188 protein-coding genes, 2 tRNA genes, 6 pseudogenes and 1 riboswitch (2 of these 197 only partly in view) are annotated in these 230,686 nt (G+C 63.8%); of the genes and pseudogenes, 106 read left to right on the forward strand and 90 right to left on the reverse strand.

The genetic code is table 11. The features are described from left to right. A protein-coding gene (gene thiI / locus AC07R1_RS23285; protein ID WP_011058762.1) for a tRNA uracil 4-sulfurtransferase ThiI crosses the window boundary here: on the forward strand, window positions 1-516 show its 3' end. The gene continues 939 nt to the left of window position 1, outside the view; only the last 516 of its 1,455 coding nucleotides appear in the window; the start codon falls outside the window, past its left edge; its stop codon occupies window positions 514-516. 139 nt (window positions 517-655) lie between these two features. Beyond that, window positions 656-2,476 (forward strand): translational GTPase TypA, encoded by a 1,821-nt coding sequence (gene typA, locus AC07R1_RS23290; RefSeq protein WP_019093868.1) that lies wholly within the window; start codon window positions 656-658, stop codon window positions 2,474-2,476. A 269-nt stretch (window positions 2,477-2,745) separates the two neighbouring features. On the opposite strand, the gene AC07R1_RS23295 is transcribed toward typA, so the two are convergent. Continuing rightward, window positions 2,746-3,186 carry a YkgJ family cysteine cluster protein gene (locus tag AC07R1_RS23295; RefSeq protein ID WP_026020056.1) on the reverse strand — a complete coding sequence of 147 codons (441 nt, stop codon included), beginning with the start codon at window positions 3,184-3,186 and terminating at the stop codon, window positions 2,746-2,748. A 269-nt stretch (window positions 3,187-3,455) separates the two neighbouring features. Between AC07R1_RS23295 and AC07R1_RS23300 the strand changes: the two genes are divergently transcribed. The 5 genes from AC07R1_RS23300 to AC07R1_RS23320 all read left to right on the forward strand — a co-directional run bounded on the left by AC07R1_RS23300 (window position 3,456) and on the right by AC07R1_RS23320 (window position 12,917). After that, window positions 3,456-5,906, forward strand: a complete 2,451-nt coding sequence (locus AC07R1_RS23300; RefSeq protein WP_041115300.1) for a glycogen/starch/alpha-glucan phosphorylase — start codon at window positions 3,456-3,458, stop codon at window positions 5,904-5,906. A gap of 205 nt (window positions 5,907-6,111) precedes the next feature. Next, window positions 6,112-9,744, forward strand: coding sequence for a DUF2339 domain-containing protein (locus AC07R1_RS23305; RefSeq protein ID WP_495110978.1), 3,633 nt, complete (start codon window positions 6,112-6,114; stop codon window positions 9,742-9,744). After that, window positions 9,741-11,114, forward strand: a complete 1,374-nt coding sequence (locus AC07R1_RS23310) for a DUF3999 domain-containing protein (protein WP_220223577.1) — start codon at window positions 9,741-9,743, stop codon at window positions 11,112-11,114. Before AC07R1_RS23305 ends, AC07R1_RS23310 begins: the two co-directional genes overlap by 4 nt. 186 nt (window positions 11,115-11,300) lie before the next feature. Further along, complete coding sequence (locus AC07R1_RS23315) at window positions 11,301-12,311, forward strand: class 1 fructose-bisphosphatase (RefSeq protein ID WP_011058768.1); 1,011 nt, start codon at window positions 11,301-11,303, stop codon at window positions 12,309-12,311. 3 nt (window positions 12,312-12,314) lie between these two features. After that, entirely contained in the window at window positions 12,315-12,917 is a 603-nt protein-coding gene (locus AC07R1_RS23320; RefSeq protein ID WP_011058769.1) for a DUF924 family protein, read from the forward strand. 36 nt (window positions 12,918-12,953) lie between these two features. On the opposite strand, the gene AC07R1_RS23325 is transcribed toward AC07R1_RS23320, so the two are convergent. Both AC07R1_RS23325 and AC07R1_RS23330 read right to left on the reverse strand, forming a co-directional pair. Beyond that, window positions 12,954-13,718, reverse strand: a complete 765-nt coding sequence (locus AC07R1_RS23325; protein WP_370059460.1) for a methyl-accepting chemotaxis protein — start codon at window positions 13,716-13,718, stop codon at window positions 12,954-12,956. A gap of 93 nt (window positions 13,719-13,811) precedes the next feature. Further along, a pseudogene (locus AC07R1_RS23330) lies at window positions 13,812-14,918 on the reverse strand (HAMP domain-containing protein); the annotation flags it as partial. Window positions 14,919-15,128: 210 nt separating this feature from the next. On the opposite strand from AC07R1_RS23330, the gene AC07R1_RS23335 reads away from it, so the two are divergent. Continuing rightward, window positions 15,129-15,383, forward strand: a complete 255-nt coding sequence (locus AC07R1_RS23335; RefSeq protein WP_011058771.1) for a hypothetical protein — start codon at window positions 15,129-15,131, stop codon at window positions 15,381-15,383. Between the two features lie 36 nt (window positions 15,384-15,419). After that, on the forward strand, window positions 15,420-15,989 hold the full coding sequence (locus AC07R1_RS23340) for a lipocalin family protein (RefSeq protein ID WP_011058772.1): 570 nt from the start codon (window positions 15,420-15,422) through the stop codon (window positions 15,987-15,989). 81 nt (window positions 15,990-16,070) lie between these two features. Here AC07R1_RS23340 and AC07R1_RS23345 read toward each other — a convergent pair whose 3' ends face one another. Next, entirely contained in the window at window positions 16,071-17,435 is a 1,365-nt protein-coding gene (locus tag AC07R1_RS23345) for a formimidoylglutamate deiminase (RefSeq protein ID WP_011058773.1), read from the reverse strand. Between the two features lie 107 nt (window positions 17,436-17,542). Here AC07R1_RS23345 and hutC point away from each other — a divergent pair, with 107 nt between their 5' ends. The 19 genes from hutC to AC07R1_RS23440 all read left to right on the forward strand — a co-directional run bounded on the left by hutC (window position 17,543) and on the right by AC07R1_RS23440 (window position 41,346). After that, window positions 17,543-18,292, forward strand: coding sequence for a histidine utilization transcriptional repressor HutC (hutC, locus tag AC07R1_RS23350; protein WP_011058774.1), 750 nt, complete (start codon window positions 17,543-17,545; stop codon window positions 18,290-18,292). After that, window positions 18,289-18,861, forward strand: coding sequence for a HutD/Ves family protein (locus tag AC07R1_RS23355; protein ID WP_011058775.1), 573 nt, complete (start codon window positions 18,289-18,291; stop codon window positions 18,859-18,861). Before hutC ends, AC07R1_RS23355 begins: the two co-directional genes overlap by 4 nt. A gap of 404 nt (window positions 18,862-19,265) precedes the next feature. Next, window positions 19,266-20,948, forward strand: coding sequence for a urocanate hydratase (gene hutU, locus AC07R1_RS23360; RefSeq protein WP_011058776.1), 1,683 nt, complete (start codon window positions 19,266-19,268; stop codon window positions 20,946-20,948). Window positions 20,949-21,058: 110 nt separating this feature from the next. Further along, complete coding sequence (locus AC07R1_RS23365; protein WP_011058777.1) at window positions 21,059-22,528, forward strand: purine-cytosine permease family protein; 1,470 nt, start codon at window positions 21,059-21,061, stop codon at window positions 22,526-22,528. 75 nt (window positions 22,529-22,603) lie between these two features. Beyond that, window positions 22,604-23,569: an ABC transporter substrate-binding protein gene (locus AC07R1_RS23370; RefSeq protein WP_457819094.1), complete on the forward strand. Its 966-nt coding sequence runs from the start codon at window positions 22,604-22,606 to the stop codon at window positions 23,567-23,569. A 71-nt stretch (window positions 23,570-23,640) separates the two neighbouring features. Further along, window positions 23,641-24,492 carry an ABC transporter permease gene (locus tag AC07R1_RS23375; protein WP_011058779.1) on the forward strand — a complete coding sequence of 284 codons (852 nt, stop codon included), beginning with the start codon at window positions 23,641-23,643 and terminating at the stop codon, window positions 24,490-24,492. Further along, the gene (locus AC07R1_RS23380; RefSeq protein ID WP_011058780.1) at window positions 24,489-25,319 is read left to right on the forward strand and encodes a quaternary amine ABC transporter ATP-binding protein; all 831 of its coding nucleotides are present in this window, start codon (window positions 24,489-24,491) and stop codon (window positions 25,317-25,319) included. Before AC07R1_RS23375 ends, AC07R1_RS23380 begins: the two co-directional genes overlap by 4 nt. Before the next feature lie 80 nt (window positions 25,320-25,399). Then, window positions 25,400-26,923: an HAL/PAL/TAL family ammonia-lyase gene (locus AC07R1_RS23385; RefSeq protein ID WP_368995091.1), complete on the forward strand. Its 1,524-nt coding sequence runs from the start codon at window positions 25,400-25,402 to the stop codon at window positions 26,921-26,923. Between the two features lie 117 nt (window positions 26,924-27,040). Further along, the gene (gene hutH, locus AC07R1_RS23390; protein ID WP_019095429.1) at window positions 27,041-28,579 is read left to right on the forward strand and encodes a histidine ammonia-lyase; all 1,539 of its coding nucleotides are present in this window, start codon (window positions 27,041-27,043) and stop codon (window positions 28,577-28,579) included. Between the two features lie 156 nt (window positions 28,580-28,735). After that, window positions 28,736-30,148: an amino acid permease gene (locus AC07R1_RS23395; protein WP_015633849.1), complete on the forward strand. Its 1,413-nt coding sequence runs from the start codon at window positions 28,736-28,738 to the stop codon at window positions 30,146-30,148. 10 nt (window positions 30,149-30,158) lie between these two features. Further along, window positions 30,159-31,364 carry an imidazolonepropionase gene (gene hutI, locus AC07R1_RS23400; protein WP_041115309.1) on the forward strand — a complete coding sequence of 402 codons (1,206 nt, stop codon included), beginning with the start codon at window positions 30,159-30,161 and terminating at the stop codon, window positions 31,362-31,364. A gap of 10 nt (window positions 31,365-31,374) precedes the next feature. Beyond that, complete coding sequence (gene hutG / locus AC07R1_RS23405; RefSeq protein ID WP_019095427.1) at window positions 31,375-32,175, forward strand: N-formylglutamate deformylase; 801 nt, start codon at window positions 31,375-31,377, stop codon at window positions 32,173-32,175. A 201-nt stretch (window positions 32,176-32,376) separates the two neighbouring features. After that, window positions 32,377-33,348, forward strand: a complete 972-nt coding sequence (gene pip, locus AC07R1_RS23410) for a prolyl aminopeptidase (RefSeq protein WP_011058786.1) — start codon at window positions 32,377-32,379, stop codon at window positions 33,346-33,348. Beyond that, window positions 33,345-33,782, forward strand: a complete 438-nt coding sequence (dtd, locus tag AC07R1_RS23415; protein ID WP_015633852.1) for a D-aminoacyl-tRNA deacylase — start codon at window positions 33,345-33,347, stop codon at window positions 33,780-33,782. Before pip ends, dtd begins: the two co-directional genes overlap by 4 nt. Window positions 33,783-34,058: 276 nt before the next feature. Beyond that, a complete protein-coding gene (locus AC07R1_RS23420; RefSeq protein ID WP_011058788.1) occupies window positions 34,059-35,891 on the forward strand; it encodes a glucan biosynthesis protein G in 1,833 nt (610 codons plus the stop codon). Beyond that, window positions 35,884-38,454, forward strand: coding sequence for a glucans biosynthesis glucosyltransferase MdoH (gene mdoH / locus AC07R1_RS23425; RefSeq protein WP_093407053.1), 2,571 nt, complete (start codon window positions 35,884-35,886; stop codon window positions 38,452-38,454). Before AC07R1_RS23420 ends, mdoH begins: the two co-directional genes overlap by 8 nt. 259 nt (window positions 38,455-38,713) lie before the next feature. Beyond that, on the forward strand, window positions 38,714-39,511 hold the full coding sequence (locus tag AC07R1_RS23430; RefSeq protein ID WP_019095754.1) for a transporter substrate-binding domain-containing protein: 798 nt from the start codon (window positions 38,714-38,716) through the stop codon (window positions 39,509-39,511). A 145-nt stretch (window positions 39,512-39,656) separates the two neighbouring features. Then, a complete protein-coding gene (locus AC07R1_RS23435) occupies window positions 39,657-40,619 on the forward strand; it encodes an amino acid ABC transporter permease (protein ID WP_011058791.1) in 963 nt (320 codons plus the stop codon). Beyond that, the gene (locus AC07R1_RS23440) at window positions 40,612-41,346 is read left to right on the forward strand and encodes an amino acid ABC transporter ATP-binding protein (protein WP_011058792.1); all 735 of its coding nucleotides are present in this window, start codon (window positions 40,612-40,614) and stop codon (window positions 41,344-41,346) included. Before AC07R1_RS23435 ends, AC07R1_RS23440 begins: the two co-directional genes overlap by 8 nt. A 49-nt stretch (window positions 41,347-41,395) precedes the next feature. Here the strand turns inward: AC07R1_RS23440 and AC07R1_RS23445 are convergent, their stop codons facing one another. The 11 genes and pseudogenes from AC07R1_RS23445 to ubiE form a co-directional block, all read right to left on the reverse strand. After that, entirely contained in the window at window positions 41,396-42,268 is an 873-nt protein-coding gene (locus AC07R1_RS23445; RefSeq protein ID WP_370059461.1) for a methyl-accepting chemotaxis protein, read from the reverse strand. Further along, window positions 42,251-43,312: pseudogene (locus AC07R1_RS23450) on the reverse strand (methyl-accepting chemotaxis protein); the annotation flags it as partial. The gene AC07R1_RS23445 and the pseudogene AC07R1_RS23450, both read right to left, overlap by 18 nt. A 137-nt stretch (window positions 43,313-43,449) precedes the next feature. Continuing rightward, window positions 43,450-44,157, reverse strand: a complete 708-nt coding sequence (locus AC07R1_RS23455) for a 16S rRNA (uracil(1498)-N(3))-methyltransferase (RefSeq protein ID WP_011058794.1) — start codon at window positions 44,155-44,157, stop codon at window positions 43,450-43,452. After that, a complete protein-coding gene (tatC, locus tag AC07R1_RS23460; RefSeq protein ID WP_011058795.1) occupies window positions 44,154-44,948 on the reverse strand; it encodes a twin-arginine translocase subunit TatC in 795 nt (264 codons plus the stop codon). Before tatC ends, AC07R1_RS23455 begins: the two co-directional genes overlap by 4 nt. Next, entirely contained in the window at window positions 44,945-45,403 is a 459-nt protein-coding gene (tatB, locus tag AC07R1_RS23465; RefSeq protein WP_011058796.1) for a Sec-independent protein translocase protein TatB, read from the reverse strand. Before tatB ends, tatC begins: the two co-directional genes overlap by 4 nt. Before the next feature lie 10 nt (window positions 45,404-45,413). Further along, a complete protein-coding gene (locus AC07R1_RS23470; protein ID WP_011058797.1) occupies window positions 45,414-45,695 on the reverse strand; it encodes a twin-arginine translocase TatA/TatE family subunit in 282 nt (93 codons plus the stop codon). A gap of 25 nt (window positions 45,696-45,720) precedes the next feature. Continuing rightward, a complete protein-coding gene (locus AC07R1_RS23475) occupies window positions 45,721-46,053 on the reverse strand; it encodes a phosphoribosyl-ATP diphosphatase (RefSeq protein WP_011058798.1) in 333 nt (110 codons plus the stop codon). A 1-nt stretch (window position 46,054) separates the two neighbouring features. After that, on the reverse strand, window positions 46,055-46,447 hold the full coding sequence (hisI, locus tag AC07R1_RS23480; RefSeq protein WP_011058799.1) for a phosphoribosyl-AMP cyclohydrolase: 393 nt from the start codon (window positions 46,445-46,447) through the stop codon (window positions 46,055-46,057). Window positions 46,448-46,527: 80 nt separating this feature from the next. After that, window positions 46,528-48,132, reverse strand: a complete 1,605-nt coding sequence (gene ubiB, locus AC07R1_RS23485; RefSeq protein ID WP_011058800.1) for a ubiquinone biosynthesis regulatory protein kinase UbiB — start codon at window positions 48,130-48,132, stop codon at window positions 46,528-46,530. Then, window positions 48,129-48,752 (reverse strand): ubiquinone biosynthesis accessory factor UbiJ, encoded by a 624-nt coding sequence (locus AC07R1_RS23490; protein ID WP_015633857.1) that lies wholly within the window; start codon window positions 48,750-48,752, stop codon window positions 48,129-48,131. The genes ubiB and AC07R1_RS23490 overlap by 4 nt, the downstream gene beginning before the upstream one ends. Then, window positions 48,752-49,522: a bifunctional demethylmenaquinone methyltransferase/2-methoxy-6-polyprenyl-1,4-benzoquinol methylase UbiE gene (gene ubiE / locus AC07R1_RS23495; protein ID WP_011058802.1), complete on the reverse strand. Its 771-nt coding sequence runs from the start codon at window positions 49,520-49,522 to the stop codon at window positions 48,752-48,754. The genes AC07R1_RS23490 and ubiE overlap by 1 nt, the downstream gene beginning before the upstream one ends. Window positions 49,523-49,677: 155 nt before the next feature. Between ubiE and AC07R1_RS23500 the strand changes: the two genes are divergently transcribed. The 3 genes from AC07R1_RS23500 to AC07R1_RS23510 all read left to right on the forward strand — a co-directional run bounded on the left by AC07R1_RS23500 (window position 49,678) and on the right by AC07R1_RS23510 (window position 51,382). Then, a complete protein-coding gene (locus AC07R1_RS23500; protein ID WP_495110979.1) occupies window positions 49,678-49,953 on the forward strand; it encodes a polyhydroxyalkanoic acid system family protein in 276 nt (91 codons plus the stop codon). 123 nt (window positions 49,954-50,076) lie between these two features. Beyond that, window positions 50,077-50,499, forward strand: a complete 423-nt coding sequence (locus tag AC07R1_RS23505) for a phasin family protein (protein ID WP_011058804.1) — start codon at window positions 50,077-50,079, stop codon at window positions 50,497-50,499. A gap of 10 nt (window positions 50,500-50,509) precedes the next feature. Continuing rightward, a complete protein-coding gene (locus tag AC07R1_RS23510; protein WP_401402462.1) occupies window positions 50,510-51,382 on the forward strand; it encodes a phasin family protein in 873 nt (290 codons plus the stop codon). A gap of 61 nt (window positions 51,383-51,443) precedes the next feature. On the opposite strand, the gene AC07R1_RS23515 is transcribed toward AC07R1_RS23510, so the two are convergent. The 10 genes from AC07R1_RS23515 to AC07R1_RS23560 all read right to left on the reverse strand — a co-directional run bounded on the left by AC07R1_RS23515 (window position 51,444) and on the right by AC07R1_RS23560 (window position 64,321). Then, a complete protein-coding gene (locus tag AC07R1_RS23515) occupies window positions 51,444-52,064 on the reverse strand; it encodes a TetR/AcrR family transcriptional regulator (protein ID WP_011058806.1) in 621 nt (206 codons plus the stop codon). A gap of 65 nt (window positions 52,065-52,129) precedes the next feature. Then, window positions 52,130-53,812, reverse strand: a complete 1,683-nt coding sequence (gene phaC, locus AC07R1_RS23520; protein ID WP_011058807.1) for a class II poly(R)-hydroxyalkanoic acid synthase — start codon at window positions 53,810-53,812, stop codon at window positions 52,130-52,132. Window positions 53,813-53,920: 108 nt separating this feature from the next. After that, complete coding sequence (gene phaZ, locus AC07R1_RS23525) at window positions 53,921-54,781, reverse strand: poly(3-hydroxyalkanoate) depolymerase (protein WP_011058808.1); 861 nt, start codon at window positions 54,779-54,781, stop codon at window positions 53,921-53,923. A 130-nt stretch (window positions 54,782-54,911) separates the two neighbouring features. Beyond that, entirely contained in the window at window positions 54,912-56,591 is a 1,680-nt protein-coding gene (phaC, locus tag AC07R1_RS23530) for a class II poly(R)-hydroxyalkanoic acid synthase (RefSeq protein WP_015633859.1), read from the reverse strand. A 257-nt stretch (window positions 56,592-56,848) separates the two neighbouring features. Further along, window positions 56,849-57,226: a gamma-butyrobetaine hydroxylase family protein gene (locus tag AC07R1_RS23535; RefSeq protein WP_011058810.1), complete on the reverse strand. Its 378-nt coding sequence runs from the start codon at window positions 57,224-57,226 to the stop codon at window positions 56,849-56,851. 91 nt (window positions 57,227-57,317) lie between these two features. Continuing rightward, on the reverse strand, window positions 57,318-58,658 hold the full coding sequence (hslU, locus tag AC07R1_RS23540; protein ID WP_019095182.1) for an ATP-dependent protease ATPase subunit HslU: 1,341 nt from the start codon (window positions 58,656-58,658) through the stop codon (window positions 57,318-57,320). Between the two features lie 57 nt (window positions 58,659-58,715). Continuing rightward, window positions 58,716-59,246, reverse strand: a complete 531-nt coding sequence (hslV, locus tag AC07R1_RS23545) for an ATP-dependent protease subunit HslV (RefSeq protein ID WP_003186641.1) — start codon at window positions 59,244-59,246, stop codon at window positions 58,716-58,718. Window positions 59,247-59,445: 199 nt separating this feature from the next. Further along, window positions 59,446-60,153: an SPOR domain-containing protein gene (locus AC07R1_RS23550; protein ID WP_011058812.1), complete on the reverse strand. Its 708-nt coding sequence runs from the start codon at window positions 60,151-60,153 to the stop codon at window positions 59,446-59,448. A 1-nt stretch (window position 60,154) separates the two neighbouring features. Next, entirely contained in the window at window positions 60,155-61,891 is a 1,737-nt protein-coding gene (argS, locus tag AC07R1_RS23555) for an arginine--tRNA ligase (RefSeq protein ID WP_011058813.1), read from the reverse strand. Between the two features lie 210 nt (window positions 61,892-62,101). Continuing rightward, window positions 62,102-64,321, reverse strand: a complete 2,220-nt coding sequence (locus AC07R1_RS23560) for a primosomal protein N' (protein WP_495110980.1) — start codon at window positions 64,319-64,321, stop codon at window positions 62,102-62,104. Window positions 64,322-64,620: 299 nt separating this feature from the next. Between AC07R1_RS23560 and rpmE the strand changes: the two genes are divergently transcribed. The 3 genes from rpmE (at window position 64,621) to AC07R1_RS23575 (ending at window position 67,119) form a co-directional block, all read left to right on the forward strand. After that, window positions 64,621-64,842 (forward strand): 50S ribosomal protein L31, encoded by a 222-nt coding sequence (gene rpmE / locus AC07R1_RS23565; RefSeq protein ID WP_011058815.1) that lies wholly within the window; start codon window positions 64,621-64,623, stop codon window positions 64,840-64,842. 41 nt (window positions 64,843-64,883) lie between these two features. Next, window positions 64,884-65,663 carry a thermonuclease family protein gene (locus AC07R1_RS23570; protein ID WP_011058816.1) on the forward strand — a complete coding sequence of 260 codons (780 nt, stop codon included), beginning with the start codon at window positions 64,884-64,886 and terminating at the stop codon, window positions 65,661-65,663. A gap of 187 nt (window positions 65,664-65,850) precedes the next feature. After that, window positions 65,851-67,119, forward strand: coding sequence for a malic enzyme-like NAD(P)-binding protein (locus tag AC07R1_RS23575; protein ID WP_011058817.1), 1,269 nt, complete (start codon window positions 65,851-65,853; stop codon window positions 67,117-67,119). Between the two features lie 121 nt (window positions 67,120-67,240). On the opposite strand, the gene AC07R1_RS23580 is transcribed toward AC07R1_RS23575, so the two are convergent. Beyond that, complete coding sequence (locus AC07R1_RS23580) at window positions 67,241-69,673, reverse strand: penicillin-binding protein 1A (RefSeq protein ID WP_373365351.1); 2,433 nt, start codon at window positions 69,671-69,673, stop codon at window positions 67,241-67,243. A gap of 220 nt (window positions 69,674-69,893) precedes the next feature. Here AC07R1_RS23580 and pilM point away from each other — a divergent pair, with 220 nt between their 5' ends. The 11 genes and pseudogenes from pilM (at window position 69,894) to hemE (ending at window position 85,321) form a co-directional block, all read left to right on the forward strand. After that, window positions 69,894-70,955 carry a type IV pilus assembly protein PilM gene (gene pilM / locus AC07R1_RS23585; RefSeq protein WP_495110981.1) on the forward strand — a complete coding sequence of 354 codons (1,062 nt, stop codon included), beginning with the start codon at window positions 69,894-69,896 and terminating at the stop codon, window positions 70,953-70,955. After that, a complete protein-coding gene (locus AC07R1_RS23590) occupies window positions 70,955-71,521 on the forward strand; it encodes a PilN domain-containing protein (RefSeq protein WP_404674053.1) in 567 nt (188 codons plus the stop codon). Before pilM ends, AC07R1_RS23590 begins: the two co-directional genes overlap by 1 nt. Then, the gene (locus AC07R1_RS23595) at window positions 71,518-72,141 is read left to right on the forward strand and encodes a type IV pilus inner membrane component PilO (protein WP_183000669.1); all 624 of its coding nucleotides are present in this window, start codon (window positions 71,518-71,520) and stop codon (window positions 72,139-72,141) included. Before AC07R1_RS23590 ends, AC07R1_RS23595 begins: the two co-directional genes overlap by 4 nt. Continuing rightward, entirely contained in the window at window positions 72,138-72,668 is a 531-nt protein-coding gene (locus AC07R1_RS23600) for a pilus assembly protein PilP (protein WP_011058822.1), read from the forward strand. The genes AC07R1_RS23595 and AC07R1_RS23600 overlap by 4 nt, the downstream gene beginning before the upstream one ends. Before the next feature lie 110 nt (window positions 72,669-72,778). Beyond that, a pseudogene (locus AC07R1_RS23605) lies at window positions 72,779-74,434 on the forward strand (type IV pilus secretin PilQ); the annotation flags it as partial. Between the two features lie 4 nt (window positions 74,435-74,438). Next, entirely contained in the window at window positions 74,439-74,957 is a 519-nt protein-coding gene (aroK, locus tag AC07R1_RS23610; protein WP_011058824.1) for a shikimate kinase AroK, read from the forward strand. Window positions 74,958-75,102: 145 nt separating this feature from the next. Beyond that, entirely contained in the window at window positions 75,103-76,203 is a 1,101-nt protein-coding gene (gene aroB, locus AC07R1_RS23615) for a 3-dehydroquinate synthase (protein WP_011058825.1), read from the forward strand. Between the two features lie 10 nt (window positions 76,204-76,213). Next, a complete protein-coding gene (locus AC07R1_RS23620; RefSeq protein ID WP_283991932.1) occupies window positions 76,214-77,794 on the forward strand; it encodes an AAA family ATPase in 1,581 nt (526 codons plus the stop codon). A gap of 348 nt (window positions 77,795-78,142) precedes the next feature. Beyond that, window positions 78,143-82,591: a glutamate synthase large subunit gene (gene gltB / locus AC07R1_RS23625; RefSeq protein ID WP_011058827.1), complete on the forward strand. Its 4,449-nt coding sequence runs from the start codon at window positions 78,143-78,145 to the stop codon at window positions 82,589-82,591. Window positions 82,592-82,624: 33 nt separating this feature from the next. Beyond that, complete coding sequence (locus AC07R1_RS23630; RefSeq protein ID WP_011058828.1) at window positions 82,625-84,043, forward strand: FAD-dependent oxidoreductase; 1,419 nt, start codon at window positions 82,625-82,627, stop codon at window positions 84,041-84,043. 210 nt (window positions 84,044-84,253) lie between these two features. After that, window positions 84,254-85,321 carry a uroporphyrinogen decarboxylase gene (gene hemE, locus AC07R1_RS23635; protein ID WP_495110982.1) on the forward strand — a complete coding sequence of 356 codons (1,068 nt, stop codon included), beginning with the start codon at window positions 84,254-84,256 and terminating at the stop codon, window positions 85,319-85,321. 467 nt (window positions 85,322-85,788) lie between these two features. Here the strand turns inward: hemE and AC07R1_RS23640 are convergent, their stop codons facing one another. Beyond that, complete coding sequence (locus AC07R1_RS23640; protein WP_053148680.1) at window positions 85,789-87,057, reverse strand: MFS transporter; 1,269 nt, start codon at window positions 87,055-87,057, stop codon at window positions 85,789-85,791. A 119-nt stretch (window positions 87,058-87,176) separates the two neighbouring features. On the opposite strand from AC07R1_RS23640, the gene AC07R1_RS23645 reads away from it, so the two are divergent. Further along, the gene (locus tag AC07R1_RS23645; RefSeq protein WP_011058831.1) at window positions 87,177-88,076 is read left to right on the forward strand and encodes a LysR family transcriptional regulator; all 900 of its coding nucleotides are present in this window, start codon (window positions 87,177-87,179) and stop codon (window positions 88,074-88,076) included. On the opposite strand, the gene AC07R1_RS23650 is transcribed toward AC07R1_RS23645, so the two are convergent. The 23 genes from AC07R1_RS23650 to AC07R1_RS23760 all read right to left on the reverse strand — a co-directional run bounded on the left by AC07R1_RS23650 (window position 88,044) and on the right by AC07R1_RS23760 (window position 107,916). Further along, window positions 88,044-88,535, reverse strand: coding sequence for an excinuclease (locus AC07R1_RS23650; protein ID WP_495110983.1), 492 nt, complete (start codon window positions 88,533-88,535; stop codon window positions 88,044-88,046). The two genes, AC07R1_RS23645 and AC07R1_RS23650, sit on opposite strands and share 33 nt — an antisense overlap. 192 nt (window positions 88,536-88,727) lie before the next feature. Further along, window positions 88,728-89,174 (reverse strand): hypothetical protein, encoded by a 447-nt coding sequence (locus AC07R1_RS23655; RefSeq protein WP_011058833.1) that lies wholly within the window; start codon window positions 89,172-89,174, stop codon window positions 88,728-88,730. Between the two features lie 62 nt (window positions 89,175-89,236). Beyond that, window positions 89,237-89,686 carry a hypothetical protein gene (locus AC07R1_RS23660; protein ID WP_011058834.1) on the reverse strand — a complete coding sequence of 150 codons (450 nt, stop codon included), beginning with the start codon at window positions 89,684-89,686 and terminating at the stop codon, window positions 89,237-89,239. A gap of 25 nt (window positions 89,687-89,711) precedes the next feature. Then, entirely contained in the window at window positions 89,712-90,938 is a 1,227-nt protein-coding gene (locus AC07R1_RS23665; RefSeq protein ID WP_011058835.1) for a beta-ketoacyl-ACP synthase, read from the reverse strand. Next, entirely contained in the window at window positions 90,938-91,666 is a 729-nt protein-coding gene (gene fabG / locus AC07R1_RS23670) for a 3-oxoacyl-ACP reductase FabG (RefSeq protein WP_011058836.1), read from the reverse strand. Before fabG ends, AC07R1_RS23665 begins: the two co-directional genes overlap by 1 nt. Further along, complete coding sequence (locus AC07R1_RS23675) at window positions 91,663-92,136, reverse strand: hotdog family protein (RefSeq protein ID WP_019095188.1); 474 nt, start codon at window positions 92,134-92,136, stop codon at window positions 91,663-91,665. Before AC07R1_RS23675 ends, fabG begins: the two co-directional genes overlap by 4 nt. Next, a complete protein-coding gene (locus AC07R1_RS23680) occupies window positions 92,133-93,329 on the reverse strand; it encodes a beta-ketoacyl-[acyl-carrier-protein] synthase family protein (RefSeq protein ID WP_072443871.1) in 1,197 nt (398 codons plus the stop codon). The genes AC07R1_RS23675 and AC07R1_RS23680 overlap by 4 nt, the downstream gene beginning before the upstream one ends. Further along, a complete protein-coding gene (locus tag AC07R1_RS23685) occupies window positions 93,326-93,811 on the reverse strand; it encodes a hypothetical protein (protein ID WP_015633878.1) in 486 nt (161 codons plus the stop codon). Before AC07R1_RS23685 ends, AC07R1_RS23680 begins: the two co-directional genes overlap by 4 nt. After that, window positions 93,808-94,569, reverse strand: a complete 762-nt coding sequence (locus AC07R1_RS23690; protein WP_019095190.1) for a class I SAM-dependent methyltransferase — start codon at window positions 94,567-94,569, stop codon at window positions 93,808-93,810. Before AC07R1_RS23690 ends, AC07R1_RS23685 begins: the two co-directional genes overlap by 4 nt. Then, window positions 94,566-95,813 (reverse strand): NAD(P)/FAD-dependent oxidoreductase, encoded by a 1,248-nt coding sequence (locus tag AC07R1_RS23695; RefSeq protein ID WP_495110984.1) that lies wholly within the window; start codon window positions 95,811-95,813, stop codon window positions 94,566-94,568. The genes AC07R1_RS23690 and AC07R1_RS23695 overlap by 4 nt, the downstream gene beginning before the upstream one ends. After that, window positions 95,800-96,990: a cation:proton antiporter gene (locus tag AC07R1_RS23700; protein ID WP_123473074.1), complete on the reverse strand. Its 1,191-nt coding sequence runs from the start codon at window positions 96,988-96,990 to the stop codon at window positions 95,800-95,802. Before AC07R1_RS23700 ends, AC07R1_RS23695 begins: the two co-directional genes overlap by 14 nt. After that, the gene (locus AC07R1_RS23705; protein WP_053156039.1) at window positions 96,984-99,326 is read right to left on the reverse strand and encodes an MMPL family transporter; all 2,343 of its coding nucleotides are present in this window, start codon (window positions 99,324-99,326) and stop codon (window positions 96,984-96,986) included. Before AC07R1_RS23705 ends, AC07R1_RS23700 begins: the two co-directional genes overlap by 7 nt. Beyond that, window positions 99,310-99,990, reverse strand: coding sequence for an outer membrane lipoprotein carrier protein LolA (locus AC07R1_RS23710; RefSeq protein WP_495110985.1), 681 nt, complete (start codon window positions 99,988-99,990; stop codon window positions 99,310-99,312). The genes AC07R1_RS23705 and AC07R1_RS23710 overlap by 17 nt, the downstream gene beginning before the upstream one ends. Continuing rightward, window positions 99,987-100,412 carry an acyl-CoA thioesterase gene (locus tag AC07R1_RS23715; RefSeq protein WP_011058845.1) on the reverse strand — a complete coding sequence of 142 codons (426 nt, stop codon included), beginning with the start codon at window positions 100,410-100,412 and terminating at the stop codon, window positions 99,987-99,989. The genes AC07R1_RS23710 and AC07R1_RS23715 overlap by 4 nt, the downstream gene beginning before the upstream one ends. Then, entirely contained in the window at window positions 100,405-101,949 is a 1,545-nt protein-coding gene (locus AC07R1_RS23720; RefSeq protein ID WP_495110986.1) for an HAL/PAL/TAL family ammonia-lyase, read from the reverse strand. The genes AC07R1_RS23715 and AC07R1_RS23720 overlap by 8 nt, the downstream gene beginning before the upstream one ends. Next, window positions 101,930-102,886, reverse strand: a complete 957-nt coding sequence (locus AC07R1_RS23725; RefSeq protein ID WP_015633885.1) for a lysophospholipid acyltransferase family protein — start codon at window positions 102,884-102,886, stop codon at window positions 101,930-101,932. Before AC07R1_RS23725 ends, AC07R1_RS23720 begins: the two co-directional genes overlap by 20 nt. After that, a complete protein-coding gene (locus tag AC07R1_RS23730; protein WP_065364853.1) occupies window positions 102,883-103,617 on the reverse strand; it encodes a glycosyltransferase family 2 protein in 735 nt (244 codons plus the stop codon). Before AC07R1_RS23730 ends, AC07R1_RS23725 begins: the two co-directional genes overlap by 4 nt. 65 nt (window positions 103,618-103,682) lie before the next feature. After that, entirely contained in the window at window positions 103,683-105,356 is a 1,674-nt protein-coding gene (locus tag AC07R1_RS23735; protein WP_065364854.1) for an ApeI family dehydratase, read from the reverse strand. Then, window positions 105,353-105,898, reverse strand: a complete 546-nt coding sequence (locus AC07R1_RS23740) for a COG4648 family protein (RefSeq protein WP_011058849.1) — start codon at window positions 105,896-105,898, stop codon at window positions 105,353-105,355. The genes AC07R1_RS23735 and AC07R1_RS23740 overlap by 4 nt, the downstream gene beginning before the upstream one ends. Then, window positions 105,895-106,149 (reverse strand): acyl carrier protein, encoded by a 255-nt coding sequence (locus AC07R1_RS23745; RefSeq protein ID WP_011058850.1) that lies wholly within the window; start codon window positions 106,147-106,149, stop codon window positions 105,895-105,897. The genes AC07R1_RS23740 and AC07R1_RS23745 overlap by 4 nt, the downstream gene beginning before the upstream one ends. A 9-nt stretch (window positions 106,150-106,158) precedes the next feature. Next, window positions 106,159-106,431, reverse strand: a complete 273-nt coding sequence (locus AC07R1_RS23750; RefSeq protein WP_011058851.1) for a phosphopantetheine-binding protein — start codon at window positions 106,429-106,431, stop codon at window positions 106,159-106,161. After that, on the reverse strand, window positions 106,400-107,221 hold the full coding sequence (locus AC07R1_RS23755; protein WP_011058852.1) for a lysophospholipid acyltransferase family protein: 822 nt from the start codon (window positions 107,219-107,221) through the stop codon (window positions 106,400-106,402). The genes AC07R1_RS23750 and AC07R1_RS23755 overlap by 32 nt, the downstream gene beginning before the upstream one ends. Then, the gene (locus AC07R1_RS23760) at window positions 107,197-107,916 is read right to left on the reverse strand and encodes a beta-ketoacyl synthase chain length factor (RefSeq protein WP_011058853.1); all 720 of its coding nucleotides are present in this window, start codon (window positions 107,914-107,916) and stop codon (window positions 107,197-107,199) included. Before AC07R1_RS23760 ends, AC07R1_RS23755 begins: the two co-directional genes overlap by 25 nt. Window positions 107,917-108,261: 345 nt before the next feature. Here AC07R1_RS23760 and AC07R1_RS23765 point away from each other — a divergent pair, with 345 nt between their 5' ends. Further along, window positions 108,262-109,032 (forward strand): ParA family protein, encoded by a 771-nt coding sequence (locus tag AC07R1_RS23765; protein WP_495110987.1) that lies wholly within the window; start codon window positions 108,262-108,264, stop codon window positions 109,030-109,032. A gap of 51 nt (window positions 109,033-109,083) precedes the next feature. Here the strand turns inward: AC07R1_RS23765 and trxC are convergent, their stop codons facing one another. The 11 genes and pseudogenes from trxC to AC07R1_RS23820 all read right to left on the reverse strand — a co-directional run. Beyond that, complete coding sequence (trxC, locus tag AC07R1_RS23770; RefSeq protein ID WP_015633888.1) at window positions 109,084-109,518, reverse strand: thioredoxin TrxC; 435 nt, start codon at window positions 109,516-109,518, stop codon at window positions 109,084-109,086. Between the two features lie 99 nt (window positions 109,519-109,617). Then, window positions 109,618-110,568 (reverse strand): hypothetical protein, encoded by a 951-nt coding sequence (locus AC07R1_RS23775; RefSeq protein WP_495110988.1) that lies wholly within the window; start codon window positions 110,566-110,568, stop codon window positions 109,618-109,620. 26 nt (window positions 110,569-110,594) lie between these two features. Continuing rightward, window positions 110,595-111,539: a hypothetical protein gene (locus AC07R1_RS23780; RefSeq protein WP_495110989.1), complete on the reverse strand. Its 945-nt coding sequence runs from the start codon at window positions 111,537-111,539 to the stop codon at window positions 110,595-110,597. A gap of 82 nt (window positions 111,540-111,621) precedes the next feature. Next, window positions 111,622-112,062 carry an IgaA/UmoB family intracellular growth attenuator gene (locus AC07R1_RS23785; protein ID WP_015633891.1) on the reverse strand — a complete coding sequence of 147 codons (441 nt, stop codon included), beginning with the start codon at window positions 112,060-112,062 and terminating at the stop codon, window positions 111,622-111,624. Between the two features lie 174 nt (window positions 112,063-112,236). Beyond that, window positions 112,237-113,700: a protein adenylyltransferase SelO gene (gene selO, locus AC07R1_RS23790; RefSeq protein ID WP_492618032.1), complete on the reverse strand. Its 1,464-nt coding sequence runs from the start codon at window positions 113,698-113,700 to the stop codon at window positions 112,237-112,239. A 49-nt stretch (window positions 113,701-113,749) separates the two neighbouring features. Further along, window positions 113,750-117,103, reverse strand: a complete 3,354-nt coding sequence (mscK, locus tag AC07R1_RS23795; RefSeq protein ID WP_011058860.1) for a mechanosensitive channel MscK — start codon at window positions 117,101-117,103, stop codon at window positions 113,750-113,752. Window positions 117,104-117,165: 62 nt separating this feature from the next. Further along, a complete protein-coding gene (locus AC07R1_RS23800; protein WP_011058861.1) occupies window positions 117,166-118,908 on the reverse strand; it encodes a potassium/proton antiporter in 1,743 nt (580 codons plus the stop codon). Window positions 118,909-119,084: 176 nt separating this feature from the next. Then, a complete protein-coding gene (locus AC07R1_RS23805) occupies window positions 119,085-119,957 on the reverse strand; it encodes a methyl-accepting chemotaxis protein (RefSeq protein WP_370059463.1) in 873 nt (290 codons plus the stop codon). Between the two features lie 30 nt (window positions 119,958-119,987). Further along, window positions 119,988-120,710, reverse strand: a pseudogene (locus AC07R1_RS23810) (MCP four helix bundle domain-containing protein); the annotation flags it as partial. 194 nt (window positions 120,711-120,904) lie between these two features. Then, the gene (locus AC07R1_RS23815; RefSeq protein ID WP_370505887.1) at window positions 120,905-121,777 is read right to left on the reverse strand and encodes a methyl-accepting chemotaxis protein; all 873 of its coding nucleotides are present in this window, start codon (window positions 121,775-121,777) and stop codon (window positions 120,905-120,907) included. Continuing rightward, window positions 121,760-122,536: pseudogene (locus tag AC07R1_RS23820) on the reverse strand (MCP four helix bundle domain-containing protein); the annotation flags it as partial. The pseudogene AC07R1_RS23820 and the gene AC07R1_RS23815, both read right to left, overlap by 18 nt. 305 nt (window positions 122,537-122,841) lie before the next feature. Between AC07R1_RS23820 and AC07R1_RS23825 the strand changes: the two are divergent. The 4 genes and pseudogenes from AC07R1_RS23825 to AC07R1_RS23840 all read left to right on the forward strand — a co-directional run bounded on the left by AC07R1_RS23825 (window position 122,842) and on the right by AC07R1_RS23840 (window position 125,427). Beyond that, window positions 122,842-123,072 carry a hypothetical protein gene (locus tag AC07R1_RS23825; protein ID WP_015633896.1) on the forward strand — a complete coding sequence of 77 codons (231 nt, stop codon included), beginning with the start codon at window positions 122,842-122,844 and terminating at the stop codon, window positions 123,070-123,072. Further along, on the forward strand, window positions 123,069-123,371 hold the full coding sequence (locus AC07R1_RS23830) for a cell division protein ZapA (RefSeq protein ID WP_011058865.1): 303 nt from the start codon (window positions 123,069-123,071) through the stop codon (window positions 123,369-123,371). Before AC07R1_RS23825 ends, AC07R1_RS23830 begins: the two co-directional genes overlap by 4 nt. Window positions 123,372-123,651: 280 nt before the next feature. Then, window positions 123,652-124,560 (forward strand): annotated as a pseudogene (locus tag AC07R1_RS23835) (cache domain-containing protein); the annotation flags it as partial. 135 nt (window positions 124,561-124,695) lie between these two features. Further along, window positions 124,696-125,427: a methyl-accepting chemotaxis protein gene (locus AC07R1_RS23840; protein ID WP_370059465.1), complete on the forward strand. Its 732-nt coding sequence runs from the start codon at window positions 124,696-124,698 to the stop codon at window positions 125,425-125,427. A gap of 60 nt (window positions 125,428-125,487) precedes the next feature. On the opposite strand, the gene AC07R1_RS23845 is transcribed toward AC07R1_RS23840, so the two are convergent. Both AC07R1_RS23845 and putA read right to left on the reverse strand, forming a co-directional pair. Continuing rightward, entirely contained in the window at window positions 125,488-127,290 is a 1,803-nt protein-coding gene (locus AC07R1_RS23845) for an acyl-CoA dehydrogenase (RefSeq protein ID WP_019093024.1), read from the reverse strand. Window positions 127,291-127,568: 278 nt separating this feature from the next. Further along, complete coding sequence (putA, locus tag AC07R1_RS23850; protein WP_015633899.1) at window positions 127,569-131,522, reverse strand: trifunctional transcriptional regulator/proline dehydrogenase/L-glutamate gamma-semialdehyde dehydrogenase; 3,954 nt, start codon at window positions 131,520-131,522, stop codon at window positions 127,569-127,571. A gap of 81 nt (window positions 131,523-131,603) precedes the next feature. Between putA and AC07R1_RS23855 the strand changes: the two genes are divergently transcribed. Then, the gene (locus AC07R1_RS23855) at window positions 131,604-131,861 is read left to right on the forward strand and encodes a hypothetical protein (protein WP_134532534.1); all 258 of its coding nucleotides are present in this window, start codon (window positions 131,604-131,606) and stop codon (window positions 131,859-131,861) included. A gap of 124 nt (window positions 131,862-131,985) precedes the next feature. Continuing rightward, the gene (gene putP / locus AC07R1_RS23860) at window positions 131,986-133,470 is read left to right on the forward strand and encodes a sodium/proline symporter PutP (protein ID WP_011058869.1); all 1,485 of its coding nucleotides are present in this window, start codon (window positions 131,986-131,988) and stop codon (window positions 133,468-133,470) included. A gap of 185 nt (window positions 133,471-133,655) precedes the next feature. Here the strand turns inward: putP and AC07R1_RS23865 are convergent, their stop codons facing one another. From AC07R1_RS23865 to AC07R1_RS23890, 6 genes are all read right to left on the reverse strand, one after another. Continuing rightward, window positions 133,656-134,150 carry a DUF2165 family protein gene (locus AC07R1_RS23865; protein ID WP_011058870.1) on the reverse strand — a complete coding sequence of 165 codons (495 nt, stop codon included), beginning with the start codon at window positions 134,148-134,150 and terminating at the stop codon, window positions 133,656-133,658. Between the two features lie 108 nt (window positions 134,151-134,258). Beyond that, complete coding sequence (locus AC07R1_RS23870) at window positions 134,259-135,530, reverse strand: O-acetylhomoserine aminocarboxypropyltransferase/cysteine synthase family protein (protein ID WP_015633901.1); 1,272 nt, start codon at window positions 135,528-135,530, stop codon at window positions 134,259-134,261. Between the two features lie 249 nt (window positions 135,531-135,779). Then, on the reverse strand, window positions 135,780-137,204 hold the full coding sequence (locus tag AC07R1_RS23875; RefSeq protein ID WP_350404086.1) for an FGGY family carbohydrate kinase: 1,425 nt from the start codon (window positions 137,202-137,204) through the stop codon (window positions 135,780-135,782). 2 nt (window positions 137,205-137,206) lie between these two features. Then, the gene (locus AC07R1_RS23880; protein ID WP_495110990.1) at window positions 137,207-138,463 is read right to left on the reverse strand and encodes an NAD(P)/FAD-dependent oxidoreductase; all 1,257 of its coding nucleotides are present in this window, start codon (window positions 138,461-138,463) and stop codon (window positions 137,207-137,209) included. Then, a complete protein-coding gene (locus tag AC07R1_RS23885) occupies window positions 138,450-139,856 on the reverse strand; it encodes an NAD(P)/FAD-dependent oxidoreductase (protein WP_015633904.1) in 1,407 nt (468 codons plus the stop codon). The genes AC07R1_RS23880 and AC07R1_RS23885 overlap by 14 nt, the downstream gene beginning before the upstream one ends. 157 nt (window positions 139,857-140,013) lie before the next feature. Next, window positions 140,014-140,778: a DeoR/GlpR family DNA-binding transcription regulator gene (locus AC07R1_RS23890; protein ID WP_011058875.1), complete on the reverse strand. Its 765-nt coding sequence runs from the start codon at window positions 140,776-140,778 to the stop codon at window positions 140,014-140,016. Window positions 140,779-141,160: 382 nt separating this feature from the next. Between AC07R1_RS23890 and eutH the strand changes: the two genes are divergently transcribed. The 3 genes from eutH to AC07R1_RS23905 all read left to right on the forward strand — a co-directional run bounded on the left by eutH (window position 141,161) and on the right by AC07R1_RS23905 (window position 143,729). Then, entirely contained in the window at window positions 141,161-142,396 is a 1,236-nt protein-coding gene (gene eutH, locus AC07R1_RS23895; RefSeq protein ID WP_011058876.1) for an ethanolamine utilization protein EutH, read from the forward strand. A gap of 36 nt (window positions 142,397-142,432) precedes the next feature. Further along, window positions 142,433-142,789 carry a DUF1937 family protein gene (locus AC07R1_RS23900; RefSeq protein WP_011058877.1) on the forward strand — a complete coding sequence of 119 codons (357 nt, stop codon included), beginning with the start codon at window positions 142,433-142,435 and terminating at the stop codon, window positions 142,787-142,789. Window positions 142,790-142,892: 103 nt separating this feature from the next. Further along, the gene (locus AC07R1_RS23905) at window positions 142,893-143,729 is read left to right on the forward strand and encodes a 23S rRNA (adenine(2030)-N(6))-methyltransferase RlmJ (protein ID WP_011058878.1); all 837 of its coding nucleotides are present in this window, start codon (window positions 142,893-142,895) and stop codon (window positions 143,727-143,729) included. A gap of 62 nt (window positions 143,730-143,791) precedes the next feature. On the opposite strand, the gene msrA is transcribed toward AC07R1_RS23905, so the two are convergent. From msrA to aceE, 4 genes are all read right to left on the reverse strand, one after another. Further along, entirely contained in the window at window positions 143,792-144,439 is a 648-nt protein-coding gene (gene msrA / locus AC07R1_RS23910) for a peptide-methionine (S)-S-oxide reductase MsrA (protein ID WP_011058879.1), read from the reverse strand. A 74-nt stretch (window positions 144,440-144,513) separates the two neighbouring features. After that, complete coding sequence (locus AC07R1_RS23915; RefSeq protein WP_011058880.1) at window positions 144,514-147,207, reverse strand: sensor domain-containing phosphodiesterase; 2,694 nt, start codon at window positions 147,205-147,207, stop codon at window positions 144,514-144,516. A gap of 311 nt (window positions 147,208-147,518) precedes the next feature. Further along, the gene (gene aceF, locus AC07R1_RS23920) at window positions 147,519-149,468 is read right to left on the reverse strand and encodes a dihydrolipoyllysine-residue acetyltransferase (RefSeq protein ID WP_072452058.1); all 1,950 of its coding nucleotides are present in this window, start codon (window positions 149,466-149,468) and stop codon (window positions 147,519-147,521) included. A gap of 11 nt (window positions 149,469-149,479) precedes the next feature. Further along, on the reverse strand, window positions 149,480-152,125 hold the full coding sequence (aceE, locus tag AC07R1_RS23925) for a pyruvate dehydrogenase (acetyl-transferring), homodimeric type (protein ID WP_011058882.1): 2,646 nt from the start codon (window positions 152,123-152,125) through the stop codon (window positions 149,480-149,482). Between the two features lie 383 nt (window positions 152,126-152,508). On the opposite strand from aceE, the gene glnE reads away from it, so the two are divergent. From glnE to AC07R1_RS24000, 15 genes are all read left to right on the forward strand, one after another. Next, the gene (gene glnE, locus AC07R1_RS23930; RefSeq protein WP_011058883.1) at window positions 152,509-155,448 is read left to right on the forward strand and encodes a bifunctional [glutamate--ammonia ligase]-adenylyl-L-tyrosine phosphorylase/[glutamate--ammonia-ligase] adenylyltransferase; all 2,940 of its coding nucleotides are present in this window, start codon (window positions 152,509-152,511) and stop codon (window positions 155,446-155,448) included. 134 nt (window positions 155,449-155,582) lie between these two features. Continuing rightward, window positions 155,583-156,617, forward strand: a complete 1,035-nt coding sequence (gene waaF / locus AC07R1_RS23935) for a lipopolysaccharide heptosyltransferase II (RefSeq protein ID WP_495110991.1) — start codon at window positions 155,583-155,585, stop codon at window positions 156,615-156,617. Between the two features lies 1 nt (window position 156,618). Next, window positions 156,619-157,680: a lipopolysaccharide heptosyltransferase I gene (waaC, locus tag AC07R1_RS23940; protein ID WP_011058885.1), complete on the forward strand. Its 1,062-nt coding sequence runs from the start codon at window positions 156,619-156,621 to the stop codon at window positions 157,678-157,680. After that, window positions 157,680-158,804 carry a glycosyltransferase family 4 protein gene (locus AC07R1_RS23945; protein ID WP_495110992.1) on the forward strand — a complete coding sequence of 375 codons (1,125 nt, stop codon included), beginning with the start codon at window positions 157,680-157,682 and terminating at the stop codon, window positions 158,802-158,804. Before waaC ends, AC07R1_RS23945 begins: the two co-directional genes overlap by 1 nt. Then, a complete protein-coding gene (gene rfaP, locus AC07R1_RS23950) occupies window positions 158,801-159,607 on the forward strand; it encodes a lipopolysaccharide core heptose(I) kinase RfaP (protein WP_011058887.1) in 807 nt (268 codons plus the stop codon). The genes AC07R1_RS23945 and rfaP overlap by 4 nt, the downstream gene beginning before the upstream one ends. Next, entirely contained in the window at window positions 159,607-160,341 is a 735-nt protein-coding gene (locus AC07R1_RS23955; RefSeq protein ID WP_011058888.1) for a lipopolysaccharide kinase InaA family protein, read from the forward strand. The genes rfaP and AC07R1_RS23955 overlap by 1 nt, the downstream gene beginning before the upstream one ends. After that, the gene (locus AC07R1_RS23960; protein ID WP_041115408.1) at window positions 160,338-161,090 is read left to right on the forward strand and encodes a lipopolysaccharide kinase InaA family protein; all 753 of its coding nucleotides are present in this window, start codon (window positions 160,338-160,340) and stop codon (window positions 161,088-161,090) included. Before AC07R1_RS23955 ends, AC07R1_RS23960 begins: the two co-directional genes overlap by 4 nt. Continuing rightward, window positions 161,090-162,544 (forward strand): lipopolysaccharide kinase InaA family protein, encoded by a 1,455-nt coding sequence (locus AC07R1_RS23965; RefSeq protein ID WP_495110993.1) that lies wholly within the window; start codon window positions 161,090-161,092, stop codon window positions 162,542-162,544. Before AC07R1_RS23960 ends, AC07R1_RS23965 begins: the two co-directional genes overlap by 1 nt. Before the next feature lie 199 nt (window positions 162,545-162,743). Continuing rightward, on the forward strand, window positions 162,744-164,501 hold the full coding sequence (locus AC07R1_RS23970; protein WP_015633912.1) for a carbamoyltransferase family protein: 1,758 nt from the start codon (window positions 162,744-162,746) through the stop codon (window positions 164,499-164,501). Continuing rightward, the gene (locus AC07R1_RS23975) at window positions 164,485-165,615 is read left to right on the forward strand and encodes a glycosyltransferase (protein ID WP_495110994.1); all 1,131 of its coding nucleotides are present in this window, start codon (window positions 164,485-164,487) and stop codon (window positions 165,613-165,615) included. The genes AC07R1_RS23970 and AC07R1_RS23975 overlap by 17 nt, the downstream gene beginning before the upstream one ends. Then, window positions 165,615-166,511 (forward strand): antimicrobial resistance protein Mig-14, encoded by an 897-nt coding sequence (locus tag AC07R1_RS23980; protein ID WP_236203963.1) that lies wholly within the window; start codon window positions 165,615-165,617, stop codon window positions 166,509-166,511. Before AC07R1_RS23975 ends, AC07R1_RS23980 begins: the two co-directional genes overlap by 1 nt. Window positions 166,512-166,519: 8 nt before the next feature. Beyond that, on the forward strand, window positions 166,520-167,932 hold the full coding sequence (locus AC07R1_RS23985; protein WP_495110995.1) for a PIG-L deacetylase family protein: 1,413 nt from the start codon (window positions 166,520-166,522) through the stop codon (window positions 167,930-167,932). 54 nt (window positions 167,933-167,986) lie between these two features. Further along, on the forward strand, window positions 167,987-168,406 hold the full coding sequence (locus AC07R1_RS23990) for a hypothetical protein (RefSeq protein ID WP_342403424.1): 420 nt from the start codon (window positions 167,987-167,989) through the stop codon (window positions 168,404-168,406). Window positions 168,407-168,408: 2 nt separating this feature from the next. Then, complete coding sequence (locus AC07R1_RS23995; RefSeq protein ID WP_495110996.1) at window positions 168,409-169,560, forward strand: glycosyltransferase; 1,152 nt, start codon at window positions 168,409-168,411, stop codon at window positions 169,558-169,560. After that, window positions 169,560-170,444, forward strand: coding sequence for a glycosyltransferase (locus AC07R1_RS24000; protein ID WP_495110997.1), 885 nt, complete (start codon window positions 169,560-169,562; stop codon window positions 170,442-170,444). Before AC07R1_RS23995 ends, AC07R1_RS24000 begins: the two co-directional genes overlap by 1 nt. Before the next feature lie 88 nt (window positions 170,445-170,532). Here the strand turns inward: AC07R1_RS24000 and AC07R1_RS24005 are convergent, their stop codons facing one another. Beyond that, window positions 170,533-172,389: an O-antigen ligase family protein gene (locus AC07R1_RS24005; RefSeq protein WP_495110998.1), complete on the reverse strand. Its 1,857-nt coding sequence runs from the start codon at window positions 172,387-172,389 to the stop codon at window positions 170,533-170,535. A gap of 156 nt (window positions 172,390-172,545) precedes the next feature. On the opposite strand from AC07R1_RS24005, the gene msbA reads away from it, so the two are divergent. The 4 genes from msbA to hldE all read left to right on the forward strand — a co-directional run bounded on the left by msbA (window position 172,546) and on the right by hldE (window position 177,383). Continuing rightward, a complete protein-coding gene (msbA, locus tag AC07R1_RS24010; RefSeq protein WP_125062452.1) occupies window positions 172,546-174,351 on the forward strand; it encodes a lipid A export permease/ATP-binding protein MsbA in 1,806 nt (601 codons plus the stop codon). 187 nt (window positions 174,352-174,538) lie between these two features. Continuing rightward, entirely contained in the window at window positions 174,539-175,243 is a 705-nt protein-coding gene (locus AC07R1_RS24015) for a sulfotransferase family 2 domain-containing protein (RefSeq protein WP_015633918.1), read from the forward strand. Next, window positions 175,236-175,847, forward strand: coding sequence for an adenylyl-sulfate kinase (cysC, locus tag AC07R1_RS24020; RefSeq protein ID WP_011058902.1), 612 nt, complete (start codon window positions 175,236-175,238; stop codon window positions 175,845-175,847). The genes AC07R1_RS24015 and cysC overlap by 8 nt, the downstream gene beginning before the upstream one ends. A gap of 102 nt (window positions 175,848-175,949) precedes the next feature. Further along, complete coding sequence (gene hldE / locus AC07R1_RS24025; protein ID WP_011058903.1) at window positions 175,950-177,383, forward strand: bifunctional D-glycero-beta-D-manno-heptose-7-phosphate kinase/D-glycero-beta-D-manno-heptose 1-phosphate adenylyltransferase HldE; 1,434 nt, start codon at window positions 175,950-175,952, stop codon at window positions 177,381-177,383. A gap of 52 nt (window positions 177,384-177,435) precedes the next feature. On the opposite strand, the gene AC07R1_RS24030 is transcribed toward hldE, so the two are convergent. The 4 genes from AC07R1_RS24030 to AC07R1_RS24045 all read right to left on the reverse strand — a co-directional run bounded on the left by AC07R1_RS24030 (window position 177,436) and on the right by AC07R1_RS24045 (window position 180,876). Next, window positions 177,436-178,407 (reverse strand): hypothetical protein, encoded by a 972-nt coding sequence (locus tag AC07R1_RS24030; RefSeq protein WP_019093038.1) that lies wholly within the window; start codon window positions 178,405-178,407, stop codon window positions 177,436-177,438. 41 nt (window positions 178,408-178,448) lie between these two features. Continuing rightward, complete coding sequence (locus AC07R1_RS24035; RefSeq protein ID WP_015633920.1) at window positions 178,449-179,261, reverse strand: aldo/keto reductase; 813 nt, start codon at window positions 179,259-179,261, stop codon at window positions 178,449-178,451. Continuing rightward, on the reverse strand, window positions 179,258-180,433 hold the full coding sequence (locus AC07R1_RS24040) for an NAD(P)/FAD-dependent oxidoreductase (RefSeq protein ID WP_093406913.1): 1,176 nt from the start codon (window positions 180,431-180,433) through the stop codon (window positions 179,258-179,260). The genes AC07R1_RS24035 and AC07R1_RS24040 overlap by 4 nt, the downstream gene beginning before the upstream one ends. Before the next feature lie 110 nt (window positions 180,434-180,543). Further along, window positions 180,544-180,876, reverse strand: coding sequence for a DMT family transporter (locus tag AC07R1_RS24045; protein ID WP_011058907.1), 333 nt, complete (start codon window positions 180,874-180,876; stop codon window positions 180,544-180,546). A 110-nt stretch (window positions 180,877-180,986) separates the two neighbouring features. Here AC07R1_RS24045 and AC07R1_RS24050 point away from each other — a divergent pair, with 110 nt between their 5' ends. Together AC07R1_RS24050 and waaA are read left to right on the forward strand one after the other, a co-directional pair. Next, window positions 180,987-181,871: a LysR family transcriptional regulator gene (locus AC07R1_RS24050; RefSeq protein ID WP_015633922.1), complete on the forward strand. Its 885-nt coding sequence runs from the start codon at window positions 180,987-180,989 to the stop codon at window positions 181,869-181,871. Window positions 181,872-181,893: 22 nt separating this feature from the next. Further along, window positions 181,894-183,174, forward strand: a complete 1,281-nt coding sequence (gene waaA, locus AC07R1_RS24055; protein WP_495110999.1) for a lipid IV(A) 3-deoxy-D-manno-octulosonic acid transferase — start codon at window positions 181,894-181,896, stop codon at window positions 183,172-183,174. A gap of 99 nt (window positions 183,175-183,273) precedes the next feature. Here waaA and AC07R1_RS24060 read toward each other — a convergent pair whose 3' ends face one another. After that, entirely contained in the window at window positions 183,274-184,704 is a 1,431-nt protein-coding gene (locus AC07R1_RS24060) for a TolC family outer membrane protein (RefSeq protein WP_011058910.1), read from the reverse strand. Window positions 184,705-184,901: 197 nt separating this feature from the next. Continuing rightward, window positions 184,902-185,006, forward strand: a riboswitch (TPP riboswitch). Between the two features lie 164 nt (window positions 185,007-185,170). Between AC07R1_RS24060 and thiC the strand changes: the two genes are divergently transcribed. Beyond that, the gene (thiC, locus tag AC07R1_RS24065) at window positions 185,171-187,060 is read left to right on the forward strand and encodes a phosphomethylpyrimidine synthase ThiC (RefSeq protein WP_011058911.1); all 1,890 of its coding nucleotides are present in this window, start codon (window positions 185,171-185,173) and stop codon (window positions 187,058-187,060) included. Between the two features lie 229 nt (window positions 187,061-187,289). Next, a complete protein-coding gene (gene cytX, locus AC07R1_RS24070; protein WP_019093041.1) occupies window positions 187,290-188,582 on the forward strand; it encodes a putative hydroxymethylpyrimidine transporter CytX in 1,293 nt (430 codons plus the stop codon). Here the strand turns inward: cytX and AC07R1_RS24075 are convergent. Continuing rightward, on the reverse strand, window positions 188,551-189,297 hold the full coding sequence (locus AC07R1_RS24075) for an RsiV family protein (protein WP_103290459.1): 747 nt from the start codon (window positions 189,295-189,297) through the stop codon (window positions 188,551-188,553). The two genes, cytX and AC07R1_RS24075, sit on opposite strands and share 32 nt — an antisense overlap. Before the next feature lie 225 nt (window positions 189,298-189,522). On the opposite strand from AC07R1_RS24075, the gene AC07R1_RS24080 reads away from it, so the two are divergent. The 9 genes from AC07R1_RS24080 to AC07R1_RS24120 all read left to right on the forward strand — a co-directional run bounded on the left by AC07R1_RS24080 (window position 189,523) and on the right by AC07R1_RS24120 (window position 198,778). Further along, window positions 189,523-190,140, forward strand: coding sequence for an NUDIX domain-containing protein (locus AC07R1_RS24080; RefSeq protein WP_011058914.1), 618 nt, complete (start codon window positions 189,523-189,525; stop codon window positions 190,138-190,140). Then, a complete protein-coding gene (locus tag AC07R1_RS24085; RefSeq protein ID WP_011058915.1) occupies window positions 190,131-190,583 on the forward strand; it encodes a DUF1249 domain-containing protein in 453 nt (150 codons plus the stop codon). Before AC07R1_RS24080 ends, AC07R1_RS24085 begins: the two co-directional genes overlap by 10 nt. A 99-nt stretch (window positions 190,584-190,682) precedes the next feature. Beyond that, the gene (gene cpdA, locus AC07R1_RS24090; RefSeq protein WP_041115433.1) at window positions 190,683-191,498 is read left to right on the forward strand and encodes a 3',5'-cyclic-AMP phosphodiesterase; all 816 of its coding nucleotides are present in this window, start codon (window positions 190,683-190,685) and stop codon (window positions 191,496-191,498) included. 67 nt (window positions 191,499-191,565) lie between these two features. Next, window positions 191,566-192,174, forward strand: a complete 609-nt coding sequence (locus AC07R1_RS24095) for a YqiA/YcfP family alpha/beta fold hydrolase (RefSeq protein ID WP_015633927.1) — start codon at window positions 191,566-191,568, stop codon at window positions 192,172-192,174. A 42-nt stretch (window positions 192,175-192,216) separates the two neighbouring features. Then, on the forward strand, window positions 192,217-194,121 hold the full coding sequence (gene parE, locus AC07R1_RS24100) for a DNA topoisomerase IV subunit B (protein ID WP_011058918.1): 1,905 nt from the start codon (window positions 192,217-192,219) through the stop codon (window positions 194,119-194,121). Continuing rightward, window positions 194,121-195,104, forward strand: coding sequence for an esterase-like activity of phytase family protein (locus AC07R1_RS24105; protein WP_077933261.1), 984 nt, complete (start codon window positions 194,121-194,123; stop codon window positions 195,102-195,104). Before parE ends, AC07R1_RS24105 begins: the two co-directional genes overlap by 1 nt. After that, window positions 195,101-195,622 carry a retropepsin-like aspartic protease family protein gene (locus tag AC07R1_RS24110; protein ID WP_011058920.1) on the forward strand — a complete coding sequence of 174 codons (522 nt, stop codon included), beginning with the start codon at window positions 195,101-195,103 and terminating at the stop codon, window positions 195,620-195,622. The genes AC07R1_RS24105 and AC07R1_RS24110 overlap by 4 nt, the downstream gene beginning before the upstream one ends. A 7-nt stretch (window positions 195,623-195,629) precedes the next feature. Then, on the forward strand, window positions 195,630-197,888 hold the full coding sequence (gene parC / locus AC07R1_RS24115) for a DNA topoisomerase IV subunit A (protein ID WP_495111000.1): 2,259 nt from the start codon (window positions 195,630-195,632) through the stop codon (window positions 197,886-197,888). A gap of 179 nt (window positions 197,889-198,067) precedes the next feature. After that, window positions 198,068-198,778: a PqiC family protein gene (locus AC07R1_RS24120; RefSeq protein WP_026019966.1), complete on the forward strand. Its 711-nt coding sequence runs from the start codon at window positions 198,068-198,070 to the stop codon at window positions 198,776-198,778. A gap of 227 nt (window positions 198,779-199,005) precedes the next feature. Here the strand turns inward: AC07R1_RS24120 and AC07R1_RS24125 are convergent, their stop codons facing one another. After that, a complete protein-coding gene (locus AC07R1_RS24125; RefSeq protein ID WP_495111001.1) occupies window positions 199,006-200,532 on the reverse strand; it encodes an AhpA/YtjB family protein in 1,527 nt (508 codons plus the stop codon). 133 nt (window positions 200,533-200,665) lie between these two features. On the opposite strand from AC07R1_RS24125, the gene serB reads away from it, so the two are divergent. After that, window positions 200,666-201,880 (forward strand): phosphoserine phosphatase SerB, encoded by a 1,215-nt coding sequence (gene serB / locus AC07R1_RS24130; protein ID WP_011058924.1) that lies wholly within the window; start codon window positions 200,666-200,668, stop codon window positions 201,878-201,880. A 71-nt stretch (window positions 201,881-201,951) separates the two neighbouring features. Here serB and asd read toward each other — a convergent pair whose 3' ends face one another. From asd to AC07R1_RS24145, 3 genes are read right to left on the reverse strand one after another with little or no spacing between them, the layout of a single operon-like run. Next, window positions 201,952-202,812, reverse strand: a complete 861-nt coding sequence (gene asd, locus AC07R1_RS24135; protein WP_015633932.1) for an archaetidylserine decarboxylase — start codon at window positions 202,810-202,812, stop codon at window positions 201,952-201,954. A gap of 18 nt (window positions 202,813-202,830) precedes the next feature. Next, window positions 202,831-203,646, reverse strand: a complete 816-nt coding sequence (gene rhdA / locus AC07R1_RS24140; protein ID WP_065364881.1) for a thiosulfate sulfurtransferase — start codon at window positions 203,644-203,646, stop codon at window positions 202,831-202,833. A gap of 43 nt (window positions 203,647-203,689) precedes the next feature. Continuing rightward, window positions 203,690-205,228, reverse strand: coding sequence for an HDOD domain-containing protein (locus tag AC07R1_RS24145; RefSeq protein WP_220223615.1), 1,539 nt, complete (start codon window positions 205,226-205,228; stop codon window positions 203,690-203,692). A 166-nt stretch (window positions 205,229-205,394) separates the two neighbouring features. Here AC07R1_RS24145 and motA point away from each other — a divergent pair, with 166 nt between their 5' ends. Together motA and motB are read left to right on the forward strand one after the other, a co-directional pair. Further along, a complete protein-coding gene (gene motA / locus AC07R1_RS24150) occupies window positions 205,395-206,246 on the forward strand; it encodes a flagellar motor stator protein MotA (RefSeq protein ID WP_011058928.1) in 852 nt (283 codons plus the stop codon). A 3-nt stretch (window positions 206,247-206,249) separates the two neighbouring features. Then, window positions 206,250-207,356, forward strand: coding sequence for a flagellar motor protein MotB (gene motB / locus AC07R1_RS24155; RefSeq protein ID WP_123473056.1), 1,107 nt, complete (start codon window positions 206,250-206,252; stop codon window positions 207,354-207,356). A gap of 52 nt (window positions 207,357-207,408) precedes the next feature. Here motB and rsgA read toward each other — a convergent pair whose 3' ends face one another. Then, the gene (gene rsgA / locus AC07R1_RS24160; RefSeq protein WP_011058930.1) at window positions 207,409-208,440 is read right to left on the reverse strand and encodes a small ribosomal subunit biogenesis GTPase RsgA; all 1,032 of its coding nucleotides are present in this window, start codon (window positions 208,438-208,440) and stop codon (window positions 207,409-207,411) included. A 108-nt stretch (window positions 208,441-208,548) separates the two neighbouring features. Between rsgA and orn the strand changes: the two genes are divergently transcribed. Continuing rightward, window positions 208,549-209,091, forward strand: a complete 543-nt coding sequence (gene orn, locus AC07R1_RS24165) for an oligoribonuclease (protein ID WP_011058931.1) — start codon at window positions 208,549-208,551, stop codon at window positions 209,089-209,091. A 117-nt stretch (window positions 209,092-209,208) separates the two neighbouring features. Continuing rightward, on the forward strand, window positions 209,209-209,823 hold the full coding sequence (locus AC07R1_RS24170; RefSeq protein WP_169893104.1) for a trimeric intracellular cation channel family protein: 615 nt from the start codon (window positions 209,209-209,211) through the stop codon (window positions 209,821-209,823). On the opposite strand, the gene queG is transcribed toward AC07R1_RS24170, so the two are convergent. Beyond that, on the reverse strand, window positions 209,805-210,884 hold the full coding sequence (gene queG, locus AC07R1_RS24175) for a tRNA epoxyqueuosine(34) reductase QueG (protein ID WP_011058933.1): 1,080 nt from the start codon (window positions 210,882-210,884) through the stop codon (window positions 209,805-209,807). The genes AC07R1_RS24170 and queG overlap by 19 nt on opposite strands. A 63-nt stretch (window positions 210,885-210,947) precedes the next feature. Between queG and AC07R1_RS24180 the strand changes: the two genes are divergently transcribed. The 12 genes from AC07R1_RS24180 to AC07R1_RS24235 all read left to right on the forward strand — a co-directional run bounded on the left by AC07R1_RS24180 (window position 210,948) and on the right by AC07R1_RS24235 (window position 225,287). Next, window positions 210,948-211,808 carry an NAD(P)H-hydrate dehydratase gene (locus AC07R1_RS24180; protein ID WP_495111002.1) on the forward strand — a complete coding sequence of 287 codons (861 nt, stop codon included), beginning with the start codon at window positions 210,948-210,950 and terminating at the stop codon, window positions 211,806-211,808. Further along, window positions 211,796-212,266 carry a tRNA (adenosine(37)-N6)-threonylcarbamoyltransferase complex ATPase subunit type 1 TsaE gene (gene tsaE, locus AC07R1_RS24185; protein WP_125062448.1) on the forward strand — a complete coding sequence of 157 codons (471 nt, stop codon included), beginning with the start codon at window positions 211,796-211,798 and terminating at the stop codon, window positions 212,264-212,266. Before AC07R1_RS24180 ends, tsaE begins: the two co-directional genes overlap by 13 nt. Before the next feature lie 3 nt (window positions 212,267-212,269). Continuing rightward, the gene (locus tag AC07R1_RS24190; RefSeq protein ID WP_198409248.1) at window positions 212,270-213,697 is read left to right on the forward strand and encodes an N-acetylmuramoyl-L-alanine amidase; all 1,428 of its coding nucleotides are present in this window, start codon (window positions 212,270-212,272) and stop codon (window positions 213,695-213,697) included. Then, window positions 213,694-215,604: a DNA mismatch repair endonuclease MutL gene (mutL, locus tag AC07R1_RS24195; protein WP_123397747.1), complete on the forward strand. Its 1,911-nt coding sequence runs from the start codon at window positions 213,694-213,696 to the stop codon at window positions 215,602-215,604. The genes AC07R1_RS24190 and mutL overlap by 4 nt, the downstream gene beginning before the upstream one ends. Continuing rightward, complete coding sequence (miaA, locus tag AC07R1_RS24200) at window positions 215,604-216,575, forward strand: tRNA (adenosine(37)-N6)-dimethylallyltransferase MiaA (protein ID WP_053148774.1); 972 nt, start codon at window positions 215,604-215,606, stop codon at window positions 216,573-216,575. Before mutL ends, miaA begins: the two co-directional genes overlap by 1 nt. 92 nt (window positions 216,576-216,667) lie before the next feature. After that, complete coding sequence (gene hfq, locus AC07R1_RS24205; RefSeq protein WP_007921378.1) at window positions 216,668-216,928, forward strand: RNA chaperone Hfq; 261 nt, start codon at window positions 216,668-216,670, stop codon at window positions 216,926-216,928. A gap of 12 nt (window positions 216,929-216,940) precedes the next feature. Beyond that, the gene (gene hflX / locus AC07R1_RS24210; protein ID WP_011058939.1) at window positions 216,941-218,242 is read left to right on the forward strand and encodes a ribosome rescue GTPase HflX; all 1,302 of its coding nucleotides are present in this window, start codon (window positions 216,941-216,943) and stop codon (window positions 218,240-218,242) included. A gap of 96 nt (window positions 218,243-218,338) precedes the next feature. Continuing rightward, a complete protein-coding gene (gene hflK / locus AC07R1_RS24215; protein ID WP_011058940.1) occupies window positions 218,339-219,517 on the forward strand; it encodes an FtsH protease activity modulator HflK in 1,179 nt (392 codons plus the stop codon). Next, window positions 219,517-220,386 carry a protease modulator HflC gene (hflC, locus tag AC07R1_RS24220; protein ID WP_011058941.1) on the forward strand — a complete coding sequence of 290 codons (870 nt, stop codon included), beginning with the start codon at window positions 219,517-219,519 and terminating at the stop codon, window positions 220,384-220,386. The genes hflK and hflC overlap by 1 nt, the downstream gene beginning before the upstream one ends. Window positions 220,387-220,678: 292 nt before the next feature. Continuing rightward, entirely contained in the window at window positions 220,679-221,866 is a 1,188-nt protein-coding gene (locus tag AC07R1_RS24225) for an ATP phosphoribosyltransferase regulatory subunit (RefSeq protein WP_011058942.1), read from the forward strand. Window positions 221,867-221,920: 54 nt separating this feature from the next. Then, window positions 221,921-223,213: an adenylosuccinate synthase gene (locus AC07R1_RS24230; protein ID WP_011058943.1), complete on the forward strand. Its 1,293-nt coding sequence runs from the start codon at window positions 221,921-221,923 to the stop codon at window positions 223,211-223,213. 139 nt (window positions 223,214-223,352) lie between these two features. Beyond that, on the forward strand, window positions 223,353-225,287 hold the full coding sequence (locus AC07R1_RS24235) for a methyl-accepting chemotaxis protein (RefSeq protein ID WP_495111003.1): 1,935 nt from the start codon (window positions 223,353-223,355) through the stop codon (window positions 225,285-225,287). Window positions 225,288-225,344: 57 nt separating this feature from the next. On the opposite strand, the gene AC07R1_RS24240 is transcribed toward AC07R1_RS24235, so the two are convergent. The 4 genes from AC07R1_RS24240 to AC07R1_RS24255 form a co-directional block, all read right to left on the reverse strand. Beyond that, window positions 225,345-226,910: an ABC transporter permease gene (locus AC07R1_RS24240; protein ID WP_011058945.1), complete on the reverse strand. Its 1,566-nt coding sequence runs from the start codon at window positions 226,908-226,910 to the stop codon at window positions 225,345-225,347. Beyond that, complete coding sequence (locus tag AC07R1_RS24245; RefSeq protein ID WP_495111004.1) at window positions 226,910-227,935, reverse strand: extracellular solute-binding protein; 1,026 nt, start codon at window positions 227,933-227,935, stop codon at window positions 226,910-226,912. Before AC07R1_RS24245 ends, AC07R1_RS24240 begins: the two co-directional genes overlap by 1 nt. Before the next feature lie 185 nt (window positions 227,936-228,120). Beyond that, window positions 228,121-228,207 (reverse strand) — tRNA-Leu (locus AC07R1_RS24250). Between the two features lie 165 nt (window positions 228,208-228,372). After that, window positions 228,373-228,459, reverse strand: a tRNA-Leu gene (locus AC07R1_RS24255). A 226-nt stretch (window positions 228,460-228,685) separates the two neighbouring features. Between AC07R1_RS24255 and rnr the strand changes: the two genes are divergently transcribed. After that, window positions 228,686-230,686, forward strand: partial view of a ribonuclease R gene (rnr, locus tag AC07R1_RS24260; protein WP_495111005.1) — the 5' portion only. Its footprint extends 627 nt past the window's final position; only the first 2,001 of its 2,628 coding nucleotides appear in the window; it begins with the start codon at window positions 228,686-228,688; the stop codon falls past the right edge of the window.

A 230,686-nucleotide genomic window follows, 5' to 3' on the forward strand; every position in this document is an offset into this window, starting at 1 on the left:
GTACTGCGCCCCCTGATCGCCAGCCACAAGCAGGACATCATCGACCTGGCCGTGGAGATCGGCACCGCCGACTTCGCCAAGCACATGCCGGAGTACTGCGGGGTCATCTCGGTGAACCCCAAGACCCATGCCAAGCGCCATCGCGTCGAGCATGAAGAGAAAGAATTCGATATGGCGGTGCTCGAGCGTGCGATCGAGCGGGCCAAACTGGTGCCGATCGATCGAGTGATCGACGAGTTGGGCCAGGATGTGCAGATTGAAGAAGTCAGTGAGGCGCTGGCCGGTCAGATCGTCATCGACATCCGTCATCCGGATGCCGAGGAAGACCAGCCGCTGGAGCTCGCGGGCATCGAAGTAAAAGCGCTGCCGTTCTATGCATTGAACGCCCGCTTCAAGGAACTGGACCCTACGCGCCAGTACCTGCTGTATTGCGACAAAGGCGTCATGAGTCGCCTGCATGCTCACCATCTGCTCAGTGAGGGACATGCCAATGTGCGCGTTTATAGACCGAGCTAAGTGCCCGGGGATGTTCGCCTGTGGCTTGCGTCACCGGCCCCCCGACGCCGCCGTCCAGCTGTAACGGCCAGGCCTGAATCTATTGTTAATCGCTGCCAGCATTTGTCAGCACACCGAATCCTCTGATCGAGATACACAAGTGATCGAAAATCTACGCAACATCGCCATCATTGCCCACGTTGACCATGGTAAGACCACCCTGGTAGACAAACTCCTGCGTCAATCCGGCACCCTGGAGCGCAACGAGCTCAACGACGAGCGCGTGATGGACTCCAACGACCAGGAAAAAGAGCGCGGCATTACCATCCTGGCGAAAAACACCGCCATCAACTGGAACGGCTACCACATCAACATCGTGGACACCCCGGGCCACGCCGACTTCGGCGGCGAAGTTGAGCGCGTAATGTCCATGGTCGACTCCGTGCTGCTGCTGGTCGACGCTCAAGACGGCCCTATGCCGCAAACCCGTTTCGTGACCAAGAAGGCTTTCGAAGCCGGCCTGCGTCCAATCGTGGTGATCAACAAGGTCGACCGTCCGGGCGCGCGTCCTGACTGGGTTCTGGACCAGATCTTCGACCTGTTCGACAACCTGGGCGCCACCGAAGAACAGCTGGACTTCAAAGTCGTCTACGCCTCGGCCCTGAACGGCATCGCCGGTCTGGACCACACCGAAATGGCCGAAGACATGACCCCGCTGTACCAGTCGATCGTCGACAACGTGCCAGCGCCAAGCGTTGACCGTGACGGTCCGTTCCAGATGCAGATCTCCGCTCTGGACTACAACAGCTTCCTGGGTGTGATCGGCGTTGGCCGTATCGCTCGCGGTCGCGTCAAGCCCAACACCCCGGTAGTGGCCATCGACGTCGACGGCAAGCGCCGCAACGGTCGTATCCTCAAGCTGATGGGCCACCACGGTCTGCACCGCGTAGACGTTGAAGAAGCCGCTGCCGGCGACATCGTCTGCATCAGCGGTTTCGACGAGCTGTTCATCTCCGACACCCTGTGCGACCCGACCGCTGTTGAAGCGATGAAGCCGCTGACTGTCGACGAGCCAACCGTTTCCATGACCTTCCAGGTCAACGACTCGCCATTCTGCGGTAAAGAAGGCAAGTTCGTGACCTCCCGTAACATCAAGGAGCGTCTGGACAAGGAGCTGCTGTACAACGTTGCTCTGCGTGTCGAAGAAGGCGACTCGGCCGACAAGTTCAAGGTTTCCGGCCGTGGTGAGCTGCACCTGTCGGTACTGATCGAAACCATGCGTCGCGAAGGTTTCGAAATGGGCGTTGGCCGTCCTGAAGTGATCATCCGTGAAGTTGACGGCGTGAAGCAGGAACCGTTCGAAAACGTCACCATCGACATCCCTGAAGATTCCCAGGGCAAGGTCATGGAAGAAATGGGCCTGCGTAAGGGCGACCTGAGCAACATGGTTCCGGATGGCAAGGGCCGTGTACGCCTGGAATACAACATTCCAGCCCGTGGTCTGATCGGTTTCCGTAACCAGTTCCTGACCCTGACCAACGGTGCAGGCATCCTGACCTCGATCTTCGATCGCTACGCTCCGATGAAGTCCGGCCACATGTCCGGCCGTCAGAACGGCGTACTGGTATCGGTAGAAACCGGCAAGGCCCTGACCTACTCCCTGGAAACCCTGCAGGCGCGCGGCAAGCTGTTCGTCGAGCACGGCCAGGAAATCTACAACGGTCAGATCGTTGGTCTGAACAGCCGTGACAACGACCTGGGTGTGAACCCAACCAAAGGCAAGAAGCTCGACAACATGCGTGCTTCGGGCAAGGACGAAACCATCGCCCTGGTTCCACCGGTCCGTTTCACCCTGGAACAGGCTCTGGAATTCATCCAGGACGACGAGCTGTGTGAAGTGACGCCTAAGTCCATCCGTCTTCGCAAGAAGATCCTGGACGAAGGCGAGCGTACTCGCGCTGCCAAGAAAGCCAAGAACTGAGTCTTTAGTTCCGGCTGAATGAAAACGCCCCCGGCCTTGCGGCCGGGGGCGTTTTTTTTGATCTGTGAAAAAGCTCGGGTCCTGTCGCCGCTGCCGAGCCTGCGAGGCTGCGCTCGACCGCGTAGCGGTCGTAAAACGGTGTATCTGAAACTCTGCAGTGGCCCGTACTGCGGCGGCTTTGCAGCCGTTCGCAGCCTCGCCAAGGCTCGGCAGCGGCTACAGGGCGGCAGGGTTACATGGGGAACGGGGTTGCAGGCGCAGGCCGGGGCTCAGAAACGTTCCAGGGTCCGGCTGCTGGTATTGGTCGGGCGCACCTGGGGCTTGGGCTTGTAAGCGCAGTAACCCGGGCGCGGGCCGATCTTCGGATGGTTGCGGCAGGTGTCCGGGCGCTTGTCATAAATGGTGCACAGGCGGCTTTTACGATCCAGATACAGGCAGTCGTTGTTGCTCATGCGCTGCAGGGTGAAGATTTCCGACTTCTGGTTGTAGCGCTCGACGATGCCTTCCTTCTGCAGGCGCTTGGCGATGTTCTTCGCCGGCTCGCCGCGTTCGAACTCATCGACGATGCCGATGCGGATCAGGTCCTTGATCTTCACTTCCACCGGCAGTGTGCAGCAGCTGGACATGCAGGAGCCGCACATGGGGGCGGTGTACTTGGCCCAGGTATCGAGACGATCGATTTCCGCGGCGGCGATCAGGTTGGACTTCATCAAGGTCATTTCCGGCAGGTGTTCCAGGGCGCGCGATCATACCGGGACTGGTGGATTTTTGAACGACTTTAGGTCGGATTTTTCTTCATGTGGCGCCGAACAATACCTGGCGGCACGGCAACTGCATCCTTTTCTCCCGCTGGCGCAGAAGACTCCCTGTTTAGCCGAGCCATTTGAAATAGCGCCGAACCAGAGCCTTCGCCTCGTGTCAGACCGACTAGGCTCAGACAATTCCATGCTCACTGTGTATCTCGTCAGAGGTCGTATCGATGACTCAGGAACCCCTTGTTCGCGACGCTGAGGTGGCCGCTTTTCGCGAAGCCGTCTTGACCAAACTCACCTACGCGGTAGGCAAAGACCCGGATCACGCCTTCGACCACGACTGGTTCGAAGCCATTGCCCTGGCCGCGCGGGACCACATGGTCGACCACTGGATGGATCACACGCGGCAGATCTACCGCAAGGGCCAGAAGCGGGTGTACTACCTGTCCCTGGAGTTCCTTATCGGCCGCCTGCTGTTCGACAGCCTGAGCAACCTCGGGCTGCTGGAGGTGGCCCGCGAGGCCCTCACCGACCTGGGGGTGGACCTGGAGCGCATTCGCCTGCTGGAGCCCGATGCGGCCTTGGGCAACGGTGGCCTGGGGCGCCTGGCTGCATGCTTCATGGAAAGCATGTCGACCCTGGGCATCGCCGGCCACGGCTACGGCATCCGCTACGAACACGGCCTGTTCCGCCAGGCCATCGTCGATGGCTGGCAGCAGGAGCAGACCGAGCACTGGCTGGATTTCGGCAACCCCTGGGAGTTCGAGCGCCCCGAGGTGATCTACTCCATCGGCTTTGGCGGCAGTGTCGACACCGTGACCGACGAGGCGGGCAACACCCGGCAGGTCTGGTGGCCGGCGGAAACGGTGCGCGCGGTGGCCTACGACACCCCGGTGGTGGGCTGGCGCGGGGCCAGCGTCAACACCTTGCGCCTGTGGCGGGCACGGGCCATGGAAGACCTGCACCTGGAGCGCTTCAATGCCGGTGACCACCTGGGCGCGGTAGCCGAAGTGGCCCGGGCCGAGAGCATTTCCCGGGTGCTGTACCCGGCCGACAGCACCGAGGCCGGCCAGGAGCTGCGCCTGCGCCAGGAATATTTCTTCGTCTCGGCGTCGCTGCAGGACCTGCTGCGCCGCCACAAGAACATGCACGACTCGGTGCTCAGCCTCGGCGAGCACGCGGCGATCCAGCTCAATGACACCCACCCGTCGATCGCCGTGGCCGAGCTGATGCGCCAACTGGTCGACCTGCACGGCATCGCCTGGGACGCGGCGTGGCAGATCACCGTGGAAACCCTCTCCTACACCAACCACACCTTGCTGCCCGAGGCCCTGGAAACCTGGCCGGTGGGCCTGATGGAGCGCATGCTGCCGCGGCACATGCAGATCATCTACCTGATCAACGCCCAGCACATCGACTCGCTGCGGGCCAAGGGCCTGCACGATTTCGACGTGCTGCGGGCGGTGTCGCTGATCGAGGAAGACAACGGCCGCCGGGTGCGCATGGGCAACCTGGCGTTTCTCGGCTCCCACAGCGTCAACGGCGTGTCCGGGCTGCACACCCAGTTGATGCGCAGCACGGTGTTCTCCGAGCTGCACAAGCTGTACCCCGAGCGCATCAACAACAAGACCAACGGCATCACCTTCCGCCGCTGGCTGTACCAGGCCAACCCGCAACTCACTGAAATGCTGGTGGAGGCCCTGGGCCCCGAGCTGCTGGACAGCCCCGAGGAACTGCTCAGGGGGCTCGAACCCTTTGCCGAGAAACCGGCCTTTCGCAAACAATTCGCCGAGCAGCGCCTGCACAGCAAGCGCGCCCTCGCGGCGATCATCCATGAGCGCCTGGGAATCGCGATCAACCCGGCGGCAATGTTCGATGTGCAGGTCAAGCGCATCCACGAATACAAGCGCCAGTTGCTCAACCTGTTGCACACCGTGGCGTTGTACCAGGCGATCCGCGCCGAGCCGGAAACCGACTGGGTGCCGCGGGTGAAGATCTTCGCCGGCAAGGCTGCCGCCAGCTATCACCAGGCCAAGCTGATCATCAAGCTGACCAACGACATCGCCCGTACGGTGAACAATGACCCCACGGTGCGCGGTTTGCTCAAGGTGGTGTTCCTGCCCAACTACAACGTCAGCCTGGCGGAAAGCATCATTCCTGCCGCCGACCTGTCGGAGCAGATCTCCACCGCCGGGTTCGAGGCCTCGGGCACCAGCAACATGAAGTTCGGCCTCAATGGCGCGTTGACCATCGGCACCCTGGACGGCGCCAACGTGGAGATGTGCGAGCAGGTCGGCGCGGAGCACATGTTCATCTTCGGCCTCAGTGCCCAGCAGGTGGAGGCGCGCAAACGCAATGGCGAGTTCAGCGCGGTGCCGGACATCGCCGCCTCCCATCGGCTGAACGATGTGCTGCAGGCGATTCGCGGCGGGGTGTTCTCCCCGGACGATCCGTCGCGCTATACCGCGCTGATCGATTCGCTGATCGATTACGACCGGTTCCTGGTCTGCGCCGATTTCGACGCTTACTGGAACGCCCAGGCTCGGGTCGAGGAGCGCTGGCACGACTCCAAGGAATGGTGGCGTTCGGCAGTGCTCAACACTGCGCGCATGGGCTGGTTCTCTTCGGACCGGACCATCCGTGAATACGCTACGGAGATCTGGAAGGCCCTGGAATGAGGCCCCTGAGAAAATTCTAGAAGTGTGTACAAGGCCCAGCGTTTGTTGGGCCTTGCCGATATACTGGGCAGCGTTTTGCCTCCCCGGCGGTGTCTTTTGGCTGGTGTCCGGCTTCCAAGCGGGGAGGGGCCTTTACCGGTTTGCCGGCGCGGGCACCCATACGGTTGCACCCGTCCGTCAATGGACTGCTTAGGGATATCGACACATGCAATGGATATTCATGCTGCTGGGAGGGGGACTGGGCTGGCTCCTTGACGAGTCCTTCAGCGACGCCCTGATTGGCGCGGTCTCGGGCTTGGCCATCGGCCTGGCGATTCGTTCCGACGCCTTGCATCGACAAGTTGTCGACCAGCATCGTGAGCTGGAGAAGGCGAAGAAGGCCCTCGCTACCCTGGGCCAGCGCCTTGCCCTGCTGGAAAGCACCGGCGGCCCCGCTGCCGAACCCGCCTCAGAACCCCAGGCCAGCGCCCCGCTGGCCGAGGCAGGCAGCGGCATGAGCGCCGCGCCGGAACTTGCAGACCTTCCCGAATTCATTCTTGAGGAAGTCCAGCCTGTGGAGCCGGCGCCGGCTGCCCCCGAGCTGGTCTGGGAGTTGCCCGCGGCAGCGAGCCCTGCCGCCTCCGTGGAGGCCAGCCAGCCGGTGCCGGAGTCGGTATGGCAACCCCAGCCCCAGGCGCCGGCCCATGAGTCCGTAGCTGCGCCTCGGGAACCCAACCTGATCGAGCGCGCCCTGAGCGGCGCGCGCAACTGGCTGTTTGGCGGCAACACTGTGCTGCGGGTCGGCGTGGTGCTGTTGTTCCTTGGCCTGGCTTTCCTTCTGCGCTACGCCACCGAAGGCATGGTGGTGCCGCTGGAGCTGCGCTACGCCGGGGTTGCGGCCTGCTCCCTGGGCCTGCTGGGCCTGGGCTGGTGGTTGCGGCGGCGCAACAGCAACTACGCCCTGATGCTCCAGGGCACCGGTATCGCGGTGCTGTACCTGACGGTGTTCGCGGCGATGCGCCTGCATCCGTTGCTCGACCCTTCCGCGGCCCTTGGCCTGTTGGTGGCGGTCACGGTGTTTTCGGCGATCCTGGCCATTACCCAGGACGCCCTCAGTCTGGCGGCCGCTGCAGCCCTGGGCGGCTTTGCCGCACCGATCCTGACGTCCACCGGCGCCGGCAGCCATGTGGCACTGTTCAGTTACTTCGCCCTGCTCAATGCCGGCATCCTGGCCATTGCCTGGTTCAAGGCCTGGCGCCTGCTGAACCTGATCGGCTTTGTCGGCACCTTCGGTATCGGCTTTGCCTGGGGCCTGCGCTCCTACACGCCGGAGCTGCTGTGGAGCACCGAGCCCTTCCTGATCCTGTTCTTTGTCATGTACCTGGCCATCGGCCTGCTGTTCACCCGGCGCAAGCTGCTGGAAATGCCCGACGCACCGGCGGATGACAGCCGCCAGGCGCTGCTGCACTGGTCTGCGCGCAAGGGTGACTACGTCGACGGCAGCATGCTCTTCGGCCCGCCCCTGGTGGGCTTCGGCCTGCAACTGGCGCTGGTCCAGCACCTGGAGTTCGCCGCTTCCTTCAGTGCCCTGGCCCTGGGCCTGACCTACATGGTCCTGGCCCGGCTACTGATGGGCGGCCGCGCCCTGTTGCTGGGTGAAACCTGCCTGGCCCTGGGCGTGATCTTCGCCAGCCTGGCGATCCCTCTAGGCCTGGATGCGCGCTGGACCTGCGCCGCCTGGGCCGTGGAAGGGGCGGGAATCTTCTGGCTCGGCCTGCGCCAGCAACGGCCGCTGGCCCGGGCGTTCGCCCTGCTGCTGCAACTGGGGTCGGCCCTGGCCTTCCTCAGTAAGCTGCAGCCTGGCACTACCAGCCTGCTGGACGGCGCGCCGCTGGGGGCGTTGCTGCTGGGCGTCGCGCTGCTGTTCAGCTTCGACCAGTTGCGGCGGGCGCGGAAGACCCAGGTAGCGAGCTGGGAGCAGGGCATTGCGCCGATCCTGGCGGTGGCCGGGCTGGCTTTCCCGTACCTGCTGGCGCCGTTGTTCCTGTTCACCCAGGGCACCGCCATCAGCTGGGCGGTGGCCGGGTTGGCGACGCTGTTTGTCGGCCTTCGCCTGCAATCGCGGACGTTCCTGTTCACCGCCTTCGCCGTGCAGCTGTTGGGAGGTGCGCTGTTCCTGATGCGCCTGCAAGGTGCGGACGGCGATGCCGGTGCGGTGTTCAACGCCGGCTGGAGCGGGCTGATGAGCGCTTCGCTGATTGGCCTGGCGCTGATCGGCGGCATGCTCCTGGCAGCCCGCAATGACATGGTGCGCAGCGATCCGCGGCTGCTGCGGGGCTTGTCCCTGGTACTGCTGGCCGGCCTGATGATGATCAACCTGGCGGTGCTGTTCGTCCTGCCCTGGAGCACGGCCAGTGGCGTCTGGGCCGCCAGTGGCCTGCTGATCATCTGGCTCAGCCTGTATCTGCAGCAGCGGGCCAGCTTTGTCTTCGGCCTGGTGCTCCAGGTGATTGGCGGCAGCACTTTCCTGCTGGCCGGTTCGGGTTGGTATTTCGTGGCGGCGGACGCTGCGCGGCCTCTGGCCAATGGCGATTTCTGGACGCCGATGGTCCTGGCCCTGGCGGCCCTGGTGGGCGCCTGGCGCCTGCAGCGGGGCAACCATGGTTCGGCCTTCGATACCTTGAGCCTGGGCCATCTGTCCGATCTGTTGCTGGCCTGGGGCGCCTGCTGGTGGGCCTTTACCTGGCTCAAGGAAGTGCTGCGCTTCGCCCCGGCCCATTGGCAGGCCAGCCTGCTGTTGCTGATCAGCGCGGCTAGCGTGTTGCTCTGGGCGCTGCTGGCGGTACGTTTGAAATGGTCGTCCCTGGGCCTGTTGTGCAGCCTGTTGATACCAGCCGCGGGCCTGGTGCTCCTGGCTTCCTGGGCTCCGCGCTATCACCCGGCGGCGGATTTCGGCTGGCTGGCCTGGACCCTGTTGTTCGCCGTGCACTTCTTCAGCCAGCGGCGCCTCGCGTCGCAGCTGCCGGCACGGGTGGCGAGCATTGCCCATGTGCTGGGCTGCTGGTTGCTGATCGGCGTGCTGGCGCTGGAGCTGCGTTATGGCCTGCTGCTGTTGTCCGAGCAGTACAACGCCTGGCGCTGGCTGGGCTGGGCGATCCTGCCGAGCCTGTACCTGGTGGCGATGGCCGCGCCGCGCGCCTGGCCGTGGCCGGTTTCTGCCCACTCCCGCGAGTACCGCCTGTATGCCGCGCTGCCCCTGGCGGTGCTGATGCTCGGCTGGTTCTGGCTGGCGAATATCTTCAGCGATGGCCGGGCCGAACCACTGCCTTACCTGCCGCTGCTCAACCCGCTGGAACTGGGGCTGCTGTTCGCGCTGTTCGGCGTCTATGTCTGGTCGCGCAGCGCGGTGCGGGAACTGGCGATCCGTGCCGACTACGCCGAGCGTGCCACGCAACTGGTGGCGGGGCTGTCGCTGTTCGCCTTCTTCACCGTGCTGGTGATGCGGGCGGCCCACCATTGGAGCGGCGTGCCGTTCCAGGCGGATGCGTTGCTGGAATCGATGATGGTCCAGGCCGGGCTGTCCATCGTCTGGACCCTGATTGCCCTGAGCCTGATGATCGGCGGCCACCTGCGTCATCGCCGTGAAGTCTGGCTGATCGGCGCAGTGCTGATTGCCGTGGTGGTGGCCAAGCTGTTCCTGGTGGAGTTGAGCAACCGTGGCGGGCTGGCGCGGATCGTCTCGTTCATCGGGGTGGGAGTATTGCTGCTGGTGGTGGGCTATTTCGCCCCATTGCCGCCCAAGCGCGCCGAGGCGCAAGCCGAGCCCGGCAAACCGTTGAATGAAGGAGTGTCATCGTGAGTGTGAAGCTGAGCCTGGGCTGGTTGGGGGCTGTGGGCCTGTGTGTGGCGTTGTCCGCCGTGGCCCAGGACAAACCGGGGGACTTCAAGTCCCTGGCACCCCTGAGCCTGAGCGGCGAGGGGCCCTGGTATCGCCTGGAATTGCCGTTGGCGGTGCAACTGCACGCCAGCCAGACCGACCTGCGGGATATCCGTGTGTTCAACGCTGCCGGTGAGCCCCAGGCCTATGCCCTGGCGCGCCAGCAGGCGCAGACCACCGAGCAGCACACGCTCAGCGATGTGAAGTGGTTCCCGTTGTACAGCTCGGCAGATGCCGCCGACAGCACCCCCAGCGTGCGGGTGCAATCCACCACCAATGGCACGCTGGTGGAGGTTCAGCCCTCCACTCAACTGGAGGCCGGCGAGGAGGTCCTGCGTGGCTGGTTGCTGGATGCCAGCGCAATCAAGGCACCGTTGCAGCAACTGGTGCTGGACTGGACCAGCGAACGCGACGGCTTCCAGCGGTTCAGCATCGAAGCCAGCGACGACCTGCAGCACTGGCAGCCCTGGGGCGAAGGCCAGGTGGCGCGCCTGTCGTTCGCCGACGAACGGGTCGAACAGCATGAAGTGGCGTTGCCCGGGCAGACGGCGCGCTACCTGCGCCTCTTGTGGAACACCCCGCAAACGGCGCCGGTGCTGACTTCGGCGCAATTGCAAAGCAGTACCACCAGCAGCCTGCCCTCGCCGCTGGTGTGGTCGCAGCCCCTGGGAGGCAGCAGTGCCAAGGCCGGCGAGTACACCTGGCAGTTGCCCATGGGTTTGAACCTGGAGCGAGTGCGCATTGCCCTGACCCAGGCCAACAGCCTGGCTCCGGCCACGCTTTATGGGCGCCGAGAAAGCAGCCTGCCGTGGCAGCCCCTGGGCAATGGCCTGCTGTACCGCCTGACCCAGAATGGCCAGGACGTACAGCAGAACGAACTGCAACTGCCGGGGCAGACCGTGCAGCAACTCAGGCTGGTGGTGGATGAACGTGGTGGCGGCCTGGGCGCCGAGGCCCCGAGCCTGGAGTTCGCCGTGCGTGGCACCCAACTGGTGTTCCTGGCTCGGGGAGCCGGCCCTTACACCCTGGCCCTGGGCAACCCCACCGCGAGCGCGGCCAACCTGCCGCTGGCGACCCTGATCCCCGACTACAGTGCGCAACGCCTCAAGCAGTTGGGCCAGGCCAAGGTCGAGGGCGCGGCGCAACTGGCCTCGGCCACTGTCGCTCCTGCCGCTGCCGTGGCGGCAGGCGGGCCGGACTGGAAGAAGATCGGCCTGTGGGCCGTATTGCTTCTCGGGGTGCTGGCCCTGGCCGGCATGGCCTTCAGCATGTTGCGCAAACCCGCGGCCTGAGGCGGGCAGGTGTGGCGAGGGACCAAGCTCCCTCGCCACCAAGGTCCATCGTGCCCGGGGTTTTTGACTACGCTGGAACCGGCGCCTGAACTCTAACTGGCGGTTCCCTGTCTGAGAGGAGGAAATGCGCCTCGACTCGCGTTAAACTGCGCGGGTTTTTAGCCCCCCATTCCTCCGGAGCCTTCCATGTCCCGCGTTACCCTGAGTCGCTATTTGATTGAGCAGACCCGCAGCAACAACACTCCTGCCGATCTGCGCTTCCTGATCGAAGTGGTGGCGCGTGCTTGCAAGGAGATCAGCCACGCCGTTTCCAAGGGCGCCCTGGGCGGTGTCCTGGGCAGCATGGGCACGGAAAACGTGCAGGGCGAAGTGCAGAAGAAGCTCGACGTGATCTCCAACGAGATCCTGCTCGAAGCCAACGAATGGGGCGGCCACCTGGCCGGCATGGCGTCCGAGGAAATGGACAATGCCTACCAGATCCCGGGCAAGTACCCCAAAGGCGCCTACCTGCTGGTATTCGACCCGCTGGACGGCTCCTCGAACATCGATATCAACGCACCGGTCGGCACCATTTTCTCGGTACTGCGCTGCCCGAACGAGTACCTGAGCCAGAACGAAGCCCTGAATGAAAAGGCCTTCCTGCAGCCGGGCACCCAGCAGGTCGCCGCCGGTTACGCCATCTACGGCCCGCAGACCATGCTGGTGCTGACCCTGGGCGACGGCGTCAAAGGCTTCACCCTGGACCGCGAAATGGGCAGCTTCGTCCTGACCCACGAAGACATCAAGATTCCGGAATCCACCCAGGAATTCGCCATCAACATGTCCAACGAGCGTCACTGGGAAGCCCCGGTCAAGCGCTACGTGGAAGAACTGCTGGCGGGCGACACCGGCCCGCTGAAAAAGAACTACAACATGCGCTGGGTCGCGGCGATGGTGGCTGACGTGCACCGTATCCTGACCCGTGGCGGCCTGTTCATGTACCCACGGGACAGCCGCGAGCCGGAAAAACCGGGCAAGCTGCGCCTGATGTACGAAGCCAACCCGATGTCGTTCCTGGTGGAACAGGCCGGCGGCGCGTCCACCGATGGTCACAAGCGCATTCTCGACATTCAGCCTGAAGGCCTGCACCAGCGTGTGGCGGTGTTCCTCGGCTCGAAGGAAGAAGTGGCCCGCGTGACCGGCTACCACAAGGAATAAATCATGAGCGCGCCCTGGCAGCCTCTGCTTGATTGGTGGTTCGGTTCAGCCGAAAAGCCGGCGGAGATTGTCGCTGCCAAGGGCCGGTTGTGGTTTGGCAAGCGCGACAGCCAGGACCTCGAAGCGCGTCAGCGTTTCGCCGGCCTGGTGGAGCAGGCCCTGGCTGGCGGTTTGACCGAATGGGCGCAAAGCCCCCAAGGTTGGCTGGCCATGGTGCTGTTGCTCGACCAACTGCCACGGATGATCTATCGCGACACTCCCAAGGCATTTGCCGGCGACCTGCGTGCCCAGGCACTGGTGGCCCAGGGTATCGCCGCGGATTTTGACCGGCGCCTGCCGGCCATGCAGCGCTGCTTCATCTACCTGGTGTTCGAGCACTGCGAAAACCTGGCGGTGCAGAACGAGAGCGTTTCACGCTTTACCGCCCTGCATGATGAACAGCCAGCGGACGAGCGTGCAGTGTTTGCCGACAACCTGGACTACGCCGAACGGCACCAGAAAGTCATTGCCCGCTTTGGGCGCTTCCCCCATCGCAATGCCATCCTGGGCCGCGAATCCACGGCCGAGGAACTGGCTTTCCTGCGCGAGCCCGGTTCGCGTTTTTAAGGGCACTTTCGTCGGCAAGCCGGCGAGGCTGTTCCTTTAAATACGGAAACTGCCCACCAGATGCTGCAGGCGCTTGGCCTGCTGCTCCAGGTCGGCGCAGGCGCGCAAGGTGGCCTGGAGGTTTTCCACGCCTTCCTGGTTGAGGGTGTTGATCTCGGTGATGTCGACGTTGATCGACTCCACCACGGCGGTCTGCTCCTCGGTGGCGGTGGCCACCGACTGGTTCATGCCGTCGATCTCGCCGATGCGCTGGGTCACGCTGCCCAGGCGCTCGCCGGCCTGGTTGGCAATGCCCACGCTGTTCTCGCTCTCGCGTTGGCTTTCGGTCATGGTGCCCACCGCTTCACGGGCGCCTACCTGCAGTTCCTCGATCATCTTCTGCACTTGCTGCGCCGAATCCTGGGTGCGGTGGGCGAGGTTGCGCACCTCGTCCGCTACCACTGCGAAGCCGCGCCCGGCTTCACCGGCGCGGGCGGCTTCGATGGCGGCGTTGAGGGCCAGCAGGTTGGTCTGCTGGGAGATGCTGGTGATCACTTCCAGAATCTGCCCGATGTTCACCGTGCTGCTGTTGAGGGTTTCGATGTTGTCGCAGGAGCTGCTGATCTTGGCCGACAGCTGGTGCATCGCGGCGATGGTCTTGTCCACTACCTGCTGGCCGTCTTCCGCCAGGCTGCGGGCGTCGCTGGAGTGCTGCGAGGCCAGGGCTGCGTTCTGGGCGATTTCCTGGGCGGCGGCGCCCAGCTGGTTGATGGCTGCGGCCACGCTGCTGGTGCGCGAGGCCTGCTGGTCGGAGTTGAACATCGACGAATTGGAGGCAGCCACGACCCGCAGGGCCACTTCGTTGACCTGGCCGGTGGCCGAGGACACTTCGCGGATCGAGCTGTGGATGCGTTCGACGAAACGGTTGAACGACACTCCCAGGGTGCCGAATTCGTCGTGGCCGTGGATCACCAGGCGTTTGGTCAGGTCGCCTTCACCTTCGGCGATATCGTGCATGGCCCGGCCCATCAGGTGCAGGGGCTGCATCAGCATGCGGATCAGCATGCCCAGCAGGCTGATGATGATCACCACGGCAATGGCCATGGCGATGATGGCCGAGGTGCGGAACTCGCTGAGCATGGCGAAGGCGGTGTCCTGGTCCAGGACCAGGGCCACGTACCAATCGGCCGAGGGCACGCCATTGACGTGGGTGAAGGAAATGAACTGGGTCTTGCCGCCCTGCTGCACTTCTTTCAGGCCCGGGCTGACGTTCGGCGCTGCGTTGGGGTAGGCCTCGCTCAGGTTCTTGAGCACCAGCTTGCTGTCAGGGTGGATGAGGATCTTGCCCTCGGCACTGACGATGAAGGCATGGCCGTGGCCGCCGAAGTTCAGTGAGTTGATGATGGCGCTGACGCTCGACAGGTCGATGTCGGCACCGGCCACGCCGATCATCTGGTTCTGGTGCTGTACCGGGGTGGCGACGGTGATCACCAGCTTGCCCGACGAGGCGGCGATGTAGGGTTCGGTGACGATGGTCCGCTGGGCGCCGGTGGCTGCCTTGTACCAGCCGCGGGCGCGGGGGTCGTAATCGGCGGCGCGGTTGCCGGCCGGTACCGAGAACATCACGCCGTCCTGGCCCCCGAAGTAGCTGAGCTGGAAGTTGCCGGTGTAGGCGGGCAGGCCGACGCTGCGTTTCAGGCTATCGGCGCCGCTGCCGTCCACGGCGATCTGCTGGGCCAGGGATTGCAGGAGCTGGATGCGGCTCTCCAGCCAGGTCTGGATGTTGCTGGTGGTCAGGCTGCCCAGTTCCTGCATCGAGGCTTCGGTGCTGCTGCGCAGGGCCTCTCGCTGTCGATAGTCGTTGAACAGAATAAAACAGGCGAACGCAACGGCAACCACAAGGGCGGCGGCGAGCAGGATCTTGTGGCTGAACTTCATATTTCTGGTCATTAAATGAACTACCGCGAGGGGCTGGTCAACGAGGGGCGTCAATTTGCCACAGTGGAGGGCTTTGCGCTGCATCTTATGTCGACTGGCCACCACTGAAAATGAGGGGCAGATGCACAAAGCCGACGAACTGTCAGGTGCGGCAAAAAGGTCCTTGATTTACGAGGCAATTGCCCGGTTTGCCAGGCAAGAAATACCCGTCTCCCCGGGGAACCAGAAGGGGGTTTTCTCTTCTAAGCTTCTGGTTGGCTGACAGGCCTTCCCCCTTTTGTTCAGGAGTTCACCATGTCCCTGCGTTCTCTCGCTCTGTTGTCGTTCTGCGTGCTGCTGGCCGCGTGCAGCAAGGTCAATCAGGAAAACTATTCCAAGCTGTCGGCGGGTATGCCCAAGGCCGAGGTCGAACAACTCCTGGGCAAGCCGACTGACTGTTCGGGCGCGCTGGGCATGTCCAGCTGCACCTGGGGTGACAAGAACAGCTTTATCAGCGTGCAGTACGCCGGTGACAAGGTTCTGATGTTTTCCGGGCAAGGCCTGAAGTAAAAAAAACCGGGGCTTCGGGCCCACGGGAGAAAAATAATGATGCGTTTTGCTGTCACTCTTCTGGTCGGCCTGCTCTTGGCCGGCTGCGCCACGTCCCGGGACGATTCGCTGGCGCCCAAGACCGTCAACCACGTCGATCTCAAGCGTTATCAGGGCACCTGGTACGAGCTGGCGCGGTTGCCCATGTACTTCCAGCGCAACTGTGCGCAATCCGAGGCTCGCTATACCCTGCTGCCGGAGGGCAACGTGGCGGTGCTCAATCGCTGCCTGACGCCGGAATGGAAATGGGAAGAGGCCCGTGGTACGGCCACGCCTCAAGTGCCGGGCAAGACCGACAAGCTGTGGGTGGAGTTCGATAACTGGTTCTCGCGGCTGCTGCCGGGCGCTACCAAGGGCGACTACTGGGTGTTGTACGTCAGCGATGACTACAAGACCGCGATTGTCGGCAACCCGAACCGCCGTTACCTGTGGCTGCTGTCGCGGACCAAGGAGGTCAACGAAACGGTGCGCGAGGAGCTGCTGAGCAAGGCTCGCCAGCAGGGGTATGACACCACGCGGCTGATCTGGCGGGTGTCGGACTCGGCCATGGCCAAGACCTCGAAATAAGCTCATCCGCAGGAGCCGGCTGGCCGGCGAAGGCGCTCGTGAGAATGCTTTCGCCGGCCAGCGGGCTCCTACAGGTCGGGGTTAGTTGAGCAGGTCACGCAGGACCTGGGTGAAGGCCCGGCTGCTGTCTTCTTCGGCGGCGTGACGCCCGTCGCGCACGACCCACTGCCCACCCACCATCACATCGCGCACCTGACGGTCGCCGCCGGCGAACAGCCAGCGGTTGAGAATCCCGTCGCCGTCGGCGGTGGCCAGGTAGGGGTCGTTGCCATCCAGCACCAGCCAGTCGGCGCGGGTACCCACGGCCAGGGCGCCAATGCCTTGTCCCAGGGCCTGGGCCCCGCCATCCAGCGCGGCGTCGTACAGGGTCCGGCCGACCATGGGCTGGTCGGCGCGGTACAGGCGGTTGCGGCGCTGGTCCCGCAGGCGCTGGCCGTACTCCAGCCAGCGCAGTTCTTCCACCACGCTCAAGGACACATGGCTGTCGGAGCCGATGCCCAGGCGCCCGCCCTGGGCCAGGAAGTCCACCGCCGGGAAAATACCGTCGCCCAGGTTGGCCTCGGTGGTCAGGCACAGGCCGGCGATGGCCCGGCTTCTGGCCATGAGGCTGACTTCCTCGGGGTTGGCGTGGGTGGCGTGGACCAGGCACCAGCGCTGATCCACCGCGACGTTTTCATACAGCCACTGCAATGGACGCCGGCCGCTCCAGCTCAGGCAGTCGTCGACTTCCTTCTGCTGCTCGGCGATGTGGATATGCACCGGGCAATGGCGATCACTGGCAGCCAGCACTTCGCTGATCTGCTGTGGCGTGACCGCTCGCAACGAGTGAAAGCACAGGCCCAGTTGCTGGTTGGCCTGCTGCGCCAGCAGCGGCTGCAAGTGCTGTTGCAGCTTGAGGTAGTTTTCCGTGCTGTTGATGAAGCGGCGCTGGCCGTCATTCGGTGCCTGGCCACCAAAGCCTGCGTGGCTGTAGAGCACTGGCAGCAGGGTCAGGCCGATACCGCTGCCGGCGGCGGCCTGGCTGATGCGTCGGGACAGTTCGGCGGGGTCGGCGTAGGGCTTGCCGTCGCTGTCGTGATGCACGTAGTGGAATTCAGCTACCGAGGTGTAGCCGGCCTTGAGCATTTCGATATACAGCTGCCGGGCGATGACTTCCAACTGCTCGGGATTGATCTTGCCCACCAGGCGGTACATCAGGTCGCGCCAGGTCCAGAAGCTGTCATTGGGGTTGCCGGCCACTTCCGCCAGCCCGGCCATGGCCCGCTGGAATGCATGGGAGTGCAGGTTGGGCATGCCCGGCAGCAGCGGGCCCTTGAGCCGTTCCGCGCCGTCTGCGCTGGCGTTGGCCTGGATCTGTGTCAGTTGGCCGTTAGCGCTGACTTCAAGGCGTACATGGTTGGCCCAGCCATCAGGCAGCAGTGCACGTTCGGCGAAAAAGGCGGACATGGTTCAAGCACCCTATCGTTTGTTATTTGTATATACATATACAGACGTTTGCCTGCCCGGTAAACTCCGGCAAGCTAGCCACCTTTATCGATCAACAAGGATTTCCTGTGCCGACTCCGCCTGCCAAATCGCCGCTGGCTGCCCACTTGGGCGATAGTCCGGCGCCCTTGTACGCCCGCGTCAAACAGATGATCACCCAGCAGATCGAGAGCGGAAACTGGCCGCCGCACTACCGTGTTCCCTCGGAAAGCGAGCTGGTCAATCAGCTGGGTTTCAGCCGCATGACCATCAACCGCGCGCTGCGCGAGATGACGGCCGAAGGCATGCTGGTGCGGATGCAGGGCGTGGGCACTTTCGTCGCCGAACCCAAGAGCCAGTCCGCCCTGTTCGAAGTGCACAACATTGCCGACGAGATCGCGTCCCGCGGTCATCGCCACACCTGCCAGGTGATCACCCTGGGCGAGGAAGCCGCCGGTTCCGAGCGTGCCCTGGCCCTGGACATGCGTGAAGGGCAGAAGGTCTTCCACTCGCTGATCGTGCATTTCGAGAACGACATCCCGGTGCAGATCGAGGACCGTTTCGTCAACGCCCTGGTGGCGCCGGAGTACCTCAAGCAGGACTTCACCCTGCAGACTCCCTACGCCTATCTGTCCCAGGTCGCGCCCCTGACCGAGGGCGAGCATGTGGTGGAGGCGATTCTCGCCGAAGCCGAAGAATGCCGGCTGCTGCAGATCGAGCGGGGCGAGCCTTGCCTGCTGATTCGCCGTCGCACCTGGTCCGGGCGCCAGCCGGTGACCGCCGCGCGGCTGATCCACCCCGGTTCCCGTCATCGTCTGGAAGGGCGCTTTCACAAATGATCCAGCTCACCCATCTGCGTGCCGCCGACTACCCACGCATGCCCTGGAAAAACGGTGGAGGCAGCACCGAAGAGATTGCCCGGGATACCGGTGACGGCCTGGACGGTTTCGGCTGGCGCCTGTCGATTGCCGATATCGCCGAGTCCGGCGGGTTTTCCAGTTTTGCCGGTTACCAGCGGGTCATCACCGTGCTCCAGGGCGCGGGCATGCAACTGACCATCGATGGCGAGGATGTGCGGCCGCTGTTGCCTCTGGACGCCTTTGCCTTCAGCGGCGCCAGCCAGGTCGATTGCACACTGCTGGAGGGGGCGATCCGCGACTTCAACCTGATCTATTGCCCACAGCGCTACGTCGCCCGTTTGCAGTGGCTCGATGGCCAGCAGCGGTTTTTCACCCAGGCGCACACCTTGTTGCTGTTCAGTGCTGCCGAGCAAGCCTGGGTGGATACCGGTAGCGCACCGGTGCAAGCACTGGGGCGTTATGACTGCCTGCGCCTGGAAGGCAATCGCGGGCTGCTGGAAGTCGCCCTGGACGGGCTGTGCTGCGTGATCGAACTCACCGCCCGCTGATTCATCGCGTCTTGCCGCAGGCCGGGATACGGCCTGCGGATGCTGCAAACCTCCTTTCTTTATTCGTGCTTGGTTGCCCTCGGCTTCGTGCGGGGTCCTGCGTGCCTGCGCCGGCGCGCCTGCTGTTTCTTGCGCGCACTCATTTGTTACCGAACGCCCCAGCTCGGCGCAAAAGCCCATCCTGGTAACAGCCGCGCGCGTGGCAAAAAACCTTCGCTGAAAATTTATCTTTGGTTGAAAGCCCCGTTCTACAAGGCCTGCGATGTGTTCGTCAGGTTTATGAGAATGATCTCAAGGGAGTTGGCCGCTTGATTGCATATGCTTGTATGTACAAGTAAATATGTGTGCGTAAGAGTCGATGGAATCCTCTTCGCACCTTGGACTCATCGCCGAGGAGTTTTTCCGTGACCGACAGCAAGCCAACTAAATACCGTAACGTCGAAATCCGTGCTGCACGCGGCAACAAGCTGACCGCCAAGAGCTGGCTGACCGAAGCGCCGCTGCGCATGTTGATGAACAACCTCGACCCGGAAGTTGCCGAGAACCCCAAGGAGCTGGTGGTGTACGGCGGCATCGGCCGCGCGGCGCGCAACTGGGAGTGCTACGACAAGATCGTCGAGGCCCTGACCCATCTGAATGACGACGAAACCCTGCTGGTGCAGTCCGGCAAGCCGGTGGGCGTGTTCAAGACCCACAGCAACGCCCCGCGGGTACTGATCGCCAACTCCAACCTGGTGCCGCACTGGGCCAGCTGGGAACACTTCAACGAACTGGATGCCAAGGGCCTGGCCATGTACGGCCAGATGACCGCCGGCAGCTGGATCTACATCGGCAGCCAGGGCATCGTCCAGGGCACCTATGAAACCTTCGTCGAAGCCGGCCGCCAGCATTACGATTCCAACCTCAAGGGCCGTTGGGTGCTGACTGCGGGTCTGGGCGGCATGGGCGGTGCCCAGCCACTGGCCGCGACCCTGGCCGGAGCCTGCTCGCTGAACATCGAGTGCCAGCAGACCAGCATCGACTTCCGCCTCAAGACCCGCTACGTCGACGAGCAGGCCACCGACCTGGACGACGCCCTGGCGCGGATCAAGAAATACACCGCCGAAGGCCGTGCCATCTCCATTGCCCTGTGCGGCAACGCTGCCGAGATCCTGCCGGAACTGGTACGCCGCGGCGTGCGCCCGGACATGGTCACCGACCAGACCAGCGCCCACGACCCGCTGAACGGCTACCTGCCCAAGGGCTGGACCTGGGAGCAGTACCGTGACCGCGCCCAGACCGAGCCGGCGGCGGTGATCAAGGCGGCCAAGCAGTCCATGGCCGTGCACGTCCAAGCCATGCTGGACTTCCAGAAAATGGGGGTTCCGACCTTCGACTACGGCAACAACATTCGCCAGATGGCCCAGGAAGAGGGCGTGGAAAACGCTTTCGACTTCCCCGGCTTCGTCCCGGCCTATATCCGTCCGCTGTTCTGCCGTGGCATCGGCCCGTTCCGCTGGGCGGCGCTGTCCGGCGATCCGCAGGACATCTACAAGACCGACGCCAAGGTCAAGGAACTGATCCCCGACGACGCCCACCTGCACAACTGGCTGGACATGGCGCGCGAGCGCATCAGCTTCCAGGGCTTGCCGGCACGGATCTGCTGGGTTGGCCTGGGCCTGCGCGCCAAGCTCGGCCTGGCCTTCAACGAAATGGTCCGCAGCGGCGAGCTGTCGGCACCGATCGTCATCGGTCGCGACCACCTGGACTCCGGTTCCGTGGCCAGCCCGAACCGTGAAACCGAATCCATGCAGGACGGTTCCGATGCCGTGTCCGACTGGCCGCTGCTCAATGCCCTGTTGAACACCGCCAGTGGCGCGACCTGGGTTTCCCTGCACCACGGCGGCGGCGTCGGCATGGGCTTCTCCCAGCATTCGGGGATGGTGATCGTCTGCGACGGCACCGATGAAGCGGCCGAGCGTATTGCCCGGGTGCTGCACAACGACCCGGCCACCGGGGTGATGCGTCACGCCGATGCCGGCTACCAGATCGCCATCGATTGCGCCAAGGAACAGGGCCTGAATCTGCCGATGATCACCGGCAAGTAACCACCGCCCTCTGTAGGAGCCAGCTTGCTGGCCAAGCATGCACCGCCTCGCGAGCCCGCTCGCTCCTACAGGGGAAATCGTCTGCAGTGCCCACTAGAGGTTCGACGTCCATGGCTTTAGCGAATGATCGTGCAAGCAACAAACCGTTGATCGAAAGGCGTTCGATCGACTACATCCCGGAAGCGGAAAGACACGGTCGTCTCTTGAGTCAATTCACCCTGTGGTTGGGCGCCAACCTGCAGATCACCGCCATTGTCACCGGCGCCCTGGCAGTGGTCCTGGGCGGTGATGTGTTCTGGTCGCTGATCGGCTTGCTGGTCGGTCAGTTGCTGGGTGGCGGGGTCATGGCCCTGCATGCCGCCCAGGGCCCGCAACTGGGGCTGCCGCAGATGATCTCCAGCCGCGTGCAGTTCGGCGTGTACGGTGCGGTGATTCCCCTGGTGCTGGTGTGCCTGATGTACGTCGGCTTTTCCGCCAGCGGTTCGCTGCTGGCGGGGCAGGCGGTGGCGCAACTGCTGCACGTCGAAGACTGGGCCGGCATCCTGCTGTTCGCCGGCTCGATCATGGTCTTCACCATTTTCGGCTACCGGGTCATCCACGGCATCGGGCGGATCGCCAGCGTGCTTGGCGTGGTGGCCTTCATCTACCTGTTCTACAAGCTGCTGGCAGGCAACGACATCGCGGCCCTGCTCGGCAACAAGCATTTTTCCCTGGCCAGCTTCCTGCTGGCGGTATCGCTGTCGGCTTCCTGGCAGATCGCCTTCGGTCCTTATGTGGCGGACTACTCGCGCTACCTGCCGCGCAGCACCTCGGCGGCGAAAACCTTCTGGGCCGTAGGCCTGGGTTCGGTGATCGGGGCCCAGGCCGCGATGGTCTTCGGGGTCTTCGCGGCGGCCCTGGCCGGGTCCCAGTTCGCCCACCACGAGGTGTCGTTCATCGTCAGCCTCGGCGGTACCGGTATCGTCGCCGGCCTGCTGTATTTCGCCGTGGCCTTCGGCAAGGTCACGGTGACCACGCTGAATGCCTACGGCAGCTTCATGTCGATCGCCACCATCATCAGCGGCTTTCGCGGCAGCCGGCATATCGGCAGCGGTGTGCGCCTGTTCTACATCTTCATCATGGTCTCGCTTGCCGCCACCCTGGCACTGTTGGGCAAGGATTCGTTCCTCAAGGATTTCTCCGCCTTCATCCTGTTCCTGCTGGCGTTCTTCACGCCCTGGAGTGCGATCAACCTGGTGGATTTCTACTGCATTACCAAGGAGCGCTATGACATCCCCGCGCTGTCCAATCCGGACGGTCGCTACGGTCGCTGGAATGTCATGGGCATCAGTATCTATGTGTTCGGCGTGCTGATTCAGATGCCGTTCATTTCCACCCACTTCTACACCGGCCCCCTGGTGGCGAGCCTCGGAGATACCGACATCTCCTGGATCATCGGCCTGGTGGTGCCCGCGGCGTTGTACTACGCCTGTGCGAAGAAGTGGCATGGCGCGGTGCCCGAGCACCTGATCCTGCCAGTAGAGCAGGGCGCGCCCACCGAACAAAAAACGAGTGGGACCACCCGCGCTGCAGCGGTATGAGTCTTGATTGGACGTGGACAGGGCTGGATGCCTCTTAACTGCCGTAAGCCAACTCATGATTAGGAGCGTCACACAATGAAAATGCATAAGACCCTGCTGACCACGTTGCTGTCCATGGGCCTGCTGGCCGCTTCCGGCGCCCAGGCCGCGGGCTGGTGCGAGTCGGGCAAGGCGGTGAAGTTCGCCGGCCTGAACTGGGAAAGCGGCATGTTGCTGACCGACGTGCTGCAGCTGGTCCTGGAGAAGGGCTACGGCTGCAAGACCGACAGCCTGCCGGGCAACTCCATCACCATGGAAAACGCCCTGGGCAGCAATGACATCCAGATCTTCGCCGAAGAGTGGGTGGGCCGCAGCGAGGTGTGGAACAAGGCCGAGAAGGCCGGCAAGGTGGTGGGCGTCGGCGCGCCGGTGGTGGGTGCTGTCGAAGGCTGGTACGTCCCGCGCTACGTGATCGAAGGCGACGCCAAGCGCAAGCTCGAAGCCAAGGCCCCGGACCTGAAGAACATTGCCGACCTGGGCAAGTACGCCAGCGTGTTCAAGGACCCGGAAGAACCGAGCAAGGGGCGTTTCTACAACTGCCCGGCGGGCTGGACCTGCGAGCTGGACAACAGCGAGATGCTCAAGAGCTACGACCTGGAAAGCAGCTACACCAACTTCCGCCCGGGCACCGGCCCGGCCCTGGATGCGGCGGTACTGTCGAGCTACAAGCGCGGCGAGCCGATCCTCTTCTACTACTGGTCGCCGACCCCGCTGATGGGCCAGGTGGACCTGGTCAAGCTCGATGAGAAACCTGGCGTCGACAAGAGCGTGAGCATCAAGGTCGGCTTGTCCAGAGTCTTCCACGACGAGGCCCCGGAGCTGGTGGCGGTACTGGAAAAGGTCAACCTGCCGATCGACCTGCTCAACCAGAATCTGGCGCGCATGAGCCGCGAGCGCATCGAGTCGCCGAAACTGGCGAAACTCTTTCTCAAGGAACATCCTGAAGTCTGGCACCCATGGGTCAGTGAAGAGGCCGCCGGGAAAATCGACGCGGCCCTGTAGCCCGGGCTTTTCCTGCGGCTCCAAGGGCCGTCGGGAACCGGACAGCAACCTCCTTTGAGCGAGAGTTTCCTATGTTTCCAGAAAGCTTCACGTTTTCCATCGCCGATTGGGTCAATGGCTGGGTCGACGCCCTGGTGACCCATTATGGCGATGTGTTCCGGCACATTTCCGACACCCTGCTGTGGGCCATCGTCAACCTCGAAGGCCTGCTGCGCATGGCGCCCTGGTGGCTGATGCTGGCGATTGTCGGCGGTATCGCCTGGCACGCCACCCGCAAGCTGCTGACCACCGCGGTGATCGTCGGCCTGCTGTTCCTGGTGGGCGCGGTGGGGCTGTGGGACAAGCTGATGCAGACCCTGGCGCTGATGCTGGTGGCGACCCTGATCTCGGTGCTGATCGGCATCCCCCTGGGGATCCTCTCGGCCCGCAGCAACCGCCTGCGCTCAGTGCTGATGCCGCTCTTGGACATCATGCAGACCATGCCCAGCTTCGTGTACCTGATCCCGGTGCTGATGCTGTTCGGCCTGGGCAAGGTGCCGGCGATCTTCGCTACGGTGATCTACGCCGCGCCGCCCTTGATCCGCCTCACCGACCTGGGGATCCGCCAGGTGGACGGCGAGGTGATGGAGGCGATCAACGCCTTCGGCGCCAACCGCTGGCAGCAGCTGTTCGGTGTGCAACTGCCCCTGGCCCTGCCGAGCATCATGGCCGGGATCAACCAGACCACGATGATGGCCCTGTCGATGGTGGTGATCGCCTCGATGATCGGTGCCCGTGGCCTGGGCGAGGATGTGCTGGTGGGGATCCAGACCCTCAACGTCGGGCGCGGCCTGGAAGCGGGGCTGGCGATCGTGATTCTGGCGGTGGTGATCGACCGCATTACCCAGGCCTACGGTCGTCCGCGCCATGAGGTGAGCAAATGAGCAGCGCTGCCATCAGCAAGATCGAAGTGAGGAACGTCTTCAAGATTTTCGGCAGTCGCCCTGCCGATGCCCTGGCGATGATCCGCCAAGGCAAGGGCAAGGACCAGGTGCTGGCCGAGACCGGCTGTGTGGTCGGGGTCAACGACCTGTCCCTGAGCATCGGCACCGGCGAGATCTTCGTCATCATGGGCCTGTCCGGCTCTGGCAAGTCGACCCTGGTGCGCCACTTCAACCGCCTGATCGACCCCACCAGCGGCGCGATCCTGGTGGACGGCGAGGACATCCTGCAATACGACATGGAGGCCCTGCGCCAGTTTCGCCGGCACAAGATCAGCATGGTGTTCCAGAGCTTCGGCCTGCTGCCCCACCGCAATGTGCAGGACAATGTTGCCTACGGCCTCAAGGTGCGCGGCGAGAGCAAGGCACTGTGTGCCGAGCGTGCCTTGCACTGGATCAACACCGTGGGCCTCAAGGGCTACGAGAACAAGTACCCGCACCAGCTGTCCGGCGGCATGCGCCAGCGGGTCGGCCTGGCCCGGGCCTTGGCGGCGGACACCGACATCATTCTCATGGACGAAGCCTTCAGCGCCCTCGACCCGCTGATCCGCGCAGAAATGCAGGACCAGTTGCTGGAGCTGCAGAAGACGCTGCACAAGACCATCGTCTTCATCACCCATGACCTGGACGAGGCCGTGCGCATCGGCAACCGCATCGCGATCCTCAAGGACGGCCGCCTGATCCAGGTGGGCACGCCCAGGGAGATCCTGCATTCACCGGCGGATGAGTACGTCGATCGTTTCGTCCAGCGTCGTGCCGCGACGGTGTAGTTCAACAGCCCACAAGCCCCGGGCCCGTAGGAGCTGGCTTGCCAGCGAAGAGGCCCCCGGATTTCACCACGAGGTTAACGATGTTCCAGGCTGAAAAGATCGTAATCGCCGACGCCCCCCTGGGTTGGCAGGATGTTGTCGCCGTCGCCCGCCACGGTGCTGAGCTCGAACTCTCGGAGCAGGCCTGGGCGCGGATCGACAATGCCCAGGCCATCGTGCGCAAAGTGGTGGACAGCGGCGAGCGCGCCTATGGCATCAGCACCGGCCTTGGGGCCTTGTGCAATGTGTTGCTGGCCGGCGAGCAGCTCAGCCAGCTGTCGCGCAATACCCTGCTCAGCCATGCCTGCGGAGTTGGCCCGGTGCTGGCCGACGAACAGACCCGGGCGATCATCTGTGCGGCCATCATCAACTACAGCCACGGCAACTCCGGGATCCACCGGCAGGTGGTCCAGGCGCTGCTGGCGCTGCTCAATCGCGGGATCACCCCGCAGGTGCCGTCGCAGGGTTCGGTGGGCTACCTGACCCACATGGCCCATATCGGCGTGGCGCTGCTCGGCGTCGGTCAGGTCAGCTATCGCGGGCACATCGTCAGCGCCGAGCAGGCCCTGGCCGAGGAAGGGCTGCAAGCGGTGCAACTGGGGGCCAAGGATGGTCTGTGCCTGGTCAACGGCACGCCGTGCATGACCGGCCTCGGTTGCCTGGCCCTGGCCGATGCCAGCCGCCTGTTGCAGTGGGCCGACGTGATCGGCGCCATGAGCTTCGAGGCCCTGCGCGGCCAGATCGCCGCCTTTGATGCCGAGATCATCGCCCTCAAGGCGCACCCCGGCATGCAGGTGGTGGGCAGCAACCTGCGGGCCTTGCTCGACCGCAGCGAGGTGATCGCTTCCAGCAAGGGCATCCGTACCCAGGACGCCCTGAGCATCCGCTCGATTCCCCAGGTGCACGGTGCTGCCCGGGATCAACTGGCCCACGCGGCCAGGCAGGTGGAAACCGAGCTCAATGCCGCCACCGACAATCCGTTGCTGCTGGGCACCCCGGACAACTATCGGGTGGTGTCCCAGGCCAACCCCCACGGCCAATCGGTGGCCCTGGCGGCGGACGTGCTGGCGATTGCCATGGCCGAGATAGGCTCCATCGCCGAGCGCCGCCTGGACCGCCTGATCAACCCCCATGTCAGTGGCCTGCCGGCGTTCCTGGTGGCCGAGCCCGGGGTCAACTCCGGGATGATGATCGTGCAGTACGTGGCGGCCTCGCTGTGCGCGCAGAACCGCCAGCTGGCACAGCCGGCGGTGCTCGACAACTTCGTCACCTCGGGCCTGCAGGAAGACCACCTGAGCCTGGGCACCAACGCCGCCCTGAAGCTGCTGCAGGTGCTGGAAAACTGCACCCAGATCCTCGCCATCGAGTACCTGCTGGCGGCCCAGGCATTCGAATTTCTCAAGGAGCAGCGCTTCGGCACCGGCACCGGCATTGCCTGGTGCCTGCTGCGCGAGCGGGTTCCGGCCTACGACCAGGACCGCTGGCTGGCCCCGGATATCGCCAGCGTGGCGGCCTTGCTCAAGGACCCGCGATTGCTCAACAAACGCTTTTCCAAGGTGCAATAAAACGGATTTCCCCATCGCCAGCGTGCCAAGGCGCCACCTGCTCAAGCTGCGGGTGGCGACGGACAACGGAAGCTTCCGGAGCGACTGGCTAGTTATTACAAAACTCTCAAAAGGAGCATGAATGTGACTGCGCTAAACCTGATTCCCGGCCAACTGACCCTGGCCCAACTGCGGGCCATCTATCAGCAGCCGTTGACCCTGACCCTGGATGGCAGCGCCTCGGCGCAGATCGACGCCAGCGTCGCCTGTGTCGAGCAGATCCTCGCCGAGAATCGTACTGCCTATGGCATCAACACCGGTTTTGGCCTGCTGGCCTCGACCCGCATTGCCAGCGCCGACCTGGAAAACCTCCAGCGCTCGCTGGTGCTGTCCCACGCCGCCGGTGTTGGCGAGCCTATCAGCGATGACCTGGTACGCCTGATCATGGTGCTCAAGGTCAACAGCCTGAGCCGTGGCTTCTCCGGGATCCGCCGCCAGGTGATCGACGCCTTGATCGCCCTGATCAACGCCGAGGTCTACCCGCACATCCCGCTCAAGGGGTCGGTGGGTGCTTCCGGCGACCTGGCGCCTTTGGCCCACATGTCCCTGGTGCTGCTGGGCGAGGGCAAGGCGCGCTACAAGGGGCAGTGGCTGGAAGCGACAGCGGCCCTGGAAGTGGCCGGCCTCAAGCCGTTGACCCTGGCCGCCAAGGAAGGCCTGGCGCTGCTCAACGGCACCCAGGTTTCCACCGCATACGCCTTGCGCGGTCTGTTCGAGGGCGAAGATCTGTTCGCCGGCGCCCTGGTGTGCGGCGGCCTGACCGTGGAAGCGGTGCTGGGTTCGCGCTCGCCATTCGACCCGCGGATTCACGCCGCTCGTGGTCAGCGCGGGCAGATCGATACCGCCGCGGCCTATCGCGCGTTGCTGGGGGACAGCACCGAGGTATCCGCGTCGCACAAGAATTGCGACAAGGTCCAGGACCCGTATTCCCTGCGTTGCCAGCCACAAGTGATGGGCGCCTGCCTGACCCAGTTGCGCCAGGCTGCCGAAGTGCTGGTGGTGGAAGCCAACGCCGTGTCGGACAACCCGCTGGTGTTCGCCGCCGAAGGTGACGTGATTTCCGGTGGCAACTTCCACGCCGAGCCGGTGGCCATGGCCGCCGACAACATGGCCCTGGCCATCGCCGAGATCGCCTCCCTGAGCGAACGGCGGATCTCGCTGATGATGGACAAGCACATGTCCCAGCTGCCGCCGTTCCTGGTGGCCAATGGCGGGGTCAACTCCGGCTTCATGATCGCCCAGGTCACCGCCGCGGCCCTGGCCAGCGAGAACAAGGCCCTGGCCCACCCGCACTCGGTGGACAGCATCCCTACCTCTGCCAACCAGGAAGACCACGTCTCCATGGCCCCGGCCGCCGGCAAGCGCTTGTGGGAAATGGCCGAGAACACCCGTGGTGTCCTGGCTGTGGAATGGCTGGCGGCCTGCCAGGGGCTGGACCTGCGCGAAGGCCTGAAAACCTCGCCGACCCTGGAAAAGGCCCGTGCCACCTTGCGCGAGAAAGTGGCGTACTACGAGAAGGACCGCTTCTTTGCACCGGACATCAACGCCGCCAGTGAGTTGCTGGCTTCGCGTTGCCTGAACGGGCTGCTGCCAGCCCGGTTGTTGCCGAGCCTGTAATGCACGCCGGGCCGCCAGGCAGCTTCGCGCTCGGCGTGGAGCTGCGGCCCGTGCTGGTTGGCTTTACCTGCAAGACAGGCGCGGAGCGTCTGCTTCCTCCGCCCCGCACCCCTGCGCGGGGCGGACTTGTCCGATAACAATAAAAGGGACGATGACATGCAATCGCAAGACAGTGGACTACGCCGAGGGCTGACAGCCCGCCATATACGCTTCATGGCCTTGGGGTCGGCCATCGGTACAGGATTGTTCTACGGTTCGGCCTCGGCCATCCAGATGGCCGGGCCCGCCGTGTTGCTGGCCTACCTGATCGGTGGCGCGGCGGTTTTCATGGTGATGCGCGCCCTCGGGGAGATGGCCGTGCACAACCCGGTGTCCGGTTCGTTCGGGCATTACGCCAGCCAGTACCTGGGGCCGTTGCCGGGCTTCATCCTGGGGTGGACCTACGCCTTCGAGATGTTGATCGTGTGCCTGGCGGACGTGACTGCCTTTGGCATCTACATGGGCTTCTGGTTTCCCGAAGTGGCGCGCTGGATCTGGGTGCTGGGCATCGTGCTGTTCATCGGTGGCCTGAACCTGTGCAACGTCAAGGTGTTCGGCGAGATGGAGTTCTGGCTGTCGCTGCTCAAGGTCGGGGCGATCGTCGCGATGATCCTGGGGGGCTTGGGCATCATGCTCTTCGGTATCAGCAGCGCCGCGCAGGACCAGGCCACTGGCGCCGCCAACCTCTGGGCCCACGGCGGCTTCATGCCCAATGGCATCAGTGGGGTGATCGCCTCGTTTGCCGTGGTGATGTTTGCCTTTGGCGGCATCGAGATCATCGGGGTCACTGCGGGCGAGGCCCAGGATCCGAAGCGGGTCATTCCCAAGGCGATCAATGCCGTGCCGCTGCGTATCCTGCTGTTCTACGTGCTGACCCTGTTCGTGCTGATGTCGATTTTCCCCTGGCCGCAGATCGGTACCCAGGGCAGCCCGTTCGTGCAGATCTTTGACAGCCTGGGCATCAGCTCGGCCGCCACTATCCTCAATATCGTGGTGATTTCGGCGGCGGTATCGGCCATCAACAGCGACATCTTCGGCGCCGGCCGGATGATGTATGGCCTGGCCCGGCAAGGGCAGGCGCCCAAGGGCTTTGCCCAGGTGTCCAAGCACGGGGTGCCGTGGATGACCGTGGTGGTGATGGCCGTGACTCTGTTGATCGGGGTGGTGCTGAACTACCTGATCCCGGAAAACATCTTCCTGCTGATCGCTTCCCTGGCCACGTTCGCCACGGTCTGGGTGTGGCTGATGATTCTCCTGACTCACGTGGCCATGCGCCGTTCGATGACCGCCGAGCAGGTGGCCCAGTTGCAGTTCAAGGTGCCATTCTGGCCTTGGGCCCCGGCGGCGGCCATTGCCTTCATGCTGTTCATCTTCGGCGTGCTGGGCTATTTCCCGAAAACCCAGGGAGCGCTGATCGTCGGCGTAGTGTGGATCGCTCTACTGATCGTGGCCTATATGCTGTGGGTCAAGCCCATGGCGGGGCAGGCCCAGGCGATCATGAGCGACGCTCCTTTACCTACTGACCATTAATGGAGGTTGGATGAAAACTCTTTGGCAACACTGCAACGTCGCCAGCATGGCCTCGGGTGTTTACTCGATCATCGAGGATGCGGCCATGGTGACGTCAGGGGCGCACATCGAGTGGATCGGCCGGCGCTCGGAGGCGCCGGCCGGCGACTACGCCCAGGTCAATGACCTGGCTGGAGCCTGGGTAACCCCGGGCTTTATCGATTGCCACACCCACACGGTATTTGGCGGCAACCGCAGTGGTGAGTTCGAGCAGCGCCTGCAAGGGGTGAGCTATGCCGAGATCGCCGCTGCCGGCGGTGGTATCGCCAGTACCGTACGGGCTACTCGGGCCGCCACCGAGGAGGAGCTGTTCGGCAGCGCCCGCAAGCGTCTGCTGAGCCTGTTGCGCGATGGCGTGACCAGCGTCGAGATCAAGTCCGGCTACGGCCTGGACCTGGCCAGCGAGCGCAAGATCCTGCGGGTGATCCGTCGCCTGGGCGAAGAGTTGCCGGTCAGCGTGCGCAGCACCTGCCTGGCGGCCCACGCCCTGCCGCCGGAATACGCCGAGCGCAGCGATGCCTACATCGAGCATATCTGCAGCGAGATGCTCCCGGCCCTCGCGGCCGAGGGGCTGGTGGACGCGGTGGATGCCTTCTGTGAATACCTGGCGTTCTCCCCGGAGCAGGTGGAGCGGGTGTTCATTGCCGCGCAACAGCTCGGCCTGCCGGTCAAGCTGCACGCCGAGCAACTGTCGTCGCTGCATGGTTCGAGCCTGGCGGCCCGCTACCATGCGCTGTCCGCCGATCACCTGGAGTTCATGACCGAGGAGGATGCAATAGCCATGGCGGCGTCCGGGACCGTGGCGGTGTTGCTGCCGGGGGCCTTCTATTTCCTCCGGGAAACCCAGCTGCCGCCAATGGAAGCCCTGCGCAAGCACGGGGTGAAGATCGCCGTGGCCAGCGACCTCAATCCCGGTACGTCACCGGCGTTGTCGCTGCGGCTGATGCTGAACATGGCCTGTACCTGTTTCCGTATGACCCCCGAGGAGGCCCTGGCCGGGGTTACCCTGCATGCGGCCCAGGCCCTGGGCATGGAAAAGACCCATGGTTCGCTGGAGGTGGGCAAGGTGGCGGACTTCGTCGCCTGGCAGATCGATCGTCCTGCCGACCTGGCCTACTGGCTGGGCGGCGATCTGGAAAAGCGCGTCGTGCGACACGGCGTTGAAGTGACTGTGTAGGAGAAGGGTTGTGGATAAGGTTCTGAATTTCAAACAAGGCCGGGTGCCGCTGCTGATCAGCATGCCCCACGCCGGTACGCGCCTGACCCCGGCGGTGGCGGCCGGGCTGGTGCCCCAGGCGCAGAGCCTGCCGGACACCGACTGGCACATTCCACGGCTGTACCAGTTCGCCCAGGAGCTGGGGGCCAGTACCCTGGCGGCCGAATATTCGCGTTTTGTCATCGACCTGAACCGCCCGTCCGATGACAAGCCCCTGTACGTGGGGGCCACCACTGGCCTGTACCCGGCCACCCTGTTCGACGGCGAGCCCTTGTTCGTCGAAGGTCAGGCGCCGTCCAGTGAGGAGCGCGAGCAGTACCTGCACGAGGTGTGGGGGCCTTACCACCGCACCCTCCAGGAAGAGCTGGCGCGGCTGAAGGCCGAATTCGGCTATGCCCTGCTGTTCGATGCCCACTCCATCCGCTCGCTGATCCCGCACCTGTTCGAAGGCAAGCTGCCGGACTTCAACCTCGGCACTTTCAATGGCGCCAGCTGTGATCCGCAACTGGCCAGCCGGCTGGAGGCGATCTGCGCCGGCCACGGCGGCTACACCCATGTGCTCAACGGGCGCTTCAAGGGCGGGCATATCACCCGCCACTACGGCAACCCGGCCGAGCATATCCATGCCGTGCAACTGGAGCTGGCGCAGAGCGCCTACATGGAAGAGTTCGAACCGTTCCGCTATCGCGAGGACCTGGCAGCACCGACCCAGGTGGTGCTCAAGGAATTGCTCCAGGGGCTGCTGGCCTGGGGGCAGGAACGTTACGCCTGACAGCAAGCGCTCCTACAGCGGGTACACGCCTTTGTGTAGGAGCGCGCTTGCTCGCGAAGCGCCTTCGACCCCCGCGCAAAACCTGAAACAACCCTGTTTTCTCCAAGGACATGCTCATTGCGTAATTCGGGTTTATGATGCCGGACGGCAGAATAAATGTAGTCCCCGCCAGGGATGAACCCGACCTCCACGGAGCGCGTAATGCAGACTTTGTACCCGCAGATCAAACCCTATGCCCGGCACGATCTGGCCGTCGACGAGCCGCACGTGCTGTATGTCGACGAAAGTGGTTCACCGGAAGGTTTGCCGGTGGTGTTCATTCATGGCGGGCCGGGGGCGGGCTGCGATGGGGCCAGCCGCTGCTACTTCGACCCGAATCTGTATCGCATCGTCACGTTCGACCAGCGCGGTTGCGGGCGTTCCACCCCCCACGCCAGCCTGGAAAACAACACCACCTGGGACCTGGTGGCGGACCTTGAGCGCATTCGCCAGCACCTGGGCATCGACAAGTGGGTGCTGTTTGGCGGCTCCTGGGGTTCGACCCTGGCCCTGGCCTATGCCCAGACCCACCCGGAGCGCGTGCTCGGCCTGATCGTGCGGGGCATCTTCCTTGCCCGGCCCCAGGAGATCCAGTGGTACTACCAGTGTGGCGCCAGCCGCCTGTTCCCCGACTACTGGCAGGACTATGTGGCGCCGATTCCCCTGGAAGAGCGGCATGACCTGGTCAGCGCCTTCCACAAGCGCCTGACCGGCACCGACCAGATCGCCCAGATGCATGCGGCCAAGGCCTGGTCGGGCTGGGAAGGGCGCACCGCGACCCTGCGCCCCAACCCGTTGGTGGTGGACCGTTTCTCCGAGCCGCAGCGGGCGCTGTCGATTGCCCGGATCGAATGCCATTACTTCACCAACAACGCCTTCCTCGAACCTGACCAGCTGATCCGTGACATGGGCAAGATCGCCCATCTGCCCGGGGTCATCGTCCATGGCCGCTACGATGTGATCTGCCCGCTGGACAACGCCTGGGAGCTGCATCAGGCCTGGCCCAACAGCGAGCTGCAGGTGATCCGCGACGCTGGCCACGCCGCCTCCGAGCCGGGTATCACCGATGCTCTGGTACGCGCCACCGACCAGATGGCGCGCCGTCTGCTCGACCTGCCGCCCGAAGAAGCATGAAGGGCCTGTTGCAGCGCGTGCGTGGCGCGCGGGTGGAAGTCGCCGGGGAAATAGTCGGCGCGGTGGACCAGGGATTGCTGGTACTGGTGGCGGTGGAGCCCGAGGACACTCGGGCCAGTGCCGACAAACTCCTGCATAAGCTGCTTAACTATCGGGTGTTCAGTGATGCCGAGGGCAAGATGAACCTGTCCCTGGCGGATGTGCAGGGCGGCTTGCTGCTGGTGTCGCAATTCACCCTGGCGGCGGACACCAAGAGCGGGCTGCGCCCGAGCTTTTCCACAGCCGCGCCGCCGGCCCTTGGCGAAGAGCTTTTTGACTACCTGGTAGTGAAGGCGCAACAGTTGCATGGCAAAGTGGCATCAGGGCGTTTTGGCGCGGACATGCAGGTGCACCTGGTCAATGATGGCCCGGTAACCTTCCTGTTACAGACCTGAAAACGCCTGAAACAGCTTTTTCCACCGATTTGGGCCGGAAACTGCTGTTTTTCGCGATAAATACTTTGTTACCCCTGATGCGTTGTAACGCGGGCTACTAGATAATCGCGCGCTACGGGGATCAGCGTTCGTTGGTCCATTTTGACTTAAGTAGAGACTTGTCCACGGCCGTTTGGGGAATCATTTAGCCCCATCGGAGTCGGAACAATGCTCGCCAACCTGGCATATAGATAGCTGGCCGTTGGTTTTTTGATCTGTTTTCGGCGAGGGTTGCTCGTGATTGTTAGTCCCTGTAATGCACCAAACTTGTTTGCCAAACGGTTACGAAACGCACTGGTGACGGGCTCTGCGCTGGTCTGCCTGCTCGGCGCCGGTCAACTCATGGCATTCAATCTGGATGATGTATCGGTCAAGGCCAAGGACCTGGCCGGGCAGAAGTACGAGGCCCCGCGCAGTAACCTGCCGAACGAGTTCCGTGAGATGAAGTTCGCGGATTACCAAAAAATCCGCTTCCTCACCGAAAAAGCCGAATGGGCCGACCAGAAGACCCCGTTCAAGCTGTCGTTCTACCACCAGGGCATGCACTTCGACACGCCGGTGAAGATCAACGAGATCAGCGCCAACACCGTTACCGAGATCAAGTACGACCCGAACCGTTTCGATTTCGGCGACGTGAAGTTCGATCCCAAGGCCACCGAGAAGCTCGGCTACGCCGGTTTCCGCGTTCTGTACCCGATCAACAAGGCTGACAAGCAAGACGAGATCATGACCATGCTCGGCGCGAGCTATTTCCGCGTCGTTGGCAAGGGCCATACCTATGGCCTGTCCGCCCGGGGCCTGGCAATCGACACCGCCCTGCCATCCGGCGAGGAATTCCCGCGTTTCAGCGAGTTCTGGATCCAGCAGCCCAAGGCTACCGACAAGCACCTGGTGATCTACGCCCTGCTGGATTCGCCACGGGCCACCGGCGCCTATCGCCTGACCCTGCGGCCGGGCGCCGACACCATTGTCGACGTCAAGGCCCGGGTGTTCCTGCGTGACAAGGTCGGCAAGCTGGGCCTGGCCCCGCTGACCAGCATGTACCTGTTCGGCGCCAACCAGCCGTCGAAGGTCCTCAACTACCGTCGCGAACTGCACGACTCCAGCGGCCTGTCGATCCACGCCGGCAATGGCGAGTGGATCTGGCGCCCGCTGAACAACCCGAAACATCTGGCCGTGAGCAACTTCTCGGTGGAGAACCCGCGTGGTTTCGGCCTGCTCCAGCGTGGCCGCGACTTCAGCCACTATGAAGACCTCGACGACCGCTACGACAAGCGCCCAAGCGCCTGGATCGAGCCCAAGGGCGACTGGGGCAAGGGCACCGTCGACCTGGTAGAGATCCCGACCGCGGACGAAACCAACGACAACATCGTGGCGTTCTGGAACCCGGAAAAGCAGCCTGAGCCAGGCCAGCCGCTGGATTTCGCCTATCGCCTGCACTGGACCATCGACGAAGCCGCCCTGCATTCCCCTGACAGCGCCTGGGTACAGCAGACCCTGCGCTCCACCGGTGACGTCAAGCAGTCCAACCTGATCCGTCAGCCCGACGGCAGCGTGGCCTACCTGGTGGACTTCGAAGGCCCGTCCCTGGCGGCATTGCCGGAAAACGCCGACGTTCGCAGCCAGGTCAGCGTGGGTGACAACGCCGAGCTGGTGGAAAACAGCGTTCGCTACAACCCGGAAACCAAGGGCTGGCGCCTGACCCTGCGGATGAAGATCAAGGACGCGAGCAAGTCCACCGAGATGCGTGCCGCTCTGGTCCGCGACATTGCGCAGCCCGAGCCGGCCAAGGCCTCGACGCCGAACTCCAACTCCTCCATCGCCAAGGCCGACAAGATCGCCGCCAAGCAGCAGGAGAAGAAAGAGAAGGAAGCCGCAGCGGCAGCCGCCAAGCAGGCGCAAGCCCAGCCGGGCAAAGAGGCTAAAGACGCCAAGAACGCCAAGGACAAGGACCACAAAGACGCCAAGCAGCCTGCTGCTGCGGACGCGGCCCCAGCCACACCGGAACCGGTTAAAACGGAGCAAGTCCTGACCGAGACCTGGAGCTATCAGTTGCCTGCCGATGAGTAACTCTCAACTACAGCCAGAGTCTCTTGCCGAGTACCTGGCGCATTTGCCGATGTCGGACCAGCAGCGCGCGGAACTCGCGGGCTGCCAGTCCTTCAGCGAATTGCACCAACGCCTGTCGTCCAGCACCTTCGATGGCCCCACCGATGCCGCCCAGGCCTCGGTGGGCCAGCGCCTGACCCTGAGCACCGCCGCTGAGCTGGAAGAAGCGGAAATGCTCGCGGTGGACGCCGAGGGCCGGGTCTGCCTCAAGGCCACGCCGCCGATCCGCCGCACCAAGGTGGTCCCGGAGCCGTGGCGCACCAATATCCTGGTGCGCGGCTGGCGGCGCCTGACCGGGCGTACCAACCCGCCAGCGCCGAAGAAGGACGAACGGGTACTGCCGGCCGCTCGCTGGCGTACCGTCGGTTCTATCCGCCGCTACATCCTGCTGGTGCTGATGCTCGGCCAGACCATCGTCGCCGGCTGGTACATGAAAGGCATCATGCCGTACCAGGGCTGGTCCTTCGTCGACCTGGAAGAGGTCATGCACCAGCCGCTGATGCAGACCGCCCAGCAAGTGCTGCCCTATGCCCTGCAGACCAGCATCCTGATTCTGTTCGGAATCCTGTTCTGCTGGGTCTCGGCAGGTTTCTGGACCGCGCTGATGGGCTTCCTGGAACTGCTGACCGGCCACGACAAGTACCGCATCTCTGGGGCCAGCGCCGGCAACGAGCCGATTCCCAAGGATGCGCGCACCGCACTGGTAATGCCGATCTGCAATGAAGACGTGCCCCGGGTGTTTGCCGGCCTGCGCGCGACCTTCGAGTCGGTGGCGGCCACCGGTGACCTGGACCGCTTCGACTTCTTCGTCCTCAGCGACAGCAACGACAGCGATATCTGCGTGGCCGAGCAGCAGGCCTGGCTGGATGTCTGCCGCGAAGCCAAGGGCTTCGGCAAGATCTTCTATCGCCGCCGTCGCCGCCGAGTGAAGCGCAAGAGCGGCAACCTCGACGACTTCTGCCGTCGCTGGGGCGGTGACTACAAGTACATGGTCGTGCTCGACGCTGACAGCGTGATGAGCGGCGAATGCCTGACCAGCCTGGTACGCCTGATGGAAGCCACGCCGGACGCGGGGATCATCCAGACCGCGCCACGGGCCTCGGGCATGGACACCCTGTATGCGCGCATGCAGCAGTTCGCCACCCGGGTCTACGGCCCGCTGTTCACCGCCGGCCTGCACTTCTGGCAGTTGGGGGAATCCCACTACTGGGGGCACAACGCGATCATCCGCATGCAGCCGTTCATCGAGCACTGTGCCCTGGCGCCGTTGCCGGGCAAGGGTGCCTTCGCCGGTGCGATTCTCTCCCACGACTTCGTCGAAGCCGCGCTGATGCGCCGTGCCGGCTGGGGCGTGTGGATTGCCTACGACCTGCCGGGCAGCTACGAAGAGCTGCCGCCGAACCTGCTGGACGAACTCAAGCGTGACCGGCGCTGGTGCCACGGCAACCTGATGAACTTCCGCCTGTTCCTGGTCAAGGGCATGCACCCGGTGCACCGCGCGGTGTTCCTCACCGGGGTGATGTCCTACCTGTCGGCGCCGCTGTGGTTCTTCTTCCTGGTGCTGTCCACGGCCCTGCTGGCGGTCAACACCCTGATGGAGCCGCAGTACTTCCTCGAGCCGCGGCAGCTGTATCCGCTGTGGCCGCAGTGGCATCCGGACAAGGCCATCGCGCTGTTCTCCACCACCATCGTGCTGCTGTTCCTGCCCAAGCTCTTGAGCATCATCCTGATCTGGGCCAAGGGTGCGAAAGAGTTCGGTGGCAAGTTCAAGGTGACCCTGTCGATGCTCCTGGAGATGCTGTTCTCCATGCTACTGGCGCCGGTGCGGATGATTTTCCACACACGTTTCGTACTGGCCGCATTCCTGGGCTGGGCCGCGACCTGGAACTCGCCACAGCGTGACGACGACTCCACGCCGTGGAGCGAAGCGGTCAAGCGCCACGGTCCGCAGACCCTGCTGGGCTTCTGCTGGGCGCTGCTGGTGATCTGGTTGAACCCGAGCTTCCTCTGGTGGCTGGTACCGATCGTCGGTTCGTTGATGCTGTCGATCCCGGTGTCGGTGATCTCCAGCCGCGTGGGCCTGGGCCTGAAGTCCCGTGACGAAAGCCTGTTCCTGATCCCTGAGGAATACGCTCCGCCACAGGCGCTGCTGGCAACCGACCAGTACACCCATGAAAATCGCTGGCATGCGCTCAACGACGGCTTTGTCCGGGCCGTGGTGGATCCGCAGCAGAACGCCCTGGCCTGTGCCCTGGCGACCTCGCGCCACACCCAGGCCGAGCCCATCGAATGGCTGCGCCAGGAGCGTGTACGGCATGCCCTGAAAGTCGGCCCGGCGGCCCTGAACAACAGCGAGCGGCTGGCGCTGTTGAGCGACCCGGTAGCCCTGGGGCGCCTGCACGAGCAGGTCTGGAGCGAGGGGCACAGCGAATGGCTGAGCGCCTGGCGCCAGTCGGTGGATGCCGATCCCCATGCACCGCTGCTGCCGTTGCAGCCGTTGAACGCGGTGCCGCAACCGGCCTGAAGCCAACGCCCTTGAGCTCTTGCTCAAGGGCGTTTTGCTTTATGGCGCCAATGGCCGCCTACGCCTTGCCGGAGGCTGTGGCAGCGGCCGCCGGTCGCTCCCCCTGAAACAACAAAAATCCTTGTGCAAATGGCCGAGTGCGTTAGCATCGCACCCGCAAATTTCTGCGCGCAATCGACAACGGCCTGCCATTCGAAGCACTCAAGCAGATGACCGCCGTGCGCAGACACCACAATAAAATGGCTTCAGGGGACTTGAGATGAAGAAGTATCTTTCGCTGCTGCTGGCGGGTGCCGCAGCCCTGCTGGCGGTCAACACGGCCCAGGCCGGCGCTATCGACGACGCGGTCAAGCGCGGCACGCTGAAAGTCGGCATGGACCCGACCTACATGCCGTTCGAGATGACCAACAAGCGTGGCGAAATCATCGGTTTCGAAGTCGACCTGCTCAAGGCCATGGCCAAGTCCATGGGGGTCAAGCTGGAGATGGTTTCCACTGGCTACGACGGCATCATCCCGGCCCTGCTGACCGACAAGTTCGACATGATCGGCAGCGGCATGACCCTGACCCAGGAACGCAACCTGCGCCTGAACTTCAGCGAACCCTTCATCGTGGTCGGCCAGACCCTGCTGATCCGCAAGGACCTGGAAGGCACCATCAAGTCCTACAAGGACCTGAACAGCGCCGACTACCGCATCACCTCCAAGCTGGGCACCACCGGTGAGATGGTCGCCAAGAAGCTGATCGCCAAGGCCAAGTACCACGGCTACGACAACGAGCAGGAAGCGGTGCTGGACGTGGTCAACGGCAAGGCCGACGCCTTCATCTACGACGCCCCGTACAACGTGGTGGCCGTCAACAAAGTGGGCAATGGCAAGCTGGTATTCCTCGACAAGCCGTTCACCTATGAGCCCCTGGCCTTCGGTTTGAAGAAGGGCGATTACGACAGCATCAACTTCATCAACAACTTCCTGCACCAGATCCACGAAGACGGCACCTACGATCGCATCCATGACAAGTGGTTCAAGAGCACCGAGTGGCTCAAGGACATGGAATAGGTGTCAGGCAACTGACTTCTGGTTGATCGCGAGCAAGCTCGCTCCTACAGGGCGCATAGCGTTTTTGTAGGAGCGAGCCTGCTCGCGAGGATGCCCACCCGGGCTCTGCCGAACCTCCCCGCTGCAAACCGCTGGAACCTGCAAAGTGAACAAACACAAGAAAGCCCAATGGCCCTGGCACGTGCTGACCGTGCTGGTGCTGATCGGTCTGGCCGGCGCGCTGTACTACGCCACCTCGTTGATGTCCTACGAGTGGCGCTGGAACCGTGTCCCCCAGTACTTCGCCTATCAGGCCGAAGAGTCCCAGCGGGCGGCGGAAATCTCCACCGTCGCCGAGGTGGTGCGCCAGGGCGGCAAGGCACAAGTCACGCTGCGCGGTGACTCGGGTGCCGAGCAGCATCTGAGCGTCGATGAAAGCAGCTTGCAGGTGGCTAGCGGCGATGACGTGGCCGAAGGCGATGTCATCGGCGTGACCCGGCACTGGGCCGCGGGCCCGCTGTTGTGGGGCCTGTGGACCACCTTGTGGCTGTCGGTGGTGTCCGGCGTGCTGGGGCTGCTGATCGGCCTGGGTACCGGCCTGTGCCGGTTGTCCAGCAACCCGACCCTGCGCGACCTGTCGACGATCTATGTCGAACTGGTGCGGGGCACGCCGCTGCTGGTGCAGATCTTCATCTTCTATTTCTTTATTGGCACGGTGCTCAATCTGTCCCGGGAGTTCGCCGGGATCGCCGCGCTGTCGCTGTTTACCGGGGCCTATGTGGCGGAAATCGTTCGCGCCGGGGTGCAGTCCATCGCCCGCGGGCAGAACGAAGCCGCTCGCTCCCTGGGGCTCAGCGCCGGCCAGTCGATGCGCCATGTGGTGCTGCCCCAGGCCTTCAAGCGGGTGCTGCCGCCGCTGGCCGGGCAGTTCATCAGCCTGGTCAAGGACACCTCCCTGGTGTCGGTGATCGCCATTACCGAACTGCTCAAGAGCGGCCGGGAAGTCATCACCACGTCGTTCTCGCCATTCGAGATCCTGTTCTGTGTGGCGGGCCTGTATTTGTTGATCAACCTGCCGCTGTCGAAGATGGCCAGCCGGCTTGAACGGAGGCTCGCGCAAAGTGATTGAAGTCCGCGATCTGGTAAAAGTCTTCGACACCCGCGGCCAGGTGGTGCGCGCGGTGGATAACGTCACCACCCAGGTGGCCAAGGGCGAGGTGCTGGTGGTGATCGGCCCGTCCGGCTCCGGCAAGTCGACCTTCCTGCGTTGCCTCAATGGCCTTGAAGAGTTCGATTCCGGCTCGGTGAGCATCGACGGTCTGCAACTGGCCGACCCGAGGACCGATGTGAACGCCTACCGCCGGGAAGTCGGCATGGTGTTCCAGCACTTCAACCTGTTCCCGCACATGACCGTGCTGGAAAACCTCTGCCTGGCGCAGAAGGTGGTACGCAAGCGCGGCAAGCAGGAGCGCGAGGCCAAGGCCCTGGCGTTGCTGGAAAAGGTCGGGATCGCCCAGAAGGCCCACGAGTTTCCTTCGCGGCTTTCCGGTGGCCAGCAGCAGCGTGTGGCCATCGCCCGGGCCCTGGCCATGGAACCCAAGGTGATGCTGTTCGACGAGCCGACCTCGGCCCTGGACCCGGAAATGGTCGGCGAGGTGCTGGATGTGATGAAGACCCTGGCCCTGGAAGGCATGACCATGGTCTGCGTGACCCACGAGATGGGCTTTGCCCGGGAAGTGGCGGATCGGGTGCTGTTCTTCGATCACGGCAAATTGCTGGAAGACGCGGCGCCGCAGGTGTTCTTCGACGCGCCGCAAGACCCGCGGGCCCAGGCTTTCCTGCGCCAGGTGCTGTAAGGCCGGCTCCTGCATTTCCCGGTAGGAGCCGGCTTGCCGGCGAAGTGGCTCAGACCCGGAAACGCCCCACCAGGCTTTGCAGGTGAATCCCCAGCCGCGCCAGCTCGGCGCTGGACGCGGCGGTTTCCTCGCTGGCCGATGACGTCTGTTCAGACACATCCCGCACATTCAACACGCTGCGGTTGATCTCTTCCGCCACCGCGCTCTGCTGCTCTGCTGCCGCGGCGATCTGCTGGTTCATCGCCTGGATCGCCGACACGGTACGGGTGATGTTTTCCAGGGAACCACCAGCCCGGCGTGTCAGCTCGACACTGCTGTCGGTCAGGCTGCGGCTGGTATCCAGGGTGCTGGCCACCTGCTGGGTGCCGCTTTGCAGGCCAACGATGAGTTCAGCGATTTCTTCGGTGGATTGCTGGGTACGTTGCGCCAGGCTGCGGACTTCATCTGCCACCACGGCAAAGCCCCGCCCGGCTTCACCGGCCCGGGCGGCCTCGATGGCGGCGTTCAGGGCCAGCAGGTTGGTCTGCTGGGCCACCGACTTGATCACATCCAGGACGCTGCCGATCTTGTCGCTTTCCTGCTTGAGATGGCCCATGGCCTCGGTGGAATGGCCCACCTCGCTGGCCAGGCGCTCGATCTGGGCGATGGCTTCGTTCACCACCCGGTCACCCTCGCGGGCCTGCTGGTCGGCCGCCACAGCGGCCTCGGAGGCCTCCTCGGCGTTGCGCGCCACTTCCTGCACGGTGGCGGCCATTTCGTTCATGGCCGTGGCCACCTGGTCGGTCTCGACTTTCTGGCTGTTGACCCCGGCGCTGGTCTGCTCGGTCACCGCGGACAGTTGCTCGGCGGCGCTGGCGATCTGGGTCACCCCGTCGCTGATGCCGCCGATCAGTTCCCGCAGGCTCACCGTCATGCGCTGCATGGCTTTCTGCAGTTGGCCCAGTTCGTCGCGGCGCTCCACGGCGAGGTTCTGGCTCAGGTCCCCGGAAGCCACGCGCTCGGCGGCCTTGAGGGTCTGCTGCAGCGGCTGGGTGATCTGCCGGGTGATGGCCCAGGCGGCGATCAGGCCGAACAGCATGGCCAGCAAGGTGGCGATCAGCAGGGTGCTCTTGGCCTGCGCGGCGTCGCTATCACGCTTGGTGGTCTGGGCCACGGTCAGCTGCTTGCTCAGGTCCATCAGCCGGTCGCCCTGGGCGGCCATGCGCTTGAGCGCAGCCGCGCTGGCTTCTTCGGCGTCGCTGTAGGCGCTGACGGCCATCCGGTAGGCCTTCAGCGAGTCGCTGGCCTGTTGCAGGTTGGCAACGTGCTGCTCGGGCAGGCGCGAAGGCAGGCTGGTTAGGTTGTTCAGGGCGTTGTCGATGGCGTCCAGCGCCGGCTGCTTGGCCTCGGGCTTGGCGCTGTAGGTGTAGCCGCGTACCTGGAAGCGTGCCTGCTGGATCAGCTTGGACAGGTCGATCACGCTATTGAACTGCGCCACGCTGTCGCCTTGCAGCAGTGAGTTCTCAACCTCCGCGACCCGGGCCACGGCATTGTCCGCGGTGGCGCCAAGCTGGGACCTCGCGGCCTCGCGGTTGGCGGTGGCGCGAGTCATGTCGGCAAAGGCTTTCTGGTATTCGGCTACGGCGTCCAGTTGCTGGTCGACCATGGTGATGCTTTCCGGTTGCTGCAGTTGCGCGCGAGCGTCCTGCAGGCCGTCGTTGAGTTGCTTGAGGAAGTCGTTGACCGCTGCCGGGCCGTGTTCACCGCGGCTCATCTCGTAGTTGAGGCGGGCGATGCGCAGGTCCTTGGTCAGGGCGTAGATAACGGAAATATTGCCCAGTTTGTCGCCCCGGTCGATCACCCGGCCCAGGCCGGTCCAGCCGGTGGCGGTGATCAGCAGGGTGAGGAGCAGTACCAGGCCGAAGCCGATACCCAGCTTGAGGCTGACGCTTACGTTTCCCAGGTTTCTGGCTAGCCAACGGTACATTCTGCGAACTCCCTTTTAGCAATGTGCGCTTAACCATAGGCTATCGGCGGGAGTGGGGGATTCTGTAGCTTGACTGGCTAGTTGCCATTACGACCGTGAGGTCCGGCTGGCCACTTGGCCAGCACGCACATGGGGGCTCAGAACAGGCGCGAAAGCAGTGCGGTGACCGCGGTTTCGACCCGCAGGATGCGTTCGCCCAGTTGCACCGGTTGCAGGCCGGCCTTGCCCAGAAGATCGATCTCGTAGGGAATCCAGCCGCCTTCCGGGCCAATGGCCAGGGTGACGGCCTGGTCCAGCCCGCGAGGGCAGGGCGGATATGGGCCAGGGTGGCCCACCAGCCCCAGGGTGCCAGCGCTGAGGGCCGGCAGGCGGTCTTCGACGAAGGGCTTGAAGCGTTTTTCGATCAGGACGTCGGGCAGCACGGTGTCACGGGCCTGTTCCAGGCCGAGCACCAGGTGTTCGCGAATCGTTTCGGGTTCCAGGAACGGGGTCTGCCAGAAGCTCTTTTCTACCCGGTAGCTGTTCACCAGCACCAGCCGCGGCACGCCCATGGTCGCTATGGTCTGGAACACCCGGCGAAGCATTTTCGGGCGCGGCAGGGCCAGCACCAGGGTCAACGGCAGCTTGGCCGGTGGCGGCTGATCGAGGGTCACTTGCAGTTCGGCTTCAGCAGGCTCCAGGCGCAGTACCTGGGCACTGCCCATCAAGCCGCCAATGCGCCCGACCCGCAGGCTGTCGCCGACCGCCACCCGATGCACGTCCTGCATGTGGGTCAGGCGTCGGTCGCGCAGCACTACGCGGTCGGCCGCAATGAAGTCGGCCTCTTCCAGAAGCAGCAGGTTCACGCTTGAGTCGCTGGCGGCTGGTCGTTGTGGTCGTCGGCCGGTTCATCGTCCGGGTGCTCGCCACGCTTGCTGATCAGCCCGCCGAACAGCACGCCGATCTCGAACAGCAGCCACATGGGCACGGCCAGCAGGGTCTGGGAGAAAATGTCCGGCGGGGTGAGGATCATGCCCACCACGAAGCAGCCGATGATCACGTAAGGGCGGATCTTGCGCAGGTACGCCACGTTGACCACGCCTATCCACACCAGCAGGACCACGGCCACCGGGATCTCGAAGGCCACGCCGAAGGCGAAGAACAGGGTCATGACGAAATCGAGGTAGCTGGTGATATCGGTCATCATCTCCACGCCGGCCGGAGTGGCGGCGGCGAAGAACTTGAAGATCAGCGGGAACACCAGGAAGTAGGCGAACGCCATGCCGATGTAGAACAGCAGGATGCTCGACACCAGCAAGGGCACGGCAATGCGCTTTTCATGCTTGTACAGGCCGGGTGCGATAAAGCCCCAGATCTGGTGCAGGATCACCGGGATCGCCAGGAACAGCGAGACCATCATGGTCAGCTTCAGCGGCGTGAGGAACGGCGAGGCGACGTCGGTGGCGATCATCGTCGCGCCGACCGGCAGGTACTGGCGCAGCGGTGTGGAGACGATGGTGTAGATCTGCTGGGTGAAGGCGAACAGCCCGGCGAAGATGATGAAGATCGCCGCTACGCAGCGCAGCAGGCGGGTGCGCAGCTCGGTGAGGTGCGACACCAGCGGCATGTGTTGGTCGTTCTCTGGGATATCGCTCATGGTGCTCGCGGCGGCAAGGTGGAGTCGTGGGGGGCCGTGGTGGCGGGTGTTGCCACTGGGGCTGCGGGCTCTGCGGTCGGTGCCGGTGCTGGTGTCGATGGCAGAGGCGCGGGCACTTCGCTGGCTGGCGGCGCTTCGGCGACCGTAGCGGCGCCTGGCGCGTGAATCGTCTGCTCGGCCACAGGCTCTACCGGAGTCGGTTGCTGCTGGGTCGGGGCGAGGATTTTCCGCGCTTCCTGCTCCAGGGACAGAATGTGCTCGTTGTGCAGTTGCCGGCGGATTTCGTCGGCACCGATTTCACGTTCAACTTCCTGTTTTATCGCGTTGAAGCTGCGCTTGAGGCGCCCGACCCACAGGCCGGCGGTGCGCGCAGCGCCGGGCAGGCGCTCGGGGCCGAGCACCAGCAGGGCCACCAGGCCCACCAGCAGCAGTTCAGAGAAGCTGATACCAAACATTAGTCAGTGCTCACGAGTCTTTGCGGGTCGGCTCTTCGACTTTCTGCGCCTGCACATCGATGGTGTGCGGCTGGTTCAACGGCGCGCTCTGCTGCGGCTGAACCGGTGGCACAGGCTGCGCTGCTGGCGGGACCACGGGTTCGGCAGGCTTTTCGTCGTCATTCATGGCCTTGCGAAAGCCCTTGATCGATTCGCCGACGTCGGTGCCCAGGTTCTTGAGCTTCTTGGTGCCGAATACCAGTACCACGACCACCAGGATGACGATCCAGTGTTTCCAGTCAAAAATGCCCATGCTGCGTTTCCTCTTAGAAAGTTGTTCAGGCGGACGGACGCGAGGCTTTCTCGGCGTGTCCGGACAAACCGAAGCGGCGGTCCAGCTCATCGAGCACGGCCTGGGGATGCTGCCCCAGCTGCGCCAGCATGACCAGGGTGTGGAACCACAGGTCCGCGGTTTCGTAGATCACATCGCTGCAGTCGCCGCTGATGGCGGCGTCCTTGGCGGCGATGATGGTTTCCACCGATTCTTCGCCGACTTTTTCCAGAATCTTGTTCAGGCCCTTGTGGTACAGGCTGGCGACGTAGGAGCTGTCGGCTGCGGCGTCTTTACGCTCTTCCAGCACCTGGGCCAGACGGGTGAGGGTATCGCTCATGTCAGTGTCCTGCAGAATAGATCGCGTGCGGGTCCTTGAGGACCGGTTCGACGGTTTTCCACTCGCCATCTTCATAGACGCGGTAGAAACAGCTGTGGCGGCCGGTATGGCAGGCGATGTCGCCGATCTGCTCAACCATCAGGATGATCACATCGGCGTCGCAGTCCAGGCGCATTTCATGAAGCTTCTGCACGTGCCCGGATTCTTCGCCCTTGCGCCACAGCTTGCCACGGGAACGTGACCAGTAGATGGCGCGATTCTCGGCAGCGGTCAGGCTCAGGGCCTCGCGGTTCATCCAGGCCATCATCAGTACGCGCCCGGTCTTGTGATCCTGGGCGATGGCCGGCACCAGGCCGTCCGCATCCCATTTGATCTGGTCCAGCCAATCTTTCATTTTCGACTCCGACAACCGGGCTCTACCCGCTGGTGACGCCTCGGCGATTTCGACAGTTTGCCAGCAGGTCGCGCCACTGGCTATCGGCGAACGATCAGATACAAACCGACCGCAATCATGATGCCAGCAGGCCAGTGCCCCAGCTCATGCAATGGACCGCCGGCGGCCAGGACCGCGCCACCGCCCAGGTGGGCAGTGCCCAGCAGGCGCAGGAACCAGTCGTCCTTGCGCTTGTGCCAGGGCGCCGGCGGATCGGCGGCATGGGGCTGGGACATGCGCTCCAGCAGGTCGCGGGTCATGTTGGCCAGGTGCGGCAACTGTTCGATCTGGCTGTGGATGTTGCCGAGCACGGCCTTGGGGCTGACCCGTTCGCGCATCCAGCGTTCGAGGAAGGGTTGCGCGGTGTTCCACAGGTCCAAGTCCGGGTACAGCTGGCGGCCCAGGCCCTCGATGTTGAGCAGGGTCTTCTGCAGCAGCACCAGTTGCGGCTGCACTTCCATGTTGAAGCGCCGAGCGGTCTGGAACAGGCGCATCAGCACCTGGCCGAAGGAAATGTCCTTCAGCGGTTTTTCGAAGATCGGCTCGCACACGGTGCGAATCGCCGCCTCGAATTCGTTGAGCTTGGTTTCCGCCGGGACCCAGCCGGAATCAATGTGCAACTGGGCCACGCGGCGGTAGTCGCGCTTGAAGAAGGCAAACAGGTTGCGGGCCAGGTAGTCCTGGTCTTCCGGGGTCAGGCTGCCGACGATGCCGCAGTCGATGGCGATGTACTGCGGGCTCCAGGGCTGCACGGTGCTGACGAAGATGTTGCCCGGGTGCATGTCGGCGTGGAAGAAGCTGTCGCGGAACACCTGGGTGAAGAAGATCTCCACGCCACGCTCGGCGAGCATCTTCATGTCGGTACGCTGGTCGGCCAGGGTGGCCAGGTCGGTGACCTGAATGCCGTAGATGCGCTCCATCACCAGCACTTTGGGCCGGCACCAGTCCCAGTAGACCTGGGGTACATAGAGCAGCGGCGAGCCTTCGAAGTTGCGCTTGAGCTGGCTGGCGTTGGCCGCCTCGCGCAGCAGGTCGAGCTCGTCGTAGATGGTTTTCTCGTAGTCGCTGACCACGTCCACCGGGTGCAGCAGGCGCGCGTCGGCTGAGAGCTTTTCCGCGGCCCGGGCGAGGATGAACAGCCACGCCAGGTCCTGGGCGATGATCGGCTTGAGCCCGGGGCGGATCACCTTGACCACCACTTCTTCGCCGGTCTTGAGCTTGGCGGCGTGCACCTGGGCCACCGACGCCGACGCCAGGGGCTCGATGTCGAAGCGGCTGAACACGTCGCTGATCTTCTTGCCCAACTGCGCTTCGATCAGGGCCACGGACTTTTGCGAGTCGAACGGCGGCACCCGGTCCTGCAGCAGCATCAGCTCGTCGGCAATGTCTTCCGGCAGCAGGTCGCGGCGGGTCGAGAGGATCTGCCCGAACTTGATGAAGATCGGCCCCAGGTCCTGCAACGCCAGGCGCAGGCGTGCACCGCGGCTCAGGTCCAGCGGCTTGCGCGGGAACCAGCGCCAGGGCAGGGCGAAGCGCAGGGCCAGGAGGAACCAGGGCAGGGGCAGGTCGAACAGCAGGTCATCGAGGCGGTAGCGGATCACGACGCGCTGGATGCGCAACAGACGGCGGACGGCAAGCAGCTTCATGCGTTATCGCTTGGGTCAAGGGATCGGGAAAGGCGCTCCAAGCGCGCCTCGAGACGTTCCAGGTCGAGTTTGGCCTGATCCAGCTCGCGAAAGCGCGCTTCGGCTTCGCGCTGACCCACCAGGGTCCGCGATTCTTCGGCGAGGAATTCGGCGAGGTTCTGGTTGAGGCTGGCAAATCCTTGCTGATACCAGCGGGCGCGGCTGCGCACATGGCCACTGAACAGCTGGGTGGCCACGGGGCCCAGCCAGCGCGAGAGCTCGTACTCCCAGTCCAGCTCCAGGTCCTGAAGGGTTGCTGCCAGGTCCAGCAGCACGCCGCTATCGCCTTCCAGCTCCACTTCGGGGCCGTGCAGGACCGCGGTCTTGTCCTTGCTCAGGGCCAGGCGCAGCAGGCTCGAGGCCGGTGCGCGCAGGGTGCAGTCCGGGTCCGCGGCCCACTGGCTGGCGAGCATCAGGCCTTCATCGCTGGGCAGGATGAACAGCTGCAGCGCCGGGTTGCGGCATTCCACGGCGATCACCTTGCCATTGAGGTGCTGCAGGCGCGGCAGCGCCGTGCTGTCCAGACGCAGCACCCGATTGATGCCGGTCTCGACGCTGGCGAGCAGGCCGCTGAGCAACATCAGGGCTTGATGCCGCGGTGCAGGGCGACGATGCCTGCGGTCATGTTGTGATAGGTCACGCGGTCGAAACCGGCCTCGACCATCATCGACTTCAGGGTTTCCTGGTTGGGGTGCATGCGGATCGATTCGGCCAGGTAGCGGTAGCTTTCCGAGTCGTTGGTGATCAGCTTGCCGGCCAGGGGCATGAAGGCGAACGAGTAGGCGTCGTAGACCTTGGACATCAGCGCGTTGGTGGGCTTGGAGAACTCCAGCACCAGCAGGCGACCGCCGGGCTTGAGCACCCGCAGCATGGAGCGCAGGGCGTCTTCCTTGTGGGTCACGTTGCGCAGGCCGAAGGCAATGGTCACGCAGTCGAAATGGTTGTCCGGGAACGGCAGTTTTTCCGCATCGGCCTGGACGAACTCGACGTTGCCGGCCACACCCAGGTCCAGCAGGCGGTCACGACCGACCTTGAGCATGGATTCGTTGATGTCGGCCAGTACCACTTGGCCGGTCGGGCCCACCAGGTGGGAGAAACGCTTGGTCAAGTCACCCGTGCCGCCGGCGATGTCCAGTACGCGATTGCCGGCGCGCACGCCGGACAGCTCGATCGTGAAGCGTTTCCACAGGCGGTGCATGCCACCGGACAGCACGTCGTTCATCAAGTCGTACTTGGCCGCTACCGAGTGGAACACCTCAGCGACTTTTTCCGCTTTCTGGCTTTCAGGAACATTCTTGAAGCCGAAGTGAGTGGTGGGTTCGGCATCGCTGCCTTTGCGCTGATCAGTCATATCGCTGTCACCAAAAGAGAATGCGGGACATTCTAATGCCGGTGGCGGTCTTTGTCTTGGCAAGGCTGAATGTAAGATAGCGATCCGCCGGGACGTTTTGACGCACGCAGGGTCAAGATGCTTCAGGCAAGTCCCGAAACAGCAGGAGACCTTCAATGGCCCGTATTAGTGTTGAACGTGCCCATGTCCTGGGCAAGCAGGCAGCCCGTGAAAAGGCCGACAAACTGGCGCAGAAACTCGCCGATCAATATGGCCTGGAGCCACAGTGGGCAGGCGATACCCTGAACCTCAAGCGCTCGGGCGTCAAAGGCGCGGTGCATGTGGGTGAAGAGTCGATCCGCATCGACGTGGAACTGGGGATGTTGATGTCGGCCATGAGCGGCACCATCAAGTCGGAAATCGAAAAGGCTCTGGACAAGGCTCTGGTCTGAACCGGCTCCTACATGAATTCATGACAGTCGTTAGGGTGCCGATTCTAATTTTTCTCTCTAGGTTGTGCCTCAGGTCCTCTTTCCGAGGGCAGTTCCTCAAACCTTCTGCGCGTGAGGTGCACCATGGCCAAAGTAATTCTGAAGAAAAAAGTTGATGCCCAATCGACTGCTCTGAGTGAAGTCAAATCCTATGCCCGCAAGATCTGGCTGGCAGGCCTGGGGGCCTACGCCAAAGTCGGTCAGGAAGGCAGCGAGTACTTCCAGGAGTTGATCAAGGCTGGTCAATCCGTTGAAAAGAAAGGCAAAAAAGTTGTCACTGAACAACTTGAAGCAGCCAACAGTCAGATAGATGGCGTTAAAGGGGATGTCAGCACTCTTAAAGGCAAAGTCGAAGTGCAACTGGACAAGGTCGAGAAGGCTTTTGACACGCGCGTCGCCAGTGCCTTGAATCGTATCGGCATTCCGTCTAAACATGACGTTGAGACACTCTCTGCTAAGCTCGATGAGCTGACGGCGTTGCTCGAACGTGTCGCGCGTAAACATTAAGGAGAACGGGATGGCTGGTAAAAAGAATACTGAAAAAGAAGGCAGCTCGTGGATCGGGAAAGTCGAAGAGTACTCCCGTAAAATTTGGCTTGCTGGTTTAGGCGTGTACTCGAAAATCGACTCTGACGGCAGCAAGCTTTTCGAGACATTGGTCAAAGATGGTGAGAAAGCCGAGAAACTGACTAAGAGCGTAGTCGGCAAGAAAGTTGATGCGGCCAAAGATTCCGCAACTTCGGCCAAGTCGCGTATCAGCGACGTCAAGGATCGCGCCCTGGGTAAGTGGGATGAACTGGAAGGCGCTTTCGACAAGCGCTTGAACAGCGCCATCTCGCGTCTGGGCGTGCCTAGCCGCAACGAAGTCAAGGCCCTGCACGACAAGGTCGATACCCTGACCAAGCAGATTGAAAAACTCACAGGTGCCAAGGTTGCGCCGGTTGCAGCCAAAACTGCAGCTGCCAAGCCTGCTGCAAAACCCGCAGCCAAGCCTCTGGCCAAGCCTGCCGCTAAGCCTGTCGCCAAGGCCGCCGCTAAACCCGCAGCCAAGCCGGCCGCGAAAACCGCAGCCGCCAAACCAGCGGCCAGACCGGCTGCCAAGCCTGTAGCGGCCAAGCCCGCTGCCAAGCCAGCAGCCAAGCCCGCGGCGAAAACCGCAGCGGCCAAGCCAGCGGCCAAACCGGCCGCCAAGCCTGCAGTGGCGAAAAAGCCTGTGGCCAAGAAGCCTGTGGCTGCCAAGCCAGCGGCCAAACCAGCAGCCAAGCCCGCTGTTGCGGCCAAGCCTGCAGCCCCGGCCCCGGCCAGCTCGGCGAACTCCGCCGCAGCCCCGAGCCCGGCTGCAACCCCGACTGCCGCGCCAGCTCCAGCGACGCCAAGCAGCCAGTCCTGATCGCATCAGGAACAAAAAAACGCCCGGCCTGGGAAGGCCGGGCGTTTTTTATTGAGGCGTTCTAGCCCTGCTCATCCAGGTAGCGCAGCGCCATCTGTTCGGTGGCCATCTTTGCCGGCGGCAGCAGGTGTGGCGCCACCAGCATCATGATCTGGTAGACCACCAGCCGGACTTCGCCTTCGCGATCGAGAATCCGCTGGTAATCCAGAGAGAACAGCAGGGTCATGGTGATCTGTTCCACCAGCTGCCCCAGGGCCTGGGTGCCGCTGACCAGTTGCCCCTGAGCCTTGAGCCGGGCCAGCAACGAGGCCAGGGTGCGTTTCAAGGCATTGAGCAGGTTGCGAATGCCCTTGGCCAGTTTTGGCAGGCGCCCGGCCAGGTTGGACAGGTCCTGAAACAGAAAGCGGTAGTGGGCCAGGCGCTCGACGATCAGGTGCAGGAACAACCAGTAGTCTTCCGCCGCCAGCTGGACGTCGGACGGTGGGTCCAGCAACGGCGTCAGTTCGTTCTGAAAGCGCTCGAACAGGCCGAGCACCAGCGGCTCCTTGCCATGGAAGTGGTAGTAGAGGTTGCCGGGGCTGATCCCCATTTCATTGGCCACCTCCATGGTGGAGACATTGGGCTCGCCCTTTTGATTGAACAGTTGCAGGGCACATTCGAGTATCCGGTCGCGGGTCTTCATCCTGACTTCTTGTCGGTCCATTGAAGGGGCACGGCTCCGGCGTGGAACCGTGGTGCAAAGTGTCTTCAGCGCACGCGCACGTAGGTGCCGGGCGCAGCCTCCATCGGCGGATAGTTCTGGTTGCCCAGGGTGGTGAGGGTTTCCCGCTGCGCCCCCGAACGCTCCTGGACCCAGGTCAGCCACTGGCTCCACCAGCTGCCGTCCACATGCTCGGCATCGTAGTACCAGGCCCGCGGGTCGCTGCTGAGTTTGCGGTTCTCCACGTAGTTGGCCTTGGGATTGCTCGGCGGGTTGAGGATGCTCTGCACGTGGCCGCTGTTGGACAGCACGAAGCGCCGTTCGCCGCCCAGCAGCAGGGTCGAGCGGTAGACCGCGTCCCAGGGCGTGATGTGGTCGTTGATCCCGGCCACGCTGAAGCTGTCCACCGTGACCTTCTGCAGGTCGATCGGCGTGCCGCAGACTTCCAGCCCGCCGACATGGCTCAGGGGGTTGTGCTTGAAGAAGTCCAGCAGATCGCCGTGCAGCGCGGCCGGCAACCGGGTGCTGTCGTTGTTCCAGTAGAGAATGTCGAAGACCGGCGGCTCCTTGCCCAGCAGGTAGTTGTTGACCCAGTAGTTCCAGATCAGGTCGTTGGGGCGCATCCAGGCGAACACCTTGGCCATGTCGCGACCGTCCAGTACCCCTTGCTGATAGGAGCGACGCTTGGCCGCTTCGAGGGTCTTCTCGTCGGCGAACAGCGTTGCCGGGCTGTCCATCTGGCTGTCCAGCAGGCTCACCATGTAGGTCGCGCTGGATACCCGGCGCAGCTGGCGCTTGGCCTGCAGATGGCCTTGCAGGGCGGCGATGGTCAGCCCTCCGGCACAGGCTCCCACCAGGTTGACTTCGCGACTGCCGGTAATCGCCCGGGTGACGTTCAGCGCTTCTTCGGCCGCCTCGACGTAGGTCGACAGGCCCCACTCGCGGTGCCGCACATCCGGGTTGCGCCAGCTGACCATGAACACCTGCAGGCCGTTTTTCAGCGCGTACTGGACGAAGCTGTTGGTCGGGCTCAGGTCGAAAATGTAGTACTTGTTGATTTGTGGCGGCACGATCAGCAGCGGCTTGGCGTACTGTTTTTCGCTCATGGGGCTGTACTGGATCAGCTCCAGCAATTCATTGCGAAACACCACTGAGCCCGGGGTGACCGCCAGGTTCTTGCCCACTTCGAAGGCGTGCTTGGTCACCTGGCTGGGCAACCCGTTGTTGTGCAGCAGGTCATCCAGCAGGTTGCCGATGCCCCGCACCACGCTGTTGCCCCCGGTGTTGAAGATCTCCTTGAGGGCCAGGGGGTTGAGCAGGGTATTGGAAGGCGCAACGGCATCATTGAGCAGGGAAAAGGCAAAGTGTGCCCGGGCCCGGTCGTCTTCGCTCATGCCACTGTCGTCGATCCAGTGGCGCACCTGCTTCTGCCAGCTCAGGTAGGCCTGCAGGCCGCGCCGGTAGAAGGGGTTGAGGCTCCAGGCCGGGTCGGCGAAGCGGTTGTCCTTGGGGTTGGTCTTGTGCAGGGTTTCCCCCAGCAGCACACGCCCCAGCTGGCCGCCCAGGGCCAGGGTATGCCGGGCACTGTGCAACGGATTGCGCAGGCTGTGGGCCGCCAGGCTGCGCAAGGTGGAGAACAGATCCCGGCCGCGCAGGCCGGTGATCGCGCTCTGCGCATTGATATACGCGGCGGGTGACGGCAATGAGCCCGTCGCAGGTTTGTCTTGCATGAGTCAACACTCCTTCGTCAAACCACTAACAAGCAGACCAATCCAAGACAGACAACATAGTCGGTCCTGGCCCTTCTTGCGCGCGACGATCCTGTCGACAGGTATCTTTTACTTGGTAGGGCGCACAGGTTCGGGATGCGGGTGCATCACCGCCCTTTGGCGTTCTTCCTGGAGGAACTTCATGATGATCGGGGCGACGGCCTCGGCCCGGGTGATCAGGAACAGGTGGCCATCATCGATGATGTGCAACTGGGCATTGGGTATGCGCCAGGCCAGCATGCGCATGTTGATCAGGGGAATCAGCGGGTCGTCATCGCCGGCCAGCACCAGGGTCGGCTGATGGATCTTGTGCAGCCAGTGAATGCTGGTCCAGCCCAGGCCCGCGAACAGCTGCCAGTAATAGCCGAGCTTGCCGGCCGAGCGCACCTTGGCTGCGTGTTCCGCTGCCAGGCTCGGGTCGCGGCGGAAGGAGCCGCCATAGATCAGCGGCGCGATGCGCATCACATGGGAGGGCTGCACGTAGCGCCGTGGGCTGGCCATCATCCACAGCACCTTGGGTTTGCCCGGGACCATGAACGCCCCGGCCGCGGTGGCGGCCAGCACCAGCTTCTTGCAGCGCTCGGGGTAGTCGTAGGCGAACTGCTGGGCCAGCGCGCCGCCCCAGGACACACCCACTGCATTGACCTGGCCGTAGTCCAGGTAGTCGAGCATCCGCGCGGTCAGCTTGGCCAGCCCGGGAAAGCGGTAGGGCCGGCTCGGCGTGGAGGAGCCGCCGACACCGGGGACATCGAAGGCGATCACCTCGAGGTCCGGATCCAGGGCCTGGACAAAGGGAAACACCAGCTCCAGGTTGGCGCCGATGCCGTTGAAGATCAGCAGCGGCGTCAAGTGCGGCTTGCCTGGGCGTACCGCGGTGCGGATGGTCTGGCCATCCAGGTCGACGGTGCGGAATATGAATGAGTGTGGCATGCCGTAGCCCTGTGAATTAAACCGTCGCAGCCGCCATCCCGGGCGTCCTGCGGATTTCCTGAGGCCGAGCCTCTTGTCAAGAATAGGGCTTGGCGGAGCCTCCTGGCGCCGCCGTGTCGATGGCCGGGGCTCAGCGCTCGTGGACGTAGGTCCCGGGCGCCGCCTCGGCGGCTGCGAACTTCTTGTTACCCAGGCTGGTGGGCGCCGGCTTCAGGTCACCTGAGCGTTCCGCCTGCCAGGCCTGCCAATGCAGCCACCAGGAATCGGTGTGCTTGATCGAGTTTTCCTGCCACTGGTCGGGGCAGGCCGGAATGTCGGTGCTGGTCATGTAGCGCGCCTTGGGGTTGCCAGGCGGGTTGAGGATGCTCTGGATATGGCCGCTGCTGGAGAGCACGAACTCGACGTTGCCGCCAAACAGCTGCGCCGACTTGTAGCAGGACTTCCACGGGGTGATGTGGTCGTTGGTGCCGGCCAGGGAGAAGATATCGGCGGTCACCTGCTTGAGGTCGATCGGCGTGCCGCACACTTCCAGTGCATTGGCGCGCACCAGCGGGTTGTTCTTGAACATTTCGATCAGGTCGCCGTGGAAGGCGGCGGGCAGGCGGGTGGTGTCGTTGTTCCAGAACAGGATGTCGAACACCGGCGGCTCGTTGCCCAGCAGGTAGTTGTTGACCCAGTAGTTCCAGATCAGGTCGTTGGGGCGCATCCAGGCGAACACCTTGGCCATGTCGCGGCCTTCCAGGACTCCGGCCTGATAGGAGTGGCGCTTGGCCGCTTCCAGGGTCTGCTCGTCGACGAACAGCGCTACCTGGGTGTCCAGGGTGGTGTCCAGTACGCTGACCAGCAGGGTCAGGGCGTTGACCTTCTTCTGCCCCAGCGCCGCGTAGTGGCCCAGCAGCGCGGTGCAGGTGATGCCGCCGGAGCAGGCACCGAGCATGTTCACGTCCTTGCTGCCGGTGATCGCGGTCACTACGTCGACCGCTTCTTTCAGGGCTTCGATGTAGGTGGACAGGCCCCATTCGCGCTGGGCCTTGGTGGGGTTGCGCCAGCTGACGATAAAGGTCTGCACGTTGTTGCGCAGGCAGAAGCGCGCCAGGCTCTTGTCCGGGCTGAGGTCGAAGACATAGAACTTGTTGATCTGCGGTGGCACCACCAGCAGCGGGCGCTCATGCACCTGCTCGGTGATCGGCCGGTACTGGATCAGCTCCAGCACGTCATTGCGAAACACCACCGCGCCTTCACTGGTGCCCAGGTTCTTGCCCACTTCGAAGGCGTCCATGTTGACCTGGCTGGGCATGCCGCCGTTGTGCACCAGGTCCTTGGCCAGATGGGACAGGCCGTCCAGCAGGCTCTTGCCGCCGGTTTCGAAGAAGCGCTTGACCGCTGCGGGGTTGGCCGCGCTGTTGGTCGGGGCCATGGCTTCGGTCATCAGGTTGATCACGAAGTGGCCGCGGCTGATGTCCTGCTCGGACAGGCTGCTGTCGTCGATCCAGTCGTGGAGTTCCTTGCGCCACGCCAGGTAGGTTTGCAGGTAGCGTTTGTACAACGGGTTCTGGCTCCACGCGGGGTCGTTGAAGCGACGGTCGTCGCTCTCCGGCTGCAGGGTGGATTTGCCGAACATCACGTTCTTAAGTTCGATGCCGAAATGGGCGACGTGCTTGACGCTGTGGATGGGTTGTTTGATGGCCTGGGCAAGCACCATTCGAGCGGAAGTAAGCAGGTCCTTTCTACGCAAGCCAATGACCGGATTGAGCCCCAGGGTGTTTTCCGAGGCTTGGCGTTTCAGGTCATCGTTATTCTTGTTACTCATCTACGACGCTCCATTGTCCTGAGACGAGTACCGGACCTGCTGTGCAGTCACACAGCACGATGCCAGGTACTACTGCTCGGGTGACCGTTGATTGCGCACCGCTGCTTTTTTGTTCCGAAAGCTCTGCAGGGAACTTGCCAGCTCCATTGGTTACCCGAGTTTAATTTTTTCCGCAAGCAGGCCATTCATTGGCCATACAGCCAAGCATTCAAACAGATGAAATTAGAAAATGCCCTCTAAACCATCGGAGCCTTGAGCTAGAGCATCAGCTTGACGATGGACTCGTTCGGATCGCGGGATTTTCCGGCAGCCTTGAGCTCCGCCAGGTAGTCGTTCCACAGCTCGTCCTGGCGCAGCGCCAGTTGGTAGAGGTAGTCCCAGGTGAACAATCCGCTGTCATGACCGTCGTCGAAGGTCAATTTCAGTGCGTACTGGCCCGCCGGTTCAACCTTGGTCAGGCCGACGCCGAGCTTGCCGAATTGCAGGATGGGTTTGCCGTGGCCCTGGACCTCGGCGGAGGGAGAATGCACCCGCAGGAGTTCTGCAGGCAGGTGATAGACCTCGTCCGGCCCGTAAGTCAGGGTCAGGGTTTTCGAGGCTTTGTGCAGGTTGATACCGGTGGGAAGTTTGCTCATGACCTGTAGTCCTTCCGGCAGGAGCCGGCTTGCCGGCGATCGGGGGAGGCCCTATCGCTGGCAAGCCAGTCCCTGCATGGGTGGCGAAGGTTTACAGGATATAACGGGAAAGGTCTTCGTTCTGCGCCAATTCGCCCAGGTGGCTGTTGACGTAGGCGGCGTCGATGCGGATCGGCTCTTCGCTGTGGGCGCTGGCCAGGTCACCGGCACTGAACGACACCTCTTCCAGCAGGCGCTCGAGCAGGGTATGCAGGCGACGGGCACCGATGTTCTCGGTCTTCTCGTTGACCTGCCAGGCGATTTCCGCCAGGCGCTTGATGCCTTCGGGCAGGAACTCGATGTTCAGGCCTTCGGTCTTCAGCAGCTCGCGATATTGCTCGGTCAGCGAAGCGTGCGGCTCGCTGAGGATGCGCTCGAAGTCTTGCGGCGACAGCGCCTTGAGTTCCACGCGGATCGGCAGACGGCCTTGCAGCTCCGGTACCAGGTCGCTGGGCTTGCTCAGGTGGAAGGCACCGGAGGCGATGAACAGGATGTGGTCGGTCTTGACCATGCCCAGCTTGGTGTTGACGGTGCAGCCTTCGATCAGCGGCAGCAGGTCACGCTGCACGCCCTCGCGGGAGACGTCCACACCGCCGGCGTTGCCGCGCTTGGCCACCTTGTCGATCTCGTCGATGAACACGATGCCGTGCTGCTCGACGGCTTCCAGGGCCTTGGCCTTGAGTTCTTCGTCGTTGACCAGGCGGCTGGCTTCTTCGTCGCGTACCAGTTTCAGCGCTTCCTTGACCTTGAGCTTGCGGTTCTTGCGCTTGCCCTTGCCCATGTTGGCGAACAGGCTCTGCAGCTGGTTGGTCATTTCTTCCATGCCCGGTGGCGCGGAAATGTCGACGCCTGCAGCTTCCGCCACTTCGATCTCGATTTCCTTGTCATCCAGCTGGCCTTCGCGCAGGCGCTTGCGGAACAGCTGGCGGGTGTTGGAGTCCTGGGCCGGAGCCGCTTCGTCGCTGTTGAAACCGGTGCGTGCCTGGGGCAGCAGGGCATCGAGGATGCGTTCTTCGGCGGCGTCTTCGGCGCGATGGCGAACCCGGATCATTTCCTGTTCGCGGAACATCTTGATCGCCGCGTCGGCCAGGTCGCGGATGATGGATTCAACGTCGCGGCCCACATAGCCGACTTCGGTGAACTTGGTGGCCTCGACCTTGATGAAGGGCGCATTGGCCAGCTTGGCCAGGCGGCGGGCGATCTCGGTCTTGCCGACGCCGGTCGGGCCGATCATCAGGATGTTCTTGGGGGTCACTTCAACGCGCAGCTCGGCCGGCAGTTGCATGCGGCGCCAGCGGTTGCGCAGGGCGATAGCGACGGCGCGCTTGGCATCGTCCTGGCCGATGATATGGCGATTGAGTTCGTGGACGATTTCGCGGGGTGTCATGGACATAGTAGTTGGCGGTCCTCAAGCAAGAATGAATGCCGTGGCGCAAGCGCCGCAACAGGCTTATTCCGCGAGATCCTGCTCCTCGATGGTTTGAGTGTGGTTGGTGAATACACAGATGTCGCCGGCGATGCCGAGTGCGGTCTCGACGATTTCACGGGCCGACAGGTCGGTCTTTTTCAGCAGGGCGCTGGCAGCGGCCTGGGCGTAGGCGCCACCGGAGCCCATGGCGATCAGCCCGTCCTCGGGTTCAACCACGTCGCCATTGCCGGTGATGATCAAGGACGCATCCTTGTTGGCCACGGCCAGCATGGCTTCCAGGCGGCTCAGGGAGCGATCGGTGCGCCATTCCTTGGCCAGCTCTACGGCGGCACGGACCAGATGGCCCTGGTGTTTCTCCAGTTGGCCTTCAAAGCGCTCGAACAGGGTGAAGGCGTCGGCGGTGGCCCCGGCAAAGCCGGCGATGACCTGGCCGTGATAGAGGCGGCGGACTTTTTTCGCGTTGCCTTTCATCACGGTGTTGCCGAGAGAAACCTGGCCGTCGCCGCCCATGACGACTTTGCCGTGGCGGCGGACTGAAACGATGGTGGTCAAGGGGGGAGTCTCCACACAGCGGGGCGAAAGTGCCCTGATGGAAACTCATATGGGGGTGGTCGGGCGTTTTTCAACCGGAGGCTGCAGCGAGGGACCGGCGGTCATTGTTGCATGCTGCAAGCGCTTCGCGGGCAGGCCCGCTCCTACGGGGGGCCATGTAGGAGTGGGCTTGCCCGCGATCAATCGCGTAGCGGTCGGCTTAGCGGCTCTGGCGCTGTTGTAACAGCAGGTTGCTGAAGCCGGCGCCGGCCAGTTGCTTCTGCGCCACGGTCAGCTGTTCGCGGTTGCTGAACGGGCCTACCAATACCCGGTACCAGGTTTCATCCTTCACCGTGCCGGATTCCACCGAGACCGACTGGCCCAGCAGGATGATCTGCGCCCGGACCTTGTCGGCATCGGCTTCCTTGCGGAACGAACCGGCCTGGAGGAAGAACTTGGTCACCGGCGCCGCCTTGGCCACGGGTGGCGCTGGTGGCGGGGTGATCCCGGCCAGGGCTGCCTGGGCACGGGCGGTGTCGATCTTGGCCGCTTCCGCCGGGGTTACCGGGGTGGTCGGCACTGGTGGCACCTGTGGCGTCGGCAGGGTTTTTTCCGGCACCGCTTCCGGCGGCACGATGACCTCCGATTCCGGCAACAGGGTGTAGAAGTCGTATTTCGGCTTCACCGGTTGCTGGGGGCTCGGCGGGGTCTTGTTGGCCTCGGCGATCTTGGTGGCTTTCTGCTGTTCGATCTTCTCGCGCTTGACGCTGTCGCCGCCCTTGCCGGGCTCGAGCTTCATCAGGAACACGATGAAGGCACCGATGGTCAGGCCGATGGCCAGCCACAACCAGCCCGGAATCGGCTTCTTGGCCGGGGCCTGGTAACGGCTGGCGCCACGCTTGGGTGCAGGTTTTTTCTTGGCAGCCAACTTACATTTGCTCCAGGACTTTGAGGCCCAGCAGTTCCAGACCTTGCTTGAGGGTGCGCCGGGTCAGCTCGGTGAGGCGCAGACGGCTGTGCATCTGGGTCGGCGTCTCGGCTGCCAGGATCGGGCAGTTTTCATAGAAGCTGGAGAACAGCCCGGCCACGTCGTACAGGTAGGTGCAGAGGATGTGTGGCGTGCCCTTCTCGGCGACGTTGTTGAGAATCTCGCCGAACTGCGCCAGCTTGGCCGCCAGCTCCAGTTCCTGGGCCGCGTGCAGTTCGATCTGCCCGCCGACTTCGCTGAAGTCCTTGCCCAGCTTGCGGAACACACCGGCGGCGCGGGTGTAGGCGTACAGCAGGTACGGCGCGGTGTTGCCTTCGAAGTTGAGCATCAGGTCGAAGTTGAAGCTGTAGTCGCTGGTGCGGTGCTTGGACAGGTCGGCGTACTTCACCGAGTCGATGCCCACCACCTTGGCGATGCTGCGCAGGTCGGCTTCCGGCAGTTGCGGGTTCTTTTCCTTCACCAGGGCGTAGGCACGTTCTTCGGCTTCGGTCAGCAGGTCGATGAGCTTCACGGTGCCGCCGTCGCGGGTCTTGAACGGACGGCCATCGGCGCCGTTCATGGTGCCGAAGCCCATGTGCTCCATTTCCATCGGATGGGTCACGAAACCGGCCTTGCGGGCCACGGCGAACACTTGCTGGAAGTGCAGGGCCTGGCGCTGGTCGACGAAGTACAGGGCGCGATCGGCCTTGAGCTTGCCACTGCGGTAGCGCACGGCCGCCAGGTCGGTGGTGGCGTACAGGTAGCCGCCGTCAGCCTTGACGATGATCACCGGCAGCGGCTCGCCTTCGGCGTTCTTGAACTCGTCGAGGAACACGCACTGGGCGCCGTTGCTCTCCACCAGCAGGCCCTGGGCCTTGAGGTCGTTGACCACGTTGATCAGGTCGTCGTTATAGGCGCTCTCGCCCATCACGTCGGCCATGGTCAGCTTGACGTTGAGCAGCTCGTAGATCTTCTGGCAGTGGGACAGGGAGATGTCCTTGAACTTGGTCCACAGCTCCAGGCAGTCCGGGTCGCCGGCCTGCAGCTTGACCACCAGGCCGCGGGCGCGGTCGGCGAAGGCTTCGGACTCGTCGAAGCGCTGCTTGGCGGCGCGGTAGAAGTTCTCCAGGTCCGACAGCTCGTCACTGGTGATGGGGTTTTCTTCCAGGTAGGCCATCAGCATGCCGAACTGGGTGCCCCAGTCGCCCACGTGGTTCTGGCGGATCACGGTGTCGCCGAGGAACTCCAGGACCCGGGCCACGCCGTCGCCAATGATGGTGGAGCGCAGGTGGCCAACGTGCATTTCCTTGGCCAGGTTGGGCGCCGACATGTCGATCACGGTGCGCTGCGCCGGGCCGGCCTTGCGTACGCCCAGGTGGTCGTCGCCAAGAGCGGCGTCCAGGCGCGCGGCCAGGGCCTGGGTGTTCTGGAAGAAGTTGATGAAGCCGGGGCCGGCGATTTCCGCCTTGCTCAGGTCTTCATGGGCCGGCAGGGCGGCGATGATTTTCTCCGCCAGGTCGCGCGGCTTCATGCCGGCTGGCTTGGCCAGCATCATGGCGATGTTGCTGGCGAAGTCGCCGTGGGTCTTGTCGCGGGTGTTTTCGACCTGGATCGCCGGCGTCAGGCCTTCTGGCAACACACCTTCGGTGACGAGTTGGGTGATGGCTTGCTGGATGAGCTGGCGAATGGTGTCTTTCATGGTCTTCTCTTTCGACCGCTGGTGCGGCGGCGCTTCGGTGCGCAGGTGGAAAAACTGGGCATTATCCGTTGCTGGAACGGGCTTGCCAACTATAGAGGACTGCTTGGGGATCGATGGCGGCATTCGATTGCCTTCGCCGGCGAGCCGGCTCTTGCGGGTTTGATGCTGCCCATTGTAGGAGCGGGCTTGCCCGCGAAAGCACGACCTCGATCAATACAGATCCACGGGATCCACATCCAGCGACCAGCGGACCTGCCGCCCGCTGGGCATCTGTTCCAGCACCAGCAGCCAACTGCTGAGCAAACGATGCAAGGGCGCTCGGGCATTGGCCTGCAGCAGCAATTGCGCGCGATAACGTCCGGCGCGCCGCTCCATCGGAGCCGGCACCGGGCCCAATAGTTCGATGCCCCCCAGGTTCTGTTCCGCCAGCAGGCGCTCGGCCTCGCTGCAGGCTTCATCGAGGAACGCCTCGGCCTGGCCCGGTTTGTGGGCTTCGGCCCGCAGCAGCGCCAGGTGGGCGAAAGGTGGCAGGCCGGCGGCGCGGCGCTCGCTCAGGGCCTGTTCGGCGAAGGCGAAGTAGCCCTGCTCGGTCAACTGCACCAGCAACGGGTGGTCGGCGAGGTGGGTCTGGATGATCACCTTGCCCGGCTCTTCGGCCCGGCCAGCCCGCCCGGCGACCTGGACGATCAGTTGCGCCATGCGCTCGCTGGCGCGGAAGTCGCCGGAGAACAGGCCGCCATCGGCATCGAGGATCGACACCAGGGTCACCCGGGGAAAGTGATGACCCTTGGCCAGCATCTGGGTGCCCACGAGGATGCACGGCTGGCCTTTCTGGATAGTGGCGAACAGCTGGTTCATTGCATCCTTGCGCGAGGTGCTGTCGCGGTCCACCCGCAGCACCGGGTAGTCGGGAAACAAGATGCCCAGGCGCTCTTCCGCCCGCTCGGTGCCGGCGCCCACGGGGCGCAGGTCGACCTTGCCGCATTGCGGACAATGGCGCGGAACCCGCTCCACATGGCCGCAATGATGGCAGCGCAGTTCGCCGGAACGCTGGTGCACGGTCATGCGTGCGTCGCAGCGCTGGCACTCGGACATCCAGCCGCAGTCGTGGCAGAGCAGGGTCGGGGCGAAGCCGCGGCGGTTGAGGAACACCAGGACCTGCTGGCCGGCGGCCAGGGTCTGGCCGATGGCTTGCTGCATGGGGCCGGAAATGCCGCTGTCCAGCGGGCGGCTCTTCACGTCCAGGCGCAGGAAACGCGGCTGCTTGGCGCCGCCGGCCCGCTCGTTCAGGCGCAGCAGGCCGTAGCGGCCGGTGTAGGCGTTGTGCAGGCTTTCCAGGGACGGCGTGGCCGAGCCCAGGACGATGGGAATGTTTTCCTGGCGCGCACGCACCAAAGCCAGGTCGCGGGCGTGGTAACGCAGGCCTTCCTGCTGTTTATAGGACCCGTCGTGCTCCTCGTCGATGATGATCAGGCCAGGGTTCTTCATCGGCGTGAACAGGGCCGAGCGGGTGCCGATGATGATGTCGGCCTCGCCGTCCCGGGCAGCCAGCCAGGCGTCCAGGCGTTCGCGGTCATTGACCGCCGAGTGCAGCAGGGCGATGCGGGCGTTGAAGCGTTGCTCGAAGCGCGCCAGGGTCTGCGGGCCGAGGTTGATCTCCGGAATCAGCACCAGGGCCTGCTTGCCGGCTTCCAGGGTTTCGCGGATCAGTTGCAGGTAGACCTCGGTCTTGCCGCTGCCGGTGACCCCGGCCAGGAGAAACGCGTGATAGCTGTCGAACCCGGCGCGGATGGCTTCATAGGCGGCGCGCTGCTCGCTGTTGAGCGGCAGTTCGGGCTGGGCCAGCCAGTGTTCGTGGCGCACGCCCGGCGCGTGCTTGCGCACCTCCACCTGCACCAGGTCCTTGGCCAGCAGCAGGTCGAGGCTGTCCTTGCTCAGCATCAACTTGCTCAGCAGGGTATGGGGCACGCCGTGTGGGTGCTGGGCCAGGGTTGCCAGGGCTTCGCGCTGGCGTGGGGCGCGAGCGATGCGCGGGTCGTCGAGCCGGGCCCCGGGGGCGATCGACCAGAAGCGTTCCTGGCGGGCCTCGGCCAGCTCGCCCTGGCGCAACAGCACTGGCAATGCCCAGCTCAGGGTGTCTCCCAGGCTGTGCTGGTAGTACTGGGCGGTCCACAGGCACAGCTTGAACAGGGCCGGCGGTAGCGGAGGCGTTGGATCCAGCAGGGCCAGGGCCGGCTTGAGTTTTTCCGCCGGGACCTCGCTGTGATCCGCCACCTCCACCAGGATGCCGATCATTTCCCGGCGGCCGAATGGCACCCGCAGGCGCATGCCGGGGTGCAACTGGGCACGCAGCACCCCGGCCGGAGCACGGTAGTCGAACAGGCGGCGCAGGGGCGAGGGCAGGGCGAGGCGCAGGATGGCGTCGGGCACGCGGGACAATCTCGTTGAGCAGAGGGTAAATAGGCCCCGGAGCCTAACAGAGCAGCGGTGGAGTGTCCTGTATAAGCGTGCGTGGCCCCTGTACCTGCGGGGTCTGCCCGGGCATGGAGCCGGTTTTTAAGTTCAGGGGGTGGCAAAGCCTGGGCTGTCAAGGTTGCACCGGCTTTTTCTGATGGGCTGCACTCAGGATCGCTTGCGCGTTTGACGCGGTCTGGTAGAATTCGCGCCCTAATTCGTGCGGTATTCAACAATAGTGTTGGGTGGCGGCACGCTAGCCTGAGGAATACACCATGAAAGCCGATATCCATCCAGTATACGAAGCCATTACCGCTACCTGCAGCTGCGGTAACGTCATCGAAACTCGCTCCACCCTGGCCAAGCCTCTGAGCCTGGACGTGTGCAACGAGTGCCACCCGTTCTACACCGGCAAGCAAAAGACTCTGGACGTTGGCGGTCGTGTCGACAAGTTCAAGTCGCGCTTCGGTGCTTTCGGCGCAACGAAGAAGGCCTGAGGCTGATCGTTCTGGAAAGCCGATACCGACTTTCCTCGCTGATGAAAAAGGCGTCCCTAGTGGGCGCCTTTTTTGTGGGCGCGATTTGGCTGACAGCGGCCGAGGCGTTTTGCCCGGCGCCCAAGGGGCTGTTGCCGGCAACGGTGCTCCGGGTGGTGGACGGCGACACCCTGCACCTCAAGGATGGCCGCAGGTTGCGCATGATCGGCCTCAATGCCCCGGAGCTGGCGGGCAAGGGGCGCCCTGCCGAGCCCTTCGCCGAGGCGGCGCGGCAGCGCCTGCGACAACTGGTGGCACAGAGTGGTGGGCGGGTCGGCCTGCTGCCGGGGCGTGAAAGGCAGGATCGCTACGGTCGTGTCCTGGCCCATGTCTATGGCGTCACTGGTATCAACTTCGAAGCCCGGTTGATCGCGGAAGGCTTGGCCTATCGGATTGCCGTGCTGCCAAACGTCGCCCTGGCGAGCTGCCAGAAGGCTGCCGAGAACCATGCGCGCCGAGCCGGGCTGGGGCTTTGGCGACGTTCACCTGTACTCAAGGCGCAGCAGATCCATCGCGCGGGCTTTGCCCTGTTCGAAGGGCGAGTGAGCAGGGTGCAGCGCAATCGCGGTGGTCTTTGGATCACATTGCAGGGGCAGGTTGTATTGCGCATTGCACCCAATGTCCTGCGGCGCTTCGATCGCCGGCTGCTCAGTGGCCTTTCAGGGCGCCGGATCGAGGCTCGGGGCTGGGTTGTCGATCGCTCGCGTCAGCCTGGCCGGCAATCTGCACATCCGCGCTGGATGTTGTCCGTGACAGACCCTTCCATGCTCGGACTTATCTGATAAAGAAAAATTGTAGACATTTTTTTAATGGATTGTGAACAGTTGAAAGCCTTGTACCCCGCGGCTCTTGGCCCAAAGTCGTACGCTAGGGGCCTTGACAGGGGTGACTGGGCAGTCTTGTGGGGACTATGCGACACGAGTATCCTCGGCGGTCCGTCTGTCCAACAGCAAAAAGCGGAATGCCCACATGTCTGATTTGAAAACTGCCGCTCTCGAATACCATGCCAATCCTCGTCCAGGAAAGCTGAGTGTCGAGCTCACCAAGGCCACTGCTACCGCTCGTGATCTGGCGTTGGCCTACAGCCCCGGCGTAGCCGAGCCGGTACGCGAAATCGCTCGCGATCCGGAACTGGCCTACAAGTACACCGGCAAAGGCAACCTGGTTGCCGTCATTTCCGATGGCACCGCGATTCTCGGCCTGGGTAACCTCGGCCCACTGGCCTCCAAGCCAGTGATGGAAGGCAAGGGCGTGCTGTTCAAGCGTTTCGCCGGCATCGATGTATTCGACATCGAAGTCGACTCCGAAAGCCCGCAGGCTTTCATCGACACCGTCAAGCGCATTTCCATCACCTTCGGTGGCATCAACCTGGAAGACATCAAGGCACCCGAGTGCTTTGAGATCGAGCGCGCTCTGATCGAGCAGTGCGACATTCCGGTGTTCCACGATGACCAGCACGGCACCGCGATCGTTACCGCCGCCGGCATGATCAACGCCCTGGAAATCGCTGGCAAAACCCTGGCCGACGCCAAGATCGTCTGCCTGGGTGCCGGTGCTGCCGCCATCTCCTGCATGAAGTTGCTGGTGAGCATGGGTGCACAGATCGAAAACATCTTCATGGTCGACCGTACCGGCGTGATCCACTCCGGCCGCGATGACCTGAACCAGTACAAGGCGGTGTTCGCCCACGCCACCGACAAGCGCACCCTGGCCGACGCCCTGCAAGGCGCCGACGTGTTCGTCGGTCTGTCCGGCCCGAACCTGCTGAGTGCTGAAGGCCTGAAATCCATGGCGCCGAACCCGATCGTGTTCGCCTGCTCCAACCCTGATCCGGAAATCGCCCCGGAACTGGCGCACGCCACCCGCGACGACGTGATCATGGCTACCGGCCGTTCGGACTACCCGAACCAGGTGAACAACGTCCTGGGCTTCCCGTTCATCTTCCGTGGTGCCCTGGACGTACGCGCCAAGCGCATCAACGAAGAAATGAAGATCGCCGCGGCCAACGCCCTGCGTGACCTGGCCAAGCTGCCGGTTCCTCAGGAAGTGTGCGACGCCTACGGTGGCATCAAGCTGGAATTCGGTCGTGAGTACATCATTCCCAAGCCAATGGATGCCCGCCTGATCACCGTGATCTCCGATGCCGTGGCCAAGGCCGCCATCGAGACCGGCGTGGCTACCTTGCCGTACCCGAAGAACTACCCGCTCAAGAGCGTGGATGATGTGTTCAACGGTTAAGCGTTCGTAGCGTCATGCAAAAAGCCCCGGCTCGCGAGAGCCGGGGCTTTTTTGTGGGCGCTTGCCCGCTGTAGGAGCGGGCACGCCGGCGAAGGTTGCCGCGTTCGCGGCTCCCCTGGCGCTAGAACAGATCGATCGGCGCCGCTTCGTCCGCCGGCAGCGGGCTGCCTGGTACGGCGCCATTGCCCAGTTCATTGACCGAGGGCGGAGTGTCTTCGCTCTTGAACAGTTCGAAGTAGGCATTGGGCGTGCCGGGTGTGGCGGCGCGGCCGCTGACCGGGTCTACCCGCAGGCTGAGAATGCCTTCCGGCTCTGGCTGGGTGTGTGGCGGCTTGTCCTTGAGGGCGGCGCCCATGAAGCTCATCCAGATCGGCAGTGCCACGGTGCCGCCGTATTCGCGGCGCCCGAGGCTTTCCGGCTGGTCGAAACCGGTCCATACGGTGGTCACGTAGTCGGCGTTGTAGCCGGAGAACCAGGCATCCTTGGACTCGTTGGTGGTACCGGTCTTGCCCGCCAGGTCGGTACGGCCCAAGGCCAGTGCGCGGCGTCCGGTACCCAGCTTGATCACGTCCTGGAGCATGCTGTTGAGGATGTAGGTGGTACGGCCATCGATGATCCGCTCGGCAACCGCCGGGGCTTGCGTCGCTGCCGGAGCTGAGGTTTCACCGGCCACGTTGTTGATCGTGAAGTTGTGCTCAGGGGCGGCGATGCCGCTGGTGGCCGTATTGCCGGTGGGGGCGCTTGGCGGGTTGGCGCTGAACAGCAGCTCGCCGTTGCGGCTTTCGATCTTGTCGATGATGTACGGGGTGATCTTGTAGCCGCCGTTGGCAAAGGTGCTCCAGCCGGTGGCGATTTCCATCGGCGTCAGGGTTGCGGTACCCAGGGCCAGGGACAGGTTGCGCGGCAGGTCCTGCTTGTTGAAGCCGAACTTGCTGATGTAGTCGATGGTGCGGTCCACGCCCATGCTCTGCAGCAGGCGGATCGACACCAGGTTGCGCGACTTGTACAGCGCCTCGCGCATGCGGATCGGGCCGAGGAAGGTGTTGGTGTCGTTCTTCGGGCGCCAGACCTTGTCCAGGTATTCGTCGACGAACACGATAGGTGCGTCGTTCACCAGGCTGGCCGGGGTGTAGCCGTTATCCAGGGCGGCGCTATAGATGAACGGCTTGAAGCTGGAGCCGGGCTGGCGCTTGGCCTGCATCGCACGGTTGTAGTTGCTCTGCTCGAAGGCGAAGCCGCCCACCAGGGCGCGGATCGCACCGTTCTGCGGGTCCAGCGTCACCAGGGCGCCCTGGGCGACCGGGATCTGGCTGAACTTCAACGAGTTGTCCGCCTGGCGCTGCACGCGGATCAGGTCGCCGACCTGGGCCACGTCCGCCGGTTGGCGCGGGACCGGGCCCATGCTGTTGGTATTGAGGAACGGCCGGGCCCATTTCATGCTGTCCCAGGCCACATGTTCTTCGCCGTTGCGGGTCAGCACCTGGAGGCCATTCTTCTCTACCAGGGTGACGATCGCCGGTTCCAGGCCGCTGATGGTCCGCTGCTTGGTCAGTTCGCTGGCCCAGGCCGCCTGGGTCTTGCCTGGCAGGCGCGATTCCGGGCCGCGATAGCCGTGGCGCTGGTCGTAGGTCATCAGGCCTTCATGGACCGCGGTGTTGGCCATTTCCTGCAGATCGCTGGGCACCGTGGTGGTGACCCGGAAACCTTCGGTGTAGGCATCGCTGCCATAGCGGCCGACCATTTCGGCCCGGGCCATCTCGGCGATGTACGGGGCGTTCACTTCCGGAGTCGGTACGTGATAGCTGGCGTTCAACGGTTCGTTGATTGCCTCGGTGTAGGCCGCTTCGGTGATCTTGCCGAGCTTGTACATGCGCCCCAGGATCCAGTCGCGACGTTCCTTGCTGCGTGCCGGGTTGGCCAGGGGGTTGAAGCGCGAAGGTGCCTTGGGCAGGCCGGCGATCATCGCCATCTGCGCCAGGCTCACGTCACGGATGGACTTGCCGTAATACACCTGGGCCGCTGCCTCGATTCCGTAGGCACGGTTGCCCAGGTAGATCTTGTTGACGTACAGCTCGAGGATCTCGTCCTTGGTCAACTGCCGTTCGATCTGCAGAGCCAGGAGGATCTCGGTGGTCTTGCGCGAGAAGCTGCGCTCGCTGGTCAGGAAGAAGTTCTTCGCCACTTGCATGGTGATGGTACTGCCGCCGGACTGGATGTGTCCGCTCTTGACCAGCTGGGTTGCGGCACGCATCAGGCTGCTGGGGTCAACCCCGTAATGGTTAGCGAAGTTGTCGTCTTCAGCACTTAGTAACGCATTGATGAAGTTGGGCGGAATGTCGGCGAAACGTATGGGAGTACGGCGCATTTCACCGAATTCAGCGATCAGTTTGCCGTCGCTGCTGTACACCCGCAGGGGAATCTGCAACTGGATGCTTCTCAGGGCCTCAACCGACGGCAAGCCGGGACTAAGATAGAGAAACGCACCGGAGAGGGCGAGGAGGAGCCCGCAGAACACCGCGACGATGGACCACCCGAAAAACTTCAGCAGACGAATCAAGGCTTTTGGATTTCCAGAGAAAGGAATGAATTAGGCGTCAGGGCATTCACGGACATCAGGGGCCGGCCCACGCAGCAGGTAAAAGCGGAAAAAAAACGCTGGGCATTATAAGCATTTTCCGCCGAGAGCGTCATTTGCCCGTCTGTCAAGACGTGACCATTGAACGCAATGCAGCTTAAGCAGTCCGTAAGTCACGGATAGTCATAGGGAATTGGTCGTGCTTGGACTCTTCAGCAAAAAGCCGAGTTCCCTTATGGGGATCGATATCAATGCGACATCGGTCACGCTTCTGGCCCTGGGGCGCCAGGGGCAGGGGTACCGGGTCGAGGCCTACGCCAGGGAGCCCCTGGCGCCCAATACTGTGCTTGACCAGCACATTGCCGACCCCGAGGCCCTGGCCACGGCCCTGTCCCGCGCCTGGCTCAAGACGGGCAGCCGGCTCAAGGGGGCGGCGGTAGCGGTGGCCGGCGAGGCGGTGATCAGCAAACTGATCGAGATGCCGGCGGGCCTGCACACCGACGAACTGGAGCAGCAGGTCCGGCTGGAAGCCGGCCAGTACATTCCCTATCCCCTGGAAGACGTGGCCCTGGATTTTGAAGTGCAGGGGCCGGTGCCCGGTAATCCGCAGCGGGTTCAGGTGCTGCTGGTGGCCTGTCGCAACGAGCGGGTAGAAGCCCTGGAAACGGTATTGGGCCTGGCCGGCCTGACAGCCCGGGTGGTGGATACCCAGCCCCTGGCTCTGGAGCGCTGCCTGTTGCTGCTGGCGGCGCACCTGCCGCTGGCGACTCCTGGCGCCGTGGCGTTGCTGGATATAGGCCCGGCCCTCAGCCGTTTCAGCGTCCTGCACGGCCAGCGAGTGATCTATAGCCGTGAGCAGCTTTTCGGTAGCGGGCTGCTGATGGAAGCGCTCCAGCGTCGATACGGGCTGACACTGGAGCAGGCATTGCTGGCGCAGAGCCAGGGCCGTTTGCCACAGGGTTGCGCCGAAGAGTTGCTGCAACCCTTCGAGCAGGAGGTGCTGCATCAGGTCAGCCGTTCCCTGCAGCAGTTCGCCACCTCGCCTCAGCAACAGCCCCTGGTGCAACTGCTGCTGGCCGGAGACGGTAGCGGCCTGGCCGGCCTGGAGCGGCGGGTGGAGGGCGAGACAGGCATCGATACGTCGCTGGCCAATCCTTTCCGGGCCATGCCGATGGGGCCTCGAGTCGACCCCCAGGTATTGAATGAACAGGCGCCGAACCTGCTCCTGGCCTGTGGCTTGGCCCTGCGAGGGTTCGACTGATGGCGCGGATCAACCTGTTGCCCTGGCGCGAGGCCTCGCGCGAACTGAGGCGTCGGCGTTTCCTGCAGATGCTGGCGATGATGGTCGTGCTCGGGGCCGGGGTCATTCTGTTGGCCGACGCCTATATAAGCCGGGTGATCGAGCGCCAGCATTTGCGCAACCAGTATCTGGGCCAGGCGACGGCACGCCTGGATGAGCAGATCGCCAGCATCCAGGGGCTCAAGGCGCAACGACAGCAGTTGCTCGAACGCATGGGCATCATCGAAGAGCTGCAGGGCAACCGCTCCAACAGTGTGCGGATTTTTCAGCAGTTGGCCCGCAGCCTGCCTCATGGCGTGTACTTCACCGAGGTGGATCTGCAGGGGCAGAACCTTGGAATCAGCGGTGCAGCCGAGTCAAATAACAGGGTGTCCGACCTGATGCGCAATCTGCAGGCTGCCGAGGGTTTTGCTGCCCCCAGCCTGACCGAGGTGAAGAACGCGGTGGACGCCCAGCAAGGGCTGAACAACCTGTTCCGGCTGAATGTCGGGCAGACGCCCGGACCAACCGGGGAGCTTCGGCAATGACCCCCCGACAATGGCTGGCAGAGTTGCGGCGTATCGATCTGCGGGAGTTGGAGCTGGCCAACCTGGGCTCCTGGCCCGGGCCGGCCAGGAGTCTGGTGGCGGCCCTGCTTCTGCTGCTGGTTCTGCTAGTGGGCTACGGCTTTTACCTGAGCCCGCACCTGGAGCAACTGGAGCGCCAGCGCCAGGAGGAAACTCGTCTCCGGCAGGAGTTTGCCGGCAAGGCGCGCCAGGGAGCCAATTTGCCGCGCTACCAGGAGCAGTTGGTCGTCATACGCAACAGCTTCGACCTGCTGTTGCGTCAGTTGCCCAGCGACACCGAGGTCCCCGGCCTGTTGGAGGACATCAGTCGCGTGGGGCTGGGCAGTGGCCTGGCTTTCGAGGAAATCAGGCTGCAACCGGAGGTGGCCAGGCAGTTCTACGTCGAGTTGCCGATCCAGATTACTGTCACCGGGGCCTATCACGACCTGGCGAGCTTCGTCAGTGGCGTCGCCGGCCTGCCGCGCATCGTCACCTTGCATGATTTTCGCATTCAGCCTGTGGCGGTGGGCAATCCGGCGCTGTTGCGCATGAGCATCGAGGCGCGCACCTACAGGTACGACGCTCCGGAGCCGCACTCATGAGGCGCCTGCGCTGGGCGGTGCTTGGCTGCCTTTGTGCCGGGCTGTGGGGGTGTGGTGGCGCCGATGACGACTTTGCCGACCTGGACGCCTACATGAACCAGATGCGCCTGCAAGCGCCCGGGCCGATTGAACCAATGCCGGTAATCCGGTCTTACCCCTCGTTCACCTATGACGCCAGCGCATTGCGTAGTCCGTTCCAGCCGCCGCAAAGGCTTGACCTGGCGGCCCGTCGGCAAGGGGCCAGTGCGGTCCGGCCCGACCCGCAGCGAGCCCGGCAATACCTGGAGGGGTTCGATATCGAGCAGTTGCAAATGGTCGGGACCCTGTCCAACGCCTCCGGGAGCTTTGCCCTGTTGCGCGGCGCAGGTGGCATCCACCGCTTGCAGGTGGGCGACTACCTGGGGCGCAACGAAGGCCGGGTTGTGACCATCAGCGAATCGCAGATCGAGGTGGTGGAAATTGTTCCCGATGGAGCGGGAGCCTGGCTGGAGCGGCCGCGAACACTGGCGCTGAAAAAACACTCTTAAGTGGAATCTGGAAAATGAACAGGACTGTTTCAGCCCTCGGTGTAGCGCTATGGATAGCGCTGCTGGCACCGCTGGTCGGCGCCGCCGAGCCCAAGCCCGCTGCTCCGGGGACGGCAGCTCGGGCGCCTGCAAAGCCGCAGGCAGTGGCCGGGTCGATACGCGGCGTGGATTTTCAGCGCGGCGAGGAGGGCGAAGGCAATGTGCTGATCGACCTGTCCGACCCGCGCATCGCTGTCGATGTCCAGCGGCGCGAGGGCCGGATCGTCCTCGATTTCGCCCGCACCCAACTGCCCGAGGCGCTGCGGGTTCGCCTGGACGTCAAGGATTTCGCCACCCCGGTGCAGTACATCACTGCGGATACGGCTGCCGGGCGTACCACCGTCACCCTGGAGCCCAAGGGTGCCTTCGACTATTCCACCTTCCAGACCGACAACCGCCTGACGGTCAGTGTCCGCCCCCTGGCCGAGACCAGCAGCAGGGCGGCTGCGGCCCGACCTGCCTACAAGGGGGAAAAGCTCTCGCTGAACTTTCAGGACATCGAGGTGCGCTCGGTGCTGCAACTGATCGCCGATTTCACGGGCCTCAACCTGGTGGCCAGCGACACGGTGCAGGGCGGCATCACCCTGCGCCTGCAGAACGTGCCCTGGGATCAGGCCCTGGATCTGGTGCTACGGACCAAGGGCCTTGATTCACGCAAGATCGGCAATGTGCTGCTGGTGGCTCCGGCGGATGAGATTGCCGCCCGGGAGCGTCAGGAGCTGGAGTCACAGAAGCAGCTGGAGGACCTGGCGCCGTTGCGTCGGGAGCTGCTGCAGGTCAACTACGCCAAGGCAGCGGACATCGCCAAGCTGTTCCAGTCGGTGACCCGCGCCGAGGAAAAAGCCGATGAGCGTGGCTCGATCACCGTGGATGAGCGCACCAACAGCATCATTGCCTACCAGAGCCAGGAGCGCCTCGACGAACTTCGGCGCATCGTCGCCCAGCTGGATGTTCCGGTGCGCCAGGTGATGATCGAAGCGCGCATCGTCGAGGCCAACGTTGACTACGACAAGAGCCTGGGCGTGCGCTGGGGCGGCTCGGTGCAGAACCAGGGCAACTGGAGCGCCAGCGGGGTGCAGAACGCTGCCGGCGCTTCCAGCAGCATCGGCGCTCCGGGCAGCGGCGGCAGCAACTCGCCCTTTGTCGATCTGGGGGCTAGTGCCCATACCTCGGGCATCGGTATCGCCTACATCACCGACAACGTGCTGCTGGACCTGGAGTTGACCGCCATGGAGAAGACCGGCAACGGCGAGATCGTTTCCCAGCCCAAGGTGGTCACCTCCGACAAGGAAACCGCAAAGATCCTCAAGGGCACCGAGATCCCCTACCAGGAAGCGAGCTCCAGCGGCGCTACCTCGGTGTCCTTCAAGGAGGCATCGCTGTCGCTTGAAGTGACGCCGCAGATCACCCCGGACAACCGCATCATCATGGAGGTCAAGGTCACCAAGGATGAGCCGGACTACCTGAACAAGGTCCAGGATGTACCGCCGATCAAGAAGAACGAGGTCAATGCCAAGGTACTGGTCAACGACGGGGCGACCATCGTCATCGGCGGGGTTTTCTCGAATACCCAGAGCAAGGTTGTAGATAAAGTGCCATTTCTTGGCGATGTGCCGTATCTTGGCCGCCTTTTCCGGCGTGACGTGGTGTCGGAGAAAAAATCCGAGCTGCTGGTATTTCTCACTCCGCGTATCATGAACAACCAGGCGATTGCTGTGAGTCGTTGATTCTGTGCGAAATTTGATTCTTGTTGGGCCGATGGGGGCTGGAAAAAGCACCATCGGTCGCTTACTGGCCAAAGAGCTGCGCCTGCCATTCAAAGATTCCGATAAGGAAATTGAACTGCGCACAGGCGCGAATATCCCGTGGATCTTCGATAAGGAAGGCGAACCGGGCTTTCGTGATCGCGAACAGGCGATGATCGCCGAGCTCTGTGGCACTGACGGCGTGGTCCTGGCCACTGGCGGTGGTGCAGTGATGCGCGAGGCCAATCGTCGGGCGCTGCACGCTGGCGGACGAGTGGTCTATCTGCACGCCTCGGTCGAGCAACAGGTGGGGCGCACCGCCCGGGACCGCAATCGTCCCCTGCTGCGCACCGCCGATCCGGCCAAGACCCTGCGCGACCTGCTGGAAATCCGCGACCCGCTTTATCGGGAAATCGCCGATCTGGTGGTGGAAACCGATGAGCGGCCGCCACGAATGGTGGTGCTGGACATACTGGAGCGCCTGCAGCAGCTGCCACCCCGTTAATGCGTCGAGCGAAATGCGCTATTCTCGGCGTCGCGCCAGACCGCCAAGGTGTGGCGCAGAGCTATCGGGCCGCGTCAGAAGACCAGACGAGGCCCATCGTCAATGCAGGGCACAATGCCTGCTTCCATCTTCACTGTGGGGACACATGCAGACACTTAAGGTCGATCTAGGCGAGCGCAGCTACCCGATTCACATTGGTGAAGGTCTGTTGGACCAGCCCGAGCTGCTGGTGCCGCATATCGCCGGGCGGCAAGTGGCGATCATTTCCAATGAGACCGTCGCGCCGCTTTACCTTGAGCGTCTGACCCGCAGCCTGGGGCAGTTCTCGGTGATCTCGGTGGTCCTGCCCGATGGCGAGGCCTACAAGAACTGGGAAACCCTGCAGTTGATCTTCGATGGCCTGCTTACTGCGCGCCACGATCGACGCACTACCATCATCGCCCTCGGTGGCGGCGTGATCGGTGATATGGCCGGCTTTGCCGCGGCCTGCTACCAGCGGGGCGTGGATTTCATCCAGATTCCTACCACCCTCCTGTCCCAGGTGGACTCTTCGGTGGGTGGCAAGACCGGTATCAACCACCCGCTGGGCAAGAACATGGTCGGCGCCTTCTACCAGCCGAACGTGGTGCTGATCGATACCACCAGCCTTAACACCCTGCCCAGCCGCGAGCTGTCGGCAGGTCTGGCGGAAGTGATCAAGTACGGCCTGATCTGCGACGAGCCCTTCCTTACCTGGCTGGAAGAGAACGTCGACCGCCTGCGGGCCCTGGACCAGCAGGCCCTGACTTACGCCATCGAGCGCTCCTGTGCGGCCAAGGCCGCGGTGGTGGGTGCCGACGAACGTGAATCGGGAGTGCGGGCCACTCTCAACCTGGGGCATACCTTCGGCCACGCCATCGAAACCCACATGGGGTACGGTGTGTGGCTGCACGGTGAGGCGGTGGCTGCTGGCACCGTAATGGCCCTGGAAATGTCCGCGCGCCTGGGCTGGATCACCAGCCAGGAGCGTGACCGCGGTATTCGCCTGTTCCAGCGCGCGGGCTTGCCGGTCATCCCGCCAGAGGAAATGAGCGAAGCGGATTTTCTCGAACACATGGCAATTGACAAGAAAGTGATCGACGGTCGTTTGCGTCTGGTGCTGTTGCGCCGCATGGGCGAAGCCGTAGTGACCGACGATTATCCGAAAGAGGTTTTACAGGCCACGCTGGGAGCGGACTACCGCGCCCTGGCTCAGCTTAAAGGTTAATAAGATCCCGATGACTAGTTTGCACGCCGACGAGGCTTTCCTCGGCCATTACCAGTTGAGCCACGATCCTTTCGCTCCCCGGGTCCCTGGCTTCAAGTTCTTTCCTGCCCAGCGCAAGCCCGTGCTGGGGCAACTGCATCACCTGGCCCGCTACAGCCAGTTGCTGCTGGTGGTCACCGGGCCTCAGGGCAGCGGCAAGACCCTGCTGCGCCAGGCGCTGGTAGCCAGTACCAACAAGCAATCGGTGCAGAGCGTGGTGGTGTCGGCCCGCGGCGCCGGCGACGCTGCCGGCGTGCTGCGCCAGGTGGCCCAGGCGCTGAACGTGGCCGAGGCTGAAATCGGCGCGATCCTCGCCCAGATAGTGCAGCTGGCCCTGACCGGTCAGGAAGTCTATCTGCTGGTGGATGACGCCGAGCAGCTCGACGAGTCCGCCCTCGAGGCCCTGCTGGCCCTGGCGGCCGGCGCTCCGGAAGGGCGCCCCCATGTGTTCCTGTTCGGCGAGTCGTCGCTGATCGCCGCACTGGACCAGCTCAATACCGAGGAAGAGCGCTTCCACGTCATCGAGTTGCAGCCTTATACCGAAGAGGAAACCCGCGAATATCTGGCCCAGCGGCTTGAAGGTGCGGGGCAGGGCATCGAACTTTTCTCCGCAGATCAGATCAGTGATATTCACGAAGGCTCCGATGGCTGGCCGGGCAACATCAACCAGGTCGCCAGGGATGCAATGATCGAAGCAATGATCGCCAGCCGCTCTGCGGTCAAGCGTCCAAGTATGGGGTTCAACATGCCGAAGAAACACGTATTGGCCATCTCCGCTGTCGTGGTGGTGGCCGTGGCCGCGGCCTGGTTGATGCCGGGCCGCAGCAAGGCTCCAACCACCGGCGCTCCGGCCAATGAGCAAGCGCAACTGCCTTTGGGGCAAACACCGACACCCAATGCCAATGGCAGCCCGTCAGTAGAGTTCGCCGGTTCGTCACAGCCAATGCCGCTGCCGTTGGTCGGCCAGTCGCAGCCCGTGATGCGCGGTCCTCTGGCCGAAGCCGCAGGGGGTATCAGCGAGGGTGACGACGGGGTACCGGTTGAAGGCTCCAGCGCCGTTCCACCGACCGTGACCACCACCGCGCCGCCTGCTGGGGCTACGGCTGGCCCGACGCCGACTCCGGCAGCGCGTCCAGCCCCGGCACCGACCCAGGTGGCCACGGCCAAGCCTGCGCCTGCCGCCAAGCCGGCAGAGAAGCCAGTGGCAGCCAAGCCTGCTCCGGCCAAGCCGGCCGAGAAGCCGGTCACCGTGGCCAAGGCCGCCGGTGGCAGCTGGTACGCTGGCCAGGCGCCAGGCAACTACGTGGTGCAGATCCTCGGCACCAGCTCGGAAGCCACCGCGCAGAACTTCGTCAAGGAACAGGGCGGCGAATACCGCTACTTCAAGAAAGTCCTCAACGGCAAGCCGCTGTATGTGATCACCTACGGCAACTTCGCAAGCCGCGATGCAGCGGTCAGCGCCATCAAATCCTTGCCAGCGAAGGTTCAGGCTGGTAAACCTTGGCCTCGCACTGTCGCTAGCGTTCAACAAGAACTGGCAACAACTCGCTGAAGATTCGGCGGCCTTACCCAGGCCGCCTCTCCCGGCAACCTCAAATTTCCGCATCGGCATGCTGCCTTACAGGCCGCGTGCCTTGTGGTGTCTGCGTCACAGTAGTTTTTGAGTCGCGGCAGTCAAAAGCAAAACTTTTTGACTAGCACAGCATATCGCTTTAAAACGTTCATAAATGCGACATGAATTTACGACAGATCGTCGCTAAATTTGTGGGGCTTTGTGTCGGTGTGTACAATGACCTCCCTTTTGCCCCCGCAAAGCTGGCGTACGTTCGGCGCGGAATGCAAGTGGTTGAATTGAAAAGAAATTTGCCTCTAAAAGAGGCAGCCTGGTGAGAAAGTGTCTATGAAAGCAGGTCTGTACCAACCAGATGAATTTAAGGATAACTGTGGTTTCGGCCTGATAGCCCACATGCAGGGCGAACCCAGTCATACCCTGTTGAAAACGGCCATTGAGGCCCTGACCTGCATGACCCACCGCGGTGGGATCAACGCGGACGGCAAGACCGGCGACGGTTGCGGTCTGCTGATGCAAAAGCCCGACCTGTTCCTGCGCGCAGTCGCCACGGAGCACTTCGGCATCGAGCTGCCCAAGCAATATGCGGTGGGCATGGTGTTCTTCAACCAGGACCCGGTGAAAGCCGAAGCCGCTCGCGAAAACATGAACCGCGAGATCCTCGCCGCCGGCCTGCAACTGGTGGGCTGGCGCAAAGTACCGATCGATACCAGTGTGCTCGGGCGTCTGGCCCTGGAGCGCCTGCCACAGATCGAACAAGTGTTCATCGGCGGCCAGGGTCTGAGCGACCAGGATTTCGCCATCAAGCTGTTCAGTTCCCGTCGCCGCTCCTCGGTGGCCAACGCCGCCGACACCGACCACTACATCTGCAGCTTTTCCCACAAGACCATCATCTATAAGGGCCTGATGATGCCGGCGGACCTCGCCGCCTTCTATCCGGACCTGGGTGACGAGCGCCTGCAAACCGCGATCTGCGTGTTTCACCAGCGCTTCTCCACCAACACCCTGCCGAAATGGCCGCTGGCCCAGCCATTCCGCTTCCTCGCCCACAACGGCGAGATCAACACCATCACCGGCAACCGCAACTGGGCCGTGGCCCGGCGCACCAAGTTCGCCAACGACCTGATCCCGGACCTGGAAGAGCTCGGCCCGCTGGTCAACCGCGTGGGTTCCGACTCTTCGAGCATGGACAACATGCTGGAGCTGATGGTCACCGGCGGCATCGACCTGTTCCGCGGCGTGCGCATGATCATTCCGCCAGCGTGGCAGAACGTCGAGACCATGGACGCCGACCTGCGCGCGTTCTACGAATACAACTCGATGCACATGGAGCCGTGGGACGGCCCGGCCGGCGTGGTCATGACCGACGGCCGCTACGCCGTCTGCCTGCTGGACCGCAACGGCCTGCGCCCGGCGCGCTGGGTCACCACCCAGAACGGCTTCATCACCCTGGCTTCGGAAATCGGCGTGTGGAACTACCAGCCCGAGGACGTGATCGCCAAGGGCCGGGTCGGCCCGGGCCAGATCTTTGCCGTGGACACCGAGACCGGGCAGATCCTCGACACCGACGCCATCGACAACCGTCTGAAGTCCCGTCATCCGTACAAGCAATGGCTGCGCAAGAATGCCCTGCGCATCCAGGCCACCATGGAAGACAACGACCACGGTTCGGCCTTCTACGACGTCGACCAGCTCAAGCAGTACATGAAGATGTACCAGGTCACCTTCGAAGAGCGTGACCAGGTGCTGCGCCCACTGGGCGAGCAGGGCTACGAAGCGGTGGGTTCGATGGGCGACGACACGCCGATGGCGGTGCTGTCCCAGCGCGTGCGTACCCCCTACGACTATTTCCGCCAGCAGTTCGCCCAGGTCACCAACCCGCCGATCGACCCGCTGCGCGAAGCCATCGTCATGTCCCTGGAGATCTGCCTCGGTGCCGAGCGCAACATCTTCCAGGAGTCGCCCGAGCACGCTTCGCGAGTGATCCTCAGCTCGCCAGTGATCTCCCCGGCCAAGTGGCGTTCGCTGATGAACCTCGACCGCCCGGGTTTCGAGCGCCAGGTCATCGACCTCAACTACGACGAGAGCGTCGGCCTGGAAGCCGCGATCCGCAATGTCGCCGACCAGGCTGAAGAAGCCGCTCGCGCCGGCCGCACCCAGATCGTCCTCAGCGACCGTCATATTGCGCCGGGCAAGTTGCCGATCCACGCCTCCCTGGCCACCGGCGCGGTGCACCACCGCCTGACTGAAAAGGGCCTGCGCTGCGACTCCAACATTCTCGTGGAAACCGCCACCGCCCGCGATCCGCACCACTTCGCGGTGCTGATCGGGTTCGGCGCCTCGGCGGTCTATCCGTTCCTGGCCTACGAAGTGCTGGGCGACCTGATCCGTACCGGTGAAGTGCTGGGCGACCTCTACGAGGTGTTCAAGAACTACCGCAAGGGCATCACCAAGGGCCTGCTGAAGATCCTGTCGAAGATGGGCATCTCCACCATCGCCTCTTACCGTGGCGCGCAGCTGTTCGAAGCCATCGGCCTGTCCGAGGAGGTCTGCAACCTGAGCTTCCGTGGCGTGCCGAGCCGGATCAAGGGCGCACGTTTCGTCGACATCGAAGCCGAGCAGAAAGCCCTGGCGACCGAAGCCTGGAGCCCGCGCAAGCCGATCCAGCAAGGCGGCCTGCTGAAGTTCGTCCACGGTGGCGAGTACCACGCCTACAACCCGGACGTGGTCAACACCCTGCAAGCCGCCGTGCAGCAGGGCGACTACGCCAAGTTCAAGGAATACACCGCGTTGGTGGACAACCGCCCGGTGTCGATGATCCGCGACCTGTTCCAGGTGAAGACCCTGGACACGCCGATGGACATCAGCGAAGTCGAGCCCCTGGAGTCGATCCTCAAGCGCTTCGACTCTGCCGGTATCTCCCTGGGCGCCCTGTCGCCGGAGGCTCACGAAGCCCTGGCCGAAGCCATGAACCGCCTCGGCGCGCGTTCCAACTCCGGTGAGGGCGGCGAAGACCCGGCGCGCTACGGCACCATCAAGAGCTCGAAGATCAAGCAAGTGGCCACTGGCCGTTTCGGCGTGACCCCGGAGTACCTGGTCAACGCCGAAGTGCTGCAGATCAAGGTGGCCCAGGGCGCCAAGCCCGGCGAGGGCGGCCAGCTGCCTGGTGGCAAGGTCAACGGCCTGATCGCCAAGCTGCGCTACGCAGTCCCCGGCGTGACCTTGATTTCGCCTCCGCCGCACCACGACATCTATTCGATCGAAGACTTGTCGCAGCTGATCTTCGACCTCAAGCAGGTCAACCCTCAGGCGCTGGTGTCGGTGAAGCTGGTGGCCGAAGCCGGCGTTGGTACCATCGCCGCCGGTGTGGCCAAGGCCTATGCTGACCTGATCACCATCTCCGGCTACGACGGCGGTACCGGCGCTTCGCCGCTGACCTCCATCAAGTACGCCGGTGCGCCGTGGGAACTGGGCCTGGCGGAAACCCACCAGACCCTGCGCGGCAACGACCTGCGCGGCAAGGTCCGGGTGCAGACCGACGGCGGCCTGAAAACCGGCCTCGACGTGATCAAGGCAGCCATCCTCGGCGCCGAGAGCTTCGGCTTCGGCACCGCGCCGATGATCGCCCTGGGCTGCAAGTACCTGCGCATCTGCCACCTGAACAACTGCGCCACCGGTGTGGCGACCCAGAACGAGAAACTGCGCAAGGATCACTACATCGGCACCGTCGACATGGTGGTGAACTTCTTCACCTACGTCGCCGAGGAAACCCGTGAGTGGCTGGCCAAGCTTGGCGTGCGTTCCCTGGAGCAACTGATCGGCCGGACCGACCTGCTGGAGGTGCTGGAAGGCCAGACCGCCAAGCAGCATCACCTGGACCTGACCCCGTTGCTGGGCAGTGACCACATTCCGGCGGACAAGCCGCAGTTCTGCCAGGTGGACCGTAACCCGCCGTTCGACAAGGGCCTGCTGGCCGAGAAAATGGTCGAGATGGCCCGCTCGGCGATCAATGACAAGAGCGGCGCCGATTTCGCCCTGGATATCTGCAACTGCGACCGCTCCATCGGCGCACGGATCTCCGGCGAGATCGCCAGGCTCCACGGCAACCAGGGCATGGCCCAGGCGCCTATCACGTTCCGTTTCAAGGGCACTGCGGGGCAGAGCTTCGGCGTGTGGAACGCCGGCGGCCTGAACCTCTACCTGGAAGGCGACGCCAACGACTACGTGGGCAAGGGCATGACCGGCGGCAAGCTGGTGATCGTTCCGCCCAAGGGCAGCGTCTACAAGACCCAGGACAGCGCCATTATCGGCAACACCTGCCTGTACGGCGCCACCGGCGGCAAGCTGTTCGCCGCTGGCACCGCGGGTGAGCGTTTCGCCGTGCGCAACTCCGGTGCCCACACCGTGGTGGAAGGCACTGGCGATCACTGCTGCGAGTACATGACCGGTGGTTTCGTCTGCGTCCTGGGCAAGACCGGTTACAACTTCGGCTCAGGCATGACCGGCGGTTTCGCCTATGTGCTGGACCAGGACAACACCTTCGTTGACCGGGTCAACCACGAACTGGTGGAAATCCAACGGATCAGCGGCGAAGCGATGGAAGCCTATCGCAGCCACCTGCAGCGCGTGCTGAACGAGTACGTCGAGGAAACCGACAGCGAATGGGGCCGTAACCTCGCCGAGAACCTCGACGACTACCTGCGCCGTTTCTGGCTGGTCAAGCCCAAGGCTGCCAGCTTGAAGTCGTTGCTTTCCAGCACCCGTGCCAACCCGCAGTGATATGCGCCTGAAGAGTGTGATGAGGTTTTGATAATGGCTGAACGTCTGAATAACGACTTCCAGTTCATCGATGTCGGGCGCAAGGATCCGAAGAAGAAACTGTTGCGTCAACGCAAGAAAGAGTTCGTGGAAATCTACGAACCCTTCAAACCCCAGCAGTCGGCCGACCAGGCCCACCGCTGCCTGGGTTGTGGTAACCCGTACTGTGAATGGAAGTGCCCGGTGCACAACTTCATTCCCAACTGGCTCAAGCTGGTGGCCGAGGGCAACATCCTCGCCGCCGCCGAGCTGTCGCACCAGACCAACACCCTGCCGGAAGTCTGCGGCCGGGTGTGCCCGCAGGATCGCCTGTGCGAGGGTGCCTGCACCCTCAACGACGGGTTTGGCGCGGTGACCATCGGTTCGGTGGAGAAGTACATCACCGACACCGCCTTCGCCATGGGCTGGCGCCCGGACATGTCCAAGGTCAAGCCTACCGGAAAACGCGTGGCGATCATTGGCGCGGGCCCGGCAGGCCTGGGCTGTGCCGACGTGCTGGTGCGTGGCGGCGTGACCCCGGTGGTGTTCGACAAGAACCCGGAAATCGGCGGTCTGCTGACCTTCGGTATCCCCGAGTTCAAGCTGGAAAAGACCGTGCTGAGCAATCGTCGCGAAGTCTTCAGCGGCATGGGCATCGAGTTCCGCCTGAACACCGAGGTGGGCAAGGACGTGACCATGGAGCAACTGCTCGCCGAATACGATGCGGTGTTCATGGGCATGGGCACCTACACCTACATGAAGGGCGGCTTTGCCGGTGAGGACCTGCCGGGCGTCTATGACGCGCTGGATTTCCTGATCGCCAACGTCAACCGCAACCTGGGCTTTGAAAAGTCGCCGGAAGACTTCGTCGACATGAAAGGCAAGAAGGTGGTGGTGCTGGGCGGTGGCGACACCGCGATGGACTGCAACCGCACCTCGATCCGCCAGGGCGCCAAGTCGGTGACCTGCGCCTATCGTCGTGACGAAGCCAACATGCCCGGCTCGCGCAAAGAGGTGAAGAACGCCAAGGAAGAAGGCGTGAAATTCCTCTACAACCGCCAGCCGATCGCCATCGTCGGTGAAGACCGCGTCGAAGGCGTGAAGGTGGTCGAGACCCGTCTCGGCGAGCCGGACGCCCGTGGCCGCCGCAGCCCCGAGCCGATCCCGGGTTCTGAAGAGATCATCCCGGCCGACGCCGTGGTCATCGCCTTCGGTTTCCGTCCAAGCCCGGCGCCATGGTTCGAGCAGTTCAGCATCCAGACCGACAGCCAGGGCCGTGTCGTGGCCCCGGAACAGGGCCAGTTCAAGCACCAGACCAGCAACCCGAAGATCTTTGCCGGTGGTGACATGGTGCGCGGTTCTGATCTTGTGGTGACGGCGATCTTCGAAGGGCGTAACGCCGCCGAAGGCATCCTCGACTACCTGGGCGTCTGACCCACCTTGCAGGAGCCGGCTGGCCGGCGAACAACGATAACGCGGTGCTGTTGATGCACCGCGTCGATCGCTTCGCCAGCAAGCTGGCTCCTACGGGATCTGTGCCCGTCCCGTGACAAATTGCCCCCATAGACATAAAGAAACGGCTCTTGCCGTGCCTTTTGTGTCGCGCTCTGAGAAAATGCCCCCACTTTTTTTCCGGATGCCGACATGACTGCCCTGAAGAACGACCGTTTCCTTCGTGCCCTGCTCAAGCAACCCGTAGACGTCACCCCGGTGTGGATGATGCGTCAGGCTGGGCGCTACTTGCCTGAATACCGTGCCAGCCGCGCCAACGCCGGTGACTTCATGAGCCTGTGCATGAACCCGGCGTTCGCTTGCGAAGTCACTCTGCAGCCTCTGGACCGCTATCCACAGCTGGATGCGGCGATCCTCTTCTCCGACATCCTGACCATCCCCGATGCCATGGGCCAAGGCCTGTACTTTGAAACCGGCGAAGGCCCGCGCTTCAAGAAAGTGGTCAGCACCCTGGCCGACATCGAAGCCCTGCCGATCCCCGATCCGCAAAAGGACCTGGGCTATGTGATGGATGCGGTCAGCACCATTCGTCGCGAACTCAATGGCCGGGTGCCGCTGATCGGTTTTGCCGGCAGCCCCTGGACCCTGGCCACCTACATGGTCGAAGGCGGCTCCTCCAAGGACTTCCGCAAGTCCAAGGCCATGCTCTACGACAACCCGCAAGCCATGCACCTGCTGCTGGACAAGCTGGCCCAGTCGGTCACCGCGTACCTGAACGGGCAGATCCGTGCCGGCGCGCAGGCGGTGCAGATCTTCGACAGCTGGGGCGGCAGCCTCTCGGCGGCGGCCTACCAGGAGTTCTCCCTGGCCTACATGCGCAAGATCGTCAGTGGCCTGATCCGCGAACACGACGGGCGCAAGGTTCCGGTGATCCTCTTCACCAAGGGCGGCGGCCTGTGGCTGGAAAGCATTGCCGATGCCGGCGCGGACAGCCTGGGCCTGGACTGGACCTGTGACATCGGCGAAGCCCGCCGCCGGGTCGGCAGCAAGGTATCGCTGCAAGGCAACATGGACCCTACCGTGCTCTACGCCAACCCGCAGGCGATCCGCAGCGAAGTTGCGCGCATCCTCGCCAGCTACGGCAAGGGCAGCGGCCACGTGTTCAACCTGGGCCACGGCATCACTCCGGAAGTGAAACCGGAGCACGCCGGAGCCTTCCTGGAAGCGGTGCACGAGTTGTCGGCGCAATACCACGAATAAGCGCCCCCCTAAAAAACGCCCGGCACCTGCCGGGCGTTTTCATTGGCGGACACTTTTTGCAGGAGCCAGCTTGCTGGCGAGAGGGCCCTCAAGACCTGCGCCTGCCTGGCGCACGCCTTCGCTGGCAAGCCAGCTCCTACAGGGGGCGGCCAGCCAGATTCGCTCGGTGTAGGAGCCAGCTTGCTGGCGAAAGGGCCTTCAAGACCTGCGCCTGCCTGGCGCACGCCTTCGCTGGCAAGCCAGCTCCTACAGGGGGCCGGCCAGTCAGGTTCGCTCGGTGTAGGAGCCAGCTTGCTGGCGAATGGGCCCTCAAGGCTTGCACCTGCCTGGCGCACGCCTTCGCTGGCAAGCCAGCTCCTACAGGGGGCGGCCAGTCAGGTTCGCTCGGTGTAGGAGCCAGCTTGCTGGCGAAAGGGCCCTCAAGACCTGCGCCTGCCTGGCGGAGCACTTCGCCGGCAAGCCTGCTCCTACAAAGGGGGGAGTTTGGCGAGTTTCATGGCGATCAACAGGGCTCCGATCAGCAAGGCGCCGATAAACAGGCCGATGCCGTTCCAACCCGCCAGGTGCCAGAACACCCCGCCGGCGGTGCCGGCAATGCTCGAGCCGGCGTAGTAGCTGAACAGGTACAGCGACGACGCCTGGCCCTTGGCCTTGGTGGCGCGACGGCCGATCCAGCTGCTGGCCACCGAGTGGGCACCGAAGAAGCCGAAGGTGAACAGCAGCATGCCGATCAGCACCAGGGACAGCGGGGTCAGCAGGGTCAGGGCGATCCCCGCCAGCATCAGCACGATGGTGCCCCAGAGCACCCGGCGCCGGCCCAGCTGGTCGGCCAGGGCGCCGATCTTTGCCGAGCTGTAGATGCCCGAGAGGTACACCACCGACAGCATCCCGACCCAGGCCTGGCTCAGTTGATAGGGCTCGGCCAGCAGGCGGTAGCCGATGTAGTTGAACAGGGTGACGAAAGCCCCCATCAGCAGGAACCCTTCGAGGAACAGCCAGGGCAGGCCGGCATCGCGAAAGTGCATGGCAAAGCCGTCCAGCAGGCTGCGCGGGTGCAGCGAACGGGGGCGGAAATTGCGTGATTCGGGAAGGATGCGCCAGAACACCGCGGCAGCGATCAGTGCCAGGCCGCCGATCACCAGCATCGCCGTGTGCCAGCTGACGAAGTCGATCAGCACCCCGGTGATCAGTCGCCCGCTCATGCCGCCGATGGCGTTGCCACCGATGTACAGGCCCATGGCCAGGCCGATGTGCTGGGGGTGGATCTCCTCGCTCAGGTAAGTCATGGCCACCGCTGCCAGCCCGCTCAGGGACAGGCCCACCAGCGCGCGCATCAGCAGCACCCCGTGCCAGCTCGGCATCAGCGCACTGGCGATGGTGCACAGGGCGGCGGCCAGCAAGGCGGCGACCATCACCGGCTTGCGACCGATGCGGTCGGAAACCGGCCCGGTGATCAACAACCCGATGGCCAGCATGCCGGTGGCGACCGAGAGGATCAGGCTGCTCTGGGCGGCATTGATGGAAAAGTCCCGGGACAGCAGCGGCATCATCGGCTGTACGCAATACAGCAGGGCGAAGGTGGCAAAACCGCCGGAGAACAGCGCCAGCACGGTGCGCATGAACATCGGCGTGCCTTTTTCGATGTAGGCCTCGTTGAGCTGGGCGACCACCTCGTCCAGGGGCGTGGCAGGGGGTTCGTGGGCGGAGGGGGCAACAGCGGCAACAGCGGATTTCACGGGGGACCTCGGGGGAACGCAGCCGGTCAGGCAATGGAAAAAGCATATAGCTGGCTAATGATTCTTTCCAATATATTGTTCGACCTGTTTGATAGGTTTTAAGACTTAATGAGGCCCTCATGGAACTGCGTCACCTGCGCTACTTCATCGCTGTCGCCGAAGAACTGCATTTTGGCCGTGCAGCCCAGGTGCTGGGCATCTCCCAACCGCCCCTGAGCCAGCAGATCCAGGCGCTGGAGCAGGAGGTGGGGGCGCGCCTGTTCGAACGCACCAATCGTCGGGTCGAGCTCAGCGAGGCCGGGCGCCTGTTCCTGGAAGAGGCGCGGCTGGTACTGGCCCAGGTGGACAAGGCCGCGGACGTGGCGCGGCGTGCGCAGCTGGGCGAGCTGGGGGAACTGAAGATCGGCTTCACCTCGTCGGCGCCCTTCAATTCGACCATTCCCCAGGCGATCTTCGCCTTTCGCCAGCGCTTTCCCGCGGTACACCTCAAGCTCAAGGAGATGAGCAGCACCCAGGTGGCCGAGGCCCTGGTGGACCAGGCGATCCAGGTCGGCATCATGCGGCCCTTGCCCCTGCCGGATTCGCTGTCGGTGGTGGAGCTGCTGCGCGAGCCGCTGGTGGCGGTGCTCAGTTCCAAGCACCCGCTGGCCAGTGGCAGTGAAGAGGGGCTGCACCTGGCGGAGCTGGCCCATGAGCCCTTTGTGTTTTTCCCCCGCAGCTATGGCAGCGGCCTGTATGCGCAGTTGCTGAGCCTGTCCCGGGATGCCGGCTTTACCCCGCATTTCGCTCAGGAGGCGGCGGAAGCCATGACCATCATCGGCCTGGTGGCGGCGGGGTTGGGGGTGTCGGTGCTGCCGGCGTCCTACCAGCGCATGCGCATCGACGGCGTGGTCTATCGCCGACTGCTGGACCCGGCGGCGATGTCGGCGGTGTGGCTGGTGCAGCGCAAGGATCAGGCTTCGCCCATGGCCAAGGCCTTTGTCGAGCTACTGACGCGCAAGACCGGGGCTACGCCCTGAGGGGCTGTTGGGTCGCACCGGGGCCTGCAGGTTCACCAGGTCGCCGCGCAGGGCCACTCCGGCCATCAGTACCCCGGCATGGCATTCGTAGGTGTTGAGGTCCTTGCGCACGTGGTGCTTGTAGTAGCTGACGATATTGGTCACCGCGTTGGCGCCGACCCGCTTGGCCGCGGCTTGCAGGGTGATCAGGGCCGACTGCAAAGCCCATTCGCAGGCGGCGATATCGCTCTTGTTGAAGGCATTGGTCTTCTTGTGGGTGGTGACTTCGGTGAGCCGTACCTGGAGCACCGGCGCGAGCGGGTTGCCGGCCAGGTGGAAGCTCACGCTGCCATCCAGGCGCCCGGCGCGCTCGGCGTCGGCCACGACTTTTTCGAAGGGCATGTACATCAGGTTGGTGGCCTGGCTGGTGGGGCTCAGGACCGCTAGCAGGGCCAGGGCAATCAGCGCTTTCACTTGCATGGTCGGCTCCTTGACGGACGTGAAAGAAGAGCCGCTGTCACGCCGGCCGAGGTCCGGTCGCACCGCTTGGCTCCCGCAGGCGGCGTTGGCCCGGCCTGCTGTTGCGAGTGTAGACGGCGCTGGCCGGGCTCCGGAAAAAATCCCGGAAACGCAAAGGGCGCCTCAGGCGCCCTTTTCGTTGTCAGCCGCAGCTCACTGGACCTTGGACAAGTCTCCGCGCAGCGCTACGCCAGCCATGATGGCGCCGGCATGGCACTCATAGGTGGTGGCGTCCTTGCGCTCGTGGCTCTTGTAGAAGCTGGCAATGTCGGTCACGGCGTTGGCGCCGACTTTCTTCGCCGCTTCATGCAGGGTGATCAGTGCCGACTGCAAGGCCCACTCGCAGGCCACCTGGTCGGCCTTGCCGAAGGCATTGGTCTTCTTGTTGGTCACGGCGCCGGGGCTCAGCACGCTGACCTTGCCGGCCGGCTTGTTTCCCGCCAGGTAGAACTTCACGCTGCCGTCGATCTTGCCGGTGCTGATGGCCTCGGCCACGACCTTGTCGAAGGGCAGGTACAGGGCCGTATCGCGGGCCTGGCTGACGCCGGGCAGGGTGCACAGCAGCAGGGTGGCGGTGGCCGCCAGTGTCTTCAAACGCATCGCATTCTCCATGACATCAAAGGGGGTGAAGCAGCCCTGTGACCAGGGTCACAGGGAAGGGCTCATTGTGCGGCCGGGAAGCTCTTGGCCGCGGCATCCGACAGCTGTTGCGCGGCCCGCTCGTTCTGGTTGTCCCGCAGTTCGCGCAGGATTCCCTTGTCCAGCAGGCGCACCCAGCGGATGTAGTTCTTGTGGATCTTGCCGTCCTTGTAGTCCATGTCGCGGCTGTCGCGGTAGACGATCTTGTAGTAGCTGGCGGAGTACTGGATATCGATCTCCGCGTGGAACTGTTGACGCACGGTGATCTCGGCCTGGATCAGCTCCGGGCTGATGCGCTGCACGGTCCACTTGCGGGCTACGAGGTTCTTCAGGATCGCCTGCTTGACCTGCTCCTGGTCGGCCTGGATGGTGGCCGGGAGCACCCGGTTGGGGGTGTACATGCGCTTGCTGGTACAGGCGGTGACGCTCAGCAGGGCAAGGACGATGAGGGTGGCGCGAAACAGGGAAGACATTCCATTTCTCCAGTGAGGTGGGGCATCAGGACCAGCGGCGGAAGATCAACGAGGTGTTGACGCCGCCAAAGGCAAAGTTGTTGTTCATCACGTATTCGTGGCTCATGGCGCGAAAGCCTCCCTGCAGGTAGTCCAGCTCGCCGCAGCGGGGGTCGACCTGATCCAGGTTGCAGGTGTGCACATAGAGGTCGCGGTTGAGCATCTCGATGCTGAACCAGGATTCCAGCGCGCCGCAGGCGCCCAGGGTGTGGCCGAGGAAACTCTTCTGCGAACTGATGGGCATGCGGCTGCCGAACAGGCTGCTGGTGGCCAGGGTCTCGGCGATGTCGCCTTGCTCGGTGGCGGTGCCATGGCCGTTGACGTAGCCGATGGCCTCCGGGGCCAGGGCCCCATCCTCCAGCGCCAGCTCCATGGCCCGGCGCATGGTGCTCTGTTCGGGGCGGGTGGTGTGCTGGCCGTCGGCGTTGCTGCCGAAGCCGACGATTTCCGCGTGGATGCGCGCGCCACGGGCCAGGGCGTGCTCCAGCTCCTCGAGCACCAGCATGCCGCCACCTTCGCCGATCACCAGGCCGTCACGGCCGCTGTCGTAGGGGCGCGGGCTGGTGTGCGGCGCATCGTTCTTCAGGCTGGTGGCATACAGCGCGTCGAACACCATGGCTTCGGTGGGGCACAGTTCCTCGGCGCCGCCGGCGAGCATCAGCGGCAGGCGGCCGAACTTGATCGCCTCATAGGCGTAGCCGATGCCCTGGCTACCGCTGGTGCAGGCGCTGGAGGTAGGGATCAGGCGCCCGGTCAGGCCGAAGAAGATGCTGATATTGGCGGCGGTGGTGTGGGGCATCATGCGCACGTAGGAGTTGGCGTTGAGCCCCTCGGCCACCGAGTTGAGCAGCATGTTGCCGAAGGCCTTGATCTCGTCGGTGCTGCCGGTGGAAGAACCACAGGCCACGCCCATGCGCCCGTCCTTGATCGACGGGTCGCCCAGCAGCCCGGCGTCGGCCAGGGCCTGCTCGGCGGCGCCCACGGCCAGGCGCGAAACCCGGCCCATGCTGCGCAGCTGCTTGCGGGTCCAGTGCCCGGGCACCTGGAAGTCATCGATGGGGCCGGCCAGGCGGGTGTTGAGTTCGCTGAACCTGTCCCACTCGTCCATGCGCCGGATGCCGCTGCGGTTGGCGGCAAAGCGCTCGGCGATGCTGGCCCAGTCGCTGCCCAGGGAGGTGATGCCGGCCATGCCGGTGACGACCACACGTTTCATCAGCACAGGCCCCCGTTCACCGACAGCACCTGGCGAGTGATGTAGGACGCTTCGGCGGACATCAGGAAATTCACCGCGCCGGCCACCTCTTCCGGGGTGCCCATGCGCTGCGCGGGAATCATTTTCAGCAGTTCTTCCACCGGCACGTTTTCATCCAGCATGGCGGTGTCGATCAGCCCCGGGGCCACGCAGTTGACGGTGATCTTGCGCTTGCCCAGCTCGATGGCCAGGGCCTTGGCGGCGCCGATCACGCCGGCCTTGGAGGCGCTGTAGTTGACCTGGCCACGGTTGCCGATCAGCCCCGAGACCGAGGTGATGCAGACGATGCGCCCGGCTGCGCGGCGGCGGATCATGGGCATCATCACCGGGTGCAGGACATTGTAGAAACCGTCGAGGTTGGTGCGCAGCACCTGGTCCCAGTCCTCTTCGCTGAGGGCCGGGAAGGCGCCGTCGCGGGTCAGGCCGGCGTTGAGCACCACGCCGTAATAGGCGCCATGGGCTTCGACATCGGCCTCCAGGGCAGCCCGGCAGGCCTCCCGGTCCGATACATCGAATTGCAGGACGCGGGCGCTGCGGCCCAGGGCCTGGACTTCGCCCCTGACGGCTTCGGCTTCGGTGCGGCCGCTGCGGCAGTGCAGCACCAGGTCATACCCGGCCCGGGCCAGACGCAGGGCGATGGCACGGCCGATGCCACGGCTGGAGCCGGTGACCAGTACGGAGTCAGTCATGACGGTGTTCCTGTAGAAGAGGCAGGTGTTTCATGCAAGTAGTCGGCGGCCTGTGGCGGACGGAACACGTTCAGGCGCGCGCTGGCGATGATGCCGGGGCCACTGAGGTGGCACTCGAACACGCCCATGCCGTTGTCGTCTTCCAGAGAGCGCAGGGCATGGATTTCCAGGGTGCTGCCGAGGGGGAAGTGCTCGACATTGCATTCGAATTTGCGGGTGCCCAGAAGAAAGCCCAGCTCCACCGGCAAGCCTTGCTGGCGGGCGCGGCAACCGGCGTAGGCGGCCACGCTCTGGGCCATCAGCTCGACGCCGACCCAGGCCGGCAGGCTGCCGTCGGGGCGGTTGAACAGGCCACCGGGGCGAACTTCGAGGCGGGTGCGGATCTGTTCTTCATCAAAGGCCAGGACCTGATCGATGAGGATCATGTCCCCGGCGTGGGGCAGCAACTCGGCGAGCGGCCAGTCAATCATGGGGCGTCTCCGATAATCAGGCTGACGTTGTTGCCGCCGAAGGCGAAGGAATTGCTCATCAGGCGGCGCGGTGCGTGGGGGGCCAGGCGATCGTCCGGGGTGACCCAGCGCAGTGGCGGCAAAGACGGGTCGGCCTGGGCATCCCAGACATGGGGCGGCAGCGCCAGGCCGGGGTTGTCGGTACTCAGGGCCAGCCAGCAGAACGCCGCCTCCAGGGCCCCGGCGGCCCCCAGGGTATGGCCGCTCATGGGTTTGGTCGAAGAGCAGGGCACGCCTTCGGGGAACAGCTGGGCAACGGCCAGGCTTTCCATCGCGTCGTTGTGCTGGGTGGCGGTGCCGTGCAGGTTCAGGTAGCCGATCTGCTGTGGCTGCAGGCCGGCGCCGCGCAAGGCCAGGCTCATGGCCTGCAGGGCGCCGCGGCCATCGGGGGCCGGGGCGGAAATGTGGTAGGCGTCGGAGCTGGCGCCACCGCCCAGCAGGGCAACAGGGGCGTCGCCGGCAGGCTCCCGGCTCATGAGGAACAGCACCGCCGCTTCACCGATGTTGATCCCGTCGCGGTTGCGGGAAAACGGGTTGCAGCGTTGCCCGGAGACCGCCTCCAGGGCTGTGAAACCATTGAGGGTCAGCTTGCACAGGCTGTCGACCCCGCCGCATAGCACGGCGTCGCACAGGCCCAGGTCGAGCAGGCGCCGGGCACTGATCAGGGCCCGGGCGCTGGAGGTGCAGGCGGTGGAAATCACATAGGCCGGGCCGCAGAGTTGCAGCCATTGGGCGAGGAAGTTCGCCGGGGCGCTGAGCTCCTGCTGACGGTAGTCGTAGCCCGCCGGGAATTGCCGGTCCTGCAGGTAACGGGCGATGCCCCGGCTGGCTTCGTCGATGCCCGACGTGCTGGTGCCCAGGACGATGCCGATGCGGCCATGGCCGTAGCGCTGGATGGCCTGCTGGATGTCGCCTTCGATCTGCCGGGTGGCCTCCAGCAACAGCTGGTTGTTGCGGCTGTTCTGGGCTTCGAGGCCCGCCGGCATGCCCGCCAGCGGGCTGCGCACTGCCGCCACCGGCAAGGTACGCTCGGGCACCCAGTGGCTTTCGTCGCGCATGCCCGAGCAGTCGCCGGCAAACAGGCTGCGGGCGACTTCCTGGCGATTGCGGCCCAGGGCGCAGATCACCCCGAGGGCGTTGAGGTAAGCCGTCATGGCGTGGCCTCGGTGCTCAGAGCCGTGATGTGGTAGTGCGGGCCTTGGGGCAGGTTCAAGGTGAAATCCAGAGCGTGTTGATAGTCGACTCGCCAGCGCGGGCCGAGGGTACGTTGGGCGCCCTGTTGCCGGGCGTGCGGATAATTGGCCTGCAGTTCGGCCACAGGCGTCAGGGCGAACAGCAGGGCCGCGAACAGCTCCCGGGCCTCCGGGTTGGGTGGCAGCAGGCCGTCGGCCTGCCAGTGTCCGCCCACCAGGCGCTGACGGGCCTGGGGAATGCCCAGCGGGTCCATCAGCGACCAGCGCAGGTCCGGGCCTTCGGCCTGGATCACCAGCAGCCAGTCCTGGCGCTGGTCCTGAAGCTGGCGCTGTACGTGGAGCTGCAACGGCAGCACCAGCGAGGGCGTGCGCTCGGGCAGCGGAGCCTGACTGACGCAAGCGCTCAGCAACAGGACACAACCGAGCAGCAGGGCACGGATCATTCGGACGGACCTTCCTCGGCAACAGGGGGAGCGAGCGGCTTGCGGGCCACCACATTGACCAGGGTTTCCTCGCGCTGGCCCACCGGCGGCGGCTGGCGCAGGCCGAAGCGCTCCAGCAGGCCGAAGTCCTTGGCGCGACTCCACCACAGGTAGGGATAAGACACGTTCTGCGGGCCGAATTCAAAGCCCTGCTGACGAATCATCTGCAGGTACTGGGCGGCGCTTTTCTGCACATGCATCGGATGGCGGAACAGCCAGCGGATCACCCAGGTGTCGATATAGGCCTCGGTGGATTCGGCAAACAGCAGGTAACCCCCGGGCTTGAGCACCCGGTAGAACTCGGCCAGGGCTTTTTCCTGTTCCACCAGGTGGTGGAAGGTCTGGTGGCAGAACAGCAGGTCGACGCTGGCGTCGGCCAGTTCCAGGGTCGCGCAGTCGCTGCCGATCAACTCCACCTGCATCTGCTGGCGCCGGGCTTCCTCGGCGCTGAGCTTGAGGCTGTGGGGGTCGGCGTCCAGGCCGATCAGGCGCTGCGGGGCGAACACCTGGCGCAGGTACTGGAACGACTTGCCCTGGCCGCAACCGGCGTCCAGCAACACCGGATGCCGGGGCAGCTCGCCATCGAACAGCGAGCGCAGGTCATTGATCGCCACCCGCAGCACATGGTGCTGCCAGGTGTGGCTGCGCAGGAACCAGAAGCCGAAGCGGGTTTCCTCGACGTAGCTGTCACTCAGGTACTGGCTGGTTTGCTCACTCATGCGCGGTCCCTCGCACAGACTTCCGAGAGGGCCTTGAGCCGGCGCTTGGGCTCGCTGACGAAAGGGTTGCGTTCATCCCAGGCATAACCGGCGAGGATCGAGCTGATCATGCGGCGGATTTCCGGGGAGCTGCCCGGATGGTAGATCACGTCCTGGAAAGTACCGGCGTACCAGCCCTCGACGTAGCAGCGGAAGGTGTCCACGCCGCGTTTCAGCGGTTCGGCGAACTCCGTCGCCCAGTCGACGCCCTGGCCCTGCAACTGCCGGTGCAACACGGCGGCGGCCATGCTCGCGGAACGCATGGCGATGGTCACCCCGGAAGAGAACACCGGGTCGAGGAATTCCGCGGCGTTGCCCAGCAGGGCGAAGCCCGGGCCATGCAGGGTGCTGACGTTGGCCGAGTAGCCGCCGATGGTCCGTGCCGGGGTGTCCCACTCGGCGTATTGCAGCACCTTGGCCAGGCTCGGGGTTTCGCTGATGAAGCCCCGCAGGCAGGCGTCCAGGTCGCCATCGCGCCCGGCGAAATGCTCTTGGGCGGCCACCACCCCTACCGAGCAGCGGCCGTTGCTGAAGGGGATGCTCCAGAACCAGATGTCGCGGTGCTCGGGGTGGGTGGTGATGAGGATCTTGTTGCGGTCGAAGTGCTCGCAGTCGATGCGGTCTTCGACATGAGTGAACACCGCTCGGCGTACCGGAAAGTTCGACGGCGCTTCCAGTTCCAGCAGGCGCGGCAGGACCCGGCCGTAGCCGCTGGCGTCGAGGATGAAGTCGGCTTCGATGCGGTACTGGCTGCCGTCTTCACGGCGGCAGTCGAGCTGCGGCAAGGGCCGCTCCACTTCCACCGCGACAATCTCTTCGCCGTAGCGGATCTCCACCCCTTGCAGGGCGGCCTGGTCGGCCAGCAGCTTGTCGAAGTCGGCGCGCTGCACCTGGAAGGTGGTGGGCTTGCCATTGCTGAAGGTTTCGCCGAAATCGAAGGTGCTGTAGTGCTCGCCCCAGGCGAAGGCCGCGCCGTTCTTGAGCTGGAAGCCGGCGGCTTGCACGGCCTCCAGCATCCCGGCTTCCTCGACGAAATCCAGGCAGTGGGACAGCAGGCTTTCACCGATGGAGAAACGCGGGAAATGTTGCCGCTCGACGATCAGCACGTCGTGGCCCTGGCGCTTGAGCAGCGCGGCCGCGATGGCCCCCGAGGGGCCGGCACCGATCACCACGACTTGGCGACGTTCCATTTCAACTGTTGGCACTGGGGCTCCTTGCCGGTTTGGCGATGTTCAGGTTCAAGGGGGCAGCGTGGGGCGCCGCCTGGGGAGTTCGGTGCATTCCGGCCAGGGCCGGCAGCAGGGTGGCGATCAGGCCCATGAGCATCAGCGCGAAGTACAGCGCCGGGCTGATCAACTGTTGTTGCAGCAGCAGGTTGAGAAAGACGATCTCGCTCAAGCCGCGAATGTTCAGCAGCAGGCTTTCCCGCCAGCGGCTGGCGCCGGTAAAGGAAGCGCCGGCCCAGCCCAGGCCCAGCCAGTTGCCCAGCAGCTTGCTGGCAATCGGCAACAGCAGCAGGGCCGCCAGTTGCACCCAGCCGAGGCTGCCCATGGCGCTGTGCACATCGATCTGCACGATGCCGAAGGTCAGGATCAGCGGGATGGCGATGTAGGTCTGCAAGCGGTTCATCCAGGCAGCCTGTAACGGCAGCACCAGCGCCAGCTTGAGGGCGGCCATGCACAGCAGGTAGCCGATGCCGAAGATCAGCGCATTGAGCCGGTAATGCTCGGCCACCACCAGCAGGCCGAAAAAGCCCAGGCTGTAGAGCAGCGGCTGGCGCAGGCCCAGGCCGCGCAGCACCAGGGGCAGGCAGGCGCCGGCCAGGGGCAGCAGCAGGCTGCTCAGGTGCAGGCTGCCCTGGGCCAGGGCGAACAGGCTCCAGCAGGCCAGGTCGATGAGGATCGCGGTCTGCACCAGGCGCCGGGTGGCGGCGGGCGGGTACTGGATGTGCCGCAGGTACAGGTAGAGCACCGGGATCGCGGTGATGGCGAACAGCAGGCCGATCGCCAGGGAGCTGATCCAGGGTTGCGCCGGCAGCAGCCAGAAGGCGGTGGCCAGGCCGCAGGCGAAGGGAATGCCAAAGCTCGGCACGGCGATCTTCAGGCTCTGGCGGTCCAGGCGCAGGTCGATCACGTCACTGAGGATATGCCCCAGCAGCAAGGCAAAGCTCAGGCTGTACAGATGCTTGAGCCACTGCGGCGAAACCAGCTGCGCACCACTTAGCTGCCAGTGCGGTTCGATCCACAGCAGCATCAGCAGCGGCAGGCCGAAGGTCGCCAGCAGCAGCTGGCTGACAATCGGGATCAGGCCCAGGCGCCGGCCGATGTGGGTGGCCAGGGCAAACAGCGCCAGGGCCAGTAGCCAGAACAGCAGGGTCAGCATGCTGCACGCTCTGTGTCGGGCGCCGGGTGCGGCCTGTGGCCGGCCCAGGGCGCAAGGATGAAGCTGAAGGCCAGCCCCAGGCTGACCGCCAGGCCGAAGTTGCTCACCGCCGGGGTGCTGGAAATGGCCAGCAGGCCGAACGACAGCCAGGTGGTCAGGGCCGCCAGCAGCGTGCCCAGCAGGCTCACCGCGGCGCCGCCGATCTGCTCGCGCATGAGGATCGCGTAGTCGACGCTGATGGCCGTCACCAGCAGCAGGCCGAACAGGCTGAACAGGGTCAGGGGCTGGCCCAGCCAGCCGAGGCTGGCCAGGCTGCACAGGGCTGCCAGCAGGGGCAGGGCCACCAGGCGCAAGGCGCCGCCGAGGCCGAAGGGCAGGATCAACAGCAGCACGATCAGCACGCAGGAGGCCAGCTTGAGTTCGGCGGCGCTGACCTGGGTGGCGGCGAATACCCGGTTCAGCTCACCCAGGCGGTCCACCAGTTGCACCCCTGGCAGATCATCGGCCTGGATTCGCAGCAGGGCGGCGTCGTTCAGCCCCTGCAGGCTGACCATGGCGGCCACGCCGTTGGCGTTGGCTCCCAGCCACAGCGGGCGATAGGGCTCGGCCAGCGGCCCGGAAAGCGCGGCGTCGAGGTCTTCCACCGGCAATTGCTGCAGCTGTTCCAGCTCCGCTTGCAGGGCGGCCAGGGGCACCCCCAGGTCCAGCAGCGGCTGCCAGAAACGCGGCAACTGCTTGAGGGCTTCGCGCACCTGCTGTTGTTCGGTCGGTTGGCTGAGCAACTGGTTCAGCGACAGGTAGCCCTTGAGCTTGCCCAGGTTCACCAGCTGTTGCAGGCGCAGGTCCAGGGCCTCCAGGCGCTCCAGCAGTTGCTGCTGATCGGTGGCGCGCACCAGGAAGAACTGGCTGGTGGGCTGATAGCCGGTGATCCGCGCAATGGCCTGGGCTTCCTGCAGCAACTGCGGCGGTGCACCGACCCATTGGCGGATGTCGTTCTTGCTCTCGAGTTGCCACAGGCCGGCGGCGCAGAACAGCGCCAGCAATACCAGCAGCACCGGGCTGGGCACCCGCTTGAGCAAGGCCGCGCGGGCCTGCAGCAGGGCTTGGGCCACTTGCAGCGGCCATTGCGCCGGGCGCAGTTGCACCCCCTTGAGCAGTGCCGGCAGCAGGCACACCGCCGCCAGGTAGGCGCCCACCAGGCCGGCGGCGGAGAACACGGCGATCTGGGTCAGGGCCGGGAACGGGGTCCAGGCCAGGGCCAGGTAGCCGATGCAACTGGTGGCCAGGCTCAGGCTCAGCCCCGGCAGGGTCAGGCGCAGGGCCGGCCAGCTGCGCCAGGGTTTCAGGCTCCAGCTCTTGGACAGGTAGTGCAGGGGGTAGTCGACGGCCACGCCGATCAGGCTCGACCCCAGCACCAGGGTCATTACGTGCATGCGGCCGAACAGCGCCACGCAGGCCACGGCGCCGAACAGCATGCCCACCAGCACCGGGACGAAGGCCAGCAGGGCACGCCAGCGGCGGAAGGCCAGCAGCAACAGCAAAAGGATGCCCAGGGTGGCGCCGCCGCCGACCCAGGTGATTTCCCGGGTAGCCTGTTGCTGGCCGTTGGCGGCGTACAGCAAACCGCTGGCGGCCAACAGTTGTACCTGTTGCTGGCTGGCCTGCTCACGGCTGTGGCGCAGCAGGTCAGCCACTTGCAGAGGCAGTTGCATGTCGAAGGCGTTGCCGCCGGTGCGGGCCCGCAGCAATACCCAGTGCTGGCCGTCGGCCTCGGCCACCAGGGCGCCGCTGCCGATGTCCAGCTGCACCGCGCCGTGTTGCGGCTGGCTGTTCTGGATGCGTCCGGTCAGGCCCAGCCAGTCATCCTGGCTGGGCACCAGGGTAAAGCCGCCGAACGGGTCGAACAGGCTCTGCACCCGTTGCTGGATAAACGCCTGGGGCTGCTGGGCCAGTTGCTCGCGATCCTTGGCCCCGAGCATCGCCAGGCGGCCCTGCAACAGTTGCTGGCGCAGCGCCGGCAGGTCGGCCTGGAGGTTCCACTGGACCTTCTCGAACAACCCGCTGGCCTGCCATTGCTCGGCCAGTTGCCGGGCCATGGCCACTGCCTGCTGACGTTCGGCATGCCCCACCAGCACCAGGATTTCCCGGTTCAGCGGTTCCTGCATGCGTTGCTCGGCCTGTTGCTCCAGGGCATCCGGGGCGGTGCCGGGCACCAGTTCCATGAGGTTGGCCGATAGCGGCGCGCCATGGCGCCATTGCCAGGCACCGAGGGCCAGGACCAGGGTCAGCAGAATCAGGAAAAAACGCGGCAGCCAGCGTTCACTCGGCAAAGTCATGTTGCTCCGTTTCACTGAGCGGCTGGGCGCTGCTGCTGTCCTGCATGATCAGCAAGGTGCGGTCGCCCTGGGCTTCCAGCAGTTCGATGCGCTGCACCAGCTCGCCGCCGTCGATGTTGATCTGGTTGAAGATCTGTTTCAGCAGCAGGGAGCGGGGGATCAGTTGCAACTGCCAGTTCTGCGCACTGCCTTGCAGCTTGAGTTCGAAGTCCCGCTGCAGGCCGCTGCTGTCGCCTTGCAGCACGGCGAGGAACAGGCGGTTCTGCTCGGCCCCGGCGCTTTTGCCGGGAAGCATCTGCCAGCCGCTGCCATCGCGCCGGGCGATGCCCTGGGCAGTGATGCGGTAGTCCTGTTGCAACGGGGTCTGCAGCAGCCACAGCAGGCCGTGGTTTTTCGCCAGGACAAACTGGCCCTTGCTGGTCAGCGGCTGGGGCAGGGCCCGCAGGTGTTTTTCCTGGATGAAGCGGCCGTGGATCACCTCCGGCCGCGACAGCTGATCGCTCAACTGTTGCAGGTCGAAGGCCTGGGCCAGCCCCGGCACCCACCAGAGCACCAAGAGCGTAGGCGCGAGCTTGCTCGCGAACCGCCGCACCACGGTGCGCAGCGCCATGCACTGGGCAGACAGACCGACCCTCTTCGCGAGCAAGCTCGCTCCTACCTTCATGGCAAGGCCCTCGCGACGGCATCGGTGAAGACCTTGGGCGAGGCCAGTTGCATTTCCCGGCTGGCGATCTCCACGGCCACCTGCACCGAGCTGGCGCGGGTCATGCGCTCGCCCGTGGCCTGGTCGGTGATCAGGTAATTGATCTTCAGCCGGCTTTCCCACTCCACCAGGCTGGCGCGCACGTTCAGGGTCTGGCCGAACACCGCGCCGCGCACGTAGCGCAGTTGCAGGTCGATCACCGGCCAGGCGTAGCCGGATTCGAGCATCTGCTGGTAGTTGTGGCCGAGCTTGTCCAGCAGGGCGCAGCGGGCGACCTCCAGGTATTTGACGTAATGCCCGTGCCAGACGACGTGCATGGTGTCGACGTCGAAGAAGGGCACCTGGATCTGGGTGTCGGCGTGGATCACTCCCTTGCTACGCATGCAGCCTCCAGTGTTGTTCGGCGATGCGTTGCAGGCACAGGCGCAGTTCGCGCTCCAGGGCGCGGTCTTCGATCACCGGTGCGAAGTCTTCGGCCAGTTGCCGGTGCATGGCATCCAGGGCGGGCGGCAAAGGCCGGGCATCGGCTTCCTGGCTGCGCAGCCAGACCCCCTGGTTGGCCGCCAGCAAGGTGGCGGCGGCCACTTGCTCGGTGAGCTCCAGCACGCGGATCGCGTCCCGGGCGGCGATGGTGCCCATGCTCACCTTGTCCTGGTTGTGGCACTCGGTGGAGCGCGAGAACACGCTGGCCGGCAGGGTGTTTTTCAGGGCCTCGGCGGTCCAGGCGCTGGCGCCGATCTGCACCGCCTTGAAGCCGTGGTTGAGCATGGCGCGCTCGGCGCTGGCGCCGGAAAGGTTGCTCGGCAGGCCGTGGTTGTAGCGCACGTCCACCAGCAGGGCCAGTTGCCGGTCCAGCAGGTCGGCGACGTTGGCCACCAGGTTCTTCAGGCTGTCCATGGCGAAGGCGATGTGCCCGCCATAGAAGTGCCCGCCGTGCAGCACGCGCTCGGCCTCGGCGTCGATGATGGGGTTGTCGTTGGCGCTGTTGAGCTCGGTCTCGATGAAACCGCGCAGCCAGTTCAGGCTGTCGGCCAGCACCCCCAGCACATGGGGGGCGCAGCGCAGCGAGTAGCGGTCCTGCAGGCGATGCAGGGGCGCGGTTGGCGCGTCGATGGCCAGGTCCTGGCGTAGCCAGGCGGCCACTTGCATCTGCCCCGGGTGCGGCTTGGCGGCGAACAGGCGTTCGTCGAAATGTTCCGGATTGCCCTGCAGGGCCACCACGTTGAGGGCGGTGATGCGGGTCGCCAGGCGCAGCAGGTAGTCGGCCCGGGCAAAGGCCAGGCAGGCCAGCCCGGTCATTACCGCGGTGCCGTTCATCAGCGCCAGGGCTTCCTTGGGCCGCAGCACCAGCGGTTCCCAGCCCAGCTCGCGGTGCACGTCGGCGGACTCACGCCGCTCGCCGCGGAACATCACCTCGCGTTCCCCGGACAGGGTTGCCGCCACATAGGACAGCGGCGTCAGGTCGCCGCTGGCGCCCACCGAGCCCTCTTCCGGGATCAGCGGCAGGATGTCCTGGTCGAGGAAGGCCTGCAGGCGCTCCAGCAGTTCCACGCGCACCCCGGAAACCCCGTGGCACAGCGACTGCAAGCGCGCCGCCAGCACCGCGCGGGTAGCCTGGGCGTCCAGCAGCTTGCCCAGGCCGCAACCGTGGAAGGTGTACAGATGGCGCGGCAGCGCCTCGACGTGCTGCAGCGGCACCGCCACCACGCAAGAGTCGCCGTAGCCGGTGGTCACGCCGTAGATCACCCCTTCCTTGTCCAGCAGGGAATCGAGGAACTGCGCGCCCTTGGCGATCCGCTGGCGCCAGGCGGCGTCGCCTTGCAGGCGCGTCGGCACCTGGCGGTTGGCCAGGGCCAGCACGTCTTCGATGCGCAGGGGGTGTTCGCCGAAGGTTACCGGCTCATGGGTCGAGGTCGTCATCGGTCTTCCAGAATGGGTAAAAGTTGAACCATTGTTGCGGGGCTTGCAGGCAGTACTGGCCCAGGCGCTCGGCGTAGCGGGCGGTCCACTGGGCGATCACCTGCTGGCGGTCATTGCGTTTCCACTGCACGGCGTCGGCGAAGGGCTCGAGGATCACCTGGTAGCGGCCTTGCTGTTTCAGGCACAGCAGCAGGTTGACCGGGCACTTGAGCAGCCCGGCCAGCAACCAGGGGCCCTGGGGGAAGGCGGCCGGGTGGCCGAGGAAATCCACCCGCACGTTGCGCCCGCCGTGCAGCGGCACGCGGTCCCCGGCAATCGCCAGCCATTCGCCGCGATCCAGGCGCTGGCTCAGTTGCAGCATGATCGCCGGGTCCAGCTCGCTGACCTGGATCAGCCGCAGGTTGCTGGCCCCGGCTTCGCCCAGCAGGCGGTTGAAGCGTTCGGCGTGCTTGGTGTGCACCAGCACGTTCATGGTCACCTGCTCCCCCAGCTCGGCCAGGGCCCGGCACACTTCCAGGTTGCCCAGGTGCGCGCCCACCAGCATCTGCCCGCGTTCGCCGCGCAGCTGGTGGCGCAGTTGCGCCGGGTCGACGATCTCGATCTGTTCGATGCGCAGTTTGCCGTTCCACACGTCGAGCTTGTCCAGCAGGGCATCGGCAAAGGCCATGAACTGGCCGAACACCCGCCAGTGGCTGGGGCGCAACTCGTCGCGCCCGCTCCATTGGGCCAGGTGCTGCTGGTACTGCCAGATGCTGCGCCGGGCCCGGCGGCCGAACAGGAAGAAGTAGAACACGATGGCGTACAGCACCGGGCTCAGCAGCCGGCGCCCCAGCACCCGCACGCCCAGGGCGGTGAGCTTCATCAGCCAGAAGCTGCCGCGCTCCTGATGGCCGGCCCAGTGTTCGTTGCCGGGCTCCTTGGGTTGCTCCTGGCTCATGGACGCCACCGGCGCCAGAGGATCAGCGGCAGGCGCGCCAACATGCCGAAGAACAGCTTGGCGTGCATCTTCGAGATCAGCGCGTTGTCATGGAACAGGCGAAAGTGCGAGAGGCCGTCCTGGGGATAGTGGACCCGGGTCGGCAGCCAGCGCATGGGCTGGTTGCGCCAGGCCAGGCGCACCAGGATCTCCGGATCGAAGTCCATGCGCCGGCCCAGTTGCACCGAGTCCAGCAGGGCCAGGGTCGGTGGCAAGGGGTAGACCCGGAAGCCGCACATGGAATCGGGAATCTGCAGTGACAGGCTGTTGATCCAGACCCACACGTGGGTCAGGTAGCGGGCATACAGGCGCCCCTTGGGCACGCTGGCGTCGTACTGTGGATAACCGCAGACCAGCGCCTCGGGGTGGGCCTGGGAGTGCTGGATGAAGTTATCCACATCCGTGAGGTCGTGCTGGCCATCGGCATCGACTTGCAGGGCATGGCTGAAGCCCAGCTGCGCGGCTTCGCGCAGGCCGGCCATGACCGCGCCGCCCTTGCCCTGGTTGATCGCCAGGCGGATCAGGAACACCTGGTCTCGGCCGGCCAGTTGCTCCAGCACCGCCGCGCATTGGGGGCTGCTGGCGTCGTCCACCAGGACACAGGGCAGGCCGCGGGCCAGGAGCGCCTCGACCACCGCCGGCACGGCGGTTTCATGGTTGTAGACCGGTATCACCGCGCAAGGCTTATGCATGGCAGCGGGCCCCTTCAGCGTAAGCGCTGGCTTGCCAGTGAATCCCGGGCGCGACGCCGTACAACTTATCCACAGCTGGCCTCCAGGACGATCCGCCCGCTGGAGCAGGGAGCCCCGTCATTGAGGTAGGCGAAATACAGTTTCTGGCGCTGGGCATCGAAACGCAGGTTCAGCTGGATGCGGTCGCCGGGGCGTACCAGTTGCTGGAACTTCAGCACTTCCATGCCGGCGAAGCGGCCCGGCAGCTCCAGCAGTTGCTGGCCCAGGGCCAGGGCCCAGTCCACCTGCACCACCCCCGGCAGCACCGGGGTCTGGGGGAAGTGCCCGCTGAAGTACGCCAGGTCCGGCGGAATGGCCAGTTGCAGCTGCCACTCCTCCTCGTGCTGCCGTTGCTCCAGCACTTCCGGGGCTTGCGGGCGTGGAGCCAGCAGCAGGGCCTGGACTTGCGCCTGGGGCAGCTTGCCCTGGCTGTTCAGCGGCAGTTGCCGCACCAGGCGCCAGCGCCGGGGCAGGGCCAGGGCTTCGCAATGCCCGGCCAGATGCTGGCGCAAGGCCTGGGTCAGGTGGCGCCGGCCCTGGTTGCGCAGGGCATGCAGGCCGGGCTCGCTGAGCACCAGCAGGGCGCCGAGGTAGGCGCGGTTGTCTTCGATCACCCCGAGCCGCGCTTCCGCCACCCATTCGTGGCTGGCCAGGGCCTGCTCAAGCATGGGCAGGGAAATGCGTTTTTCTTCCAGCTTGACGATGCGATCCAGGCGCCCCAGCAGTTCGAAGCGCCCGTCGGCGGCGATCCGCGCGGCGTCGGCCGTGTGTTCCACATGCCCGGCCGGCAGGTAGGGCGAGGCGATCAACAGCGCGCCGTCGGCATCCTGGCTCAGCCGTACATCGGCGAAGGGCTGCCACAGGCCTGGCCCCTGGCGCCAGGCGATGCCGCCGGTTTCCGAGCTGCCGAGGATTTCCGTCGGCCATTGCTGCAGGCGCTGGTGCAGGCCGCTGGCCGCTTCGGCGGGCAAGGCTCCGCCGGAGGAAAATACCCGCCGTACCTGGCTCAGGGCCGGCCAGTCGAGGTTGTCGCCCATGCGCTTGAGCAGGGCCGGGCTCGCCACCCAGGCAAACGCCGGGCACTCGCGGCTGGCCCGTTGCAGGTCTTCGGGAAATGGCAGCTGGCGGCGTACAAAAGGCCGCCCGGCGCACAGTGGCCAGAGCACGCGGAACAGCAGGCCGTAGATGTGCTGGGTGGCGACGCTGCCGATGATCCAGGCCTGGCCCAGGTCGGCGCCCCACAGGTGTTCCAGGGCGACGACCTCGTTGGCCAGTTGCCGCAGGTTCTTCTCGATGCGCTTGGGTTCGCCGCTGGAGCCGGAGGTGCACAGGCTCAACTGGCAGGTGTCCAGGTCCAGCTCGGCCGGGGCCAGGGGGCTGGCCTGCAACTGGTGCAGGGGCGTGTCCTGGTCGGTCAGCCACAGGTCGACTTCGCTCGACCAGCGCTGGCGGGTCTGGGCTTGCAGGTCAGCGGGCAACAGCACGCTGGCCCCGGCACGCCAGGCGCCGAGCAGGGCCACCGCCAGTTCCACGGCGTCTTCCAGGTGCACCGCCAGGCGCCGTACGCCACGGGCTTGCAGGGCAGCGGCCAGGCTCAGGGCCTGTTCCTGCACGGCCCCCAGGTCGATGGCCGGCGCGGCGCTGACCGCTCGCGGCGTATGTAGCTTGAGCAACAGCTGCTCAAGGGGAATCCAGTTCATCTACGGCCTCTTACCCGTTGTCGTAACAGCCATTCAATGGCAAACAGCAGGCCCATCAGCCCATAGGCGATCAGGCCGTTGTACAACGTCCACCAGCTCAGCGGCGCCCACAGGGTCAGGGCCGCGGCGAGCATTCCGTTACAGAGGAAAAACACGCTCCAGGCGACGGTCACCTGGCGCGTATAACGTATGGCCTTTTCCGGCAATTGCGGCTCGCTGATGCGGGCCAGGCGCTCTGCCACCGGGGGGCCGTATTTCAGGCTCAGGCCGAACAGGCCGAGCATGAAGGCGCTGATCAGCACCGGGTACCAGCGCAGCAGCGCCGGGTTGTCGAACCAGGCCAGCAGCAGGCAGAACGCGATCGCCGCAATGGCCATCCACAGGCTGCCGGGGCGGCGTTCGCCGGTCAGCGCCCGGGCCAGCCACAGGCCGCCCAGCAGCAGGCCGAACTGCCACGGAGCGAAATGCTCCATGCCGAAGTACACCGCGAAGGGGTAGAGCAGGCCGGCCAGCAACAAGCCCAGGCCGATCAGCCGGCTCATGCGGCCGGCTGGACCAGACGGTAGACCGCCTCGACCACGTCGTTGACGGTGCGCACCGACTTGAATTCCTCGGCGGCGATTTTCTTGCCGGTCTGGCGCTTGATGTGGTCGATCAGGTCGACCGCATCGATGCTGTCGATTTCCAGGTCTTCGTACAGGTTGGACTCGAGGCTGACGCGCTCGGGCTCCAGTTCGAAGAGCTCGACCAGGGCATCGCGCAGGGTGTTGAAGATATCGTCACGGGTTTGCATGGTCGGTTCTCAAGCTGCCTGTTTTGCAGTGACGAACGCCGCAAGGCTCGCCACGTTGCTGAAGTGGTTGCGGGTGTCCTTGGCGTCGGCGTCGATCTTGATGCCGTACTTCTTTTGGATCGCCAGGCCCAGCTCCAGGGCATCCACCGAGTCCAGGCCGAGGCCTTCGCCGAACAGCGTCTGGTCGTTGCCGATGTCCTGGGCACTGATGTCTTCGAGGCCCAGGGCGTCGATGATCAGCAGTTTGATTTCAAGCATCAGGTCCGGGTGTGTATCGCTCATCTCTGGCGAGCTCCTTAATGAAAAAATGGTGCAAGTGCTCATTGAGCTTGCGCGAAGCCTGGGGCGCCGGGCCCTGGGCTGCAAAGGTCTGTGGGTCTATATCGGCACCGACGTGAAAACTGAAGTGCACACGGCGTTGCGGGATGCGGTACCAGGGTTCGGCCTTGGTCAGGGTGCTGGGGCTGACCCGGATCACCACCGGGGTGATGATCTTCGCACCGCGCAGGGCAATGGCCGCCGCTCCCCGATGAAAGGCCGGAGCGGCCCCCGGCTGGGTGCGGGTGCCCTCGGGGAAGACGATCAGGGTCTGGCCTGCTTGCAGCGCCCCGCAGGCACTGTCGAGCATGTCCATGCTGCCGTCGTTGCTGATGTACTGGGTGGCGCGCACCGGGCCGCGGGTGAAGGGGTTGTTCCACAGGCTCTGCTTCACCACGCAGTTGGCGTCGCGGACCAGGCCGATGAGGAACACCACGTCGATCAGCGAGGGGTGGTTGGCGATGATCATCTGCCCCGGTCGCCCGAGCCGCTCGGCGCCCTGGACCTCATAGGTGAGCACGCCGCTCCTGGCCATGAAGCGGATAAACAGCCAGAACAGCCGGCTGACGGTCTTGCGCGCCCGCTGGCGCTGGCGCTGGGCGTCGCCGGGCAGGCAGGCGAGCAGGGGGAAAATCACCAGGCGCAGGCACAAACCACCTATTCCGAACAGTGCAAAGCTCAGCGCCGTGGCCGTCAGGCGCCAGTAGTAGGCATTGCGGCCCTTGGCGCTCAGTGGTTGCGTTGCCAGGTCCATACACGATTCATCCAGGCATGTTGGCAAAAGGTCTGCGCGCCCAGCAGGGTACGCAGCAGATTCAGGGCGTGGGGCCATTGGGCCCTGGGCGTTTGACCGTCATGGCTGCCCAGGGACAACTGCCAGTCGTCGCCGGGGGTCAGCAGCAGGCCCAGGGCATAGGGGAACGGCACGTCGTCGATCCAGCTGGCATAGGCCTCGGGCGGTTGTTCCTCGGTGATCACCAGCAGTACATGGGGGGCGCCGTCGGCCAGCAGCGTGGCCGCCTCCAGCAGGCCATGCTCAAGGCCATCGCCGGCAGCGGCCAGGGCCGTCATTTCGCTGGTTTCGCCGCGCATGATCGACCACAGGCCGATCACTGCGTTGTGTACCGAGAGGCTGAACTGGGTGGGCGACAACGGTTGCTCGGCGGCCAGGTCGCTGAGAATCTCGAAGGTGCGCGGGGTTTCGCCATGCCGGGAGATGAACACCAGCGGCAGTTGTTCCAGGCCCTCGGCCAGGGGCCAGCCGACGCTGAACGCCATGCGCGCCAGGCGGCTGAGACGGCGTCGCTGCATGGCGGGGAGAAAGGACACATCGGGGGCGGCATCGCTGTTTTCAGGCAGGGCCGGTTGACGGCTCCAGGCCTGCCAGGCGTCCACGCTTTCGAGCCCAGGGGCCCACGCACGCCATTGAGCGATGTTGAACTTGATCACTTGATTTCATCCCGCCCCTGCGGGCTTCCTTGACGCGGCATATCGCTTCGATCGGCGATTGGCCTGAGTGACGCGAAGGCGTCAGTGGCGCGCATTATCCCGGTGCGACTGGCTTGTAGCAAATGCTCCTTGGCCTGTTGGTCGCAAAAGCGAAAAATCCGACGCGATGCGAGGTGTCTTTTTGCCACTATCTGAAGTCTTTCAGTCCCAGGTCGGCCTCGGGGCCGACATTGCCCGGTGTTTGTGCCAGGGCTGCGGGTAAGGAAAATCTGTGTGACAGCAAGGTAGCTAAGGGGCCGCGTGGCCTACTACACTCGGTGATCTTTGATACAGGGAGGTCTAGACATGCGGCGTGTGGTGTTCAATCAGAAAGGTGGCGTGGGCAAATCCAGTATTGCCTGCAATCTGGCGGCGGTCAGCGCCAGCGAGGGCTATCGCACCTTGCTGGTGGACCTGGATGCCCAGGCCAACTCGACCCAGTACCTCACCGGCCTGACCGGCGAGGACATTCCCATGGGCATTGCCGATTTTTTCAAGCAAACCCTGTCGTCCGGACCATTCGCCAAGAAAAACCAGGTGGATATCTACGAGACCCCCTTCGACAACCTGCACGTGATCACGGCCACCGCCGAGCTGGCGGACCTGCAGCCCAAGCTTGAGGCCAAGCACAAGATCAACAAGCTGCGCAAATTGCTGGACGAACTGGCCGAGGATTACGACCGGATCTACCTCGATACCCCGCCGGCCCTGAATTTCTACGCGGTATCGGCGCTGATCGCCGCTGATCGTGTGCTGATCCCCTTCGACTGCGACAGTTTTTCCCGTCAGGCCCTGTACGGCCTGCTGGCGGAGATCGAAGAGCTGAAGGAAGACCACAACGAGGGGCTGGAGGTCGAGGGCATCGTGGTCAATCAGTTCCAGGCCCGGGCCAGCCTGCCGCAGCAGATGCTCGACGAACTGATCAGCGAGGGCCTGCCAGTGCTGCCGGTGTACCTGGGCAGCTCGGTGCGCATGCGTGAATCCCACCAGGCCAGCATGCCGCTGATCCACCTGGACCCACGACACAAGCTGACCCAGCAATTCGTCGACCTGCACAACCTGCTGGAAAACACCTGACCCTCAAGAGGCCATGAGCGCAGGGTTTGGCCTGCGGCTCTTGGCGCTGCGTCAAATCCCCTGGCTGCGCAGCCAGCTCAACAATTGCGGCAGTGGCAAGGCGCCGCTTTGCCGGGCTACTTCCCGACCGTTCTTGAACAGAATCAGGCTGGGGATCGAGCGAATCCCCAATTGCCCCGCCAGCTGCGGGTTGGCTTCACTGTCCAGCTTGGCCAGGCGGCACTTGCCGCTGAGCTGCGCGGCGGCTTGCTGGAAGACCGGCGCAAAGGATTTGCACGGCCCGCACCAGTCTGCCCATACATCCACCAGCAACGGCAGGTCGCCCTTGATCTGGCTGGCGTAGTCGCCCTGTTTCAAGTCAAAGGGTTTGCTCAGCAAGACCTCGGCCTTGCAGCGCCCGCACTTGGGGTGGTCCCCCAGGCGCTCGGCGGGAATGCGGTTGAGGCCGTTGCAGTGCGGGCAGGGGATCAGCAGTGGGTCGGACATGGTCGGGCTCCGCAAACAGGGTAGAGCGCCTTAGATGGCGGCGCCCGGGGGCAATATCAAGTCGCAGCGGTCGGCCTGGAGCCGTTGCGGCTCCAGGGCTCATGCGCTGGGCGGGGCCAGTTCGACGCTGATCAGGCGGTCCATGGAGCGGCCGATGTAGAAGGTAAAGGGCCGCCCCAGCGCCATGGCCATGCCCTCGCACCTGCCCATGAAGCCGATGTGTTGCAACGGGGAAATCTCCCCGTCCTCGTGGTACTGCAGGCCCAGGGAGCCGACGCTGAAACCGACGCGGTCGGCCCGGCGGTCCGCTCGCGTGTCCCAGGAGGTCTTGATCGCGGACAGCTGGATGCGGTTGTCGAACAGCATCTGGTTGAGCGTGGGGTTGGCGAAAGTGATGTTGCCGAACAAGTATTGCGCCGGTTCGCGCTTGCCGTCTTTCCACTCCAGATACACGTTGTAATCCCCTGTGCCGCTACCGGCCTTGCTGCCCATCTGGCTGAACGGCATGCCCGGCGCCTGGAGGGTGGCCTGGTATTGGCAGAACGCCTCGTTGGGCGTGCCGGTGGCCGCGAGCTTGCCGCTGATCAACTCCTCCATCGAGTAATGAAACAGCACGTCGGCGTATTTCACCGGCTCCAGCGCCAGGGAGAAGCGTCGCGGCAAGGCCATGGCCCTTTTGCGGTACTCGGGGGTGGTGTATCTCCCGGTTTGCGGGGCGATCTCCAGAACGGCTTCGAAGGTGGCGGCTGCGCGTGCCTCGACAATTTCGCTGAACAGCGCTTGCAGGCGCAGGCGCTGGGGTTCGGGCACGCTGCTGTCCAGGCTGATATGCAGGGTCTTGTCGTCCTTGCGGTCCATTTCCAGGCCGATGGCGTCGGGTTCGATGCCGATCCCGGCGGCCATCTGAGTGATGGCCTCTGCGAAGTACGGCACTATCCGGGCCTGCTGGGGGTTACCCACTTCTTCCTGGAAATGCAGGGTGAGGTAGGTCTGCTTGCAGCCGGTCAGCAGCATCAGCAACAGGGCGGCAGTGGAGAGGCGTCGGTTCAATGGAAATCCTCGTCGCATAGTGGCTGTTAGCGGTAGTCGACGCTGCTCAGGCGATCCAGGGTCCGGCCCATGTGAAAGGTGAACGGCCGGCCCAGGGTCTGCATCTTCTGGTCGCACAGTGCTTGCAGCTCGTCCTTGCGGGTGTCGAAGGCCAGGGCCGAGGTCAGGGTCTGGACGCCGATGGAGCCGATGACGATGGCGAATTCGTCAAGGGGCACCGGGGCGGGCCGGGTGATCTTCGAGCTGGATGGCCAGGCCTGGACGGTTTTGTGCTGCAGGAGCCGGTTCAGGTCCGGGTCATCGAAATGCACCTTGAGTGGCACCTTGGCAATGCTGCCGCCGCGGGTCAGCAAGGAGATCAGGCCGCGCTCGCTGTTGTCCTGTTCAAGGGCTTCGTAGGCGATCAGTTTCAAGGGCCTGGGCATGGCCAGGCGCGCGGTGATCTTGCAACTGACCGGGCCTTCGATTTCGCTCGCGTTGACGATGGCCTGCATGCTGTCTTCGTAGCTGCGGTCCAGCAGCATGCCGAACTCCGGCTCGAACGCCAGGGTGGCGTCGATGTTGTCCGGCAGGTCACTGGTGCCGGAAGGGGTGACCTTGGCATGGGCGTTGTCCAGCTCCAGGCGCAGGTTCATCGAGCTGGCATTTCGCGCGCTGACGACCTGTTCGAGGATGGCCTTGAGGCTGCCCCGTTGTTCCGGGCTCAGGGAGTAGTCCACCAGGCGCAGGTGAATGACCTTGTCGTCCTCCTGGTCCCGCTCCAGGGCGATGGCGTCCGGGTCCAGGCCCTGGGCGCCGAGCGCGGTGTAAATGCTGTGTTTGTACGCCTCGTGCACCAACTGGTCGGAGTATTGCGGGCCGGCCTTGGGGTCGGAGCGCACCGACTCCTGGAAGTGCAGGGTGGCGAAGTCTTCCTTGCACCCGGCCAGCGACAGCAGCAGGGGCAACAGCAGCAGGTAGCGAGGTTTCATGGCGGACTCTTGCAGGGCAGCGATGGTGGCAGGGCTCGGGGCATGGGCGAGCGGTGAAGGTGGCAGCCAGGCCGCCAGTGCGTCATTGGGCCAGGCGATGCCCGTTGAGGCCGATGACCACGGCGAACTTCTTGGCGATCACCACTTCGGCCTGGTTGTTGTCGGCCAGGAAGCTTTCCATCGGGAAGGGAAATTCCACGGGAATACCGGCGATCGACATGTGTTTCACCGACTGGACCTGCAGTTCCAGACCGTCGCTCGCGGTGCCGCCGCTAATCAGATAGACGCTGTCGCTGATCGGCTTGTAGGACATGCCGCCGCTGCCCTGGATGCGTTGCAGGCTGGCGGTCTGTTTGGCCAGCTCGTCCAGTTCGGCCTGGGTAATGCTGCGGTGCGCCTTACCGTGCAGGTGCAGGTCCTGCAGGTTCATGCGGTACTTGGCGCGGCGGCTCAGGTAGATGACGACCGACACCAGGCTGAAGACGGCCAGGGCGAGGGTGGCCAGGGTGAAGAACAGGTTCATGTGCATCCTTGCAGGTACTGGAAATCAGGGCGCGCATTATCCCTGCCCGTCAGTGGCGGGTCCATGCGCAATCCCAGGTTGAGCCAGTGCTGGACGGCAAGCGCCTGCTCAACCTGCGGCAGGTCCGCAGGTTGGCCTAGGGCTTGAAGGTATCGATGGACAGCTTCGCCCGACTCAGGACGAACAGCTGATTTCCAGGTGCTTGCCCCACTCCGGCGGGCGTTCGGCGTAGCTGTCCATGCCGGCCTGTTCCTCGAAAGGCCGGCTCAGCACCTGATGCAGGCGGCGCACTTCGCTGTAGTCCCCGGCTTCTGCGGCGTCGATGGCTTTCTGCGCTAAATAGTTGCGCAGGATGTACAGCGGGTTGACCGCGTGCATGCGCGCGCGGCGCAGGTCCTGGCCCTGGATCGGATCGCGGGCGACCCGTTCCCGGTACAGCCCGGCCCAGGCGTCGAAGCCGTTGCGGTCGACGAAGTCGTCCCGCAGCCGTGCCAGCGCCTGCTCCGGGGCGTGCTCCCCCAGCCGGCGGAAGAACAGGCTGTAGTCGACGCCGCTGTTCTGCATCAGTTGCAGCAGGCGTTCCACGAGCTTCTGGTCGTCGTCCTCGGCCTGGGTGAAGCCCAGGCGCCGGCGCATCAGGTCCAGGTAGTGGGCCTGGTACAGCGGCAGGAACAGGCCCAGGCTTTCGCGCAGCGCCTCGACACTGATGAACGGGGTCAGGGCCTGGGCCAGGGCGCTGAGGTTCCACTGGCCGATGGGTACCTGGTTGCTGAAGGAGTAGCGCCCCTGATCGTCCGAGTGGTTGCAGATGAAGTGGGCGTCGAAATCGTCGAGGAAGGCGAAGGGGCCGAAGTCGAAGGTGATGCCCAGGATCGACATGTTGTCGGTGTTCATCACCCCGTGGCAGAAACCATAGGCCTGCCATTTGGCAATCAGCTCGGCATTGCGCTCGACGATCTCGCGGAACATCGCCAGGTAGGGTTCAGGCAGCTCTTGGCACTCGGGGAAATGCAGGGCCAGCACATGCTCCCCCAACTGCTTCTGCTGCTCGGGTTTCTTGGTGTAGTAGAAATACTCGAAATGGCCGAAGCGGATATGGCTCGGTGCCAGGCGCAGGACCATGGCCCCGCGCTCCTGCTTCTCGCGCCATACCGGAGTGTCCGAGCCGATCACGCACAGTGCGCGGCTGCTGGGAATGCCCAGGGCATGCAGGGCCTCGGAGGCAAGGAATTCGCGGATCGACGAGCGCAGCACCGCGCGGCCATCGCCCATGCGCGAATAGGGCGTCTGGCCGGCGCCCTTCAGGTGCAGGTCCCAGTGTTCTCCCGCCTGGTTGTAGACCTCGCCCAGCAGCAGCCCGCGGCCGTCCCCCAATTGCGGGTTGTAGGAGCCGAACTGATGCCCGGAATAGACCATCGCCCGGGGCTCGGCCTCGGCCCACAGCTTGTGCCCGCCGAACAGTTCGGCGAACACCGGGGTTTCGGCCACGGCCGGGTCCAGGTCCAGCAGCGCCATGGCGCCAGGGCTGGCGGCCACCAGCCGCGGGTTGTCGAGGGGTTCGGGCAGTACGTGGGTCGAGAAGGCGTCGCCCAGGCGGGCGAAGCGGTTGTCGAAGGTCAGTTCGTCGAGGGCTTTCAACGGCCATCTCCCAGCAGAATGTCCGAGTATTCTGCTGGGGAAAGAGGCCTTAGTCGAGTTTGCTGGCCGGCGGTTCCTGCAGCGGCTTGCCCTCGGCCACCGGGACTATGGTCTTGGCCTCGGGTTCGATGGGCACCATCTTGTATTCCTGGCCGTGGAGGTTCTTCAGGTAGACCTCCATCTGCCGGAACGAGATGTTGATGTGCTGTTTCTTGAACTCGCGGTTGATGAAGCGGTTGACCTCGTCGACCACCGGGTTGCGGTCCCCCAGCTCGCGCACGTGCATGCGCAGCTCATGGTCCAGGGTGCTTTCACCGAAGTTCAGGAAGTATACATGGGGTTCCGGTTCCTTGAGTACCCGCGGGTTCTCCCGGGCAGCCTTGAGCAGCAGTTCCTTGACCAGGTCCAGGTCCGAACCGTAGTCGACACCGAGCTTGAGGGTCACCCGGGTGATGGTGTCGGTCAGCGACCAGTTGATCAACTGCCCGGTGATGAAGGTCTGGTTGGGGACGATGATGTCCTTGCGGTCGAAGTCGGTGATGGTGGTGGCGCGGATGCGGATCTTGCTCACGGTGCCCGACAGGTTGCCGATGGTGATGGTGTCGCCGATCCGTACCGGGCGCTCGAACAGGATGATGATGCCGGAGATGAAGTTGGCGAAGATCGCCTGCATGCCGAAGCCCAGGCCCACGGACAAGGCGGCCACCAGCCATTGCAGCTTGTCCCAGCTGACCCCCAGGGTCGACAGGGTGGCGACGAAACCTATCCCGGCGATGGCGTAGGACAGCAGGGTGGTGGTGGCATAGGCGCTGCCCTGGGCCAGGTCCAGCTTGGACAGCACCAGTACCTCCAGCAGGCCAGGCAGGTTGCGCGCCAGGGCGAAGGTGATGCCGACGATGATCAGCGCGCCGATGACGTCGCCGATGCTGATGGGCACCATGCTCATGTTGGCGCCGGTGCCGCTGGTGTATTCGTAGAGGGTGACGTTGTCCAGGTAGGAGAACACCGTGATCAGGTCTGCCCATACCCAGTACAGCGCCGCCATGAAGCCGCCCAGCAGGGCCAGGCGGATCAGGCGCAGGGATTGCTCGTTGACCTTCTCGATATCCAGGGTCGGCTCTTCCACCACCGCCTCGCCGCTTTCCCCGGCTTCCTTGGCGGCCTGGCGCTTGCTCAGCGCGCGCTGGTAGGCCAGGCGCCGGGCCGCCACGCTCAGGCCGCGGACGAAGGTGGCCTCGATCACCAGCCAGAACATCAGCAGGTACAGGGTATTGATCAGCCGGTCGCTGAGTTTCAGGGCGGTGTAGTAGTAGCCGAAGCACACGGCGATGAACAGGGCGATCGGCAGCAGGGTGAAAAGCACGCCCACGGCCTTGCGGAACAGCGAGGTGTTCTGGTGGGTCGGGCTGCTCAGCAGCAGGCGGCTCAGCAGCCAGGCCATCAGTGCATAGCAGGTCAGCACCACGGCGATGCCCAGCACGTCCTCGGCCAGGGCCGCGGGTTGGTGCTCGGCCACCGCCACCACGGCCACCAGTGCCAGGACCACCAGCCCCAGGCGGCGGACCCAGCCCTGGAGGAATTCCACCTGGGGTTTTTCCCAGCGGAAATGCAGTTCCGCCACGCCGCCGGGGGCGAGGATCCGATAGGCGGTATAGAACACCAGCCAGGCCTGGGCGATCTGCAGCAGCGCGGCGCCGAGGTTGGCGTTCTGCCCACGGGCGTCGATCTGCAGGGCGTAGCCGCACAGGGCCAGGACCAGGGTCACCGGCATCGCCAGGAGGATGTTCACCAGGATCGCCAGCGGTGTGTGCCACTGGCTGTCGCGTTTGAAATGGCCGATGTCCTTGTGCACCTTGTTCAGGCGCGCATACAGGGCCTTGCGCCGCCACAGCAGGGCGCCGAACAGCAGCGCCAGGGGCAGGAACAGCAGTGGCCGCTGGGCCAGGCCGTCAGTCAGTTCGCTGAGGCTGGAGGCCCAGGGCAGGGTAGTGACCTGGCGCTCCAGGCGCACGGGGACGCTTTGCAGCCACTCGGCGTCCAGCGGCTTGTTGCTGGGGATCCAGAACATCTGCTCGTCGAGGGTCGCTCGCAGGCTCTGGGAAGTGCTGAGCAGTTGCTTCTGGTTCAACTGCAGGGTGATGGATTCATTGAGCAGCGCGCTCAGCTCGCGGTTCAGGCGCTCCAGCAGGTCGGCGCGGGTGATGGCGAGATCGATCAGGGTCCGGCGCAGTTGTGGCGTGACCTGTTCCGGGGGTTGATTCTTGAGCAGGTTGTCGACGTAGGTGCTGGGGCTGCCCAGCAGCTCGCGCTGTTGATTGACTTCGAACTGATAGAGGCGGATGTCGGCGATTTCGTCCGCCAGGTCGCGGTCCAGTTTCAGGCGCGGCAGGGCCTGCTTCTGTTTATAGAGGATCTTCGACAGCAGCAGGCTGCCCTTGAGCACGTTGATCTGCTCGTCCAGGGCCGCATCGCTCTGGGTCACGCTGTCCAGCTGCTGCTTGGTCAGCAGGTTCTGCTGGGTCAGTTCGTTGAGGCGGTCGGTGCTTTTGAGCAGGTAGTCGGAGAGCCTGAGGTTGCTGGCGCTCTCGGTGGCCAGCAGGCTGCTGCTCCCGGCCTTCTGCGCCTCGATGGACTGCTGGGTCACGGTTTCCTGGGACTGGGCCAGGCGCTTCTGGTTGATCAGGGTCTGCAGGTCCTGGATTTCCTGCTCCAGGCGCGCGGTCTTTTCCATCAGCAGGTCATGCTGGCTACTGCCCAGATCCTGCAATTGGCTGTTGCCGGCCAGCTCCTGGCGGCGCAGGGGGATCAGCGCGTTGATCGCTGCCAGTTCGGCGTTGAGCAGGTTGCGCTGGTCGGCGCTGAGCAGCTTGCCGCCGTCCTTGCCGGATTTGAGTGCGGCGTTGATCTGCAGGATGCGCGTCTGGCTGCTGCTGATCTCCGCCTGGGCGCGTTCGGGGCGGGTCTGGGCGGTGATGTCCAGGGTATTGGCGTCGGCCAGGGCCTTTTGCAGGTCGCCCTGCAGGCTGGTGCGCTCGGTCAGCAGCTGTTCGAGCTGCGATACCGGCAATGAGCCGTAGCGCTGGATCACCGGGACCACTTTGCTGGCTTTCAGGCGGGCCAGTTCGCGCTGGTTTTCCGATGTCTGGCGCGGGGCATTGCTCAATTGCTGCTTGAGATCGCTCAGGCGCTGCTCATAGTTCTGCTTGTTGGCCAGCTGGTTCAGGGTGTTCTGCAGCAGGGTCTGCAGGGCCTTCTGGTCGGCCTCCGGCAGTTTGCGCTCGGCGATCTTGTCCAGGCTCTGCTGGACCGCCTCGGCGCTGGGCGGGTCACCGCCCTGTACCGCGCCGACAGAGAGGCTCAGGCCCAGCAGGGCAACAGCGAAAAATTTACGCAGGATAGGCATAGAGGTCGGTCAAGCAAGTAGGAATAGGGGGCGCCATGCCGGGGGCTGACGCGTTCCGCAGTTTAGAGGAAGAGTCCGGGGCCGGGGCGACTTCCTTCGGGGAATCTGACGCCGACCTTGCCGATCTTGTTCCCGTCCATCACGGCCACGGTCCAGATGGTGTTGTTCCATTCCACCTGGTCGCCGACCACCGGTGCACCACCGACCTTCTGGGCGATGAAGGCGCCCAGCGGCATGTCTGCGTCCTGGCCGTCGAGCTTGAGCCCGTAGAGCGCCGAGACCGCGCCCAGCTGGGCATCGCCCTCGAGCACGAAGTCACCGAAGAAGCGCAGGTCCAGGCCGCGTTCCGGAGCCTGGCTGAAGAGTTTGCCCAGGGCCGGGAGGTTGTGTTCATGGCCGATCACGCACAGCAGATCGTCGGCTTCGAGCACCGTACTACCCGACGGATGGAGCAGTTGCTGGCCACGAAACAGTGCGGCGATGCGCGTGCCCTCGGGCATTTTCAGCTCCCGCAGGGCGGCGCCGATGCACCATTTCTCCGCCCCCAGGCGGTAGACGAACAGCTCCCACTCGCTGGTGACGTGGACTTCCAGGGCCGCCCGGGAGATCGGTGCCGGCTCCGGTGGAACCGTCACCTTCAGCCACTTGGCCACCCACGGCAGGCTGGTGCCCTGCACCAGCAGCGAGATCAGGACGATGAAGAACGCCAGGTTGAAGTACAGCTGGGCATTGGGCAGCCCGGCCATCAGCGGGAACACCGCGAGAATGATCGGTACCGCACCGCGCAGCCCGACCCAGGAAATGAAGGCCTTTTCCCGGCCATGGAAGGCCTTGAACGGCGCCAGGCCCACCAGCACCGACAGCGGTCGGGCGAACAGGATCATCCACAGCGCCAGGCCCAGGGCCGGCAGGGCGATGGGCAGCAGGTCGTGGGGGGTGACCAGCAGCCCCAGCACCAGGAACATGCCGATCTGTGCCAGCCAGGCCATGCCGTCGAGCATGTGCAGGATGCCGTGGCGGCTGCGTACCGGGCGGTTGCCGATTACCAGGCCGCACAGGTACACGGCGAGGAAGCCGCTGCCGTGCAGGGCGTTGGTCAGGGCGAACACCACCAGGCCGCCGGCCACCACCAGGATCGGGTACAGGCCGGTGGCCAGGTGGATGCGGTTGACCAGTTGCAACATCAGCCAGCCACCGCCCAGGCCGATCACCGCGCCGATGCCGAACTCGCGGATCAGGTCCGTCAGCAGGCTCCAGTGCAGGCCGGTGTGGCCGCTGGCGAGCATGTCGATCAGGGTCACGGTGAGGAACACCGCCATCGGGTCGTTGCTGCCGGATTCGATCTCCAGGCTGGCGGTGACCCGCTCGTTGAGGCCCTTGCCCCCCAGCAGCGAGAACACCGCGGCGGCGTCGGTGGAGCCGACGATGGCGCCGATCAGCAGGCCCTGGATCAGGTTGAGGTCGAACAGCCAGGCGGCTGCCATGCCGGTCAGGCCAGTGGTGATCAGCACCCCCACCGTGGCCAGGGACAGCGCCGGCCACAGGGCCACGCGGAAACTCGCGACCCGGGTACGCAGGCCGCCGTCCAGCAGGATCACGGCCAGGGCCAGGTTGCCCACCAGGTAGGCGGTCGGGTAGTTGTCGAAGATGATGCCGCCGCCGTCCACCCCGGCGGTCATGCCCACGGCCAGGATGATCACCAGGATCGGGATGCCCAGGCGCGATGAAAGTGAACTCACCAGAATGCTCGCACCTACCAGCAACGCGCCGATCAAGAACAGGCTGTTGATGGTCGTCGCATTCAAAGGCAGTACTCCAGGGCGAAAAAGGCGGGCGCAGGCTGACCATGCAGTCTGCGTGCCAGCGATTCTAACCTGTTGAAATACGCCACTGTCAAAAAGCTTTTGGCGACAGTGGCGGATTCCCCAGGTGCGAATTCCGGCGCCGTTTTACCGGCGCCATCCAGGGCTGGCGGGGTGTTTCAGAGGCGGAAGCGGGCAACCATGCCGTTGAGGTCCACGGCCAGGCGCGACAGCTCGTTGCTGGCTGCACTGGTCTGGTTGGCACCGGTGGAGGACTGCACCGACAAGTCGCGGATGTTCACCAGGTTGCGGTCCACTTCCCGGGCCACCTGGGCCTGTTCTTCAGCGGCGCTGGCGATCACCAGGTTGCGTTCGTTGATCTCGATGATGGCGCTGTTGATGGTGTCCAGGGACAGGCCGGCACCCCGGGCGATATTCAGGGTCGATTCGGCGCGTTCGGTGCTGTTGCGCATGGAATCCACGGCGTGCTCGGTGCCGCTCTGGATGCTGCCGATCATGCGTTCGATTTCGCTGGTGGACTGCTGGGTGCGGTGGGCCAGGGCGCGGACTTCGTCGGCGACCACGGCAAAACCGCGACCGGCCTCACCGGCACGGGCGGCCTCGATAGCGGCATTGAGGGCCAGCAGGTTGGTCTGGTCGGCCAGGCCGCGAATCACGTCCAGCACCTTGCCGATGTCCCGGGACTCGTTGGCCAGGTCGCCGATCAGGCTGGCGGTGCCTTGCACGTCGGAGCTCATGCGCTCGATGGCCGACACGGTTTCCTGCACCAGGTCGCGGCCGTCGCCGGCGGAGGCGGTGGCATTCTTCGAGGCTTCGGAGGTGCTCACCGCATTGCGTGCCACTTCTTCCACGGCGCTGGTCATTTCGTTGACCGCGGTGGCGGCCTGTTCGATCTCGTTGTTCTGCTGGGTCAGGCCGCGGGCGCTTTCCTCGGTGACGCTGTTGAGCTCTTCGGCCGCCGAAGCCAACTGGGTGGCGGAACCGGAGATGCGCTGCAGGGTGTCGCGCAGTTTTTCCTGCATCTTGGCCATGGCCTGCAACAGGCGCCCGGCCTCGTCACTGCCATCGACCTTGATCGGCCGGGTCAGGTTGCCCTCGGCGATTTCCTCGGCGGCGCCCAGGGCGTTGGCGATGGGCTGGGTGATGCTGCGGGTCAGCAGCCAGGCGAAGAGGAAGGTCAGGCCAGTAGCCAGCACCAGCAGCGCCACCACCAGGTTGAAGGCCGAGGAGTACTGCTCGGCGGCTTGCTGGTTGGTGTCCACGGTCTGCTGGGTGTTGATCTCCAGCAAGCGGTTGAGCACGGTGTTCATGGCTTCGGAGTTGTTCAGCAGTTCGGTGTTGAGCAAGTTGCGCAGCTCATCCACCTGATTGTTGCGCGACAGGCTCTTCATCCGCTCTTCGATCTGCCGGTACTGGCCCAGTAGTTGGAGGTACTGCTCGTAGGCGGATTTTTCTTCCGGGCTGGTGATGAATTTTTCGTAGATGACCTGGGCGGCGCGGATCTGCTGGTTGCGCATTTCCAGCAGTTCGATGGTCTTTTGCTGCACGTCCGGCTCACGGTTCACCAGCAAGCGGTAGGACAGCACCCGCAGGCGCAGGGTCAACTGGGTGAATTCGTCGAGGCTCTTGATGCTTGGCACGCTGCTCGACGTGATGTCTTCGGCGGCGCCGCGGATCTTGCTCATCTGGTTCAGGGCGAACACCCCGAGGATCAGCATCAAGCCGCCGATCATGGCGAAGCCGAGGAAGGCCCGCGGAGCGATATTCATATTACGAAGGGACATGGTAGGTACCAAAAAGGGCGCATCCGTGCGGGGCTTGAGACTGACTCTACCGTGACTTATCGGTCGTACGACTAAAGTCTTGAGTCTCGCCGTGGATTAAGCCTGTCCGGTACCTGCCTGCTGGGGTGCCTTGAACGCCACCCTCACCAGCCCCCACCGCTCAACGGCGGGAGCTGGAGCAGGGCGCAAGGGCTTCAGAGCTTGAATCGGGTGACCAGGTTGTTCAGGTCGACCGCCAGGCGTGACAGCTCGCTGCTGGCGGCTTGGGTCTGGTTGGCACCGGTGGTGGACTGTACCGACAGGTCGCGGATGTTCACCAGGTTGCGGTCCACTTCACGGGCCACCTGGGCCTGTTCTTCAGCGGCGCTGGCGATCACCAGGTTGCGTTCGTTGATTTCGCTGATGGCGCTGTTGATGGTGTCCAGGGACTGGCCGGCCCCCCGGGCGATGCTCAGGGTCGATTCGGCGCGTTCGGTGCTGTTGCGCATGGAGTCCACGGCGTGCTCGGTGCCGCTCTGGATGCTGCCGATCATGCGTTCGATTTCGCTGGTGGACTGCTGGGTGCGGTGGGCCAGGGCGCGGACTTCGTCGGCGACCACGGCAAAACCTCGACCGGCCTCACCGGCACGGGCAGCCTCGATGGCGGCATTGAGGGCCAGCAGGTTGGTCTGGTCGGCCAGGCCGCGAATCACGTCCAGCACCTTGCCGATGTCCCGGGACTCGTTGGCCAGGTCGCCGATCAGGCTGGCGGTGCCTTGCACGTCGGAGCTCATGCGCTCGATGGCCGACACGGTTTCGCGCACCAGGTCGCGGCCGTCGCCGGCGGAAGTGGTGGCGCTCTTCGAGGCTTCGGAGGTGCTCACCGCATTGCGCGCCACTTCTTCCACGGCGCTGGTCATTTCATTGACCGCGGTGGCGGCCTGTTCGATCTCGTTGTTCTGCTGGGTCAGGCCGCGGGCGCCTTCCTCGGTGACGCTGTTGAGCTCTTCGGCCGCCGACGCCAACTGATGGGCGGAGCCGGAAATACTCTGCAGGGTGTCGCGCAGCTTTTCCTGCATCGTGACCATGGCTTGCAGCAGGCGCCCGGCTTCGTCGCTGCCATCGACCGTGATGGGGCGGGTCAGGTTGCCTTCGGCGATCTCTTCGGCGGCCCTCAGGGCATTGGCGATGGGCTGGGTGATGCTGCGGATCAGGCGCCAGGCGAACAGCAGGGTCAGGGCGCTGGCCAGCACCAGCAGCCCCACCACCAGATTGAAGGCTCTGCGGAACTGAGCGGCAGCATCATCGTCGGCGACGGTGGCGTAATGGCTGTTGATCTCCACCAGTTGGTTGAGGACCGCGTTGATCTTTTCGGCGCTGTCCATCAGGTCGGTATTGAGCAGTTGTTGCATGGCCTCAAGCTGGTTGTTGTGCGACAGCTCGATCAGTTGGCTCTCCAACTGCCGGTGGTGGCTCAGCAGCGTGCCGTATTGCTCGTAGGCAAGGCGCTCCTCGGGGCTGCTGATGAGCTTCAGGTACTGGGCCCGGGCTTCTTCGATCTTCTGGTTGCGCTGGTCGATGGCATCCAGGGTCTGCTGCTGGGCCTGGGGTTCGCGGTTGAGCAGCAGCCGGTAGGCCTGGACCCGTTGGCGCAGGCTGAGCTGGGTGAATTCATCGACGCTCTTGATGCTCGGGATGGTGTCCTGGCTCATGCGCTCGGTGGCTGAGCGGATCTTGCCCATCTGATTCAGGGCGAACACCCCGAGAAACAGCATCAGGCAACCGATCAGGGCAAATCCGAGGAAGGCCCTCGGGGCAATATTCAGGGAACGCAGGGACATGGACATTACCTCGGGTGAGCGCTTTATTGCGCTGGCAGGATCAGGGACGTACCTGTCTATCGCGTTGAACAATGGCTTCTTGAACCGGCGGATGCAGTTTCAGAAAATTCTTATGCGTAACTGGGAAAGTTCATAAAAGTCCGAGACTCCGACGAGGCGTCAGGAACCGGAGCGCAGAATGACAGTCTCTAACAGCTCTCGCGGAAGGGTCATCGCCAGTAAAATCAAGGCTTTGCGCCTGGATAACCCTGGCATCCAGGGTGACTTTTCTTTATCGTACGCGCCCTTTGCAAAAAGCCCGGAAGATCAAAATGTTGGAAGCATCCCTCAGCCAATTGGAACAGCTGGTCAGCGACCTGGTGGTACAGAACCAGGAACTGCTCGGTACGAACGCAGCCCTCAAGGAACAACTGGACCAGGCCAAGGATGAAAACGAAAGCCTGCAACTGAGCCTGATGGAGCAGGAAGAAAAGCAAGGCGCCACCGCTGCCCGGATCCAGGCGCTGGTTGAGCGTGTCAGCGCGAGCCCGGCCAATCCATGAGACATCACATCGATGGAGTGAAGGTCGTTTCGATCCTGGGGGAGGATTACTCGATCAAGGCGCCGGCCGGGGAAGAACAGACCCTGATGGACGCTGCGCTGATGCTCAAGGCGGCCCTGGCCGACACCAAGAAGAAGTACCCGACGCTGATCGGCGAGCGCCTGCTGGTGCTCGCGGCGATGAACCTGTGCTCGCAGCAGATCGAGATGCAGAAGCGCCACGCCCAGGAACTGGAGCGCTATCAGGAGCAAGTGAGCGCCACCGTCGAGGTCATTGCCAAGACCATTCAACAGAACTGACGGAACTGCACACAGCCGCAGGGTTATAGGTTGGACAAACATAACTAATGTTTGTATACAACCTTCCGCGGCTGGCGCGACATTTCAGCCTCTTATACCAATAAGAAAGAGGTGTTCCATGCAATTCTGGCGACGCAGTATTCAATGGCAACTGGTCCTCAGCATGGGCTCGGCCCTGCTGGTCAGCCTGCTGGTGGTGGTGGCGGTCTACACCGTGGTGATCAACCACCTGACCCAGAACTACCTGGTGGACAAGGCGCTGCCTTCGAGCATCGAAGCCATGCGCAACGATATCGAACGCATCCTCGCCCAGCCGCTGACGGTCGCCCGGGACATTGCCAGCAACGGCATGCTGCGCGATTGGCTGGCTGGCGGCGAGGATCCGGCCCAGGCCCAGGTGTTCGTCGACTACCTGGAAGGCATCCGCGCCGAAAATCAGGCCTTCACCACCTTGATGGTGGGCACCGCGACCAACCACTACTACAACGAGAAGGGGCTGGATCGCACCCTCAGCCGTTCCAATCCCAAGGACGCCTGGTTCTACAGCTTCATCGACAGCGACAAGCCGCGGCTGCTCAACATCGACACCGATGTGGCCACCGGCGAGTTGGCGATGTTCATCGACATGCGGGTCAAGAAGGACGGCAAGCTGGTGGGGGTGGCCGGGCTCGGGCTGAAGATGCAGGCGCTGTCGCAACTGATCCATGACTTCAGCTTCGGCGAGCACGGCAAGGTCTATCTGGTGCGCGCCGACGGCTTGATCCAAGTTCACCCCGAGGCGCAGTTCAGCGGCAAGCGGCACCTTTCCGAGCAGATCGGCGAGTCGGCCGCCCAGGCGGTTATGGGGCACGAGGGGCTGGCCAGCAGCCGGTTCGTGCGCGACGGCGAAGACTTTGTGGCCCTGAGCCTGCCACTGCGGGGCATGGGGTGGTCGCTGGTGGCCGAGGTGCCCGAAGCGCAGATCTACGCCGATGCCCGGCAAACCTTGTGGCTGACCACCGGCATCGGCCTGGCTATCGCCCTGGTCTGCCTGTTGCTGGTGATCTGGCTGGCTCGCGGCCTGGTGCGGCCGGTACGCCAGGTGACCGCCGGGCTGGTAGCCATCGGCAGCGGTGGTGGCGACCTGACCCTGCGCCTGGATGCCAGCCGGGCCGACGAGCTGGGGGACCTGGCCCGGGGTTTCAATCGTTTTCTCGACAGCCAGCACGGCATGATCGGCGAAGTACTGGCCACCACCGAGCGTCTGCGCTCATCTGTGGGGCAGGTGGCGGCGGTGGTGGAGAACACTGCCGAGCGCTCGGGGCGGCAGCAGGAAATGACCGACATGGTGGCCACGGCCGTGCACCAGATGGGCCTGACCGTCCAGGACATCGCGCGCAATGCCGGGCAGGCGGCCGATGCGTCCCAGGCGGCCCGGGATGAGGCCCAGCTGGCCCAGGGGGTCGTGGACGGCTCGATCCGGCACATCGAAAGCATGTCCGGGGAAATTGCTCTGGCCGCCAGCGCTGTCAGTGAGCTGGCGCATCAGGTGGCCTCCATCGATCAGGTATTGGCGGTGATCCGCGGTGTCTCCGAGCAGACCAACCTGCTGGCCCTCAATGCGGCTATCGAGGCAGCCCGTGCCGGGGAAATGGGCCGAGGCTTTGCCGTGGTGGCGGACGAAGTGCGGACCCTGGCCCAGCGCACCCAGGCTTCCACCGACGAGATCCAGCAGATGATCCAGAGCCTCAAGCAGGGCGCGGAGAATGCCGTGGCCTCCATGCATGCCGGGCAGTCGGCCACGGGTACCGGGGTGCAGTCCAGCCAGCAGACCGGGGCTTCGCTGACAGCGATTACCGGGCAGGTTGAGCACATCAGCGACATGAACCAGCAAGTGGCCACCGCCACCGAGGAGCAGTCGGCGGTGACCGAAGAGATCAACCGCAATGTCCAGGGCATCTCCGATCTGGCCCGGGCCACCGCGGCCGAAGTCCAGGCCTGTCGTGAAGACTGCCGGACCCTGCAGCGCCTCTCCGAGGACCTGGCCCGACAGGTGGGCGGCTTCAAGCTGCACTGACCACCCGCCGCGGTGCGTCAGGCCGGGCGCCTTCGCCGGCAAGCCGGCTCCTGGGTGGCCTCAGAACCAGGCGTCCTGCATGCTCAGGCAGGTATCGTCCCGCGCTTCCAGCAGTGCCAGCTCGTGCTGGCAGCCTGGCACTTCCCAGGTCAGGAAGTAGCGCGCGGCCTGCAACTTGCCCAGGTAGAAATCCCGATCCGCCGCCACTGCCCGCGCCAGTCCTTCCTCGGCCCGGATGGCCTGTTCCAGCCAGCGCCAGCCGATCACCGCATGGCCGAAGGCCTTCAGGTACAGCGCCGAGTTGGCCAGGGTGCCGGTGACCTTGCCGCTGGCCAGGTCACCCAGCAACCCCAGCGTCACGTTTTGCAGGCGCGTTACCAGTTGTTCCAGGGGCAGGCGCAGGGCGTCCAGTGATTGATGGGCGCGGGCCCGCTCGCCGGTCTCGGCAATCAGGCGTACCAGGCGCTTGAGCCCGGCGCCGCCGTTCTGCGCCAGCTTGCGTCCCAGCAGGTCCAGGGACTGGATGCCGTGGGTGCCTTCGTGAATCGGGTTCAGGCGGTTGTCGCGGTAGTACTGCTCCACCGGGTACTCCCGGGTATAGCCGTGGCCGCCGAGAATCTGGATCGCCAGTTCGTTGGCCTTCAGGCAGAACTCTGAAGGCCAGGACTTGACGATCGGGGTCAGCAGGTCCAGCAGTTCGTGGGCCTGCTGGCGCTCGGCCGCATCGGCCAGGGTGGTGGTGTCGTCAAACAGCCGCGCCGCGTACAGCCCCAGGTCGAAGGCGCCTTCGACGTAGGCCTTCTGGGTCAGCAACATGCGCCGCACATCGGCGTGCTGGATGATCGCCACCGGCGCGGTGCTCGGGTCCTTGCTGTCCGGCAGGCGACCTTGCGGGCGTTCGCGGGCGTATTCCAGGGAGTACAGGTAGCCGGCGTAGCCGAGCATCACCGCACCCATGCCGACGCCGATCCGTGCCTCGTTCATCATCTGGAACATGTAGCTCAGGCCGTGATGGGGCTTGCCCACCAGATACCCCACGCACTGGCCGTTATCGCCGAAGTTCAGCGCGGTGGAGGTGGTGCCGCGCCAGCCCATCTTGTGGAACAGCCCGGCCAGTAGCACATCATTGCGCGGCCCCAGGCTGCCGTCGTCGTTGACCAGGAACTTGGGCACGATAAACAGCGAAATGCCCTTCACTCCGGGCGGCGCGTCCGGCAGCTTGGCCAGGACCATGTGCACGATGTTTTCCGACAGCGGGTGGTCGCCGCCGGAAATGAAGATCTTGTTGCCCTTGAGCCGGTAGCTGCCGTCGGCGGCCGGTTCGGCACGGGTGCGGATATCCGATAGCGAAGAGCCGGCATGGGGCTCGGTCAGGGCCATGGTGCCGAAGAAGCGACCGTCGATCATCGGCTGCAGGAAGCGTTGTTTCTGTTCTTCGGTACCGAAGCTCTCGATCAGGTTGGCGGCGCCCATGGTCAGGAACGGGTAGGAGGTCGAGGCCGCGTTGGCCGCCTGGAAGTGGGCGAAGCAGGCCTGGGACAGCAGGGTTGGCAGTTGCATGCCGCCGGCCTCGAAACTGCGGGCGGCATTCAGGAAGCCGGCTTCGAGGAACGCATCCACCGCCGGTTTCACTTCGGGGATCAGCACCGCCTGGCCGTCTTCGTAGCGTGGCTCGTGTTCATCGCCCTTGCGGTTGTGCGGGGCGAAGAACTTCTCGGCGATGCTGCGGGCGGTGCCCAGGGCGGCGTCGAAGGTTTCCCGGTTGTGCTCGGCAAACCGCTCGCGCTGGGTCAGGCCCTCGGCGTCGAGTACCTCATACAGTTCGAAGGCCAGATTGCGGGAACTGAGCAGCGTCTCGGACATGGCGGCATACCTGTGGGATAGGGAATGGGCCGAGTCTAGGTGCGTGAATGAAGGCTGGATAGCAAGATTGATGTGGGTGATAAAGATGCCAAACAGGCACAGCCCCTGTCGCCGCTGCCGAAGGCTGCGATAAGTCCCGCAGGAACTTCGGCGGCAATGAAATCGCTACGGCCGTTCCGGCCGATCGCAGCCTGCGGCAGCGGCTACAGGAAATGGCGTCGGGCAAAAAAAAAGAGCGCCGCTGAGGGCGCTCTTTTCCATGGTGCCGACTATCGGCTTCAGCCGATGGTCATCAGGCTGGCGTTGCCGCCGGCCGCTGCGGTGTTGACGCTCAAGGCGCGCTCGATCACCAGGCGCTCCAGGGCAATCGCGGTCTCGCCCTGGGACAGGCCCTGGACGCCGACGATGGCACCGGCACGCTGGGCCACCTGCTGGCAGACGCTGCGCAGCTGGTCGGAATCACCGTGGTGCAGGACGGCGTCGAATACCACTTCGTCCTTGCTCCAGTCGGCCACGCGCTGGATGCGTGCCTGGACTTCCTTCGGCAAGCGGGCGAACAGCGCCTTGCTGATCTCGCTTTCCGGCCACACCGCCGAGCCACCGACGGCCAGCACGGCTGCCAGTTGGGTCAGCAGGTCACCCTCGACCTCCGCCAGGCACAGGACGTGCTCGCGGGGCAGGATGGCGTAGCTGTTGCGCTCGCCGGTAGGGCCGGTCAACTGCCGGGTGATGCCGCTCTGGGACTGGCCGGCGAACTGTTTGCACAGGATCGCCAGTTCCGCCAGCTTGCTGCTCTCGGCCCAGGCTTGCAGGGCGTTCAACGGCTTGCTGAGGACTTCGCGCAGGCGCAGGTCCGGGGCGTTCTCGGCGTCGCCACGGGCAAAGGACTGCTCGATGGCATCCACCGGGCGGGTCGACAGCAGGCGGTACAGGTACAGCGGGCCGCCGGCTTTCGGGCCGGTGCCCGACAGGCCTTCGCCGCCGAACGGTTGCACGCCGACCACGGCACCGACGATGTTGCGGTTGACGTAGACGTTACCGGCGTGGACGTTGTCCACCACCTTGGCGATGGTCTCGTCGATCCGGGTGTGCACGCCCAGGGTCAGGCCGTAGCCGGAAGCGTTGATCTGGGCGATCAGCTGGTCGATTTCCTTGCGCTTGTAGCGCACCACGTGCAGCACCGGACCGAAGATCTCGCGCTGCAGCTCGTCAAAGCTTTCCAGCTCGATCAGGGTCGGCATGACAAAGGTGCCGCGCTTGCATTCTTCGCCGTCGGCGATGGCCATCTGGTACACGTTGCGACCTTTGTCGCGCATGGCCTGGATGTGCTTCTCGATGCCGGCCTTGGCTTCGGCATCGATCACCGGGCCGATGTCCACCGACAGGCGCTCAGGGTTGCCCAGGCGGTTTTCGGCCATGGCGCCCTTGAGCATTTCGATCACGCGGTCGGCGGAATCTTCCTGCAGGCACAGCACGCGCAGGGCCGAGCAACGCTGGCCGGCACTGTCGAAGGCCGAGGACACCACGTCGATGACCACCTGTTCGGTCAGGGCCGAGGAGTCGACGATCATCGCGTTCTGGCCGCCGGTTTCGGCGATCAGCGGGATCGGCCGGCCCTGGTTGTCCAGGCGCCCGGCGATGTTGCGTTGCAGCAGGCGCGCAACTTCAGTGGAGCCGGTGAACATCACGCCCTTGACGCGCTCGTCACCCACCAGGCGGGCACCGACGCTTTCGCCCTGGCCCGGCAGCAGTTGCAGCACGCCTTCGGGAATCCCGGCTTCGAGCAGCAGGCGTACGGCCTGGGCGGCTACCAGCGGAGTCTGTTCGGCCGGCTTGGCCAGGACCGGGTTGCCGGCAGCCAAGGCTGCGGCGACCTGGCCACTGAAGATCGCCAGCGGGAAGTTCCATGGGCTGATGCACACCACAGGACCCAGCGGACGGTGGGCGTCGTTGCTGAAGTCGTTGCGGGCCTGCACCGCGTAGTAACGCAGGAAGTCCACGGCTTCACGCACTTCGGCGATGGCGTTGGCGAAGGTCTTGCCGGCTTCGCGGGCCAGCAGGCCCATCAGCGGCTGGATCTCGCCTTCCATCAGGTCGGCGGCGCGTTCCAGGATTGCAGCGCGTTCGGCCGGCGGCGTGGCCTGCCAGATCGGTGCGGCGTTGAGGGCGCACTGGATGGCGTTGTCGACGTCTTCCACCGTGGCTTCCTGGACATGGCCCACCACATCGCGATGATCCGACGGGTTGAGTACCGGCGCCGGGGTTTCGCTGCTGGCGGCGCAACCGAGCATCGGTGCGGCTTTCCAGTTGTTGTGGGCGGTGGCCAGCAGTGCGCAGGACAGCGACGCCAGGCGGTGTTCGTTGGCCATGTCGATGCCGGCGGAGTTGGCCCGCTCGGCGCCATACAGGTCACGCGGCAATGGAATGCGCGGGTGCGGCAGGCCGAAGCCGCCTTCCAGGGTGGCCATCTGTTCGATCTGGGTCACCGGATCGGCCACCAGTTCCTGGATCGAGATCGACTGGTCGGCGATACGGTTGACGAACGAGGTGTTGGCGCCGTTTTCCAGCAGCCGGCGTACCAGGTAGGCCAGCAGGGTTTCGTGAGTGCCGACGGGTGCGTACACGCGGCACGGACGGTTCAGCTTGCCCTCGGCAACCTTGCCCACCACTTGCTCGTACAGCGGTTCGCCCATGCCGTGCAGGCACTGGAACTCGTACTGGCCGGGGTAATAGTTCTGACCGGCAATGTGGTAGATCGCCGACAGGGTGTGGGCGTTGTGGGTAGCAAATTGCGGGTAGATGACTTCCGGCACCGACAGCAGCTTGCGTGCGCAGGCGATGTAGGAAACGTCGGTGTACACCTTGCGGGTGTAGACCGGATAGCCTTCCAGGCCTTCGACCTGGGCGCGCTTGATCTCGCTGTCCCAGTAGGCGCCTTTCACCAGGCGGATCATCAGGCGGTGACGGCTGCGACGGGCCAGATCGATGACATAGTCGATCACGTACGGGCAGCGCTTCTGGTAGGCCTGGATCACGAAGCCGATACCGTTCCAGCCGGTCAGTTGCGGCTCGAAGCACAGGCGCTCCAGCAGGTCCAGGGACAGCTCCAGGCGGTCGGCTTCCTCGGCGTCGATGTTCAGGCCGATGTCGTACTGCTTGGCCAGCAGGGTCAGGGACAGCAGGCGCGGGTACAGCTCTTCCATCACGCGCTCGTACTGGGCGCGGCTGTAGCGCGGGTGCAGGGCCGAGAGCTTGATGGAGATGCCCGGGCCTTCATAGATGCCGCGACCGTGGGAGGCCTTGCCGATGGAGTGGATGGCCTGCTCGTAGGACGCGAGGTACTTCTGTGCGTCGTGCTCGGTCAGTGCGGCTTCGCCGAGCATGTCGTAGGAATAGCGGAAGCCCTTGGCTTCGAACTTGCTGGCGTTGGCCAGGGCTTCGGCGATGGTTTCGCCGGTGACGAACTGTTCGCCCATCAAGCGCATGGCCATGTCCACGCCCTTGCGGATCATCGGCTCGCCGCTCTTGCCGATGATGCGGCTCAGGGAGGAGGTCAGGCCGGCCTCGTTGTGGGTCGACACCAGCTTGCCGGTGAGCAGCAGGCCCCAGGTGGCGGCGTTGACGAACAGCGATGGGCTGTTGCCCAGGTGCGGCTGCCAGTTGCCGGTGCTGATCTTGTCGCGGATCAGCGCGTCACGGGTGCCCTTGTCGGGGATGCGCAGCAGGGCTTCGGCCAGGCACATCAGCGCCACGCCTTCCTGGGACGACAGGGAGAACTCCTGCAGCAGGCCCTGGACGATACCGGCACGGCCGCCGGCGCTCTTCTGGTTGCGCAGCTTCTCGGCGATCGAGGCGGCCAGCTTGTTTGCGGCTTCGGCGGTGGCGGCCGGCAAGCGCGCCTGCTCCAGCAGCATCGGCACCACTTCCGGTTCCGGGCGGCGGTAGGCGGCGGTGATCGAGGCGCGCAGCACCGACTGCGGGAGAATGCTTTCGGCGAACTCCAGGAAGCATTGGTGAGCGTGATCGGTCTGTACCTCGCCGGCATCCTCGCCGTCTTTGGCGGTGGCACTGCTCAGCTCGGTCAGGGTTGCACCACCCTCGAGTTTTTCCAGGTAATTGAAAATCGCCTGCTTGATCAGCCAGTGCGGCGTACGATCGATCGAGGCCGCGGCGGCCTTGAGGCGCTCGCGGGTAGGGTCGTCGAGTTTGACCCCGAGGGTGGTGGTAGCCATATTTTTATCCTCATGTTTGCCACGCACGTGTGGCATCAGCTGGCGGCAAGATTATCCGTGCACTGCAATAGGTGCAACCGGGTGCAACCCATTTTTAGCTGGAAAAAGAAGCAGCTTGTCAGGAATAAAATTCCTGCACGGAGTGGCTTGCCTCCTACTGGTGCCTTTACTTCTGAAAACGCCATTTTTTGCTCCAAAAAGGAGCAAAAGCGTCGTCAACGACCAGTTTTTGGACAAGGTGCAACTGATTCGGCGCAAATTGGTTGCACCTTGTTCGTCTTGTTGCATAGGATTCGCGGCCAAGGTGCAACCGTCCTGCAGGACTGGTTCATCGGCTGATGGCTTTCCTGGGGAAACATCAGTCATAAATGCGCGGCCCGCCTGATCGTCTCCCAAGCGTCATCGTTTGGCGGCGGGTGGCAGTGGCCGCCGCACCATAAAAACAAAGCCAGGGCGTAACTCAATGAGTGCAAGCAATCCAACCTTGATCACCTTCGTGATCTACATCGCGGCAATGGTGCTGATCGGCTTCATGGCCTATCGCTCCACCAACAACCTTTCCGACTACATTCTTGGCGGCCGCAGCCTCGGCAGCGTGGTCACCGCGCTTTCCGCCGGTGCTTCCGACATGAGTGGCTGGCTGCTGATGGGCCTGCCGGGCGCCATCTACATGTCCGGTCTTTCGGAAAGCTGGATCGCCATCGGCCTGATCGTCGGTGCCTACCTCAACTGGCTGTTCGTGGCCGGCCGCCTGCGGGTGCAGACCGAACACAACGGTGACGCGCTGACCCTGCCGGACTACTTCTCCAGCCGCTTTGAAGACAAGAGCGGCCTGCTGCGGATCATCTCTGCGGTGGTGATCCTGGTGTTCTTCACCATCTACTGCGCCTCCGGCATCGTCGCCGGTGCCCGCCTGTTCGAAAGCACTTTCGGCATGCCCTACGAGACAGCGCTGTGGGCCGGTGCGGCGGCAACCATTGCCTACACCTTCGTGGGTGGTTTCCTGGCAGTGAGCTGGACCGATACCGTCCAGGCCACGCTGATGATCTTCGCTCTGATCCTGACGCCGATCATCGTGCTGCTGGCGACCGGTGGTGTGGACACCACCTTCCTGGCCATCGAAGCCAAGGACCCGACCAATTTCGACATGCTCAAGAACACCACCTTCATCGGCGTCATCTCGCTGATGGGCTGGGGCCTGGGCTACTTCGGCCAGCCGCATATCCTGGCGCGCTTCATGGCCGCCGATTCGGTGAAGTCGATTGCCAAGGCCCGTCGCATCTCCATGACCTGGATGATCCTGTGCCTGGGCGGCACCGTGGCGGTGGGCTTCTTCGGTATCGCCTATTTCTCGGCGCACCCTGAGGTGGCCGGCCCTGTGACCGAAAACCCTGAGCGGGTGTTCATCGAACTGGCCAAGCTGCTGTTCAACCCATGGATCGCGGGTGTGCTGCTGTCGGCCATCCTGGCGGCAGTCATGAGTACCCTGAGCTGCCAGTTGCTGGTGTGCTCCAGTGCCCTGACCGAAGACTTCTACAAAGCCTTCCTGCGCAAGCACGCTTCCCAGCTGGAACTGGTGTGGGTCGGCCGCGCCATGGTGCTGGTGGTGGCGCTGATCGCCATTGCCATGGCCGCCAACCCGGAAAACCGCGTGCTGGGCCTGGTGAGCTATGCCTGGGCCGGGTTCGGCGCGGCCTTCGGGCCCGTGGTACTGATTTCGGTGATCTGGAAAGGCATGACCCGTGACGGCGCGCTGGCCGGCATCATCGTCGGTGCCGTCACTGTGATCCTGTGGAAGCATTTCGCTCTGCTGGGCCTGTACGAAATCATCCCGGGCTTCATCTTCGCCAGCCTGGCGATCCTGCTGGTGAGCAAGATGGGCACGCCGAGCGCCGGCATGGTCCAGCGCTTCGAAGCGGCCGAGAAGGATTTCAAGCTCAACCACTGAGTGCGCAAATCCTGCCCTGATTCCCCGGGGCGATGAAGAACGGCCCGCTGCGTCACCGCAGCGGGCCGTTTTTTTTTGCGTCCCGTAGCCGTTGCCGCAGGCTGCTAACGAGGGGCGCTCGGAGGGACCGCAAGGCCCTGCGGGCCTTTGCGCAGCCTCGCCATGGCTCGGCTGCGGCTACAGGGTCAGTGCAGCTCGGTGTCGGGCTGGTTGAGGAATATCAGTACGCCCAGGATCGCCATGTAGAACTTGAACGCCGCGTCCTGGCCGTTCCAGGCCTTGGACTGCCACATCATGAACCACTCGCCGCCGACCACCATGAAACCGAAGAACCAGACGCAGAAGCCCAGGCAGAAGCCGGCAATGGCCCAGCGCTTGGCGCGGTTGAAGTCGCTGGCGACACCGTGCCGGGCCAGCCACAGGCGCAGGGCGCCAAACACCAGCAGCGCGCCGGTCAGGGCTTCGCCGGCGATGATCAGCCAGTAACCGGCATTCCACAGCAGCGGCAAGGTCAGGGCGCGGTCGGTGGCGCTGTTGCCAGGGAAGACGCTGTCCATGCTCAGCACGTGCTGGACAAAGGCGAAGTTGGAACCGTAGTCGCTGATGTTGTTGTAGGCCACCAGCAGGGCGAAGGCCGCCACTGCCAGGGTCATGGTGATCTTGACGTAACGCACAATCATGTCGGGTTCCTTTGCGGGTGATCAAGGGTCCTGGGGGCTGGAGAGGGGAGAGGCGTGGGTGCCAACGCGCTAGGCAATGGCCCTGGCGCAGAACGCCAGGGCCGGGGATCAGGCTTGTTGCAGTGCCTGGTCCAGGTCTTCGAGCAGGTCTTCGATGGCCTCGATGCCCACCGAGAGACGGATCATCTCCGGCTTGACCCCGGCCTTGGCCTGCTCTTCTTCGTTCATCTGCCGGTGAGTGGTGGACGCCGGGTGGCAAGCCAGGGACTTGGCGTCGCCGATGTTCACCAGGCGCTTGAAGATCTGCAGCGCATCGTAGAAGCGCACGCCCGCGGCATAGCCGCCCTTGAGGCCGAAGGAGAGGATCGCCGATGGCTTGCCCTGCATGTATTTGCGCGCCAGTTCATGGTGCGGGTGGTCGGGCAGGCCGGCGTAGCTGACCCAGGCCACCAGCGGGTGGGCCTTGAGGAACTGCGCCACCTTGAGGGCGTTGTCGGTGTGGCGTTCCATGCGCAGGGCCAGGGTTTCCAGGCCTTGCAGCAACAGGAAGGCGTTCATCGGCGCCAATGCTGCGCCGGTGTTGCGCAGCGGCACGGTGCGGGCCCGGGCGATAAAGGCGGCGGGGCCGAACTTCTCGGTGTAGACCACGCCGTGGTAGGCCGGCTCCGGGGTGTTGAGGCTGGCGAACTTCTGCGGGTGGTCGGCCCAGGGGAAGTTGCCGCTGTCGACGATCACCCCGCCCAGGGAGTTGCCGTGGCCGCCGACGTACTTGGTCACCGAGTGCACCACGATGTCGGCGCCGAACTGGATCGGCTTGCACAGGATCGGCGTGGCCACGGTGTTGTCCACCATCAGTGGCACGTTACGGGCGTGGGCGGCCTGGGCCAGGCCCTCGATATCGACGATGTTGCCCGCGGGGTTGCCGATGCTCTCGCAGTACACCAGCTTGGTCTTGTCGTCGATCAGCTCGGCAATGGCCTCGGCCGAGTCGTCCCGGGCGAAACGCACTTCGACCCCGAAGCTGGGCAGCAGGTGGGCGAACAGGGTGTAGGTGCCGCCGTACAGCTGGGGCGTAGAGACGATATTGTCCCCGGCCTGGGTCAGGGTCTGGATCGCGTAGTGGATGGCGGCACTGCCGGCGGCCACCGCCAGCCCGGCGATCCCGCCTTCCAGGGCGGCCATGCGCTGTTCCAGCACATCGTTGGTGGGGTTCATGATGCGGGTGTAGATGTTGCCGGGCACATCGAGGTTGAACAGGTCAGCGCCGTGCTGGGCATTGTCGAACTCGAAGGCGACGTTCTGGTAGATGGGCACGGCCACGGCCTTGGTGGTCGGGTCCGACTTGAATCCATGGTGCAGCGCAATCGTTGCGTCTTTCATAAATCCTCGACTAAGGGCTTGTCACCAAGCGGTAACAGACCCTGGCTAATCCATTAATGAGCACAGCCAGGCAGGTCGTGTGCCCGCGCAGCAGTCAGTGGTCCCGTGTGTCTGAGTCGCCAGCAACCGTTTGATGTGCCCGCCGCTTGGCCGCGGGCAGGCGCGTCAGTGTCCAATAGGCGCGGCGGATGGGCAAGGGTCCCGAGGTGCGGCAGGAAAGGGCCGGCCATCCATAGCCGGCGGGCGGTTTCAGCGCGGCTGGGACCAGCCCTGGGAGCGCTTGACCGCGGTGCTGAAGGTGCAGCGCCAGGCGTCTGCCGTGGCCCGGTCGATACGCGGCCGGTAGTCGGTGCGGGTGTTGTCCAGCTCTGGCAACTCCAGCCCCAGGCCGCGGGCGGCGAGGGCGGCGCAGCCCAGGGCGGTGAGTTCGTCGAAGCGCTGGGTGACTATGGTGCGTTGCAGGATATCGGCCAGGAACTGGGCGAAATACGGGCTGCGGGCCAGGCCGCCGTCAATCGACAACTGGTCGGTGACGTTGAGGTGATCGTCCATCGCCGTGATCACTTCCGCGCTGCGCAGGGCCACGCCTTCCAGTACCGCCTGGCACAGGTCCTGGCGAGTGGTGGCGGCGTTCATGCCGATCCATACCGCCCCGGCACTGCGATCCCAGTGCGGGCAGGCAAGCCCGGACAAGGCCGGGACAAACGCCAGCTCGCGGGAAATCGCCGGTGGCTGATCGAAGGCTGCCAGTTCCGAGAAATCGCTGAACAGGCCCAGGCGCCCGGCCCATTCCACTGCGGCGCTGGCGTCGTACACGCCACCGTCCATGGCATACACCGGTTTGCCGTCGGCCTGCCAGGCGACGGTGGCCAGCAGGCCTTTCTCCGGGGCGCGAATGATCTGTTCGCCTGTGACTGTCAGGGCGAAGGCGCCGGTGCCGAAGGTGATCTTGGCGTCCCCCGGCTCCCGGCAGCCGTGACCGTACAGCGAGGCTTGCTGGTCGACCACCGAGGCGCTGATGGGGGTCTGGCCGATGCGTCCGAAGTCGCCGACCGTGGCGCGGATTTCCGGCAGGGCCTGCAGGGGCACGCCGAACAGCTGGCACAACTGCGGGTCCCACTGGCCGGTGGCGAGATTCATCAGCGAGGTGCGCGAGGCGGTGGTGATGTCAGTGGCGTAGACCCCGGTCAGGCGATCGAGAAAGTAGGCATCGGTGGTGCCCAGGCGCAGGCGGCCGGCACTCAGGGCGGCCTGTGCCGCCGGCAGGTTGTCGACGATCCAGGCCAGCTTGCTGGCGGAGAAGTAGGCATCCAGGGGCAGCCCGGCCCGTTCCAGGGTCAGGGCTTCGGCGCCGCTGGCGCGCAGTTCTTCGATGCGCGCGGCGCTGCGGTTGTCCTGCCAGACGATCACCGGCGACAGCGGCGCGCCACTGACGGCGTCCCAGGCCAGGCAACTTTCACCCTGGTTGGCCAGGCCGATGGCGTCGACCCGGCCGGTGGCTTCCAGGCAGCGTTGCAGGTTGGCCAGCAGCTCCAGCGGGTCGTGTTCGACCCAGCCCGGGCGCGGGTGATGCTGCTGGTGGCGCAGCGCCAGTTGGATATCGGCACGGCCTTGCATGTCCACGACCAGTACGCGGGTGCTGGTGGTGCCCTGGTCAAGTGCGGCTATTCGCATGGTCATTTCTCTTGTTGTGGGACGGCCGGGTCGATGCAGATGTCCAGTTGGTCGAAATGTTCCGGCAGGTGCAGGTCCTTGATGGGGATCAGCACGCGCCGTTCCGGCAGTGCCGAGACCGGTCGGCTCCAGAGCTCCAGGCCCTGGGCGCGGACCCGCAGGGTGCCACTGACCGCCTGGCTGACCCGCAACTGGATGTGCGCCAGGCCCGCCAGTTCGCCGCGCACCAGGCGGCCCGGCACGCCGAGCTTGATCGGGGCGGCGTACTTCAGGGTCAGGGCGTCATTGGCATCGGGTAGCTGGCCGCTCAGGGCCAGGGCCATCAGGCTGCCGATGCGCCGCCCTTCGCGGTAGGACCAGCCGGCCGTCTCGATTGGCCGCAGCAGGTTGCCGGCGGCAAAGTAGGCCGGGTCCGAACAGCGGCCGTACTGGTCGATCTTCGGCCCCCCGCTGCCATTGTCCAGTTGCAGGTGGCTCAGGCGCACCAGGCTCGACTCCGGGGTGAACTGGCCGGTGAGCAGCACGCCGTCGCAGGAAATGTCGCGAACCTGGCCGTCGGCCAGGCGCACCCGGGCCGACTCCACCCGGCCACACCCATTGATCGCCAGCAGCTCGGCGCCAAAGTGCATGGGGATGCCCAGCAACCTTGGGAACACCGACAGCGGCCAGCGGGCGGTGGCTCGTTTATTGGCTTCCAGCACCGCCACCGGACGGATACCGGCGCGTCGGCAACTGAGCACGGCAGACAGGCTGACCAGTTCGGTGCCGATGATCAGGGGCCGCTCGAAAGGCTTGAGGTGCTGCACATAGAGGAAGTTCTGCAAGGCCCCGGTGTTGATCACCCCCACCGGGCGGTCGCCGGACAGCAGGCGTGCCGAGCGCGGGGTTTCCCGGGCGCCGGTGGCGATCAGCACCTTCTGTGCCTGGATCTGCCGTGGCCCGTCTGGAGTGGCCAGGTGCAACAGGCCGCCGGGTTCCAGGCTGACCACCGTGTGTCGCAGCAGCAGGATCACGCCGGCTTTCAGCGCGGCTTCGACATTGCGCCGGGCATAGGCCGGGCCGCTGAGAAGGCGCTGGTACTCGCGCATGCCGAAGGGCGGGTGGGCACAGTGCCGGGGAATGCCGCCGGCTTCGCTTTCACGTTCGATGACAATCACCGGGCCGATACCCTGGCGCCGCAGTTCGATGGCCGCGGCCAGGCCCGCCGGGCCGCTGCCGATAATGGCCGCTTCGGCCTGAAGAAGTTCAGTGCTGTTCATGGCAACGACCTGTGGCAAGAGGGACGGCCAGTTGGCTGGCGCTGAGTTCGGCGACCTGGGCCGAGCAATAGAAACCCTGGCAGCGGCCCATGCAGGCGCGGGTGCGGCGCTTGAGCCCGCCCAGGTCGCCAGGGGGCAGGGGGCTGTGCAGGGCGCTTTCTATTTCGCGCCGGGTCACCAGTTCGCAATGGCAGACGATTTCGCCATAGCCGGGGCGCTGCCAGTCGCGGGGCAAGTGCTCCGCCAGATTGGGCATCTGTGGCCAGACCGGTTCGCGCACCGGCTGGTGCTGGCGGCGCTGGCTGTACAGGCCGTAGACATGCCGGGCAATACCCAGGGCGGCGGTGAGCCCGGTGGAGCGGATGCCGCCGACGGTGATCCAGTGCCGGGCGTGGTCGGCCTGGATCCGGTACTCCTTCTTTTCGCTGGCGGGGCGCAGCCCGGCGTAGGTGGCGGTGACCGGCATCCCGGCGAGGGCGGGAATCCGCTCCACGGCGGCATCGATCAGGCTTTGCAGGGTCGGGCCGTCGAGCCCTGCATGCACGCGGTCCTCCTGCTCTTCGGCGGTGGGGCCCACCAGCAGGTTGCCGTACACCGTGCGGGTCAGGACTATGCCCTTGGTGCGCTCGTTGGGTACCGGCAGGACGATGCGCTCCAGCAGTGTGGCCGCGGCCTTGTCGAAGACCACGAACTGGCCCTTGCGCGGCATGATGCGAAATTCGCTGTGGCCCAGCAGGTTGTGTTCCAGGGTGTCGCCGAACAGCCCGGCGCAGTTGATCACCTGGGCGCTGCGCAGGGTGCCCCGGTTGGTGTGCAGGGTCCAGGCGTCGCCATCGAACTGGCCTTGCTGCACCTCGCATTGCAACTGTACGCGGGCGCCATGGGCCATGGCCTGCTGCAGGTAACCCAGGGGGGCGGACCAGGGGTCGATCAGGTGCTCGTCGGGCACCAGTACCGCGCCCACGGCGTGATTGGCCAGGTGCGGCTCCAGGGCGAGGATCTCGCTGCGTTCCAGCAGGCGAACGTTGTCTACCCCATTGGCCTGGGCCTGGGCGAGGATCCCCGGCAGCCTGGCCTGGTCCTCGGCGTTCCAGGCCACTACCAGCGCGCCACTCTTGAGCAGTGGCAGGTTCATGGCCGAGTGGATTTCCAGGTATTCCTGGTAGCCGGCCTGCATGCACTGCAGTTCCAGGCTGCCACTGGGGGCGTCGAAGCCGGTGTGCAGGATGGCGCTGTTGGCCTTGCTGGCGCCGGAGAGAATGTCGCTGCCCTTTTCCAGCAGCACCACCCGTGCGCCTTCGAGGGCGAAGCGCCGGGCCATGGCGCAACCGACGACCCCGCCACCGACGATGGCCACATCGAAAGTCACATTGTTCGGATAAAGTTCGGTCATATAAATGCCTATTTCCTGCGGTAACACCCAAGGATCTGTGCAGGAATCAAAGCATAATGCGGGCCATGATTGTTGTTTTTATTTTCTATTCGGTCATATATCGGTCATTTGGTTGTGGTTTTCGGTGGTAGCCATTACCTGTGGCAACGGCCCTGGTTCAGGGCTGTGGCACCAGATGCACCTCCACGCCCGCTTTCTCCAGGGCCGCCAGCAGCTCCGGGCCGGGCTGGCGGTCGATTACCAGGCGGTCTATGCGCTCCAGCGGGAACACCTTGAACAGGCCGCGGCGTTCCAGCTTCGAGGAATCGGCGATCACCGTCAGCTGGCGGGCCTGGGCAATCATGGCGCGGGCCACTTCGGCTTCTTCGATGGAGAAGTCCATGGCGCCGTCTTCATTCAGTGCGCCAATGGTGATCACCGCGTGCTCGGCGTTGAAACGGGTGATCTGTTCCAGGGCCAGGGTGCCGACGTTCTGTGTCGAGTCGGGGCGATATTCACCACCGATCATGAACACCCGATTGCCCGACTCGCCAATGCAGCCGGCAATCGGCAGGGAGTTGGTGATCACCGTCAGGCGGGTGTGCTGCGCCAGTTCCCGAGCGAAGAACAGGGTGGTGGTGCCGGTATCGATGAAGATGCTGTCGCCCGCGCAGAACAGGCCGGCGGCGTAGCGGCCGATGGCGCGCTTCTCCTGGGCGTGTTCGTTCATGCGGGTCTGGAAGGTGTTTTCGTGCTCGCCGGTAGGGGGCAGGGCCGCGCCACCGTGGAACTTGGTGACCAGGCCGCTTTCCGCCAGGTCGCTGAGGTCGCGGCGGATGGTTTCCTGGGACGTGGCAGTGATGCGCGCCAGCTCTTCCACAGAAATCCGCTCCCGTTGCCGCAGGAGTTCGAGAATGTGCTGTCGTCGTTCGTTGGGGCGCATGGTGTTTTCCGTTTAGTGGTACTTCGCCACACAAATGGGCATTTTTTGTTACTTACGCACACTCCTGGTTCAGGAATGTGCTGATTCGGTCAAATTCGATGGAAAAGTTAAGCATTTACTTGCACGTTTCACAATGGCCTGCAGTCATGGGGTTGGCACAGGAACCACGGCAGGTCGGGCCAATGTTGCGAAGACGAATTGACCGAAATATGGTTGTTTTAAAGTAAAAACCACAACTAATACACATTGTGGCACGGGATGTGCCCTGTGTTTCATCACCTGGTTCATCGTTCTCCTTGGCGATGAGTGACCAGAGCTGGCCTCGACAAGAACTTCCCCGGCGGGGGAAACCTATAAATGACGCTCAGAGAGATGAACCCACATGGCTGAATTTGGAAACTACGTCATTTACCTGATCATGCTCGGCGCCGTGATCGGCGCCCTGTCATCCATCATCAAGCCCGAGAGCGGGCTGGGTAAGGAGTTCGTCAACGGTATCCACTCCATCGGCCCGGTGTTCCTGGCCCAGGCCGGGATCATGGTGGCGATTCCCTACCTGTCCCAGGGCATTTCCCACGCCCTGGGGCCGTTCTTCAACGCCCTGGGTTCGGATGTCTCCATCGCGGCGCTGTCGATCATTGCCGTGGACATGGGCGGCTACCAGCTGGCCAACGCCCTGACCGCCAACCGTGACCTGTGGATTACCGCAATGCTGGTGGGCTACACCTCCGGGGCGACCATCGTCTACCTGATCCCGGTGGGCCTGACCATGCTCGAGCGCAAGGACCACAAGTACCTGGCCCTGGGTGCCATGGCCGGGCTGATCAGCATTCCGTTCGCGGTGCTGATGTCGCTGCTGATCATCACCGCTACCCACTTGCCGGTGCGGGACATCGTTTCCACCAACTCCGAGGCGTTGTACTACCTGTCCCTGGGCTTCGTCGACATGCTCAAGCTGCTGGCGCCGCTGTTCGTGTTCTGCTTCCTGCTGGCGGCGGGGCTGCGCTACCGGCCGCAGATGATGGTCAGGGGCTTCCTGGTGTTCGGCAAGATCATGGACGCGGCGATCAAGCTGATCCTGGCCCTGAGCATCGTCGAGCACTTCACCAAGTTCTTCAGCATCAACTTCGGCGGCTGGGGCTTCGACCCGATGTTCGCCGACGAAAAGGAGCTGTTCCGGGCGATCGAGATCGCCGGCTACATCGGCATCATGCTCGCCGGTACCTTCCCCATCTGCTACCTGTTCCAGCGCTACTGCAAGAAGCCCATGGAACTGCTGGGACGCCATCTGAACCTGTCCAGCACCGGTGCCGCGGGGTTCATCATGGTGTTTGCCAACATCATCGCCACCTTCCACCTGTTCAAGCACATGACCGCCCGCGACAAGGTGCTGTGCGTGGCCCTGGGGGTCTGCGCCCAGGCGCTGATCGGCGACCACCTGGCGTTCACTGCGAACTTCCAGCCAAGCCTGATCCTGCCGATTCTGCTCGGCAAACTGTTCGGCGGCCTGCTGGCGGTGGCGATCGCCATCCGCATCTCGGTGCCGGCTGCCCAGCGCTATGAGCTGCAAGAGCAGGAACAGGCGGCCGCCTTTGCCCTGCAACCTGCGCGGGCCTGACGGCCCGCATCACCTATCCCTGAAATCGAGGTAACGATGCGCAAGATTTTCCTGGCCTGCCCCTACAGCCATTCCGAGCCGGCCGTCATCAACGAGCGTTTTCTCCAATGCAACCAGGTCGCGGCGCAGATACTGGAAGCCGGCCATGCGGTGTTCAGCCAGGTGAGCATGTCCCACCCGATCAACCTGTGCCTGGCGGGCAAGGACAATGCCGCCATCGGCAAGCTCTGGGCGCCGGTGGATGCGCTGTACATGGCGATGATGGAGGAGCTGATCGTGCTCGACCTGCCGGGCTGGAAGGACAGTGGCGGGATCAAGCGCGAGATCGAGGTGTTCGAAACGTCCGGGCGGCGGGTCAGCCTGTGGTCGCAAGTCAGCCACGAGTTCGTCTGAAACCCTGGCCGTGCCCGTCGTCGCCTGCGCCGGGTACGGCCCCGCTCTGAACTGACGACAGCCTGCGCACAGGGTAAACTTGCCCCCCTGCGCAGGAGCAACCATGAACTATCGTCACGCCTTCCACGCCGGCAATCACGCCGACGTCTTCAAACACCTGACCCTGACCCGCCTCATCGCCCTGATGTCGCGCAAGGAGCAGCCGTTCGCCTACCTCGACAGCCACGCCGGTATCGGCCTGTATGACCTCAAGGGCGACCAGGCCACGCGCACCGGCGAGTACCTGGAAGGCATCGCCCGCCTGTGGGGCGACGAGGACCTGCCGGCGCTGACCGCCGATTACATGCAGGTGCTGCACAAGATGAACCCCGATGGCGAGTTGCGTTACTACCCGGGCTCGCCGGAACTGGCTCGGCGCCTGACCCGTTCCCAGGATCGGGTGCTGCTCAACGAGAAACACCCGGAAGACGGCCTGCTGCTCAAGGACAACATGAAGGGTGACCGGCGGGTAGCGGTGCACCTGGGCGAGGGCTGGCACGTGGCCCGGGCCCTGCTGCCGGTGGCGGAAAAACGCGCGGTGATGCTCATCGACCCGCCTTTCGAGCAACTGGACGAGATGCAGCGCTGTGCGGCCTCGCTGAAGGAAGCCATTGGCCGCATGCGCCAGACCGTGGCGGCCATCTGGTACCCGGTCAAGGACCAGCGCGCCCTGCGACGCTTCTATCAGGACCTGGCCGGTACCGGTGCGCCGAAGCTGCTGCGGGTGGAGTTGCTGGTGCATCCGCTGGATACGCCCAACAGCCTCAACGGTTCGGGCCTGGCGATCGCCAACCCGCCTTGGGGCCTGGAAGAGGAGTTGCGCGAGCTGCTGCCCTGGCTGTCGAAGAAGCTCGGCCAGACCCAGGGCGGCTGGCAGATGGACTGGTTGATCGCAGAGTAAAGGGTCGCTGGCCAGCCAGCTCCTGCGGAAGGTTGCAGGAGCCGGCTGGCCGGCCCAAGGACTCAGATCGGGCAGGTCACGCCGGTGCCGCCGATCCCGCAATAGCCTTCAGGGTTCTTCGCCAGGTACTGCTGGTGGTAAGCCTCGGCGAAGTACACGGTCGGCGCTTCTTCGATTTCCGTGGTGATGGTGCCCAGGCCGGCCTTGGTCAGCTCCGCCTGGAACACGTCCCTGCTGTGCAGCGCCTGCTCCAGCTGGGTCGGATTGGTGGCGTAGATCACCGAGCGGTACTGGGTGCCGATGTCATTGCCCTGGCGCATGCCCTGGGTCGGGTTATGCAGTTCCCAGAACATCGCCAGCAATTCCTTGTAGCTGACCTTTTCCGGCTCGTACACCACCAGCACCACTTCGGTATGCCCGGTCAGGCCCGAGCAGACTTCTTCGTAGGTCGGGTTCGGGGTGAAGCCGCCGGCATAACCCACGCACGTGCTGAACACGCCTTCGCGCTGCCAGAATCGCCGTTCGGCACCCCAGAAACAGCCCAGGCCGAAGATGGCGAAATCCACATTGCCCGGAAACGGGCCCAGCAGCGGGTTGCCGTTGACGTAGTGTTCGGCAGGTAGGGCCATGGGGGTTTCACGGCCAGGCAGAGCTTGTTCTTTGGTTGGAAGCACGTTTTTGTTCACCAGAATTTCCGAGCGCAAGACCATGTTGCAGTCCTCCAGTCAGGTTGGGGAGTCAGTCAGTCGATAGACACGCAGTTTGCCCGAGTGTTACAGCGCTGTCAGGCAATTGGGCCACGAGGATAACGCTTGAGCTTGGCAATCAGCTCGGAGCCGGGAATCGGCCGGTCGAACAGGTAGCCCTGGCCCACGTCGCAGCGATGGCGGCGCAGGAAGGCCAGTTGCTCGGCGGTCTCGATGCCTTCGGCGACCACCTTGATCTTCAGGTTGTGGGCCATGGCGATCACCGCAGAGGTGATTTCCATGTCGTCCTGGTTGTCGGGGATCTCGTGGATGAAGCTGCGATCGATCTTGATGATATCGATGGGGAATTTCTTCAGGTAACTCAGGGACGAATAGCCGGTGCCGAAGTCGTCCATGGCCAGGGTCAGGCCGAGTTTTTTCAGTTGTTCCAGCTGCTGGTGGGTGTCGTCGGTGGCTTCCAGCAGCAGGCCCTCTGTCAGCTCAAGCTCCAGCAGCGAGGAGGGCAGTTGTTCTTCCTTGAGGATGCTGGCGATGGAGGCCACCAGGTCCGGGTCGGAAAACTGCTTGGGCGACAGGTTGATGGCCACGTGCAGGTTGCCCATGCCGGCGGCGGTCAGTTGCTTGCTCATGCGGCAGGCCTGGCGGGCGATCCACTTGCCGATGGGGATGATCAGGCCGGTTTCTTCCGCCACGCTGATGAACTGGTCGGGGCGGATCATGCCCTTTTCCGGATGGTTCCAGCGCAGCAGCGCCTCCATGCCCAGCAGGCGGCCGCTGCGCAGGCACAGCTTGGGCTGGTAGAACACGTCCAGCTCGTTCTGGGTCAGGGCGCGGCGCAGGTTGTTCTCGACGAACAGTTTGTAGCTGGCCTCGGCGTTCAGCGCCTCGGTGAACACCTGCACCTGGTGCTTGCCGTTGGCCTTGGCCTTGTGCAGGGCCAGGCCGGCGTTGCGCATCAGGGTCTGCGGGTCACGGCCGTGCAGCGGCGCACTGGCCAGGCCCACGGAGCCGGTGACGCTGATCAACTGGTTGTCGACGAACATCGGCTTGTCCAGGGTCATCAGCAACTGGCTGGCGATCTGTTGCCCGGTTTCCAGGTCGGTGTTGTCCAGCAGCACGGCGAATTCGTTGCTGGCGAAGCGCGCCAGGCTGCCGCTGGGGCTCAGGCTGTTGCGCAGGCGCCGGGCCAGGCTGATCAGCAGTTTGTCGCCGGTCTGGTGGCCGAGGCTGTCGTTGATCCGCTTGAAATTGTCGATGTCCACCAGCAGCAGGCTGATCGGGGTATCGCTGTCTCGGGCAAAGCGTTCATCGAGGTTGCGGATGAAGGCGGGGCGGTTGCCCAGGTTGGTCAGGTTGTCGGTGTAGGCCAGGCGCTCGATGCGCTGCTGGGCGAGCTTGGTCTGGGTGATGTCTTCGTAGATGCCGATGTAGTGGGTCAGCTCGCGGTTGTCGCCATACACCTTGGAGATAGACAGCTGGCCCCAGTAAGGCTCCAGGTTCTTGCGCCGGCTCTTGAACTCGCCCTGCCAGCTGTTGCTCTTGGCCAGGCTGGACGGAGCGTCGAACAGCAGCTCGCTGAGGTTTTCCAGGGCCGGCAGTTCGGACAGGCGGTGGCCATGGACCTCTTCGGTGCTGTATTGGGTGATCGCCGTGAAGCTGGGGTTGACGTACTCCACCACGCCGTCGCAATTGACCAGCAGGAAGGCGTTGGCGCTCTGTTCCACGGCGCGCTGGAACAGGTGCAGGGCGCTGGTGGCGGCCCGCCGGTTGTGATTGTTGATGACCTGGGCGAACTGGTCTGCCAGTTCGCCGGCGAAGGCGATCTCGTCGGACTGCCAGGCCCGGGTCATGCCGGTCTGTTCCAGGCACAGTACGCCGACCACCTGGCCGTCGATGCGGATGCTGGCGTCGAGCATGGCGTTGACGTCCCGCGGGCGCAGGCTCTCGGCCATCTCCCGGGTTCGCGGGTCGCGCATGGCGTTCTGCGCGTCGATGGCGCGGCAGCTGTGCAGGGCTTCCAGGTAGTCGGGAAAGCTGCTGGCGTCGATGGACTCCGGCATGCGGTATTCCTGGGGGCCGCGGTGATAGGCGGCAATCGGCACCAGTTGCTGGTCTTCCAGGTTCCAGATGCTGGCGCAGTCGATCTGGTAGATGTCGCAGGCGCTGCGGGTAATCAGTTCGGCAGCTTCCTTCAACGAATTGCCGGTGCTGTAGCGCTGGCGGGTCAGGAGCAGAATCAAATCCTGCTGCGCACGCACCCGTTCCAGGTGCTGCAATTGCTCCTGCTGGGCCCGCTGGTTGAGTTCCAGGGCGATCTGCAGGCGGGTGTTCTGGGTTTCCAGATCCAGTGCCGGCAGCGCCGAAGCATCGCTGAACAGCCCTTCGACCACCAACAGGTAGCCGCGCAGCAGGTGCCGGTTGTGCTGTTTGTAGGCTTCGCCCAGCTCGAGGATGCTCAAGGGCCCCTGGGCGGTGTGCAGGGTATAGCGGATCAGGTAATGGGAGCTGTTGCTCAGTTGCTGCTGGATGGTGTCGTGCAACTGATAGCGGGCTTCGGGCTCCATCAGGCTGGCATAGGGCGAGCCGACCAGGGCGCAGAGTTCGACGGCGGGCAGGCCGAACTGGCGTTCGCAATTGGGATCGAGAAACAGCAGCGCCCAGCTCGCTTCATTCAGCCGTTCGAAACGCAACATGCCGAGCCGCGAGGGCACAGGCAACTGCGTCACTACCTCGGCCGCCATACGGCTGGCGGCATCGGGTTGGCTTTTCATGGGGAAACTCGCTTCGAAATTGCTGATCGCGCCGGGCTCACGCCCTCTTTACTGTTGCCTGCGGCAAGGTTGCATCATGGCGCATCGACTGACAAGTAAGATGAAGGCTAAGTGCTATAAACCTGTATCGGCAGGCAGAAGGATTTCTGCAAAGTAACTTTTTTGCTGTTTAACGTCGTGCACTGACGGGCAATTGGCGACGTTTTTCTGGCAAAAAAAGCCCCGCCAAATTGACGGGGTTGAGGTACGAGCGTGGCGCTCGGAAAGCGTGCGCTACCGGCCCGCCCATGACAGGAGGGCCGGTACGCGGGTTACAGCAGAATGGTGCGGATGTCCGCCAGCAGGTCGCTCAGGCGCTTGGTGAAGCGTGCGGCGGCCGCGCCGTTGATCACACGGTGATCGTAGGACAGGGACAGTGGCAGCATCAGTTTCGGCTGGAAGGCCTTGCCGTCCCAGACTGGCTGGATGGTGGCCTTGGAAACACCGAGGATCGCCACTTCCGGCGCGTTGACGATCGGCGTGAAACCGGTGCCGCCAATGTGCCCGAGGCTAGAGATGGTGAAGCAGGCGCCTTGCATCTCGTCCGCGGAGAGCTTCTTGGTGCGGGCTTTTTCCGCCAGGGAAGCTGCCTCGGCCGCCAGTTGCAGCAGGCTCTTCTGGTCGACGTTCTTGATCACCGGTACCAGCAGGCCATCCGGAGTGTCCACGGCGAAGCCGATGTTCACGTACTTCTTGCGGATGATCGCCTTGCCGCTTGGCGCCAGGGAGCTGTTGAAGTCCGGCAGTTCCTTGAGCAGGTGGGCACAGGACTTGAGCAGCAGCGGCAGGATGGTCAGCTTGACGCCGGCCTTCTCGGCCACGGCCTTCTGTGCAACGCGGAAAGCTTCCAGCTCGGTGATGTCGGCCGAGTCGAATTGAGTCACGTGTGGCACGTTCAGCCAGCTGCGGTGCAGGTTGGCGGCGCCGGCCTGCATCAGGCGGGTCATCGGCACTTCTTCGATTTCACCGAAGCGGCTGAAGTCCACGACCGGAATCGGCGGGATGCCCGCGCCACCGGTTGCGCCGCCAGCAGCTGGCGCTTCCTTGGCCTTCTGCATCATGGCCTTGACGTAGACCTGCACGTCTTCTTTCAGGATGCGACCGTGCGGGCCGCTGGCGCCGACAGCGCTCAGCTCGACGCCGAATTCACGGGCCAGTTGACGCACAGCCGGGCCGGCGTGAACTTTCGCGCCTGGCTTGGCAGGTGCGGCGGCCGGGGCGGCAGCAGGTGCAGCGGCAGCCGGGGCAGCAGCGGCGGCTGGAGCCGGAGCGCTTGGCGCCGCAGCCGGAGCCGGGGCAGCAGCAGGCGCTGCGCCTTTGACTTTCAGCTTGAGAATCAGATCGCCGGTGCCGACTTCGTCGTCCAGCTTGATGGAAACGCTTTCCACCACGCCAGCGGCAGGCGATGGAATTTCCATGCTCGCCTTGTCGGATTCCAGGGTAATCAGCGACTGGTCGGCTTCAACGCTGTCGCCAGCCTTGACCAGCACCTCGATGATCTTGGCCTTACCGGCCGAACCGATGTCCGGAACGTGGATGTCCTGAACACTGTCAGCCACTGGAGCAGCCGGGGCTGCTGCAGGAGCAGGCGCAGCGGCAGCGGCCGGAGCAGCAGCCTGGGCCGGAGCGGCAGCAGGAGCCGCAGCACCCGCCACTTCCAGGTCCAGGATCAGGTCGCCGGTGCCGACTTCGTCGTTGAGCTTGACGCTGATGGCCTTGACCACGCCAGCGGCAGGCGACGGGATTTCCATGCTTGCCTTGTCGGATTCCAGGGTGATCAGCGATTGATCAGCCTCGACCTTGTCGCCGACCTTGACCTGGATCTCGATGATCTGGGCCTTGCCCGACGAACCGATGTCCGGCACGTGCACTTGCTGAACCGAAGCGGCAGCAGGGGCTGCGGCTGGGGCTGGCGCTGCGGCAGGAGCAGCAGCCGGTTTGGCTTCAGCTTTTGCCGCAGGAGCAGCCGCCGGGGCCGCAGCAGCGGCGCCCTCGACTTCCAGTTCGAGCAGTTCGTCGCCTTCTTTCAGACGGTCGCCCAGCTTCACCTTGAGGCTCTTGATGACGCCGGCTTTCGGGGCCGGCACTTCCATGCTGGCCTTGTCCGATTCCAGGGTCAGGATGCTCTGGTCGGCTTCGATACGGTCGCCGACCTTCACAAACAGTTCGATTACTTCACCTTCACCGCTGCCGATGTCAGGTACGCGAATGAGTTCGCTCACAGAAAGTCTCCTCAGCAGTCCAGTGGGTTGCGTTTTTCCGGGTTGATACCGAACTTGGTGATGGCTTCAGCCACGACCTTAGGTTCGATGTCACCACGGTCAGCCAAGGCTTCCAGGGCTGCCAACACCACGAAATGACGGTCTACTTCGAAGAAGTGACGCAGTTTCTTGCGGCTGTCGCTGCGGCCGAAACCGTCGGTGCCCAGGACTTTGAACTCCTTGGATGGGACCCACTGGCGGATCTGTTCGGCGAACAGCTTCATGTAGTCGGTGGAGGCGATGACCGGACCCTTGCGGCCGTTCAGGCACTCTTCGACATAGCTCAGCTTCGGCTTCTGGCCAGGGTGCAGGCGGTTGCTGCGTTCCACGGCCAGGCCGTCGCGGCGCAGTTCGTTGAAGCTGGTCACGCTCCAGACGTCGGCAGCGACGTTGAACTCGTCACGCAGGATCTTCGCGGCTTCGCGAACTTCGCGCAGGATGGTGCCGGAGCCCATCAGTTGCACGTGGTGCGCGGCCTCGCGGGTGTCTTCTTCCAGCAGGTACATGCCCTTGATGATGCCTTCCTCGACACCGGCCGGCATGGCTGGCTGCTGGTAGGACTCGTTCATCACGGTGATGTAGTAGAAGACGTCCTGTTGCTCTTCGGTCATCTTCTTCATGCCGTCCTGGATGATCACCGCCAGCTCGTAGCCGTAGGTCGGATCAAAGGTGCGGCAGTTCGGGATGGTCCCGGCCAGCATGTGGCTGTGACCGTCTTCGTGCTGCAGGCCTTCCCCGTTGAGGGTGGTGCGCCCGGCAGTACCGCCGATCAGGAAGCCGCGGGTACGGCTGTCGCCGGCAGCCCAGGCCAGGTCGCCGATACGCTGGAAGCCGAACATCGAATAGAAGATGTAGAACGGCAGCATTGGCTGGTTGTGGCTGGAGTACGAAGTACCGGCAGCGATGAAGGAGCTCATGGCGCCCGCTTCGTTGATGCCTTCTTCGAGGATCTGGCCCTTCTTGTCTTCGCGGTAGAACATCACCTGGTCTTTATCGACTGGCTCGTAGAGCTGGCCGACGGAGGAGTAGATGCCCAACTGGCGGAACATGCCTTCCATACCGAAGGTACGGGCTTCGTCCGGGATGATCGGCACGATGCGCTGGCCGATTTCCTTGTCCTTGACCAGCTGCGCGAGGATCCGCACGAAGGCCATGGTGGTGGAGATTTCACGGTCGCCCGAGCCGTCGAGGATGGCCTTGAGGGTATCCAGTGGCGGAGTCGGGACGCTGAAGCTCTTGGCGCGACGCTGCGGCACGAAACCGCCCAGTGCGGCACGACGCTCGCTCAGGTAGCGGGCTTCGGCGCTGCCTTCTTCTGGTTTGAAGAACGGCAGGTTCTCGATGTCGTCGTCTTTCACCGGAATGTCGAAACGGTCGCGGAACAGCTTCAGGCTGTCGACGTCGACTTTCTTGGTGTTGTGCGCGGTGTTCTTCGCTTCGCCGGCGCCGGTGCCATAACCCTTGATGGTCTTGGCCAGGATGACGGTCGGCTGCTCTTTGTGGTTGACCGCCTCGTGGTAGGCCGCATAGACCTTGTACGGGTCATGGCCGCCACGGTTGAGTTTCCAGATCTCGTCGTCGGACAGATCGGCAACCATCGCCTTGAGTTCAGGGGTGTTGAAGAAGTGCTCGCGGACGAACGCGCCGTCCTTGGCCTTGTAGTTCTGGTACTCGCCGTCGATGACTTCGTCCATGCGGCGCTGCAGGATGCCGTCGACGTCCTTGGCCAGCAGTGGGTCCCAGAAACGGCCCCAGACCACCTTGTTGACGTTCCACTGGGCGCCACGGAACACGCCTTCGAGTTCCTGGATGATCTTGCCGTTGCCGCGAACCGGGCCGTCGAGGCGCTGCAGGTTGCAGTTGATGACGAAGATCAGGTTGTCCAGCTTCTCGCGGCCGGCCAGGGAGATCGCGCCCAGGGATTCCGGCTCGTCGCACTCGCCGTCGCCCATGAAGCACCAGACTTTCTGTTTGCCGGCAGGGATGAAGCCACGGGCTTCCAGGTACTTCATGAAGCGCGCCTGGTAGATCGCCTGGATCGGGCCCAGCCCCATGGAAACGGTCGGGAACTGCCAGAAATCAGGCATCAGCCAAGGGTGCGGGTAGGACGACAGGCCATTGCCATCGACTTCCTGGCGGAAGTTGTTCATCTGGTCTTCGGTGATGCGGCCTTCCATGAACGCACGGGCGTAGACGCCAGGCGATGCGTGACCCTGGAAGTAGATCAGGTCGCCGCCGTGTTCGTCGGTCGGGGCCTGGAAGAAGTAGTTGAAGCCGATGTCATACAAGGTGGCGCTGGAGGCGAAGCTGGAGATGTGACCGCCCAGGTCAGAATCTTTCAGGTTCGTACGCATGACCATGGCCAACGCGTTCCAACGTACCAGCGAGCGAATGCGGCGTTCCATGAACAGGTCGCCAGGCATGCGTGCTTCGTGGGTGACGGGAATCGTGTTGCGGTACGGCGTGGTGATGGCGTAGGGCAGTTGCGAGCCGCTGCGGGTCGCGAGTTCGCCCATACGGGTCATCAGATAGTGAGCACGGTCTTCGCCTTCTTTGTCGAGAACCGATTCCAGGGCGTCCAGCCATTCCTGGGTTTCGACGGGATCGAGGTCTTGCATGGCTTGCTCCAGGGCGGAAAGGCTTCCAGAATCGGTTGCCTGAGTTTGCGACTGGCCTTTTGGGCAGACGATTATAAATTCTTGGATTGCCGGAGGTTGATCCAGCGGCGTGTAGTTTTACTACAAATCGTCGGCCATTTCAGCCTTTCGAATGTATATACGAGTAGTAAAACTACAGAAGAGCGGCTTGTGGCCTCCTGCTGCGTTGTGAGAATAATCGTTACTGTTGGTCGATGACTAACGGGAATAGGTAATAAATTAATGCTGGCTGCTAAAAAAAACCTATTTTCAGCTATTTCTAACTTTTGTTCGACAGTCCATCAGGCGACCTGCCCGCGACATCCGTCCCCGCCCGCATTTTCCACGCCGATCAAGGATAGCCCATGAGCCTGCCCGCGCTTGCCCCCGTCCCCGCGATTCTCTTGCCATTGGTCAGCCGCGCAGAGCAGTCGTTGCGTGGCGCCGTCGCGGCCCTGGAAGGCGATCCCGGGTTGGCCGACTGGAGCACCGAACGCTGGGCAGAGTTCGCCCGGGTGGGCGCCGCCAGCGACTTTGTCATTGAACAGAGCCTGCGTGACCCTTTGATGTTGCTGGAGCTGGTGCGCAGCGGCGAGCTGGATCGCCCATTCGCGCCTGGGGAGTTGTGCGCGCAAATCGCCGCCGCGGTGCAGGCGGCCGAGAGCGAGGATCAATTGGGGCGCGTGCTGCGGCGCCAGCGCACCCGCCAGCAGGTGCGGATCATCTGGCGCGACCTGACCCGCCAGGCGGATCTGGTGCAGACCTGCCGCGACCTTTCCGATCTGGCCGACGCCTGCATCGACCAGGCCTATCAATGGTTGTATCTGCGTCACACCCAGCAGTTCGGCGTGCCCACCGGCGGGCGCAGTGGCGAGCCGCAGCAGATGGTGATCCTCGGCATGGGCAAGCTGGGGGCGGTGGAACTCAACCTGTCGTCGGACATCGACCTGATCTTCGCCTACCCCGAAGGCGGCGAGACCGTCGGCGTCAAGCGGCCCCTGGATAATCAGGAGTTCTTCATTCGCCTCGGGCAGCGCCTGATCAAGGCTCTGGACCCGATGACCGTCGACGGGTTCGTGTTCCGCGTCGACATGCGCCTGCGGCCCTATGGTTCTGCCGGTGCCCTGGTGCTGAGCTTCAATGCGCTGGAGCAGTACTACCAGGATCAGGGGCGCGACTGGGAACGCTACGCCATGATCAAGGCCCGGGTGGTGGCAGGGGATCAGGCCGCCGGTGCGCAGTTGCTGGACATGCTGCGGCCTTTCGTCTATCGCCGTTACCTGGACTTTTCCGCCATCGAGGCGCTGCGCACCATGAAGCAGCTGATCCAGCAGGAAGTCCGGCGCAAGGGCATGGCCGACAATATCAAGCTGGGCTCGGGGGGGATCCGCGAGGTCGAGTTCATCGCCCAGGCTTTCCAGCTGATCCATGGCGGACGCGACCTGAGCCTGCAGCAGCGTCCTCTATTAAAGGTGCTGGGCACTCTGGAAGGGCAGGGCTACCTGCCGCCTGCCGTGATCAGCGAGCTGCGCGAAGGCTATGAGTTCCTGCGCTACACCGAGCACGCGATCCAGGCCATCGCCGATCGCCAGACGCAGATGCTTCCGGACAATCCCCAGGATCAGGCGCGGATCGCCTTCATGCTGGGCTTTGCCGACTGGAACGCCTTCCACGAACAGTTGATGCACTGGCGCGGCCGGGTAGATTGGCACTTCCGTCAGGTCATCGCCGACCCGGATGAGGATGAAGGCGCCGAAAGCGAAGTGGTGGTGGGTGGCGAATGGCTGCCGCTGTGGGAGGAAGCCCAGGACGAGGAGGCCGCCTGCCGCCAGTTGCAGGAGGGCGGCTTCGTCGATGCGCCCAAGGCCCTGCGTGCCCTGGCCGGTCTGCGGGGCAGCCCGCAGCTACGTGCCATGCAACGCCTGGGACGCGAACGTCTGGATGCCTTTATTCCGCGGTTGCTGGCCCAGGCGGTGGAGCACGCCAATCCGGACCTGGTGCTGGAGCGAGTGCTACCGCTGGTGGAAGCCGTGGCGCGGCGTTCGGCCTATCTGGTGCTGCTCACCGAGAACCCGGGGGCTCTACGTCGTCTGCTGACCTTGTGCGCTGCCAGCCCGTGGATCGCCGAGCAGATCACCCGCTTCCCCCTGCTGCTGGATGAACTGCTCAACGAGGGGCGCCTGTTCAAGCCGCCCCTGGCGCCGGAACTGGCTGCCGAGTTGCGCGAGCGCCTGACGCGCATTCCCGAGGATGACCTGGAGCAGCAGATGGAAGCCCTGCGCCACTTCAAGCTGGCCCACCGCCTGCGAGTGGCTGCCTCGGAGATCGCCGGCAGCCTGCCTTTAATGAAAGTCAGCGATTACCTGACCTGGCTCGCCGAAGCGATCCTGGAGCAGGTGCTGGCCCTGGCCTGGCGCCAGACGGTGTCCAAGCACGGTGCACCGCTGCGTACCGACGGCACCTTGTGCGACCCGGGCTTCATCATTGTCGGTTACGGCAAGGTCGGCGGCATCGAGCTGGGCCACGGTTCCGACCTGGACCTGGTGTTCATTCATGATGGCGACCCCCAGGCGGAAACCGACGGGCCCAAACCCATAGACGGTGCGCAGTTCTTCACCCGGCTGGGGCAGCGCATCATTCACCTGCTGACCACCCAGACCAACTCCGGCCAGCTCTATGAAGTGGATATGCGCCTGCGGCCTTCCGGCGCTTCGGGGTTGCTGGTGAGCTCCCTGGGGGCCTTTGCCCGCTATCAGGAAAACGAGGCCTGGACCTGGGAGCACCAGGCGCTGGTGCGGGCGCGGGTGCTGGTGGGCAGCCAGGATGTGGGCCAGGCCTTTGAAAAGGTCAGGGCCGCGGTGCTGGGGAAAAAACGCGACCTGCCCAAGCTGCGCCAGGAAGTCAGCGAGATGCGGGCCAAGATGCGCGACAACCTGGGCAGCCGCCTGACCGCCGCCGGAACCGCAGCCAACGCCTTCGAAGCCACGGCGCCGTTCGACCTCAAGCAGGACGCCGGAGGTATCGTCGATATCGAATTTATGGTGCAATACGCGGCCCTGGCGTGGTCCGAAGAGCACCCGTCACTGCTGCGCTATACCGATAACATCCGCATCCTGGAAGGTCTGGAGCAAGTCGGGCTGATGCCCGCGAGCGATGCCAGCCTGCTGCGCGAGGTCTACAAGGCCTACCGTTCCGCGGCTCACCGGCAGGCGTTGCAGAATGAGGCCGGAATCATTACCGGTGATCAATTTGTGACCGAACGACGGGAAGTGTTACGAATTTGGCGCGAGCTGGGGCTAAGCTAAGCGGCCTGAGAAGGCCAACCATGTATTCGGCGGGCCTTGCCGGCTCGCCCAAACTGAACCGGCGGTGAAGGCCGCGGTGCTGGATTCTCGAGGCGGGGAGGCGTATGCCTCCCCGGTTCGTTTATGGAAACCACATGAATATTCTGATCGTTGGGCCCAGTTGGGTCGGTGACATGGTGATGGCGCAGACACTCTTCGAGTGTCTGAAACAGCGTCATCCACAATGCGAGATCGACGTGCTGGCCCCCGAGTGGAGCCGGCCGATCCTCGAACGCATGCCCCAGGTGCGTCGGGCCCTGAGCTTTCCCCTGGGCCATGGCGCCCTGGAACTGGCGACCCGCCGGCGGATCGGCAAGTCCCTGGCTGGCCAGTACGATCAGGCGATCCTGCTGCCCAACTCGCTGAAGTCGGCGCTGGTGCCGTTTTTTGCCGGCATTCCCAAACGCACCGGCTGGCGCGGCGAGTTCCGCTACGGCCTGCTCAATGACGTGCGCAAGCTCGACAAAGAACGTTATCCGCTGATGATCGAGCGCTTCATGGCCCTGGCCTATGAGCCGGGGGCCGAGCTGCCCAAGCCTTATCCGCGGCCGAGCCTGCAGATCGATCCGCAAAGCCGTGAGGCCGCCCTGGCCAAGTTCGGTCTGACTCTCGATCGGCCGGTGCTGGCGCTGTGCCCAGGGGCGGAGTTCGGCGAAGCCAAGCGCTGGCCGTCCGAGCACTACGCCCAGGTCGCCGAGGCGAAGATCCGCGAAGGCTGGCAGGTCTGGCTGTTCGGCTCGAAGAATGACCATGCTGTGGGCGAAGAGATTCGCGGGCGGCTGATTCCCGGCTTGCGCGAGGAATCGAGCAACCTCAGTGGCGAAACGTCCCTGGCCGAGGCCATCGATCTGCTGTCCTGCGCCGATTCGGTGGTGTCCAACGATTCCGGGTTGATGCACGTGGCTGCGGCGCTCAATCGCCCGCTGGTGGCGGTGTACGGCTCGACTTCGCCGGGCTTCACCCCGCCCCTGGCAGATCAGGTCGAGGTGGTGCGCCTGGGCATCGAATGCAGCCCGTGCTTTGACCGCACCTGCCGCTTCGGCCATTACAACTGCCTGCGCCAGTTGTTGCCGCAGCCGGTGAACGAAGCCCTGCAGCGGTTGCAGGGCACCGTGGTCGAGGTCCAGTAAGTTGCGGGTACTGTTGATCAAGACGTCCTCCCTGGGTGATGTGATCCATGCATTGCCGGCCCTTACCGATGCTGCGCGGGCGATCCCCGGGATCAAGTTCGACTGGGTGGTGGAAGAGGGCTTTGCCGAAATTCCCACCTGGCATCCGGCGGTAGGCAAGGTGATACCGGTGGCGATCCGTCGCTGGCGCAAGAACATCTGGCAGACCATCAAGAGTGGCGAGTGGCGGCGCTTCAAGCAGAGCGTGCGCTCGACCAAGTACGACCTGGTGATCGATGCCCAAGGCCTGCTCAAGAGTGCCTGGCTGACCCGTTACGTGCGTGCCCCGGTGGCTGGGCTGGACAAGAACTCGGCCCGCGAGCCTCTGGCTTCACGCTTCTATTCCCGGCGCCTGGCGGTGGCCCGTGGGCAGCACGCGGTGGAGCGCGTGCGCCAACTGTTCGCCGTGGCCCTGGGCTACGACCTGCCCCAGGGCCTGGGCGACTATGGCCTGAACGTCGAAAAACTCGTGGAGTTGCCGCGCAAGAAGCCCTTCGTGCTGTTCCTGCATGGCACCACCTGGGACACCAAGCACTGGCCCGAGGCCTACTGGCGCGAGCTGACCGAACGCATGGGCATGCTCGGCGTCGAGGTCAAGTTGCCCTGGGGCAACCCCGCGGAAAAGGCTCGCGCCGAGCGCATCGCCAGCGGCCTGAAAAACGCCACGGTGCTGCCGAAGCTGAACCTGGCCGGGGTCGCCAAGGTGCTGGCCGATGCCCAGGCCTGCGTGGCCGTGGACACCGGGCTGGGCCACCTCGCCGCGGCACTGGATGTACCGACCATCTCACTGTTCGGGCCGACCAACCCGGGGCTGACCGGCGCCTATGGCCGGGTGCAAATCCACCTGGGCAGCAACTTCCCGTGCGCGCCGTGCCTGCAGAAGAAATGCACCTATCAGCCCACCGCTGTGGACCAGCAGCGTTATGACCTCAAACGCGAGTGGCCGCTGTGCTTCACTCGCCTGAATCCCGAGCGTGTCGCCAGCCGACTGAGCACCCTGTTACTGGCTGAGGAGCCGCGCTGATGCAATTGGCTTTTGTCCTTTATAAGTATTTCCCCTTCGGCGGCCTGCAGCGCGATTTCATGCGCATCGCCCTGGAGTGCCAGCGGCGCGGGCATCAGATCCGTGTCTACACCCTGATCTGGGAAGGCGATGTCCCTCCCGGTTTCGAAGTGCTGGTGGCGCCGGTCAAGGCGCTGTTCAACCATCGTCGCAATGAAAAGCTCTGCGCCTGGATGGAGGCCGACCTGGCCAAGCGCCCGGTGGACCGGCTGGTGGGTTTCAACAAGATGCCGGGGCTGGACGTGTACTACGCCGCCGATGGCTGTTTCGAGGACAAGGCACAGAACCTGCGGCACTCCCTGTACCGGCGCTGGGGCCGTTACCGGCACTTTGCCGAGTACGAGCGCGCGGTGTTCGCCAAGGACGCCAAGACCGAGATCCTGATGATCTCCGAGGTCCAGCAGCCGCTGTTCATCAAGCACTACGACACCCCGCTGGAGCGCTTCCATCTGCTGCCGCCGGGGATCGCCCAGGACCGCCGGGCACCGGCCAACGCCGCCGAGATCCGGGCGGATTTTCGTCGCGAATTCAAGCTCAAGGATGACGACCTGCTGCTGGTGCAGATCGGTTCCGGGTTCAAGACCAAGGGTGTGGACCGCAGCCTCAAGGCCCTGGCGGCATTGCCCTCGGCGCTGAAAAAACGCACCCGGCTGTTTGTAATCGGCCAGGACGACCCCAAGGTATTCCAGGTGCAAAGTGCTGCGCTGGGGTTGAGCGACCAGGTGCAGTTCATGAAGGGCCGCAGCGATATCCCGCGGTTCCTGCTGGGCGCCGACCTGCTGATTCACCCGGCCTACAACGAAAACACCGGCACCGTATTGCTGGAGGCCCTGGTGGCCGGCCTGCCGGTGCTGGTCAGCGCGGTCTGCGGTTATGCCCATTACATTGCCGAGGCCCAGAGCGGCCTGGTGCTGGATGAGCCGCTGGAACAGGCGCAGCTCAATCAATACCTCACCACCATGTTGACCGACGACGCTGCACGCGCGACCTGGAGCCGAAATGGCCTGGCGTTCGCCGAGACGGCCGACCTTTACAGCATGCCGCAGCACGCTGCGGATGTGATTCTGGCGGAGCAACACCGATGAAGTTGATGCTTGCCGAACCCTTCAAGAGCCTCTGGGCCGGACGCGATGCGTTCGACGCTGTCGAGGGCCTGAAGGGCCAGGTCTACCGTGAGTTGGAAGCGCGCCGTACCTTGCGTACGGAAGTCGACGGCCGCGGTTATTTCGTGAAGATCCATCGTGGGATCGGCTGGGGCGAGATCGTCAAGAACCTGGTCACCGCCAAACTGCCGGTGCTCGGCGCCGGCCAGGAATGGCGCGCCCTGGAGCGCCTGCATCAGGTGGGCGTGCCCACCATGACCGCCGTGGCCTACGGCGAGCGTGGGGCCAATCCGGCAGACCAGCATTCGTTCATCGTCACCGAGGAACTGGCGCCGACCGTCAGCCTCGAAGATTTCAGCATCGGCTGGGTCAAGCAGCCGCCGGCGCCTGCGCTCAAGCGCGCGCTGATCGCCGAAGTAGCGCGCATGACCGGCATGATGCATCGCGCCGGGGTCAACCACCGCGACTGCTATATCTGCCACTTCCTGCTGCACACCGATCGGCCTGTCACTCCCGAAGGGCTCAAGCTCTCGGTGATCGACCTGCACCGGGCCCAGACCCGGCCGAAGATCACTCAGCGCTGGCGCAACAAGGATCTGGCGGCGCTGTATTTCTCGGCCCTGGATATCGGCCTGACGCGCCGCGACAAGCTGCGCTTTCTCAAGGGCTACTTCCAGCAGCCGTTGCGGCAGATTCTGGCCGAGGAGGCCGCACTGCTGGCCTGGCTCGAAGGCAAGGCGGAAAAGCTCTACGCCCGCAAGCAACGGTACGGAGATGCACTCTGATGGCGAGCTGGAACCTGGACCCGGCCTATCAGGCGTTGGCGGAGGATTTCGGCAGTCTGGAAGCGGTGTTTGCCCTGCAGGGCGAGCACCTGACCCGGGATCCGTTGTCCGAAGTCATCCGCGTCGAGCGTGGTGGCGTCAACTATTACGTCAAGCGCTATACCGGTGCCGGCAAGAATCTGCGGCGCTACCTGGGCAAGCCCCGGGTCAAGTTCGAGTGGCAGAACCTCAAGCGCTTCGCCAAATGGGGCATTCCCACCGCCGATGTGGTGGCCTGGGGCCTGGAGCGTCGCTGCCTGGCCTATTCCAGGGGGGCGATGATCACCCGGGAGCTGCCACGTACCGAGGATCTCTCGGTGCTGGCTGAACGCAACGACCCGCGTCTGCAGGACCGTCGTTGGGTGGATGGCGTCAGCCGTCAGTTGGCCGCTTACACCCGGGTCATGCATGACCACCGCTTTACCCACAATGATTTGAAGTGGCGCAACCTGCTGGTCGACGACCAGGACCGGTTGTACCTGATCGATTGCCCGAACGGCGATTTCTGGCGTGGTTTCTGGCTCAAGTACCGGATCACCAAGGACCTGGCCTGTCTGGATAAGGTGGCCAAATACCATCTGTCGGCCACCCAGCGCCTGCGTTTCTACCTGCAATACCGTCAGCGTGATCACTTGAGTGCCGCCGACAAGGAGCGTATTCGCCACGTGGTGAGATTTTTCGAGGGGCGTGAATGACTGATTTTCTGGCGTCCGAGGAGCGTGCGCTGCTGGAGCGCAATGGCCTCGGCACTTTCGACCAGCTGTGGGCCACTCAATTGGAAGCGGTGGATGAACCCAATACCGGTCGTGGCGGCAGCAGCAGTGTGTTTCGCCTGGATGTGGAAGGGCAGGGGTTCTACCTCAAGCGCCAGACCAACTACCTGACCCGGACCCTGCACCGGCCCTTTGGCGAGCCGAGTTTCGCCCGTGAATTTCGCAATATCCGCCGCTACCAGCAGTTGGGCATTCCGGCCTTGCAAGCGGTGTTCTTCGGGATGCGCAAGGTCGATGGCGAGTCCCGGGCGATCCTGGTGACCCGGGCCCTGGATGGCTGGGATGACCTGGATGCGCTGCTGTTGCAGTGGGACCGGCTCAGCGAGCATCAGCGGCAGGCGGTGCTCCAGGCTTGCGGGCAACTGGCCCGGCAGCTGCACGGCTTGCGCCAGGTGCATGGCTGTTTCTATCCCAAGCATATTTTCCTGCGGGCCGAGGGCGATGGGTATCAGGCGCAGTTGATCGACCTGGAAAAGACCCGGCCCCTGCTGTTTGGCCAGCGTGATCGGGTCAAGGATCTGGAACCCTTGCTGCGCCGGGCTGCGGTGTGGAGCAGCGATGAGGTGCGCAGCCTGCTGGCGGCCTATGTGGGCCAGCCTCAGGACAGCTCCCTGGTGGATGCCTGGGTGGCGCGGCTCAGTGCTCGGCGCAGCCACAAGGGGGCACGCTGATGCGCCTGTCCGAACTGAAGAACAGCGGGCGCAGCCCGACGCTGCCCTTGAGCCTTGAATTGGCGGACGCCGCCGGCCCGGCACAGTTGCAGTTGCTGAGCCTGCTGCGGGTGCTGCCGGGGCAGCGTTACGTGGGGGCCGGGGTCTGGCGCGGGCGTCCGGTGCTGGCCAAGCTGCTGGTGGGCTCCAAGGCCGCTCGGCATTTCCAGCGAGAATTGCAGGGTGTGCGCCTGCTGGCAGAACAAGGGCTGACGACGCCCTTGCTGCTGGCGGACGGTTTGCAGGAAGGCGAGGGCGGCTGGCTGCTGTTCGAGTTACTGCAGGGTGCACAAAGCCTGGGCGACGCCTGGAAGCAGGTGGAAGCTCTGCCGGTGCTGGCCGACGAGCAGACCGAGGTACTGGCCGAGGCCCTCGGGGCTATCGGCCAGTTGCACGCCAAGGGCCTGTGGCAATCGGACCTGCACCTGGACAATCTGCTGCGCCACGACAACCGGCTGTATTTGATCGATGGGGCGGGGATCTGTGTCGAAGAGGCGGGCAAGCCCCTGTCGCGGCAGAAGGTCCTGGAGAACCTCGGGGTCTTCTTCGCCCAGTTGCCCAAGAGCCTGGAGCCGTTCACCGAAGAGCTGCTGGTGCACTACCTGTTGAGCAACGCCGAGCATGCCTTGCCCCTGGAAGCCCTGCAGAAGCAGGTGAACAAGGTCCGGGGCTGGCGCCTGCGGGACTTTCTCAACAAGGTCGGCCGCGAGTGCACGCTGTTCAGCGTGCAGCGCGGCCCGTTCGCCTTGCGCGCGATCCGCCGTGAGGAAGAGGCGGCGATGCTGCCGGTGCTGGAGCAGGCCGACGCCCTGCTGGATCAGGGCCATCTGTACAAGACCGGTGGTGCGGCCAGTGTTGGGCGGGTCGAGGTTGCGGGCCGGCCGCTGGTGATCAAGCGCTACAACATCAAGGGCTTTGCTCACTGGCTCAAGCGCTTCTGGCGCCCGAGCCGGGCCTGGCATTCCTGGCGCGAAGGCAATCGCCTGGCGTTCCTGGGCATTGCCACGCCCAAGCCTCTGGCCTTGCTGGAGCGGCGTTTCCTGTGGCTGCGGCGCAGCGCCTACCTGGTGACCGAGCATCTGCCAGGGCCGGACATCATCGAGCGCTTTGCACCCTTCGTGGACAGCGGGCAAGCCCCGGAGCCGGAATTGCTGGCGCTGGACCAGCTGTTTGCCGAGCTGATCAAGGAGCGCATCAGCCATGGCGACTTCAAGGGCCATAACCTGTTCTGGCAAGAGGGTCGCTGGGCGCTGATAGACCTCGATTCCATGTGCCAGCACTCCAGCCTGAGCAGCTTTGCCCCGGCTTATGCCCGTGATCGCGCGCGATTCATGCGCAATTGGCCGCAAGACAGCAATTTGTATCAAGTGATTGACCAGCGCCTGCCCAAGACGGCCCAGGGCACCGAGGCCTGACCTGCGACCCATGGCCGCTGCCTGCGCCGCGGCCACGGCGCGCGGCGGGTGCCAACCCATGCTTGGCGCTCGCCGCTAGAGGCTTGCACCTGCTTTTACGTTATAATCCCGCCCTTTCGTTGTTTCTCGCCCCTTGCGAGCACACTTCATTTTCAAGGCGCATCGCGCCCGCATGCAGACTAAACGAGGCTAGACCCCTGTGGCATTGACGATTCTTGGCCTGTCCGGCGCCCTTAGCCATGATCCTTCAGCGGCCCTGTATATCGACGGCAAGCTGATTGCCGCCGCTGAAGAAGAGCGTTTCGTGCGTGACAAACATGCAAAGAACCGCATGCCCTACGAGTCGGCGAAATTCTGCCTGGAGCAGGCCGGGATCAAGCCTTCCGACGTTGACGTAGTCGCGATTCCGTTTGCCCCGATCAGCCTGTTCGGCAAGGCTCGCTGGCACTACGCCAAGCGCTACTGGTACGCCCCGGACCGCGCCCTGGACGCGATCCTGATGGGCAACCGTCGCTACAAGCGCTACCGCAATAAGATCGTCTGGTGCCTGGAGCAACTGGGCTTCGACCCGAAAAAGGTCAAGATCGAGCCGGTGGAGCACCACCTGGCCCACGCCTCCAGTGCCTACCACTGCTCGGGCTTCAAGGAGAAGACCGCGATCCTCGGGATCGACGGCAAGGGTGAGTACGCTACCACCTTCTTCGGCTACGGCGAAAACGGCAAGATCCACAAGATCAAGGAATTCTTCGACCCGGACTCCCTGGGCGGCCTCTATGGCGCGATCACCGAGTTCCTCGGCTTCGAGATGCTCGACGGCGAGTTCAAGGTCATGGGCATGGCGCCGTACGGCGATGCCAGCAAATACGATTTCTCGCGCCTGGCCAGTTTTGAAAACGGCGAGCTGGTGATCAACACCGATTACGCCAACGTCATCGGCCTGCGTCGCTACAAAGAGAAGGGCAAGGGTTTCTACTTCTCGCCAAAACTCATCGAGTGGCTGGGTCCCAAGCGCGAAGGCGACATCGCCGACGAGCCGTACATCCACTACGCGGCGAGCATGCAGGCGCTGTTCGAGAAGCTGGCCCTGCAGATGATCGACCATTACCTGGGCGACATCCTCAAGGAAACCGGCAAGCTGGCCTTCGCCGGCGGCTGTGCGCTGAACGTCAAGCTGAACCAGAAGATCATTGCCCGTCCCGAGGTCAAGGAGCTGTTCGTGCAGCCGGCTTCCGGCGACGCCGGTACCGCCGTTGGTGCGGCGGCTTACGTTTCCCATGCCCGTGGGGTGCCGGTAGAGAAGATGGAGCATGTCTATCTCGGCCCGTCCTACAGCAACGAAGACGTGATCGCGGCCTGTGCCCGCCACCCGAACAAGCCAGCCTGGCGGCAGATCGACAACACCCCGGAGCGTATCGCCAAGATCATGGTGGATGGCAACCCGGTGGCCTGGTTCCAGGGCCGCATGGAGTTCGGTCCGCGTGCCCTGGGCGGCCGTTCGATCATCGGTTGCCCGAGCGCCACTGGCGTGGCCGACCGGATCAACGAACAGATCAAGTTCCGCGAGCGCTGGAGGCCTTTCTGCCCGTCGATGCTCGACACCGTCGGCCCGCAGATGATCAAGGTCGATCACCCGGCGCCGTTCATGACCTTCACCTTCGAAGTGGCTGAAGAGTGGAAGACCCGGGTGCCGGAAGTGGTCCACGAGGACGGCACGTCCCGGGCTCAGGTGCTCAAGCGCGAATACAACCCGCGCTACTACGACATGATGAAGGCCCTGGAAGTACTGACCGGCAACGGCGTGTCGCTGAACACCTCGTTGAACCGCCGTGGCGAACCGATGATCTGTTCGCCCACCGATGCCCTGAACATGTTCTACGGGTCCGACCTGCAGTACCTGATCATGGAAGACATTCTGGTGGTCAAAGACGGCGTGGACCCTTATGACACGCTCGGCTGAACGCCATGTGCTGCAGTTCTGCCACGGCTATGACGGGCCGTTCCTGGACTGTGCCCGGCAATACGCCAACCTGTTCGCGGGCAGCGGCTATCGAGTGACCACGGTGTTTCTCACCGGGGCCGCCGATGCCGATGTCGCCGCGGGCTGCGCGTCTGATGAAGTGCTGTTCATGGAATACAGCTCCAAGGCCATCCGCGGCCTGAAGCTGGGCGCCATCCGCGACCTGCGCAAGATCGCCGCGTCACGCAATTTCAGCTTCTGCATCGCTCACCGCTTCAAGCCGATCTATATCGCCTTGCTGGGTACCGGCTTGCCGGTGATCGGTGTCCATCATGCGTTTTCCGATTACAAGCGCGGCAGCCGCAAGCTCTTCGCCCAACTGTTCCGTAAGCGCCTGAGCCTGCTCGGGGTGTCCGATGCGGTGCGTGACGACATGCGTGCCTGCCTGCCGAAATGGCCGGCGCAGCGCATTCAGACCCTGTACAACCGTATCGACCTTGAGGCACTGCAGGCCGAGCAACTGAACGCTGCCCAGGCGCGCAGCGAGCTGGGCCTGTCCGTTGATGCCTGGATTGTCGGCAACGTCGGGCGCCTGCATCCGGACAAGGACCAGGCCACCTTGCTGCGTGGCTTTGCCGCGGCTTTGCCGCAATTGCCGCCGCACAGCCAACTGGCGATTCTCGGAACCGGGCGTCTGGAAAAAGACCTGAAGTCCCTGGCCCGCGAGCTGGGGATTGCCGATCGCGTGCTATTCCTCGGGCAGGTGCCTCAGGCCCGACGCTATTTCCGCGCCTTCGATGTGTTTGCCTTGAGCTCCGACCACGAGCCTTTTGGCATGGTCCTGCTGGAGGCCATGGCCGCCGGCGTGCCGCTGCTGGCCACCGCCTGTGGCGGTGCCCGGGAAGTGGTCGAGGGAGTGGGCATCCTGTTCCCCCTGGGCGACGTTGAACATATGGCCCAGGGGCTTCAGCATCTGGCCGCGATGGACGATCACCAGCGCCGGGTCTGTGCCGAGCTGATGCTCGATCGCCTGCGCGAGCGCTTCTCCGACCGTGCTGTACGCGACGTATTCTGGCGTTTGCCGCAAGTCACCGATCTGACCGCGAGGGGCTGATGCTCAATCGATTTCAAGGCTGGCGCGAACGTGGCTGGTCAGTCATTGACGCATCGACCTACGCCGATGCCTGGCAGCGGTTCGGTGGCAGTGTGGCAACCCATCCCCTGGTGGTGGAGCAGTTGGCGGACCTGGCGCAGATCCCGGTGCGCTACCTGGCCTGGGAGCGCAACGGCCAATTGCAGGCGGCCATTGCCACCTGGGGGCGCGACCTGGCACTGTCCAAGGACGTGCTCAAGCGGGCCGGCAAGAAGGGCCTGTTCGATATCGGCAATGCCGAGCTGATCCTGCCCGCCGCTGCCGATGCTCAGGCGGTGTTGCGTCATCGTGGGCGTTACCTGTCCGTATTGAACGAGGGGCGCGTGACCGGCCTCAAGCCCCAGGCTGAACAGCTGGCCATGGCCAGGACGCCGGAAGAGCTGTCGAAGAAGTTTCGTTACAACCAGCGTCGTGAGCTGCGCCTGCTGGAAGAGGCGGGCGGGGTTGTGCGCCCGGTCAGTGATTTCAGCAGCCCCGAGCTGGCGGCGATCTACTGCGACCTGTTCCAGCGCCGCTGGGGCTTTGCCGCCACCGGTGCCGAGCGTATGGCCGAGGTGCTGGAGCGCCTGCGCGAGCTGCTGATCGGTTCGGTGATCTTCCTCAACGGCGCGCCGATTGCCGTGCAACTGATCTACCGGGTCGAAGCGCCGGAGTGGATCAGCGTCGAGTACGTGAACGGTGGGGTAGACCCCGAGACCCGTGAGTTCAGCCCCGGCAGCGTGCTGAGTTTTCTCAACACCCAGAGTGCCTGGGAACAGGCCCGTGCCCTGAACAAGCCACTGCGTTTCTCCTTCGGGCGTGCCGACCGTGAATACAAGGACCGTTGGTGCAACCCTGTGCCGGTTTTCCAGGTGTGAGTCAGCCCATGAGTCGCAAGCAACAACTGCTCAAGCGCCACCGGCGCAATAAACGAATCGCTCTGTTGATCGGGCTGGTGCTGCTATTGGTGGTCGGCATCCTGGTGGCCTGGTGGGCGCCGGTATTGCTGGCGGTATTGGCCTGGCTGGCCCATGAAGCCTGGTTTGCCGATCATCTGTTCTATTCGCCCAAGGATGATTACTGCTACGACTTCGGCAGCGATGCCCAGCAGGCCGCTGTGCGCCTTGAAGCGGGTCACCTGTTGCTGGAGGCGCCGCTGGCGCTGGCCGGGAATGAAACCCTGGTTCTGGGCGTGCACGTCAAGAGTTCATGGCTGGGACGTTTTCTCGACCCGGCTGTTGAGGTGTTGGGCGGTCCGCTTGCCGACCGTCAGGTGTTCGAGCGCGGGGTCAATGGCCTGCGCTACCTCAACCTCAGCGGCCTGGCCAGTTCCCTGGTCAGTGGCGAGCTGAGGTTGCGCGGGCGCTTCTGTCGGCTCCGCATCCAGCCGCAACTGATGTTCTGGCGGGATCCCGACTACCGGCGCCAGCGGGTGATGGTGATCGCTCCCCATGCCGACGATGCCGAGTTGGCAGCCTTCGGTCTGTACAGCCAGGCCGACGAGGCCTGGATCGTGACCCTCACCGCAGGCGAAATCGAGGCTGAGCATTACCAGGCCATGGGCATGAACCCGGCAGAGGCGGCGCGGATCAAGGGGCGCTTGCGGGCCTGGGACAGTATTACTGTGCCGCGCTGGGCCGGGGTGCCTGAATCCCATTGCGTGCAGTTGGGCTATTTCTGCCTGCAGCTGCCTGCCATGCAGGCCTCCCCTGAACAGCCGGTGGCTTCTCGCGAGGCGCAACTGAGCGATATCCGCTTGTTCCGCCAGTTCAATCCATTCCCGCTGCCCGCCGACCAGGACGGGTTGCCGACCTGGAACAATCTCCTGGCCGACCTGCGTGAGCTGCTGCTCAAGGCGCGCCCTGAAGTGATAGTGCTGCCGCACCCGACGCTGGACCCTCATCCCGACCACATCTGTGCTCGCGAGGCGGTCATGCAAGCCCTGGAAGGGCTGGCCTGGCAGCCGACCACTATCCTTGGCTATGCCAATCACCTGCATGACAACGACCGCTGGCCCATGGGGGATTCGGGCGCAGGCATTGCGTTGCCGCCGGTGTTCGAGTCGACGGCGGTGTTGCGCCCCTGGTGCTTGTCACTGTCCCAGGGCGAGCAGTATGACAAGGCCATGGCCTTGGGCATGATGCATGACCTGCAACCGAAAATGCCGTTCAAGCGACGCCTGCGCAGGTCGATACAGTGGCTTATGGCCAGTAGGGTGCCTTCGGCGCTGGGGGAGAATGAGTTCTTTCGCAAGGCGGTACGGCGACATGAATTGTTCTGGCTGTTAAGGCAGCAGTAAACCGGCATAAACGTAGGGGGCTGTTATGCCCCCTAACCTGACAGCGAGTCTTTTGTGATCAATCCACGTCCGCGAACCCTGTTCGTCATTGCCTACCTCGGTCGCTGGTCGTTCTGGATGCCCTTCTTTTTCGAAAGCTGTCAGCGCAATCCGGGTATCGACTGGTTGTTGTTCAAACTGGTGGGCAAGTTCAACCTATGGCGCCGCTGCAGGGCGTTCGCCGAGGTAGTCAGTACTCGGGATGGAGTCATCCAGCGGCATGGCGGCAATTATATTTTTTCGGCGAATTGGTTACGAAAAAACGGGCGTCCTACCAATAACGGTGATGGCGACCGCAGTTTCCCGTATTTCCACTTTGTATTCTGGATGCGCAATGAGTGGTCGCGCTTGCACAAGCCAGATACTCGGGCAGTCCTGGCCTTGCCCAGTGAGCCGTCCCGGATCATCGATGCCACAGGTTTTCACCGGGGATAGTTATGAGTCAGCGCTTTAAGGTCCTGCAGTTGCAGCCGGACTACAACGTCAAGTCCCACGACTTCGCCGACCTCGCCGAGCAGATCGTCAAGGCCTTGCCGGCTGAGCGTTACGAAGTCACTGCAGCGTTCCTGCGGGGGCGCCCCGGGCCGAACGATCCGGTGAGTCGCGCCGCGCATTCGGTGTATTTCGAGTTTTCCGACAAATCCCTCAAGGGCATGCGCCTGCGGGCCATGTGGCGGCTGTATCAGTTCTGCCGCAAGGAACAGTTCGATGTGGTGATCTGCAACCGTTTCAAGCCGGTGAACATGATGCTGACCCTCAACCGCTGGTTGAAGGTGCCGTTGTGCATCGGAATTTCCCACGGTTTCGGTGAGTACGACCGGCTTTACCGGCGCCGCCAGACCCAGCGTCTGATCGATCGGCATTGGCGCTTTGTCGGTGTGTCCCCGGCCGTCAAGCAGTACCTGCTCGATTGCCAATGCGGTTTCACCGACCAGAACACCTGGGCGATCACCAACGCCATCGACATTGAACAGGCAGAGGCCTTGCAGCATTCCCGCGAGCGCTCCCGGGAGTTGCTGGGGCTGGCCCCCGATGTGCGGCTGATTGGTGCCTTGGGCCGGCTGGTGCCGGTCAAGGGTCATACCTATCTGCTGCAGGCCTTTGCTCAACTCAAGGACAAGTACCCGCAAACTCAGTTGGCAATCATTGGTGCCGGTCGCGAGGAAGCCAATCTGTGCGCTGAAATCGAGCGCCTGGGGCTGCAGGGCCGGGCTCACCTGCTGGGTTTCAGGGAGAACGCCCTGCAATACGTGCGGGCCTTCGATATCTGGACCATGCCATCGCTGGCCGAGGGGCTGGGCCTGGCCTTGCTTGAAGGCATGAGCGGGCAGTTGCCGGTGATCGCCTCGAACGTGCCGGCCATGCTGCCCCTGATCGAGGGGGCTGGCGGCCTGGCCGTGGAGCCGGCCAATGTACCGGCGCTGGTCGCCGCGCTGGATGCCTATCTCGGGCTGTCCGACGAGGAACTGGCCGCCAAGGGCCAACAGGCCTATGCCTATCTGCAGAAAGAACACGATATCGAGGTGTTCCGCGAGGAGTACCGGCAATTGATCGACTCCGGCTTGAGTCAAGCGGGCAAGAGGCAGTAATGGCAGACCAGCAACCTGTGGTGACGGTGATTATCGCCTCCTACAACCACGCGCCCTACATTGAGCAAAGCATTCTCAGTGTGCTCAACCAGACCTATCCGAACATCGAGCTGCTGGTGGTGGATGACGGTTCCAGCGATGACAGTGTCGAGCGTATCCGGCGCCTGCAGGAGCAGCATGGCTTCGACTTCCGGGTCCAGCAGAATCAGGGCCTGACCAACACTCTCAATGGTGCCATTGCACGGTCCAGGGGCAGCCTGGTCGTGCCTTTCGGCTCCGACGACATCATGCTGCCCGAGCGCATTGCGACTCAGGTGGCCTACATGGATGGCAAGCCTGAGGTGGGGATCTGCGCGGGCAATATCGAGCTGATCGACAGCGACGGCAACCTGTTTCCCGAGAAGCGCCAGCGCCGTGACGTGCCGTTCCGGCGCCTGGACTTCGACGACATGTTCCTTGAGCGCAAGCCCTATCCACCGGCTCCGACCCTGATGATTCGTCGTGAGGCCCTGGAAAAGGTCGGCGGTTTCGATCCGAATATCCGTCTTGAAGACCTGCTGATCGAGCTGAAGATCACCCGGGCCGGTTATTTCATCGATGGCTTGAACGTGTTGATGGCGCGGTATCGCAAGCACGCCACCAACTCCTACAAGAACCACCGGTTCATGATCGACAACATCCTGCGTTCCTACGCCCTGTTCAGCGATCACCCGCTGTATGACGAGGTGCGCTACAAGCTCCTCAGTTCGATGTTCCTCAAGGTTTCCAATCGGGATCGCAAGCTGGCGCGCGAGTTGTTGGCACAGATCCCCTTCAAGGCCTGGAACAAGAAAACCTGGCGTGGATTGGCCCGCCTGTACTTTTCTCCTCTGGAAAAAGACTGAAGAACTACGGCGCTCTGGAAGGGCGGTACACCGCAAAAAAAGACAGCCCGAGAGGCTGTCTTTTTTTGCGTTCAATTCGGGCTATTGCCTAATGGGCGCCCTTGAGGCCCTTGGCTGGTGGTCGCAGCAGCAGGTTGGCCCGCTCGGTTGAAGTGCGCTGAGCGTAACCTTCCTGCAATGCCTTCAGGTGCTCCTGGAAAAGCCATTGGCTGTCTTCGGGATAGCGTTGCATGTGGCGCAGGTTGCGCTGGCGCAATGAGGTTCTCAGCGATGATGGGTAAACACGCAGGTCGGCGAGGTCGATCAGTCCAAACTGACGATTGTCCAGGACCAGCACATTCGCCAGATGCAAAGAGCGGAAGTACACGCCCTGTTCGTGCAGGGCGGCCATGAAGGTGCCAAAGCTCTTGATCAGGCTAGCGCGCGCCTGCGGCGAGTCCGCGGAGTGCAGGCACTGGCGCAGGGTTCGTCCAGGCAGTGGCTGGTAACGTACGGCGTTGCTGCCATCCGCGAGACGATACAAGCCCAGGATGCTTGGAGTAGTGATTCCTAGATCGCGTAGTTGCTCGCTGTTTGTGGCAAAGCGTTCCGAGTAGGGATTGAAACCGCCAGAGGTGTACCAGCGCCGCGGCCGGAACAGCTTGAAGAAGCTGCCATCCTCCAACTGCAGGACCTTGGGCCCGAGGCCATCGGATTCTATTACCTGGGCGTTGGCGGTGAGCTGCTCGGCGGCAGCTGGTGTGAGTACCTGGCAGGTCAGGACCGGTGTGCGCCTGGCTCGCTGGCTGATGCACAAGGCGGCAATCAGGGCCAGGGGAATCCACAGCAGGAACCAGTGCTCCTTGGGCCGGGAAAGAGTCCCTCCTCCCTCTGTCAGGCCGGCGCCGATACCGAACATGAGCCAGGTCGAGGCCAGGATGAACAGCGGAGCGCTTCGTAATTGCCAGCTCTTGAACAAGCCCCAGGCTTGCATGAACAGCCAGGGAAGCAAGCCGATGATGCCGACGTAGTACAGCACGCCCAATGCAAAATTATGAGGTTCTGCCAGGAGATAGCCAATGCCGACATCTACCACCAGGTCCGCGTTGTAACCGTGGCCGATCCATGGGTGGGCGGCAATGTAGTTGAGCATCAGTGCCCAGATCTCAAAGCGGTAGGAGTTGCCACGCTCGCCCAGCATTTGCGAGAACAGCAACAGCACGGTTGTCCCGCCAATCAGCATCGCCGCGAGCAGCAGCAACGAGCGGCGGTTCCAGCAGATAAAGCAGATCCAGGCAGCGGCCAGTGTCAAGGCCACTAGTGGAGTACGCGAGCCAGTCGCAATCACCGTGGCGAACATGATGCCCATGGCCGGGACACTGAGGAAAAGGACCCGCATGCGCTGGCAGGTCATGCTGAGCCAGAGCCAGTAGACCAGGAAGAACCCGAAGACGTGGGAGCTCAGCAGAGGGTTGTCGAAGGCGCCGCTGCCAATCATGCGTGTGCCGGGGGCATAGACCTTGCTGAACGCATACAGATTGAAGAGCGAGGCAAGGAGGGCCACGGTTGCCGCACAGAAGAGCAGCGGTTGCACAATGTCCCGGCGATAGCTGAGCAGCAGGCTGCAACCGGCAAAGAGCATGAGCAGGTGCAGGGGCGTCTTGAACTCGCCAGCCACGCTATCGACTGGCGGGCTCCAGGCCAGGCTGATCAGGGCCCAGCTGCAAAACAGCAGTACGGCGATGAAAATAGGCTCGCGCAGCAGGTTCTTGATTTCGCCGGGACGCATGCACAGCGCGATCAGCGTCGGGATGCTGAACAGTCCGTAGTACAGCTTGTGCAATCCACTGCGCCCCGGAAGGAAGAACATCGCACAGAGAAGCAGTAGATAACCGATCGGCAGAATCCACAGGCAAATGAAATCGAATACTCGATTGGCCGTGTTGTGAAGGGCATTGGGTTGCATGCTTGAACGTTCATCCCGGAAGTTAAGCTGGCAATCATAACGACTTATGGCTGGCGGTGTCGTTGGTCAGCTTAACAATCTCGGGCCTATGGGAGTGCCAGTACCGCGAACAAGCTGTGCTAAAGTCTGCCTCCTTTTTGACGACATTCGCGTGATATGACCGACTCCAGTCCTGACGCAAGCCCCTCGAGCTTGAAAATCTACTTCCGTCTGCTCGGCTATGTGCGGCCCTATATTGGTCTGTTTCTCATCAGCATCGTCGGGTTCCTGATCTTCGCTTCGACTCAGCCCATGCTCGGCTACATCCTCAAGTATTTCGTCGACGGCCTGTCCAACCCTCAGGCGGTGCTGTTTCCCGGTGTGCCTTATCTGCGCGACATGCAGTTGCTCCAAGCGGTGCCGCTGCTGATCGTGCTGATCGCTGCCTGGCAAGGCCTGGGCTCCTACCTGGGCAACTACTTCCTGGCCAAGGTATCCCTGGGGCTGGTGCACGATTTGCGGGTGCAACTGTTCAACAACCTGTTGACCCTGCCCAACCGTTACTTCGACAAGCACAACTCCGGGCACCTGATCTCGCGTATCACCTTCAACGTGACCATGGTCACGGGGGCGGCGACGGACGCGATCAAGGTGGTGATCCGCGAAGGCATGACCGTGATCTTCCTGTTCGCCTCGCTGTTGTGGATGAACTGGCGCCTGACCCTGGTGATGATCGCCATCCTGCCGCTGATCGCGGTCATGGTCCGCACCGCCAGCAAGAAATTCCGCAAGCAGAGCAAGAAGATCCAGGTGGCCATGGGTGATGTGACCCATGTTGCCTCGGAAACCATCCAGGGCTATCGCGTGGTTCGCAGCTTTGGCGGCGAGACCTATGAGCAGCAGCGTTTTCTTGCGGCCAGCCAGGGCAACACCGACAAGCAACTGCGCATGACCCGTACCGGCGCCATCTACACCCCACTGTTGCAACTGGTGATCTACAGCGCCATGGCGGTGCTGATGTTCCTGGTGCTGTATCTGCGCGGTGATGCTTCTGCCGGTGAAATGGTGGCCTATATCACCATGGCCGGTCTGCTGCCCAAGCCGATCCGCCAACTGTCCGAAGTCAGCTCAACGATCCAGAAAGGCGTGGCGGGTGCGGAGAGCATCTTCGAGCAGTTGGACGTCGAGCCTGAGGTCGATCGCGGCACTGTCGAGCGCGCCAGCATCAATGGGCACCTGGAAGTGCGCAACCTGAGTTTCACCTACCCGGGAACCGAACGGCAGGTGCTCGATGACATCAGCTTCAGTATCGAGCCCGGGAAAATGGTGGCGCTGGTGGGGCGTTCCGGCAGTGGCAAGTCGACCCTGGCCAACCTGATTCCGCGGTTCTACCACCACGACAAGGGCCAGATTCTTCTGGATGGCACCGAGGTCGAAGACTTCCGCCTGCTGAACCTGCGTCGGCATATTGCTCAGGTTACCCAGCACGTCACGCTGTTCAGTGACACCGTGGCCAACAACATTGCCTACGGTGACCTGGCCGGTGCGCCGCGTGAGGACATCGAGAAGGCCGCCGCCGATGCCTATGCCATGGACTTCATTGCCCAGTTGCCCGAAGGCCTGGATACCCAAGTAGGGGAGAACGGCGTACTGCTTTCAGGTGGCCAGCGCCAGCGCCTGGCGATTGCCCGGGCCTTGCTGAAGAACGCCCCGCTGCTGATTCTAGACGAGGCCACTTCGGCCCTGGACACCGAATCCGAGCGGCACATCCAGGCCGCCCTGGACAAGGTCATGAAGGGCCGCACCACCCTGGTGATTGCCCACCGCCTGTCGACCATCGAGAAAGCCGACCTGATCCTGGTCATGGACCAGGGGCGGATTGTCGAGCGCGGCAGCCATGCCCAGCTGCTGGCACAGAACGGCTACTACTCGCGGCTGCATGCCATGGGCCTGGAAGAGCCCGCGCCCAGCGGAATCGCCTGACCTGTTCCGGGGAGCGAGCTGGCTCGCTCCCCGGGGCCTTGGTGTGCAAGGCACCTTGGCATCATTTGTAGCCGCTTCCTTACAGTCTTGACCAAGCCTAAATAATTCTGCGTTTCCCGCTTGTTATGGTTCCCGCCTGAATCTTTGAACAGATCGAGGGGGCCATCCCTCTCGCGTGGGTAGCAGAATGTTGCAACGCTTTGTGTGGAAGTTATTACCCAAGACCCAGCGCAATTTCCTGCTTGGGCGCCTGTCGGTGGTGGATCGCCAAGTGGTGAACAAGTCCATGTCGGCCAATGTGCGCTTTCCTGATGCCTTCTCCCGGCACTCCTGCCTGTTCATTCATGTCCCCAAGTGCGCGGGCAGCAGCATCTGTTCGGCATTGTTCGACGGTTGGATGCCCGGGCACCTGCCGTTGTACTGGTACGAGCAGCAGTTTCCCCAGGCCTTTTCCAGCAGCTTCAAGTTTGCCTTCGTGCGCGATCCCCTGGAGCGCGCCTACTCGGCCTACGCTTTCCTGCGGGGCAATCGCCTCGGCCGACGGGACCAGGCAGCCCAGGCGCTGGTAGGGCATTACCGCGACTTCGATGACTTTATCGGCCGCTGGCTGCACCCGGAAACCATCCACAAGCAGATGCACTTTGCTGCCCAGAGCGATTTTCTCACCGACTCCCTAGGCCGACTGGCCCTGGATTTCGTCGGCTATCAGGAGCACCTGCAGCGAGATTTCCAACTGCTGTGCGAGCAGTTGCAGGTCCAGACCCGACTGCCCCATGTCAACAGCACCCAGCAGCGCCATAGCACCCCCGTCAGGGATATCTGTTCGGTACGCACCCGGCGCCTGGTGCGCCGGGTCTATCAACGCGACTACGAGATGCTCGGTTATGAATAAGCTTGCCTGTGTACCGCTGGAGCGCCCGCAAATCCGTCCCTACAGCCTGTCGTTGTCCACCGAGGCCCGGGCCGCCCTCAAGCAGCAGCAACCCTGCTGTCTTTGGCTGACCGGATTGTCGGGGGCCGGCAAGTCGACCCTGGCCAATCTGTTGGAGCTGCGGCTCAACGAGTTGGGTATGCACACCTTCGTCCTCGACGGCGACAACGTTCGCAGTGGCCTGTGCAGTGACCTGGGAATGGGGGCCGAGGCGCGCAAGGAGAATATCCGCCGCATGGCCGAGGTGGCACGGCTGATGGTGGACGCCGGCCTGCTGGTCATAGTGTCGGCGATCTCGCCGTTTCGCGCCGAGCGCGATGCCGCCCGCGCGCTGTTCGGCCCGGGGGAATTCATCGAGGTGTACGTCAGTACACCTTTTGACACCTGTGCCCGGCGTGACCCCAAAGGGTTGTACCAGGCTGCGCTGGAGGGGCGGATCAAGGACTTCACCGGGCTCGACAGCCCCTATGAAGCGCCGTTGCAGGCCGATTGCGAGATCGACACGGCGACCGTGGCACTGCCGGAGGCGATCCGCCGCCTGCTGCAACTGCTGCCCCGTAAATAAGCGGCAAGAATTCTTCGTCGGCCCCATTCAAGGCATAGAACTAGGCGGCGCCAACCCTGTGTTAATATCGCGCCCCTGTTCATTTTGTATGTGGGATGCTCCATGAAGTTGTCCATGCCGCGATTCGATCAAGCCCCCGTCTTGGTGGTCGGCGATGTCATGCTCGACCGTTACTGGCATGGTGGTACCTCACGGATTTCCCCTGAGGCGCCAGTGCCGGTGGTCAAGGTCGAGCAAATCGAGGATCGCCCCGGCGGTGCCGCCAACGTTGCCCTGAACATCGCTGCCCTCGGCGCGCCGGCCTCCCTGGTGGGCGTGACCGGCGACGATGAAGCCGCCGATAGCCTGGCCAACAGCCTGCAAGGCGCGGGCGTGCGTGCGCTGTTCCAGCGCATCAAGCACCAGCCGACCATCGTCAAGCTGCGGGTCATGAGCCGTCACCAGCAGTTGTTGCGTATCGATTTCGAAGAACCCTTCGCCACCGACGCCCTGGCCCTGGCGGCCGAGGTCGATGCCCTGCTCGACGGGATCAAGGTGCTGGTGTTGTCCGACTACGGCAAGGGCGCGCTGCGCAATCACCAGGTGCTGATCGCCGCTGCGCGGGCCCGGGGCATTCCGGTGCTGGCGGACCCCAAGGGCAAGGATTTCTCCATCTACCGCGGCGCCAGCCTGATCACGCCGAACCTCAGCGAGTTCGAGACCATCGTCGGCGGCTGCGCCGACGAGCACGAACTGGTGAGCAAGGGCGCGCAGTTGATGCATGACCTGGAGCTGGGGGCGCTGCTGGTGACCCGTGGCGAACATGGCATGACCCTGTTGCGCCCCGACCACCCGGCCATGCACTTGCCAGCCCGGGCCCGGGAAGTGTTCGACGTTACCGGTGCCGGGGATACGGTGATCTCCACCCTGGCGGCCGCCATTGCCGCCGGCGAAGAGCTGCCCCACGCAGTGGGCCTGGCCAATCTGGCGGCCGGCATCGTGGTTGGCAAGCTGGGTACCGCCGCCATCAGTGCTCCCGAACTGCGCCGGGCGATCCAGCGCGAGGAAGGCTCCGAGCGCGGGGTGCTGAGCCTCGACCAGTTGCTGCTGGCCATCGATGATGCCCGAGCCCACAACGAGAAGATCGTCTTCACCAACGGCTGCTTTGACATCCTGCACGCCGGGCACGTGACCTACCTGGAACAGGCGCGAGCCCAGGGCGACCGGTTGATCGTGGCGATCAACGATGACGCTTCGGTCAGCCGCCTCAAGGGCCCAGGCCGTCCGATCAACAGCGTCGACCGGCGCATGGCGGTGCTGGCGGGGCTGGGGGCGGTGGACTGGGTGATCAGTTTCCCCGAAGGCACCCCGGAAAACCTCCTGTCCCAGGTTCGGCCGGACGTGCTGGTAAAGGGCGGTGACTATTCCATCGACCAGGTTGTAGGTGCCGATATAGTCGGTGCCTATGGCGGCACCGTTAAGGTGCTGGGGCTGGTGGAAAACAGCTCGACCACGGCTATCGTCGAGAAGATCCGCAAGACCGACAAGGCCGAGTAACGGCCTTGCGGTCCGCAAAAAAGGCGCCTGTTGCAGGCGCCTTTTTTTTGCCTCAGCCCTGGCGCCGGGCCTTGCCGGGGACGATCTTGCGCAGGATCTGCCGGGCCCGGCCGGTTAGTCGCGATAGCTTCGACGCCTTTTGCGGTGGCTCCAGGCCCCGCTGCCTGAGCCAGTCCTTCCAGCGAATCCGCTCGTCACTCACCACCCAGCCTTCCTGCTGGGCGAAGCTTTCCGCCAGGTACAGGCCGCGGGTGCTGGCCGGATGCAACTGGTCTTTCTTCAGGGTGTAGAGCTCGGCGCAGGGCTCGCCGTTGTCCAGGGGCATCAGGTACAGGTCCGGGCGCTTGCGGTCCAGCCGTGCCACCAGTTGGTCGCCCTCCAGGCGCTCGTCGACGTGGAACAGGCTCAGGGACTTGGCTTCCCTCGGCACGTCCAGGCGCAGGTCGTAGATCAACTGCAGTGAGGCGGTGGGCAGGTGCACATAGGCCCGGGGACGCTCCAGCAACTGCAGGTTGCCACAGCGCACCGGCAGCGCCGCCCCGGACAGCGGGGTCAGGCGAAAGGGCAGGGCTTCGCGATAGTGCAGGGCGCCGGCATAGGGCGCAGGCAGCCAGGTGTCGTTGAAGCGCCCACCGAGCCAGCCTTCGGGGGTTTCCAGCAGGCATTCCTCGGCAATTTCCTGGATCGCGGTATGCAGTGGCAGGTTGAGCTCGTGAGCCGGGACATAGCCGGAAATCAGCTTGAGCACCACATCGCCGCGATCCTGGCGGCGCTGGCGCACCAGCACCCAGTAGTCGCGGTTCTGCCAGTGCAGGGTCAGGCGCACCGAGACCCCGAGGTTGGCCAGCTCCAGGGCGAAGCGCTGATTGTCGGCCACCGTCACCGCGCGCCGGCGCTGCAGGGTCTGAGCGAAGTTCAGCGGCATTCCGACGCTCTGGTAGCTCAAGCCTTCGGGAGTCGCTTCGACGAACAGGGGCAGGGTCTTGAAGTTGCTGGGGTTCTTTCTAATGAGCGGTCGCGACATCTCGGCTCCTTCTTGCGTCGGGGTCGGCCGCGTCGGCGGCATCAGTTCTTGCCAAGGACCTGCGCCACAGTCGACACGTTGTGGGCCAGGTGCAAGGGATTGATGGTCCCGACAATAGCACTGGCGACACCGGGCCGGTCAAACAGCAGCTCGAAGCTGGCCCGCACCGGATCGATGCCCGGGCTCAGGCAGACGTGGCCGCTGGCAAGCGCCTTTTTCACCAGGATGCCCTTGTGGTGAGCGGTAGCGTAGTCAATGACTGCCCGCTCGGCCTGTTCGTTCAGATTGTAGGTAACCATGGCGCAATCGCCTTGCTCCAGGGCCTTCAGGCCGCCGTCTACGGTCTTGCCGGAGAAACCGAAGCCACGGATCTTGCCCTCCTGCTTGAGCTGCGCCAGGGCCTGGTAGACCTCGCACTGCTCGAGGATCGCCAGGTCGTTGCCGTCGGAATGCACCAGCACCAGGTCGATGAAGTCGGTTTCCAGGCGTTGCAGGCTGCGCTCCACGGACATTCGGGTATGGGCCGCGCTGAAATCGTGCCGCGACAGGCCATCGGCGAACTCTTCGCCGACCTTGCTGACAATCACCCATTCCTGGCGCTGGCCGCGCAGTAGCGGGCCCAGGCGCTCTTCGCTGCGGCCGTAGGCCGGAGCGGTGTCGATCAGGTTGATGCCCAGGTCGCGGGTCAGCTTGAGCAGCATGCGGGCCTCCTGGTCGTCGGGGATCTGGAAGCCGTTGGGGTATTTCACGCCCTGGTCGCGGCCCAGTTTCACCGTGCCCAGACCCAGGGGCGACACCAGCAGGCCGGTGCTGCCCAAGGGGCGATGCAGATCGTGCAGGGTTGGCTGGCTCATGGCAGCAGTTGCTCCCAGGCTGGTTGCGCCAGGGGCGGCTTGGGCAGTTCGGGCAGGGCCTGGTCGGCGGCGGGGCGAATGCCGTCGCGCTCCAGGGCAGCCAGGACCCGGTCGGCGAAGTCCGGTGCCAGGGCCAGCTTGGTCGGCCAGCCCACCAGCAGGCGATCCTGCTCGGCGAGGAAGGCGTTGTCCGGGCGGGCCAGGCCCGACTGTGCCGGTTCGGCGCGGTCGACCCGCAGGGTGGCCCATTGCGCCTGGCTCAAGTCGATCCAGGGCAGCAGTTGCCCCAGTTCCTTCTGGGCTGCGGCAATCTGCGCTGCCGGTTCCCGGGCCACGCCCTCGGCTTCGGCGATATCGCCCCCCAGGTACCAGACCCACTGGCCGTCGGCGGCCGGGTGAGTGGTGACGGTGATCCGTGGTTTTGGCCCGCCGCCCAGGCAGTGGGCGTACAGCGGTTTCAGGCTCGGGCCCTTGACCAGCACCATGTGCAATGGTCGCCGTTGCATGGCGGGCTGGCTCAGGCCGGCCGCTTGCAGCAGCTCGGCATTGCCGGCTCCGGCGCTGAGGACAATGCGTTGCGCGCGGATTTCCCGCCCGTCGACCCGCAGGCCCAGCAGTTGGCCGTTCTCCAGGAGGGGCTCGATCTTCTGCCCGGCCAGCAGGCTGTCTCCCGCCAGGTGCGCGAGGCGCTCGATCAGGCTCGGCACATCCACTACCAGTTCGGCGAGGCGGTAGACCTTGCCCTTGAAGCGCTTGTCCTGCAGGGCCGGGGGCAGTTGCTCGCCCTTGACCTGATCGACCCGCCCGCGTACCGCCTTGCTGGCGAAGAAGCTGGTGAGGTTGCCGGCCAGGGTGCCGGGGGACCAGAGGTAGTGGGCCTCGGACAGCAGGCGCACGCCGGACAGGTCCAGCTCGCCATTGCCCGCCAGGGCTTCGCGCCAGCGCCGTGGCATGTCGGCAATGGCCTCGGAGGCGCCAGTGAGGGCGCCGTGCAGGGCGTATTTGGCGCCGCCGTGGATGATCCCCTGGGATTTCACGCTCTGTCCGCCGCCGAGACTGGCGCTTTCCACCAGCACGGTGGAGAAACCCAGGCGTTGCAGGCGAGCGTTGAGCCAGAGACCGGCGACGCCTGCGCCGACAATCAGCACATCGGTGGAAATAGCGGATGGCATGCAGCGACCTCGGTAAGTAAAACGAAGCCGCAAGTTTCAAGCCTCAGGCCTCAAGCTGCAAGCTTGGCGCTCACTCTGGCCGCTTGAGGCGTGTGGCGTGAGGCTGCTTTCTAGTGCCCGGCGGTTTTCGAGAACAACTGGATCACCACCACGCCGAGGACGATCAGCGCCATGCCCAGCATCGCCGGGATATCCAGCTTCTGGCCGTACAGAAACAGCGCGGCGATGCTCACCATGACGATGCCCATGCCGGCCCATACCGCGTAGGCCACGCCCACCGGCACCGTGCGCACCACCAGGGTCAGCATCCAGAAGGCCACGCCGTAGCCGACGATGATCAATGCCAGGGGCAGCGGAGTGCTCAGGCCCTTGACCGCTTTCATTGAAACAGTGGCGATCACTTCCGCGCAGATGGCGATAGCCAGGTAGTAGTAAGCGTTCATGGGAGGGTTCCTCGGGGCTGGGACTGCTTTATGAGGTCGGCATTCTAGAGAAAGTTCAGATGGGGTAAAGTCATTACCTATCTGGATGATAGATAGGTTGTGCCATGAACATGCAATGGAACCTGGAGCAGTTGCGCCTGTTTGTCGGGGTCGCCGAACTGCGTTCGTTTTCTGCCGTGGCCCGCCAGCAGCGCAAGGCGCAATCGGCCATCAGCAGTGCCATCGCCCAGCTGGAGGATGACCTGGGAGTGAGCCTGTTCGAACGCAGCAGTGGCCGCCAGCCAAGGCTGACGGAGGCGGGCAGTGCACTGTTGCAGGAAGCGCGGGAGATCCTGCGCCAGTGCGACCGCCTCAATGGCCGGGCGCTCGCCTTGATGCGCGGCCAGGAAGCGCGGTTGCGCCTGGCCCAGGACGAAGCGATGCCCTATCAGCCGGTGCTCGACAGCCTGGAGGCCCTGGCGGAACACTTTCCCAGCCTGGAGGTGCAACTGGCCAGCGGGGCCCAGGGCGACGTAGCGCGCAAACTGGTGGAGCGCCGGGCCGACCTGGGGTTGCTGTTTCACCATGAGCAGATGCCGGAAACTTTGGAGCGCCGGGCCCTGGGCAGTGTGGAGATGGTCACTGTCTGCGCCGTGGGGCATCCGCTGGCCCATGAAAAAAGGGTCAACCGCCAGTTGCTGGCGCTACACCGGCAGTTGCTCATCGCTCCGCAAGCCAGTGGCTACCCCGGTGGTGAGCAGGTCAGCCCCCAGGTCTGGCGGGCTGACAGCTTCTACGTCCTGGCCGAATGGCTGATGCGCGGGCTGGGCTGGGCCTGGCTGCCACGGCATGTGGTGCAGTACCCGGCCTATCAGAACCAGATGGTGGAGCTGGCCAGCCAATGGACGCCCCCGGCACTGGTGGTGGAGCTGGCCTGGCGCCGTGACGAACCTCTGGGCCCCGCGGCGCACTGGCTGGCAGAACGTTTTGCCGTGCACCTGAAGGCGATCGGCTAAAAAACCGATAAACTCCGCCGCCATGAATAGAACTCTCTATACCGCATTGTTTTACCTGGGGCTGCCGTTGGTAGCGATCCGCCTGTGGCTGCGCTCGCGCAAGGCGCCGGCTTATGCCAAGCGCATTGGCGAGCGTTTCTCTCTCGGCTTGCCGAGCATGCAACCCGGTGGCATCTGGGTGCATGCGGTGTCGGTGGGCGAGAGCATCGCTGCCGCGCCGATGATCCGGGCGCTGCTGGCGCGTTATCCACAGCTGCCGATTACCGTGACCTGCATGACTCCCACCGGCTCCGAGCGCATCCACGCGCTGTTTGCCAACGAGCCGCGGATCCAGCACTGCTACCTGCCCTACGACTTGCCTTGCGCCGCGGCGCGGTTTCTCGATCGGGTGCAGCCCAAGCTGGCGGTGATCATGGAAACCGAACTGTGGCCCAACCATATCGACCAGTGTGCCCGGCGCGGGATTCCGGTAGCCCTGGCCAATGCCCGGTTGTCCGAGCGTTCGGCCAAGGGCTATGGGCGTTTTGCTCGGCTGACCGCACCGATGCTGGCGCAGATGAGCCTGTTCGCGGTGCAGACCGAAGCCGAGGCCCAGCGTTTCCTCCGGCTTGGGGCCCGCCCCGAGACTGTGCAAGTGACCGGATCGATCAAGTTCGACCTGAGCATCGACCCGCAGTTGCTGCAGCGGGCCACCGAGCTGCGCCAGCAATGGCAGGCCATGGAGCGCCCGGTGTGGATCGCCGCCAGTACCCACGAGGGCGAAGACGCGGTGGTGCTCGATGCCCACCGGCAACTGCTGGGCAATTACCCCAATGCCTTGCTGATCCTGGTGCCGCGGCACCCGGAGCGCTTCGACTCGGTGCATGAGCTGTGCCGGCAGCAGGGCTTTACCACGGTACGCCGTTCTGCAGCCGAGCCGGTGCTTGCCACCACCTCGGTGCTGCTGGGGGACACCATGGGCGAATTGCTGTTCCTCTATGCCCTGGCCGACAGCGCCTTTGTCGGCGGCAGCCTGGTGCCCAACGGTGGGCACAACCTGCTGGAGCCGGCAGCCCTGGCCAAGCCGGTGATCAGCGGGCCGCATCTGTTCAATTTCCTGGAAATCGCCGCGATGCTGCGTGAGGCCGGAGCCTTGCAGGAAGTGGACGATGCCGAGGGGCTCGCGGTGGCGGTGCAGCGTCTGTTCGAGCTACCCCAGGATGCGCGCAAGATGGCCGACGCCGGGCTCAAGGTGCTCAAGGCCAACCAGGGTGCCTTGCAACGGCTGCTCGATGGCCTTGGCCGCCTCCTGGGCAGGCACTGATCGTCGCCTTCGGTAGCCGCTGTCGCATGGCCGTAAAAGACCGTTACACCGCCATGAAAAAGGCCACCGCAAAGGTGGCCTTTTTCATGCCTGCGACCTTCAGGGGCGGGCCCTGAGCTGCTCCTGGGCGGCCTTGGCCAGGTCTGGCGGCAGGAAGTCGCGATCCGGGTTGTAGTCGGCCTTGAGATAGCGCGACAGGTCCTGCAGGTCCCCCGGATTGAGGGTGCCGGCCGCCTGTTTCAGGCGCAGGTTGTCGAGGATGTAGTCGTAGCGGCTGTTGTTGTAGTTGCGCACCGAGGTGTACAGCTGGCGCTGGGCGTCGAGCACATCGACGATATTGCGCGTGCCCACCTGGTAGCCGATCTCCGTGGCCTCCACTGCGCTCTGGTTGGAAATGATCGACTGGCGCCGGGCCTGGACCTGCTCGACATCGGTGTTCACCGCGCGGTGCAGGTTGCGGGTGTTTTCCACCACCTGGCGGCGCAGGGATTCACGCTGTTGCTCGGTCTGGCTCAGGCGCGAGTAGGATTCGCGCACCTGGGAGCTGGTCAGGCCGCCGCTGTAGATCGGAATGTTCAGTTGCAGGCCGATGGAGCGCTGTTCGACGTCGCTGCCATAGCGCGTCAGCGGGTTGGGGTTGCTGAAGCCCAAAGCATCGTTGTCGCCTTTCTTGTACTGCGCCACTGCGTCCAGGGTCGGCGCATGCCCGGCCTTGCGCTGCTTGAGGGTTTCCTCGGCGGCGCTGACTGCGTAGTTGCTGGCCAGCAGGTTGAGGTTCTGCTTGGCGGCGGTGTCCACCCAGGCCTTGGCGTCGTTGGGGGTCGGCGCCAGCACTGGCAGGGTATGGACGATGCCCTGGATCGAGTTGTACTCGCGGTTGGTCAGGGTGATCAGGGCCTCGAAGGCATCATCCACCTGGCGCTGGGCAAGGATCCGGTTGGCCCGGGCAGTATCGTAGCTGGCCTGGGATTGCAGGACGTCGGTCTTGTCCGACAGGCCCACGTCGAAGCGTTCGTTGGATTGGTCCAGCTGACGCTTGAAGGCCGCTTCCTCGGCCTTGGTCGAGGCCAGGTTGTCCTGGGCGCGCAACACCGCGAAGTAGTTCTCCGCGCTCTGCAGGATCAGGTTCTGCTCGGTGGCCGAGAGTTGCAGGGAAGCCTGTTCGTTGATGTCCTTGGCCGCCTGCAGCTGGAACCAGCGGTCGGCCCGGAACAGTGGCTGGGCCAGGGTCGCCTGGTAGACGTTGCCGCTGCGGGTAGAGGTCATCGACGGTTCGTCGAACTTGGTGCGGGTGTTGTTCATGTCCGCGCCGGCCGAAAGGTTGGGCAGCAACCCGGCACGAGCCTGGGGCACCACTTCCTTCTGGGCACCGTACTGGGCGCGCGCAGCGGCCAGATCGGCGTTGTTGTCCACCGCTTCCTGGTAGACGCTGACCAGATCGGTCTTGGTGGTCAAAGGCGCTTCTGCTGCCCAGGCCATTCCATTGGACGCACAAGACACGGCAACAGCCAGTGAGAGTTTGCGCAGCATTCGGCGATCCCTAGAGTTGATATTACGGCAATAATTCAGGCGCCAAGGCTAAGGCGCGACCCACAGAGCGTCAAGGTTCGACACAGGGCAACGAGTGTAGATGCGCTGGGGGGTGGCAACAATCCTGCAATTACGCCATTCATCATGCTGATCGTACGGGGGGTTGGCGTTCTGCTGTGGCTTTGTCTAGACTGGCCCGGTTCTTGTCGGGGTGCCTTGCTATGAGGCTGAGATCGGATAATCCGGATCCCGTTGAACCTGATCAGGTTAGCGCCTGCGTAGGGAACAAGATTTCTCGTCACCCGGCGAGTCCTCTTGTGCTTCGTCCGGGATGTTGTTCGACAATCGAACACCCCTCGAGTACCAAGCACTGCACTCAACTAGTTGCCTAGCCAGGGTGCGTCCGTCCGTTACAGGTTCGCTCCGACAAAAATCCACTGCCTGGATGCTGTCTGGAGAGCCCGTGATGACTACAAAATTAAAAAACGCTAGCAACCTCAGTGAGTCGGCCCAAGTCGACCAACAATCGGTTCAGCCCTTTACCCGCTCGCAAAAAGTCTATGTCCAGGGTTCGCGCCCGGACATCCGCGTGCCCATGCGCGAAATCACCCTGGACGTGACCCCCACCGACTTCGGCGGCGAGATCAACGCCCCGGTGACCGTGTATGACACCTCCGGCCCTTACACCGATCCGAACGTGGTGATCGATGTGCGCAAGGGCCTGGGCGATGTGCGTTCGGCGTGGATCGAGGACCGTGGCGACACCGAGCGTCTGGCGGGCCTGAGCTCCAACTTCGGCCAGCAGCGCCTGGCCGACCCGGAGCTGACCAAGCTGCGCTTCGCCCACGTCAACAACCCGCGCCGGGCCAAGGCCGGGGCCAACGTCAGCCAGATGCACTACGCGCGCAAAGGCATCATCACCGCCGAGATGGAATACGTCGCCATCCGCGAAAACATGAAGCTGCAGGAGGCCCGTGCCGCCGGCCTGCTGAAGCAGCAACACGCCGGCCACAGCTTCGGCGCCAGCATCCCCAAGGAAATCACCCCAGAGTTCGTCCGCGAGGAAATCGCCCGTGGCCGCGCCATCATCCCGGCCAACATCAACCACGTCGAACTGGAACCGATGATCATCGGCCGCAACTTCCTGGTGAAGATCAACGGCAACATCGGCAACAGTGCCCTGGGTTCCTCCATCGAGGAAGAAGTGGCGAAACTGACCTGGGGCATCCGCTGGGGTTCGGACACGGTGATGGACCTGTCCACCGGCAAGCACATCCATGAAACCCGCGAGTGGATCATCCGCAACTCGCCGGTGCCGATCGGTACCGTACCGATCTACCAGGCCCTGGAAAAGGTCAACGGCGTGGCCGAGGACCTGACCTGGGAGCTGTTCCGCGACACCCTGATCGAGCAGGCCGAGCAGGGCGTGGACTACTTCACCATCCACGCAGGCGTCTTGCTGCGTTACGTGCCGCTGACCGCCAAGCGGGTCACCGGCATCGTGTCCCGGGGTGGCTCGATCATGGCCAAGTGGTGCCTGGCGCACCACAAGGAGAACTTCCTCTACACCCACTTCGACGAAATCTGCGAAATCATGAAGGCCTACGACGTCAGCTTCTCCCTGGGAGATGGCCTGCGCCCGGGGTCGATTGCCGACGCCAACGACGAAGCCCAGTTCGGCGAACTGGAAACCCTCGGCGAGCTGACCAAGATCGCCTGGAAGCATGACGTGCAGTGCATGATCGAAGGCCCGGGCCACGTGCCGATGCAGTTGATCAAGGAGAACATGGACAAGCAGTTGGAGTGCTGCGACGAGGCGCCGTTCTACACCCTCGGCCCGCTGACTACCGACATTGCCCCCGGCTACGACCACATCACCTCCGGTATCGGTGCGGCGATGATCGGCTGGTTCGGCTGCGCCATGCTCTGCTACGTCACGCCCAAGGAACACCTGGGCCTGCCGAACAAGGATGACGTGAAGACCGGGATCATCACCTACAAGATCGCCGCGCATGCTGCGGATCTGGCGAAAGGTCATCCGGGCGCGCAGATCCGCGACAACGCCTTGTCCAAGGCGCGTTTCGAGTTCCGCTGGGAAGACCAGTTCAACCTCGGCCTGGACCCGGACACCGCCCGTTCGTACCACGACGAGACCCTGCCCAAGGATTCGGCCAAGGTCGCGCATTTCTGCTCCATGTGCGGGCCGAAGTTCTGCTCGATGAAGATCACCCAGGAAGTGCGTGAGTACGCAGCCAACCAGCGTATCGAAGCGGTGGATGTGGATGTCGCCAAGGGCCTGGCGGAACAGGCCGAGCGCTTCAAGCAGGAAGGCAGCCAGCTGTACAAGAAAGTCTGACCCCTCTCTGCAGGAGCGGGCTTGCCCGCGAACCAGGCGCCGCGCTCTCGACAAGGTGGCGCTTTCGCTGGCAAGCCGGCTCCTGCAGAGGCTGGGCGTTCGAGATAGCCCCCGTGAACATTCCTGTAGGAGCGGGCTTGCCCGCGAACCGGGCGCCGCGCTCTCGACAAGGTGGCGCTTTCGCCGGCAATCCGGCTCCTGCAGACCCTATTCCTTCGAGATATCAACCTTGAGCAGTCCAATCAGTACCTACTCTCCCGATCTCGCGGTACCGGCCGACAAGCGCGTGTTTGGCGCCCGCGATCTGTTTTCCCTGTGGTTCTCCCTCGGTATCGGCCTGATGGTGCTGCAGACCGGCGCCTTGCTGGCGCCAGGCCTGGGGCTGGCCCATTCGCTGCTGGCGATCCTGCTCGGCACCGCGGTCGGCGTTCTGCTGCTGGCGGCGGTGGGGGTGATCGGCAGCGACACCGGCCTGTCGTCCATGGCTGCGCTCAAACTCAGCCTGGGCCGGCGCGGTGCCAGCCTGCCGGCACTGTTGAACCTGTTGCAACTGGTGGGCTGGGGCTCGTTTGAAATCATCGTCATGCGCGATGCCGCGAGCCTCCTGGGCAGCCGGGCCTTCAGCGAAGGCAGCCTGCTGGCCAACCCGTTGCTCTGGACCCTGTTTTTCGGTGCCCTGGCCACCTTGCTGGCGGTCAGCGGGCCCTTGACCTTCGTCCGGCAGATCCTGCGCAAATGGGGAATCTGGTTGTTGTTGGCCGCCTGCCTGTGGCTGACCTGGAACCTCTTCGCCCGAGCCGACCTGGCGGCGCTCTGGGCCCAGGCCGGGGACGGCTCGATGCCGTTCGCCGTGGGTTTCGATATCGCCATCGCCATGCCCTTGTCCTGGTTACCGCTGATCGCCGACTACTCGCGGTTCGGCAAGCGCGCCAAGAGCGTGTTCGGTGGCACGGCCCTGGGCTTTTTCATCGGCAATTTCTGGTTGATGAGCCTGGGCGTCGCCTACACCCTGGCCTTCGCTCCCAGTGGTGAAGTGAATGCCTTGCTGCTGGCGCTGGCCGGGGCCGGGCTGGGGATTCCGTTGCTGCTGATTCTGCTGGACGAATCGGAGAATGCCTTTGCCGATATCCATTCGGCGGCGGTTTCCAGCGGCATCCTGCTGCGCCTCAAGGTCGAGCACCTGGCGCTGGCCATAGGCGTGCTCTGCACCCTGATCGCCTGCCTGGCGCCATTGGCCCAGTACCAGAACTTCCTGTTGCTGATCGGTTCGGTATTCGCGCCGCTGTTTGGCGTGGTGCTGGTGGATCACTTCATCCTGCGTCGGCGCTCGGGGCAGAACCCGGCGTCAGCCTTGCGCTGGCCGGCGCTGCTGGCCTGGCTGGGTGGGGTGAGCACCTATCATCTGTTGGCCAATCTGTACCCGGATATCGGCGCAACCCTGCCGTCACTGGTGCTGGCAGGGCTGCTGCAATGGCTGTTGGGCCGGGCTTTCAGTTACCGCCAGGAAACAGCTCGGGCTTGAGCACGCCCTTGAGGCGGTCGTAGGGGATCTGCAGTTCGATGTGGCCCAGGACCGAGGGCGCGATGGTGGTGACGTCGTACTTGAGGGTCACGGCGTTGCGGGTCAGCGCTACGTTCTGGGTCTTCTGGAAGGGCCAGGTCTTCACGAACTCGGCCTCGCGATCCAGGTGAGTGCTGATCAGCCAGTTGTTGTGGGCGACCCGCGCGGCCTTCCAGAACATCTCTTCCTGGCCGGGCAGGAGCATGTCCGCCAGGTTCAGGGCCTTGTGCTGCTGGCGTGAATAGTTGACGAAGCCACGGCCCGGGGTGCCGTTGGCGGCGCCGGTGTCCAGGTAACTGGCCAGTTCGATGATCACCAGGCCGTCATGCTGCTCGCGTAGCTTGGATTGCAGGTACATGCCGTGGCGGTCCGGCGCGCTACGCAGGAACTGCTCGCGATAGGCCGCAAGGCTGGCCGGCAGTGCAGCATCGGGGCTGGTGCGGGTCATTTGCAGCAGGCGCTTTTCAATGATGGCATCCAGCTGCGGTTCGGCGGGGAAGTGCACGGTGTCGAGGTTGACCAGCGGGCAGTCGGCGCCGCTGCAGCCGGGCTTGAGTTGTTCGGACTTGTCCCGGGTGGTTTCCAGCGGGGTCATGTAGCTGGGTTGAAACAGGCTTTGGCAGGCGCCCAGGGTCAGGGCGATACAGGCCACGGAGGCGATTTTGACAAGCGACATGGGCGTCCTTCATAAACCAGGGGGGAGGCAAAAGTTACCGGCTTCGACTGCCTGCGAGGCAGTCGGTTCGCCACTAAGCTCAATAGAGGTAATTAGAGTAGGTTTAGCCCCTCGCCGTCTATCCCGCTGAGGGTAAAGGGGCTGCATGATCAGCTGCGAGCGCGTTAGGATGGCGCGAAGTCGAGGGGGATCCTCGGATTGAACATGCTGTACACGAGGATTGTTATGACTGACTTTGCCAACTCCACGCCGAGTGCCGTCGAGATCATCCGGCGCGAAAACTGTTTCCAGGGTTTCTACCGGCTCGATCGCCTGCAACTGCGTCATGAGCTGTTCGCCGGTGGCATGGGGCGTGAAATCAATCGTGAAGTCTTTGTCCGTCACGATGCGGTCTGCGTACTGCCGTACGACCCGCAGCGCGATGAGGTGGTGCTGATCGAACAGTTCCGCGTCGGTGCCATGGGCAAGACGGCTTCGCCCTGGCTGGTGGAACTGGTGGCCGGGCTGATCGACAAGGACGAGCAGCCGGAACAGGTTGCCCGCCGCGAGGCGCAGGAGGAAGCTGGCCTGGACATCTCGGCGCTGTGGCCGATGACCCAGTACTTCCCGTCGCCCGGTGGCAGCACCGAATTCGTCCATCTGTACCTGGGGCGTTGCGACAGCAGCGCCGCCGGTGGGCTGCATGGGCTGGAGGAAGAGGCGGAAGACATTCGGGTGTGCGTGATGGCCTATGAGGATGCCTTGCAGGCCATGCGCGACGGGCGGATTTGCAATGCCGCCAGCATCATTGCCTTGCAGTGGCTGGCGCTCAATCGCGCGGAAGTGAGGGGGTTATGGTCGTAAACAAGGTACGCGACCGCTATCGGGTGGATCTCGCGGGGCTGCAAGCTTCCTGCGAGGCCAACTACGCCCGGCTGATGCGACTGCTGCCCGACATGCGCAACCAGCCCGTGGCGCGGCGCATCGCCGTGACCCAGGGCGACCAGATGCTCGGCGTACTGGCCCTGGAGGTGGTACTGGCCTGCCCGTATACCACCACCTTGCAGGTGCGCCAGGAGCACAGCCTGCCCTGGCTGCCTGTGCCGCAGCTGGAAGTGCAGGTCTATCACGACGCGCGCATGGCGGAAGTCATCAGTGCCGAACATGCCCGGCGTTTTCGCAGCATCTATCCCTATCCCAATGCCTTCATGCACCAGCCTGATGAAAAGGCCCAGCTGAACGTGTTCCTCGGCGAGTGGCTGAGCCACTGCCTGGCCTGCGGTCACGAGTTCGAAGCCGTGCGCTAGATGTGAACTGGGTCCGCTTCCCAGGTTTCCTCTTTTTCACTTCCCCCAGCATAATTACCCCCTTCTTCACGCTTTGTGATCTTGCTCCGGGAGAACGCCGTGCCAAGCGTATCCGCACTGACTGCCGCCGACCCCGTGTTGCTGGTGCAGCTGTCCGATAGCCATCTGTTTGCCGAGACGGACGGCACGCTCTTGGGCATGAACACCGCCGACAGCCTGCAACGGGTCATCGACCTGGTGTTGGCGCAGCAGCCACGGATCGACCTGATGCTGGCCACCGGCGACCTGTCCCAGGACGGCACGCTGGAGTCCTATCAACGCTTTCGCCAACTGACCCGGCAGATTGCCGCCCCAGGCCGCTGGCTGCCGGGCAACCACGACGAACCGCAGGTCATGGAGCAGGCCGCCAGCGGCAGTGACTTGCTGGACCCGGTGGTGGACATCGGCAACTGGCGCATCACCCTGCTGGACTCGGCGGTGCCGGGTTCGGTACCGGGTTATCTGCAGGATGAGCAGTTGCAACTGCTGACCCGCTCCCTGCGCGAAGCACCAGAGCGGCACCACCTGGTCTGCCTGCATCACCATCCGGTGTCCATCGATTGCGCCTGGATGGAGCCCATCGGCCTGCGCAATGCCCAGGCGCTGTTTGCCGTGATCGACGCTTTCCCCCAGGTGCGCGCCGTGCTCTGGGGGCATGTTCACCAGGAGATCGATCGCCTGCGGGGCGACGTGCGGCTATTGGCCTCACCTTCCACCTGCATCCAGTTCGAGCCCTTGAGCGACGACTTCAAGGTCGAGGAGCAGGTGCCGGGCTACCGTTGGTTGCGGCTGCTGCCCGATGGACGGCTGGAAACCGGCGTGCAGCGGGTCGAAGGCTATGAATTCACCATCGACTACGGTAGCGAAGGCTACTGAAGCGGCTGCGTAACCTGGCCCCATCCCTGTAAACTGCGGCTTTTGCCCAGGTGCACAGGGAGCTCGCATGTCCGGTTCGATCCTCTATATCCACGGCTTCAACAGTGCTCCGGCATCGACCAAGGCCTCCCAGTTGCGCCAGGTCATGGAGCAGCTCGGCCTGGCCGGGCAACTGCGGGTGCCGGCCCTGCATCACCATCCGCGCCAGGCCATTGGCCAGCTGGAACAGGCGATTGCCGAACTCGGTCGTCCATTGCTGGTCGGCAGCTCGCTCGGCGGCTACTATGCGACTCACCTTGCCGAGCGCTATGGTCTGAAGGCCCTGCTGATCAACCCTGCTGTCAGCCCGCACCGGATGTTCGACGGTTATCTGGGCACGCAGAAGAACCTGTACACCGACGAGACCTGGGAGCTGACCCACGACCATGTCGCGGCCCTGGCAGCGCTGGAAGTGGCGCCACCCCAGGACCCTGAGCGTTATCAGGTGTGGTTGCAGACCGGGGACGAGACGCTGGACTATCGCAGCGCCGAGCGCTACTACCGCGCCTGTGCCTTGCGCATACAGGCCGGCGGCGATCATAGTTTCCAAGGTTTTGCCGGACAATTGCCGGCGATGTTGAATTTTGCCGGCATCACTGCCGATCAGTACCAGGCGATCGACTTCACTGCACTGTGAGCCTTCGCCCCATATTCATTGAACGACTAACGACGAGAACCCATGGCCACTCCCAGCGCTAGCTCTTATAACGCAGACGCCATCGAAGTCCTCTCGGGACTCGACCCGGTGCGCAAACGCCCGGGCATGTACACCGACACCACGCGGCCCAATCATTTGGCCCAGGAAGTCATCGACAACAGCGTCGACGAAGCCCTGGCCGGCCATGCGAAGTCGATACAGGTCATCCTGCACGCCGACCATTCCCTGGAAGTGTCCGACGACGGCCGCGGCATGCCCGTGGACATCCACCCGGAAGAAGGCGTGTCCGGGATCGAGCTGATCCTCACCAAGCTCCACGCCGGCGGCAAGTTCTCCAACAAGAACTACCAGTTCTCCGGCGGTCTGCACGGGGTGGGCATCTCCGTGGTCAACGCCTTGTCGAACCAGGTGCGGGTGCGGGTCAAGCGCGACGGCAACGAATACCAGATGACTTTCGCCGACGGCTACAAGGCCACCGAGCTGGAAGTGGTCGGCACCGTGGGCAAGCGCAACACCGGCACCAGCGTGTACTTCGCTCCGGACCCAAAATACTTCGACTCGCCGAAATTCTCCGTCAGCCGTCTCAAGCACGTGCTCAAGGCCAAGGCCGTACTCTGCCCGGGGCTGCTGGTGAGCTTCGAGGACAAGTCCAGCGGCGAGAAGGTCGAGTGGCACTACGAAGATGGCCTGCGCTCCTACCTGGTGGATGCGGTCAGTGAATTCGAACGCCTGCCGGCCGAGCCGTTCTGCGGCAGCCTGGCAGGGAACAAGGAAGCGGTGGACTGGGCCCTGTTGTGGCTGCCCGAAGGCGGCGACAGCGTCCAGGAAAGCTACGTCAACCTGATCCCCACGGCCCAGGGCGGCACCCATGTCAACGGCCTGCGCCAGGGCCTGCTGGATGCCATGCGCGAGTTCTGCGAGTTCCGCAACCTGCTGCCCCGCGGCCTGAAGCTGGCCCCGGAAGACGTCTGGGAGCGCATTGCCTTTGTCCTGTCGATGAAAATGCAGGATGCGCAGTTCTCCGGCCAGACCAAGGAGCGCCTGTCTTCCCGCGAGGCGGCGGCGTTCGTTTCCGGTGTGGTCAAGGACGCCTTCAGCCTGTGGCTCAACGCCAACCCCGAGCTGGGCATGCAACTGGCGGAGCTGGCCATCAGCAACGCCGGGCGCCGCTTGAAGGCCAGCAAGAAGGTCGAGCGCAAGCGCATTACCCAGGGCCCGGCACTGCCAGGCAAGCTGGCGGACTGTGCCGGCCAGGACCCGATGCGCTCCGAGCTGTTCCTGGTGGAAGGTGACTCCGCCGGCGGTTCGGCCAAGCAGGCGCGGGACAAGGAGTTCCAGGCGATCCTGCCGTTGCGCGGCAAGATCCTCAACACCTGGGAAGTGGACGGCAGCGAGGTCCTGGCCAGTCAGGAAGTGCACAACATCGCCGTGGCCATCGGGGTCGATCCGGGCGCCGAGGACATGAGCCAGCTGCGCTACGGCAAGATCTGCATCCTCGCCGACGCCGACTCCGACGGCTTGCACATCGCTACCTTGCTGTGTGCCTTGTTCGTCCAGCATTTCCGTCCGCTGGTGGATGCCGGTCACGTCTACGTGGCCATGCCGCCGCTGTACCGCATCGACCTGGGCAAGGAGATCTACTACGCCCTGGATGAAGCCGAGCGCGACGGCATTCTCGACCGCCTGGTGGCCGAGAAGAAGCGCGGCAAGCCACAGGTCACCCGATTCAAGGGGCTGGGTGAAATGAACCCGCCGCAACTGCGCGAGACCACCATGGACCCGAACACCCGGCGCCTGGTGCAGTTGACCCTGGACGACGTCGAGGCCACCGCGGAAATCATGGACATGCTGCTGGCCAAGAAGCGCGCCGGTGATCGCAAGTCCTGGCTGGAGTCCAAGGGCAACCTGGCCGAGGTGCTGGCCTGATGCACAGAGGTTTTGCCCTGGCCCTGGCGCTATTGGCAACCTCGGTGGTGGCCGCGCCGGCGCCCGAACTGAAACTGCTGTCCGAGCATCCTGTGCAAGGCATGCGCGGCGGCAATCTGTCCGGGCTGGCGCTGTGTGGTCAGGAGCTCTGGACCGTCTCCGATCGCGACGACGAGCAGATCTACAGGCTCGATACTCGGAACACTGTCTGGCAGGCCGAGACCGTCGGGATCGAGGTGCCTGCGGTGCCGGATTCCGGCTTGCCCTGGGGCTTGAAGGTGCGGACCTGGGCGGCGTCCTTCGTGCGTGGCGGCGACCTGGATTTCGAGGGCATCACCTGTGATGCCGCCGGCAACAAATATGTGGTCAGCGAAGCCCATGCCGCGGTGCTGCAGGTTCCGGCGCAAGGCGCGCCGGCCTGGTTGAAGATTTCCCCGATCATGGTGCGCGAAGCCCGAGCCAGCGGCATGCTGCTGCACTTCAATGCCCTGTTCGAAGGGCTGGCGGTCAACCCTGCCGGGGATCGGATCTGGCTGGCGGCGGAACGCGAGCGGCGCGGGCTGCTGTTGATCAAGCGTGGCCAGACCACTTGGGACTGCGATGGCGGTTGCGTGCTGCTCAGTGAAGCAGGGGCGCTAATGCAGCCTGAGCAGATGCCCAACGCCAAGGCCGTATCCCGTGACTTTGCCGACCTGTCGCTGTTTGACGGCAAGCTGTTCACCCTGGAGCGCAACGCCTATCAGATCTGTCGCCGGGACGCGCTGAGCGCCAAGGTCGAGCAGTGCTGGTCGTATGCTGGCGAAGCACTGGTGGAGCATCGGCGTTATCCACAGCCCTACGGGTTGGCGGAAGCCCTGGTGGTGGACGCCAAGGGCGCCTGGATTGGCCTGGACAACAACAACGGTGCTCGCGCCGACGGGGAGGCCCGACCGATCGTCTGGCGTTTTGCAGCTCCCGAAGGCGGCTGGAGTGCCAAGCCGTGAGCCAGCAACCGGGCAAGAGTGCCGGGCGGGTGATGCTGATCATGGCCTGGGCGGCGGCGCTGTTCCTGGCCACGCGGTTCTTTGCCGACTGGGAAGCGCACCAGGAGAACCCCAACACTGTCGTCAGTTCGCAACAACATGAGGGTTACATCGAAGTGCAACTGGCGGGCAATCGCCAGGGGCATTTCGTCGCCAGCGGCCATATCAACGGGCGGCCGGTGCAATTCATGCTCGACACCGGGGCCACCGATGTCTCGGTACCTGCGGATCTCGCTGAACGTCTGGGCCTGGAGCGCGGTGCGCCGGTCACCCTGAGCACGGCCAATGGGCGCAGCGAGGGTTATCGGACCCGTATCGAACTCCTGCAGCTGGGGGATATCGTGCTGCGGGACGTGGCCGCCCTGGTGGCTCCGGGGCTCGACGGCGACCAGGTTCTGCTGGGCATGAGCGCTTTGAAAAAACTTGAATTTACTCAGCGCGGCGGCAGCATGCTGCTGCGCCAGACTACGAACCAATGAGGCCCGCATGAGCGACTCCCTTGATCTCAGCCTGGATGGCGTAGAACGCCGGTCACTGGCTGACTTCACCGAAAATGCCTACCTCAACTACTCCATGTACGTGATCATGGACCGTGCTCTGCCGCATATCGGCGACGGCCTGAAACCGGTACAGCGGCGTATCGTCTACGCCATGAGTGAGCTGGGGCTGGATGCCGATTCCAAGCACAAGAAATCCGCGCGTACCGTGGGTGACGTGCTCGGCAAGTTCCACCCGCACGGCGATTCGGCCTGCTATGAGGCCATGGTGCTGATGGCCCAGCCTTTCAGTTACCGCTACACGCTGGTGGACGGCCAGGGCAACTGGGGTGCGCCGGACGATCCCAAGTCCTTCGCTGCCATGCGTTACACCGAGGCGCGCCTGTCGCGCTATTCCGAAGTGCTGCTCAGCGAACTGGGCCAGGGCACTGCGGACTGGGGGCCGAACTTCGACGGCACGCTGCAGGAGCCGCTGGTACTGCCGGCACGCCTGCCGAACATCCTGCTCAACGGCACCACCGGCATCGCCGTGGGCATGGCCACCGATGTGCCCCCGCACAACCTGCGGGAAGTGGCTTCGGCCTGCGTGCGTTTGCTGGATGAGCCCAAGGCCACGGTCGAGCAGCTCTGTGAGCATATCCAGGGCCCGGACTACCCCACCGAAGCCGAGATCATCACCCCGCGTGCCGACCTGCTGAAGATCTACGAAACCGGCCGTGGCTCGGTGCGCATGCGCGCCGTGTACCGGGTCGAGGACGGCGACATCATCGTCACCGCGCTGCCGCACCAGGTCTCCGGGGCCAAGGTGCTGGAACAGATCGCCGGCCAGATGCAGGCCAAGAAGCTGCCGATGGTGGCCGACCTGCGTGACGAGTCGGACCATGAAAACCCGTGCCGCATCGTGATCATCCCGCGCTCCAACCGGGTCGACGCCGATGAGTTGATGCAGCACCTGTTCGCCACCACCGAGCTGGAATCCACCTACCGGGTCAACATCAACATCATTGGCCTGGACGGCAAGCCGCAGTTGAAGAACCTGCGGGCCCTGCTGGTGGAGTGGCTGGAGTTCCGGGTCACCACCGTGCGTCGCCGGCTGCAGTTCCGCCTGGACAAGGTCGAGCGTCGCCTGCATCTGTTGGACGGTTTGCTGATCGCCTACCTCAACCTGGATGAAGTGATCCACATCATCCGTACCGAGGAGCATCCACGGGCCAAGCTGATCGAGCGTTTCGCCCTGAGCGAAATCCAGGCCGACTACATCCTCGACACGCGCCTGCGCCAATTGGCGCGTCTGGAAGAGATGAAGCTGCGGGCCGAACAGGATGAGTTGCTCAAGGAGCAGGCCAAGCTGCAAGCCTTGCTCAACAGCGAAGCCAAACTGAAGAAGCTGGTGCGCACCGAGTTGCTGCAAGACGCAGAAACCTACGGCGATGACCGCCGTTCGCCGATCGTCGCCCGGGCCGAGGCCAAGGCGCTGTCGGAAAACGAGCTGATGCCTACCGAGCCGGTGACTATCGTTCTGTCGGAAAAAGGCTGGGTGCGTTGCGCCAAGGGGCATGATATTGACGCCACTGGTCTGTCCTACAAGGCCGGCGATGGCTACAAGACCGCCGCGCCCGGGCGTTCCAACCAGTTCGCGGTGTTCATCGACTCCACCGGGCGCAGTTACTCGGTGGCGGCCCATACGCTGCCATCGGCCCGGGGTCAGGGCGAGCCGCTGACCGGCCGTCTGACGCCGCCGCCGGGTGCGACGTTCGAATGCGTGCTGCTGCCGGATGACGATGCCTTGTATGTGATCGCTTCTGACGCCGGCTACGGCTTCGTGGTCAAGGGCGAGGACCTGCAGGCCAAGAACAAGGCGGGCAAGGTGCTGTTGAGCCTGCCGAACAATGCCAAGGTGCTGGCGCCGCGGCCAGTGGCCGATCGTGAACAGAACTGGCTGGCTTCGGTGACCACCGAAGGGCGCCTGCTGGTGTTCAAGATCAGCGACCTGCCGCAGCTGGGCAAGGGCAAGGGCAACAAGATCATCGGCATTCCCGGTGAGCGCGTGGCCAGCCGCGAAGAGTACGTCACCGATATCGCGGTGCTGCCGGACGGCGCGACCCTGGTGCTGCAGGCTGGCAAGCGCACCTTGTCGCTGAAGGCTGACGATCTGGAGCACTACAAAGGCGAGCGCGGGCGCCGTGGCAACAAACTGCCTCGCGGCTTCCAGCGGGTGGATGCGTTGTTGGTAGAGCCTCTCAGTTAAGGGCGGGCTAGAGCGTTCGATCTGCGATTTAAGCGCAGGATCGACGCTACAACACTGGAGTCAGGGCGCATATTCACGGATGATATGCGCTTTCAAACGCTGGCGTGGCCGGGCGTTATTCAGGTTTTTTTGAGTATTTACACTGTGGCTAGCCTTGTGGCCGCCACCTGGATGGGATGATGACTGCTCTGCGCCTTCCTCTTGTTTTCTTGCTCGCCGGCGTTCTTGGCCTGGCGGGTTGCAGCGTACACCAGCCGGTGTCGCTGTATCAGCTGGACAGCGGAAGTCCAGCTCAGCCGGCCAGTGCCGGCATGTCGGTATTGCTGGGGCCGGTGCTGATCGCCGACTACCTGCAACGTGAAACCCTCCTGCAGCGTCAGGATGATGGCAGCCTGCAGGCCTCCACTGATGGTCGCTGGGCCGGCAGCCTGTCTTCGGACATCGACCAGTTGCTGTTGCGTCAGGTGGCCGGTCATCTCGACAGCCAGCGGGTTGTATTGGCTCCGGCCACCAGCGGCTTCACTCCGGATGTCCAGGTGCTGCTGTCGATCACTCGCCTGGATTCAGGCAAGTCGCAGCCGGCGGTGCTGGATGCGCAATGGCGCCTGATCGACCGTCGTGGCCAGGTGCGGGACAACCGCATCGTTCATCTGCAGGAGCAGCACGCGGGAACCACGGCGTCCCAGGTCCAGGCCCAGGGCGTGCTGTTGCAGCGTCTGGCGGAACAGTTGTCGGGTGCCCTCAAGCCTCTGGCCAATCAGCCGGCGGTGGCGGAGGTGCCACGCAAGGCGGCCCCGGCTCCTGCGCCCAAGCCTGCCGAGCAGGAAAAGCAACCGAAGATCCCGATGGCCACGCCGATCCGCACGGATATGGAAGTGTTCAGGTTCTGAGTTGACATGCCGCGAGACAAGGCCCGCCCAACAGCGGGCCTTGTCGTTTCTGGCTCTGGCCAACGCAATCTCCTGTAGCCGCTGCCGAAGGCTGCGAGCGGGCCGCAGGCACGCAGCGATATCACCAGCGTTGAAGTCCCTGCGGGGCTTGTCGCAGGCTACGCCAGCGGCTACACAAAGCTCATGAAAAAGCCCGCACTGGGCGGGCTTCTTTTTGCGGGTCAGTCTTACAGCTTGGCCCGTGTTTCATGCATGCGTGCCAGTTGCCGCTCCAGCATCGACGGGTAGGGCTCCATCAGGCGTTCCACGCAGCAGGCACCTTCCGGGCTGGCGATCGGGCGGATACGTGCCCGCTGGCGCAGCAGCGGGTCGTCATTGACCTTGCGCTCCACCAGCAGCAGGTTGCGGCTGTGCTGGGACAGGGCCAGGGCATCCTGAGCGGTTTCGGTGAGCAGCAGGTCGATCTGGCTCAGGCCGAACAGTTCGTCGCCCAGGGTCAGGCCCAGTTGCAGTTGCAGGGTGATGCCGCTGTCCGCCACTTCGATCTGCAAGGCATGGCCCAGGGCGCGCAGCAACTCGCCGCAGCAGATGGCGTTGGTCAGGTAGTCGTCACCGCTGTCTTCGCTGTGGAACAGCATCAGCGTGCTGCCATCGTTCAGGGTATGCAGTTCGCTCTGGTACAGCGAGGCGGCCTGGTCGAGGCAATCGCGGTAGCGTTCCAGCAGTTCCATCAGGCGGGCGCGGGGCAGGCGTCGCAGTTGCTCCTGGGCACCGAGTTGCACCGCCAGTACCGCACTGTGCTGGGGCTGGGCCGGAACCTGTGGTTGCGGTTGTGGCTTGGCAGCAGGCGTCGATGAGCTGTCCCGCAGGTCGGCGAAGGGGTCTTCCTCGTCCAGTTCATCTTCTTCGGCGTGAACCTGGTGCCGGGGTGCAGGCTTGAGGCCTGCTACCGGAGCGCTTTCGTCGAAGCTCGGGTCCCGCAGGTTGCGCACTTCGAATGCCGGCTCATCGTCCTCGTCGTCTTGCACTTCAGCCTCGGGCTGCGGTGCCGGTTCGGGTTTTTCCGGCACCAGGCGGGCATGCAGCTGACGCGCCAGATCGCCGATTTCGTCCTGGCGCTGGGTAGCGGGAGTGTGTTCGTCCAGGTCACGCAGCCAGACTCGCAGTTGCAGCAGCGGAGTCGAGATGTGCCGCCCCAGGCGCAGGCTCAAGGCCAGGGCCAGGGCCAGCAGGATGGCGCTGAGGATGCCCATGCTTTGCAGGCTGATGGTCATCGGCTGCTGGAATTGCGCCATGTCCAGGCTGATTCGCAGGTTGCCCGCGGTCACGTCCTGGAAGGTGATCTTGGTCTGGTACACGCCCTCGGTTTCACCCAGCAGGCTGCTCTTGGGGCGCTGGCCTGCCTCGGCGAGGATGCGGTTGTCCACGCTGTAGATGGCCGCGTGGGCCACCAGCGGGTTCTTGGTCAGATTGTTGAGCAGGACATTGAGGCTGAGGATGTCGTTGGACACCAGCAGCTCGGTGGCCGAGGTGGCGGTCTGGGTGGTCAGGCTCTGACCCAGGGCGTCGGCTTGTTCGTGCATGGCTTGCTTGAACTGCAGGCCCATCACGCCGGCATAGATCACCAGGGCCAGGGCGACCAGGATCACGTTATGGCTGGCAATGCGCAATGCAATCGGCACACGGCGGTGGCGCAGTGCACGGAAGATCAGCAGGAAGAAGTTATCGGTTTTAACTGGCGTGGGCCGGTTCACTGAGCTCGGCTCTTTTGTCCGTGAAGTTGACGCGCAGTATAGCGACAGGCCCTAGACCGGCAAAGCGCTGGCTGTGCCCGATGGTCACCGAAAGTGGGTAGAATGCGCTTTTTTTCCACCTCGGGGGTGCGCCTTGCGCGAAATTGTCCTGATAAACATCACCGGCGAAGATCGTCCTGGTCTGACTGCGGCCATTACCGGCGTTCTGGCCCAGGGTGGTGTGAACATTCTCGACATCGGTCAGGCGGTGATCCACGACACCTTGTCGTTCGGCATCCTGGTTGAAATTCCCAGCAACGAGCAGAGCTCGTCGGTGCTCAAGGACATCCTGTTCACCGCCTACAAGCTCGACCAGCAGGTGCGCTTCACGCCGGTGTCCGAGGAGGATTACCAGCAGTGGGTCGCCGGGCAGGGCAAGAAGCGCCATATCGTGACCCTGCTGACGCGCAAGGTTACCGCCGAACAGTTGCAGCGCGTGAGTTCCATCACCGCCAAGTACGGCCTGAACATCGACCATATCGATCGCCTGTCCGGGCGCATGCCCCTGGACATGCCAGCCGACCAGGGCAAGGGCTGCATCGAGTTCTCGGTACGTGGCGAAGCCGCCGATCCGCAAGCCCTGCGGGCCGAGTTCCTCAGCGTGGCCCAGGAGCTGAACGTCGATATCGCGTTCCAGGAAGACTCGCTGTTCCGCCGTAACCGGCGCCTGGCGGTGTTCGACATGGATTCGACGCTGATCGAGGCCGAAGTCATCGACGAGCTGGCCAAGGCGGCCGGTGTCGGCGATCGGGTCGCGGAAATCACCGAGCGGGCGATGGCCGGCGAGCTGGACTTCCGCGCCAGTTTCAAGGAGCGCCTGGCGCTGCTCAAGGGCCTGGACGTCAATGTGCTGGACGCCATCGGCGCCTCCCTGCGCCTGACCGAGGGCGCCGAAACCCTGTTCGCCGAACTCAAGCGCCTGGGCTACAAGACCGCGATCCTCTCCGGCGGCTTCACCTACTTTGCCAAGCAGCTGCAAGCCAAGCTGGGTATCGACTACGTGTTCGCCAACGAGCTGGAAGTGGTGGACGGCAAGGTCACTGGCGTGGCGGTGGAGCCGATTGTCGACGCCCAGCGCAAGGCCGATCTGCTGCGTGAGCTGGCGCACAAGGAAGGCCTGCGCCTGGAGCAGACCATCGCTGTCGGCGATGGCGCCAACGATCTGCCGATGCTCGGCATTGCCGGCCTGGGCGTGGCATTCCGCGCCAAGCCGCTGGTCAAGCAGTCGGCCAAGCAGGCGATCTCGACCCTGGGCCTGGATGGCGTGCTGTACCTGCTGGGGTTCCGTGACCGCGACGGGCAGCTCTGAGCCGCCGGAAAATCCCCGCCCATAAAAAACGCCGCTGATCAGCGGCGTTTTTTATGTCCGGCATTCAGGCCTCAAGCCTTGGGCAGGCCCAGGCCCTGGCCCATCCGCACGGGCGAGCCGGCAGCCAGCTCTTGGGCCCACTGCACCTGGTCCGGGCCAAACAGCACGATGGCCGTGGAGCCCAGCTTGAAGCGGCCCATTTCGGCGCCTTTCTCCAGGTGGATCGGAGCGCGGGCGGCTTCGTCGTAGCGCACGGTCTTGAGTTCGCGCTTGGGCGGCGTTACCAGGCCGGCCCAGACGGTTTCGATCGAAGCGACGATCATCGCGCCCACCAGCACCAGCGCCATCGGGCCGCGCTCGGTATCGAAGATGCACACCACGCGCTCGTTGCGGGCGAACAGCTCGGGTACGTTTTCAGCGGTAGTCTGGTTGACCGAGAAGATCCGGCCCGGCACATAGACCATTTCCCGCAGGGTGCCGGCCAGGGGCATGTGCACCCGGTGGTAGTCCTTGGGGGAGAGGTAGATGGTGGCAAAGTCGCCGCCCATGAACGGCTGTGCCAGGGCCGGGTCACCGCCCAGCAGTTCCAGCACGCTGTAGCTGTGGCCCTTGGCCTGGAACACTCGGCCGTGTTCGATCGGGCCCAGTTGGCTGACCGCGCCGTCGGCAGGGCTGAGCACCGCGCCCGGGGTCGGGTCCAGCGGCCGCGCGCCGTCTTTGAGGGCGCGGGTGAAGAAGGCGTTGAAATGCTCGTAGGCGGTCACGTCCTCGACCTGGGCCTCGGACATATCCACTTGATACTGCTTGGCGAACCAGCGGGTGAAGGCATTCTTGAACCAGCGCACGCGGCACTCGGCAATGCAGCCGGCCAGGCGCGACAGCAGGTGATGAGGCAGCAGGTACTGGCTGATGATGAACAAACGCTTTTTCATTGGGTGTCCTTAAAAACCTTAAATCTCTACGGGCGTATCGGGATGATTGCCCCATTCGCCCCAGGAGCCGGCGTAGCCCTTGACCCGTGGGTAGCCCAGCGCCTTGGCCACCAGATAAGTGAAGCCGGAGCGATGGTGGGTCTGGCAGTGGGTGATCACTTCTTTGTCTTTGCTGATGCCCAGGTCCGCAAGGATCTGTGGCATGTCGCGGCGGATGCGCAGGTGGCGTGCCTGATCCATGCCGGCGGTCCATTCGAAATTCACCGCGCCGGGGATATGCCCGCCCTTGGCTGCCAGGACTTTTTCGCCGGAGTACTCCAGCGGTCCGCGGGCGTCCCAGATCACCAGGTCCGCCGCGCCGAGACGGCTTTGCAGGTATTCGCGGGTGGCGGTGGGCTCATCATGCAGGGCCAGTGCCACGGGGCCGCCGACCGCGGCCGGGACTTCGGTAGACACGGACAGGCCTTCCGCCAGCCAGGCCGGCAAGCCGCCGTCGAGGTAGTGGTAGCGGTGGTGGCCGATCACGTCCAGCAGCCAGATGAAGCGCCCGGCCCAGCCACCGCCTTCATCGTCGTAGACCACATAGACCGCGTCCGGGTTGTGCCCGAGTTCGCCGAACAGCGTTTCAAGCGCCGCTTGCGGCGGCAGCAGCCCGGGAGCCGGCGCCTGGCCCAGCTGAGTGCGCTTGGGGTCGACGAAGCGCGCCCCGGGAATATGCCCGGTGGCATAGCGGGCAGCGCTGGTCAGGTCGACCAGGATCAGTTCGCGGGCGTTCAGGCGGGCGAGCAGGTCGCTCGGTTCAATGACCAGCGGCAAGCCAGAGAAGTCAGACATGTCAGGTCCCCAGGGCGCAAAGGGAAGGATTGTAGCGCAAGCGTCATTGGCTGCGGTTGGTAAAGCTGTGCAAGGCTTTTTCGATGCACTGGGCGGTCTTGCCGAAGGCCTGGACGCTGATTTCCGAGAACGGCACGCCGCCCTGGTCGGCGATCGCCAGCATCAGTACCCGGCCATTGCACGACAGTGAGCGGATCAGCAGGTGTTCGCCGCGAAACAGCTGGCGCAGCGAGCTTGGCAGGTGAGGGGCGAACTGGGCCTGGTTGGCCGGGGTCAGGCGGATCTGCGCGGATTTTTCCAGCAGGCGTTGCAACAGCGGGCTCTGCTTGGCCTGCAGGGTCAGGCTGGCCGCTTCTCCGGGCAGGCCGTAAAGCTGTTGCACTCGCAGGTGGCTCAGGCTGCGATCGACCATCAGCAGCATGACCCGGTGCATGCCGCACGCCGCCAGGGCATCCCGGGCAAAGCCGGTAAGGTGCACGGCGTTGGTAAAGGGGCTGGGGTCCAGCAACAGTTCGCCGCAGAGCTTGCGCCACTTGGCCAGTTCCAGTGCGGTGGGCGCCGGGGCTGGTTGCTCGCCGTGATGCAGGCGTCGGGCATCCCAGGGCCAGAGCAGGGCCTGGGCCGGGTGCCAGAGATCGGGCTGGGTGTCGTTGCGGGCGCTTTGTGCTGCCTGTTGGTGCAACTGTTGCTGGACCTGGTCCAGGGGGATCTGCAGATAAAGAGCGGTAAGGTTCTGCCAGCGCCGGCCATGGGGACTGTTCCAGGACTGTTGCGCCGCCAGCGCCAGGCCGTTGGCCAGCAACACAGTGTTGGCCGGCTGGTTCAGCCAGCGCCGCAGGTCCGGTTCAGCGTCCAGGCGTTGTTGCTGGCGCAGCGGGTTGTCGCTGTCGCGGGCAATCAGCATGACCTTGGCCAGCAGGTGCTGCTCCTGGGTCAGCAGGCGATAGCCCTGCTGGACCCAGATCGGCAGGTGCCAGGCCAGGACCAGGGCCTGGCACATTTCCATCAGCCGCACTCCGAACAGTTGCAGTTCAACGTCGTGTGCGGATTCGTGCTTGTAGATGACCCGCAGTTCCCACTCTTCCAGCAGCTTGGGATAGACCAGGGCCATGGCCCAGAGCGGCGAGAGAAACAGCAGGCTGCCCCAGTGGATGTCCTGCCAGAGTCGCGCCAGGCGTCCGGCAAAGAAGCCATTGGCCTGCTGGCTGGCGTGCTGGCTGATCAGCTGGAACTGGCGCAATGCCTGGGGGATCTGCTCTTCAGGCAGCGTCGGCAGTTGCTCAAGCAACTCCTCGGTACGCTTGAGGCCCAGGCGGTTGACCGCGATCTCCAGGTTTTCCGCCGGTTCGCTCATGCTGCCGTGGGAATGCCGGTTGGCTTCGCGGATCACGCTCAAGGCCAGTGCCGGGCTGTTTTGCATCAGATCGACAATCTCCCGCAGCGAGCTGCGGTTGTTGGCGATGGCTCGGCAGACCCGGTCATGGCTGGCCTGGGGCACCGGCAGGCGCACGCCATTGAGGAGCTTTACCCAGGCGTCGAGAGAGGCGGGCGGAGAATGTGGGACGCTGGTTTCATTAGACATGGTCGGGCGCAATCATCGTCTGCTGTGAACACGCCCAGAGCGGGCCAAACTGGCTTTTCGCCTTAACTGGCTATAGTCTGGCGCAGTTTTGCCGATAAGTAGAAGAAGAGTTTTAAGAACTTCCGAATATGACCTTGAACCCGACTCAATAAGTACTCCCCTACCTATGGCTAAAATTATCGGCATCATCGTCGTATTCGCGAGCGTGCTCGGCGGATACGTGCTTTCCCACGGCAAAATCGCGGCGTTGATCCAGCCTTTCGAAGTGCTGATCATCGGTGGCGCAGCCTTTGGCGCATTCCTCCAGGCCAACCCGGGCTATATGACGATGCACGTCGTCAAGAAATCCCTGGGCATGTTCAGTTCGCGCTTCACCCACACCTTCTACCTGGAAGTGCTGGGCCTGATCTACGAGATCCTCAACAAGAGTCGTCGCGAAGGCATGATGGCCATCGAAGGCGATATCGAGGACGCCGCGGCCAGCCCGATTTTCGCCAAGTACCCGGCGGTGCTCAAGGATGAACGCATGACTGCCTTCGTCTGTGACTATCTGCGCATCATGTCCTCCGGCAACATGGCTCCCCACGAGCTGGAAGGCCTGTTCGACATGGAGCTGTTCAGCCTCAAGGAAGACCTCGAGCATCCATCCCATGCGGTCAACGGGATTGCCGACGGCATGCCCGGTTTCGGTATCGTCGCGGCGGTATTGGGGATCGTGGTGACCATGGCCTCCCTGGGCGATGGCGACCAGAAGTCCATCGGCCTGCACGTAGGTGCGGCGCTGGTGGGTACCTTCTTCGGTATTCTCGCGGCCTATGGCTTCTTCGGCCCGCTGGCCCACTCCCTGGCCCACGACGCCAAGGAAGAACTGAACGTCTACGAAGCCATCAAGGCGTCGCTGGTGGCCTCGGCTTCCGGCATGCCGCCGTCCCTGGCCGTGGAGTTCGGGCGCAAGGTTCTGTACCCGGCGCACCGTCCTAGCTTCGCCGAGCTGGAACAAGCGGTTCGCGGTCGCTAAGTCATGGAAAATAATCAGCCGATTATCATCAAGCGCGTCAAGCGCTTCGCTGGCGGACATCACGGGGGCGCCTGGAAAATCGCCTTCGCCGACTTCGCCACGGCGATGATGGCGTTCTTCCTGGTGTTGTGGCTGCTGTCCACGGCCACCCCGGAACAGAAGATCGCCATCGCCGGTTACTTCAAGGATCCGATCGGCTTCTCGGAAAGCGGTACGCCCTACATCATCGACCTGGGCGGCTCCCCTGAGCTGGCGCCGGACAACACCCTCAACCCCGAGATCAAGTCCCAGCCACAACCGGACAAGGTCACGGTGGATGCCGACCAGGTAGAGGGCATGGCCGAGCAGGTCGAGCGCGAGCGTCTCGAGTTGCTGTTGCAAGAGTTGCAGAACAAGGTTGAAGAGAACCCGCAACTGCAGAAGTTCAAGGACCAGATCCTCTTCGAGATCACCCCGGACGGCTTGCGGATCCAGATCATGGACGCCGAGAACCGGCCGATGTTCGACTCCGGCAGTGCACGTCTGAAGCCGTATTTCGAAGACATCCTGCTGGCCATGGCCGACACCATCAAGACCGTGCCGAACAAGATCAGCATCAGCGGTCACACCGACGCCAAACCCTATTCGGGCACTGGCGACTTCGGCAACTGGGAACTGTCGGCCAACCGGGCCAACGCTGCGCGTCGGGCGCTGGTGGCGGGTGGTTATCCTGATCCGCAAGTTGCGCGTGTGGTGGGCTTTGCTTCGTCGGCGCTATTCGATCGTAAGGACCCGTTCAACCCGGTCAACCGGCGCATCGATATCGTCGTGCTGACCAAGAAGGCCCAGCGTGCCATCGAGGGTGAGCAGACCGATCCCAATGCTCCGGTACCGACCCAGGGTAGCGGTGCTCCCGGTGAAGTACCGGGGGCGGCAGCCGACCCGAATGCCTTGCCGCCCGGTAGCGAACCGCTGCCGGCGCACGAGGTGCGTCAACGTATGAATATCTTCGAGGACGGTGTGCTGAAGATGGACGAGCAGGGTGCGGCGGGCCAGTCTTCCGCTCCGGCTCCGGCTCCAGCTCCCACTGCTCCGGTGACGCCGCCCGCTACGCCGGGCACGGCGAAGTGACAAACGACAAGGCCGCGAAGATCGCGGCCTTGTCGTATCTGGGTCAGGTCAATCAGTAACTGTTGTCTGGCAGGCTGGCGAGGATCGAGCGGTAGCTGTTCATCCGTTGCTGCTGGATGCGCCCGTCTTCCAGGGCCTTGAGCAAGGCACAGCCCGGCTCGCGATCGTGCTTGCAATCGCGGAAGCGGCAGGTGCCCAGCAAGTCATTGAACTCGATGAACCCGGCCTCGACATCGGCGCGGCTGACATGGCCGAGGCCGAACTCACGGATACCGGGGGAGTCGATCAGCTCACCGCCACCGGGGAAGTGGAACAGGCGCGCGGTCGTGGTGGTGTGAGTGCCCTGGCCGGAGAACTCCGACAGCGGGCCGACGCGGGTTTCGACTTCCGGCAGCAGGCTGTTGACCAGGGACGACTTGCCCACCCCCGACTGGCCGACGAATACACTGATGCGCCCGTCCAGCAGGGCTTGCAACTGCTCCATGCCGTCGCCGTGATGAGCCGAGACCTCCAGCAGCGGGTAGCCCAGCTGGCGGTAGACCGCGAGCAGGGCGTTGAGCGCAGGGGCGTTCTGCTCATCGATCAGGTCGGCCTTGTTCAGCAGCAGCAACGGCCGGATTCCAGCATGCTCGGCGGCTACCAGGTAGCGGTCGATCAGGTTGGCGTGGGGTTCGGGCATGGGCGCAAACACGATCACGATCATGTCGACGTTGGCGGCCACTGGCTTGAGCTGGCCGCGGCTGTCCGGGCGGCACAGCTCGGTGCTGCGCGGCAGTTGCGCGACGATCACCCCGATGCCCTGGTTGCCGGCGCGCCAGACCACCTGGTCGCCGGTCACCAGGGCCGGCAGGTTGGCCCGCAGGTAGCAGCGGAATACCTGGCCGGCCGTTTCGCCTTCGCGAGCCTCGACTTCGACCTGGACGCCGAAGTGAGCGATGACCAGGCCGGTCTGTTCCGGGCCCAGGTCGCCACCTTCCAGCGCCTCGACGGCAGAGGACTCGCGTTTGGCGGCGCGGGCGGCGCGCTCACCCTGGATCTTTTCGATGCGCCAGTTTTGGCGGCGATTGAGCTGGCGTTTGGCCATTGGTGTTCCGTGTCGATAATTACGGCGGATAGGTAAAACGGCGGCGAGTTTAGCACGCCGGGCAGGCCCTCTAGGCTAAACTGCGCAACTACGCCGAGGAGCCCACCCATGCAAAACCCGCAGAACCTGATTTGGATCGACCTGGAAATGACCGGTCTGAACCCTGACACCGACGTCATCATCGAGATGGCCACCATTGTCACTGACAGCAACCTCAACACCTTGGCTGAAGGACCGGTCATCGCCATCCACCAGAGCGACGAGATCCTCGCCGGCATGGATGAGTGGAACACCCGCCAGCACGGCGGTTCCGGTCTGACCCAGCGGGTTCGCGAAAGCCGCATCAGTATGGCCGAAGCCGAAGCCCAGACCATTGCCTTCCTGGAGCAGTGGGTGCCCAAGGGCAAATCGCCGATCTGCGGCAACAGCATCTGCCAGGACCGGCGCTTCCTGTACCGCCACATGAAGGCTCTGGAAAGCTACTTCCACTACCGCAACCTGGACGTCTCGACCCTCAAGGAACTGGCCGCCCGCTGGGCGCCGGACGTGCGCGACAGCTTCAAGAAAGGCAGCACCCACCTGGCCCTGGACGATATTCGCGAGTCCATTGCCGAGCTCCAGCACTACCGCAAGCACTTCATCAAGTTCTGACCCGCAGGCGCCGGCTTGCCGGCGAACGGGCGCCCGCTGCGACTCGGCGCCCGTACCCGCCCCCTTTTGGTGCCCGCTTCAACTGAGTAGACTGCGCGCCTTCCTGCAAGGACCGCCATCATGCTGTTGATGCTTTATCTGATTGCCATTACCGCCGAAGCCATGACCGGCGCCCTGTCTGCCGGCCGGCGCGGCATGGACTGGTTCGGTGTGGTGCTGATTGCCTGCGTCACCGCACTCGGCGGCGGTTCGGTGCGTGATGTGCTGCTGGGCCACTACCCGCTGACCTGGGTCAAGCACCCGGAATACCTGGTGCTGACCTCAGTGGCGGCGTTGGTGACGATCTTCATCGCGCCCTTGATGCGTCACCTGCGCTCGCTGTTTCTGGTGCTCGACGCCGTGGGCCTGGTGGCCTTTACCCTGATCGGCTGCATGACTGCCCTGGAAATGGGCCACGGCATGCTGGTGGCTTCAGTCAGTGGGGTGATCACCGGGGTCTTTGGCGGCATCCTCAGGGACATCTTCTGCAACGATATCCCGCTGATCTTTCGCCGCGAGCTGTACGCCAGCGTGTCCTTCGCCGCGGCCTGGTGCTACATGCTGTGCATCTACCTGCAACTGCCCAGCGAGCAGTCGATCCTGGTCACCCTGTTCGGCGGCTTTCTATTGCGCCTGCTGGCGATCCGTTTTCACTGGGAAATGCCCAAGTTCGTCTACAACGACGAACACTGACGGTTGGCGTGCTGGTCCAGGGCCCATTGCACATGTTCGCGAACCAGTTCCGAGGGGTAGTCCTGGCGGGCCTTGAGGGCTTCCAGCACCGGAATGCTAGAGGGTGCGTTGCCCAGGCCCACCGCCAGGTTGCGTAGCCAGCGCTCGTAGCCGGCGCGGCGCAAGGGTGAACCTTCGGTATTGCTGAGGAATTTGTCCTCGTCCCACATGAACAGCTCTGCCAGTTCGGCATTGTCCAGGTTGTGCCGGGGCTTGAAGTCGCCCTCGGCCGTTGAGCGGGCGAAGCGATTCCAGGGGCAGACGATCTGGCAGTCATCGCAGCCGAATACCCGGTTGCCGATCAGCGGGCGCAGGTCTTCGGGGATGGCGCTTTTGAGCTCGATGGTCAGGTAGGAAATGCAACGTCGGGCATCCAGCACATAGGGGCCGACGAAGGCGTTGGTCGGGCAGATGTCCAGGCAGGCGGTGCAGCGGCCGCAGTGCTCCGTGGCGTGGGGCGCGTCCACCGGCAGGGGCAGGTCGACGAACAGTTCACTGAGGAAGAAGTAGCTGCCGGCTTTGCGATTCAGCACCAGGGTGTTCTTGCCGATCCAGCCGAGCCCGGCCTGTTCGGCGATGGCTTTTTCCAGCACCGGAGCGCTATCGACGAAGGCGCGGTAGCCAAAGGGGCCGATGGCTTGCTGGATGCGCTCGGCCAGTTGCTGTACGCGCTTGCGGATCAGCTTGTGATAATCGCGCCCCAGGGCATAGCGCGAAACATAGGCCTTGGAAGGCTGGGCCAGGCGCTGGGCCATCTGGGTGTCGCCGGGCAGGTAGTCCATGCGCAGCGAAACCACCCGCAGGGTGCCAGGCACCAACTGGTCGGGATGGGAGCGTTTGCTGCCGTGGGCGCCCATGTATTCCATCTCGCCGTGGTAGCCGGCGGCGAGCCAGCGTTCCAGGTGCTGCTCATGCTCGGCCAGGTCCAGGCCGCTGATGCCGACTTGTTGAAAGCCCAGTTCGCGGCCCCAGTCCTTGATCGATTGGGCGAGAGCGGGAAGATCCTGGGTAATAGCGGGCATGAGGCGAGAGAAACCGGGGCTGAGGTGCGTATAATTCTGCCAGACATCGGAGCTCGAAGACGCATGCCGCAGACAAAACACCCGCTACCTGACGTTCAGTTGCTGACTTCTGGCTATTTGCCACATCTGAATGGACGACTTCGCGATGCCCACAAGGGCCAGTTCGGCCACCTGTTGCTGATTGGGGGCGATCGAGGTTTTGCCGGCGCCGCCTTGCTGAGTGCGGAAAGTGCCTTGCGCAGTGGCGCGGGGCTGGTGTCCCTGGCGACCCGCAGTGAGCATGTGGCTGCCGCTGCGGCGCGCTTGCCGGAGGTCATGACCCAGGGCACTCATTCGGCCAACCAGTTGATGGGGTTGCTGGCTCGGGCCACGGTGCTGGTGGTCGGGCCGGGGTTGGGGCAGGGCGCCTGGGGGCGCAGTCTGCTGTCGGCGGCGGCCAATGCGCCGTTGCCCCAGGTGTGGGATGCCGATGCCTTGAACCTGCTGGCCGAGCGCGGGCTGCAACTGCCTGCCGCGAGTGTCATCACTCCCCATCCGGGAGAGGCGGCGCGGCTGCTGGGTATCTCCAGCGCCGAGGTGCAGGCGGATCGCCCTGCAGCGGCCCTGGCGTTGAGCAAAAAATACGCAGCGGTTGCGGTACTCAAGGGGGCCGGTAGCCTGATCGCCACTGCCGATGGGCAGCTGGCCCGCTGTGACGTAGGGCATCCGGCGATGGCCACGGCAGGCTTGGGTGATGTGCTGGCTGGCCTGATCGGCGCCTTGCTGGCGCAAGGCTTGTCGGCATTCGATGCCGCCTGCCTGGCTGTCTGGCTGCATGCCAGCGCGGGCGAGCAGCAAGGCAAATTGGGCCGAGGGCTGGCGGCCAGTGATCTGATTCCAGCCATTCGTCAGTTGTTGGAGGAACAATCACCGTGTCTGAGTTAACCCTTTTTCTGGCCGACGAACCGGCCATGGTGGAATTTGGTGCACGTATTGCCCGGGTGACCCAAGGCGTGGGGGTGATCTTCCTCGAGGGTGACCTGGGAGCGGGCAAAACCACCTTGTCGCGAGGGATCATCCGTGGCCTGGGGCACGCGGGGGCAGTGAAGAGCCCGACCTTTACCCTGGTCGAACCGTACGAGATCGGCTCGGTGCGGGCTTTCCACTTCGACCTGTACCGCCTGGTGGATCCTGAGGAGCTGGAGTTCCTGGGGATTCGCGACTACTTCGAGGGCGATGCTCTGTGCCTGCTGGAGTGGCCCCAGCGTGGTGCAGGCTTTTTGCCAAAGCCTGACCTGACCATTACCATTACCCCGCATAACAATGGGCGTTCTGTGCATCTGTTGTCTCAAGGCTCGCGTGGCGAGTCCTGGTGTGCCGCTTTGGCGTTGGAATTCAAATAATTGATGGGGTTAGGTATGCGCATTCGCGCGTTGGTTGCTGTCGTAGGACTGTTGCTTACGGCATTGGCCGTCGATGCTGTGGCCGCTACACAGGTTCGCAGCGTCCGCCTGTGGCGGGCACCGGATAACACGCGACTGGTATTCGACCTGTCCGGCCCGGTTCAGCACAGCGTCTTTACCCTGACGGCCCCGGATCGTCTGGTGATCGATATCAATGGCGCGACCCTTGGCGGTCCGCTGAACGTCGCCACGGCCAATACACCGATTACCGCCATGCGCTCGGCACAGCGCACGCCCAGTGACCTGCGGGTGGTCATCGACCTGAAAAAGGCCGTCACGCCGAAGAGTTTCACCCTGGCGCCCAACGCTCAGTACGGCAATCGCCTGGTGGTCGATCTGTTCGACAACCCGGCTGACGCCGCGCCACCTGCTGCGCCGCCACCTACTGTGGCCACTGTCCCAGCAGTGCCCGTCACTCCGGCGGAGCCGGCGATCAAGCTGCCGCCAGCCCCGGCGGGCAAGCGCGACATCATTGTGGTGATCGATGCCGGCCACGGCGGCGAAGACCCGGGTGCCTCCGGCTCCCGCGGGCAGCATGAAAAAGACGTGGTGCTGGCCATTGCTCGCGAATTGCAACGTCAGGTCAATGGCCTCAAGGGTTTCCGCGCCGAGCTGACCCGTACTGGCGACTACTTCATTCCATTGCGCGGTCGTACCGAGATCGCCCGCAAGAAGGGCGCCGACCTGTTCGTCTCGATCCATGCCGACGCTGCGCCTTCGGCCGCGGCCTTTGGCGCGTCGGTGTTTGCCTTGTCTGAACGTGGTGCCACGTCGGAAACCGCGCGCTGGCTGGCGGACAGCGAGAACCGTTCCGACCTGATCGGCGGGGCTGGCAACGTCAGCCTGGATGACAAGGACCGGATGCTGGCCGGGGTGCTGCTGGACCTGTCGATGACAGCGTCCCTGACCTCCAGTCTGAATGTCGGGCAGAAAGTCCTGAACAACATCGGCCGGGTGACTCCGTTGCACAAGCAGCGGGTGGAACAGGCCGGGTTCATGGTGCTCAAATCTCCGGATATTCCGTCGATCCTGGTGGAAACCGGCTTTATCTCCAACTCCAACGAGGCCTCGAAGCTGGCCACCGCCAGCCATCAGCAGGCCCTGGCGCGCTCCATCAGCAGCGGCGTGCGGCAGTTCTTCCAGCAGAACCCGCCACCGGGCACCTATATTGCCTGGCTGCGCGATTCCGGGAAGATCGCCCAGGGGCCGCGTGATCACCGGGTCAATCCGGGGGAAACCCTGGCCATGATCGCCGTGCGCTATCAGGTCTCCGCGGCCACGCTACGCAGTGCCAACAACCTGAAAAGCGATGAATTGAAAGTGGGGCAGGTGTTGACCATCCCCGGTACAGAACTGGCGGCCAAGGAATGAGTGAATCGGTAATCAGTAGCGCGCGCATCGAGCTGCTCAGCCCGCGCCTGGCCAACCAGATTGCCGCGGGCGAGGTGGTCGAGCGCCCGGCTTCGGTGATCAAGGAGCTGTTGGAAAACAGCCTGGACTCCGGCGCCAGGCGCATCGATGTGGATGTGGAGCAGGCCGGGGTCAAGCTGCTGCGGGTACGTGACGACGGTAGCGGCATTTCCTCCGACGACTTGCCGCTGGCCCTGGCCCGGCACGCCACCAGCAAGATCCGCGACCTTGAAGACCTGGAGCGGGTGATGAGCCTGGGGTTTCGCGGCGAGGCCCTGGCTTCCATCAGCTCCGTGGCGCGCCTGACCCTCACGTCCCGTACCCGGGATGCCGAGCAGGCCTGGCAGGTGGAAACCGAAGGCCGGGACATGGCACCAAGGGTGCAGCCGGCGGCGCACCCGGTAGGCACTTCGGTGGAAGTCCGCGATCTGTTCTTCAATACGCCGGCACGACGCAAGTTCCTCAAGGCGGAAAAGACCGAGTTCGATCACCTGCAGGAAGTGATCAAGCGCCTGGCCCTGGCGCGTTTCGACGTGGCCTTCCACTTGCGGCACAACGGCAAGAGCATCCTCAGCCTGCACGAAGCCAAGGACGACGCCGCTCGTGCCCGTCGTGTGGCGGCGGTGTGCGGTTCGGGCTTCCTGGAGCAGGCGTTGCCCATCGAGGTCGAGCGCAACGGCTTGCATCTGTGGGGCTGGGTGGGCTTGCCGACCTTCTCCCGCAGCCAGGCGGACCTGCAGTACTTCTACGTCAACGGTCGCGCAGTACGGGACAAGCTGGTGGCTCACGCGGTACGCCAGGCTTATCGCGATGTTCTGTTCAACGGTCGACACCCGACCTTTGTTCTGTTTTTCGAAGTCGACCCGTCGGTGGTCGACGTCAACGTGCACCCGACCAAGCACGAAGTGCGTTTCCGTGACGGGCGCATGGTGCACGATTTCCTTTATGGCACCTTGCACCGGGCCCTGGGTGATGTGCGGCCCGAGGACCAGTTGGCGGCGCCGGCGGCGGTCGCCGGCATCGTGCGCCCGACAGGTATCGAGGCCGGTGAGTTCGGGCCTCAGGGTGAGATGCGCCTGGCCGCGAACCTGGCTCTGGAGCAGCCCCAATCCCAGCCGAGCTTCAATGCGCCGGGCGCGGGAGCCGGCAGTGGCTATCAATATCAGTACACGCCACGGCCACAGCCAGTGTTGCCGGCCGCCGAGAGCCAGGGCGTGTACCGCGAGTTCTTTGCCCCGTTGCCGGGGGCGCCGGCGGCGGCCTTGCCGGACGGCCAGGAGGACATTCCGCCCCTGGGCTATGCCCTGGCCCAGCTCAAGGGGATCTACATCCTGGCGGAAAACGCCCTGGGTCTGGTGCTGGTGGACATGCACGCGGCTCACGAGCGGATCATGTACGAGCGCTTGAAGGTGGCCATGGCCAGCGAAGGCCTGAGCGGCCAGCCGTTGCTGGTGCCGGAGTCGATTGCCGTCAGCCAGCGTGAGGCCGATTGCGCTGAAGAACACATGGGCTGGTTCCAGCGCCTGGGCTTCGAGCTGCAGCGCCTGGGCCCGGAATCCCTGGCGATCCGCCAGATCCCGGCATTGTTGAAGCAGGCGGAAGCCAATCGCCTGGTGCACGACGTACTGGCGGACCTGATGGAGTACGGCACCAGTGACCGGATCCAGGCCCACCTCAATGAGCTGCTCGGCACCATGGCCTGCCACGGCGCGATCCGCGCCAATCGACGCCTGGCCCTGCCGGAAATGAACGCCTTGCTGCGGGACATGGAAAACACCGAGCGCAGTGGCCAATGCAACCACGGTCGACCGACCTGGACCCAAATGGGCCTGGACGATCTGGACAAACTCTTTCTGCGCGGCCGTTGATGACCCAGCTTCCTCCAGCGATTTTCCTGATGGGCCCGACCGCTGCGGGCAAGACCGATCTGGCCATCGAACTGACCAAGGTGCTGCCTTGCGAGCTGATCAGTGTCGACTCGGCGCTGGTCTACCGCGGCATGGACATTGGCACCGCGAAGCCTTCCAGGGAACTGCTGGCGCAGTTTCCCCATCGCCTGATCGATATTCTCGACCCTGCCGAGAGCTACTCGGCGGCGGATTTCCGTACCGATGCGCTGGCGGCCATGGCCGATATCACCGCCCGGGGCAAGATCCCGCTGTTGGTGGGCGGCACCATGCTGTATTACAAGGCGCTGCTTGAAGGCCTGGCGGACATGCCTGCGGCGGATCCGCAGGTACGTGCCGAGCTGGAGGACGAGGCTGCACGCCTTGGCTGGCAGGCCCTGCACGACCAGCTGGCGGCGGTGGACCCCGAGTCGGCGGCGCGGATCCACCCCAACGACCCCCAGCGTCTGACCCGGGCGCTTGAGGTCTATCGGGTCAGTGGCCTGACAATGACCGCCCATCGCCAGCGTCAATTGGCGCAAAGTACTGAAGCAGGCGCATCGGGACGCAGTCAATTGCCCTATACTGTCGCCAATCTGGCCATCGCTCCGGCGAATCGCCAGGTACTGCACCAGCGTATTGCACAAAGATTCACACAAATGTTGGAACAGGGATTCATTGACGAGGTCGTAGCTCTGCGTTCCAGAAGTGACCTGCATGCCGGGTTGCCGTCTATACGTGCAGTGGGCTACCGCCAAGTCTGGGATCATCTGGATGGCAAGCTGACGTCAGCCGAAATGCAGGAGCGGGGCATCATTGCCACGCGCCAATTGGCGAAACGCCAGTTCACCTGGTTACGTAGTTGGGCTGACCTGCAATGGTTGGACAGCCTGGATTGCGACAATCTGCCACGCGCCTTGAAATACTTGGGGACGATCTCCATATTGAGCTGAGTCCTTGCAATTGCCGTCTATCCTTGGGGGTGTGACGGCTTTGGCCATCTGTTTTCTGATTTTTATTATTGATCCTTAAAGGAGTGCGGCACATGTCAAAAGGGCATTCGCTACAAGACCCTTACTTGAATACATTGCGTAAAGAGAAGGTTGGGGTTTCCATCTATCTGGTCAACGGGATCAAGCTGCAAGGTACGATCGAGTCTTTCGACCAGTTCGTCATCCTGCTGAAGAACACCGTCAGCCAAATGGTTTACAAGCACGCTATCTCGACAGTGGTTCCAGTTCGCCCGATTCGCCTGCCTAGCGCTTCCGAATCCGAACAGGGTGACGCTGAGCCAGGTAACGCCTGATAGGAGTCTCCTTTGTTCTTTGAGCGCCACGGTGGTGGTGAACGGGCCATTCTCGTTCACTTGGATGGTCAGGACCCTGAGGCGCGCGAAGATCCGCAGGAGTTTCAGGAGCTGGCATTATCGGCCGGCGCCGAGACCGTCGCGTTTGTTAGCGTGCCGCGTCATCGGCCAACCGCCAAATACCTGGTTGGCAGCGGCAAGGTCGAGGAGTTACGCGACCTGGTCAAAGCCGAACAGGTAGACCTGGTGATTTTCAATCACATCCTCACACCCAGTCAGGAACGTAACCTCGAACGTGTATTCGAGTGTCGCGTGATCGACCGCACGGGTCTGATTCTCGATATCTTCGCTCAGCGCGCGCGCACCCATGAAGGCAAGCTCCAGGTTGAACTGGCCCAGCTTGAGCACATGAGCACCCGTCTGGTTCGTGGCTGGACTCACCTTGAACGGCAGAAAGGCGGTATCGGTCTGCGCGGGCCCGGTGAAACCCAGCTGGAAACCGACCGGCGCCTGTTGCGAGTGCGTCTGCGGCAGATCAAGGCGCGCCTGGAGAAGGTTCGCAGCCAGCGTGAGCAGGCCCGTCGTGGCCGCAAGCGTGCGGATATCCCTTCAGTGTCCCTGGTGGGTTACACCAACGCCGGCAAGTCCACGCTGTTCAATGCGGTCACTGCGTCCGATGTTTTCGCTGCCGACCAATTGTTCGCCACCCTCGACCCCACCCTGCGCCGGCTTGAGCTGGATGACCTGGGGCCGATTGTGCTGGCCGATACCGTGGGGTTCATCCGCCACCTGCCGCACAAGTTGGTGGAGGCGTTTCGGGCTACCCTCGAAGAATCGAGCAACTCCGATTTGCTGCTGCATGTGATCGATGCCCATGAGCCCGAGCGCATGGCGCAGATCGAGCAGGTGATGGTGGTGCTGGGGGAGATCGGGGCTCAAGACTTGCCGATCCTGGAGGTCTATAACAAACTCGATTTGCTCGAGGGTGTGGAGCCGCAGATCCAGCGCGACCCTGACGGCAAGCCGCAGCGGGTCTGGCTGTCGGCCCGTGATGGCCAGGGGCTGGATCTGCTCAAGCAGGCCATCGCCGAGCTGCTGGGTGAAGATTTGTTTGTAGGCACCTTGCGCTTGCCTCAGCGTTTTGCTCGACTGCGAGCACAGTTTTTCCAGTTGAACGCTGTGCAGAAAGAAGATCACGACGACGAAGGTGTCAGCCTGCTTGCTGTTCGCCTGCCACGGGCCGAGTTGAACCGGCTGGTCAGTCGCGAAGGCATGCAGCCGTCGGAATTCATCGAGCAACACACTTTGCAATAAAAGCCTGGGCAAGCGGTTGTGCCGCTGTAGCAGGCATTCTGTAGCATTGGTCGGCGCGCCGTGGGTGCGTCTTTGCTTTATCAGATGGAGAGCGCTATGGCTTGGAATGAGCCGGGTGGCAACTCGAATAATCAGGACCCTTGGGGTGGTAAGCGCCGCAATAATGGCGATCGCAAGGGGCCACCAGATCTCGACGAGGCCTTCCGTAAGCTGCAGGAAAGCCTGAATGGGTTGTTCGGTGGTGGTAAGAAACGTGGTGATGACGGCGGTAGTTCCGGCAAGGGCGGTGGTTTCGGCCTGCTGGGTATCGGTCTTGTCGTGCTGGCTGCCGTGTGGCTGTACAGCGCGGTGTATGTAGTAGACGAGCAGGAGCAGGCCGTAGTGCTGCGCTTCGGCAAATACTACGAAACCGTCGGCCCGGGTCTGAACATCTACTTCCCGCCGATCGATCGCAAGTACATGGAAAACGTCACGCGCGAGCGTGCCTACACCAAGCAGGGCCAGATGCTCACCGAGGACGAGAACATCGTCGAAGTGCCGCTGACCGTGCAGTACAAGATCAGCAACCTGCAGGATTTCGTGCTGAACGTCGATCAGCCGGAAATCAGCCTGCAGCATGCGACCGACAGCGCCCTGCGCCACGTGGTGGGTTCCACCGCCATGGACCAGGTGTTGACCGAAGGTCGTGAATTGATGGCCAGTGAGATCAAGGAGCGTCTGCAACGCTTCCTGGACAACTATCGCACCGGTATCACCGTGACCCAGGTGAACGTACAGAGCGCAGCGGCACCGCGTGAAGTACAGGAAGCCTTCGATGACGTGATCCGTGCCCGTGAAGATGAACAGCGTTCGCGCAACCAGGCTGAAACCTATGCCAACGGCGTCGTGCCGGAAGCCCGTGGTCAGGCCCAGCGCATCCTCGAGGATGCCAACGGTTACCGTGACGAAGTGGTATCCCGGGCCAAAGGTGAGGCAGATCGCTTCACCAAACTGGTTGCCGAGTACCGCAAGGCTCCTGAAGTCACCCGTCAGCGCCTGTACCTGGACACCATGCAGGAAGTCTTCAGCAACACCAGCAAGGTGTTGGTGACTGGCAGCAAGGGCGGGCAGAACAATCTGCTCTATCTGCCGCTGGACAAGATGATCGACAGTGGTCGTAGCGGCAGTGCTCCGGTAACGGGCGCAGCGTCGGCGGCCAGCAATGAAGCGAATGCGCGCGCCGCGGCTGACCATATGCAGCAACAGCAGCAGACGCGTTCTAGGGAGACTCGCTGATGAGCAATAAATCGCTGATCGCCCTGATCGTGGGCGTTGTCGTGGCGGTGGTTGCCTGGAACAGCTTCTACATCGTCGCTCAGACCGAGCGTGCGGTGTTGCTGCAGTTCGGTCGTGTGGTTCAGGCGGATGTCCAGCCTGGCCTGCATGTGAAAGTGCCCTACGTGAACCAGGTGCGTAAGTTCGACGCACGCCTGATGACCCTGGATGCACCGACGCAGCGCTTCCTGACCCTGGAAAAGAAAGCCGTGATGGTGGATGCCTACGCCAAGTGGCGGGTGAAGGATGCCGAGCGTTTCTACACCGCGACTTCCGGCCTCAAGCAGATTGCCGACGAGCGTCTTTCCCGTCGCCTGGAGTCGGGCCTGCGTGACCAGTTCGGTAAGCGCACCCTGCACGAAGTGGTTTCCGGTGAGCGTGACGCGCTGATGGCGGATATCACGGCGTCGCTGAACAAGATGGCGGAAAAGGAGCTGGGTATCGAAGTGGTCGATGTCCGGGTCAAGGCCATCGACCTGCCCAAGGAAGTGAACCGCAGCGTGTTCGAGCGCATGAGCACCGAGCGTGAGCGTGAGGCTCGCGAGCACCGGGCCAAGGGTAACGAACTGGCGGAAGGCATCCGTGCCGATGCCGATCGTCAGCGTCGCGTGCTGTTGGCTGAAGCCTATCGGGAGTCTGAAGAGGCTCGCGGTGACGGTGATGCCCAGGCAGCGGCGATCTATGCCAAGGCCTACGGCCAGGACCAGGAGTTCTACGCGTTCTACCGTAGCCTGCGTGCCTACCGTGAAAGCTTCGCGAACAAATCCGACGTCATGGTTCTGGACCCAAGCAGCGACTTCTTCCACTACCTGGAAAAGTCCAAGCCTTGATCAGGCCCTGACCCTGGAGCACCCCGCCGGGCGGCTAAAACGCCTCGCGGGGTGATCCTTTGGGAAAACGGGTGTATGATGCGGCAGCCGGGAAATTCCCGGCTTTTTTGCGTCTGCATCTTTGATTGGCCGTGGCTCGTTCAAGAGTCCGGCAAGATTTTTCGAGGAAAATGGTCTGTACAGCTGATTCCTGGCTGCCTGTCCGGCTGAGCTCGCGTCGGATGCGACTGTTTTCTGCTTCACTCTAAGGCTGGCCCCAGGCTTGCCGCCCGGACCATAGGGGAATGGCGTAATGGCAACGGTAGACCGCTGGCTGCTGCCAGATGGCATCGAAGAAGTATTGCCGCCGGAAGCGGCGCGCATCGAAGTGGCGCGTCGTCAGGTGTTGGATCTGTTTCAGAGTTGGGGTTACGAGTTCGTCGTCACTCCCCATATCGAATACCTGGAATCCCTGTTGACAGGTGCAGGCCAGGATCTGGATCTGCGTACCTTCAAGGTCATCGACCCGCAGTCGGGCCGGCAGATGGGGTTTCGGGCCGACATCACGCCGCAGGTGGCGCGTATTGATGCCCACACCCTGCGCCGCGAAGGGCCGAGCCGCCTGTGCTACGCCGGCAGTGTGCTGCATGCGCAGCCGCGTGCCTTGTCGTCCTCGCGTAGCCCGATCCAGCTGGGGGCCGAGTTGTATGGCGATGCCAGCCCGAGCAGCGATGTTGAAGTCATCAGCCTGATGCTGGCCATGCTGCAACTGGCCGACGTGCCCGATGTGCACATGGATCTGGGACATGTTGGCATCTACCGTGGCCTGGCACAGGCCGCCGGCTTGTCCGGTGCTGTTGAACAGCAACTGTTCGATGCCCTGCAACGCAAGGCGATCGACGAGGTCATCAGCCTGACGGAAGGCCTGCCGGCCGACCTGGCGGACATGCTGCGCTCCCTGGTGGACCTGTGCGGCAGCCGCGAAGTGCTGGGCGATGCCCGCCGTCGCCTGGCCGGTGCGCCGACGTCTGTGCTGCTGGCGCTGGATGAATTGCTGACCATTGCCGAGCGCCTGTCCGTGCGGTTCCCGGACTTGCCGCTGTATTTCGACCTTGGCGAGTTGCGCGGCTATCACTACCACACCGGTGTGGTGTTCGCGGTATTTGTTCCAGGCGTGGGCCAATCCATCGCCCAGGGCGGGCGCTACGATGACATCGGCGCGGATTTCGGGCGTGCCCGTCCCGCGACTGGTTTCTCCACCGATTTGAAAACCCTGGTGACCCTGGGGCGTGCTGAAGTCGAGCTACCGTCTGGCGGTATCTGGATGCCAGACAACACTGACGCGGCACTCTGGCAGACCGTCTGCCGCTTGCGCAGTGAGGGTCAACGTGTGGTTCAGGCCTTGCCTGGGCAGCCTTTGGCCGCCGCCCGTGAAGCGGACTGCGACCGGCAATTGATTCAGCAGAATGGGCTTTGGCAAGTATTGCCGCTGGCTTCTTGAGTTTTCCTGCCGGCGGCTGCCGGCACCAAGTTTGCGCGAATGAGGACAAGTGTTATGGGTAAGAATGTCGTAGTCCTGGGCACCCAATGGGGTGATGAGGGCAAAGGCAAGATCGTTGATCTGCTGACCGAACATGCCGCCGCCGTAGTGCGCTACCAAGGTGGCCACAACGCTGGCCACACCCTGGTGATCGACGGTGAGAAGACCGTCCTGCACCTGATTCCGTCCGGTGTGCTGCGCGAAGGCGTGCAGTGCCTGATCGGTAACGGTGTGGTGGTAGCTCCGGATGCCTTGATGCGTGAAATCGTCAAGCTGGAAGAGAAGGGTGTGCCGGTGCGCGAGCGCCTGCGTATCAGCCCGTCCTGCCCGCTGATCCTGTCCTATCACGTGGCCCTGGACCAGGCCCGCGAGAAAGCCCGTGGCGAGCAGAAGATCGGTACCACCGGCCGCGGCATCGGCCCGGCTTACGAAGACAAGGTTGCACGTCGTGGCCTGCGCATCGGCGATCTGTTCCACCGCGAGCGTTTTGCCGCCAAGCTGGGCGAGCTGCTGGACTACCACAACTTCGTTCTGGTGAATTACTACAAAGAGCCGGCCATCGACTTCCAGAAGACCCTGGACGAGTGCATGGAATACGCCGAACTGCTCAAGCCGATGATGCTCGACGTGACTGCCGAGCTGCACCAGCTGCGCCGCGCCGGCAAGGACATCATGTTCGAAGGTGCCCAGGGTTCGTTGCTGGACATCGACCACGGCACCTACCCGTATGTCACCAGCTCCAACACCACTGCTGGTGGTATCGCCACCGGTTCGGGCGTGGGTCCGATGTACCTGGACTACATCCTGGGCATCACCAAGGCCTATACCACTCGCGTGGGCTCGGGCCCGTTCCCCACCGAGCTGTTCGACGACATCGGCGCTTTCCTGGCCAAGCGTGGTCATGAGTTCGGCGCCACCACCGGCCGCGCTCGTCGCTGCGGCTGGTTCGATGCCGTGATCCTGCGTCGCGCCATCGACGTCAACAGCATCTCGGGCCTGTGCCTGACCAAGCTGGACGTTCTGGACGGCCTGGAAACCATCAATATCTGTGTCGGCTACAAGAACCAGGATGGTGCAGTCATCGACGCGCCAACCGACGCCGACAGCTACATCGGCCTGGAGCCGGTGTACGAGCAGATGCCGGGCTGGAGCGAGTCGACCCTGGGTGCCAAGACCCTGGAAGAGCTGCCTGCCGCCGCCCAGGCCTACATCAAGCGCATCGAAGAGTTGGTCGGCGCGCCGATCGACATTATTTCGACAGGCCCGGACCGCAACGAGACCATCGTTCTGCGTCATCCGTTCGCTTGATAAGTCGTTGATGTAAAAAACAAAGGGCCCTTAATCGGGCCCTTTGTCGTTTCTGCCTGCCACGCGGCACGACCCTTGCTGTGAAATCCACTTCTAGAGTGCCATCAGAATAATGGCGTCAAAAGTAGAGGGATTTCCTGTGTCGGCCGTTCTCTCACTGTTACAAAGCCGTTTACTACGGCCTGTGTTCGTTACTCTCGGTATCGCCCTTTTGGTGCAAGTGCTAGTAGCGGTTGCCCTGACTCGGAGCACAGTGACCGCCCTCGAGGCGGATCTGGCTTCGCGCCTGGGCGGCGACAGCCAGAAATTGGCTGGCGAGCTCGAGCAGGCGGGCAAAGAAGTCACCTCCAGTCTGGAGAGTCTTTCCAGCAGTACCCGCCAACGCCTCACGGCCGGCCTGTCTTCGCGTCTCAAGGAAGAACAGGTACAGCTGCGTGCGGCGCTGGAGAAGGACCTGAAGGACTCTGCCAATGACATGGCTCAATTGCTGGCCTCCGTGGCGCCTCGCGCCATGTGGGACAGTGATGTGCCGACCTTGTCCGAGTTCGCCCGACGGGCTCAGCGCAACCCCAATGTGTTGTTCGTGGTTTATGACGATGCGGCGGGAGAGCACCTGACCCGCTACCTGAATCGTGAAAACCCGATCAACAAGGCGCTGCTGGAAAAGGGCAAGGGCGACCGGGCGCTGGACAAGGTCTTGGATGCAGCGAAGAACGATCCTTCGGTGTACTACCTTGAAGCCTCGATCAATCCCAATGGCGTGGAAATCGGCAAGGTGCTGATGGGAGTCTCCACCGCGTCGGTGGAGGCCGATATCGCCGCCCTGGATCAGCGCTTCAGCGCCTTGATTGCCAGCAGCGATCAGTTGGTTGGCGACAGCCTCAAGGGAGCTTCTGCCGACAGCTCGGCGGCCATGCGCTCGCGCTTGCAGTCGGCCCAGGGTACGGCGGCACAGATGCAGGCCAATACCGCGAGCACGGTGCAGGAGGCGGCGTCCACCTTGCGCTGGCAGATCGGCGTCGGCCTGGCGCTGGTTGGCCTGGCCCTGCTGCTGTTGCTGGCAGTGGTGCTGGGGCGTCGCGTGGTGAGCAAGCTGCATTTGCTGATCGCTGCGCTCAATGACCTGGCAGCGGGCGAAGGTGACCTGACCAAGCGTGTGCCGCTCAACAGCAATGATGAGATTGGCGACATGGCCTCGGCGGTGAATCGCTTTGTGGATAAGTTGCAGCCCATCGTGCGGGAAGCGGGGGATGTGGCCCAGCGCACAGGTGTCGAGATCGGCGCCATGAGCCAGCGTAATGCTGGGGCTGATGCCGCAGCCGAAGCGCAGCGTGATGAAGTGGCAGAGAGCCTGCGGGCGTTGTCGCAGATGGCCGATGAAGCCCAGGCGGAAAGCCAGGCGATGCAGGCCGCACTGCAGCAGGTGGTGGAGATTCGTCAGGCGACGGACGAGACTACCCGCACCTCCGAGCAGGTCGGCAGCCTGATCGAGGCGCTGGCGGGGCAAGTGGATACCGGGGCCAAGGTGATCGAGCGCCTGGCCCAGCAGAGCGAGCAGATCGAGGTGGTGCTGACGGTGATCCATGGCATTGCCGAGCAAACCAACCTGCTGGCATTGAACGCTGCGATCGAGGCCGCGCGCGCCGGCGAGACCGGGCGCGGATTTGCCGTGGTGGCGGATGAGGTGCGGGCCCTGGCCAGCAAGACGCAAAGCTCCACTGGCGATATCCAGGCCCATATCGGTGCCCTGCAGCAGGGGGCGCGGGAGGCCGTAGCGGCTATCGGTCAGGCCGGGCGTCAGGCCAGCGAGGGCTTGCTGGTGCTGCGCGACAGTGCTCGCCTGCAACAATCGGTGCAGTCTTCGGTAGAGCAGGTGCACGCCGCGATTGGCCTGGCCACCCAGGCTGCGGCCCATCAGGCGCAGGGCGCGCAGGCGGTGCGTGGGCGGGTGGAAACCATCCATGCCCAGGCCGAGCGGGCGGCTCAGGCCGTGGTAGAAACCACCGCCAGCGGCAAGGTACTGGACAGCCTGGCGGCGCAGCTCAAGGCCAGCCTCGGTCAGTTCCGCGCCTGATGCCTGGCCGGCAAGCTGGCTCCTGCCACCTTACTGCAGGAGCCGGCTTGCCACCTCTCAGCGACTCAAATACATCCGCGTTGTCAGCAGATAGACCGGTAGCCCTGACACCAGTATCAACAGCGCCGCATAAGGTGCCGCCGCTGCAAACTCCACATTCGCCGTATGCGCCCACACTTCTGTAGCCAGGGTGTTGAGCCCGGTTGGGCTGAGCAGCAGGGTCGCTGTCAGTTCCTTCATCGCATCCAGAAAGACCAGGGCGAAAGCCGCGCCCAGCGCCGGGAAGATGATCGGCAGGGTCACTCGGCAGAAGGCGCTGAACGACGATGCGCCGAGGGTTCTTGCTGCTTCTTCCAGCTGTGGCGCGGCCTTGTTCAGCGCGGTGCGGATCGGCGCCTGGGCCAGGGGCAGGAATAGTAGGGCATAGGCAATCAGCAGCAGCGCCGAGGTCTGGTACAGCACCGGCACATAGTGCAGCGCGAAATACACCAGGGTCAGGGCGATCACCAGCCCTGGCAGGGCATGCAGCAGATAGGGCAGGCGCTCTGCCCAGATGGCCAGGCGCCCCTTGTAGCGCACCACCAGCAGGCCCACCGGCACTGCCAGCACCAGGCACAGGCCGGCGCCGCCCAGGGACAGGGCCAGTGAAGACAGCAATGCTTCGCTGATTGCCGCGACGGGGAAGGCTGCCGATGAACCGACGGCCAGCCAATAGGCAAGCATGCCCAGGGGGACACCGCTGCCGATCAGCGCCAGCATCAGGCAGTAAAGCTGTCCGCCGATGCTCCAGCGCCCCAGGCGTACCTGTTCGGCGTGCCTGGCTGCGCCCTGGCCGGTGCGTACATGGCGGCCCTTGCCGCGGACGCGCAGTTCCAGCCCCAGCAGCAGCAGGCACAGCGCCAACAACACGGCCGACAGCATGGCGGCGTTGGCATTGCTGAACTCCAGCTCGAATTGCTGGTAGATGGCGGTGGTGAAGGTCTGCAGGCCGATGATCGACAGGGCACCGAACTCCACCAGCATATGCAGGGCAATCAGCAGCGAGCCGGCCAGCAGTGAAGGCCATAGCAAGGGCAAGGTGATCTTGAAGAACACGCCCCAGCGATTTTGCCCCAGGGTCCGCGCCGACTCCTCCAGGGAGGGGTCGAGATTGCGCAGGGTGGCCGCCACCGGCAGGAACACCAGCGGGTATTTGGACAGGGTCATCACCAGGATCGCGCCGCCCAGTCCTTCGAACCCGGCGCTCAGGGATACCCAAGTGAAGCTGCTGACAAAGGCCGGTACGGCGAAGGGCAAGCACAGCACCACGCCCCAGATCCGCCTTCCCGGCAAATCACTGCGTTCCAGCAGCCAGGCCAGGGACAGGCCGAGCACGGCGCAGGCAAGGGTCACCCCGAGCATCAGCAGCAGGGTATTGCTCAGCAGGCGCAACACATAGGGGCGCCACAGCAGGTGCAGGGCTTCAGCCCAGCCGGCCTGCCAGGCCTTGAGGCCGACATATAACAGTGGCAACAGGCTCAGGCAGACCAGTAGCAGGACTGGCAGCAGTAGCCAGATCGAAGGCCGCTTGCGCCTCGGCACGAAGGTGGTGCGCAAGGCGGAAGCGGATGGCGATGGATTCATCAGTTCAGGCCGACGTCACGTTCCAGGTCCAGGGCTTCCTCGGCATTGCCGAGATCGGCTGGGGTCACCTTCGGGGCTTCCAGTTCATTGAAGGGCTTGAGTCCGCGATCGGACTGCATGCCTTTATGCAGCGGGTACTCGGCCGTGGTCTGGGTAATCACCCGCTGGCCTTCTTCGCTGGCCATGTAGGCCAGAAGCTGCTGGGCCTCTTTCGGATGCTTGCTGGACTTGAGTACGGCTGCGCTGGACACGGTGATCAGGCCGCCGATGTCGCCGCCCGTGAAGTAGTGCAGTTTCGAGTCGAGCTGGCCTTTTTCCCGTTGCAGGGCAAACCAGTAGTAGTTGTTCACCAGGACCGTGGCCACTTCGCCGTTTTCCACGGCTTTGAGGGCCACCATGTTGTTGCTGTAGACCTTGCCGAAAGCCCGCAGGCCGGTCAGCCATTCTTCGGCAGCATCCCTGCCGTGCATCTTGATGATGGCCACGGCCTGTTCCTGGAAGGCGCCACTGGTGGGCACGAAGCCAACCTTGCCTTGCCACTGCGGCTGGGAGAATTCCATCACCGACTTGGGCAGGTCTTTTTCGTCGATCAGTTTCGGGTTGAAGGCGACGACTCGTACGCGCGCGGTGACACCGATCCAGGTGCCGTTGCCCGCAACATATTCCTTGGGCAGCACGGCCAGGGTCGTGGTGTCGGTCTGGGCCAGCAGGCCCTGCTCGCCGAGTTTGTTCAGGGGAGGGGATTCTTCGGTGTAGATCACATCAGCGGGGGAGCGGTCGCCTTCTTCGACAACCTGGCTGGCCAGTTGATTGCTGCTGCCCTTGCGGACATTCACATGGATGCCGGTCTTGGCTTCGAAAGCCTTGGCTACCGCGTCGCCGACTTCCTTGTGCTGACCGTTGTACAGGGTCAGGGAAACCGGATCGGCTGCCTGGGTGAAGGGGGATGCCAGGGTCAGCCCCAGCAAAGTGATGGTCAAGCCACGCAGAAGGGATGTTGGAAGGAGGGTATTTCTGAACATCATTCGCAGGTTTCCTCACTGTAGTGCCGCAAAAACTTGTAACAATCATAAACGATATCGTTTCTCATGTGCGCTTTGCGGATGCGGAGGAAGGCGATGGCGCGGGGAAATATCAGGGGGCAGAAACGCAAAAACCCGCTTTCGCGGGTTTTTGTGAGACTTGAAAGCGATGCTCTCAAGTTTTGAATTGGTGCCCAGAAGAAGACTCGAACTTCCACGACCTTGCGGTCACCAGCACCTGAAGCTGGCGTGTCTACCAATTTCACCATCTGGGCAGTATCGACGTCGTCGCCGTGTCGATGGAGCGCACTATACGGACAGCGTTTTGATCTGTAAACCCCTGTTTTGGTTTTATTAAATCAAACACTTAGAATGCAAAAACCCGCTTTCGCGGGTTTTTGTTCGAGCCTTGAAACTGATCTAATCTCAAGCTCTTGAATTGGTGCCCAGAAGAAGACTCGAACTTCCACGGCCTTGCGGCCACCAGCACCTGAAGCTGGCGTGTCTACCAATTTCACCATCTGGGCAGTATCGCTGACGTCTCCGTCGTCGATGGCGCGCACTATACGGAGGCTCTTTTGAGCTGTAAACCCCAGATTTCAAAAAAGTTTGAAAAAAGTCTCCGGCGGTATGCGTGACGATGTTTCTGAGGCGATGGCGAGGATTATTCCCAGGTTGTCTGAGCCTGAAATTTCCCGTTTCAATACGCGTATGCCAAACTAACCCGCATATAGACAAGGTGAAATTTATCTAATGGCCGATTGGCAGTCCCTCGATCCCGAGGCCGCTCGTGAAGCGGAAAAATACGAAAACCCTATTCCTAGCCGCGAACTCATCCTTCAGCACCTTGCTGACCGGGGTTCGCCTGCTAGTCGCGAGCAGTTGGTAGAAGAGTTCGGTCTGACCACGGAAGACCAGCTGGAAGCCCTGCGCCGCCGCCTGCGCGCCATGGAGCGCGACGCTCAACTGATCTATACCCGCCGCGGCACCTATGCGCCGGTGGACAAGCTCGACCTGATTCTCGGCCGTATCAGCGGTCACCGTGACGGCTTCGGCTTCCTGGTGCCGGATGACGGCAGCGACGACCTGTTCATGAGCCCGGCGCAAATGCGTCTGGTATTCGATGGCGACCGCGCCCTGGCCCGGGTTTCCGGCCTGGATCGCCGCGGCCGTCGCGAAGGCGTGATCGTCGAAGTGGTGTCCCGTGCCCACGAAAGCATCGTCGGTCGCTACTTCGAAGAAGGTGGCATCGGTTTCGTGGTGGCAGACAACCCGAAGATCCAGCAGGAAGTGCTGGTAACGCCGGGGCGCAATGCCAATGCCAAGATCGGTCAGTTCGTCGAAGTGAAGATCACTCACTGGCCGACGCCGCGCTTCCAGCCGCAAGGCGATGTGGTGGAAGTGGTGGGCAACTACATGGCACCGGGCATGGAAATCGACGTTGCCCTGCGCACCTACGATATTCCTCATGTCTGGCCAGAGGCGGTGCTCAAGGAAGCCGGCAAGCTCAAGCCCGAAGTGGAAGAGAAGGACAAAGAGAAGCGCATCGACCTGCGTGATCTGCCTTTCGTCACCATCGACGGCGAAGACGCCCGCGACTTCGACGACGCTGTTTTCTGCGAAGCCAAGCCCGGCAAGCTGCGCCTGTTTGGTGGTGGCTGGAAGCTGTATGTGGCGATTGCCGACGTCTCCAGTTACGTGAAGATCGGTTCGGCTCTGGATGCCGAAGCCCAGGTGCGCGGCAACTCGGTGTACTTCCCCGAGCGGGTGATCCCGATGCTGCCCGAGCAACTGTCCAACGGCCTGTGCTCGCTGAACCCGAAAGTCGATCGCCTGGCCATGGTTTGCGAGATGACCATCTCCAAGTCCGGCGAGATGACCGATTACCAGTTCTACGAAGCGGTGATCCACTCCAAGGCGCGTCTGACCTACAACAAGGTCAGCACCATGCTCGAGCAGCCGAAAACCAGCGAAGCCAAGCAGTTGCGCGGTGAATACGGCGATGTCCTGCCGCACCTGAAGCAGCTGTATGCGCTGTACAAGGTCTTGCTGGGGGCTCGTCATACCCGGGGCGCCATCGACTTCGAGACCCAGGAAACCCGGATCATCTTCGGTTCCGAGCGCAAGATCGCCGAAATTCGTCCGACTACCCGCAATGATGCGCACAAGCTGATCGAGGAATGCATGCTGGCGGCCAACGTGGCCACCGCCGAGTTCCTCAAGAAGCACGAGATTCCGGCCCTGTACCGGGTGCACGATGGTCCGCCGCCGGAGCGTCTGGAAAAACTGCGCGCCTTCCTCGGCGAACTGGGCCTGTCCCTGCATAAAGGCAAGGATGGCCCGACGCCGAAGGACTACCAGGCATTGCTGGAAACCATCAAGGACCGTCCGGATTACCACCTGATCCAGACCGTGATGCTGCGCTCCCTGAGCCAGGCGGTGTACAGCGCTGATAACCAGGGCCACTTCGGCCTGAATTACGAAGCCTATACCCACTTCACCTCGCCGATCCGTCGCTACCCGGACCTGTTGACCCATCGGGCCATCCGCAGCGTCATCCACTCCAAGCAGGACACGCCGCACGTGCGTCGCGCCGGGGCGATGACCATTCCGAAGGCGCGCATCTATCCGTACGACGAAGCGACCCTGGAGCAGCTCGGCGAGCAGTGCTCGATGAGCGAGCGTCGTGCCGATGAGGCCACGCGGGACGTAGTGAACTGGCTCAAGTGCGAGTTCATGAAGGATCGTGTGGGC

This window comes from Pseudomonas sp. GW821-FHT07F01 (assembly GCF_059418825.1).

Coding starts and splice junctions, on each gene's coding strand:
- AC07R1_RS23305 (WP_495110978.1), top strand. CDS start 6,112: ATGCAATGGATATTCATGCTGCTGGGAGGGGGACTGGGCTGGCTCCTT.
- AC07R1_RS23325 (WP_370059460.1), bottom strand. CDS start 13,718: ATGTTCAACTCCGACCAGCAGGCCTCGCGCACCAGCAGCGTGGCCGCA.
- parE (WP_011058918.1), top strand. CDS start 192,217: ATGGCCACTCCCAGCGCTAGCTCTTATAACGCAGACGCCATCGAAGTC.
- glnE (WP_011058883.1), top strand. CDS start 152,509: ATGAGCCTGCCCGCGCTTGCCCCCGTCCCCGCGATTCTCTTGCCATTG.
- AC07R1_RS23500 (WP_495110979.1), top strand. CDS start 49,678: ATGGCCCGTATTAGTGTTGAACGTGCCCATGTCCTGGGCAAGCAGGCA.
- AC07R1_RS23705 (WP_053156039.1), bottom strand. CDS start 99,326: ATGACTTTGCCGAGTGAACGCTGGCTGCCGCGTTTTTTCCTGATTCTG.
- AC07R1_RS23975 (WP_495110994.1), top strand. CDS start 164,485: ATGACACGCTCGGCTGAACGCCATGTGCTGCAGTTCTGCCACGGCTAT.
- queG (WP_011058933.1), bottom strand. CDS start 210,884: ATGCCCGCTATTACCCAGGATCTTCCCGCTCTCGCCCAATCGATCAAG.
- AC07R1_RS24015 (WP_015633918.1), top strand. CDS start 174,539: ATGTTGCAACGCTTTGTGTGGAAGTTATTACCCAAGACCCAGCGCAAT.
- AC07R1_RS23915 (WP_011058880.1), bottom strand. CDS start 147,207: ATGAAAAGCCAACCCGATGCCGCCAGCCGTATGGCGGCCGAGGTAGTG.
- AC07R1_RS23375 (WP_011058779.1), top strand. CDS start 23,641: ATGTTTCCAGAAAGCTTCACGTTTTCCATCGCCGATTGGGTCAATGGC.
- AC07R1_RS23430 (WP_019095754.1), top strand. CDS start 38,714: ATGAAGAAGTATCTTTCGCTGCTGCTGGCGGGTGCCGCAGCCCTGCTG.
- AC07R1_RS23765 (WP_495110987.1), top strand. CDS start 108,262: ATGCGGCGTGTGGTGTTCAATCAGAAAGGTGGCGTGGGCAAATCCAGT.
- AC07R1_RS23515 (WP_011058806.1), bottom strand. CDS start 52,064: ATGAAGACCCGCGACCGGATACTCGAATGTGCCCTGCAACTGTTCAAT.
- AC07R1_RS23730 (WP_065364853.1), bottom strand. CDS start 103,617: ATGCATAAGCCTTGCGCGGTGATACCGGTCTACAACCATGAAACCGCC.
- AC07R1_RS23870 (WP_015633901.1), bottom strand. CDS start 135,530: ATGAAAGACGCAACGATTGCGCTGCACCATGGATTCAAGTCGGACCCG.
- AC07R1_RS23680 (WP_072443871.1), bottom strand. CDS start 93,329: ATGACGGCTTACCTCAACGCCCTCGGGGTGATCTGCGCCCTGGGCCGC.
- hflC (WP_011058941.1), top strand. CDS start 219,517: ATGAGCAATAAATCGCTGATCGCCCTGATCGTGGGCGTTGTCGTGGCG.
- orn (WP_011058931.1), top strand. CDS start 208,549: ATGCAAAACCCGCAGAACCTGATTTGGATCGACCTGGAAATGACCGGT.
- putA (WP_015633899.1), bottom strand. CDS start 131,522: ATGGCTACCACCACCCTCGGGGTCAAACTCGACGACCCTACCCGCGAG.
- AC07R1_RS23300 (WP_041115300.1), top strand. CDS start 3,456: ATGACTCAGGAACCCCTTGTTCGCGACGCTGAGGTGGCCGCTTTTCGC.
- tatC (WP_011058795.1), bottom strand. CDS start 44,948: ATGAGCGATATCCCAGAGAACGACCAACACATGCCGCTGGTGTCGCAC.
- msrA (WP_011058879.1), bottom strand. CDS start 144,439: ATGGTCTTGCGCTCGGAAATTCTGGTGAACAAAAACGTGCTTCCAACC.
- ubiB (WP_011058800.1), bottom strand. CDS start 48,132: ATGAAGCTGCTTGCCGTCCGCCGTCTGTTGCGCATCCAGCGCGTCGTG.
- AC07R1_RS23880 (WP_495110990.1), bottom strand. CDS start 138,463: ATGAACAGCACTGAACTTCTTCAGGCCGAAGCGGCCATTATCGGCAGC.
- phaC (WP_015633859.1), bottom strand. CDS start 56,591: ATGAGTAACAAGAATAACGATGACCTGAAACGCCAAGCCTCGGAAAAC.
- AC07R1_RS23595 (WP_183000669.1), top strand. CDS start 71,518: ATGACCCCCCGACAATGGCTGGCAGAGTTGCGGCGTATCGATCTGCGG.
- AC07R1_RS23885 (WP_015633904.1), bottom strand. CDS start 139,856: ATGACCGAACTTTATCCGAACAATGTGACTTTCGATGTGGCCATCGTC.
- AC07R1_RS23875 (WP_350404086.1), bottom strand. CDS start 137,204: ATGCGAATAGCCGCACTTGACCAGGGCACCACCAGCACCCGCGTACTG.
- AC07R1_RS23645 (WP_011058831.1), top strand. CDS start 87,177: ATGGAACTGCGTCACCTGCGCTACTTCATCGCTGTCGCCGAAGAACTG.
- AC07R1_RS23815 (WP_370505887.1), bottom strand. CDS start 121,777: ATGGTCACGATGCAGGAAAAGCTGCGCGACACCCTGCAGAGTATTTCC.
- AC07R1_RS23675 (WP_019095188.1), bottom strand. CDS start 92,136: ATGATTGACTGGCCGCTCGCCGAGTTGCTGCCCCACGCCGGGGACATG.
- AC07R1_RS23715 (WP_011058845.1), bottom strand. CDS start 100,412: ATGCGTAGCAAGGGAGTGATCCACGCCGACACCCAGATCCAGGTGCCC.
- hldE (WP_011058903.1), top strand. CDS start 175,950: ATGAAGTTGTCCATGCCGCGATTCGATCAAGCCCCCGTCTTGGTGGTC.
- rhdA (WP_065364881.1), bottom strand. CDS start 203,646: ATGTCTGACTTCTCTGGCTTGCCGCTGGTCATTGAACCGAGCGACCTG.
- AC07R1_RS24085 (WP_011058915.1), top strand. CDS start 190,131: ATGGTCGTAAACAAGGTACGCGACCGCTATCGGGTGGATCTCGCGGGG.
- aceE (WP_011058882.1), bottom strand. CDS start 152,125: ATGCAAGACCTCGATCCCGTCGAAACCCAGGAATGGCTGGACGCCCTG.
- AC07R1_RS23510 (WP_401402462.1), top strand. CDS start 50,510: ATGGCTGGTAAAAAGAATACTGAAAAAGAAGGCAGCTCGTGGATCGGG.
- dtd (WP_015633852.1), top strand. CDS start 33,345: ATGAAGGGCCTGTTGCAGCGCGTGCGTGGCGCGCGGGTGGAAGTCGCC.
- msbA (WP_125062452.1), top strand. CDS start 172,546: ATGACCGACTCCAGTCCTGACGCAAGCCCCTCGAGCTTGAAAATCTAC.
- AC07R1_RS23745 (WP_011058850.1), bottom strand. CDS start 106,149: ATGCAAACCCGTGACGATATCTTCAACACCCTGCGCGATGCCCTGGTC.
- phaZ (WP_011058808.1), bottom strand. CDS start 54,781: ATGCCACACTCATTCATATTCCGCACCGTCGACCTGGATGGCCAGACC.
- mutL (WP_123397747.1), top strand. CDS start 213,694: ATGAGTGAATCGGTAATCAGTAGCGCGCGCATCGAGCTGCTCAGCCCG.
- hfq (WP_007921378.1), top strand. CDS start 216,668: ATGTCAAAAGGGCATTCGCTACAAGACCCTTACTTGAATACATTGCGT.
- AC07R1_RS23700 (WP_123473074.1), bottom strand. CDS start 96,990: ATGCTGACCCTGCTGTTCTGGCTACTGGCCCTGGCGCTGTTTGCCCTG.
- AC07R1_RS23845 (WP_019093024.1), bottom strand. CDS start 127,290: ATGTCCGAGACGCTGCTCAGTTCCCGCAATCTGGCCTTCGAACTGTAT.
- AC07R1_RS23865 (WP_011058870.1), bottom strand. CDS start 134,150: ATGATTGTGCGTTACGTCAAGATCACCATGACCCTGGCAGTGGCGGCC.
- mscK (WP_011058860.1), bottom strand. CDS start 117,103: ATGCCTATCCTGCGTAAATTTTTCGCTGTTGCCCTGCTGGGCCTGAGC.
- AC07R1_RS23335 (WP_011058771.1), top strand. CDS start 15,129: ATGTCCCTGCGTTCTCTCGCTCTGTTGTCGTTCTGCGTGCTGCTGGCC.
- AC07R1_RS23470 (WP_011058797.1), bottom strand. CDS start 45,695: ATGGGCATTTTTGACTGGAAACACTGGATCGTCATCCTGGTGGTCGTG.
- hutI (WP_041115309.1), top strand. CDS start 30,159: ATGAAAACTCTTTGGCAACACTGCAACGTCGCCAGCATGGCCTCGGGT.
- AC07R1_RS23355 (WP_011058775.1), top strand. CDS start 18,289: ATGATCCAGCTCACCCATCTGCGTGCCGCCGACTACCCACGCATGCCC.
- asd (WP_015633932.1), bottom strand. CDS start 202,812: ATGAAAAAGCGTTTGTTCATCATCAGCCAGTACCTGCTGCCTCATCAC.
- AC07R1_RS23660 (WP_011058834.1), bottom strand. CDS start 89,686: ATGTCTTCCCTGTTTCGCGCCACCCTCATCGTCCTTGCCCTGCTGAGC.
- AC07R1_RS23590 (WP_404674053.1), top strand. CDS start 70,955: ATGGCGCGGATCAACCTGTTGCCCTGGCGCGAGGCCTCGCGCGAACTG.
- AC07R1_RS24080 (WP_011058914.1), top strand. CDS start 189,523: ATGACTGACTTTGCCAACTCCACGCCGAGTGCCGTCGAGATCATCCGG.
- rfaP (WP_011058887.1), top strand. CDS start 158,801: ATGAAGTTGATGCTTGCCGAACCCTTCAAGAGCCTCTGGGCCGGACGC.
- AC07R1_RS23655 (WP_011058833.1), bottom strand. CDS start 89,174: ATGCGTTTGAAGACACTGGCGGCCACCGCCACCCTGCTGCTGTGCACC.
- AC07R1_RS23365 (WP_011058777.1), top strand. CDS start 21,059: ATGGCTTTAGCGAATGATCGTGCAAGCAACAAACCGTTGATCGAAAGG.
- parC (WP_495111000.1), top strand. CDS start 195,630: ATGAGCGACTCCCTTGATCTCAGCCTGGATGGCGTAGAACGCCGGTCA.
- AC07R1_RS23965 (WP_495110993.1), top strand. CDS start 161,090: ATGCGCCTGTCCGAACTGAAGAACAGCGGGCGCAGCCCGACGCTGCCC.
- AC07R1_RS23735 (WP_065364854.1), bottom strand. CDS start 105,356: ATGAACTGGATTCCCCTTGAGCAGCTGTTGCTCAAGCTACATACGCCG.
- motA (WP_011058928.1), top strand. CDS start 205,395: ATGGCTAAAATTATCGGCATCATCGTCGTATTCGCGAGCGTGCTCGGC.
- AC07R1_RS23570 (WP_011058816.1), top strand. CDS start 64,884: ATGAAAAAGGCGTCCCTAGTGGGCGCCTTTTTTGTGGGCGCGATTTGG.
- AC07R1_RS23755 (WP_011058852.1), bottom strand. CDS start 107,221: ATGGACCTGGCAACGCAACCACTGAGCGCCAAGGGCCGCAATGCCTAC.
- aroB (WP_011058825.1), top strand. CDS start 75,103: ATGCAGACACTTAAGGTCGATCTAGGCGAGCGCAGCTACCCGATTCAC.
- AC07R1_RS23600 (WP_011058822.1), top strand. CDS start 72,138: ATGAGGCGCCTGCGCTGGGCGGTGCTTGGCTGCCTTTGTGCCGGGCTG.
- AC07R1_RS23490 (WP_015633857.1), bottom strand. CDS start 48,752: ATGTTGCTCAGCGGCCTGCTCGCCAGCGTCGAGACCGGCATCAATCGG.
- AC07R1_RS23720 (WP_495110986.1), bottom strand. CDS start 101,949: ATGACGACCTCGACCCATGAGCCGGTAACCTTCGGCGAACACCCCCTG.
- AC07R1_RS24045 (WP_011058907.1), bottom strand. CDS start 180,876: ATGAACGCTTACTACTACCTGGCTATCGCCATCTGCGCGGAAGTGATC.
- AC07R1_RS23685 (WP_015633878.1), bottom strand. CDS start 93,811: ATGATCCGTGCCCTGCTGCTCGGTTGTGTCCTGTTGCTGAGCGCTTGC.
- AC07R1_RS24050 (WP_015633922.1), top strand. CDS start 180,987: ATGCAATGGAACCTGGAGCAGTTGCGCCTGTTTGTCGGGGTCGCCGAA.
- gltB (WP_011058827.1), top strand. CDS start 78,143: ATGAAAGCAGGTCTGTACCAACCAGATGAATTTAAGGATAACTGTGGT.
- mdoH (WP_093407053.1), top strand. CDS start 35,884: ATGAGTAACTCTCAACTACAGCCAGAGTCTCTTGCCGAGTACCTGGCG.
- trxC (WP_015633888.1), bottom strand. CDS start 109,518: ATGTCCGACCCACTGCTGATCCCCTGCCCGCACTGCAACGGCCTCAAC.
- AC07R1_RS23395 (WP_015633849.1), top strand. CDS start 28,736: ATGCAATCGCAAGACAGTGGACTACGCCGAGGGCTGACAGCCCGCCAT.
- AC07R1_RS24180 (WP_495111002.1), top strand. CDS start 210,948: ATGCCGCAGACAAAACACCCGCTACCTGACGTTCAGTTGCTGACTTCT.
- AC07R1_RS23740 (WP_011058849.1), bottom strand. CDS start 105,898: ATGAGCCGGCTGATCGGCCTGGGCTTGTTGCTGGCCGGCCTGCTCTAC.
- cysC (WP_011058902.1), top strand. CDS start 175,236: ATGAATAAGCTTGCCTGTGTACCGCTGGAGCGCCCGCAAATCCGTCCC.
- AC07R1_RS24035 (WP_015633920.1), bottom strand. CDS start 179,261: ATGAGCCAGCCAACCCTGCACGATCTGCATCGCCCCTTGGGCAGCACC.
- AC07R1_RS23315 (WP_011058768.1), top strand. CDS start 11,301: ATGTCCCGCGTTACCCTGAGTCGCTATTTGATTGAGCAGACCCGCAGC.
- AC07R1_RS23295 (WP_026020056.1), bottom strand. CDS start 3,186: ATGAAGTCCAACCTGATCGCCGCCGCGGAAATCGATCGTCTCGATACC.
- putP (WP_011058869.1), top strand. CDS start 131,986: ATGAGTGCAAGCAATCCAACCTTGATCACCTTCGTGATCTACATCGCG.
- eutH (WP_011058876.1), top strand. CDS start 141,161: ATGGCTGAATTTGGAAACTACGTCATTTACCTGATCATGCTCGGCGCC.
- AC07R1_RS24005 (WP_495110998.1), bottom strand. CDS start 172,389: ATGCAACCCAATGCCCTTCACAACACGGCCAATCGAGTATTCGATTTC.
- AC07R1_RS23475 (WP_011058798.1), bottom strand. CDS start 46,053: ATGAGCGATACCCTCACCCGTCTGGCCCAGGTGCTGGAAGAGCGTAAA.
- AC07R1_RS23725 (WP_015633885.1), bottom strand. CDS start 102,886: ATGAGCCAGGAGCAACCCAAGGAGCCCGGCAACGAACACTGGGCCGGC.
- AC07R1_RS23345 (WP_011058773.1), bottom strand. CDS start 17,435: ATGTCCGCCTTTTTCGCCGAACGTGCACTGCTGCCTGATGGCTGGGCC.
- AC07R1_RS23690 (WP_019095190.1), bottom strand. CDS start 94,569: ATGAGTGAGCAAACCAGCCAGTACCTGAGTGACAGCTACGTCGAGGAA.
- argS (WP_011058813.1), bottom strand. CDS start 61,891: ATGAAAGACACCATTCGCCAGCTCATCCAGCAAGCCATCACCCAACTC.
- motB (WP_123473056.1), top strand. CDS start 206,250: ATGGAAAATAATCAGCCGATTATCATCAAGCGCGTCAAGCGCTTCGCT.
- AC07R1_RS23840 (WP_370059465.1), top strand. CDS start 124,696: ATGGTGGCCACGGCCGTGCACCAGATGGGCCTGACCGTCCAGGACATC.
- AC07R1_RS23380 (WP_011058780.1), top strand. CDS start 24,489: ATGAGCAGCGCTGCCATCAGCAAGATCGAAGTGAGGAACGTCTTCAAG.
- AC07R1_RS24040 (WP_093406913.1), bottom strand. CDS start 180,433: ATGCCATCCGCTATTTCCACCGATGTGCTGATTGTCGGCGCAGGCGTC.
- AC07R1_RS23385 (WP_368995091.1), top strand. CDS start 25,400: ATGTTCCAGGCTGAAAAGATCGTAATCGCCGACGCCCCCCTGGGTTGG.
- AC07R1_RS23785 (WP_015633891.1), bottom strand. CDS start 112,062: ATGAACCTGTTCTTCACCCTGGCCACCCTCGCCCTGGCCGTCTTCAGC.
- AC07R1_RS24240 (WP_011058945.1), bottom strand. CDS start 226,910: ATGAATCCATCGCCATCCGCTTCCGCCTTGCGCACCACCTTCGTGCCG.
- hemE (WP_495110982.1), top strand. CDS start 84,254: ATGACTGCCCTGAAGAACGACCGTTTCCTTCGTGCCCTGCTCAAGCAA.
- AC07R1_RS23995 (WP_495110996.1), top strand. CDS start 168,409: ATGAGTCAGCGCTTTAAGGTCCTGCAGTTGCAGCCGGACTACAACGTC.
- AC07R1_RS23985 (WP_495110995.1), top strand. CDS start 166,520: ATGAGTCGCAAGCAACAACTGCTCAAGCGCCACCGGCGCAATAAACGA.
- AC07R1_RS24245 (WP_495111004.1), bottom strand. CDS start 227,935: ATGATGTTCAGAAATACCCTCCTTCCAACATCCCTTCTGCGTGGCTTG.
- AC07R1_RS23650 (WP_495110983.1), bottom strand. CDS start 88,535: ATGCAAGTGAAAGCGCTGATTGCCCTGGCCCTGCTAGCGGTCCTGAGC.
- AC07R1_RS23445 (WP_370059461.1), bottom strand. CDS start 42,268: ATGCAGCGCATGACGGTGAGCCTGCGGGAACTGATCGGCGGCATCAGC.
- AC07R1_RS23825 (WP_015633896.1), top strand. CDS start 122,842: ATGTTGGAAGCATCCCTCAGCCAATTGGAACAGCTGGTCAGCGACCTG.
- AC07R1_RS24075 (WP_103290459.1), bottom strand. CDS start 189,297: ATGTCGCTTGTCAAAATCGCCTCCGTGGCCTGTATCGCCCTGACCCTG.
- AC07R1_RS23960 (WP_041115408.1), top strand. CDS start 160,338: ATGACTGATTTTCTGGCGTCCGAGGAGCGTGCGCTGCTGGAGCGCAAT.
- AC07R1_RS24120 (WP_026019966.1), top strand. CDS start 198,068: ATGACTGCTCTGCGCCTTCCTCTTGTTTTCTTGCTCGCCGGCGTTCTT.
- AC07R1_RS23905 (WP_011058878.1), top strand. CDS start 142,893: ATGAACTATCGTCACGCCTTCCACGCCGGCAATCACGCCGACGTCTTC.
- fabG (WP_011058836.1), bottom strand. CDS start 91,666: ATGACTGACTCCGTACTGGTCACCGGCTCCAGCCGTGGCATCGGCCGT.
- AC07R1_RS24225 (WP_011058942.1), top strand. CDS start 220,679: ATGGCAACGGTAGACCGCTGGCTGCTGCCAGATGGCATCGAAGAAGTA.
- AC07R1_RS23535 (WP_011058810.1), bottom strand. CDS start 57,226: ATGAGCAAACTTCCCACCGGTATCAACCTGCACAAAGCCTCGAAAACC.
- AC07R1_RS24060 (WP_011058910.1), bottom strand. CDS start 184,704: ATGCTGCGCAAACTCTCACTGGCTGTTGCCGTGTCTTGTGCGTCCAAT.
- thiC (WP_011058911.1), top strand. CDS start 185,171: ATGACTACAAAATTAAAAAACGCTAGCAACCTCAGTGAGTCGGCCCAA.
- waaF (WP_495110991.1), top strand. CDS start 155,583: ATGAATATTCTGATCGTTGGGCCCAGTTGGGTCGGTGACATGGTGATG.
- AC07R1_RS23750 (WP_011058851.1), bottom strand. CDS start 106,431: ATGAGCGATACACACCCGGACCTGATGCTTGAAATCAAACTGCTGATC.
- AC07R1_RS24145 (WP_220223615.1), bottom strand. CDS start 205,228: ATGTCTAATGAAACCAGCGTCCCACATTCTCCGCCCGCCTCTCTCGAC.
- pip (WP_011058786.1), top strand. CDS start 32,377: ATGCAGACTTTGTACCCGCAGATCAAACCCTATGCCCGGCACGATCTG.
- AC07R1_RS23320 (WP_011058769.1), top strand. CDS start 12,315: ATGAGCGCGCCCTGGCAGCCTCTGCTTGATTGGTGGTTCGGTTCAGCC.
- AC07R1_RS23630 (WP_011058828.1), top strand. CDS start 82,625: ATGGCTGAACGTCTGAATAACGACTTCCAGTTCATCGATGTCGGGCGC.
- AC07R1_RS24105 (WP_077933261.1), top strand. CDS start 194,121: ATGCACAGAGGTTTTGCCCTGGCCCTGGCGCTATTGGCAACCTCGGTG.
- ubiE (WP_011058802.1), bottom strand. CDS start 49,522: ATGACTGATCAGCGCAAAGGCAGCGATGCCGAACCCACCACTCACTTC.
- AC07R1_RS23710 (WP_495110985.1), bottom strand. CDS start 99,990: ATGAAGGTAGGAGCGAGCTTGCTCGCGAAGAGGGTCGGTCTGTCTGCC.
- miaA (WP_053148774.1), top strand. CDS start 215,604: ATGACCCAGCTTCCTCCAGCGATTTTCCTGATGGGCCCGACCGCTGCG.
- AC07R1_RS23830 (WP_011058865.1), top strand. CDS start 123,069: ATGAGACATCACATCGATGGAGTGAAGGTCGTTTCGATCCTGGGGGAG.
- AC07R1_RS23980 (WP_236203963.1), top strand. CDS start 165,615: ATGCTCAATCGATTTCAAGGCTGGCGCGAACGTGGCTGGTCAGTCATT.
- AC07R1_RS24000 (WP_495110997.1), top strand. CDS start 169,560: ATGGCAGACCAGCAACCTGTGGTGACGGTGATTATCGCCTCCTACAAC.
- hutH (WP_019095429.1), top strand. CDS start 27,041: ATGAATGTGACTGCGCTAAACCTGATTCCCGGCCAACTGACCCTGGCC.
- rpmE (WP_011058815.1), top strand. CDS start 64,621: ATGAAAGCCGATATCCATCCAGTATACGAAGCCATTACCGCTACCTGC.
- AC07R1_RS23945 (WP_495110992.1), top strand. CDS start 157,680: ATGCAATTGGCTTTTGTCCTTTATAAGTATTTCCCCTTCGGCGGCCTG.
- AC07R1_RS24230 (WP_011058943.1), top strand. CDS start 221,921: ATGGGTAAGAATGTCGTAGTCCTGGGCACCCAATGGGGTGATGAGGGC.
- AC07R1_RS23370 (WP_457819094.1), top strand. CDS start 22,604: ATGAAAATGCATAAGACCCTGCTGACCACGTTGCTGTCCATGGGCCTG.
- hflK (WP_011058940.1), top strand. CDS start 218,339: ATGGCTTGGAATGAGCCGGGTGGCAACTCGAATAATCAGGACCCTTGG.
- AC07R1_RS24095 (WP_015633927.1), top strand. CDS start 191,566: ATGTCCGGTTCGATCCTCTATATCCACGGCTTCAACAGTGCTCCGGCA.
- AC07R1_RS23665 (WP_011058835.1), bottom strand. CDS start 90,938: ATGAAACGTGTGGTCGTCACCGGCATGGCCGGCATCACCTCCCTGGGC.
- tatB (WP_011058796.1), bottom strand. CDS start 45,403: ATGTTTGGTATCAGCTTCTCTGAACTGCTGCTGGTGGGCCTGGTGGCC.
- hisI (WP_011058799.1), bottom strand. CDS start 46,447: ATGAAAGATTGGCTGGACCAGATCAAATGGGATGCGGACGGCCTGGTG.
- phaC (WP_011058807.1), bottom strand. CDS start 53,812: ATGCAAGACAAACCTGCGACGGGCTCATTGCCGTCACCCGCCGCGTAT.
- AC07R1_RS23890 (WP_011058875.1), bottom strand. CDS start 140,778: ATGCGCCCCAACGAACGACGACAGCACATTCTCGAACTCCTGCGGCAA.
- AC07R1_RS24030 (WP_019093038.1), bottom strand. CDS start 178,407: ATGTCGCGACCGCTCATTAGAAAGAACCCCAGCAACTTCAAGACCCTG.
- AC07R1_RS23505 (WP_011058804.1), top strand. CDS start 50,077: ATGGCCAAAGTAATTCTGAAGAAAAAAGTTGATGCCCAATCGACTGCT.
- AC07R1_RS23900 (WP_011058877.1), top strand. CDS start 142,433: ATGCGCAAGATTTTCCTGGCCTGCCCCTACAGCCATTCCGAGCCGGCC.
- AC07R1_RS24190 (WP_198409248.1), top strand. CDS start 212,270: ATGGGGTTAGGTATGCGCATTCGCGCGTTGGTTGCTGTCGTAGGACTG.
- AC07R1_RS23780 (WP_495110989.1), bottom strand. CDS start 111,539: ATGAAACCTCGCTACCTGCTGCTGTTGCCCCTGCTGCTGTCGCTGGCC.
- rsgA (WP_011058930.1), bottom strand. CDS start 208,440: ATGGCCAAACGCCAGCTCAATCGCCGCCAAAACTGGCGCATCGAAAAG.
- waaA (WP_495110999.1), top strand. CDS start 181,894: ATGAATAGAACTCTCTATACCGCATTGTTTTACCTGGGGCTGCCGTTG.
- AC07R1_RS23620 (WP_283991932.1), top strand. CDS start 76,214: ATGACTAGTTTGCACGCCGACGAGGCTTTCCTCGGCCATTACCAGTTG.
- AC07R1_RS23340 (WP_011058772.1), top strand. CDS start 15,420: ATGATGCGTTTTGCTGTCACTCTTCTGGTCGGCCTGCTCTTGGCCGGC.
- AC07R1_RS23805 (WP_370059463.1), bottom strand. CDS start 119,957: ATGGCCAAGATGCAGGAAAAACTGCGCGACACCCTGCAGCGCATCTCC.
- AC07R1_RS23575 (WP_011058817.1), top strand. CDS start 65,851: ATGTCTGATTTGAAAACTGCCGCTCTCGAATACCATGCCAATCCTCGT.
- hslU (WP_019095182.1), bottom strand. CDS start 58,658: ATGTCCATGACACCCCGCGAAATCGTCCACGAACTCAATCGCCATATC.
- AC07R1_RS23955 (WP_011058888.1), top strand. CDS start 159,607: ATGGCGAGCTGGAACCTGGACCCGGCCTATCAGGCGTTGGCGGAGGAT.